The 227,146-nt window shown below is 71.0% G+C and carries 196 protein-coding genes, 4 tRNA genes and 5 pseudogenes (1 of these 205 cut by a window edge); 104 read left to right on the top strand and 101 right to left on the bottom strand.

Annotated features, from left to right (window positions below; genetic code table 11):
• Nucleotides 1-1,487, bottom strand: partial view of a group II intron reverse transcriptase/maturase gene (gene ltrA / locus LHJ74_RS25055; protein ID WP_260220477.1) — the 5' portion only. 295 nt of this gene lie to the left of the window's left edge; the window shows 1,487 of its 1,782 coding nt (coding positions 1-1,487); the start codon lies at nt 1,485-1,487; the stop codon falls past the left edge of the window.
• A 1,196-nt stretch (nt 1,488-2,683) separates the two neighbouring features.
• Here ltrA and LHJ74_RS25050 point away from each other — a divergent pair.
• Nucleotides 2,684-3,277, top strand: a complete 594-nt coding sequence (locus LHJ74_RS25050; protein ID WP_260220476.1) for a hypothetical protein — start codon at nt 2,684-2,686, stop codon at nt 3,275-3,277.
• A gap of 101 nt (nt 3,278-3,378) precedes the next feature.
• On the opposite strand, the gene LHJ74_RS25045 is transcribed toward LHJ74_RS25050, so the two are convergent.
• The 5 genes from LHJ74_RS25045 to boxC form a co-directional block, all read right to left on the bottom strand.
• Complete coding sequence (locus LHJ74_RS25045; protein ID WP_260220475.1) at nt 3,379-3,882, bottom strand: hypothetical protein; 504 nt, start codon at nt 3,880-3,882, stop codon at nt 3,379-3,381.
• A gap of 364 nt (nt 3,883-4,246) precedes the next feature.
• Nucleotides 4,247-4,528, bottom strand: coding sequence for a hypothetical protein (locus LHJ74_RS25040; protein WP_260220474.1), 282 nt, complete (start codon nt 4,526-4,528; stop codon nt 4,247-4,249).
• 176 nt (nt 4,529-4,704) lie between these two features.
• Nucleotides 4,705-4,777: transfer RNA gene (locus tag LHJ74_RS25035), tRNA-Arg, on the bottom strand.
• Between the two features lie 208 nt (nt 4,778-4,985).
• Nucleotides 4,986-6,404 (bottom strand): benzoyl-CoA 2,3-epoxidase subunit BoxB, encoded by a 1,419-nt coding sequence (gene boxB, locus LHJ74_RS25030; RefSeq protein WP_260220473.1) that lies wholly within the window; start codon nt 6,402-6,404, stop codon nt 4,986-4,988.
• A gap of 3 nt (nt 6,405-6,407) precedes the next feature.
• Complete coding sequence (gene boxC / locus LHJ74_RS25025; protein ID WP_260220472.1) at nt 6,408-8,117, bottom strand: 2,3-epoxybenzoyl-CoA dihydrolase; 1,710 nt, start codon at nt 8,115-8,117, stop codon at nt 6,408-6,410.
• A 131-nt stretch (nt 8,118-8,248) separates the two neighbouring features.
• On the opposite strand from boxC, the gene LHJ74_RS25020 reads away from it, so the two are divergent.
• Nucleotides 8,249-9,166, top strand: coding sequence for a PaaX family transcriptional regulator (locus LHJ74_RS25020; protein ID WP_260220471.1), 918 nt, complete (start codon nt 8,249-8,251; stop codon nt 9,164-9,166).
• An 18-nt stretch (nt 9,167-9,184) separates the two neighbouring features.
• Here the strand turns inward: LHJ74_RS25020 and LHJ74_RS25015 are convergent, their stop codons facing one another.
• Nucleotides 9,185-10,705, bottom strand: coding sequence for a SulP family inorganic anion transporter (locus LHJ74_RS25015; protein WP_260220470.1), 1,521 nt, complete (start codon nt 10,703-10,705; stop codon nt 9,185-9,187).
• Between the two features lie 359 nt (nt 10,706-11,064).
• Between LHJ74_RS25015 and LHJ74_RS25010 the strand changes: the two genes are divergently transcribed.
• Complete coding sequence (locus tag LHJ74_RS25010; RefSeq protein WP_260220469.1) at nt 11,065-11,466, top strand: MerR family transcriptional regulator; 402 nt, start codon at nt 11,065-11,067, stop codon at nt 11,464-11,466.
• 63 nt (nt 11,467-11,529) lie between these two features.
• On the opposite strand, the gene LHJ74_RS25005 is transcribed toward LHJ74_RS25010, so the two are convergent.
• The 7 genes from LHJ74_RS25005 to LHJ74_RS24975 all read right to left on the bottom strand — a co-directional run bounded on the left by LHJ74_RS25005 (nt 11,530) and on the right by LHJ74_RS24975 (nt 20,246).
• Nucleotides 11,530-12,798, bottom strand: coding sequence for an FAD-binding protein (locus LHJ74_RS25005; RefSeq protein ID WP_260220468.1), 1,269 nt, complete (start codon nt 12,796-12,798; stop codon nt 11,530-11,532).
• A 198-nt stretch (nt 12,799-12,996) separates the two neighbouring features.
• A complete protein-coding gene (gene mmsB, locus LHJ74_RS25000; RefSeq protein ID WP_260220467.1) occupies nt 12,997-14,226 on the bottom strand; it encodes a multiple monosaccharide ABC transporter permease in 1,230 nt (409 codons plus the stop codon).
• Nucleotides 14,227-14,235: 9 nt separating this feature from the next.
• Nucleotides 14,236-15,774, bottom strand: a complete 1,539-nt coding sequence (gene mmsA / locus LHJ74_RS24995; protein ID WP_311203349.1) for a multiple monosaccharide ABC transporter ATP-binding protein — start codon at nt 15,772-15,774, stop codon at nt 14,236-14,238.
• Nucleotides 15,775-15,791: 17 nt separating this feature from the next.
• A complete protein-coding gene (gene chvE / locus LHJ74_RS24990; RefSeq protein WP_260220465.1) occupies nt 15,792-16,961 on the bottom strand; it encodes a multiple monosaccharide ABC transporter substrate-binding protein in 1,170 nt (389 codons plus the stop codon).
• A gap of 4 nt (nt 16,962-16,965) precedes the next feature.
• Entirely contained in the window at nt 16,966-17,934 is a 969-nt protein-coding gene (locus LHJ74_RS24985; protein WP_260220464.1) for a hypothetical protein, read from the bottom strand.
• Nucleotides 17,935-18,075: 141 nt separating this feature from the next.
• Nucleotides 18,076-19,095, bottom strand: coding sequence for a zinc-dependent alcohol dehydrogenase (locus tag LHJ74_RS24980; protein WP_260220463.1), 1,020 nt, complete (start codon nt 19,093-19,095; stop codon nt 18,076-18,078).
• A complete protein-coding gene (locus LHJ74_RS24975) occupies nt 19,092-20,246 on the bottom strand; it encodes a mandelate racemase/muconate lactonizing enzyme family protein (protein ID WP_260220462.1) in 1,155 nt (384 codons plus the stop codon). The genes LHJ74_RS24980 and LHJ74_RS24975 overlap by 4 nt, the downstream gene beginning before the upstream one ends.
• 287 nt (nt 20,247-20,533) lie before the next feature.
• On the opposite strand from LHJ74_RS24975, the gene LHJ74_RS24970 reads away from it, so the two are divergent.
• The 3 genes from LHJ74_RS24970 to LHJ74_RS24960 are packed head-to-tail and all read left to right on the top strand — an operon-like array spanning nt 20,534 to nt 23,812.
• Nucleotides 20,534-21,307 carry an IclR family transcriptional regulator gene (locus LHJ74_RS24970; protein ID WP_260220461.1) on the top strand — a complete coding sequence of 258 codons (774 nt, stop codon included), beginning with the start codon at nt 20,534-20,536 and terminating at the stop codon, nt 21,305-21,307.
• A gap of 41 nt (nt 21,308-21,348) precedes the next feature.
• Nucleotides 21,349-22,242: an SMP-30/gluconolactonase/LRE family protein gene (locus tag LHJ74_RS24965; RefSeq protein ID WP_260220460.1), complete on the top strand. Its 894-nt coding sequence runs from the start codon at nt 21,349-21,351 to the stop codon at nt 22,240-22,242.
• Between the two features lie 40 nt (nt 22,243-22,282).
• On the top strand, nt 22,283-23,812 hold the full coding sequence (locus LHJ74_RS24960; protein WP_260220459.1) for an aldehyde dehydrogenase (NADP(+)): 1,530 nt from the start codon (nt 22,283-22,285) through the stop codon (nt 23,810-23,812).
• A 138-nt stretch (nt 23,813-23,950) separates the two neighbouring features.
• Here LHJ74_RS24960 and LHJ74_RS24955 read toward each other — a convergent pair whose 3' ends face one another.
• Complete coding sequence (locus LHJ74_RS24955) at nt 23,951-25,777, bottom strand: glycoside hydrolase family 3 protein (RefSeq protein WP_260220458.1); 1,827 nt, start codon at nt 25,775-25,777, stop codon at nt 23,951-23,953.
• Between the two features lie 268 nt (nt 25,778-26,045).
• Here LHJ74_RS24955 and LHJ74_RS24950 point away from each other — a divergent pair, with 268 nt between their 5' ends.
• Nucleotides 26,046-26,909 carry a class I SAM-dependent methyltransferase gene (locus LHJ74_RS24950; RefSeq protein ID WP_260220457.1) on the top strand — a complete coding sequence of 288 codons (864 nt, stop codon included), beginning with the start codon at nt 26,046-26,048 and terminating at the stop codon, nt 26,907-26,909.
• Between the two features lie 12 nt (nt 26,910-26,921).
• Here LHJ74_RS24950 and LHJ74_RS24945 read toward each other — a convergent pair whose 3' ends face one another.
• The 5 genes from LHJ74_RS24945 to LHJ74_RS24925 form a co-directional block, all read right to left on the bottom strand.
• Nucleotides 26,922-27,320, bottom strand: a complete 399-nt coding sequence (locus LHJ74_RS24945; protein ID WP_260220456.1) for an Hsp15 family ribosome-associated heat shock protein — start codon at nt 27,318-27,320, stop codon at nt 26,922-26,924.
• 112 nt (nt 27,321-27,432) lie between these two features.
• A complete protein-coding gene (locus tag LHJ74_RS24940) occupies nt 27,433-28,878 on the bottom strand; it encodes an FAD-dependent oxidoreductase (protein ID WP_260220455.1) in 1,446 nt (481 codons plus the stop codon).
• Between the two features lie 443 nt (nt 28,879-29,321).
• Complete coding sequence (locus tag LHJ74_RS24935) at nt 29,322-30,848, bottom strand: MFS transporter (protein ID WP_260220454.1); 1,527 nt, start codon at nt 30,846-30,848, stop codon at nt 29,322-29,324.
• Nucleotides 30,849-31,099: 251 nt separating this feature from the next.
• Entirely contained in the window at nt 31,100-31,762 is a 663-nt protein-coding gene (locus tag LHJ74_RS24930; RefSeq protein WP_260220453.1) for a TetR/AcrR family transcriptional regulator, read from the bottom strand.
• A gap of 211 nt (nt 31,763-31,973) precedes the next feature.
• Nucleotides 31,974-32,504: a GNAT family N-acetyltransferase gene (locus tag LHJ74_RS24925; RefSeq protein WP_260220452.1), complete on the bottom strand. Its 531-nt coding sequence runs from the start codon at nt 32,502-32,504 to the stop codon at nt 31,974-31,976.
• A gap of 171 nt (nt 32,505-32,675) precedes the next feature.
• Between LHJ74_RS24925 and LHJ74_RS24920 the strand changes: the two genes are divergently transcribed.
• Nucleotides 32,676-33,695: a sigma-70 family RNA polymerase sigma factor gene (locus tag LHJ74_RS24920; protein ID WP_260220451.1), complete on the top strand. Its 1,020-nt coding sequence runs from the start codon at nt 32,676-32,678 to the stop codon at nt 33,693-33,695.
• Between the two features lie 130 nt (nt 33,696-33,825).
• Here the strand turns inward: LHJ74_RS24920 and LHJ74_RS24915 are convergent, their stop codons facing one another.
• Complete coding sequence (locus LHJ74_RS24915; RefSeq protein WP_260220449.1) at nt 33,826-34,851, bottom strand: P1 family peptidase; 1,026 nt, start codon at nt 34,849-34,851, stop codon at nt 33,826-33,828.
• 48 nt (nt 34,852-34,899) lie between these two features.
• Here LHJ74_RS24915 and LHJ74_RS24910 point away from each other — a divergent pair, with 48 nt between their 5' ends.
• On the top strand, nt 34,900-35,091 hold the full coding sequence (locus LHJ74_RS24910; protein ID WP_260220448.1) for a hypothetical protein: 192 nt from the start codon (nt 34,900-34,902) through the stop codon (nt 35,089-35,091).
• An 18-nt stretch (nt 35,092-35,109) separates the two neighbouring features.
• Here LHJ74_RS24910 and mscL read toward each other — a convergent pair whose 3' ends face one another.
• From mscL to LHJ74_RS24885, 5 genes are all read right to left on the bottom strand, one after another.
• Nucleotides 35,110-35,637, bottom strand: coding sequence for a large conductance mechanosensitive channel protein MscL (gene mscL / locus LHJ74_RS24905; protein WP_260220447.1), 528 nt, complete (start codon nt 35,635-35,637; stop codon nt 35,110-35,112).
• A gap of 216 nt (nt 35,638-35,853) precedes the next feature.
• Complete coding sequence (locus tag LHJ74_RS24900; RefSeq protein ID WP_260220446.1) at nt 35,854-36,447, bottom strand: hypothetical protein; 594 nt, start codon at nt 36,445-36,447, stop codon at nt 35,854-35,856.
• Between the two features lie 137 nt (nt 36,448-36,584).
• A complete protein-coding gene (locus LHJ74_RS24895; protein ID WP_260220445.1) occupies nt 36,585-37,415 on the bottom strand; it encodes an S-methyl-5'-thioadenosine phosphorylase in 831 nt (276 codons plus the stop codon).
• A gap of 103 nt (nt 37,416-37,518) precedes the next feature.
• Nucleotides 37,519-37,929: an FmdB family zinc ribbon protein gene (locus LHJ74_RS24890; protein ID WP_260220444.1), complete on the bottom strand. Its 411-nt coding sequence runs from the start codon at nt 37,927-37,929 to the stop codon at nt 37,519-37,521.
• 96 nt (nt 37,930-38,025) lie between these two features.
• Nucleotides 38,026-39,534, bottom strand: coding sequence for a potassium/proton antiporter (locus LHJ74_RS24885; protein ID WP_375546837.1), 1,509 nt, complete (start codon nt 39,532-39,534; stop codon nt 38,026-38,028).
• A 186-nt stretch (nt 39,535-39,720) separates the two neighbouring features.
• Here LHJ74_RS24885 and LHJ74_RS24880 point away from each other — a divergent pair, with 186 nt between their 5' ends.
• Entirely contained in the window at nt 39,721-42,435 is a 2,715-nt protein-coding gene (locus tag LHJ74_RS24880; protein ID WP_260220442.1) for a penicillin acylase family protein, read from the top strand.
• A 125-nt stretch (nt 42,436-42,560) separates the two neighbouring features.
• Here the strand turns inward: LHJ74_RS24880 and LHJ74_RS24875 are convergent, their stop codons facing one another.
• Entirely contained in the window at nt 42,561-43,166 is a 606-nt protein-coding gene (locus LHJ74_RS24875; RefSeq protein ID WP_260220441.1) for a 5-formyltetrahydrofolate cyclo-ligase, read from the bottom strand.
• 60 nt (nt 43,167-43,226) lie between these two features.
• Here LHJ74_RS24875 and galU point away from each other — a divergent pair, with 60 nt between their 5' ends.
• From galU to LHJ74_RS24830, 9 genes are all read left to right on the top strand, one after another.
• The gene (gene galU, locus LHJ74_RS24870) at nt 43,227-44,129 is read left to right on the top strand and encodes a UTP--glucose-1-phosphate uridylyltransferase GalU (RefSeq protein WP_260220440.1); all 903 of its coding nucleotides are present in this window, start codon (nt 43,227-43,229) and stop codon (nt 44,127-44,129) included.
• Nucleotides 44,130-44,133: 4 nt separating this feature from the next.
• A complete protein-coding gene (gene glp, locus LHJ74_RS24865) occupies nt 44,134-45,444 on the top strand; it encodes a molybdotransferase-like divisome protein Glp (protein ID WP_260220439.1) in 1,311 nt (436 codons plus the stop codon).
• Nucleotides 45,445-45,538: 94 nt separating this feature from the next.
• Nucleotides 45,539-46,045, top strand: coding sequence for a cyclic pyranopterin monophosphate synthase MoaC (moaC, locus tag LHJ74_RS24860; RefSeq protein ID WP_260220438.1), 507 nt, complete (start codon nt 45,539-45,541; stop codon nt 46,043-46,045).
• Nucleotides 46,042-46,602, top strand: a complete 561-nt coding sequence (locus tag LHJ74_RS24855; RefSeq protein ID WP_375546833.1) for a MogA/MoaB family molybdenum cofactor biosynthesis protein — start codon at nt 46,042-46,044, stop codon at nt 46,600-46,602. The genes moaC and LHJ74_RS24855 overlap by 4 nt, the downstream gene beginning before the upstream one ends.
• The gene (locus LHJ74_RS24850) at nt 46,599-47,222 is read left to right on the top strand and encodes a GNAT family N-acetyltransferase (RefSeq protein WP_260220557.1); all 624 of its coding nucleotides are present in this window, start codon (nt 46,599-46,601) and stop codon (nt 47,220-47,222) included. Before LHJ74_RS24855 ends, LHJ74_RS24850 begins: the two co-directional genes overlap by 4 nt.
• 171 nt (nt 47,223-47,393) lie before the next feature.
• A complete protein-coding gene (gene sepX, locus LHJ74_RS24845) occupies nt 47,394-48,689 on the top strand; it encodes a divisome protein SepX/GlpR (protein ID WP_260220437.1) in 1,296 nt (431 codons plus the stop codon).
• An 83-nt stretch (nt 48,690-48,772) separates the two neighbouring features.
• A tRNA-Ala gene (locus LHJ74_RS24840) sits at nt 48,773-48,845 on the top strand.
• Between the two features lie 52 nt (nt 48,846-48,897).
• On the top strand, nt 48,898-49,293 hold the full coding sequence (locus LHJ74_RS24835) for a DUF4259 domain-containing protein (RefSeq protein ID WP_311203348.1): 396 nt from the start codon (nt 48,898-48,900) through the stop codon (nt 49,291-49,293).
• A 49-nt stretch (nt 49,294-49,342) separates the two neighbouring features.
• Complete coding sequence (locus tag LHJ74_RS24830) at nt 49,343-49,585, top strand: hypothetical protein (protein WP_260220436.1); 243 nt, start codon at nt 49,343-49,345, stop codon at nt 49,583-49,585.
• On the opposite strand, the pseudogene LHJ74_RS34575 reads toward LHJ74_RS24830, so the two are convergent.
• A pseudogene (locus LHJ74_RS34575) lies at nt 49,506-49,671 on the bottom strand (IS30 family transposase); the annotation flags it as partial. The gene LHJ74_RS24830 and the pseudogene LHJ74_RS34575 overlap by 80 nt on opposite strands.
• Nucleotides 49,672-49,928: 257 nt before the next feature.
• On the opposite strand from LHJ74_RS34575, the gene LHJ74_RS24825 reads away from it, so the two are divergent.
• Together LHJ74_RS24825 and LHJ74_RS24820 are read left to right on the top strand one after the other, a co-directional pair.
• Entirely contained in the window at nt 49,929-51,455 is a 1,527-nt protein-coding gene (locus LHJ74_RS24825) for an MFS transporter (protein WP_260220435.1), read from the top strand.
• A gap of 70 nt (nt 51,456-51,525) precedes the next feature.
• Complete coding sequence (locus tag LHJ74_RS24820) at nt 51,526-51,981, top strand: carboxymuconolactone decarboxylase family protein (protein ID WP_260220434.1); 456 nt, start codon at nt 51,526-51,528, stop codon at nt 51,979-51,981.
• Nucleotides 51,982-52,063: 82 nt separating this feature from the next.
• On the opposite strand, the gene LHJ74_RS24815 is transcribed toward LHJ74_RS24820, so the two are convergent.
• From LHJ74_RS24815 to LHJ74_RS24800, 4 genes are all read right to left on the bottom strand, one after another.
• A complete protein-coding gene (locus tag LHJ74_RS24815) occupies nt 52,064-52,939 on the bottom strand; it encodes a sigma-70 family RNA polymerase sigma factor (protein WP_260220432.1) in 876 nt (291 codons plus the stop codon).
• Between the two features lie 121 nt (nt 52,940-53,060).
• A complete protein-coding gene (locus LHJ74_RS24810) occupies nt 53,061-54,647 on the bottom strand; it encodes an amidase (protein WP_260220431.1) in 1,587 nt (528 codons plus the stop codon).
• A gap of 258 nt (nt 54,648-54,905) precedes the next feature.
• On the bottom strand, nt 54,906-55,364 hold the full coding sequence (locus LHJ74_RS24805; protein ID WP_260220430.1) for a carboxymuconolactone decarboxylase family protein: 459 nt from the start codon (nt 55,362-55,364) through the stop codon (nt 54,906-54,908).
• A gap of 283 nt (nt 55,365-55,647) precedes the next feature.
• Nucleotides 55,648-56,145, bottom strand: a complete 498-nt coding sequence (locus tag LHJ74_RS24800) for a MarR family winged helix-turn-helix transcriptional regulator (protein WP_260220429.1) — start codon at nt 56,143-56,145, stop codon at nt 55,648-55,650.
• Nucleotides 56,146-56,396: 251 nt separating this feature from the next.
• On the opposite strand from LHJ74_RS24800, the gene LHJ74_RS24795 reads away from it, so the two are divergent.
• Together LHJ74_RS24795 and LHJ74_RS24790 are read left to right on the top strand one after the other, a co-directional pair.
• Nucleotides 56,397-57,353 carry an EamA family transporter gene (locus LHJ74_RS24795; RefSeq protein WP_260220428.1) on the top strand — a complete coding sequence of 319 codons (957 nt, stop codon included), beginning with the start codon at nt 56,397-56,399 and terminating at the stop codon, nt 57,351-57,353.
• Nucleotides 57,354-57,389: 36 nt separating this feature from the next.
• The gene (locus LHJ74_RS24790; protein WP_260220427.1) at nt 57,390-58,028 is read left to right on the top strand and encodes an NAD(P)-dependent oxidoreductase; all 639 of its coding nucleotides are present in this window, start codon (nt 57,390-57,392) and stop codon (nt 58,026-58,028) included.
• A gap of 28 nt (nt 58,029-58,056) precedes the next feature.
• Here LHJ74_RS24790 and LHJ74_RS24785 read toward each other — a convergent pair whose 3' ends face one another.
• The 3 genes from LHJ74_RS24785 to LHJ74_RS24775 form a co-directional block, all read right to left on the bottom strand.
• A complete protein-coding gene (locus LHJ74_RS24785) occupies nt 58,057-58,851 on the bottom strand; it encodes a GNAT family N-acetyltransferase (protein WP_260220425.1) in 795 nt (264 codons plus the stop codon).
• Between the two features lie 158 nt (nt 58,852-59,009).
• Complete coding sequence (locus LHJ74_RS24780; protein ID WP_260220423.1) at nt 59,010-59,879, bottom strand: YwqG family protein; 870 nt, start codon at nt 59,877-59,879, stop codon at nt 59,010-59,012.
• Between the two features lie 101 nt (nt 59,880-59,980).
• A complete protein-coding gene (locus LHJ74_RS24775; protein WP_260220422.1) occupies nt 59,981-60,520 on the bottom strand; it encodes a TetR/AcrR family transcriptional regulator in 540 nt (179 codons plus the stop codon).
• A 115-nt stretch (nt 60,521-60,635) separates the two neighbouring features.
• On the opposite strand from LHJ74_RS24775, the gene LHJ74_RS24770 reads away from it, so the two are divergent.
• A complete protein-coding gene (locus LHJ74_RS24770) occupies nt 60,636-61,895 on the top strand; it encodes an MFS transporter (protein ID WP_260220421.1) in 1,260 nt (419 codons plus the stop codon).
• A gap of 15 nt (nt 61,896-61,910) precedes the next feature.
• Here LHJ74_RS24770 and LHJ74_RS24765 read toward each other — a convergent pair whose 3' ends face one another.
• Nucleotides 61,911-63,482, bottom strand: coding sequence for a carboxylesterase/lipase family protein (locus LHJ74_RS24765; protein ID WP_260220420.1), 1,572 nt, complete (start codon nt 63,480-63,482; stop codon nt 61,911-61,913).
• Between the two features lie 45 nt (nt 63,483-63,527).
• Nucleotides 63,528-64,430 carry an MBL fold metallo-hydrolase gene (locus LHJ74_RS24760; RefSeq protein ID WP_260220419.1) on the bottom strand — a complete coding sequence of 301 codons (903 nt, stop codon included), beginning with the start codon at nt 64,428-64,430 and terminating at the stop codon, nt 63,528-63,530.
• Between the two features lie 69 nt (nt 64,431-64,499).
• Between LHJ74_RS24760 and LHJ74_RS24755 the strand changes: the two genes are divergently transcribed.
• The gene (locus tag LHJ74_RS24755; RefSeq protein ID WP_260220418.1) at nt 64,500-67,454 is read left to right on the top strand and encodes a helix-turn-helix transcriptional regulator; all 2,955 of its coding nucleotides are present in this window, start codon (nt 64,500-64,502) and stop codon (nt 67,452-67,454) included.
• Here the strand turns inward: LHJ74_RS24755 and LHJ74_RS24750 are convergent.
• Nucleotides 67,447-68,820 carry an alpha/beta hydrolase family protein gene (locus LHJ74_RS24750; RefSeq protein WP_260220417.1) on the bottom strand — a complete coding sequence of 458 codons (1,374 nt, stop codon included), beginning with the start codon at nt 68,818-68,820 and terminating at the stop codon, nt 67,447-67,449. The two genes, LHJ74_RS24755 and LHJ74_RS24750, sit on opposite strands and share 8 nt — an antisense overlap.
• A gap of 70 nt (nt 68,821-68,890) precedes the next feature.
• The gene (locus LHJ74_RS24745; RefSeq protein WP_260220416.1) at nt 68,891-69,658 is read right to left on the bottom strand and encodes an AraC family transcriptional regulator; all 768 of its coding nucleotides are present in this window, start codon (nt 69,656-69,658) and stop codon (nt 68,891-68,893) included.
• A 55-nt stretch (nt 69,659-69,713) separates the two neighbouring features.
• On the opposite strand from LHJ74_RS24745, the gene LHJ74_RS24740 reads away from it, so the two are divergent.
• A complete protein-coding gene (locus LHJ74_RS24740; protein WP_260220415.1) occupies nt 69,714-70,286 on the top strand; it encodes a class I SAM-dependent methyltransferase in 573 nt (190 codons plus the stop codon).
• Between the two features lie 100 nt (nt 70,287-70,386).
• On the opposite strand, the gene LHJ74_RS24735 is transcribed toward LHJ74_RS24740, so the two are convergent.
• Nucleotides 70,387-70,860, bottom strand: coding sequence for a GNAT family N-acetyltransferase (locus LHJ74_RS24735; protein ID WP_260220414.1), 474 nt, complete (start codon nt 70,858-70,860; stop codon nt 70,387-70,389).
• A gap of 70 nt (nt 70,861-70,930) precedes the next feature.
• Here LHJ74_RS24735 and LHJ74_RS24730 point away from each other — a divergent pair, with 70 nt between their 5' ends.
• A complete protein-coding gene (locus LHJ74_RS24730) occupies nt 70,931-71,809 on the top strand; it encodes an NAD-dependent epimerase/dehydratase family protein (RefSeq protein ID WP_260220413.1) in 879 nt (292 codons plus the stop codon).
• A gap of 32 nt (nt 71,810-71,841) precedes the next feature.
• On the top strand, nt 71,842-72,579 hold the full coding sequence (locus LHJ74_RS24725; protein ID WP_260220412.1) for a sensor domain-containing protein: 738 nt from the start codon (nt 71,842-71,844) through the stop codon (nt 72,577-72,579).
• 85 nt (nt 72,580-72,664) lie between these two features.
• Here the strand turns inward: LHJ74_RS24725 and LHJ74_RS24720 are convergent, their stop codons facing one another.
• Nucleotides 72,665-74,053, bottom strand: a complete 1,389-nt coding sequence (locus LHJ74_RS24720) for an MFS transporter (RefSeq protein WP_260220411.1) — start codon at nt 74,051-74,053, stop codon at nt 72,665-72,667.
• Nucleotides 74,054-74,856: 803 nt separating this feature from the next.
• On the opposite strand from LHJ74_RS24720, the gene LHJ74_RS24715 reads away from it, so the two are divergent.
• From LHJ74_RS24715 to LHJ74_RS24705, 3 genes are all read left to right on the top strand, one after another.
• Nucleotides 74,857-75,663: an exodeoxyribonuclease III gene (locus tag LHJ74_RS24715; RefSeq protein ID WP_260220410.1), complete on the top strand. Its 807-nt coding sequence runs from the start codon at nt 74,857-74,859 to the stop codon at nt 75,661-75,663.
• A 580-nt stretch (nt 75,664-76,243) separates the two neighbouring features.
• A complete protein-coding gene (locus LHJ74_RS24710; RefSeq protein ID WP_260220409.1) occupies nt 76,244-76,450 on the top strand; it encodes a DUF397 domain-containing protein in 207 nt (68 codons plus the stop codon).
• Between the two features lie 29 nt (nt 76,451-76,479).
• Nucleotides 76,480-76,884 (top strand): DUF4440 domain-containing protein, encoded by a 405-nt coding sequence (locus LHJ74_RS24705; RefSeq protein WP_260220408.1) that lies wholly within the window; start codon nt 76,480-76,482, stop codon nt 76,882-76,884.
• A gap of 40 nt (nt 76,885-76,924) precedes the next feature.
• Here the strand turns inward: LHJ74_RS24705 and LHJ74_RS24700 are convergent, their stop codons facing one another.
• Together LHJ74_RS24700 and LHJ74_RS24695 are read right to left on the bottom strand one after the other, a co-directional pair.
• Nucleotides 76,925-78,007: a hypothetical protein gene (locus tag LHJ74_RS24700; RefSeq protein WP_260220407.1), complete on the bottom strand. Its 1,083-nt coding sequence runs from the start codon at nt 78,005-78,007 to the stop codon at nt 76,925-76,927.
• A gap of 126 nt (nt 78,008-78,133) precedes the next feature.
• Nucleotides 78,134-79,039 carry a MerR family transcriptional regulator gene (locus LHJ74_RS24695; RefSeq protein WP_260220406.1) on the bottom strand — a complete coding sequence of 302 codons (906 nt, stop codon included), beginning with the start codon at nt 79,037-79,039 and terminating at the stop codon, nt 78,134-78,136.
• A gap of 197 nt (nt 79,040-79,236) precedes the next feature.
• Here LHJ74_RS24695 and LHJ74_RS24690 point away from each other — a divergent pair, with 197 nt between their 5' ends.
• The 3 genes from LHJ74_RS24690 to LHJ74_RS24680 are packed head-to-tail and all read left to right on the top strand — an operon-like array spanning nt 79,237 to nt 82,723.
• Nucleotides 79,237-80,817, top strand: a complete 1,581-nt coding sequence (locus LHJ74_RS24690; RefSeq protein WP_260220405.1) for a flavin-containing monooxygenase — start codon at nt 79,237-79,239, stop codon at nt 80,815-80,817.
• A complete protein-coding gene (locus tag LHJ74_RS24685; RefSeq protein ID WP_260220404.1) occupies nt 80,814-81,842 on the top strand; it encodes an alpha/beta fold hydrolase in 1,029 nt (342 codons plus the stop codon). The genes LHJ74_RS24690 and LHJ74_RS24685 overlap by 4 nt, the downstream gene beginning before the upstream one ends.
• Nucleotides 81,839-82,723, top strand: coding sequence for an SDR family oxidoreductase (locus tag LHJ74_RS24680; RefSeq protein WP_260220403.1), 885 nt, complete (start codon nt 81,839-81,841; stop codon nt 82,721-82,723). Before LHJ74_RS24685 ends, LHJ74_RS24680 begins: the two co-directional genes overlap by 4 nt.
• A 145-nt stretch (nt 82,724-82,868) precedes the next feature.
• On the opposite strand, the gene LHJ74_RS24675 is transcribed toward LHJ74_RS24680, so the two are convergent.
• Nucleotides 82,869-83,150 (bottom strand): hypothetical protein, encoded by a 282-nt coding sequence (locus tag LHJ74_RS24675; RefSeq protein ID WP_260220402.1) that lies wholly within the window; start codon nt 83,148-83,150, stop codon nt 82,869-82,871.
• 88 nt (nt 83,151-83,238) lie between these two features.
• Complete coding sequence (locus LHJ74_RS24670; RefSeq protein WP_375546832.1) at nt 83,239-86,670, bottom strand: S41 family peptidase; 3,432 nt, start codon at nt 86,668-86,670, stop codon at nt 83,239-83,241.
• A 93-nt stretch (nt 86,671-86,763) separates the two neighbouring features.
• On the opposite strand from LHJ74_RS24670, the gene LHJ74_RS24665 reads away from it, so the two are divergent.
• Nucleotides 86,764-89,013 (top strand): MMPL family transporter, encoded by a 2,250-nt coding sequence (locus tag LHJ74_RS24665; protein WP_260220400.1) that lies wholly within the window; start codon nt 86,764-86,766, stop codon nt 89,011-89,013.
• 235 nt (nt 89,014-89,248) lie between these two features.
• Here the strand turns inward: LHJ74_RS24665 and LHJ74_RS24660 are convergent, their stop codons facing one another.
• Nucleotides 89,249-89,662, bottom strand: a complete 414-nt coding sequence (locus LHJ74_RS24660; protein ID WP_260220399.1) for an SsgA family sporulation/cell division regulator — start codon at nt 89,660-89,662, stop codon at nt 89,249-89,251.
• A gap of 318 nt (nt 89,663-89,980) precedes the next feature.
• Between LHJ74_RS24660 and LHJ74_RS24655 the strand changes: the two genes are divergently transcribed.
• A complete protein-coding gene (locus LHJ74_RS24655; protein ID WP_375546831.1) occupies nt 89,981-91,195 on the top strand; it encodes a serine hydrolase domain-containing protein in 1,215 nt (404 codons plus the stop codon).
• A gap of 26 nt (nt 91,196-91,221) precedes the next feature.
• Here LHJ74_RS24655 and LHJ74_RS24650 read toward each other — a convergent pair whose 3' ends face one another.
• Complete coding sequence (locus LHJ74_RS24650) at nt 91,222-91,752, bottom strand: GNAT family N-acetyltransferase (RefSeq protein WP_260220397.1); 531 nt, start codon at nt 91,750-91,752, stop codon at nt 91,222-91,224.
• Nucleotides 91,753-91,845: 93 nt separating this feature from the next.
• On the opposite strand from LHJ74_RS24650, the gene LHJ74_RS24645 reads away from it, so the two are divergent.
• Nucleotides 91,846-92,631 (top strand): SDR family NAD(P)-dependent oxidoreductase, encoded by a 786-nt coding sequence (locus LHJ74_RS24645; protein WP_260220396.1) that lies wholly within the window; start codon nt 91,846-91,848, stop codon nt 92,629-92,631.
• Nucleotides 92,632-92,717: 86 nt separating this feature from the next.
• Here the strand turns inward: LHJ74_RS24645 and LHJ74_RS24640 are convergent, their stop codons facing one another.
• The 5 genes and pseudogenes from LHJ74_RS24640 to rsmI all read right to left on the bottom strand — a co-directional run bounded on the left by LHJ74_RS24640 (nt 92,718) and on the right by rsmI (nt 97,063).
• Entirely contained in the window at nt 92,718-93,737 is a 1,020-nt protein-coding gene (locus tag LHJ74_RS24640; protein ID WP_260220395.1) for a 4-(cytidine 5'-diphospho)-2-C-methyl-D-erythritol kinase, read from the bottom strand.
• Nucleotides 93,734-94,651: a 16S rRNA (adenine(1518)-N(6)/adenine(1519)-N(6))-dimethyltransferase RsmA gene (rsmA, locus tag LHJ74_RS24635; protein ID WP_260220394.1), complete on the bottom strand. Its 918-nt coding sequence runs from the start codon at nt 94,649-94,651 to the stop codon at nt 93,734-93,736. Before rsmA ends, LHJ74_RS24640 begins: the two co-directional genes overlap by 4 nt.
• A 98-nt stretch (nt 94,652-94,749) precedes the next feature.
• Nucleotides 94,750-95,586, bottom strand: a complete 837-nt coding sequence (locus LHJ74_RS24630) for a TatD family hydrolase (RefSeq protein ID WP_260220393.1) — start codon at nt 95,584-95,586, stop codon at nt 94,750-94,752.
• 116 nt (nt 95,587-95,702) lie between these two features.
• Nucleotides 95,703-95,903 (bottom strand): annotated as a pseudogene (locus LHJ74_RS24625) (hypothetical protein); the annotation flags it as partial.
• A gap of 293 nt (nt 95,904-96,196) precedes the next feature.
• On the bottom strand, nt 96,197-97,063 hold the full coding sequence (rsmI, locus tag LHJ74_RS24620; protein ID WP_260220392.1) for a 16S rRNA (cytidine(1402)-2'-O)-methyltransferase: 867 nt from the start codon (nt 97,061-97,063) through the stop codon (nt 96,197-96,199).
• 80 nt (nt 97,064-97,143) lie between these two features.
• On the opposite strand from rsmI, the gene LHJ74_RS24615 reads away from it, so the two are divergent.
• The 5 genes from LHJ74_RS24615 to LHJ74_RS24595 all read left to right on the top strand — a co-directional run bounded on the left by LHJ74_RS24615 (nt 97,144) and on the right by LHJ74_RS24595 (nt 105,885).
• A complete protein-coding gene (locus tag LHJ74_RS24615; RefSeq protein ID WP_375546830.1) occupies nt 97,144-98,937 on the top strand; it encodes a dolichyl-phosphate-mannose--protein mannosyltransferase in 1,794 nt (597 codons plus the stop codon).
• A gap of 226 nt (nt 98,938-99,163) precedes the next feature.
• Entirely contained in the window at nt 99,164-100,801 is a 1,638-nt protein-coding gene (locus tag LHJ74_RS24610; RefSeq protein ID WP_260220391.1) for a penicillin-binding transpeptidase domain-containing protein, read from the top strand.
• Between the two features lie 277 nt (nt 100,802-101,078).
• A complete protein-coding gene (locus LHJ74_RS24605; protein ID WP_260220390.1) occupies nt 101,079-102,980 on the top strand; it encodes an ABC-F family ATP-binding cassette domain-containing protein in 1,902 nt (633 codons plus the stop codon).
• Nucleotides 102,981-103,165: 185 nt separating this feature from the next.
• Entirely contained in the window at nt 103,166-104,992 is a 1,827-nt protein-coding gene (locus LHJ74_RS24600) for an outer membrane protein assembly factor BamB family protein (protein ID WP_260220389.1), read from the top strand.
• A gap of 212 nt (nt 104,993-105,204) precedes the next feature.
• On the top strand, nt 105,205-105,885 hold the full coding sequence (locus tag LHJ74_RS24595; RefSeq protein ID WP_260220388.1) for a response regulator transcription factor: 681 nt from the start codon (nt 105,205-105,207) through the stop codon (nt 105,883-105,885).
• Between the two features lie 33 nt (nt 105,886-105,918).
• Here the strand turns inward: LHJ74_RS24595 and LHJ74_RS24590 are convergent.
• Both LHJ74_RS24590 and LHJ74_RS24585 read right to left on the bottom strand, forming a co-directional pair.
• Nucleotides 105,919-106,131 (bottom strand): annotated as a pseudogene (locus tag LHJ74_RS24590) (hypothetical protein); the annotation flags it as partial.
• Nucleotides 106,132-106,216: 85 nt separating this feature from the next.
• Nucleotides 106,217-106,628: pseudogene (locus LHJ74_RS24585) on the bottom strand (RNA-guided endonuclease InsQ/TnpB family protein); the annotation flags it as partial.
• 25 nt (nt 106,629-106,653) lie between these two features.
• Between LHJ74_RS24585 and tnpA the strand changes: the two are divergent.
• Complete coding sequence (gene tnpA / locus LHJ74_RS24580; protein WP_260220387.1) at nt 106,654-107,085, top strand: IS200/IS605 family transposase; 432 nt, start codon at nt 106,654-106,656, stop codon at nt 107,083-107,085.
• Between the two features lie 53 nt (nt 107,086-107,138).
• Here the strand turns inward: tnpA and LHJ74_RS24575 are convergent.
• Nucleotides 107,139-107,363 (bottom strand): annotated as a pseudogene (locus LHJ74_RS24575) (Na+/galactose cotransporter); the annotation flags it as partial.
• 196 nt (nt 107,364-107,559) lie between these two features.
• Between LHJ74_RS24575 and galT the strand changes: the two are divergent.
• The 4 genes from galT to LHJ74_RS24555 all read left to right on the top strand — a co-directional run bounded on the left by galT (nt 107,560) and on the right by LHJ74_RS24555 (nt 111,979).
• Nucleotides 107,560-108,681, top strand: coding sequence for a galactose-1-phosphate uridylyltransferase (galT, locus tag LHJ74_RS24570; protein WP_260220554.1), 1,122 nt, complete (start codon nt 107,560-107,562; stop codon nt 108,679-108,681).
• Nucleotides 108,678-109,778, top strand: coding sequence for a UDP-glucose 4-epimerase GalE (galE, locus tag LHJ74_RS24565; protein ID WP_260220386.1), 1,101 nt, complete (start codon nt 108,678-108,680; stop codon nt 109,776-109,778). The genes galT and galE overlap by 4 nt, the downstream gene beginning before the upstream one ends.
• Complete coding sequence (gene galK / locus LHJ74_RS24560; protein WP_260220385.1) at nt 109,775-110,950, top strand: galactokinase; 1,176 nt, start codon at nt 109,775-109,777, stop codon at nt 110,948-110,950. The genes galE and galK overlap by 4 nt, the downstream gene beginning before the upstream one ends.
• A 159-nt stretch (nt 110,951-111,109) precedes the next feature.
• Nucleotides 111,110-111,979: a response regulator transcription factor gene (locus LHJ74_RS24555; protein WP_260220384.1), complete on the top strand. Its 870-nt coding sequence runs from the start codon at nt 111,110-111,112 to the stop codon at nt 111,977-111,979.
• Between the two features lie 46 nt (nt 111,980-112,025).
• On the opposite strand, the gene LHJ74_RS24550 is transcribed toward LHJ74_RS24555, so the two are convergent.
• Nucleotides 112,026-112,523, bottom strand: coding sequence for a MarR family winged helix-turn-helix transcriptional regulator (locus LHJ74_RS24550; protein ID WP_260220383.1), 498 nt, complete (start codon nt 112,521-112,523; stop codon nt 112,026-112,028).
• A gap of 71 nt (nt 112,524-112,594) precedes the next feature.
• On the opposite strand from LHJ74_RS24550, the gene LHJ74_RS24545 reads away from it, so the two are divergent.
• The 3 genes from LHJ74_RS24545 (at nt 112,595) to LHJ74_RS24535 (ending at nt 114,569) form a co-directional block, all read left to right on the top strand.
• The gene (locus LHJ74_RS24545) at nt 112,595-113,476 is read left to right on the top strand and encodes a methyltransferase domain-containing protein (RefSeq protein WP_260220382.1); all 882 of its coding nucleotides are present in this window, start codon (nt 112,595-112,597) and stop codon (nt 113,474-113,476) included.
• 101 nt (nt 113,477-113,577) lie between these two features.
• On the top strand, nt 113,578-113,925 hold the full coding sequence (locus tag LHJ74_RS24540) for a VOC family protein (RefSeq protein ID WP_260220381.1): 348 nt from the start codon (nt 113,578-113,580) through the stop codon (nt 113,923-113,925).
• Nucleotides 113,926-113,978: 53 nt separating this feature from the next.
• On the top strand, nt 113,979-114,569 hold the full coding sequence (locus tag LHJ74_RS24535; protein WP_260220380.1) for a TetR/AcrR family transcriptional regulator: 591 nt from the start codon (nt 113,979-113,981) through the stop codon (nt 114,567-114,569).
• Nucleotides 114,570-114,658: 89 nt separating this feature from the next.
• Here LHJ74_RS24535 and LHJ74_RS24530 read toward each other — a convergent pair whose 3' ends face one another.
• Both LHJ74_RS24530 and LHJ74_RS24525 read right to left on the bottom strand, forming a co-directional pair.
• A complete protein-coding gene (locus LHJ74_RS24530; protein WP_375546836.1) occupies nt 114,659-115,372 on the bottom strand; it encodes a TetR family transcriptional regulator in 714 nt (237 codons plus the stop codon).
• Nucleotides 115,372-116,364, bottom strand: coding sequence for an acyl-CoA desaturase (locus LHJ74_RS24525; RefSeq protein ID WP_260220379.1), 993 nt, complete (start codon nt 116,362-116,364; stop codon nt 115,372-115,374). The genes LHJ74_RS24530 and LHJ74_RS24525 overlap by 1 nt, the downstream gene beginning before the upstream one ends.
• A gap of 334 nt (nt 116,365-116,698) precedes the next feature.
• Here LHJ74_RS24525 and ppc point away from each other — a divergent pair, with 334 nt between their 5' ends.
• Nucleotides 116,699-119,452 (top strand): phosphoenolpyruvate carboxylase, encoded by a 2,754-nt coding sequence (ppc, locus tag LHJ74_RS24520; RefSeq protein ID WP_260220378.1) that lies wholly within the window; start codon nt 116,699-116,701, stop codon nt 119,450-119,452.
• A gap of 14 nt (nt 119,453-119,466) precedes the next feature.
• On the opposite strand, the gene LHJ74_RS24515 is transcribed toward ppc, so the two are convergent.
• From LHJ74_RS24515 to LHJ74_RS24485, 7 genes are all read right to left on the bottom strand, one after another.
• The gene (locus tag LHJ74_RS24515; RefSeq protein WP_260220377.1) at nt 119,467-120,255 is read right to left on the bottom strand and encodes a hypothetical protein; all 789 of its coding nucleotides are present in this window, start codon (nt 120,253-120,255) and stop codon (nt 119,467-119,469) included.
• Nucleotides 120,256-120,467: 212 nt separating this feature from the next.
• On the bottom strand, nt 120,468-121,001 hold the full coding sequence (locus LHJ74_RS24510; protein WP_260220376.1) for a hypothetical protein: 534 nt from the start codon (nt 120,999-121,001) through the stop codon (nt 120,468-120,470).
• A gap of 62 nt (nt 121,002-121,063) precedes the next feature.
• Complete coding sequence (gene pth / locus LHJ74_RS24505) at nt 121,064-121,675, bottom strand: aminoacyl-tRNA hydrolase (RefSeq protein ID WP_260220375.1); 612 nt, start codon at nt 121,673-121,675, stop codon at nt 121,064-121,066.
• Nucleotides 121,676-121,765: 90 nt separating this feature from the next.
• On the bottom strand, nt 121,766-122,362 hold the full coding sequence (locus tag LHJ74_RS24500; RefSeq protein WP_260220374.1) for a 50S ribosomal protein L25/general stress protein Ctc: 597 nt from the start codon (nt 122,360-122,362) through the stop codon (nt 121,766-121,768).
• Nucleotides 122,363-122,615: 253 nt separating this feature from the next.
• The gene (locus LHJ74_RS24495; protein WP_260220373.1) at nt 122,616-123,593 is read right to left on the bottom strand and encodes a ribose-phosphate diphosphokinase; all 978 of its coding nucleotides are present in this window, start codon (nt 123,591-123,593) and stop codon (nt 122,616-122,618) included.
• Nucleotides 123,594-123,678: 85 nt separating this feature from the next.
• Nucleotides 123,679-125,187: a bifunctional UDP-N-acetylglucosamine diphosphorylase/glucosamine-1-phosphate N-acetyltransferase GlmU gene (gene glmU, locus LHJ74_RS24490; protein ID WP_260220372.1), complete on the bottom strand. Its 1,509-nt coding sequence runs from the start codon at nt 125,185-125,187 to the stop codon at nt 123,679-123,681.
• 120 nt (nt 125,188-125,307) lie between these two features.
• Nucleotides 125,308-125,379: transfer RNA gene (locus tag LHJ74_RS24485), tRNA-Gln, on the bottom strand.
• A gap of 283 nt (nt 125,380-125,662) precedes the next feature.
• Between LHJ74_RS24485 and LHJ74_RS24480 the strand changes: the two genes are divergently transcribed.
• Nucleotides 125,663-127,246 (top strand): histidine kinase, encoded by a 1,584-nt coding sequence (locus tag LHJ74_RS24480; RefSeq protein ID WP_375546829.1) that lies wholly within the window; start codon nt 125,663-125,665, stop codon nt 127,244-127,246.
• Nucleotides 127,247-127,302: 56 nt separating this feature from the next.
• On the opposite strand, the gene LHJ74_RS24475 is transcribed toward LHJ74_RS24480, so the two are convergent.
• The 4 genes from LHJ74_RS24475 to LHJ74_RS24460 form a co-directional block, all read right to left on the bottom strand.
• The gene (locus LHJ74_RS24475) at nt 127,303-128,220 is read right to left on the bottom strand and encodes a cellulose-binding protein (protein WP_260220371.1); all 918 of its coding nucleotides are present in this window, start codon (nt 128,218-128,220) and stop codon (nt 127,303-127,305) included.
• A 348-nt stretch (nt 128,221-128,568) separates the two neighbouring features.
• Nucleotides 128,569-131,136 (bottom strand): SUKH-4 family immunity protein, encoded by a 2,568-nt coding sequence (locus LHJ74_RS24470; protein WP_260220370.1) that lies wholly within the window; start codon nt 131,134-131,136, stop codon nt 128,569-128,571.
• A gap of 7 nt (nt 131,137-131,143) precedes the next feature.
• Complete coding sequence (locus tag LHJ74_RS24465) at nt 131,144-132,118, bottom strand: SMI1/KNR4 family protein (protein ID WP_260220369.1); 975 nt, start codon at nt 132,116-132,118, stop codon at nt 131,144-131,146.
• Nucleotides 132,119-132,335: 217 nt separating this feature from the next.
• Complete coding sequence (locus LHJ74_RS24460; protein WP_260220368.1) at nt 132,336-133,106, bottom strand: hypothetical protein; 771 nt, start codon at nt 133,104-133,106, stop codon at nt 132,336-132,338.
• 142 nt (nt 133,107-133,248) lie between these two features.
• Between LHJ74_RS24460 and LHJ74_RS24455 the strand changes: the two genes are divergently transcribed.
• The 4 genes from LHJ74_RS24455 to LHJ74_RS24440 all read left to right on the top strand — a co-directional run bounded on the left by LHJ74_RS24455 (nt 133,249) and on the right by LHJ74_RS24440 (nt 138,151).
• Nucleotides 133,249-133,836 carry a YwqJ-related putative deaminase gene (locus LHJ74_RS24455; protein WP_260220367.1) on the top strand — a complete coding sequence of 196 codons (588 nt, stop codon included), beginning with the start codon at nt 133,249-133,251 and terminating at the stop codon, nt 133,834-133,836.
• Nucleotides 133,833-134,345, top strand: a complete 513-nt coding sequence (locus LHJ74_RS24450; protein WP_260220366.1) for an SUKH-3 domain-containing protein — start codon at nt 133,833-133,835, stop codon at nt 134,343-134,345. The genes LHJ74_RS24455 and LHJ74_RS24450 overlap by 4 nt, the downstream gene beginning before the upstream one ends.
• Nucleotides 134,346-134,759: 414 nt before the next feature.
• On the top strand, nt 134,760-135,548 hold the full coding sequence (locus LHJ74_RS24445) for an ABC transporter ATP-binding protein (protein WP_260220365.1): 789 nt from the start codon (nt 134,760-134,762) through the stop codon (nt 135,546-135,548).
• Nucleotides 135,545-138,151, top strand: a complete 2,607-nt coding sequence (locus tag LHJ74_RS24440; protein WP_260220364.1) for an ABC transporter permease — start codon at nt 135,545-135,547, stop codon at nt 138,149-138,151. Before LHJ74_RS24445 ends, LHJ74_RS24440 begins: the two co-directional genes overlap by 4 nt.
• A 200-nt stretch (nt 138,152-138,351) precedes the next feature.
• Here the strand turns inward: LHJ74_RS24440 and LHJ74_RS24435 are convergent, their stop codons facing one another.
• Nucleotides 138,352-139,413, bottom strand: coding sequence for a LysR family transcriptional regulator (locus LHJ74_RS24435; RefSeq protein ID WP_260220363.1), 1,062 nt, complete (start codon nt 139,411-139,413; stop codon nt 138,352-138,354).
• Between the two features lie 639 nt (nt 139,414-140,052).
• On the opposite strand from LHJ74_RS24435, the gene mfd reads away from it, so the two are divergent.
• The gene (mfd, locus tag LHJ74_RS24430) at nt 140,053-143,601 is read left to right on the top strand and encodes a transcription-repair coupling factor (RefSeq protein WP_260220362.1); all 3,549 of its coding nucleotides are present in this window, start codon (nt 140,053-140,055) and stop codon (nt 143,599-143,601) included.
• Here the strand turns inward: mfd and LHJ74_RS24425 are convergent.
• On the bottom strand, nt 143,579-144,649 hold the full coding sequence (locus LHJ74_RS24425) for a GlxA family transcriptional regulator (protein ID WP_260220360.1): 1,071 nt from the start codon (nt 144,647-144,649) through the stop codon (nt 143,579-143,581). The two genes, mfd and LHJ74_RS24425, sit on opposite strands and share 23 nt — an antisense overlap.
• Nucleotides 144,650-144,787: 138 nt before the next feature.
• Between LHJ74_RS24425 and LHJ74_RS24420 the strand changes: the two genes are divergently transcribed.
• Complete coding sequence (locus tag LHJ74_RS24420; protein WP_260220359.1) at nt 144,788-145,720, top strand: NAD(P)-dependent oxidoreductase; 933 nt, start codon at nt 144,788-144,790, stop codon at nt 145,718-145,720.
• A 98-nt stretch (nt 145,721-145,818) separates the two neighbouring features.
• On the opposite strand, the gene LHJ74_RS24415 is transcribed toward LHJ74_RS24420, so the two are convergent.
• Together LHJ74_RS24415 and LHJ74_RS24410 are read right to left on the bottom strand one after the other, a co-directional pair.
• The gene (locus LHJ74_RS24415) at nt 145,819-146,694 is read right to left on the bottom strand and encodes an NAD(P)H-binding protein (protein WP_260220358.1); all 876 of its coding nucleotides are present in this window, start codon (nt 146,692-146,694) and stop codon (nt 145,819-145,821) included.
• The gene (locus LHJ74_RS24410) at nt 146,691-147,134 is read right to left on the bottom strand and encodes a nuclear transport factor 2 family protein (RefSeq protein ID WP_260220357.1); all 444 of its coding nucleotides are present in this window, start codon (nt 147,132-147,134) and stop codon (nt 146,691-146,693) included. The genes LHJ74_RS24415 and LHJ74_RS24410 overlap by 4 nt, the downstream gene beginning before the upstream one ends.
• A 130-nt stretch (nt 147,135-147,264) precedes the next feature.
• On the opposite strand from LHJ74_RS24410, the gene LHJ74_RS24405 reads away from it, so the two are divergent.
• Nucleotides 147,265-148,173 (top strand): helix-turn-helix transcriptional regulator, encoded by a 909-nt coding sequence (locus LHJ74_RS24405; RefSeq protein ID WP_260220356.1) that lies wholly within the window; start codon nt 147,265-147,267, stop codon nt 148,171-148,173.
• Nucleotides 148,174-148,184: 11 nt separating this feature from the next.
• Nucleotides 148,185-148,622, top strand: a complete 438-nt coding sequence (locus LHJ74_RS24400) for a glutaredoxin domain-containing protein (RefSeq protein ID WP_260220355.1) — start codon at nt 148,185-148,187, stop codon at nt 148,620-148,622.
• An 81-nt stretch (nt 148,623-148,703) separates the two neighbouring features.
• On the opposite strand, the gene LHJ74_RS24395 is transcribed toward LHJ74_RS24400, so the two are convergent.
• The 4 genes from LHJ74_RS24395 to LHJ74_RS24380 all read right to left on the bottom strand — a co-directional run bounded on the left by LHJ74_RS24395 (nt 148,704) and on the right by LHJ74_RS24380 (nt 150,424).
• Entirely contained in the window at nt 148,704-149,222 is a 519-nt protein-coding gene (locus tag LHJ74_RS24395; RefSeq protein ID WP_260220354.1) for an NUDIX domain-containing protein, read from the bottom strand.
• A 127-nt stretch (nt 149,223-149,349) separates the two neighbouring features.
• Nucleotides 149,350-149,799, bottom strand: a complete 450-nt coding sequence (locus tag LHJ74_RS24390) for a DUF7848 domain-containing protein (protein WP_260220353.1) — start codon at nt 149,797-149,799, stop codon at nt 149,350-149,352.
• 107 nt (nt 149,800-149,906) lie between these two features.
• Entirely contained in the window at nt 149,907-150,170 is a 264-nt protein-coding gene (locus LHJ74_RS24385) for a hypothetical protein (protein ID WP_260220352.1), read from the bottom strand.
• On the bottom strand, nt 150,167-150,424 hold the full coding sequence (locus tag LHJ74_RS24380; protein WP_260220351.1) for a hypothetical protein: 258 nt from the start codon (nt 150,422-150,424) through the stop codon (nt 150,167-150,169). The genes LHJ74_RS24385 and LHJ74_RS24380 overlap by 4 nt, the downstream gene beginning before the upstream one ends.
• Before the next feature lie 250 nt (nt 150,425-150,674).
• On the opposite strand from LHJ74_RS24380, the gene LHJ74_RS24375 reads away from it, so the two are divergent.
• Both LHJ74_RS24375 and LHJ74_RS24370 read left to right on the top strand, forming a co-directional pair.
• Entirely contained in the window at nt 150,675-151,562 is an 888-nt protein-coding gene (locus LHJ74_RS24375; RefSeq protein WP_260220350.1) for a helix-turn-helix domain-containing protein, read from the top strand.
• A complete protein-coding gene (locus tag LHJ74_RS24370; protein ID WP_260220349.1) occupies nt 151,546-151,755 on the top strand; it encodes a DUF397 domain-containing protein in 210 nt (69 codons plus the stop codon). Before LHJ74_RS24375 ends, LHJ74_RS24370 begins: the two co-directional genes overlap by 17 nt.
• 606 nt (nt 151,756-152,361) lie before the next feature.
• Here LHJ74_RS24370 and LHJ74_RS24365 read toward each other — a convergent pair.
• From LHJ74_RS24365 to LHJ74_RS24350, 4 genes are all read right to left on the bottom strand, one after another.
• Nucleotides 152,362-155,712, bottom strand: a complete 3,351-nt coding sequence (locus tag LHJ74_RS24365) for an NB-ARC domain-containing protein (RefSeq protein WP_260220348.1) — start codon at nt 155,710-155,712, stop codon at nt 152,362-152,364.
• Between the two features lie 226 nt (nt 155,713-155,938).
• Nucleotides 155,939-157,741, bottom strand: coding sequence for a vWA domain-containing protein (locus tag LHJ74_RS24360; protein ID WP_375546828.1), 1,803 nt, complete (start codon nt 157,739-157,741; stop codon nt 155,939-155,941).
• Nucleotides 157,738-158,799, bottom strand: coding sequence for an ATP-binding protein (locus tag LHJ74_RS24355; protein WP_260220347.1), 1,062 nt, complete (start codon nt 158,797-158,799; stop codon nt 157,738-157,740). The genes LHJ74_RS24360 and LHJ74_RS24355 overlap by 4 nt, the downstream gene beginning before the upstream one ends.
• Nucleotides 158,800-159,015: 216 nt before the next feature.
• Nucleotides 159,016-160,395 (bottom strand): hypothetical protein, encoded by a 1,380-nt coding sequence (locus tag LHJ74_RS24350; RefSeq protein WP_260220346.1) that lies wholly within the window; start codon nt 160,393-160,395, stop codon nt 159,016-159,018.
• 239 nt (nt 160,396-160,634) lie between these two features.
• On the opposite strand from LHJ74_RS24350, the gene LHJ74_RS24345 reads away from it, so the two are divergent.
• From LHJ74_RS24345 to LHJ74_RS24325, 5 genes are all read left to right on the top strand, one after another.
• Nucleotides 160,635-161,150, top strand: coding sequence for a MarR family winged helix-turn-helix transcriptional regulator (locus LHJ74_RS24345; RefSeq protein WP_260220344.1), 516 nt, complete (start codon nt 160,635-160,637; stop codon nt 161,148-161,150).
• Nucleotides 161,147-162,508 carry an MFS transporter gene (locus tag LHJ74_RS24340; RefSeq protein ID WP_260220343.1) on the top strand — a complete coding sequence of 454 codons (1,362 nt, stop codon included), beginning with the start codon at nt 161,147-161,149 and terminating at the stop codon, nt 162,506-162,508. Before LHJ74_RS24345 ends, LHJ74_RS24340 begins: the two co-directional genes overlap by 4 nt.
• 121 nt (nt 162,509-162,629) lie before the next feature.
• Complete coding sequence (locus LHJ74_RS24335; RefSeq protein ID WP_260220342.1) at nt 162,630-163,094, top strand: hypothetical protein; 465 nt, start codon at nt 162,630-162,632, stop codon at nt 163,092-163,094.
• Nucleotides 163,091-163,411 carry a winged helix-turn-helix domain-containing protein gene (locus tag LHJ74_RS24330; RefSeq protein ID WP_260220341.1) on the top strand — a complete coding sequence of 107 codons (321 nt, stop codon included), beginning with the start codon at nt 163,091-163,093 and terminating at the stop codon, nt 163,409-163,411. Before LHJ74_RS24335 ends, LHJ74_RS24330 begins: the two co-directional genes overlap by 4 nt.
• 96 nt (nt 163,412-163,507) lie before the next feature.
• Nucleotides 163,508-164,296: an SAM-dependent methyltransferase gene (locus tag LHJ74_RS24325; RefSeq protein WP_260220340.1), complete on the top strand. Its 789-nt coding sequence runs from the start codon at nt 163,508-163,510 to the stop codon at nt 164,294-164,296.
• Here the strand turns inward: LHJ74_RS24325 and LHJ74_RS34495 are convergent.
• Nucleotides 164,214-164,471: a hypothetical protein gene (locus LHJ74_RS34495; RefSeq protein WP_375546835.1), complete on the bottom strand. Its 258-nt coding sequence runs from the start codon at nt 164,469-164,471 to the stop codon at nt 164,214-164,216. The genes LHJ74_RS24325 and LHJ74_RS34495 overlap by 83 nt on opposite strands.
• Between LHJ74_RS34495 and LHJ74_RS24320 the strand changes: the two genes are divergently transcribed.
• The 5 genes from LHJ74_RS24320 (at nt 164,385) to LHJ74_RS34490 (ending at nt 167,276) form a co-directional block, all read left to right on the top strand.
• Nucleotides 164,385-164,693, top strand: a complete 309-nt coding sequence (locus LHJ74_RS24320) for a hypothetical protein (RefSeq protein ID WP_260220339.1) — start codon at nt 164,385-164,387, stop codon at nt 164,691-164,693. The two genes, LHJ74_RS34495 and LHJ74_RS24320, sit on opposite strands and share 87 nt — an antisense overlap.
• 24 nt (nt 164,694-164,717) lie before the next feature.
• The gene (locus LHJ74_RS24315; RefSeq protein WP_260220338.1) at nt 164,718-165,149 is read left to right on the top strand and encodes an Rrf2 family transcriptional regulator; all 432 of its coding nucleotides are present in this window, start codon (nt 164,718-164,720) and stop codon (nt 165,147-165,149) included.
• Nucleotides 165,150-165,242: 93 nt separating this feature from the next.
• A complete protein-coding gene (locus LHJ74_RS24310) occupies nt 165,243-165,995 on the top strand; it encodes an SDR family NAD(P)-dependent oxidoreductase (protein WP_260220337.1) in 753 nt (250 codons plus the stop codon).
• Nucleotides 165,996-166,276: 281 nt separating this feature from the next.
• Nucleotides 166,277-166,693: a nuclear transport factor 2 family protein gene (locus LHJ74_RS24305; protein WP_260220336.1), complete on the top strand. Its 417-nt coding sequence runs from the start codon at nt 166,277-166,279 to the stop codon at nt 166,691-166,693.
• 181 nt (nt 166,694-166,874) lie between these two features.
• Entirely contained in the window at nt 166,875-167,276 is a 402-nt protein-coding gene (locus tag LHJ74_RS34490) for a hypothetical protein (protein ID WP_375546827.1), read from the top strand.
• Between the two features lie 92 nt (nt 167,277-167,368).
• Here LHJ74_RS34490 and LHJ74_RS24295 read toward each other — a convergent pair whose 3' ends face one another.
• A complete protein-coding gene (locus LHJ74_RS24295) occupies nt 167,369-167,593 on the bottom strand; it encodes a hypothetical protein (RefSeq protein ID WP_260220335.1) in 225 nt (74 codons plus the stop codon).
• A gap of 119 nt (nt 167,594-167,712) precedes the next feature.
• Nucleotides 167,713-168,294 (bottom strand): DUF4352 domain-containing protein, encoded by a 582-nt coding sequence (locus tag LHJ74_RS24290; protein WP_260220334.1) that lies wholly within the window; start codon nt 168,292-168,294, stop codon nt 167,713-167,715.
• 178 nt (nt 168,295-168,472) lie between these two features.
• On the opposite strand from LHJ74_RS24290, the gene LHJ74_RS24285 reads away from it, so the two are divergent.
• The 3 genes from LHJ74_RS24285 (at nt 168,473) to LHJ74_RS24275 (ending at nt 172,573) form a co-directional block, all read left to right on the top strand.
• Nucleotides 168,473-170,434: an N-6 DNA methylase gene (locus tag LHJ74_RS24285; protein WP_260220333.1), complete on the top strand. Its 1,962-nt coding sequence runs from the start codon at nt 168,473-168,475 to the stop codon at nt 170,432-170,434.
• Between the two features lie 127 nt (nt 170,435-170,561).
• Nucleotides 170,562-171,272, top strand: coding sequence for a hypothetical protein (locus LHJ74_RS24280; protein ID WP_260220332.1), 711 nt, complete (start codon nt 170,562-170,564; stop codon nt 171,270-171,272).
• Nucleotides 171,269-172,573, top strand: a complete 1,305-nt coding sequence (locus LHJ74_RS24275; protein ID WP_260220331.1) for a serine/threonine-protein kinase — start codon at nt 171,269-171,271, stop codon at nt 172,571-172,573. Before LHJ74_RS24280 ends, LHJ74_RS24275 begins: the two co-directional genes overlap by 4 nt.
• A gap of 57 nt (nt 172,574-172,630) precedes the next feature.
• Here LHJ74_RS24275 and tgmC read toward each other — a convergent pair whose 3' ends face one another.
• The 7 genes from tgmC to LHJ74_RS24240 all read right to left on the bottom strand — a co-directional run bounded on the left by tgmC (nt 172,631) and on the right by LHJ74_RS24240 (nt 177,339).
• A complete protein-coding gene (gene tgmC / locus LHJ74_RS24270; RefSeq protein WP_260220330.1) occupies nt 172,631-173,773 on the bottom strand; it encodes an ATP-grasp peptide maturase system methyltransferase in 1,143 nt (380 codons plus the stop codon).
• Complete coding sequence (gene tgmB / locus LHJ74_RS24265) at nt 173,770-174,735, bottom strand: ATP-grasp ribosomal peptide maturase (protein WP_260220329.1); 966 nt, start codon at nt 174,733-174,735, stop codon at nt 173,770-173,772. The genes tgmC and tgmB overlap by 4 nt, the downstream gene beginning before the upstream one ends.
• Nucleotides 174,735-175,004: a putative ATP-grasp-modified RiPP gene (gene tgmA, locus LHJ74_RS24260; RefSeq protein ID WP_260220328.1), complete on the bottom strand. Its 270-nt coding sequence runs from the start codon at nt 175,002-175,004 to the stop codon at nt 174,735-174,737. Before tgmA ends, tgmB begins: the two co-directional genes overlap by 1 nt.
• Nucleotides 175,005-175,093: 89 nt before the next feature.
• On the bottom strand, nt 175,094-175,615 hold the full coding sequence (locus LHJ74_RS24255) for an NUDIX domain-containing protein (protein ID WP_260220327.1): 522 nt from the start codon (nt 175,613-175,615) through the stop codon (nt 175,094-175,096).
• A complete protein-coding gene (locus LHJ74_RS24250) occupies nt 175,602-176,057 on the bottom strand; it encodes a DUF7848 domain-containing protein (protein ID WP_260220326.1) in 456 nt (151 codons plus the stop codon). The genes LHJ74_RS24255 and LHJ74_RS24250 overlap by 14 nt, the downstream gene beginning before the upstream one ends.
• The gene (locus LHJ74_RS24245) at nt 176,054-176,419 is read right to left on the bottom strand and encodes a DUF6415 family natural product biosynthesis protein (RefSeq protein WP_260220325.1); all 366 of its coding nucleotides are present in this window, start codon (nt 176,417-176,419) and stop codon (nt 176,054-176,056) included. The genes LHJ74_RS24250 and LHJ74_RS24245 overlap by 4 nt, the downstream gene beginning before the upstream one ends.
• 200 nt (nt 176,420-176,619) lie before the next feature.
• Nucleotides 176,620-177,339 carry a GntR family transcriptional regulator gene (locus LHJ74_RS24240; protein WP_260220324.1) on the bottom strand — a complete coding sequence of 240 codons (720 nt, stop codon included), beginning with the start codon at nt 177,337-177,339 and terminating at the stop codon, nt 176,620-176,622.
• Nucleotides 177,340-177,413: 74 nt separating this feature from the next.
• On the opposite strand from LHJ74_RS24240, the gene LHJ74_RS24235 reads away from it, so the two are divergent.
• The 18 genes from LHJ74_RS24235 to LHJ74_RS24150 all read left to right on the top strand — a co-directional run bounded on the left by LHJ74_RS24235 (nt 177,414) and on the right by LHJ74_RS24150 (nt 198,075).
• Nucleotides 177,414-178,229: a class I SAM-dependent methyltransferase gene (locus tag LHJ74_RS24235; protein ID WP_260220323.1), complete on the top strand. Its 816-nt coding sequence runs from the start codon at nt 177,414-177,416 to the stop codon at nt 178,227-178,229.
• Between the two features lie 115 nt (nt 178,230-178,344).
• A complete protein-coding gene (locus LHJ74_RS24230) occupies nt 178,345-179,022 on the top strand; it encodes an HNH endonuclease family protein (RefSeq protein ID WP_260220322.1) in 678 nt (225 codons plus the stop codon).
• A gap of 153 nt (nt 179,023-179,175) precedes the next feature.
• Complete coding sequence (locus LHJ74_RS24225) at nt 179,176-179,844, top strand: SurA N-terminal domain-containing protein (protein WP_260220321.1); 669 nt, start codon at nt 179,176-179,178, stop codon at nt 179,842-179,844.
• 144 nt (nt 179,845-179,988) lie between these two features.
• Entirely contained in the window at nt 179,989-180,999 is a 1,011-nt protein-coding gene (locus tag LHJ74_RS24220) for a nucleoside triphosphate pyrophosphohydrolase (RefSeq protein WP_260220550.1), read from the top strand.
• Nucleotides 181,000-181,233: 234 nt separating this feature from the next.
• A complete protein-coding gene (locus tag LHJ74_RS24215) occupies nt 181,234-181,953 on the top strand; it encodes a lytic polysaccharide monooxygenase (protein WP_260220320.1) in 720 nt (239 codons plus the stop codon).
• A 316-nt stretch (nt 181,954-182,269) separates the two neighbouring features.
• Entirely contained in the window at nt 182,270-182,938 is a 669-nt protein-coding gene (locus tag LHJ74_RS24210; RefSeq protein ID WP_260220319.1) for a hypothetical protein, read from the top strand.
• Nucleotides 182,939-183,126: 188 nt separating this feature from the next.
• Nucleotides 183,127-184,449 (top strand): hypothetical protein, encoded by a 1,323-nt coding sequence (locus LHJ74_RS24205; protein WP_260220318.1) that lies wholly within the window; start codon nt 183,127-183,129, stop codon nt 184,447-184,449.
• Entirely contained in the window at nt 184,446-186,725 is a 2,280-nt protein-coding gene (locus LHJ74_RS24200) for a polysaccharide pyruvyl transferase family protein (protein WP_260220317.1), read from the top strand. Before LHJ74_RS24205 ends, LHJ74_RS24200 begins: the two co-directional genes overlap by 4 nt.
• Before the next feature lie 124 nt (nt 186,726-186,849).
• Nucleotides 186,850-187,413 carry a Uma2 family endonuclease gene (locus LHJ74_RS24195; protein WP_260220316.1) on the top strand — a complete coding sequence of 188 codons (564 nt, stop codon included), beginning with the start codon at nt 186,850-186,852 and terminating at the stop codon, nt 187,411-187,413.
• A gap of 45 nt (nt 187,414-187,458) precedes the next feature.
• Nucleotides 187,459-188,289: a lysoplasmalogenase family protein gene (locus LHJ74_RS24190; protein WP_260220315.1), complete on the top strand. Its 831-nt coding sequence runs from the start codon at nt 187,459-187,461 to the stop codon at nt 188,287-188,289.
• 90 nt (nt 188,290-188,379) lie between these two features.
• Complete coding sequence (locus LHJ74_RS24185) at nt 188,380-189,606, top strand: cytochrome P450 family protein (protein WP_260220549.1); 1,227 nt, start codon at nt 188,380-188,382, stop codon at nt 189,604-189,606.
• A 106-nt stretch (nt 189,607-189,712) separates the two neighbouring features.
• Nucleotides 189,713-190,717: a transglycosylase family protein gene (locus LHJ74_RS24180; RefSeq protein ID WP_260220314.1), complete on the top strand. Its 1,005-nt coding sequence runs from the start codon at nt 189,713-189,715 to the stop codon at nt 190,715-190,717.
• A gap of 249 nt (nt 190,718-190,966) precedes the next feature.
• Nucleotides 190,967-192,247: a phosphopyruvate hydratase gene (gene eno, locus LHJ74_RS24175; RefSeq protein ID WP_260220313.1), complete on the top strand. Its 1,281-nt coding sequence runs from the start codon at nt 190,967-190,969 to the stop codon at nt 192,245-192,247.
• Between the two features lie 167 nt (nt 192,248-192,414).
• On the top strand, nt 192,415-192,879 hold the full coding sequence (locus tag LHJ74_RS24170) for an FtsB family cell division protein (RefSeq protein WP_260220312.1): 465 nt from the start codon (nt 192,415-192,417) through the stop codon (nt 192,877-192,879).
• Nucleotides 192,880-192,959: 80 nt separating this feature from the next.
• Nucleotides 192,960-193,484 carry a DUF501 domain-containing protein gene (locus LHJ74_RS24165; RefSeq protein WP_260220309.1) on the top strand — a complete coding sequence of 175 codons (525 nt, stop codon included), beginning with the start codon at nt 192,960-192,962 and terminating at the stop codon, nt 193,482-193,484.
• A gap of 86 nt (nt 193,485-193,570) precedes the next feature.
• A complete protein-coding gene (locus LHJ74_RS24160; protein ID WP_260220308.1) occupies nt 193,571-194,566 on the top strand; it encodes a Ppx/GppA phosphatase family protein in 996 nt (331 codons plus the stop codon).
• Nucleotides 194,567-194,959: 393 nt separating this feature from the next.
• A complete protein-coding gene (locus LHJ74_RS24155) occupies nt 194,960-196,372 on the top strand; it encodes an NAD(P)/FAD-dependent oxidoreductase (RefSeq protein ID WP_260220307.1) in 1,413 nt (470 codons plus the stop codon).
• A 311-nt stretch (nt 196,373-196,683) separates the two neighbouring features.
• The gene (locus tag LHJ74_RS24150; RefSeq protein WP_260220306.1) at nt 196,684-198,075 is read left to right on the top strand and encodes a class I SAM-dependent methyltransferase; all 1,392 of its coding nucleotides are present in this window, start codon (nt 196,684-196,686) and stop codon (nt 198,073-198,075) included.
• A 338-nt stretch (nt 198,076-198,413) separates the two neighbouring features.
• On the opposite strand, the gene LHJ74_RS24145 is transcribed toward LHJ74_RS24150, so the two are convergent.
• Nucleotides 198,414-200,954, bottom strand: a complete 2,541-nt coding sequence (locus LHJ74_RS24145; RefSeq protein WP_260220305.1) for an ABC transporter permease — start codon at nt 200,952-200,954, stop codon at nt 198,414-198,416.
• Between the two features lie 232 nt (nt 200,955-201,186).
• A complete protein-coding gene (locus LHJ74_RS24140; protein ID WP_260220304.1) occupies nt 201,187-201,978 on the bottom strand; it encodes an ABC transporter ATP-binding protein in 792 nt (263 codons plus the stop codon).
• Between the two features lie 413 nt (nt 201,979-202,391).
• Here LHJ74_RS24140 and LHJ74_RS24135 point away from each other — a divergent pair.
• The 5 genes from LHJ74_RS24135 (at nt 202,392) to LHJ74_RS24115 (ending at nt 208,855) form a co-directional block, all read left to right on the top strand.
• Nucleotides 202,392-202,474: transfer RNA gene (locus LHJ74_RS24135), tRNA-Leu, on the top strand.
• A 469-nt stretch (nt 202,475-202,943) separates the two neighbouring features.
• Nucleotides 202,944-204,095, top strand: coding sequence for a glycosyltransferase (locus LHJ74_RS24130; RefSeq protein WP_260220303.1), 1,152 nt, complete (start codon nt 202,944-202,946; stop codon nt 204,093-204,095).
• Complete coding sequence (locus tag LHJ74_RS24125) at nt 204,088-205,131, top strand: glycosyltransferase family 2 protein (protein WP_260220302.1); 1,044 nt, start codon at nt 204,088-204,090, stop codon at nt 205,129-205,131. The genes LHJ74_RS24130 and LHJ74_RS24125 overlap by 8 nt, the downstream gene beginning before the upstream one ends.
• 61 nt (nt 205,132-205,192) lie before the next feature.
• Nucleotides 205,193-207,520, top strand: coding sequence for a porphobilinogen synthase (locus LHJ74_RS24120; RefSeq protein WP_260220301.1), 2,328 nt, complete (start codon nt 205,193-205,195; stop codon nt 207,518-207,520).
• 483 nt (nt 207,521-208,003) lie between these two features.
• On the top strand, nt 208,004-208,855 hold the full coding sequence (locus LHJ74_RS24115) for a Bax inhibitor-1/YccA family protein (protein ID WP_260220300.1): 852 nt from the start codon (nt 208,004-208,006) through the stop codon (nt 208,853-208,855).
• Between the two features lie 167 nt (nt 208,856-209,022).
• Here the strand turns inward: LHJ74_RS24115 and LHJ74_RS24110 are convergent, their stop codons facing one another.
• Nucleotides 209,023-209,250, bottom strand: coding sequence for a DUF4287 domain-containing protein (locus LHJ74_RS24110; RefSeq protein WP_260220299.1), 228 nt, complete (start codon nt 209,248-209,250; stop codon nt 209,023-209,025).
• A gap of 145 nt (nt 209,251-209,395) precedes the next feature.
• Here LHJ74_RS24110 and LHJ74_RS24105 point away from each other — a divergent pair, with 145 nt between their 5' ends.
• On the top strand, nt 209,396-209,737 hold the full coding sequence (locus LHJ74_RS24105) for a hypothetical protein (RefSeq protein WP_260220298.1): 342 nt from the start codon (nt 209,396-209,398) through the stop codon (nt 209,735-209,737).
• Here the strand turns inward: LHJ74_RS24105 and LHJ74_RS24100 are convergent.
• From LHJ74_RS24100 to LHJ74_RS24090, 3 genes are all read right to left on the bottom strand, one after another.
• Complete coding sequence (locus LHJ74_RS24100) at nt 209,721-210,782, bottom strand: hypothetical protein (protein ID WP_260220297.1); 1,062 nt, start codon at nt 210,780-210,782, stop codon at nt 209,721-209,723. The genes LHJ74_RS24105 and LHJ74_RS24100 overlap by 17 nt on opposite strands.
• A gap of 485 nt (nt 210,783-211,267) precedes the next feature.
• Nucleotides 211,268-212,488 (bottom strand): acetyl-CoA C-acetyltransferase, encoded by a 1,221-nt coding sequence (locus tag LHJ74_RS24095; RefSeq protein ID WP_260220296.1) that lies wholly within the window; start codon nt 212,486-212,488, stop codon nt 211,268-211,270.
• Nucleotides 212,489-213,410: 922 nt separating this feature from the next.
• Nucleotides 213,411-214,511 carry an SGNH/GDSL hydrolase family protein gene (locus tag LHJ74_RS24090; protein ID WP_260220295.1) on the bottom strand — a complete coding sequence of 367 codons (1,101 nt, stop codon included), beginning with the start codon at nt 214,509-214,511 and terminating at the stop codon, nt 213,411-213,413.
• A 297-nt stretch (nt 214,512-214,808) separates the two neighbouring features.
• On the opposite strand from LHJ74_RS24090, the gene LHJ74_RS24085 reads away from it, so the two are divergent.
• Nucleotides 214,809-216,197 carry a cystathionine beta-synthase gene (locus tag LHJ74_RS24085; RefSeq protein ID WP_260220294.1) on the top strand — a complete coding sequence of 463 codons (1,389 nt, stop codon included), beginning with the start codon at nt 214,809-214,811 and terminating at the stop codon, nt 216,195-216,197.
• An 85-nt stretch (nt 216,198-216,282) separates the two neighbouring features.
• Here LHJ74_RS24085 and LHJ74_RS24080 read toward each other — a convergent pair whose 3' ends face one another.
• Entirely contained in the window at nt 216,283-217,377 is a 1,095-nt protein-coding gene (locus tag LHJ74_RS24080; protein WP_260220293.1) for a hypothetical protein, read from the bottom strand.
• Between the two features lie 129 nt (nt 217,378-217,506).
• Here LHJ74_RS24080 and LHJ74_RS24075 point away from each other — a divergent pair, with 129 nt between their 5' ends.
• The gene (locus tag LHJ74_RS24075) at nt 217,507-217,833 is read left to right on the top strand and encodes a hypothetical protein (RefSeq protein ID WP_260220292.1); all 327 of its coding nucleotides are present in this window, start codon (nt 217,507-217,509) and stop codon (nt 217,831-217,833) included.
• 115 nt (nt 217,834-217,948) lie between these two features.
• Here the strand turns inward: LHJ74_RS24075 and LHJ74_RS24070 are convergent, their stop codons facing one another.
• Nucleotides 217,949-219,568, bottom strand: coding sequence for an MFS transporter (locus LHJ74_RS24070; RefSeq protein WP_260220291.1), 1,620 nt, complete (start codon nt 219,566-219,568; stop codon nt 217,949-217,951).
• A gap of 147 nt (nt 219,569-219,715) precedes the next feature.
• The gene (locus LHJ74_RS24065) at nt 219,716-220,477 is read right to left on the bottom strand and encodes an SDR family oxidoreductase (RefSeq protein WP_260220289.1); all 762 of its coding nucleotides are present in this window, start codon (nt 220,475-220,477) and stop codon (nt 219,716-219,718) included.
• A 158-nt stretch (nt 220,478-220,635) separates the two neighbouring features.
• Here LHJ74_RS24065 and LHJ74_RS24060 point away from each other — a divergent pair, with 158 nt between their 5' ends.
• On the top strand, nt 220,636-224,145 hold the full coding sequence (locus tag LHJ74_RS24060; protein ID WP_260220288.1) for an AfsR/SARP family transcriptional regulator: 3,510 nt from the start codon (nt 220,636-220,638) through the stop codon (nt 224,143-224,145).
• 66 nt (nt 224,146-224,211) lie between these two features.
• Here LHJ74_RS24060 and LHJ74_RS24055 read toward each other — a convergent pair whose 3' ends face one another.
• Nucleotides 224,212-225,108, bottom strand: a complete 897-nt coding sequence (locus LHJ74_RS24055) for a LysR family transcriptional regulator (RefSeq protein WP_260220548.1) — start codon at nt 225,106-225,108, stop codon at nt 224,212-224,214.
• Between the two features lie 79 nt (nt 225,109-225,187).
• Here LHJ74_RS24055 and LHJ74_RS24050 point away from each other — a divergent pair, with 79 nt between their 5' ends.
• Nucleotides 225,188-226,129 carry an NAD-dependent epimerase/dehydratase family protein gene (locus LHJ74_RS24050; RefSeq protein ID WP_260220287.1) on the top strand — a complete coding sequence of 314 codons (942 nt, stop codon included), beginning with the start codon at nt 225,188-225,190 and terminating at the stop codon, nt 226,127-226,129.
• A gap of 50 nt (nt 226,130-226,179) precedes the next feature.
• Nucleotides 226,180-227,094 (top strand): aldo/keto reductase, encoded by a 915-nt coding sequence (locus LHJ74_RS24045; RefSeq protein ID WP_260220286.1) that lies wholly within the window; start codon nt 226,180-226,182, stop codon nt 227,092-227,094.
• The last annotated feature ends 52 nt before the right edge of the window (nt 227,095-227,146 follow it).

The following is a 227,146-nucleotide window of genomic DNA, read 5'->3' as shown; positions in this document are numbered from 1 at the left end:
TTGCGGCGACGGTCGGCCCAGTATTGGGCCAGGTTCGGGTCATCCGGAGATGCCGTTCCCTTCACCATCACATGCCGCACGATCTTGGTCCAGGAGAATCTGGGTACGCAGTTGCCGGTTGCCCGGCTACCGAACACCCACCGGTTATTCCGTGACTGGTTGAACCTGCCGAAGTACTGGTCGACCACCCAGCGTTTCGGCTTGTTCGGGTGGGAGCGGATTGCCCATTTGAACAACAGCTTCCACATGTAGTCGTCCAGCTTGGAGAACTCCTTGCTGGACACGACGTGCCGTTGGTAGTTAGCCCATCCCCGGATGACCGGGGCCAGGGTTGCTACCACCGATGCCGCGCTTCCGCCGTAGCGAGCGTGGACTTCGGCGCGCAGTCGTCGCCGGATTCGCATCAGAGCTTCAGTACTTGGTTTGATCAGCAGCTTGCCCCCGTAGCGGCGGATGTTGAAGCCGAGAAAGTCACACCCCTGATTGAGGTGCACAATCTGGGTCTTGTCTTCGTTGAAGACCAGACCGCGCGGCTCCAGCCACTCGGAAAGCTGCTGCTTGACCTGGTGCGCCTGCTCCCAGCTGTAACACAACACCAGCTGGTCGTCGGCGTATCTCACCAGCACTGGGGAACCGGGAACCGTCGCCCCGGCATGTCTGCCGGAGGTGTAGTACCGGACTCCCGCAGCCGTTTCCATACCGTGCAGGGCAATATTCAGCAGCAACGGACTGATGCCCCCGCCTTGGGGAGTTCCTTCCTCCGTAGGCGAGAAGCTGCCCTTCTCCACCACGCCCGCCTTCAGCCACTTGCGGATCATCCCCTTCCCAGGGAATCCGCCAAGCCGGCCGAGAAGGTAGTCGTGGTTGATGTGGTCGAATGCTGCCCTCAGGTCAGCGTCGAGCACCCACACGCGCCCCGGGTTCTTCCCGCGAGCGACATTGAAGATCGCCGCGATCGCATCGTGGCATCCACGCCCTGGCCGGAATCCATAGGACTTCGGCTCGAAGCGTGCCTCCCACTGAGGTTCCAGCGCGTTACGCACCCGATTCTGCTGGACGCGATCGGCGATGGTCGGAATCCCCAGTGGCCTGAGCTTTCCATTGCTCTTCGGGATATGCACCCGCCTTACTGGCCGGGCTTGCCACGGAGTTGTCGTTCGCTGGATTGCGCTCGCCAGCTCCGCCCTCGACGAGGAGTTCAGTACCGTCTTCCCGTCGACCCCGGCCGTCTTGCGGCCAGTATTGTGCTCGGTCGCTCGCCGCACGCTTACCAGCGTGTTGGACCAGCTCCGTAGCATCAACCTTTGCAGACTGCGGACCTTCTTACGGTCTCCAGCCTTTTCCGCCGCGAAGATCCTTTGCCTCAACCGCTGTATGTCCCGCTCGACTGACCGCCAGTTGACGGCATCCCATTCGAAAGGAACATCTTCAGGTCCGTTCACCGCAGCAGGCTCCGGTCCGGCCGAGGCCGTTTCGCAGTCTTCCACCGTGCCCAACGTTCCTTTCCGTTCCAGCGTCTTGCATCGTTGATCTATCGCAGACTCACCAAGCCCACGTCAGCTCTCTTTCGAGCCGGGCACGATGCCCGTATCCGGCCGGTTGACCGACGCGACCGCCGAGGGAAGCAGTCATGGCGCGTCGGTTTCCCGTCGCCTTTCGGCACACCGGCATTGGCTTCTTGGGCTCTCCTGTTCCCACCAGGGGATTCACCTTCCTTACGGTCGGGCTACCCGCCGCTGTCTGCGTTGGGACTCTGATGGGGTTTCCGTGTTCCGCGTGACGGAGATCCGACCGGGGTGGGTGCTTCCTTTACGCCGGGATGGTGGTGTCCACGCGACTGGCACAGCCTCACCAGTCGCCACCTGCCGCTTCTCAACGGCCAATCCTGTACTCCGGTCCCGCAATCCATCTCCCGAAGGTGCTGATAACGGCGCATACGGAAATTCACTGCACGTTCACCCGTCCGGTCTTCCCCAGCCGGTAACTCCTGGATGGCGCAGGAGTCCTTGGGCCTTCCCGCGGGCTTCACACCACCCGGTTACCCAGGTCGCATGCCGCGGTGGGGAGAGCGTCTGGACACTCGCCCGATCGCAACGTCGAACATCACCTCCTCCGATCCCTCAACCATTGCGATCACTCACATCACGCGACCTCACGTCGCACGGCTGCCCTCAGCTTCAACCCGACTGCTGCGACAGCCGGTTGGTGCAGGTCTTTCACCTCCACTCGAACCAACAGCGCCTCACGGCGCAAACAGAAGTTGAGCCAGAGCCACTACTGCCTCGTAGAGCCAAGGCCCAGTCTGACAAATGATCTCTGCGAAGCTTCGGTGTCCGAGGCCGTAGGAGGGGTCATGGGGATTGAGCTGGAACTGCACTCGGGACGACCCGTGCGAAAGGGGTAGTCCCGGGACACCTTGCTGCGGGGTTCTTACGAGCACGGTGAAGCGTTGGCGAGGGTGCTGAGCGCCCTCGACCGGCATGGGTCGGGCAGGCTCGGCGGATCGTGCTGGAGCAGGGCTTCCTGCGGGAGGGGTCGGGGACGCCGTCCCGGGGTGAGACCCCAGGAGGAAGTGTCCTCTGAACCGCTACGCCGCGCGAGGGAGGCTGCCTCCTTCGCACGGCGTAGTGGTTCTGCCCGCGTGGCTGACTTCTCGTTGCGCCTGCTTGATGAGGATGCAGCCATGACCCTGAAGATCATTCACCGGCCCCCGTCCGTTAGTGACACCGAGCGGCCCGTTCCTCGTTGGGCGATGCGCCTGGCCTATGCGCTTCCGCTGCTTCTGCTGCCGTCGTGCCTGTGGCGGCTGCCCTTCGCTCTGCACTTCGACATGGGGCAGGTTCAAGAGGGCGGCATGCCGGCCTCTTGGGTGGCTTGGGTGGGCATCCTGTACATCCTCGGGCTCAGTGCGTTGTCGGAAGCGATCGCGTTCTTGACCATCGGGCTGGTCCGGGGCTGGGGAGAGGTGGCGCCCGACTGGATCCCGATCCTCGGCGGAAGACGCGTTCGGCCGGTGGCGGCATTTGGCCCCGCTGCCCTCGGCGGCCTGATGCTCACGCTTCTGTTCACCACCGTTCCGATCGGCGGGGGTCGCGAGCTTACCTTTTACGGCGTCATCGACACTGTCGAATACAGCAATGCCGCCTGGGAGACGGTGGCGACGGTGTGTGTTACCCCCCTCGCCGCCTGGGGACCCATCACCCTCGCTCTCGCGATCGCCTACTACCGCCGCCGAACCGTCGCCGTCACTGAGAACTCCTATCGAAATGATCTCTGAGGCGGTCGGATCATCGTGGGAGTGACGATTCGGGTGCGGGATGGCACGGCCGAAGCCTTGGAATGCCGGTGAGGACGCGGCCCGGCTGTCGCACGCCCGCTTCAACGAGGCATGCTTTCCGTGACAGCGTGTTGGTTCAGGCGTGACCAGGCTCCGACGCCCAGGGCTGTTCCGATGCCCAGGAACGCGCCGACCCCGGCGGGCACCACCCACTGCGTCATCGAAGGCGCGGCAGCACTGCTGTTCCCGGCGAGGGCGACTACGGCGGTCAGCAGGCCCCAAGGGATCAACAGCGTTCCCGCCCAGGCCGGGGGGAGCAACAGCCACCGGGGGAGTCTCCGTCCCCATGGCCGGACGAGGGCGAATGCCAGCATCACCCCCATCAGTGCCAGCACGGCCGTGAAGTCGATGCCGTGTCGTTCCAGCCACACCAACGCATCGGGAGCACCGTTCCTCTCGAACTCGCCCGCCACGTCGAACCCGTCCGCAAGCCCCGCCTTGCCGCCGAATGCCCAGTACATCTTCATAGCGACATAGGGCGCGGCAGCCGCACTGCCCAGCGCCACGACCATCCGAGCTGCCGTCGGCGTCACCACGCGCGTCATTTCCACTCCTGCCCAGTGCTCTTACTGGCCAACGGCTGTCGTCGGCCGGTTCCACCGTGCTCCTGTGCCGGCGTCCAGGCGTCACGCCTGGGTACCGTCGCCACGATGGGCTCTCCCCCGAGTGGCGGAAGCAGGATCATCCGCTGGTACGCGATGCGTTCAGACGTCTCCAGCAGATGAGCGTGCATCCGAGGGTGAGGAAGGCTTCATGGATGTCGTCGGTATCTCCCAGCGGATCCTCAGGCGGCGGAACGGTCAACGGGGCTTCGTCCCGTCTTGGATCCCCTTTTAGAAGCCGTAACAGAAAGGGGGCCAGTCCACCGCGCTGATGCGGTGGGCTGGCCCCTTGTGTCTCCTTCCTGGATCAGGTCAGTCGCGGTCGGCGACCTTCCTCCCAGGCCCGGTCCATCGCAGCAGCAGCCGAATCCCCAGCCAACCGCTCGATCCTCTCGGGCACCTCGCGCTCGTCGAGGACGAAGAGCCTTCCACCGACGACATGGGTGGTCGTCTTCCAGCTCAGACGCTGACCCGCCTCCCTGGCGGCACGCCGGACATCCTTGAGCTCGCCCATCTCCGCAAGGTCGTCCGTGCCGAGGATCAGCTGCCCGTAGTAGCCCTCGTACTCCGGCTTCAGCGCGGCCCGCATCAGCGACTCAAGCCGGTCGACCAGCTTCTCGTACCGTTGCCGGCCAGCCCATCCTTCGCGGGCATCGCACAGCTCCCCACCTCTGCCCGCAGCCGCGTGTGTGCCATATGCGTGCTGCGAGTACGAAGGCCCTCCCGTCCGACGGACGGAAGGGCCTCTGAACAGGTGCTTCTCTGTGCCCCCGGCAGGATTCGAACCTGCGACACCCGCTTTAGGAGAGCGGTGCTCTATCCCCTGAGCTACGGAGGCCGGGGCTGGAGGGTTGTGCTGCCAGTCCCTGGTGGTCGCCCGTGAGGGCGGCCGGGGTCAGCCTACCGGGTCGAGGGGGTGCTTGTGGAATGGGTTCGCGTGGCGTGCAGGTCGGGTGGGGTGGTGCCGGGCGTGGGGTGGGGCCCGGGGCGGCGGGGGAGCGCCGCCCTGGGGCCGGGGTGCTGGGCAGGGCCGGGTGGTGGGTGGGTCAGGGGAGGTGGACGTAGGTGTAGTCGAAGGGCTTGTCGTTGATGCCGTGCCTCGGTGGGGCGATCCAGCCGGCGATCTTGCCGCGTTCGTGGACGGGCTGCATCAGTGAGCGGACGTGGGCCTTGTCGATGTCCGTCGGCAGCCAGCGGCCCTTGTGCGCTTCCCACTCCGCGGCGGCGATCAGCTCGCCGCCCGGGGTGGCCTCGATGCCGGAGAACGCGCCGACCTTGCGGTTGAAGGCGATGTGCGGGAGGTGGAGCCGCGCGGTCATGCCGGCCTGTTCCAGGGTGCGGTTCCAGCGGTTGACGCCGTTCTGGCAGTCGCTGATGTACTCGCGGCGCAGGTCGGTGTTCAGCCCCACCAGGGCGGCGACCTCGGTCTGGCCGATCTGGCCGTCGGTGATCGCGTCGACCATGATTGATTCGCTGGTGAGCCGGTGGTCGTCGCGGCGGCGTTCCTCGGCCCAGCGTCCCTTGAGTCCGGCGGTGAAGTAGTTCGCCACGTTGGTCGAGGTCTCGGAGCCGAACAGGTCCAGCGAGACCGAGTAGTGGAAGTTCAGGTATTTCTGGATGACGGGGAGCGGGATTCCGCCGTGGGCCACGACGTCGTCGGAGTCGTGTTCGATCATCAGCGCCACGGTCCGCTCCACGATCCGGTCGATGCCGGTCGTGCCGACGAACATGTGGTGCGACTCTTCCTTCAGCATGAACTCGCACGTCCGCGACAGCGGGTCGAACGCGGACTCCTTCAACGTGCCGAGCTGGTACTTGCCGTCCCGGTCGGTGAAGTAGGTGAACATGAAGAAGGACAGCCAGTCCGTCGTCTCCTCGTTGAACGCGCCGAGGATGCGCGGGCTGTCCTCGCTGCCCGAGTTGCGGTGCAGTAACTCCTCGGCCTCGGCCCGCCCTTCGCGGCCGAAGTAGGCGTGCAGCAGGTACACCATGGCCCAGAGGTGGCGTCCCTCCTCGACGTTGACCTGGAAGAGGTTGCGCATGTCGTAGAGGCTCGGAGCCGTCGCGCCCAGGTTGCGCTGCTGTTCGACGGAGGCCGGTTCGGTGTCGCCCTGGATGACGATCAGCCGTTGCAGTGCGGCACGGTATTCGCCGGGCACCTGCTGCCAGACGGGTTCGTCCTTGTGTTCGCCGAAGCCGATCCGCCGGTCCCGGTCGTGTTCGGCGAGGAAGATGCCCCAGCGGTAGTCCTTCATCGCGACGTGTCCGAAGTGCGCCCAGCCCTCGCGCCCGACGTTGACCGCCGTGCGCAGGTAGACGTCCCTGGTCGGCAGGGTCGGGCCCATCGACTCCCACCAGTTGAGGAAGTTGGGCTGCCAGGACTCCAGTGCCCGTTGCAGTCTGCGGTCCTCGTGGAGTTCGACGTTGTTGGGGATCTTCTCGGAGTAGTCGGCGCTGTTCGGCATGGCTCAGACTCGCTTCCGGTCGAAGGCGGCGCGCTGCCCGGTGCCGAACTTGCGCAGCGCGCCGTCGGGTCCGGAGGCGTTGGGGCGGTAGAAGATCCAGTTCTGCCAGGCGGCGAGCCGTCCGAAGATCTTGGTCTCGGTCGTCTCGGGCCCGACGAAGCGGTAGTTGGCCTCCAGGCCGCTCAGCGCGTCGGGGCTGAAGCTGGCGCGTTCCTCCAGGGCGATGCGCGTCTCCTCGTCCCAGTCGATGTCGTCGGGGGTGAAGGTCACCAGGCCGAGTCGTTCGGCGTCCTCGGCCGTCGTCGGTTCGCCCGCCCGCGCTTCGACGGCGGCGTGTCCCTCGTCGTCGCCGAAGAACCGCGTCCGCAGACGGGTGAGGTCGTTGCCCATCGGCAGCGGTCCCAGGTTCATTGGGCCAACGGTGATCGTGGCGGGCTCGGCGTCGGGGTCGATGTCCTCGAAGACCCCCAGCAGTTGGAACGAGCGGTCGGCGGCCAGGGCGAGTTCGAGCAGCGAGCCCGCGAAGCAGCTGCCCGGCTCGATCATCGCCATCAGGCTCCTGCTGGTGACGTCCAGCCGCTTCAGGGTGCGCTTGGCGAACAGCACGATCTCGTTGGCCAGCCAGTCGTCCCGGTGCGTCAGCAGCAGGTTGTCGTGGGCGAGCACGCGGGCGGCGTCGCCCTTGGTACGGAACACCCAGGTGCCCAGCCCGGTCTCGTTGGTGCGCAGGTCGAGGATCAGGTCGTCCAGCTCGCGCAGCAGGGCGAGTGGCCAGAACGAGGCACCCTGCTCGTGCATCCCGGCGACGTCGGCCGGGGCGTCGGTGTCCGGGCCGTGCACGGTGATTTCGGCGCGGCCGCCCGTCCGGTCCAGGGTGGCGGTCACGTGCCCGTACGAGATCTCCGTGTCGGTCCGGGTCTTGGCAAGCGGCGGCAGGCTGATCCCGCGTGCGCCGGAGGCAGGGCGCTGGGAGCGGGCGGCGAACTCGGCGGCCCGTCGTGCGACCTTCTCCGTCCAGCCGGGGCGTGGTACCGCCTCGTCGATCAGCCGCCATCGCACGGCCTTCTTGCCGCCCAGGCCCTCGGTCCTGGTGGAGAAGTGGTCGGCGAGGTCGCGGCGGACGTGCCGCTTCTCGACGATGCGGGTGAGGCCGCCGGTGCCCGGCAGCACGCCGAGCAGCGGCAGTTCGGGCAGCGAGACGACGGAGGACCGGTCGTCGACGAGCATGATGTGCTCGCAGGCGAGCGCGAGTTCGTAGCCGCCGCCGGAGGCGGTGCCGTTCAGGGCCGCCAGGTAGGTCTGGCCGGAGTGGGCGGAGGCGTCCTCCATCGCGTTGCGGGTTTCGTTGGTGAACTTGCAGAAGTTCACCTTCCAGGCGTGGGCGGAGCCCGCCAGCATCCGGATGTTCGCTCCGGCGCAGAAGATCTTGTCCTTGCCGCCGGTGAGCACGACCGTACGGACCTCGGGGTGCTCGAAGCGCAGCCGCTGCACCGCGTCGTGGAGCTCGATGTCCACGCCGAGGTCGTAGGAGTTGAGCTTCAGCTCGTATCCGGGCACCACGCCGCCGCTCTCGTCGACGTCCATGGTCAGCGTCGCGACGGGGCCGTCGAGGTCGATCCGCCAGTGGCGGTAGCGGGACGGGTCCACCCGGAAGTCGATCCGGTCGGGCCGGAGGGCCGCCGATCCGCTGGGCGCGCTTGCCACCGAGGTCATGAGCCGTCCCCCTGCTGATGCGTCGGGCGTCGAACGTCGGGGTAAATGCTACGTTCATTCGTCTTGCCGTCAAGAGTTTGTAGCACTTTGAGTCCGGGGGCGGGCCGTGGCCGGATACGTAGGATGTGCGGATGCCCGCCCGCTCCGCCCGTCCTCCCCGTCGTCCGGCCGGTCCTGCCCCGAGGACCGCAGCCGACGCGCCCACCGTTTCCCGACGGCATCAGGCCGGTGCGGAGAGCGCCCGCGGGCTGTTGTTCACGGTGCTCGGTGAGCTCGTGCTGCCCTCCGGTGAACCGGCGTGGACCTCGGCGTTCATCGACGTGCTCGGACGCCTCGGCGTCGAGGAGAAGGCGAGCCGTCAGGCGCTGATGCGCACCGCCGCCGACGGCTGGCTCACCTCCGAGCGCGTGGGGCGGCGCACCCGCTGGACGCTGAGCCGGAACGCGGAGAGCCTGCTGACCGAGGGTGCCGCTCGAATCTACGGATTCCAGGGGATGCAGCGGGAGTGGGACGGGCGGTGGCTGCTGGTGGTGGCGCGGGTGCCCGAGAGCGACAGGTCGGCGCGGCATCTGCTGCGTACCCGGCTGACCTGGGCGGGCTTCGGCAGCCCGGCGCCCGGCCTGTGGGTCAGTACCCACCCCGACCGGATGGAGGAGGCCGAGCGGGTGCTCGGCGAGGCGGGCGTGCTGGGCGAGGCGCAGATCTTCCTCGGCGAACACCGGGGTGGCGGCGAGCTGTCGGCGATGGTCCGGCAGGCCTGGGACCTCGACGCGATCGAGGAGAGCTACGAGGAGTTCCTCGGCGCGTTCGCCTCCCGGACCTCTCGGACCTCCCGGAGCTCTCGGACCTCCCGGGACACCGTGGTCCGGTTGGTCGAACTGGTGCACGCTTGGCGCAGCTTTCCGCTGCGGGACCCGGAGCTTCCGGCGGCTCTGCTGCCCGCGCGCTGGAGCGGTGGGCGGGCGGCGGATCGCTTCCGGCGCCGGCACGGCCAGTGGGCGGCGGACGGGCGGGCCGAGTGGGGGCGGATCACCGGCAGTGCGGGGTGATCCGTCCGGCCCGTGACCTCAGTGGTCGTTGCTGAGTTGTCCGGCGAGTTTGCCGTGCATCTCGGCGCTGGGTTCGTTGAGGCCGATGATGGTGACCTTCTTGCCGCGCTTGGCGTATTTGGTCTCGACAGCGTCCAGGGCGGCCACGGAGGAGGCGTCCCAGATGTGGGCGTCGGTGAGGTCGATGACGACGTCGTCGGGGTCGTCCCTGTAGTCGAACTGGTAGACGAGGTCGTTGGAGGAGGCGAAGAAGAGCTCTCCGGTGACCGCGTAGACGACCTGGTTGCCGTCCGGGTCGACGACTCCGGTGACCTCGGCGAGGTGGGCGACCCGCTTGGCGAAGATGATCATCGCGGTGACGGAGCCGAGGATGACACCGACGGCGAGGTTGTGCGTGGCGACCACCGCGACCACGGTCACGGTCATCACCAGGGTCTCGCCGACGGGCATCCGCCTGAGGGTCTTGGGCTGGAGGGAGTGCCAGTCGAAGGTGGCGAAGGCGACGAGGATCATCACCGCCACCAGGGCGGCCATCGGGATGTCCGAGACGACGGGCCCGAAGACGATGCACAGCACCATCAGGAAGCTGCCCGCGAGGAAGGTGGAAAGACGGGTGCGGGCGCCGGACGTCTTCACGTTGATCATGGTCTGGCCGATCATGGCGCAGCCGCCCATGCCGCCGAAGAAGCCGGTGACGATGTTGGCGATGCCCTGGCCGATGGACTCGCGGGTCTTGTTGGAGCGGGTGTCCGTGATGTCGTCGACGAGCTTGGCCGTCATCAGCGACTCCATCAGCCCGACCAGCGCGAAGGTGAAGGCGTACGGGGCGATGGTGGTCAGGGTGTCCAGGGTGAAGGGCACGTCTGGCAGGCCCGGGACGGGGAGCGAGGAGGGCAGCTCGCCCTTGTCGCCGACGCTGGGTACGGCGATCCCGGCGGCGATGGTGATCACGGTCAGGGTGATGATGGCGACCAGAGGCGCCGGGACCACGGTGGTGATCTTGGGGAAGAACACCATCAGCGCCAGTCCGCCGACGATCAGCGGGTAGACGGCCCACGGGACGTCGTGCATCTCGGGGACCTGCGCCATGAAGATCAGGATGGCCAGCGCGTTGACGAAGCCGACCATGACGCTGCGCGGCACGAACCGCATCAGCTTGGCGACGCCCAGCGCGCCGAGTGCGACCTGGATGAGGCCGCCGAGGATGACGGCCGCGATCAGGTAGCCGAGCCCGTGCTCACGGTTGAGCGGCGCGATGACCAGGGCGATGGCGCCGGTCGCCGCGGAGATCATGGCCTTGCGTCCGCCGACGACGGAGATGACGACGGCCATCGTGAACGAGGCGAACAGGCCGACGGCCGGGTCGACGTCGGCGATGATCGAGAAGGAGATGGCCTCGGGGATGAGCGCCAGGGCGACGACCAGACCGGCCAGTACCTCGGTGCGCAGGACCTTGGGGGAGGCGAGCCAGTCGGGCTTGACGGCGTGCCGGGAGAGGCGGGCGCGCAGCGTGGGGCCTGCGGTGGGTGGTGAGGACATGCGACCGTTTCTGTTCGGGCGCGCACATCCTCGGAACTGAATGCGGGCGCGGTGTGGCGCGGTGCCGCCCAAGGGGCGGACTCCCCCGGCGGCCCGGCCTTGCGGGGGCCTACCGGGTGGGGGCGGCGGCCTCGGCGGCTGCCGGTCGGGCATCATTGCCCGGAAGTCTGTGGGTACGGAACGGGTCTTGGCGGGGCCCGCGCCCGTGCCGGCAGCCCTGGCTGTCGCCTGTACAGCGCGGAACCGCTGTCAAAACTCTACCCTGACGTGAGGGCAGAGTCGACTTGTGGCTTGTGAAGTGCAGGTAAACGGCGCTGAGGATCATGTGATTCCAGACACGCGAAGGAGAAGGCGCGGCGATGACTGAGCGGCAGATGCAGATCGGCGAGGTGGCCGAGCGGACCGGTTTGTCGCTGCGCACGATCAGGCACTACGAGGACGTCGGCCTGGTGATCCCCTCCGCCCGCAGCAAGGGCGGCTTCCGCCTCTACACCGAGGCCGACGTCGAGCGCCTGATGGTCATCCGCCGGATGAAGCCGCTGGACTTCTCCCTGGAGGAGATGCGCGACCTGCTGGAGATCACCGACCGGATCGCCGCCACCGACGATCCGCCCGCCGGCACGGAGAAGGAACGGCTGCGCGAACGCCTCGACACCTACCGCCAGGTGGCCGACGCCCGCTGCGAGACGCTGCGCGCCCGCCTCGTGGCCGCCGAGGACTTCGCCGCGACCCTGCGACGCCGGATGGGCGAGGGCGGCTGAGGTCAGTCGAGGGCGGTTGAGGCCGACGGGGCGGTTGAGGCCGACGGGGAGGCTGAGTCCGCGTCAGCCGCCCAGGATGTCCCGGACGAAGGCGTTGCGGAACTTGGCGCCCGGGTCCAGCTCTCCGGCGAGTGAGGTGAAGGCGGGAAGCTCGGGGTAGCGCTCGTGGAGCTGGGCGGGCGTGATGCCGAAGAGCTTGCCCCAGTGCGGGCGGGGCGCGTACGGCGCGAGGTGCTCCTCGACGAGGGCGATCACCGGCAGGACCGCCTCGGCGTCCGGCACCCAGGTGAAGTGGAAGGCGACGGTGTCGCGTCCGTACGAGGGGCTCAGCCACTGCGTGTCGGCGGCGACGGTGCGCACCTCGCAGATCTGCACGACCGGTGCGAGCGCCTCCCGCAGGGAGTCCAGCGCACGCAGGGCCTCCGCCGCGTCCGCACGCGGCAGTTGGTACTCGGAGTGCAACTCGTCGCCGCTGCTGGGTGTGAACCCGGCCCGGAAGTGCGGCAGTCGCTCGTGCCATGGGCCGAAGACCCCCAGCTGCGCAGTGCAGTTCTCCGGAGGCAGGCCCGCCATCGGGTGTGCCTGCGCGGTGGCGGGGGCGGCGTGAGGGAAGTCCACCGGCGGAAGGTCGCTGCGCTGCTTGAGCCATGCCTGGGTGAAGCGCGGCCCGCGCCAGTCCGTGAAGAGGCTCACGCTGTACGCCGCCCCGCTGACCGCCTCGAAGTCCAGCCCGGCGAACGGCAGCGCGGTGAACACCTGCTGGCTCACCTCGAAGCCCGGCTCCAGGTCGAGGGTGAGCGCGGTGACGACGCCGAGGGCTCCCAGCGCGACGACAGCACCGCCGAAGCCGTCGTCGCCGCGGTCCAGGGTGAGGGGGGAGCCGTCCGCGGTGAGCATCTCGACGCGGCGCACAGCGGCCGACAGGGGCTGGTTGGCGTTCCCCGAGCCATGCGTGCCGGTGGCGACCGAGCCCGCGACGGAGATGTGCGGGAGCGAGGCCATGTTGGCCAGGGCCATGCCCCGCTCATGGAGCAGGGTGGCCAGCTCCGCGTAGCGCACGCCGCCCGCCACTCGTACGGTGCGTGCCGCCGTGTCGATCTCGACGGACGACGGGAGCGCGGAGAGCGAGATCAGGGTGCCGTCCGGCCCGTCTGCGTCGGCGATCGCGTTGAACGAGTGGCCGCTGCCGAGCACCCGTACATGGCGGGCTTCGGCGATCAACGCGCGTAGCGCATCGAGGGATTCGGGCCGGTGCGGCGCGCCCATGGAGAAGGCGATGTTGCCCGCCCAGTTGAGGGCTCCCGCCCCGCGCTGCCGCTCAGCGTCGATCATGCCCCGGTCCTTCCCTCGGTCCCGCCCTCCGCACGACTCCGGAGGCACGGGAACACTGCCCGTTCCACGCTGGAGTTGAACTCTTCAACGACAGGGAGAATACAGAAAGAGAAGCAGCCGCAGTCATCGCGTAATACCGAAGACCGCGGCCGCTCCCTGCCTGCTCTGTGCTCTGCCGCCGTTTCCGCCGGCGGTCGGCTACCGGCCTGCCTTGCGCTTGTTCCAGACGTCGAAGCCGACGGCCGCCAGCAGCACCAAACCCTTGATGACCTGCTGGTAGTCGGTGCCGATACCGACAAGCGACATGCCGTTGTTGAGCACGCCGAGCACCAGGCCACCGATCACGGCACCCATCACCGTGCCGACGCCGCCGCTCATCGAGGCGCCGCCGATGAACGCCGCCGCGATCGCCTCGAGTTCGAAGTTGAGCCCGGCCTGCGGGGTGCCCGCGTTCAGGCGCGCCGCGTAGACACAGCCCGCGAGTGCCGCCAGCACGCCCATGTTGACGAACACCATGAAGGTGACGCGCTTGTCCTTGACCCCGGACAGCTTCGCCGCCGCCTTGTTCCCGCCCAGCGCGTACACGTGCCGTCCGACGACCGCGTTGCGCATGACGTAGCCGAGCCCGATCAGCAGCGCGCACATGACGAGCATGACCACGGGCACGCCGTGGAAGCTGGCGAGCGTCAGGGTGAACGCGGTCACTGCCGCGGCCATCGCGACGCACTTGAGGATCCACAGGTTCTGCGGGAGCACGTCCAGCTCGTACGCGACCTGCTGCCTGCGGGTGCGCCACTCGCGCAGCAGCAGGAAGAGGATCGCGAGCAGGCCGAAGACCAGGGTGGGGTTGTGGTACTGCGTGTACGGGCCCATCTCCGGGATGAAGCCCTTGGCGAGGTCCTGGTAGCCCTCCGGGAACGGCGAGAGGGACTGGCCCTCCAGGACGATCTGGGTGAGCCCTCGGAAGAGCAGCATGCCCGCCAGCGTCACGATGAACGACGGGATGCCGACATAGGCGATGAAGAATCCCTGCCAGGCTCCCGCCACCGCGCCGATCAGCAGCGACAGGATGAGCGCCAGCACCCAGGGCATGTCGTGTTTGACCATCATCACCGCCGACATGGCGCCGACGAAGGCGACGAGCGAGCCGACGGACAGGTCGATATGGCCCGCGATGATGACGAGCATCATGCCCATGGCCAGGATCAGGATGTAGCTGTTCTGCTGGATGAGGTTGGAGACGTTGTTCGGCAGCAGCAGCGTGCCGTCGGTCCATATCTGGAACAGGATGACGATGAACGCCAGCGCGACGAGCATGCCGTACTGGCGCATGTTGGCGCGGGCGTTCTGCAGCAGCAGGGCGCCCGCCGACTGCGGTGCGCCGGGCTTTGGCGACGCGTCCTTGGGGGGAGTGGTCGAGGTGGTCATGGCGGGGCCTCAGCTTCTGTTCTGGGTCATGTGGCGCATCAGCACTTCCTGGGTGGCGTCCGCGCGGGTGATCTCACCGGTCAGCCGTCCCTCCGCCATCGTGTAGATCCGGTCGCACATCCCCAGCAGCTCCGGCAGTTCGGAGGAGATGAACAGCACTGCCTTGCCCTGCGACGCCAGCTCATCGATGACGGAGTAGATCTCGAACTTGGCGCCGACATCGATGCCACGCGTCGGTTCGTCGAGGATGAGAACCCGCGGATCGGCGTGGATCCACTTGCTGAGCACGACCTTCTGCTGGTTGCCGCCGGACAGCCGCCCCACCTGCTCGAAGACGGTCGGCGCCTTGATGTTCATGCTGGTGCGGTAGCGCTCGGCGACACTGCGCTCATGGTGTTCGTCCACGACGCCGTGCCGCCGCATGCCCGGCAGCGAGGGCAGCGAGATGTTGCGGTTGATGTTGTCGATGAGGTTCAGGCCGTACTGCTTGCGGTCCTCGGTGACGTAGGCGATCCCGGCGTCGACGGCGGCCGGTACGGTCTTGGCGGTCACCTCGCGGCCCTCGACCGTCAGCGTGCCGCCGACGTACTGGCCGTAGGAGCGCCCGAAGACGGACATCGCCAGCTCGGTGCGGCCCGCTCCCATCAGGCCCGCGATGCCGACGATCTCGCCGTGCCGGACGTTCAGCGAGACGTCGTCGACGACGAGGCGCTGATGATCGGTGGGATGCCGTACGGTCCACCCGCCGACCTCCAGCGCGACCTTCTCCGCGTCCTCGCCCTCGTAGTGGGTGCGGTCGGGGAAGCGGCGGTCGAGATCACGGCCGACCATCCCGCGGATGATCCGGTCCTCCGACAACTGGGGTTCGGACTCCGGGGTTTCACGGACGGTCAGCGTCTCGATCGTGCGCCCGTCGCGCAGGATCGTCACGGTGTCCGCGATCCGCCGGATCTCGCCCAGCTTGTGGGAGATGATGATGCTCGCGATGCCCTGCTCGCGCAGGGTCAGGATCAGGTCCAGGAGGGTCGCGCTGTCCTCGTCGTTGAGCGCGGCGGTCGGCTCGTCGAGGATGAGCAGCTTCACCTCCTTCGACAGGGCCTTCGCGATCTCCACGAGCTGCTGCTTGCCCACGCTGAGGGCCGACACCGGCGTCTGCGGCTGTTCACGCAGCCCCACCTGGGCGAGCAGCGCCGCGGCCTTCCGCAGGGTGCCCTGCCAGTCGATGAAGCCCCGGGCCGAGGTCTGCTCGTTGCCGAGGAAGATGTTCTCGGCGACGGACAGATACGGGATGAGCGCCAGTTCCTGATGGATGATCACGATGCCGCGCTGCTCGCTGGCCCGGATGTCGCCGAAGGCCACCGGCTCGCCCTCGAAGCTGATCTCGCCCTCGTACGTGCCGTGCTCGTGCACGCCGCTGAGGACCTTCATCAGGGTCGACTTGCCCGCGCCGTTCTCGCCGCAGATGGCGTGGATCTCCCCTGGTCCCACGGTCAGGTTGACTTCGGAGAGCGCCTTGACCCCGGGGAAGGTCTTGGTGATGTCGCGCATCTCCAGTACGGGCCGCGTCACTTGAGCTGCCCGGCCTTGAAGTAGCCCTCGTCGACGAGGAGCTGGGTGTTGGACTTGTCCACGCTGACCGGCTTCAGCAGGTAAGCGGGCACGACACGCTTGCCGTTGTCGTAGTCGGTCGTGTTGTTGACCTCGGGCTTCTTGTCGTTCAGCACCGCGTCGCCCATCGCCACCGCCTGCGAGGCCAGCTTCCGGGTGTCCTTGAAGACGGTCTGTGTCTGCTGGCCGCGCACGATGGACTTCACCGACGCCAACTCGGCGTCCTGCCCGGTGACGACCGGCAGCGGCTCGCTCTTGGTGCCGTAACCGGCGCTCTTGAGGGCGGAGATGATCCCGATCGACATGCCGTCGTACGGGGACAGGACGGCGTCCACCCGCTGCGATCCGTAGTTCGCGCTGATCAGGTCGTCCATCCGCTTCTGCGCGGTGCCGCCGTCCCAGCGCAGCGTGGTGGCCTGGTTCATCTTGTCCTGCTTGCTGCGCACCACCAGCTGGCCGGTCTTGAAGTACGGGCGGAGCACCTTCATGGCGCCCTTCCAGAAGTACCTCGTGTTGTTGTCGTCGGGTGAACCGGCGAACAGCTCGATCGTGCGCTTCTTCCCGCCGTTCTCGCGGGGCTCGCCGAGCTTCAGCTTGTCCACGATGTACTGGCCCTGCAGCTCACCGACCCGCTCGTTGTCGAACGACGCGTAGTAGTCGACGTGCTCGGTGCCCAGGATCAGGCGGTCGTAGGAGATGACGGGGATGTTGGCGTCCGCCGCCCGCTCCAGCACCTGGGTGAGCGCGGAGCCGTCGATGGCGCCGATCACCAGGAGCCTGTGCCCCTTGGTGATCATGTTCTCCAGCTGGGCGATCTGGTTCTCGACCTTGTCGTCGCCGAACTGGAGGTCGGTCTCGTAACCCTCCTTCTGGAACTGCTTGGCCATGTTCTGGCCGTCGGCTATCCAGCGCTCCGAGGATTTGGTGGGCATCGCCAGCCCGATGGTGTTGCCGTCGTCGTTCTGGTAACGGCTGCCGCCCTTGGCCTCCTGGCCGCAGGCGGCGAGCGAGGCGGTGAGCAGCGCGGCGACGGTGGCCGCCAGAACGATACGGGGCGTACGGGAACGCCCGCGGGTCCGCGTGCGGGCGCTGGTGGTGGAAGACGGGGCAGGGGTGGGAGTGCGCATGAGGTCAGTCCCCTTCCGGGACGGGGAAACGACGGAGACCGCCGGGCAGCCGCGAGCCGAGCGGCGACATGCCGCCGTCCGCACCGTGCCGGGCCAGCAGGTCGAGGACGAGGCGCCCCCGCCGTATCCGCTCACGGGCTGTGGCGAGCGCATGGTCTCGCAGCTGAGCGCCGTAGGGGTAGATGCCGGGGGACTTGCTCAGGCCGAACTTGAGGTACAGAGGCGCGCCGCGGCGGATCAGTTCCGCGGCTTCGTACATCCGGACGTAGCCGCCGAGGTCGTCGGGGGCCTCGATGTAGAGGTCCATCGGCGTGCGGCTCACCCGGCGGATCTCGGTGAGGTGATCCGGTGTCAGGTCGGAGGGGATGTTGAGGGAGTCGGCGCCGAGGTACTCGTAGACGGCGTACGAGGCCGGGTTGACCGGGCCGATCAGCGCGGACACCTTGAAGGTGGTGTCGGACGGCAGCAGCCCCTCGGCGCGCATCCGGTGCAGGGTCCACAGCACCCCCTCGTCGGCGACGAGCAGACAGCGGACCCCGAGCCCTGTCGCCCGCAGTGCGTCCTCGACACATCCCGCCAGCGCGTCGTGGCCGCGGGCGCGCAGCCCGGCACCACCGGAGTCGGTACGGACCGAGGCGCCGGTGTCCCAGTTGCCGCGCGGGCCGGTGAACAGGCACAGCTCGATGTTCCGTTCGGCGCAGAGGGTCACCATCTCGGTGATCTCGTTGTCGGTGAGCATCCAGACGCCGCTGCCCTGGCTGATCCGGTGGATGGGTACGTCCAGGCGCGCGCTCTCCTCCAGGACGACGGCCAGCGCCTCCGGGCCTTCGACGGAGGGGATCTCGGTACGCCAGGTGCCGCCGTCGGGGAAGGTGTGCGGCGAGGCGTCGGCCGGATCGATGGCGGGCACGGGATGACCGATGCGGGTGAGCGCGTCGATGCCGGGGCGGCGGGGTGCGGACGGGGCTTTCACGGTTCTCCTGTGCTCGGTTTGCCGGGGTGTCCGGTGAGGCTCGGGGGGCTGGGGCCACGGCTCGGTCTGTTTGGTGCTGTGTGGTGCTGTGTGTTGATGTTCGTTTCTGGGGCAGACTACCTCTGCAGTAGCCGGGTGGCGCTAGGGTCGCAACAGAACCTTTCCGGTCGCCGGGTCACCACCGCCCACCAGCGCGACAGCGTCCGCGAACCGTTCCAGGGGGAACTCGTGCGTGATGAGCGGCGCCGGGTCGAGCAGCCCCAGGCCGAAGGCCCGTACCGCCTCCGACCAGGCGGACGACGGGGCACCGAAGACGCTCCGCACCTCCAGCTGGCTCAGGCTCAGGTGCACCGGATCGATGCCGGTCGCGCCGGGGGTGAACATCCCGGTCAGCACCACCCGCCCGCCTCGGCGGGCCAGCAGGCAGGACGAGGCGGCGGTGGACGGTGCGCCGGCGGTCTCCACGACCAGATCGAAGCGGCCCTGCACCGACTCCCCGCCCTCCGCGGCGGCGGGGGAGAGGCTCCGGGTCGCCCCGAAGCGCAGCGCCTGCTCACCGCGAGCCGCCCGGGGGTCGATCACGGTCAGCTCGGCGGGCGACGAGGCGGCGAGCAGTTGCACCGCGAGCAGCCCGAGGGTGCCCGCGCCGACCACCGCGATCCGCTCGCCGGGCCGGGGGCGCCCTGCCCTTACCGCCGCGGCGATCACCGCGGCCGGTTCCAGCAGGGCGGCGGCACGCAAGTCCGCGTCTTCGTGCAGCGGGTGGAGCAGCCGCTGCGGGATGACCAGATGGTCGGCGAACGCGCCCGGCTCGGTGAACCCGGTCTCGGCGTACCCGCCGCCGCACAGGCTCGTCTCGCCCTCGCGGCAGCGTGCGCACACGCCGCAGGCCCGGAACCCCTCCGCGACCGTCTTCCTTCCGACGAGCGCCTGGTCCACTCCCTCGCCCACCGCGTCGACCGTCCCGGACCACTCGTGGCCGGGGGTGACGGGGTAGCGGACGTAGGCCGCGTCGCGGTGGCCGTCGTAGACCTCCCGGTCGCTCATGCAGATCCCGGCCCAGGCGACCCGAACCCGGACCTCGCCGGCGCCTGGCTCCGGCACGTCCCGCCGTGCGACGCGGTGCTCGCCCGGCCGTTCGATCACCAGTGAGCGGCTCATTCGGGGGACCTCTTCTCCCAGCCGTCCGCCCACAGGTTGAACCGGGCCTTCTGCTGGGGGAATTCGGCCGCCGCGTCCACGTCCAGCTCGACCCCCAGACCCGGTGCGTGCGAGACCTCGAAGCAGCCGGTCTCGGGATCGACCTGCGGTGCGCCCTTGACAACCTTCTTGATCTCCGAGTCGGCGAAGTCGTTGAAGTGTTCGAGGATCTTGAAGTTGGGTGTGCAGGCGGCCAGTTGGAGGGAGGCCGCGGTGAGCACGGAGCCCCCGACGTTGTGCGGCGCCACCAGCACGTAGTGCGTCTCCGCGGTCGCCGCCAGCTTGCGGGTCTCCAGAATGCCGCCCATATGGCCCACGTCCGGCTGGATGATGTCAGCCGCCTGCGACTCGAACAGCTCCCGGAACTCGATCCGGTCGTGGATGCGCTCGCCGGTGGCGACCGGCATCTCCACCCGTTCGGCGACCTTGGCCAGCGCCTTGAGGTTCTCCGGCGGCACCGGCTCCTCCAGCCAGGCGGGCCGGAACGGCGCCAGATCCCTGGCCAGCCGCATCGCCGTGGCGGGGCTGAAGCGGCCGTGCATCTCCAGCATCAGCTCGTTGTCCGGCCCGATCGCGTCCCGTACCGCCTCGATGAGCGACACCGCGTAACGGGTCTCCTCGGCGCCGAGTTCGAAGTGCCCGGTGCCGAACGGGTCGATCTTCAGGGCCCGGTAGCCGCGTGCGACCACCTGGCGGGCCGCCTCGTGGTAAGCCTCCGGGGTGCGCTCGGTGGTGTACCAGCCGTTCGCGTAGGCCTTGACCCGGTCCGTCACCTTGCCGCCGAGCAGCTCCCAGACCGGCACGCCCAGTGCCTTGCCCTTGATGTCCCAGCAGGCCATCTCGATGACGGCGATGCCGGACATGACGATCTCGCCCGCCCGCCCGTAGTCGCCGTACTTCATCCGCCGCACGAGGTCCTCGATGGCGAACGGGTCGGAGCCGGAGATGTGGCTGGCCTCCGCCTCCCGGAGATAACCGACGAGTGCGTCGGTGCGGCCGAGCATGCGCGTCTCGCCGACACCGGTGAGGCCCTCGTCGGTGTGGACGAGGACGTAGGTGAGATTCCGCCAGGGTGTCCCGACGACATGCGTGCTGATTCCGGTGATGCGCACGGCAGGTGCCCTTCGAGTACGTTTGTATCGGCTGCGTTCGATATTTCGTCATGCGTTCGAAATGCTGGCGTGACGGTAATCAGTGGCCTCGGGGGGTGTCAATGGTCTGGGTGCCGGCGGCCGGGGTGTCAACGATCCGGGCATGGCGCGCTCAGCTGTCAGCTCACCTGTCGGTTCACCAGTACGGTCACCGGGTGGACGTTGCCCGAACGGGCAGGGCATGACTAGCCTGTGTTCGTCATACCGGTCACGTGCCGGGGTATCGAACAAGAGGATGGTGAGCGGTCATGGGACGCCTTGTGCCCGCAGTGACCAGGTCACTGGACATACTCGAGCTCTTCCTGGAGGGCGACGGCACGCTCTCGGCGCCGGACATCACCCGAAGGCTCCAGCTGCCACGCACCACCGTGCACGAACTGCTGGGCACGCTGGTGGCCCGCTCCTACCTGGTGCCCGCCCCGGAGCAGCCGGGCCGCTACCGCCTCGGCGTACGCAACTACCAGCTGGGCAGCCGCTACGCGGAACAGTTCGATCTCGCCGCCGAGGGGCGGCAGGTGGCCCAGGAGGTCGCCGAGACCTGCGACGAGACCGTCCATGTCGCGATCCTCGAGGACACCGACGTCATCTACATAGCCAAGGTGGACTCCACGCACGCGGTCCGCATGGTCTCGGCGGCGGGCCGCAGACTTCCGGCCCACTGCACCTCCGTGGGCAAGATGCTGCTCGCCTCGCTCCCGGCGGACGAGCTGGACGCCCGCATCGGAGGGCGCGAGCTGACCGCCATGACACCCAACAGCATCACCGACCCCGACGCCCTGCGTGCCGCCCTCGCCGGCATCCGCGAACGCGGAGTGGCCGCCGAACACCAGGAGTCCAACACGGACGTGAGCTGTGTCGCCGCCCCCGTGCGCAACGGTGCGGGCCGGGTCGTCGCCGCCCTGTCGATCTCCGTCCCGGTGATCCGGTGGACGGAGCAGCGCGGAGAGGAACTCTCCGGGCTGGCGGCCAAGGGCGCGGCGGAGCTGTCCACCCGGCTCGGCCACCGGGGCGCGGGCCTGTGACGGCCGGTCCTGCGAGGGCCGGTTCTGCGAGGGCTGGTTCTGTGCGCGTCGAGGCGGCCGTAAGGGAGCAGGCCGCGCTGGGGGAGGGCCCCACCTGGGACACGGCGGCGCGACGGCTGATCTGGGTGGACATCCTGGGCTCGCGCATCCACACCTACGACCCGGCGAGCGGCCGCCGTACCGTCATGGCCACCGAACAGCACGTCGGCGCGGCGAAGCCGCGGGCGGGCGGCGGCCTGGTGGCCAACCTGCGTGACGGCATCGGACTGTACGAGCCGGGGCCGGGCGCCGACGGCGGCACCGGCACCGGCCACGGAGGCGCGTTCTCCTGGCTGTTCCGCGACCCCGCGCCGGGCCGGCGCGGCAACGACGCGGCCGTCGCCCCCGACGGGGCGCTGTGGGCGGGCACCATGCGTGACGACGAGGCGAGCGGCGGCGGCAGCCTCTCCCGTATCGCCCCCGCCGGGACGGGCGGCGAAATCAGCCGCACCGTCGTCTTCCCCGAGGTGGCGGTCAGCAACGGCCTCGGCTGGAGCCCGGACGGCTCGCTCATGTACTACATCGACAGCCCGACGAGGCGGGTGGACGTCTGCCGTGTCGAGGACGGACTCCCCGTGGACCGGCGGCCGTTCGTCACCATCGAGCCCCATGGCGGTTTCCCCGACGGACTCACGGTCGACGCCGAAGGCGCCGTCTGGGTCGCGCTCTGGGACGGCGGCCAAGTCCGCCGCTACGCCCCGCACGGTGCGCTGGAGCGCGTCATCGAGCTGCCCGTGCGGCGCCCCACCGCCTGTGCCTTCGGCGGAGAACAGCTGCGCGACCTGTACATCACCACCGCCCGCACCGGGCTCCACCAGCCGCACCCGCTCTCGGGCTCCCTGCTGGTGGTACCGGACGCGGGACAGGGCCTGCCCGGGACCCCTTACCGGGGTTGACCGGGCTGACCGATCCAGATCTCTTCCGGAAGGAAACGCAGTGACAGCAGTACCCGTTCGCAGTGTCGACCCCCGCACCGGAAAGCCGGGAGACGAGGTGGCGGTGGAGGCCACCGCCCACGGCGTGGACGCGGCGGTCCGTGCCGCCGAAGCCGCCCGTGAGGCCCTCGCCGACCGCGTCCGCCGCGTCGCGTTCCTGCGCGCCGCCGCGGATCTGCTCGCCGACGCCGTCGAGGACCTCGTGACGACCGCCGACGCGGAGACCGCACTCGGACCAGTCCGCCTGCGCGGCGAACTCGCCCGTACGACAGGCCAGTTGCGAGCCTTCGCGACGGTCGTCGAGGGTGGCGGGTTCCTCGACGTCATCATCGACCGCGCCGCACCCGACGCCACCCCGCCCGTGCCCGACCTGCGCCGGTACAAGCTGCCGCTCGGAGTCGTCGCGGTCTACTCGGCGTCCAACTTCCCGTTCGCCTTCTCCGTACCCGGCGGCGACACGGCCAGCGCGCTCGCCGCCGGCTGTCCGGTCGTCGTCAAGGCCCACCCCGACCACCCGGCCACCTCCGAGGCGTGCGCGGCGCTGCTGCGCAGGGCCGCCCGCGAGACGGGGCTGCCGGAGGACACCGTCGGCCTCGTCCACGGATTCGAGGCCGGGGTGGAGCTGGTCAAGCACCCGCTGGTCGCCGCCGCCGGATTCACCGGCTCGATACGCGGCGGGCGCGCCCTCTTCGACGCGGCTGCCGCCCGGCCCGTACCGATCCCCTTCCACGGCGAACTCGGCTCCCTCAACCCGGTGGTGGTCACCGAAGCCGCGGCCACCGAGCGCTCCGAGCAGATCGGCGCAGGACTCGCGGGGGCGATGACCCTGGGAGTCGGCCAGTTCTGCGTCAAGCCCGGTCTGGTGCTGGTACCCGAGGGACCGGGCGGCGACGGGCTCGTCGACGCGCTGACGGAAGCCCTCGACGGCTCCGGGCCCGGCGTCCTCCTCGACCACCGGATGCGCGACAACTTCGTCGCGGGCGTCGCCGAGCGCGCCGCACTCGAGGACGTCGGGACGCCGGTCACCCCGGGCGCGGGCGACGAGCACACGGTCCGCGCCGGATTCCTCACCGTCCCGGCCGCGCGGCTGGCCGACGCGGGCGGGCACGACCTGCTCCTGGAGGAGTGCTTCGGCCCGGTCACCGTGGTCGCACGCTACGGCAGCGACGCCGAGGCCACGGCCGTACTCTCCCGGCTGCCCGGCAACCTCTCCGCCACCCTCCACCTCTCCGCGGCGGAGACCGCCGGTGAAGGCGACGGCGCGGCCCTGCTCGCCGGGCTCACGCCGCTCGCCGGGCGCGTACTCGTCAACGACTGGCCCACCGGTGTCGCCGTCACCCCCGCACAGCACCACGGCGGCCCCTACCCGGCCACCACCTCCACGGGCAGCTCGGTGGGCGGCACGGCGATCGAACGCTGGCTGCGCCCGGTGGCGTACCAGAGCACGCCGGAGGCCCTGCTGCCGCCGGAGCTGCGGGACGACAACCCGCTGGGCCTGCCGCGCCGGGTCGACGGGCGCCGCGAGGACTGACGCCTGGGCGGACGGGCCCGGCTGGACCAGGCCGGGCCGGAGGCCGGACCTCGCCGACGGCGCAGCCTCCGTGGCTGCGCCGTCGGCGAGGTCCTCAGCGCCTCAACCCAGCCCAGAACCTCAGCTCAGTACCTCAGCTCAGTACCTCAGCCCGTGCCCGAAGCGGTAGAGGGTCTCCTCCGGGTCGTCCAGGGCGGGGATGGCCACCGGCAGCCTGCCGCTCGGCTCCAGCTCGCCGTAGAGCGCGCGGACGAGCGCGTCCAGCGAGGGCGCACCGTAGGAGTAGCTGGCCAGATAGGCCGGTACGTCCGTGAACCGGCGGATGTCGTACGGGTTCCGCACCGCAGCGACGACCACCGGCACGCCCGTCGCCAGCAGCGCTTCGACCAGCGCCGCCTGGGCGACGCCGTCCTCCTTCCCGGCCGCCGCGGCGTTCGCCGAGACCAGGACGAGGTCCTTGCCCCCGGCCGCCGCCACCACCGCGTCGATCCTGGCCCGGGTGGGCGCGGTCCCGGTCTCCAGCGCCTCGGCGCTCTGCCCGGCCCGTGCTCCGATCGCCTCGGCCAGGGCGCGGGTCGTCGTCGCACCCCAGCCGGTGACCAGCACGGACCGGCTTTCCGAGGCCGCCAGCGGCAGCACACCGTCGTTCTTGACGAGGGTGATCGTGCGGTCGGTGATCTGACGCGCGTCCGACAGGTGGCTGCGCTTGCCGAGCGTCCGCTCGGCGCGTGCCTCGCTCACGTACGGGAACGGGAACAGGCCGCGGCGCACCTTGTGCGTCAGCACCCGGCCCACCGATTCGTCGATCCGGTCCTCCGTGATGCGGCCGGACCGTACGGCCGCGAGCACCGCCGCGAACGCGACGTCCATCTCGGGCGCCAGCACGAGCTGGTCGCAGCCCGCCTCCAGCGCACGGACCGGGGCGACGTCGGGCGGGAATTCCCCTGCGGCGCCCTGCATGTCGAGCGCGTCGGTGACGATGAGTCCGTCGAAACCCAGCTCTTGGCGGAGCAGCCCGGTGACGATCGGATGCGACATGGTGGCCGGGACCTCGGTCGGGTCCAGCGCGGGGACGACGATGTGCGCCGTCATGACGGTGTCGACACCGCGCCGGATGGCGGCGCGGAAGGGCGGCAGGTCGATCCGGTCCAGCTCCGCGCGGGTGTGCTTGATGACGGGCAGACCGTAGTGCGAGTCGGTGTCCGTGTCGCCGTGGCCGGGGAAGTGCTTGGCGGCGCTGGCCACCTGGCCCCGGTGGTAGCCGCGTACGGCGGAGGAGACCAGGTCGGAGACGAGGTCCGGATCCGAGCTGAAGGAGCGGATGCCGATCACCGGGTTCGCCGGATTGATGTTGACGTCCGCGACCGGCGCGTAGTTCTGGTTGATGCCGACGGCGGCCAGCTCGGTGCCGATGATCCGCGCGGCGTCGTGGACGTCGCGGGTCGAACGGGACGCCGCCAGCGCCATGTTGCCGGGGAGCGCGGTGGCGGGCTCGGTGAGGCGGTAGACGACGCTGCCGCCCTCCTGGTCGGTGGAGATGACCAGCGGGATCCGGCTCTCGCGCTGGAGCCCGTTGGAGAGGCGGGCCGCCTGCCTGGGGGCGCTGACATTGTCCGGGCCACGGCGGGCGTCGAAGTAGATCACCCCGCCCGGCCGGTACTTGGCGAGGATCTCAGCGGGCGTGTCCACGCCGTAGAGCTCGCGGTTCTTCGCATGGGCGGCGCGGGCACCCTGGCCGTAGACCTCGACGACGAACAACTGGCCGAGCTTCTCCTCCAGCGACATCCGGCGCAGGAGGCCGCTCACCTTGCGGCGTACGGATTCGGCGCTGCCGCCTGAGCCGTACGGGCCGTCCGCGCCGCCGGAGCCGGTCGCGGCGGCGCTGCCGACCGCCCCGGCGATGCCGAGACCGGCCGCGGCACCGGCGGCGCCGGTCAGGGCCTGTCTGCGCGTGGGCTGCTGCATCGGAACGCACCTCACATGTCACATGGGCGATGGCCAGGACGGCCGGTACGGGCGCTGCCTGTGGGGAGTTTCGGAGACGGGAAGGCCACATCTTCGCAGCGTGGCGGGGGATGGGCCAGATGCCGCGCGGGACTTTAGTGGTCCAGTCCAGTGGTGGCTGGAGGGGCGGGTCGGGCAGAACGGGCGCGGGACGGGCGGAGACGGGCCGCCGCTTCAGCCGATAGCGATCTCCGCCGCACCGGCCGTGGCCGTGCGGCAGGGTGGCGGTATGAACACAGGCGGGAGTAGCGGCGCAGGACTGGGCTTCGGCGGTGAAGTCGCTTCGTACTACGCGGAGTTCAGGCGGGGCTACCCCGCCGCCGTACTGGACGCGCTCCAGTCGGAGTTCGGCCTCGGCGCTACGGACACGGTGCTCGATCTCGGCTGCGGTACGGGACAGCTCGCCGTGCCGCTGTCCGCCCGGGTCGGCTCCGTCGTGGGCATGGACCCCGAGCCGGACATGCTCCGGCTCGCTGCTGAGGCGGCCCGCGCACACGGCGTACGGAACGCGGTCTGGGTGCTCGGCGGCGACGGCGACGTCCCGGCGCTGGGCACCCTGCTGGGGCAGCCTCCTGGGCCTGGGCCTGGGCCTGGACCGGGGCCTGGTCCTGGGCCGCTGGCGATGACCGTGATCGGGCAGGCGCTGCACTGGATGGACCACGAGCGGCTCTTCCAGGAGCTGCTGCCGCTGTGCCGCGCGGGCGGCGGCGTCGCCGTCATCGCCAACGGAGCGCCCCTGTGGCAGCAGGACAGCGCGTGGTCGCGCGCGCTGTGCGGTTTCCTGGAGGACTACTTCGGCACCGAACTGCGGGCGTCCTGCGGCACCGGCGCAGAGGACCGGACGCTCTACGCGGGCGCGCTGCGGGCCGCCGGATATCAGCGCGTACGCGAGAGCGTCGTCGAGTACCGCGACGAGCTGAGCTTGGAACAGCTGGTCGGCGGCGTCTACTCCGCGTTGCCCGCCGCAGACCTGCCAGGGCCCCAGGAGCGGCCGGAGTTCGCCGCACGGGTGCGGCGCGCGCTCCCGCCGCAGGGGAGCTTCACGGAGCAGATCAGGGTCTCCACGCTGGTGGGCGGCGCCACCCGATCCTGACCCGCGCGGGTGTCACGGCTCGTCCGGCCGTCCCAGCTCGCGCAGACGGTCGAGCTCGCGGCGGTCGCGCTTCGTCGGCCGCCCCGTGCCCCGGTCCCGGACCAGGACCATCGGGGCTGTCTCGGGCGTGGGCGGCGGCGGGCTCTTGTCGATCAGGCACTCCGCGGCGATCGCGGCGCCGACCCGCTTCCGTACGAGCCGGGAAACGATCACGATCCGCTCCCGCCCGGCGTGCCGCAGTCGGATCTCGTCACCGTCGCGCACGGTCTGGGCGGGCTTGGCGCGGTCGCCGTTGACCCGCACATGCCCCGCGCGGCAGGCCGCGGCAGCCATGGACCGCGTCTTGGTGAGCCGCACGGACCAGAGCCAGCTGTCGACCCGTACGCTCGTCGGTGCTTCGTCGGGAGCCATAGCCGAATTCTAGAAGGCCAGGGGCACCAGCCGAAGGGAATTACGCCGCCCCTGCGCGTACCGGGTCGCCAAGCGGTGACCAGGGGGTGACCGGGCAGCGGACAGGTGCCGGTCAGGCCGGGTGTGCGCGCAGGGCAGCCACCGTCTTGCGGGCGGCGATCAGGACCGGATCCCAGACCGGGGAGAAGGGCGGAGCGTAGCCCAGATCCAGCGCCGTCATCTGCTCGGCCGTCATGCCCGCGGTCAGGGCGACCGCCGCGACGTCCACCCGCTTGCCCGCACCCTCCCGGCCGACGATCTGCACGCCCAGCAGCCGCCCGGTACGCAGCTCCGCCAGCATCTTGACCGTCATCGGCGCGGCCCCGGGGTAGTAGCCCGCCCGGCTCGTCGACTCGATGGCCGCGGTCACGAACCGCAGTCCGGCGGCGCTTGCCTGGCGTTCCAGCAGGCCGGTGCGCGCGATCTCCAGATCGCACACCTTGCTGACCGCCGTCCCGACGACGCCGGGGAAGGTGGCGTAGCCGCCGCCCGCGTTGGTGCCGATGATCTGGCCGTGCTTGTTGGCATGGGTGCCCAGCGGCAGGTGCCGGGTGCCGCCCGCGACGAGGTCCTGCACCTCGACACAGTCCCCTCCCGCCCAGATGTTCCGCTGCCCGCGCACGCGCAGTGAGGCGTCGGTCAGCAGCCCGCCGTACGGGCCCAGCGGCAGGCCCGCCGCGCGCGCCAGGTCGGTCTGCGGGCGTACGCCGATGCCGAGGACCACCACGTCGGCCGGGTACGCGGCGTCGTCGGTGAGCACGGCACAGGCCCGTCCGTGCAGGTCGGTGCGGATGCCGGTCACCTCCGTGCCGGTGACGACGTGGATGCCGATGCCGCCCATCGCCTCCCGTACGAGCGCGCCCATGTCGGGGTCGAGCGTCGCCATCGGCTGCTCGCCGCGGTTGAGTACGGTCACGGCGTAGCCGCGGCGGGCCAGGGCCTCGGACATCTCGACACCGATATAGCCCGCGCCGACCACGACGGCGCGGCGTCCGCGCTTCGAGCCGGGTGCGCCGCCCGGCCCGATGCCGGGCTCGTTGCGCTCCAGCGTGGCCAGCAGCGCCTGGCCGTCGTCGAGGGTCTGCACGCCGTGCACGCCCGGGGCGTCGATGCCCGGCAGCGCGGGGCGTACGGGGCGCGCACCCGTCGCGATCACCAGCTGGTCGAAGCCGGTCCAGTCCTCGGCACCGGCGGAGCCGCCGGCAGCGGCGCCGTCGGCGACGGTGCGGGTGCGGACCCGCTGACCGGGCAGGTCGATCTCGGTGACCTCGGTGTGCAGCCGCAGGTCGATGCCGCGCCGCCGGTGCTCCTCGGGCGTACGGGCGATCAGCTCGTCCCGGCTCCCCACCGTGCCGCCGATCCAGTACGGGATCCCGCAGGCCGAATACGAGGTGAAGCCGCTGCGCTCGAACGCGATGATCTCCAGCTCGTCGGGCGTACGGAGCCTGCGCGCCTGTGACGCGGCGGACATACCCGCCGCGTCACCTCCGATGACCACCATCCGCCGCGCTGTCGCCATCACTTGCTCCCCTCGGTTCTCCGCGCCCGCCCTGAGCTCCCGTCTCACCCTAGGCTCTGCGCCAGGCCCCCCGCCTTGAGCGCCGCGGCGATCCGCACCAGGCGTTCGGCCTGCGGATGACCGCGAGTCCGACGGAGGTGGTGGGGGTGGCGGTGTTCATGGGGGTGGTGGCTGTCCGTTTCCCTCGGTGTGCGGGCGGGCCGCTCGGTGTGCGGGCGGGCCGATGGGGCCGGGGCCGGTCGGGACGGCCCTCCGAGCACGTGAGAGCTGCGGGGCGGGAACCGGCAGCGGACACGCGCGAGCCCGTCACCTCCGTGAAGTGACGGGCTCGTGCGTGGCGCGTGCCGCGAGGCGGCCGCACCGTGAAGCATGCCGTGAAGCCATGCCGTGGCGCCGGGGCGTACGCGTGACCGGATGGGCGCCGGTCACGCGTACGAGGGCGCTCAGTGCATGGCCACCAGGACCGGCTCGTCCTGCTTCTCCTCACCGTCGGCGCCGCCGGCCCCGGCCGGAACGCTGCTCCGGCCGCCGCCGCGGATAAGGGTGAAGGCGATCAGCGAGGCGACCAGCAGGATGCCGACGGCCCACCAGATCGCGGTCGTGTAGCCCTCGACCATGGCCTGGAGTTCGACCATCTTCTGGGCTGTCGCCGAGCCACCCGCGCCTGCGGCGTGGTCCGCGACGTACGCCGTGGTGGCGCTGGCGGCGATGGTGTTCAGCAGCGCGGTGCCGACGGCGCCGCCGACCTGCTGAGAGGTGTTGACCATCGCGGAGGCGACACCCGAGTCCTGCGGCCGGACGCCCTGCGTCGCCAGCGACATGGCCGGCATGAAGGACGTACCCATACCCAGGCCGAGCAGCAGCTGGGCGGGCAGGATCAGCGTGGTGTACGAGCTGTCCGTCTCCAGCTGGGTCAGCAGCAGCATGCCTACCGCCGCCACCAGGAAGCCGGGGCCCATCAGCCGCTGGGCCGGGACCCGGGTCATCAGCCGGGCACCGATCTGCGTCGAGCCGACGATCATGCCCGTCATCATCGGCAGGAAGGCCACACCGGTCTTGACCGGCGAGTAGTCCTGCACGATCTGAAGGTAGTAGGTCAGGAACAGGAACAGCCCGAACATCGAGATGATGGCCAGACCGAGCGAGAGGTAGATGCCGCCGCGGGTGCGGTCGGTCAGCACGCGCAGCGGCAGCAGCGGCGCCCGGACCTTCGACTCGACGACGACGAAGGCGGCCAGCAGCACGACGGAGGCGATGAGGAAGCCGATGGTGCCGCCGTTGGACCAGCCCTCGGCCTCGGCGCGGGTGAAGCCGTAGACCAGCGACACCAGGCCCAGGGTGGAAAGGATCACGCCCGGGATGTCGAGCGCGGAGCGGTTACGGGCCTCGGACGGCTCGCGGATGAGAGCGATCGCACCGATGGCGGCGGCGATGGCGAAGGGGATGTTGACGAAGAACGTCCAGCGCCAGTCCAGGTACTCGGTCAGCACACCACCGAGAATCAGGCCGACAGCACCGCCACCACCCGCGATGGCGCCGTAGATGCCGAACGCCTTGGCGCGCTCTTTGGGCTCCGTGAACATCACGGCGAGCAGCGAGAGCGCGGCGGGCGCGAGCAGGGCGCCGAAGACACCCTGGAGGCCACGGGCGCCGAACATCATCCACGGTTCGGTCGCGGCACCGCCGAGCGCGGAGGCGGCGGCGAAGCCGGCAAGGCCGGTGATGAAGGTCTTCTTACGGCCCCACAGGTCGGCGATCCGGCCGCCGAAGAGCAGGAGTCCGCCGAAGGCGAGGGCATAGGCGGTGATGACCCACTGCCGGTTGCCGTCGGAGATGCCCAGATCGGCCTGGGCGGAGGGAAGGGCGATGTTCACGATGGTCGCGTCGAGTACGACCATCAGCTGGGCTATCGCGATGAAGGCGAGCGCTTTCCAGCGCCTGGGGTCGACTTTGCTGACGGAATCTGGCATGGGTCTAGCAACCTCACGGTGCGAAATGTGAAAAACGGTGACGGAAGTGCCACGAGGGACAGTCGTGACAAAAAAGTTCTGGAGTGACTGGAGGTGCAGGAGTGGCCGACGGAACTTGCAAGGTGCGCGGGGCGCGGAAGCGGACAGTGGTGTGGTGGCTTGACGCGCTTCCTGGCGTTACGGACTCGCCCCACCGGTGAAACTCATCGGACGGGCCGTCTCAGGGGCGCTGGTCGCTGACGCGATGTGCGTCACACGCGATGGGCGGGCACAGTGCTCCTCAGGTCGTTGAATGTGGCCGCGCTCCCGGTGAGCTGCGATCTGCTCGGGGCACGCAGCCCGTCGAGGAAGATCTGCAGGTGCCGGTGGGTGAAGCGCCGGATCTCCGCGCAGCCGGTGCCCGGCAAGGGGCGGGCCAGCTGGGTGAGCGCGACGATGACGTCGCCGAAGCCGACGTCCTCCCGCAACTGGCCGGAACGCCGGGCCCAGTTCATCAGGTTCGTGGCCACGGTTTCCAGTCGATTTCGTGCCGCGAGGATCTCAGGGTCGCTCTGATCCACGTGCTTGGTCAGGACCGGGCAGAGTGCGCCGACCCGCTGCTCCGCTGCCTCGAAGACGAAACGGCACAGCGCGTCGAAGGCGTCCGGCACTTCGTTGTGCGCGGCCTCCGCCCGCTCGGAGATCTGGTCCATCAGAGTCAGGACGACCTGCTTGACAAGCGACTCGCGATCCGGGAAGTGCCGGTAGAGCGTGGCGTTTCCGACCCCCGCGTCCCGAGCGATCTCGTCCAGCGGGACGTCGGGGCCGAACTGGACGAACGCCTCCCCGGCGGCCTGCATGATCCGCTCACGGTTGCGGACGGCGTCCGCGCGCAGCCGGGGTCCGCCGGTCCGGGTGCTGACTGCTGCGGCCATGGCTGCCACGCTCCCTTCGGTACGACTCGCTATGCGGGACTCGGTATCCGGGGACTTGCTCCCCGGATCGTCTGGACGCTCTTGTAAACGTGGACGCAGTCCCCGGATATTTCGTTGAGTTCTGTAACCTGCGTCACTTTCCCCGGAGTCGGGAACGAGTCGGGAACGAGTCGGGGACGAGCCTGTGCGCCAGGACTCCCGTGCGGCAGGACTACAGCGCCTTCTCGAAGCGTTGTACGTCGTAGTAGCGGCCGAACTTGCGGCCCGCCTGCCCGTAGGTACCGCACAGCTCGAACCCGAAGCGGCGGTGGAGGCGGACGGACGCCTCGTTCGGGACGGTGATACCGGCGTAGGCCCGGTGCAGATCCTGGCCGTCGAGAATCTCGAAGAGATGCTTGTAGAGGAGCGTGCCTATCCCGCGCCCGCCCGCGTGGGGGGCGGCGTACACGGTGCACTCCACCGAGGTGTCGTACGCGGCCTTCGGCCGGAAGCGGCTGCTGTGCGCGTAGCCGAGCACGCGGCCGCCCGGGGTGGCGCCCTTCCCGGTGGCCGACGCAACCAAGAGACGGTGCGGGCCGTCCTCATGGTGGGAGAGCAGCCAAGGGCGGCGCTCTTCCGGAGTGAAGGGCTCGATGTCGAAAGTGGCGGGCGTCTCGCGGACGAAGTGGTTGTAGATGCTGGTCAGCTCTTCGAGATCGCCCTCCCGGGCAGCCCTGACCTCGATCTCCGTACTGTCTGTCACTGTTCTTCCCCCCGTAGTGGCGGCGCAGGATACTGCATGATCCGAAAAATGATGTGCGTTGTGGGAATTCTGTCCGGTTTCCCCTCGTTGTTTCCAACGGAAGCGGGCACTCGAGAAGGAGCACCCGTCTCCAGCCACCGACCAGTTTGTAGACCACGCAAGGGAGCACGCATGGCAACCCGTGCCGTCGCCCGTCGTCAGGCTGCCACTACCGGTGCGGCCGACTCGGCCAGGAGCGCTCGCGTCACGAGCGGCGGAGAAGTGGCGGACCGTGATCTGGTCGGCATGTACCTGGACGAGATCGCCCGTACGCCGCTGCTCGACGCGGCCAAGGAGGTCGAGCTCTCACTCGACATCGAGGCGGGCGTCTATGCCCGCAGGATACTCGACGGAGCCGAGGAGAGCCCGGCAGCCGACGCGCCGAGTGCCGAGGCAAGCCGTGCCGAGCTGGAGGCGATAGTCGCCAGCAGCGAGCGGGCTAAGGACGTCTTCATCCGGTCGAACCTGCGCCTCGTGGTCGCCGTCGCCCGCCGCTACCCCCGTAGCGGCCTCCCCCTGCTCGACCTGATCCAGGAGGGGAACGCGGGCCTCGTGCGCGCGGTCGAGAAGTTCGACTACAAGAAGGGCTTCAAGTTCTCCACGTACGCCACGTGGTGGATCCGGCAGGCAATCACCCGCTCCATCGCCGACCAGTCCCGCACGATCCGGCTGCCCGTCCACCTGGTGGAGGAGCTGGGGCGGATCCGGCGGGTGCAGCGCGAGTTCAACCGCGAGAACGGCCGCGACCCGGAGCACGCGGAGATCGCTTCCGAACTGGACTCCACCCCGGAGCGCGTCGGCGACGTCCTGGACTGGGCACGCGACCCGGTCTCTCTCAACATGTCGGTGGACGACGAGGGCGAGACCCAGTTCGGCGATCTGCTCGAGGACACCTCGGCAGCCTCTCCGGAGCAGTCCGTGATGACGCTGCTGCGCCGGGAGGAGCTGGAGGACCTCATCGGCCGCCTCGACCCCCGTACCGCCTCGATCATCAAGTCGCGGTACGGCATGGAGGACGGCCGGGAGCGCACCCTCACGGAGGTCGGCAAGCAGCACGGCCTGACCAGGGAGCGGATCCGGCAGATCGAGAAGCACGCGCTGCTGGAGCTGAAGCGGCTCGCCCGCGACACCGGCTTCGACGCGGCGGCGTAGCAGCCCCCGCGCTCCCGTTCCGGCCGCCCGACCGGGGCAGGGGCGGCCGGGTCCGCTCCGGCGCTGATTCAGCTGGCGCTGATTCAGCTGGCGCTGATTCAGCTGGCGCGGATCAGCGCCGCTCCGTGTGTCAGCGGCGCCCGTACAGGTCGCGGTATGAAGGGAAGACGCCTCCCGGGCCGTCCACCCCCTCCGCGGCCAGCACCCCCCGCACCACGGCGCGCGTGAGCACATCCGCCCCCGCCCCCAGCAGTTCGTTCAACCCCATGCCGTCGACCGGGTGATCGCCGGTGGCCAGCGTGAAGACCGTGTCACCGTCGTTGAGCAGATGCACCGGACGCACGGCCCGCGCCAGCCCGTCGTGTGCGGTGCCCGCGAGTTTCTGGGCCTGGGCCCGGGTGAGGACGGCATCTGTCGCCACCACCGCGAGCGTCGTGTTCAGTGGTGGCTGCACGGACCCGGCCGATCGCCGTGCGGACTCCTCCCTGGCCGCGGCAAGCTGCCGCTGTGCCTCGGCATGACGCGCGGCGGAGGGTGCGGACGGACCGCCTGCCTCCCACAGTTCCCCGTAGAGCACCCCCGTCTCCGGATCCAGCACTGAACCGGCCGCGTTCACCACAGCCAGCGCTCCCACCGTCACACCGGAGGGGAGCACGTGGGCGGCGGAGCCGACCCCGCCCTTGAGCCCCTCGGCGACCGCTCCCGTACCGGCACCGACGCTGCCCTGCGCCACCACGGTCGGCCCCGCCCTCCCGACGGCCTCACGGCCCAGTGCAGCGCCGGGACGGGCCCGCCAGTCGCCGCCTCGCCCGAGGTCGAAGAGACTGGCCGTCGGAACCACCGGCACCACCTGGGCAGGATCGGGGCCGACCGGGAAGCCGCGCCCCCGCTCCTCCAGCCAGGCCACCACCCCGGAGGCGGCGTCCAGCCCGAAGGCGCTGCCACCCGTGAGTACCACCGCCTCGACGCGCTGCACCAGATTGCGCGGATCGAGTGCGTCGGTCTCACGGGTGCCCGGCCCGCCGCCCCGTACGTCCACCGCCGCGACCGCCCCGCCCTCGGGCGCGAGGACCACGGTCGTCCCGCTGAGCCAGCCGTCTTCGGTGCGCTGGGCGTGGCCCACCAGCAGGCCCGCTACATCGGTGAGGGAGTCCATGAGGCCATGGTGCCCTTACGACCTGATGCGGTCGTTACCCTGGGAGCCATGAGCACCCGCCCGCAGCCGTCCGAGCAGCTGATCTTCGACGACCCGCTGAGTCAGCAGTCCGCACAGAGCGCGCAGCTGTGGGGCCAGTCCGGAGACGGCGGCTGGGGAGAGCAGTCCACGGACGGCGAGGACGGCTCCGCGGCCGACCTGACCCGTTTCCTGGACGAGAAGCCTCCGCATCACATCTAGCGTCTCTCCGGGCCGGCGCTACTTCGGGCCGGTGCCGCCGTCGCGCGGGGCCACCAGCGGCGGGCCGCCCGCTCCCTCGGCGACCGAGCCGTCGCGCTGGGAGACCAGCGCATCGCGGATCTCGGTCAGCAGCTGGACCTCGCTCGGGCCGGCCTCCACCTCCGCCACCGGATTCTTCGCGGCCTGCCGCTCCTTGTACTTGGTCATCGGCAGGATCATGAGGAAGTAGACGACCGCGGCGGTGATCAGGAAGGTCAGCGAAGCGCTGAGCACCGCGCCCCAGCTGATCGGAACACCGGTCAGGATCTCGCCCGTCGCTGGATCCGTCTCGCACGGGCCGCGCAGACAGGAGCGGTAGTCGTCCAGATTCTTGGTGCCTACGGCTCCTACCAGCGGGTTGACGAATCCCTTGACGACCGAGTCGACGATCTTGCTGAACGCAGTGCCGATCACGACGGCGACAGCCAGCTCGACGACGTTGCCCCGGAGGAGGAACGCCTTGAACCCCGTCAGGACGCCACTGCTTCCGCTGTTCTCGCCGCTCAACGGACTGCCCCTTCTCGGATGATCTGATTCCGCAGGAAACGGAATGCCGCTCACCGTGCCTGAGCCCGCTTCGGGATGTCCAATCCGAACGAGCCGTACGGAGTGCTCCGCGGACACCAGTACGCCCCGGAAGTGGGACCAACCGCTTGTGGCGCCACAGCAGTGGGGAAGTCAGCAGGACCACTTTGAGCAACACCAGGAAGACAACGGGCTCCCTCAGCACAGCGTCACCGCCAGCCGGGTGTCCGCTCCGGCGCCCGCGAGCTGGGTGGCCGTGCCACGGGGCACGGTGAGCACGACAAGGGCTCCGTCGGCACCGCCCGCGCGGAAGGCCTCGTCCTCGCCGTCGACGGGCTCCGGCTCTGGCACCTCCTCGACCCGGGCCCGCCGGGCCATCACCCGGGCGGACTCCGAATCGCCGGTGCTCGCGATCACATCGACCCGGTCGCCTGGGCGCAGCAGCCGGACCGTGGCCGCGTCCGCGATGCGTACGGGCGCGGCGACCGTCACGGGAGCAGCGATCGCCTCGGCGTCAGCCGTGCCGCCGGGCCCCGCGTCCGAGGCGGTGGCGCCGGCGGGCCGGGGCGGGCCGTCCCGGCCGTGCGGCACGGCGGCGATGGCGGCCGCGGTGACCGCCAGACCGGCGGCGACGGTGCGGCGTCGGCGGCGCATCGCCCGGCGCAGCCGGTGCCGCCCGGCCGCGCCGCCCGCACGGATGGGACTGCCGAACTCGGGAACGCCGCAGCGGGGTGGGGCGAAGCCCGCTCCGCTGCCGGAGCGGCGGGGGATGGGGCCGGGATCATGGGACATGACGGTCACCGCCTGCCGTGAGGAAACGTGAGCCTTCCGACCTCACGGTGCACGGTTTCGGCAGATCCTGCTCGGCCCTGTGGACTACCCCGCAGTTGTGGACAACTCGGCCACTCGCGAGGGTGATCGGGGACTCTTCAGGGCAGTTCGATGCCCAGATCCATACCGTCCAGGGCGGTCACGCACGCGCAGTCGCGGGTGACCGGCAGCCTGGCCACCGTGTCGAAGAGCACGTCGCGCAGCCGCCCCACGTTCTCCCCGAAGACCTTCAGCACTTCCTCGTGCGAGACGCCGTCACCCGTCTCCGCCCCGGCGTCCAGATCCGTGACGAGCGCCAGAGCGGCGTAGCAGAGCCCCAGCTCACGGGCGAGGATGGCCTCCGGATGCCCGGTCATGCCGACGACGGACCAGCCCTGCCGCGCATGCCAGCGGGATTCGGCGCGCGTCGAGAAGCGGGGACCCTCGACCACGCACAGCGTGCCGCCGTCCACCGGCTCCCAGTCCTGCCCGCGCGCCGCTGCCAGCGCCGCCGCCCGCCCCGGCCCGCAGTACGGATCGGCGAACGTGAGGTGCACCACATTGGGCTGCGAGCCATCGGGGAGCGGCTCGCCGTCGAAGTAGGTCTGTGTGCGTGTCTTTGTGCGGTCCACCAGCTGATCCGGGACGACGAGCGTGCCGGGCCCGTACTCGGGCCGCAGGCCGCCGACGGCACACGGTGCGAGCACCTGGCGTACGCCGGTGGCGCGCAGTGCCCACAGGTTGGCGCGGTAGTTGATCCGGTGCGGCGGCAGATGGTGTTTGCGGCCGTGCCGAGGGAGAAAGGCGATCCGGCGTCCGCCGAGCTCGCCGAGGAAGAGCGAGTCGCTGGGCTCCCCGTAGGGTGTATCGACGGTGATCTCTGTCACATCGTCGAGGAACGAGTAGAAGCCCGAGCCGCCGATGACGCCGATCTCTGCCTGTGCGCTCATGTGCTCACCCTACGGGGTGTGTTCAGGCGCGCGTCCGGCGCTGTGGCGGGCGGGCGGGCAAGCGCCGGGCGCCCGCCAACGGGCGCCCGGCAGTGGGCCTGCCTCAGGCGGCGGAAGCGCTCTTGGCGCTCTTGCTGCCGCCCTTGTCCGAGGAGCCGGAGCCCGACGAACCTGAGCTGGATGAACCCGAGCTGGATGAACCTGAAGAATCCGAGCCGGACGACCCTGAACCGGACGAACCCGACCCCGAGGAGTCGGAGGACCCCGACGACCCCGAAGAGCCGGACGAGTCCGAGGACGAACCGGACGACGAGGCGCTCGTACTGCTGGTCGTACTGCCCCGGCTGTCGTTCCGGTAGAACCCGGAACCCTTGAAGACGATGCCGACCGCCGAGAAGACCTTCTTCAGGCGTCCCTCGCAGTTCGGGCACTCGGTGAGCGAGTCATCGGTGAATTTCTGCACCACCTCTAGGCCATCGCCGCACTGGGTGCACTGGTACTGGTAGGTCGGCACTGCTTCCTCCTGGCACTCTTCCCTGTGGAGTGCTAACGACGCTCCATCGTGCAGTATTTCCGCTGCATAGTCCACTGGATGCGGGTCACAGTCCCGTCAGCTGCGGATCTCCGTGTCGCCGTCGGTGCCCAGCCACCCCGCCAGCTTGCCGCCCCGGCCGACCGCCAGGAGCCGCTGCTCCGTGCTGTCCAGCACCGCGTCGGTCGCCACGACCAGCAGTTCGTCGCCCCGGCGCAATATGGTCGTCGGCAGCGGCACGAAGCTGTCGCCGTTCCGTACGACGAGCGTCACCGCCGCGCCGTGCGGCAGCCGGAGCTCCCCGACCTCCACGCCGTGCATGCGCGATCTCTCCGGGATGGACACCGAAAGCAGGTGCCCGTGCAGCCTCTCGAGCGGGGCCGACTCGATGTCCACATCCTGTGGACCCACGGACTCCGCGAGCCGCAGCTTGCCCGCCAGCCAGGGCAGCGTCGGGCCCTGGACCAGTGTGAAGACCACGACGAGGACGAAGACGATGTTGAAGATCCGCTCGCTGTCCCGCACCTGGGCGACCATCGGAATCGTCGCGAGCACGATGGGCACCGCGCCGCGCAGGCCCGCCCAGGAGAGCAGCACCTGATCCTGCCAGGGCGTCCGGAAGGGCAGCACGCTCATCACCACCGACAGCGGACGCGCCACGAGGGTCAGCGCGAGCCCGATCACCAGCGCCGGCCAGGCGTCGTCGAGCAGCTCGTGGGGCGTGACCAGCAGCCCGAGCAGTACGAAGAGACCGATCTGTGCGAGCCAGGCCAGCCCGTCGGCGAAGCCGCGTACGGCGGGCCGGTGCGGCAGCTTGGAGTTCCCGAGGATCAGGGCGCAGACATAGACCGAGAGGAAGCCACTGCCCTGCGCCACCGCGCCCCCGGCGTACGCCAGAACGCACAGTGCCATGACCGCGATCGGGTAGAGACCCGACGCGGGAAGCGCCACCCGGCGCAGGGCGTACGCGCCGAGGCGGCCGGTCAGCACACCGGCCGTTAGTCCGATGGCCAGCTGCAGCAGGATCATGCCGATCAGCACGTACCAGCTGTGCGGGTCCTCCTCGAAGCCGGAGAGCGCCACGACCAGGATTACCACCGGCGCGTCGTTGAATCCCGACTCCGCCTCCAGGGCGCCCGTCAGGCGTTGCGGCAGCGGTACCTTGCGCAGCACGGAGAAGACCGCCGCCGCGTCGGTCGAGGAGACCACCGCGCCCACGATGAGCGCCGTCAGCCACTCCAGGCCGATGAGATAGTGGGCCGCGCACGCGACGACTCCGACGCTCACCCCGACGCCGACCGTCGCCAGCGCGGCGGCTACCGGCATCGCCGGGCGGATGTCCCGCCATTTGGTGCCGAGACCGCCCTCGGCGAGAATCACCACCAGGGCGGCGTAGCCGAGGACCTGGGTGAGTTCGGGGTCCTCGAAGTCGAGGCCGAAGCCGTCCTGTCCGATGGCGACGCCGATACCGAGGTAGATGAGCAGACTGGGAAGGCCAGTACGGGACGAGAGCCGGACGGCGCCCATCGCGACGAGCAGGACGACAGCGCTGATCAGCATGAGCTGGTTGAGGGTGTCGATAGTCAGGGGCCGCTCCTCCCGCTAGTTCGTTCGCATGACTAAGAATTTACCATCGCTTGAACCTTGCATCGGGCCGGGAACCCAGGCGGTACCCGCGCCCGGCTCCCCTGACTCCCTGTCGGGCGGCTCACCGGTTCGGCCTATGGTTGCTCCAGCACTGCCCAGGACCACCGTGCCCCTCGAAGGACAGCGATGCCCGCCAAGAAGAACTCGCGACGCGCCCGCCTGATAGTGATCGCAGTCGTGTTGCTGCTCGTGGCGGGCCTCGGCTACGGCACGTACTGGAGTGTCAGCACCGTCCGTGAGTCCTTTCCGCAGACCACGGGATCACTCAAGATCACCGCGCTGAAGAGCCCCGTCACCGTCAAACGCGACGCCCAGGGCGTGCCGCAGGTGTACGCGGACAACTCGCATGACCTGTTCCTGGCCCAGGGATTCGTCCAGGCCCAGGACCGCTTCTGGGAGATGGACGTCCGGCGCCACACGACCTCCGGCCGGCTGTCGGAGATGTTCGGCGAGGGCCAGGTCAAGACCGACGCCTTCCTGCGCACCCTCGGCTGGCGCGAGGTCGCCGAGAAGGAGTACAAGGCCCTGGCGCCGGAGACGAAGAAATACCTCCAGGCGTACGCGGACGGCGTGAACGCCTACCTCAAGGACCACAAGGGCGCCGCCGCCTCCGCCGAGTACGCCGCGCTCGACCTCAAGCACGACTACAGCCCGGAAAAATGGGACCCGGTCGACTCCGTGGCCTGGCTCAAGGCGATGGCCTGGGACCTGCGCGGCAACATGCAGGACGAGATCGACCGCGCCCTGATGACGAGCCGTTTCGACAAGCAGGAGATCGAGGAGCTCTACCCGCCCTACCCGGCCAAGCGGAACAAGCCGATCGTCGAGGGCGGCTCCGTCAACCCGGTCACCAAGGACTACGAGCCCGAGGGCGCGGGCCCCACCCCCGGGACGGGCCCCGGCGGCCAGGTCCCCGGCATGGACGACGCGGTGCAGGGGGCACAGACCCAGCTCGGCGGCGTCGCCAAGGCCCTGGACGCACTGCCCGACCTGCTCGGCCCCAACGGCAGCGGTATCGGCTCCAACTCATGGGTCGTTTCCGGCCAGTACACGACAACCGGCAAACCGCTGCTCGCCAACGATCCGCACCTCGCCCCGCAACTGCCGTCCGTCTGGTACCAGATGGGCCTGCACTGCCGCGACGTCAGCGAAGCCTGCCCGTTCGACGTCTCCGGCTTCACCTTCGCGGGCATGCCCGGCGTCGTCATAGGCCACAACCAGGACATCTCCTGGGGCATGACCAACCTCGGTGCCGACGTCACCGATCTGTACCTGCACGAGGTCAAGGACGACGGGTACCTCTACAACGGCAAGCGGCGCCCGTTCACCACCCGCAAGGAGACCATCAAGGTCGCGGGCGGCGAGGACCGGGAGATCACGGTGCGCGGCACCAACAGCGGCCCGATCATCTCCGACCGCGAGGACGAGTACGCGAAGGTCGGGGAGGAGGCCCCGGTCGACGTCTCGGCACCCGACAGCCGCGACGGCTATGCCGTCTCGCTCCGCTGGACGGCGCTGACCCCCTCCAAGAGCATGGACGCCGTCTTCAAGCTCAACCAGGCAGGCGACTTCAAGGAGTTCCGGGAAGCCGCGAGCGACTTCGCCGTCCCCTCGCAGAACCTCATCTACGCCGACACCGCGGGGAACATCGGCTACCAGGCGCCGGGCCGTATCCCCGAACGGGGCAAGGGCGACGGCCGCTACCCCGCGCCCGGCTGGGATCCGGACTACCGCTGGAAGAGCTACATCGCGCAGTCCTCGCTGCCCTGGGACTACAACCCGAAGCGCGGCTACATCGTCACCGCCAACCAGGCCGTCGTCGACCCCCAGAAGTACCCCAACCTGCTGACCGAGGACTGGGGCTACGGCGCGCGCAGCCAGCGCATCAACGACCTCATCAAGAAGAAGACGGAGGACGGCGGCAAGATCTCCATGCAGGACATGCAGGACATGCAGATGGACAACAGCAGCGAGATCGCCAAACTGCTGGTGCCGCACCTGCTGGAGATCGAGATCGACGACGAGTACGTGCGCGAGGCACAGGAGCTGCTGCGCGGCTGGGACTACACCCAGGACTCCGACTCGGCCGCCGCCGCCTACTTCAACGCGGTCTGGCGCAACATGCTGCAACTCGCCTTCGGCAACAAGCTCCCCGAGGAACTGCGGGTCAAGGGCGAGTGCCTGTGGGTGCGCCCGAACGACGACTCGGCGCTGAAGGACCTGGACGGCAACCCCAAGCGGGTGCAGGAGTGCGGCGAGCGCGACGCGGCCTCGGCCCAGCCGGACGGCGGCGACCGCTGGTTCGAGGTCGTACGGGGAATCCTGGACGATCCTTCGAGCGAGTGGTGGAAGACCTCCGGCACCAAGCGGAACCCCGGCGCCCGCAACCGGGACGAGCTGCTCGCGGACGCGATGAAGGACGCGCGCTGGGAGCTGACCGCCAAGCTGGGCAAGGACATCGACACCTGGAGCTGGGGGCGGCTGCACCGGATGATGCTCAAGAACCAGACCCTCGGCACGGACGGTCCCGGCTTCGTGCAGTGGCTCCTCAACCGCGGCCCGTGGGACCTGGGCGGCGGCGAAGCCGCGGTCAACGCCAGCGGCTGGAACGCGGCGGGCGGGTACGGGGTGACGTGGGTGCCCTCGATGCGGATGGTCGTCAACCTGGACGACCTCGACAAGTCGAGCTGGGTCAACCTCACGGGGGCGTCGGGGCACGCCTACCACCCGAACTACACGGACCAGACGGACAAGTGGGTGAAGGGCGAGCAGTACGACTGGGCGTTCAGCGAGAGGGCGGTGGAGAAGGCCACGGACGACAAGATGGCCCTCACGCCCTGACGGCCCGCCCTGACGGCCCGCGCTGACGGGGCGCCTGCGCCCAGCCCTGACGCCCAGCCCTGACGTCGTGGCCTGCGGCCGGAGTACCGAGTGCACCGGCCGCAGGAGCAGTGAGGCCGCAGGGATCAGTGGGGCGGCCTGGGCGTGAAGCGGTGCACGCCCGAAGGCGTGACGGCCGCCGCCACCGGCAGGTCGTGGGGTTCGACGGGGATCTCCTCCAGCACCTCGCCGTCGTAGAGCAGTACCACCAGGGTGGGCCGCGCCCCCGCCGCCGAGAGCCGCGCCAGCACCCGGTCGTACGAGCCGCCGCCGCGCCCCAGCCGCCTGCCCCGCTCGTCCACCGCCAGGCCGGGCAGCAGCACCGCGTCCGCTCCGGTCACCGCGTCGGGGCCCTGCCGTGTGCCCGTCGGCTCCAGCAGCCCGCGCCCTGCGCGCACCAGCGCGTCCGTGCCCTCGTACGGGGCCCAGTCGAGGTCGTTGTCCGGCCGCAGTACGGGCAGCAGCACCCGTACGCCCTCCGAGCGCAGTGCGTCCAGCAGCGCGCGGGTGGCCGGCTCGCGGCCGATCGAGACATACGCCGCCACCGTGCGCGCCCCGGCCAGTTCGGGCAGTTCGAGTGCGTGGCGGGCCAGTTCCGGCGACGTCGCCCACGCGTCATCCTCCGTCAACCGGGACCTCGTCACCAGGATGCTTTGGCGCAACTCCCGTTTTCTAGCGTGAACATCATTCACCGTCTCAGAACCTCATCTTTCACACATACACACCCGTACACACCCGTTATGGTGCTGGACATGGCTACTTCACGTAACAGGATCACCAAGGCTGTCATCCCAGCGGCGGGCCTCGGCACCCGATTCCTTCCCGCCACCAAGTCGACGCCCAAGGAGATGCTCCCCGTCGTCGACAAGCCCGCGATCCAGTACGTGGTCGAGGAGGCGGTCACGGCGGGCCTCTCCGATGTGCTCATGGTCACCGGCCGCAACAAGCGCCCCCTCGAGGACCACTTCGACCGCAACTACGAGCTCGAAGAGGTGCTCCGCACCAAGGGAGACGCGGCCAAGCTGACCCGGGTGCAGGAGTCCAGTGATCTCGCGACCATGCACTACGTACGGCAGGGCGACCCGCGCGGCCTGGGCCACGCCGTCCTCTGCGCCGCCCCGCACGTCGGCGACCAGCCTTTCGCCGTGCTGCTGGGCGACGACCTGATCGACCCGCGCGACCCGCTGCTCTCCCGGATGACGGCCGTGCAGCAGGAGCGGGGCGGCAGCGTCATCGCACTCATGGAGGTGCCCCCGGAGACCATCCACCTCTACGGCTGTGCCGCAGCCGCCCCCACCGGCCAGGACGATGTGGTGCGGGTCTCCGACCTGGTGGAGAAGCCGACCGAGGCGGAGGCGCCGAGCAACCTCGCGATCATCGGCCGCTACGTCCTCGACCCCGCGGTCTTCGAGGTGCTGCGCAAGACCCAGCCGGGCCGCGGCGGCGAGATCCAGCTCACCGACGCGCTGCAGGCGCTGGCCTCCGACCCGTCCCTCGGCGGGCCGGTACACGGTGTCGTCTTCGGCGGGCGCCGCTACGACACAGGTGACCGGGGCGACTACCTGCGTGCCATTGTCAGACTGGCATGCGAACGTGAGGACCTGGGCCCGGACTTCCGGGAGTGGCTGCGTGGTTATGTGAGCAAGGAGATGTAGGGCTTTGAGCGAGACCTGGTCCGTCGACGACCACCTGCAGGACATCCTCCGCAGCGTCCGCCCGCTGGAGCCCATCGAGCTGCAACTGCTCGACGCGCAGGGCTGTGTGCTCGTGGACGAGATCACGGTGCCCACCTCGCTCCCGCCCTTCGACAACAGCTCCATGGACGGCTATGCGGTCCGGGTCGCCGATGTCGAGGGCTCCACCGAGGCGTACCCCGCCGCGCTCACCGTGCTCGGTGACGTCGCGGCGGGCGGCGGTCGCGACGCGGAGCTGACCGTCGGCCCCGGCCAGGCCGCCCGCATCATGACCGGCGCCCCGCTGCCGCCCGGCGCCGAGGCAGTCGTCCCGGTGGAGTGGACGGACGGCGGCGCGGGTGGTGGCCCCGCCGAGTCCATGGCGCCGCGCGCCGCCGACCCGGGCGCGGCGGCCGGACAGGTGCTCGTCCACAGACCGGTCACGGCGGGCCAGTACGTGCGGGAGCGAGGCAGCGACGTGCGCTCCGGATCGGTCGCCCTCCCCGGCGGCACGCTGCTGGGGCCGCCGCAGATCGGCCTGCTGGCCGCTCTGGGATACGCCTCGGTGCGGGTGCGCCCCCGCCCGCGTGTGGTCGTCATCTCCACCGGCAGTGAACTCGTCCAGCCGGGCGGCGCGTTGGAGCACGGCCAGATCCACGACTCGAACAGCTTCGTGCTGACCGCCGCCGCCCGGGCCGCCGGAGCCATCGCCTACCGCGTCGGCGCCGTCGCGGACGACCCGGACACGCTGCGGGCCACCGTCGAGGACCAGCTGATCCGCGCCGACATCGTCGTCACCAGCGGCGGTGTGAGCGTGGGGGCGTACGACGTGGTGAAGGAGGCGCTCAGCGGCGTCGACGGCGCTGACGGCAGCGTCGACTTCCGGCGGCTCGCGATGCAGCCGGGGAAGCCGCAGGGTTTCGGGCTGGTCGGCTCCGAGCGCACCCCGCTGCTCGCCCTGCCGGGCAACCCGGTCAGCAGCTACGTGTCTTTCGAGCTGTTCGTCCGCCCGGCCATCCGCGCCCTGATGGGGCGCGAGCCCGTGCACCGCACGCCGGTGCCCGCGCTGTTGACGGGAGAGGGCGTGGGCAGCTCGCCCGCCGGGAAGCGACAGTTCCTGCGCGGCGCGTACGAGCCGCCGGAGCCGGGGGAGAAGCACGGATCCGTCCGGTCCGTCGGCGGTGCCGGTTCCCATCTGGTCGCCGCGCTCGCGCAGGCCGACGCGCTGATCGTGGTGCCGGAGGAGACGGAGGAACTGGCGGCGGGCGACGAGGTCGAGGTGCTGCTGCTCGACTGAGCGTGGTCCCCGAAGCGGGAGCGCGCCCGGCCGCCGCCGAGGCCGGGTAGCGTATAGCTCCGTATCTCCGCACGGAGACCGGACCAGGAGAGCGATGAGCAGCGCGGAGCAGCACCACCTCACCCACGTCGACGAGGCGGGCGCCGCACGTATGGTCGATGTCGCGGCCAAGCCCGTCACACCCCGCGTGGCGCGCGCCAGCGGACGCGTGCTCGTCTCTGCCCGCGTCGTCGGTCTGCTGCGCGGCGAGGGCGTGCCCAAGGGCGACGCCCTGGCCACCGCCCGCGTCGCGGGCATCATGGGCGCCAAGCGGACTTCCGAGCTGATTCCGCTGTGCCATCCGCTGGCGCTCTCCGGGGTCACACTCGACCTGGCCGTCGCCGACGACGCGGTGGAGATCACCGCGACGGTGCGCACCACGGACCGCACGGGTGTCGAGATGGAGGCCCTCACCGCCGTCTCGGTCGCCGCCCTCACCCTCGTCGACATGGTGAAGGCAGTCGACAAGGCGGCGGTGATCTCGGACGTGCGCGTCGAGGAGAAGACCGGCGGCAAGTCCGGCGACTGGTCACGCCCGGCCGGCGGCGGGAGCGCACAGTGACCCGCTCCGCGCCCCAGCCCGATCCCCGGCCCGATTCCCACTCCGCGCCCCGGTCCGGGCGCCGTGCGTACCGTGCGCTCGCCGTCACCGCCTCGAACCGCGCCGCCGCCGGCGTGTACGCCGACACCGGCGGCCCGCTGCTCGTCGCGGGCCTGACCCGGATGGGCTTCAGCACCGACGGCCCCCGCGTGGTGCCCGACGGCGAGCCGGTCGCCGAGGCCCTGCGGGCCGCGGCCGAGGAGGGCTACGACGTCGTGCTCACCACCGGCGGCACCGGCATCTCGCCCACGGACCGTACCCCCGAGATGACGCGCCGCGTCCTCGACTACGAGATTCCCGGCATTCCCGAGGCCATCCGGGCCGAGGGTCTGGCCAAGGTCCCCACCGCCGCCCTCTCCCGTGGCACGGCGGGGGTCGCCGGACGCACACTGATGGTGAACCTGCCTGGTTCCTCCGGCGGCGTGCGCGACGGCCTCGCCGTCCTGGAGCGGCTGCTCACCCACGCCGTCGACCAGATCCGCGGTGGCGATCATCAGAGAGGGGACGACACCAACTGACTGCGCCCTGGCCGGTAGTGCTGGCGGACGGCGCCATCGCCCTCCGCCCCATAAGGCTGCGCGATCAGCGGGCCTGGCGCGAGGTGAACCAGCGCAACCGGGAGTGGCTGCGTCCCTGGGAGGCCACCATCCCGCCCACGCTCCCCGGCCAGTACCCGGCACGCCGCCCGACGTACCGGCAGATGGTGCGGCACCTGCGGGCCGAGGCCCACGGGGGCCGGATGCTGCCGTTCGTCGTCGAGTACGAGGGGCAGTTGGTCGGGCAGCTGACGGTCGCCGGGATCACCTGGGGGTCGATGTGCTCGGGGCATGTCGGCTACTGGATCGACCAGGCCGTCGCGGGGCGCGGGGTGATGCCGACGGCCGTCGCACTCGCCTCGGACCACTGCTTCCGTGCGGTCGGACTGCACCGCATCGAGATCTGCATCCGCCCCGAGAACGGGCCCAGTCGGCGGGTGGTGGAAAAACTCGGATTCCGCGAAGAGGGTGTCCGTCCGCGCTATCTGCACATCGACGGCGCCTGGCGGGATCATCTGGTGTTCGCGCTGACCGCCGAGGAGGTGCCGGAAGGACTGCTGACCCGCTGGCACCAGGCCCGTCCGCCCGCAGAGCAGAAATAAAATAAGTGTTCGATATCGCACACTGAACTGCCGCCTGACGCACATCAATTGGTCACAAATAGCGCCACAGTCCACCGCAATCACAAAAAAAGCTCGACCTATCAGCAAGATCGTGCGACACGCCGCGCTATTCAGTCGATGCTGTGCCGCAAACCCCTCTACCGTGTGAGGGTGAGCAGCAGTGGCCTCATCTACGCAGTCATCGTCGGGGCCTGGGCCGCCTACTTGGTGCCGATGTGGCTCCGCAGACAGGACGAGCTGAACGAGGCCCGCCCGACGGAGCGCTTCAGCACCGCGATCCGGCTCCTCTCCGGCAAGGCGGCGATGGAGCGCCGTTACGCGAGGGACGCCGAGCGGCGCGAGTCGCAGGACCCGGAGTCCGGCACCTTCGACGGAGCCGCCGCGGCGGGAGGGCCCGCCGCCCACACCGGCGATGACGTCGCGAGCACGAGAGACCCGGAAGGGTCGGCCGAAGAAGCGGTCGACGTCCGGGCCTTCGCCGAGCCCCGGACGATGATCCGGCGCCCCGTCGAGGCGCACACCGAGCCGCGTGGCGAGGCGCATGCCGAGCCCGACGCAGGGCCGGACGCAGGGCGCGACGCAGGCGACTCCCACCTGGACAACCGGGCGGGTACCGACCGGGAAGACCGTGCGAACGCGCAGCGGGCCAGCGCCGAGCGCAACAAGCGTGCCCGGGTGCTGGCACGCCGCCGCCGCACCACGATGCTGCTCTTCCTCGCCTTCACCCTCGGCACGATCGTCGCCGCCGTCGGCGGGCTCGCCTTCCTCTGGGCTCCGGGCGCACCGGCCGCCCTGCTGAGCGCGTACATCGTGCATCTGCGCGCACAGGAGCGCCGCCGCTTCACCTTCACCATGGACCGGCGCCGTGCGGAGGAGGCGGCGCGGCGGCTGCGTGAGCGCGGTCCGCGCGGCCCGGCCGCCGTACGGGAACGGGCGCCGGACCCGGAGCCCGCCGCACGCCCGGCCGCCGCCGCTCCCGCCTTCGTCCCCGCGCCGGACCCCGCACCCGGCCCCGGCCCTGACCACGCCCCTGCGCGGGCTACGGGCCCAGCCGCAGCCCCGGCGCCGCCTCCCGCACCTTCGCCGAGGCCGGTTGCCGTGCCGTCCGCCGACCGCCGCGCACTCGTCGAGCAGACGGACCACGCGGAGTGGGTCGACCAGGAGCGCGGCCGGCTGCGCGAACAGCCCGAGGCCGAGGGCTGGGACCCGGTGCCGGTACCGCTGCCGACGTACGTCAGCGCCCCGGTGGCCCCGCGTACCGCGCGCGGAATCGACCTGGACGCCCCGGACACCTGGAGCTCCGCCCGCTCCAGCACAGCGGGCGCGGCGGACGGGCAGACCCCGGAGCCCACCCACCGCCCCCACCCCCCGGCCGGCGAGCGCGGACGCACCCCGCTTTTCGACCAATATGCCGATGAGGACCGCCCCCGCGCCGCCAACGAGTGACGCTCCGCCCGATTGCCGCCTGACCAGCGCGGAACGGATTTCCACCCCACCCAGCCGGGATGCTAGAGTTTTGTCCGTCGCAGGGGCCTGTGGCGCAGCTGGTAGCGCACCTCGTTCGCAACGAGGGGGTCAGGGGTTCGAATCCCCTCAGGTCCACCGCGCGACTGTTGCTGAGTTCGCTCAGGAAGAGTTCACGAGATCCCGTCCGATCTGGCTGATCGGGCGGGATCTTGGCGTTTCCGGACTCGATGAGGCAGCCGCAGACGAACGCGAGGGGATTATCCACGACACTCTCACGCGTGTGATCGGCACCGCGGGCTACCTCGAAGCGCCCGAGTCCGAAGAAGCCGTTGCCGCAGCCGCCCTTGTCGCCGCACAGTGCCGGGGCGGTCAGCCTGCCGATCCTCACCATGGGCCGGAAGAACCCATCCCTGACCTCACCCACCTGCGTGCCCCGACCCTCCAAGCCCTTGACCGCATCATGACCGAGCCGTCCGAGCTGATGCACCTATGGGTCGAATCAGATGGCGGACCCTCGCGCGCGACCATCAACCGTCTGCAGAACACGCTACTGCCGGAGCCTCCGCGCGAGCAGCTCCGCTAGAGCTGCCTGCCCACGGCCCGCTTGTTCGTTCCGCACCTGGAAGGCATGGGTGCCCCGCCGCATCCCCACACCGCCATTCGACGTGGAATCGCTGATAGTGGAGCTTTCCGGTCTCGCGCTGGAGACGGCCCTGCGCAGTGGCGCCGACGCGGGCGGTGGAGTACGCGAGCTGGACATGGGCGACCTCGGTGGCGTGTACCTCTTCGTCTGCCCTGAGTGCCAGCCGTCGCGCCATCTCTTGCCGGTCCGCCGGGTGATCCCGACGATCCGACTGGCCTCCCCGTTGCCGTAGCCCTGCTGCATGAGCGGGAAGTATGCCTTCCGCTCCCGCGTCAGACGGCGGCCTCCGCCTGGGCCTCGGTCATCCCTCAAGAACACCGGCGGGGGTTTTGCCGTGCCCGGGGATCTGCGAGCGCGGTGCGGGGCGACCGTCGGGGAAATCTCTTCGGCGAACCGGTCACATTCTCTGGACCTGAGTCGTCAGTGCGGAAATGAACGAATCCGGGCCGTGAGGCACGGGGGAGAACACGCTCTGCGGGCAGCGCCCAGCGCCTGTCCCGGCGGTCCCCCACTGTGCCGACCTGGCCGGATACCGCCCTCGGTCAATCGACCCAGCACAGTTGAGGAGTTACCCAATGGCTGCCCCCGACTCAACCGTGAGCCGCTCGGGACCTGGAGCCGGCTTCGGCCCCGGGGCCATCCTGGCCTTCGTCTGCATGGGCCAGTTCATGGTCTTCACCGACGTGTCGATCGTGAACCTCGCCCTGCCGTCCATCCAGGACAGCCTTGGCATGTCGTCTGTCAGCCTGAACTACATCGTCACGGCCTACGCGACGGTGCTCGGCGGTTTCCTGCTGCTCGGCGGGCGGCTGGCGGATACGTTCGGGCGCCGCCGGCTGCTGCAGATCGGCTTCACCCTCTTCGCCCTGGCCTCCCTCGCCTCCGGTCTCGCTTCGAGCGGCACCATGCTGATCGCCTCCCGTGCCGTCCAGGGCTTCGGCGCGGCGATGATCACTCCGGCCGCCCTGGCGATCCTCACCAACACCTTCACCGAGGGACCTGAGCGCAACAAGGCGCTCGGGGTGTGGGGCTCGCTGTCCGGCATCGCGTCGATCGCCGGCGTCATCCTGGGCGGTGTGCTCGCCGACGGGCCGGGCTGGGAGTGGATCTTCTGGATCAACGTGCCGATCGGCCTGGGCGCCGCCCTGCTGGCCGTACGTGTGCTGCCCGAGAGCAAGGCCGACCAGCGCGGTCAGTTCGACACCCTCGGAGCCGCGACGCTCACCTCGGCCCTGCTGCTCCTGATCTTCACGATCGGCGAAGCCACGCACGTGGGCTGGAGTTCCTTCCGTACCGTCGGCTCCCTGGCCGGTGTGGTGGTGCTGCTGGCCGCCTTCCTGGTGACCGAGTCGAGGGTCACGTCGCCGATGATGCCGCTGCGCATCTTCCGGCTGAAGACCATGCGGATCGCGAACCTCTCCGCCGTCATGGTCTTCGGTACCTTCGGCGCGCTCTTCTTCTTCGCCAGCCTCTTCATGCAGGACGTCTACCAGTACTCGCCGCTGAAGGCGGGCTTCGCCTATGTGCCGCTCGCCTTCTGCGTGGCGGCGGGCGCGGGTATCGCGTCCGGCATGGTCACCAAGATCGCGCCGCGCCCGGTGGTCATGGTCGGGCTTGCGCTCACGGTCACCGGGCTCCTGCTGCTGTGGCGGGCTCCGGCCGGCGGCAGCTACGCGGCCGATCTGCTCGTCCCGTTCATGCTGCTCGGCCTGGGCTGCGGAATGGTGTTCGTGTCGCTGCAGATCGCGGCGTTCGTCGGTGTCTCCAGCAAGGAGGCGGGTGTCGGGGCCGGTCTGATCAACACCAGCCAGGAGGCCGGTGGCGCACTCGGCCTCGCGGTCATCGCGACAATCGCCTACAACGGCCTGAGCTCCGAGATGGCCGCGGCGGGCGGCGACCCCGAGCTGATCACGAAGGCCCACGAAGCGGCCAACCACGACGCGTTCCTGTCGGCCGCAGCCCTCGGCCTCGCCGCTCTGGCGGTGGTCACGTTCCTGATGCCGCGCGGTACTCAGTCGATGAGCTCCGGGGCGGCGGGTCCGGAGGACGCAGCTGCGGGGGCCGCTCCCGCGCGAGCGGAGGTGGAGAAGCAGAGCGGATGACCGGCCGGGCGCCGGCCCTGCCGAGAACGACAACGACAACGACAACGCAAGATCTTTGAAGGAGACTGCCATGACCCGCATCACCCACCCCGCCTTCGCCGTACCCGGAGCCATGGATGCTCTGGTGGCACTGGGGAAGGCGTCCAAGGAAGTGGGCGTTCCGGTGAGGCTTCTGGAGTTGCTGCACCTGCGCGCCAGCCAGATCAACGGGGACGGTGCCAACGTCGACCGGCACCCGCGGTTGGCCCGTGCGGCCGGCGAGGAGTCCGAGGAGCGCATCCTCGCAGTCGCCTCGTGGCGCAACACCCCGTACTTCACCGAGGCCGAACGGGCCGCGCTGGCGCTCACCGAAGCGCTTACCCAGATCGCCGATGCCACCGACCCGGTCCCGGACAAGATCTGGAACGAGGCCGCCGAGCACTACAAGGAGCCCGAGCTCGCGGCCATCGTCCTCAGCATCGCCACGGTCAACCTGTGGAACCGGCTCCACGTCGCCATCGGCCAGATGGCGGACCCCGACAGCTGAGCATCCCTGGCAAACGGATGGCCCGGTCCCCGCGAACTCCGTGGGAACCGGGCCACCCGCTTCGTGCCGCCCCAGGCTCGGATCAGTCGCCGATCACCGCGAGGTCGAGCCGGCGCAGGCGTTCAGGGTCGGTGATCACCTCGATCTCGGTGACCTTTCCGCCCGCGATCTCGAAGGTCATCGCCCGGAACCACTCCCCCTGGTGAGCGGTGATGACGCCCGGCACCCCGTTGATCAGCGCCAGCTCCGCTGCATAGGCGATCTGGGCGAAGGTGGCCGCACCCTTGGCCACGGCAAGAGACCCGCGCACCTCCGCCCGGGCGCCACCGCCGTCGGAGCGCGCCACGACGTCGGGATCGAGGACGGAGACCAGGGCGTCGAAGTCGCCGCCTCGCGCCGCGGCGAGGAACGCCTCCACCACCCTGCGCCGCCGAGACAGGTCGGGATCCGGCGCCGGGGTGCCGCCCCGTACCTTGCGGCGGGCGCGGCTGGCGAGCTGCCGGGCCGCGGCGGGGGTGCGTTCCACGATGGGGGCGATCTCGTCGAAGGGCACGCCGAACATGTCGTGCAGCACGAGTGCGAGCCGCTCGGTGGGATCCAGCGCCTCGAGAACCACGAGCAGCGCGAGGCCGACCGAGTCGGCCATCACCGCTTGCTGCTCGGGGTCGCCGCCTTCCTTGTGTGCGGCGGCCGTTGCAGTCTGAGCCGACTCGAGGAAGGGGTCCTCGCGCCGGATGCGGCGTGCCTTCAGCACGTCCAGGCAGACGCGGCCGACCACGGTCGTCAGCCAGCCGCCCAGGTTTTCGATACCGCCGTCGTAAGAACGGTTGAGTCGCAGCCAGGCCTCCTGGACTGCGTCGTCCGCCTCGCTCAACGAGCCGAGCATGCGGCAGGCGACCGCTCGCAGATGACTCCGGTTCTCCTCGAACCGCTCCGCCAGCCATTCCCGCTCGTCCATCGGTCTCCTCCTGGTAGTCGTCCTCGCACACTGACGAACAAGCTCAGGCGGATGTGACGGGATTCCCCGGCCGATGTGACGAGATCCCGCGGCGTACGCCGTCCACGGCCGGGCGGACCGTTCAGCGGGAGGCGTCGGGCCCAACGGTTGGCAGGTAGCGCGGTGCCCGCCAGGCGTCCAGCCGGTGCTCCACCGCGGCGCCCAGTGCCAGCAGCTTGACGTCCTGGTGGTTACCGGCCATCAGGAGCAGGCCGACGGGCAGTTCGTTCACGGAGCCGGCGGGGACCGAGAGCGACGGGTAACCGGACACGGCGGCGGGGGTGGAGGACGGGATCACGTCGTCATCGCCGCGCGCGCAGTCGGTCGTCCAGGCGGGCGGGTTCGTCGGTGCGGCGATGGCGTCCAGCCGGTGGGTGGCCATGGTCTCGTCGATGGACAGCCGGGAGAGCTTCTTCAGCTCGGCACGCATGGCCCGGTACTCCGGGTCGGTGGTGGGAGGTGCGGCGAGGGCCCCCTCGAACAGCTCCTGACCGGCGAAGCAGCTCTGCTCCGCCGGGTGGGTGCGGTTGAACTCGATGAGTTCGGCGAGGTTCTGCGGGCCGTCGCGGGTGGCGAGATAGGCGTTGATGTCCCGGTGGAACTCGCTCAGCAGCGCCGGGAACTCGAGTTCGGCGAGGCGCTTCTGGTGCGGGGGAGTCACCTCGACGACCTCGGCTCCCGCCTCGCGTAGCTTCTTCGCCGTGCTGGTCATCACGGCGTCAACCTCCGACCCGAGCGAGGGCAGCCGCCAGAGGCCGATCCGCTTGCCGCGCAGACCGCCGGGGGCGCGAAGGTCATCGGGGAGCTCGGTGTCGCCTCCGCCGAGCACCGAGAGGGTGAGCGCGGTGTCGATCACGTTGCGCGCCATGGGCCCCGCGGTGTCCTGCTCCGCGGAGATCGGGACCACGCCGGACTGGCTGACCAGCCCGAGGCTGGGCTTGTGGCCGACCACCCCGTTCATCCCGGCCGGGCACACGATGGATCCGTCCGTCTCGGTGCCGATCGCCACCTGCGACAGCGACGCGGCGAGTGCGGCGGCCGAACCGGACGACGACCCGCACGGGTTCCGGTCCAGTACGTACGGATTGCTGGTCTGCCCGCCCACCGCCGACCACCCGGACGTCGGCTGCGCCGCACGGAAGTTCGCCCACTCGGACAGGTTGGTCTTGCCGAGGATCACCGCCCCCGACGCCCGTAGCCGGGTCACCAGGGCGGCGTCGGCGTCGGGCGGGCTCCCGGCCAGCGCCAGTGAACCGGCGGTCGTCGGCATGTCGCGGGTGTCCACGTTGTCCTTGAGCAGGACGGGTATGCCGTCGAGCGGACCTCGGGTGGTGCCGCGCCGGTGCCTGGCGTCGCTGGCGGCGGCTTGGCGAAGAGCCGTCGGGTCGGTGCGCAGCACCGCGTTGATCTTGGGGTCGACGGTCCTGATCCGCCAGAGGTAGGCGCTGGTCAGCGCCGAGGAGGTCAGCGAACCCTTTGCCATACGGGCCTGCAACTCCGGGATCGTCACGGTGTCGAGATCGACTCCCAGCCTCGGAGGTGAACCGGTCGGTGGCGAAGAGCCGTCGGCCCTCCTCTCCGAGGCTTCCGCACCCGGGCTCGGCGCACCGGTGAAAAGGGACCCGGCGACCAGGGCGGCGATCAGCGTGGCAGCGCTCCTCATTCTCATGAAGGCCAGCGGACTATAGGCCGGTGCGCGGGCGCAAGGGTGCCTCCGCTCGGGTGCATAGAGTGATCAGGTGACTACGTGCAGTGTTCTGGTGCGGGATTGCTTCTGCGATGACCGGCGATGCCTGGTCATCTAAGGGCTGTCCGGGCGATTCTCCGGACGGTTCCCTCCTGTGGAATGACGGTTGCGGGTGGGAACGAACGGGAGCGGGTGGGAGCCGGTGTTCAGTGGTGGAGCGGGAAACCGTCTCGGCGGGGGCTATTTCCAGTCGATATCCGCTACCTGTCGGGTGGCGAGATTCACGCGGTTCCACATGTTGACCGTGGCGATCGAAAGGAGCAGGCCGCCCAGTTGCATCTCGTCGTAGTGCCGTGCCGCCTCGTCCCAGGTCGCGTCAGGCACCGCGTCCGGCCGGTCGTTTACCCGGGTGACGGCCTCGGCCAGCGCGAGTGCCGCGCGTTCGGCGTCGTTGAAGAAGGGGCGTTCCCGCCAGGTCGAAACGGCGAAGATGCGCTCGTCGCTCTCGCCCGCCTTCTTCAATTCCGCCGCGTGCACACGCACACAGACGCTGCAGCTGTTGATCTGACTTGTCCGCAGGTGTGCGAGGTAGAGTGTGACGGCGGGTACGCCGGTATTTTCGGTGGAAGTCCCCAGCGCGAGCAGGGCGTCCATGGCACCGGGTACGACCTGGGCGGGATTGCCCATGCGTGCCTGCATGATCGGTCTCCTTCGGTAGCCTTCATGTGCGGTTGTTTTGGCGGGTCTTACCGGGCTGCGGTGGACCAATCCAGACGCAGAGCCTCGGAGTTGCTCTGGCCGCCTGGATTCCGCCCTTCACACCACCGACGGAATTCGACGGAGGAATGTGACCGATAGGCCGCGACGATTTTCTACTGGAGCGCTTCGAGTCGGAGCGGAACGAGCTGCGCGCGGTGGCATGCCGGATGCTCGGCGCGCTCTGCAACGCCTCCAGGCTCAGTACGCGCGTCCTGTACCGGCCTCAGTCGGTGGCGTCGCCCAGTGACTCCAGCAGCTGCCGGAAGGTTTCGGAGAGAGTGTCGCGCTGAGGTCTGCTGAGGGTGGCGAGCAGGCGGTTCTGCGTGTCGACATGGTCGGGCAGGGCGGCGTCGATGAGTGCGTGCCCTTCGGCCGTGAGCCCGACATACACGCCCCGGCCGTCGGACTCGCTGGGTGTGCGGGTCACCAGGCCGCGCTCCTCCAGGCGGTCGAGCCGCTGGGTGACGGCCCCCGAGGTGATCATGGAGGAGCGCATCAGCTCGGCCGGGGTCAGCCGGTGCGGGGGGTCGTTGCGGCGCAGGGTGGCCAGTACGTCGAACGACGCCGGGTCGAGTCCGTGTGAGGCGAAGGTGCGGCGCTGCTCGGCCTCGACGAGCCGCGTCAGCCGCTTCAACCGCCCGAGCACGGCCATTGACGATACGTCCAGGTCGGGGCGCTGCGCCCCCCACTGCTCCAGTACGCGATCCACGTGGTCTGCCACACCCTCAGCCTAAGGGCTGTCCCGTGATCCCTGGCGGGCGCACGACGACAGCTACGGCACCTCGCCGCGTTGTCGGAGTCGTCCATGTACGCCCAGTACGAGGACGATCCTCCGCCTTGCGAGCGCACGCACCAGACGCCGCAAGCTGATCGACCGCCCATTCTGTCAGGGGCTCTTGGTCACCCTTGCGTGCGTCTCCGGGCGCCGTACATCTCTTGAAAAGTAGCTTAGCGATGAGCTACTTTTGCTTAGTGCTAAGCAATCGAGTCAGAGATGTGCTGTTGACCGCGCTGGCCCCCGCCATCTGGGGATCCACCTACCTCGTCACCACCGAACTGCTGCCCCCCGGACGCCCCTTGCTCGCCGCCGTGCTGCGTGCGCTCCCGGCGGGCATCCTGCTCGTCCTGATCACCCGGCGGCTGCCGCACGGCAACTGGTGGTGGCGCGCACTCATACTCGGCGGGCTCAACATCGGGGCGTTCTTCGCCCTGCTGTTCGTCGCCGCCTACCGGCTGCCCGGCGGGGTCGCCGCCACCGTCGGCGCGCTGCAGCCCCTGCTGGTCGCCGGTCTGGCCGCCGGGCTGCTCGGCGAGCGCCTGACCCGGTGCACCCTCCTCGCGGGACTCGCCGGTGTGGCGGGCGTCAGCCTGCTCGTCCTGCGGGCGGACGCGGCGCTGGACGGCATCGGAGTCGCCGCCGCCCTCGGCAGCGCGCTCGTCATGGCCACCGGCATCGTGCTCAGCAAACGGTGGGTCTCATCCGCGCCGCTGCTCGCCACCACGGGCTGGCAACTCGTCGCAGGCGGCCTGCTGCTGCTCCCGGTCGCGTTCTTCGTCGAGGGCCCGCCGCCCGCCACGCTGACCGGCGGGAACCTGGCGGGATACGGCTACCTCACCCTGGTCGGCGCCGCCCTCGCGTACGCCCTGTGGTTCCGGGGGATCCGCGCACTCCCGTCGACCAGCGTGACCTTCCTCGGCCTGCTCAGCCCGGTGGTCGCGACCACGCTCGGCTGGCTCGTGCTCGGCCAGCAGCTCACCGCCACGCAGGCGCTGGGCGGGCTCCTGGTGCTCGCGGCGCTGATCGTGGCGCAGACGCGGCGGGCCGTTCCCCAGCCCCAGCCCGACTCTCAGCCCGAGTCCGCGCCCGACCGTCACCCCGTACGCACGCTGTCACGGCCCGCTGTCCGGCAGGACACGACAGTCAGCTGACCCCGCACCGAGCCGTATGCGAAAGGAGTCGAAATCATGCGCATCACCGTGTTCGGAGCCGCCGGAAACGTAGGAAGCCGTGTAGTGGCGGAGGCACTGCACCGTGGCCACGAAGTCACCGCCGTCGTACGGGACTCCGCCCGGTTCCCCGAACTGGCCGCCGCCGCCCGCCCCCGTGCGGGCGATGCCGCCGACGCCGGGGAGGTGGCCGAGCTGAGCGAGGGCCAGGACGTCGTCATCAGCGCGACCCGCCCGGCACCCGGCCGCGAGGGGGAACTCGCCGTCATCGCCGAGGCGTTGCTTACCGGCCTCGCCCAGACCGGCGTACGGCTGCTGCTGGTCGGCGGCGCGGGCAGCCTCACGCTGCCCGGCACCGGCGGCACCACCGTCGCCGAGGGCCCGGACTTTCCCCCCTCCTGGCTGCCCATCGCGCTGGCCTGCAACGACCAGCTCGCGGTATGCAAGGCCGAGACCCGGGTGGACTGGGTCTATCTGAGCCCGTCCGCGATGCTGGAGCCGGGTGTACGCACCGGCGGTTACCGCGTCGGCAGCGACGAACTGCTGGTCGATGCCGACGGCAACTCGTCGATCTCCATGGAGGACCTGGCCGTGGCGCTGGTGGACGAGGCCGAGCAGCCCCAGCACCACCGCGCCAGGTTCACCGTCGGCTACTGAAGGCCGGGCCCCGGCGGAGCCGGAGATGTCAGAGCGCGTAGACCCAGGGCGTGGTCGTGGTCAGCGGGGTGAAACCGAGACGCTGCAGGATCGGGCGGCTCTGGTCGGACGCGTCGACCTGGAGGTAGCGGAAGCCGCGCCCCGCGGCGACGCGCGCACGTACGGCGACCAGGGCACGGTAGATGCCCAGCCCGCGCCACTCGGCCACCGTGCCGCCGCCCCAGAGGCCGGCGAAGTCGGTGCCGGGGAACATCTCCATCCGTGCCGCGCACACCGGGACTTCACCGGCCAGGGCGACGACGGCGGTGAGCGTGTCCGGTGCCTCGGTGAGCTGGGTGAGGAGCTGCTCCTTGAGCGGGGTGCGGTTCTCGTCGAACGCCTGATCGTGGACCGTCACCAGGAGGTCGATGTCGGCCGGGTCGGTCACATGGTGCAGGCGGATGCCCTCGGGCAGCTCGACGGCGGTGGGGAGATCCTCGACCCGGGCGACCATGAGCGTCTCGTCCGGCTCCGGTGTGAAACCGGCCGCCCGCAGCCGGTCGGCGAGGTCGCCGGGGCGGTCGTGGGCGTACAGCTTCCACTCGAACTCCCGGTCGAGCGCCTTGAAGTGTGTGATCTGGGCCGCGATCGCGGCGTCCGCGGTCTCCTCCCGCAGATCGGACCAGATGACGCCGCACCATCCACCCCCGCACGCGCCTCCGCTGCCGCCGCCGATCTGGCGCACGACATCGGCTCCCCGCTCGACCTGCCCCGCAGCACCGAAGGACGGTGCGTCCCGTCGCATCTGCCGGTCGAAGGCGGCCAGAACCGCATCGTTGTCCATCCCGTCAGTGCAACACTGCGCGGCGGGCGCGGCAATGGGATTTCCGCCGATGTCGGACGGTGGAAATCCAGCCACACCCTGTCCGCATCTCTGCCATGTCTCTGCCATGCCTCTGCCGTGTGGCTGTCATGCCCGAGTCGCGGCCCCTCAGCAGCTCCTCAACCGCACTGCCAGGTGAACATGGCCCGGTCGAAGCGCAGCGCGGCCAGATCGGCCGGGCGTATCAGCCAGTAGAGGACCCCGCAGTCGCCCCACATCATGTCGGCGGCGCCGTCCGTGTCGAACTGGGCGAGGAGCGTCCAGCCGAGTGCCTCCGCGGCGAGCGCCGGATCCTCCCAGGAGAGCCGCCCGCCCAGCGCGGGGTGCGCGACCTCGAACTCCACCGGCTGCTGCACCGGGTCGGCATGGCCGCCTACGCGGTGCTCCGGCTCGTCTCCGGCGAGATCCCACAGGGCTTCGAGGAAGTCGTCCCCATGGACCGGGTGGTCGTGCACCTCGGACGAGGGGCGACCTTGAAGGGCGAACTCCTGCTCGACGAGGGGGTGGTACGGATCGGGCGCCGTCATCTCCACCTGGGCGGTCAGCTGGACCTCGGGGTAGGGATCCAGGTCGGCGGGGGTCTTGCGCGCGGATACGGCGGTGCCCGCCGGGACATACAGCACCTGTGCGCCCTCGCTGGTCCCTGGTTCCATGGCCAGGACGAGGGCCTCGCCGCCGTCCAGCTGGCCGTCGAAGTAGAAGAACTCCAGGGTGCCCCGGCTCGGCATCGCCGGATCCAGGGCGCCGGAGGGCAGCTCGGCGCAGTCGATGGAGCCGACGAAGGACAGCGGCCCGTGCCCCTCCCACACCGGCCATTCCATGGTCTCGGGCAGCTCCGGGGACCCGCCGAGCCGGGCGGCCACCGGGTCGGAACCAGCCGCGGCGGTGAGCCGTATGCCCGGCCGCAGCAGACCGGTCCACCGCTCGGCGACGTCGGCGGGCAGGTGTGCGCGGGCGAGTGCGTGCAGGGCTTCCGCCGTCTTGTCCATGCCCCTGATGATGCACGGCCCCACTGACATCCCGGCGCCCGCCCCGGTGTTCGCGCCGGGCCCCCATTCCTGACTCCGAACCGCCCTTGGCTGCGGCCGGGTCAGGCGAGGAGTTTCGCCGCGATCGCCCTGGCCCGGCGCATGGGCTCGGCGCTCCGCTCACGCGCCGCTGTGACCGTGGCCCCGTCCATGAGGAGCATGAACTGCTCGGCCAGCGCGTCGCATTCGCGGTATCCCGCGTCGCGCAGCAGGACGGCGACGAACTCCGTGACCGCCCGCTTGTGCGCGAGGGCGAGAGCGTGCACAGGGCTGCCGGCGTCGGCGAACTCGGCGCCGGCGTTGATGAAGGCGCAGCCCCGGAAGCCGCCCCGGGTGCCGTCCTCCGCCAGTGCGTCGAAGACGTCCAGCGGAGTGCCGCCACGGTCGGCGACCGCGCCCGCCAGCCAGTCGCGCCAGCTGCGGTCGCGCTCCTTGAGCACCTCGCCGACCAGCTCGTCCTTGCTGTCGAAGTGCCGGTAGAAGGAGGCGCGGCCCACGCCGGAGGAGGACAGCAGGGCCTCCACGCCGACCGCGCGGATCCCCTCGGCGAAGAACAGCTCCTTCGCCGTCTCCAGGAGGCGCTCGCGGGCGTGGGTCGGCATGCGCCCACGGTAGCCGACATTGACGGCAAACGGAAACAGTCGGTACCGTCTCGCCGGACGGTACCGATCAGTGCCGAATTGACTCCCCCTGAGCCACGATCTGTGAGGCACCCGCATGGACGCCGAAGCCCGGAGCAGACCCGGCCTGCCCGCCGACACGGCCCCCGCCCCGGACCCGGCGGCCCCCGCCCCGGACCGCGCAGCCCCGGACCCCAGCCGGGCCCGATGGGCAGTGCCGGTGCTGGGCTTCGCCACCTTCGCCGTCGGCACCGACGAGTTCGTCCTCGCGGGCGTACTCCCCGAAATCAGCGACGGCCTGGACGTGCCGGTCGCCGCCGCCGGCCAGGTGGTGACCGTCTTCGCGCTCACCTGTGCCGTCCTGGCCCCGGTCCTGTCCACGGTCCTGGCGGCGCGGTCGCGCCGCGCCGTACTGCTGAGCGCCCTCGCCGTCTGTCTGCTGGGCAACATCGCCACCGCCCTTGCCCCCGGATTCGGGTGGGTACTGGGAGCGCAGGTGGTCGCGGCGGCGGGCGCCGGTCTCTTCGTACCGACGGCCGCCGTCACCGCCGCGGCGCTCGTACCAAAGGAGCGGCAGGGCCGCGCGATCGCCGCCGTGACCACCGGGTTCACGGCCGCCACCGCGCTGGGTGCGCCTATCGGCACCGTCATCGGCGGCGCGCTGGGCTGGCGGGCCACCATGTGGTTCGTCGCGGCGCTCGCCGTACTGGGGCTGCTGGGCGTACGCACCCTGGTCCCCGCACGCGTCCCCGCCGCGGCGCCGGCCGGGCTGCGGCAGCGGCTGCGTCCGCTGCGCGAGCCGAGGGTGCTGGCCCTCCTCGGCGCGACGCTCGCCGGATTCACCGCGGTCTACATCCCGTACACCTACATGGCGGTCGTCTTCGAGCCCGCCACCGGCGGCAGCGCGGGCAGACTCGCGGCCCTGCTGTTCACCCTGGGCGTCGTCGGCACTCTCGGCAACATGGGCGCCGGGGCGATCGCCGACCGGATCGGCGGCCGCCGGGTGGTGGGCGGCGCGCTGGTCTGGCTGATCGGCTGCCTGCTGGTGATGCCGACGCTGATCGGCGGCTTCACGGCCGGTGTCGCGGTCATCGTCCTCTACGGAGCCGCCGCGTTCGCCCTCACGACGCCCCAGCAGCATCGCCTCATCACGCTCGATCCGGCCGCCGCGCCGGTGCTGGTGTCCCTGAACGCCGCGATCCTCTATCTGGCGATCGCACTGTCCGGCGTGCTCGGCGCGGCGGGGATCGGCTGGGCCGGAGCGCACGCCCTTCCCTACTTCGCGGCCGGACTCGCGGCGGTCGCGCTGCTGCTGTCCGAACTGGCGCACCGGCTCACCCGGACAGGGCCTCGGTGAGCTGAGCCGCCGGGGTCAGTACCAGGCGCGGCGTACGGGGCCGTGCGGGTCCTCGGTCAGGGTCCAGGCCCCGTCGATGCGCATGACGCGGCGCGTGGTGCCGTACGGTTCCCAGCCTGGTTCGCCGGTGGCCGCGAAGGCGACCCAGGCCGCGTGCATCCGCGCGGCCAGGTCCGCCGGCGGTGCCTCCGGGCCGAGCAGGGCGTGGGGGCCGTGCAGGGCGGGGAGTGCGGCGCGGTCGAAGACGAACGGCAGCTCCATGCCGTGAGCCGCGCCCAGCTCACCGCCGGGCGTGTCCGCCGTGCCGCCGCCCGCCGTTCCGTCACTCAGCGCCTGCGAGCGCCAGGCGAACTCGAAGACATGGGTGGTGGATCCGGGATGGGCGGCGTGCGCCTCGGCCAGCCGCCTGCTGCCCGCGCCGAACAGGGCGTCGCCCAGGATCGCGGAGCGCAGCTCCCCGTGTGACGCCCGGGGCCGCTGGGTGCGGTAGGCATCGACGAGGCCGGCGGGGTCGCGGTGCGCACGGGCCGCGATGGCCTGCACGTCGGCCGCCGTCGAGGAGGACAGATCGCCCTGCGGCGCCAGATAGAGGTTGCCCTCCTCGGTGTTGGTGCCGATCAGCAGGTCCACCCCGGCGGCCCGGCCGGCGGCGATGGACTCGGCGGGCTGCCGGTCCAGTACGACACTGAACGGGCTGAGCCCGAGCAGCGGGTCGGTGTCGCTCCCGGTTCCCAGCTCCATACCCGCCAGTTGAGGCATGATCTCGACGAACCGGGCATCGGGGAGCTGGGCGAACGCGTCCGCACGCGGTTCGACGCCCAGCGCGTCGGCGGCCGCGCGGGTGACCCGGGCGGCCTGCTCGGGGGTGAAGGCGCCCAGCCCGCTGCCGCTCTGCATGATCGCGCGCCGCAGCGGCAGGCCCTCCGGACCGGTGCCGTCCTCGGAGGCCAGCACGGCTCCGACGACGGTGGCTCCGGCGGACTGGCCGAAGAGCGTGACCCTCCCGGGATCGCCGCCGAAGCCCGCGATGTTCTCGCGTACCCAGCGCAGCGCGGCGAGCACATCGAGCACCCCGCGGTTGTCCGGCGCGTCGGGCAACTGGAGGAATCCCGGTATGCCGAGCCGGTAGTTGAGCGTCACCAGGACGACGCCGTCACGGGCGAACGCGGCGCCGTCGGCGACCGGCGCGCGGGTGGACCCGGCGACGAAGCCGCCGCCGTGCACGAAGACCAGCACCGGCAGGCTCGCGCCCGCGCTGCCGTCCCGGCCGCTGGGCGTCCACACGTTGACGGTGAGGTAGTCGTCCCCGGGGACCCAGCCCGGCCCGAAGTACGGGGACATGTCCAGCTTGCCGAACGCGTCCCGGCGGGGCTGCGGCGCGGTCGGTCCGGGGGCGGTGGCGTCCCGTACGCCGTCCCACGGCGCGTGCGGAAGCGGGCGGGCGAAGCGGGCCGCGCCGGTCGGGGGCGCGGCGTAGGGGATGTCGCGGAAGACGGCGATGCCCTCCTCGTGCCGCCCGCGTACGGCACCCTGCGCGGTCGTGACCACGGGGCCGGCGCCGGGCCGGTTGTGGTGCGTGCTGCTCATGTCGTGCTGCCTCTCTCAAGAAGTGTGCGGTGGTGAAGCCGGGCGTCAGAGCTTGGCGAAGGGCGCCCATTCCTCGATCGCGAACTTCCCGCCCTCACGCCGTACTTCCGCCGCGCCGTGACCGCCCAGATGCGCGGGGAAGACCAGCGCTCCGTGGTCTGCCGCCCAGCCCAGAATCCGGTGGCGGGTGGTGCGGGCGCCCTCCGGGTCCTCGCAGAAGCAGCTGTTGGCGTCCGGTTCCATGATCTGCACCGGGCTGTGCAGCAGATCGCCGACGAACACCGCCCGGTCGGTCCCGGAGCCGAGGGTGATCACGGACGAGCCGGGCGTGTGCCCCGGAGCGGCGTCCAGCCGGAGGTTGCCGTCGATCCGGTGGCTGCCCTCCCACAGCAGGGTGCGCCCCGCCTCGTGGACGGGGGCGACGCTGTCCTCGAAGACGTTCTGGTTGCCCCTGCCGAGCCGGGGCTGGTGTCCGTTCGCCGGGTTCCAGAAGTCGAAGTCGGCCCTGGGCACGAGATAGGTGGCGTTGGGGAAGGTCGGCACCCACTCCCGTCCGTCGAGGTAGGTGTTCCAGCCGACGTGGTCGACGTGCAGATGGGTGTTCACCACCACGTCCACGTCCTCGGGGCGGACTCCGGCACGGGCGAGATTGCCCAGGAAGTCCGTCTCCAGATGGCCCCAGACCGGTGCGTACGGCCGCTCCTTGTGGTTGCCCACGCCCGTGTCGATGAGAATGTTCCGGCCCTCGCTGCGCAGCAGCCAGGTCTGGATCGCCGAGACGCAGACGTTCGTCGCGGCGTCCAGGAAATCCGGCACCAGCCAGGAGCGCCCGGATTCCCAGACGTCCTTCGGGGCCTCCGGAAAGAAGGTGTCGGGCGTCATTCCGACGGGCCCGAAATACTCCTCGACGCGGGTGACGGTGACCTCGCCGAGCGTGATCTCATCCATGCTGTATCCCCTGGTGGTTGACTGGTACGAGAAGTCTCCGGCGGGCGTGGCGAGGGGGGTATCGGACACATGACTGCACTTGACGCACCCCCCGTGCTCATCGGCCGCGAGGCGGAGACCGCACGGCTGTTCCGGCTGCTGGACTCCGTACGGACGGCCGGGCACGCCCCGGCGCACGTCCCAGCGCACGTCCCGGCGCACGCCCCTGGCCTGGTCCTCAGTGGCGACCCGGGTGCGGGCAAGACCGCCCTGCTGGCGGCCGTCGTACGCCGGGCGGAGGCGCACCACTGCCAGGTGCTGCGTGCGGTGGGCAGCGAATCCGAGGCGCGGCTCCCCTTCGCCGCGCTGCACCAACTGCTGCGCCCGGTGCTCGGACCGGGGCCGGTGCCGGGACCGGTGCTGGGCCCAGCACCGGGCGGGGCGGAGCGGTCGCTGCCGGAGCGGCAGCGTGCCGCCTTGGACATGGCCTTCGGCCTCCGGGAGGCGGCGGCACCGCCCGACCCGATGCTGCTGGGGCTCGCGGTGCTGACCCTGCTGTCCGGGCTGGCGGAACGGACACCGCTGCTGGTGGTCGTCGACGACGCCCAGTGGATCGACCGGGCGTCGCTGGACGCGCTCTCCTTCGCCGCCCGGCGGCTGCACGGCGAGCCCGTCGTGCTGCTGGCCGGAGTGCGCAGCGGCGAGCTGCTGCCCGGCTTCGACCGCGACCTCCCGTTGCTCGCCCTGGGGCCACTGGACGGCGCGGCGTCCCACCGGCTGCTCGACCAGCTGCCCCAGCCCCCGTCCGGGCGCCGACGGATGCGCGTCCTCAGCCAGGCCGGAGGAAATCCGCTCGCCCTGCTCGAACTCGCCCGCACCCCTGAGCCGTACGGCCCGGTGGTCGGGCCGCTGCCACTGACCGGCCGGATCGAACGGCTGTATGTGGACCGCTTGGAGGAGTTGCCCGAGGAGACCCGGCACGCGCTGCTTTCCCTGGCGGCGGCGGACTCGGTGGAGGGCACGGCCCCGCCGACGACCCCCCTCGCTGCCCCGCCGGCACCCCACGACGGGGCATGGACGCCGGCCGAGGAGGCCGGACTGGTGCGGGCGACGGGCGGCCGCGTCCGCTTCCGGCATCCGCTGGTCCGCTCCGCCGTCTACCACGCCGCACCGCCCGACGCGCGCCGTGAGGCCCACCGCGCCCTCGCAGCGGACCCGCAGGCGGAGGAGGACCGGCGGGCCTGGCACCTGGCCGCCGCCGCACTGCCGCCCGACGCCGCCGCCTCGGCCGCGCTGGAACGCACCGCGAGTCGTGCGCTGCGCCGGGGCGGGCACGCCGCCGCTGCCGCCGCGCTGGAACGCGCCGCCCAGCTGGCCCCCGACGCGCCCCGCCGTGCCCGCCTGCTCGCCGAGGCGGCCGAGACGGCTGTCCTCACCGGCCAGCTCGGATGGGTACGGGAACTGGCCGAAGGGGCGACACAGCTGTCCGACGACCCCGCGCTGCACGCTTCCGTTGAGCTGCGGGTCGGTCAGCTGATGGTGTTCAGCTCTCAGCACTCGGCCGCGTTCGCCCTGCTGGCGGGCACGGCACGTACGGCGGCGGGGGCCCCTTCCGTCCCCGCCCCCGCCCCCGCGCTCGCCCTGGAGGCCCTCGCTGCCGCCGCCGTTGTCGCCTTCTACACCGGGGACGCCTCCCAGCGCACCGAGATCCGGCGGATGGCGGCCCGTTTCAGCTCTTCCCCCGACGGTTCCCGCGACCCCCTCAACGCCGCCCCGCACACCGGCAGCGACACCGACACCGCTGGCACGCTCACCTGGGTGCGGGCAGTGACGGACCCGTACGCCAGCCGCCCTGGACTGGTGACCGCACTACCCCGGCTGATCGCCGACGCGGCCGACCGTCCCGCCCGACTGCTGACCCTCGCCATCACCGCATGGCTGCTGGACGAAACCGCCTTGGCCGTCCACGCGTTCGACGAGGCGCTCGGCCAGCGGGAGACCAGCGGCGCCCTGCCCGCCGGGCTCGGCGGCGCCGCAGGCTGGGCCTATCTGGAACGGGGCCGCTGGGCGCAGGCCCGCCTGGTCTGCTCCGACATCATCGAAACGGCCACCGCTACCGGCCTGGACCACGCCTCCGCCTGCGCGTTCGTTGTCGAGGCCACCCTGCTGGCACTGACCGGCGACACCTCGGGCGCCCGCGCCCGCGCCGCCGAGGCGCTGACGCTGGTCGACCCGCTGGAGAGCCGTTCGATCGCCGTCTACGCCCGCCGGGTGCTGGGCACGGCGGCGTTGGCGGAGGGCGACCACGCGACGGCGTACGAACACTTCAGGCGGGTCTTCACCCAGAGTGGCGACCCCGTGCACTACCACGCCTCCAGCCCGGCGGTCGCGGACTTGGCGGCGTCGGCCGCCCGCAGCGGGCGCACCGAGGAGGCCGCCGCACTCGTGGAGCGGGTGGCCGCGCACTGCGCGGCGGCCGAGGGCGGCCTCTCCCACAGCCCTTCACCCCGCCTGGCGGCGCTGCTGCACCGGGCCCGCGCCCTGCTGGCCGCCACCGAGGACGCCGCCGAACCGCACTTCCGCGCCGCGCTCGCCACCGACGACGACGGCTCCGACGGCTCCGGCCGCGCCACTTCGGCCCACCGTCCCTTCGAACGCGCCCAGACGCTGCTGGACTACGCCGCCTGGCTGCGCCGCAGGCGCCGTATCGCCGAAGCGAGGCCCCTGCTCACCGAAGCGCTGGAGACCTTCCGCCGACTCGGCGCACACCCGTGGGTCACGCGGACACAGGCCGAGTTGCGGGCCTCCGGCGTCAGCGCGACCGCCGCCGAGGACGCGCCGCCGCACGCGCTGGCCGACCTCACCCCGCAGCAGCAGGAGATCGTCCGGCTCGCGGCCGGAGGGCTGACGAACCGGGAGATCGCGGCGAAGCTGTTCCTCTCCCCGCGCACGGTCAGCTCCCATCTGTACCGCAGCTTCCCCAAGCTGGGCGTCACCGCCCGCTCCCAACTGCGAGATCTGCACAGCCTGCACAGCCTCAGCTGATGAAACGGACATCCGGGTGCTGGGGCGAGGGCCCGTCCAGCACGGGGCGGGGCAGACCGCGCAGCGTGCTGTCCAGGAAAGCCGTGAGATACACCCGCTGGGCGGCCATGGAGCGTCGCGGATCGACGGTGCCGATCATGCCCGCGCGCAGCCCCTCCGGCAGTGTGAACGCTTGGTCGAGCTGCGGCACCAGCCACTGGTAGTCGGTGAACGAGTTGTGCGCGGCCGCCGGCCAGAAGGACAGATCGCGCTTCCAGCCCGGCGAATGCTCCCAGAGGGATTGCAAGGAGGCGGACGTACGGTGCGTGTGCGGCTCCACGGAACCGTCCTCGTGGAAGAGCTTCGCGCCCATCAGCAGGAACGGACGGTCCAGCCCTGCCTTGGCGACCGGCAGCAGCTCGTCCGGATCGGTCCAGTGCAGCCCCATCGGCGAGTCGAGAAAGACACCGGCGCCGATCCGGCGGTCCTGGTGCATCGCCATCGCCGCTGCCGCGCCGCCCATGGAGTGCCCGTAGATGCCGACCTTCCGCAGGTCCAGCGCCCCGGCCAGCCCGCGTGGCAGCCTGCGGCGCCCGGCGTCCGGGTTGCCGCCGTCGGTCAGCAGCCGCAACTGGTCCAGCACGAAGCGGATGTCGGCCGCCCGGATGTCGAGCGCGCGCTGCCATCGCGCCGACTGGTCCGTCATCTGCTGGAGTTCGGGGGAGGGGCCCACGACCCGGCCGTCGGCGAACTCCACCGGAGCCTCCCCCGGGTGGTCGATGGTGACGACCGCGTAGCCCTCGGACGCGAGCTGTCCGGCCATCGAGGTGCCCAGGGTGCGCGCGTTGTACATACCCGGGCTGAACAACACCACCGGGGTGCGGCCCGCGCGCCGCGACACGTGGGCCCCGGTCCGCGCGTGGGTGCGGGCACCGGCCCAGTCGATCGTGCCCGGTGGCAGGCCGAGCACCTCGGCGGCGCCCTGCCCGAAGAGCTCGGCCGCCCCGGGCCGCATGTACGGCGCCCGCGGTCGCCACCCGGGCCCGGTGCTGCCGGCGTCTGCGGCATGGGTGCCGTCGGCGGCGTACCAGACGCTGACCATCAGTTCCCGTCGCCGCGTCGCGTCCCAGGGGTCGGCTCGCCGTTCGTCGACGAGGTGCAGTTCGACGGTGCCCACGGCGTACGGGCCGGCCGGCCGGGGGAGCGTGAGCTGTACGGGCCGGGGGTGGCCGCCGTCACGGCTCCCGGTGCCTCTTCGTTGGCTGCCCGACAGGCCGAAGGCCGGGGCGGCGGTGGGGACGGCGGCGGTGAATCCGCCGGCGACGAGTGCGCCGACGACAGCGCGCCGGGTCGTCCTGAGGTGTGGGGAACGCCTGTCTGCTCGCATGCGGTGAACTCTGCGGCAGCCATGTGGCGTTCCGCACCGGTCGTCCGGCGGCGTCACACCCTTCCTTTCGTCACTTGAAGTACTGGCGGGGTGTCAGCCCCACCGTGCGGTGGAACGCCGCGACGAACGAGCTGGCGGAGGCGTAGCCGACCCGCCGTGCAACCGCCTCCACCGTCAGGCCGTCGGCCAGCAGCAGCATCGCCGCCCGCATCCGTACCCGCTCCCGCCACCGGCCGAAGCTCATCCCCGTATCGGTCGTGAAGAGGCGCGCCAGCGTGCGGGCGCTGGCGCCGACCGTCAGCCCCCACTCGGCCAGCGAACGGCCGTCCGCCGGATGCGCCGCCAGCGCCTCCGCGACCCGGCAGGCCCGCGGATCGGCCGGGTCGGTGACGGAAACGGTGTGCACGGAGACGGGCTGCAGCAGGTCGAAGACCACCGCCTCGGCGCGGGTCCGCGCGGCGCGCGGGAGCTCCGGTGCGGCCAGGTGGTTGATCAGCTCGCGCAGCAGCGACGGTACGGCGACGACGGTCGGTTCCGTCCAGCGGACCGGACAGCGCGCGGGCACCACGTACGCGCTGCGCATCACCGCGGCGCCGCTGGGGCCGGTGGCGTGCCGGATACCGGCCGGGATCCACAGGGCGAGGGTGGGCGGCAGCAGCCAGGTGCCCGTGGCGGTGCGTACGGTCACCAGGCCGCTGGGGGACCAGGCCAGCTGGTGCGCCCGGTGCTCGTGGGTGTGGAACCAGCGGCCGACGGACATCGCGAAGCTGGCGATGACGATGGCCGTGGGCGGTGGCGTGCCCGGGTCCTGCGGCAGTTCCTGTCCGTTTGGCGACATCGCTTGTCAGCCTAGCCCGTAGCAGCCACGACGGGCCGGCCGTAGCGTCGTGCCCATGCCGATGAACCGATCACACCGCAAGTTGTGCAGCTCCGAGAAATGGGCGCGGACAGTGAAGGAAAGGGTGCTGCCCTGGGCCCTCGCCGACGTCGAACTGGGCACCGACGTACTGGAGATCGGCCCTGGTTACGGCGCGAACCTGCGCGTCCTGGTCCAGCAGGTGCCCCGGCTGACCGCCGTCGAGATCGACGGGGCGACGGCACGGCTGCTGGAGCGTGACTACGGCGAACGGGCCCGCATCGTGCACGGCGACGGCGCCGCCATGCCGCTGGACGACGCCTCGTACACCTCCGTCGTCTGCTTCACCATGCTGCACCACGTGCCGACGGACGAGTTGCAGGACCGGATCTTCGCCGAGGCGTACCGGGTGCTGCGACCGGGCGGAGTCTTCGCCGGGAGCGACAGCCAGCCCAGTTTCCGCTTCCGGCTGCTGCACGTGCGCGACACGATGAACACGGTGGACCCGGCCACCCTGCCCGCCCGGCTGTCGGCCGCCGGATTCAGCGGGATCGCGGTCGACCTGCACCCGGAGAGCGGGTCACTCCGCTTCCGCGCACGCAAGGACTGAGCCAAGGTTCACGCTGGCGTCCGGCAGCGTGCTGCTCGTCGTGCTGCTCTCCGCCACGCCGCAGAGCCGCACCTTCCGGGTAGCGCGGCTGCCGCTCGGCTCAGAGCTTCTTGGCGTAGCAGCGGCTCTCGTCGTGGAAGCGGTAGTGGCCGAACTTGGTGGCGGGCGCATAGCCGCAGGAGCGGTAGAGCGCGATCGCCTCGGGCTGCTCGGTGCCGGTCTCCAGCACCATGCGGCCGCGCCCCGCCTCGCGCGCGCTGTCCTCCAGGATCGCCAGTATCCGCCGGGCCAGCCCGCGCCCTCGCGCCGCGCGGACCACGAACATCCGCTTGATCTCGGCGTCCCCGTCCGCGTAACCCTCGGCGCTGTGGTTCTGCGTCCGCCAGCCACCGGTGGCCAGCGGCTGCCCGTCCTCGTCGTACGCCAGCAGGTACAGCCCGTGCGGCGGGTCGAACATCTCCGGGGCGAGCGGGGTGACGTCACTCTCCCCGTAGCGCTCGTTGTACTCCTCCTGAACGATGCCGTTCAGCTTCACCGCGTCGGGGTGGTCGTAGCGGACGGGAACTATCTCCATTCCGGCATCGTAATGCCGCCCCCGTCCCGGCCGGAGGCCGATGTCAGTGGAGTGGGGCAGTCTGGAGGGCATGGAATCTGGACGGAGCACCTCCGGGCTGGGGACGGTCGTGGTGACAGGCGCCGCCGGGCGCATCGGGCGGGCGCTGCGGGCGGGGCTGCGGGAGCAGGCGTCCCGGCTCATCGTCACGGACCGGGAGCGGATCGCACCGCAGTCGCCGATGGAAGAGGTGCACCGGCTGGATCTGCGCGACGCCGACGCCGTGACGGCCGTCCTGGCGGGCGCGGATTCTGTCGTGCATCTGGGCGGCATCCCGGACGAGGCACCGCTGCCGGATCTCGTCAGCAGCAACATCCTGGGCACGCATCACGTACTGGAGGGCGCGCGGCTCCAGGGGGTTGCCCGGGTGGTACTGGCCAGTACCAACCGTGTCACCGGCTTCTACCCGGTCAGCGAGACGCTCACCCCGGAGCGTCCCCCGCGGCCGGACGGGCTGTACGGGGTCAGCAAGGTCGCCCTCGAAGCTCTCGGGCAGCTGTACGCGGACAAGTTCGGGCTGTCCGTGGTCGCCCTGCGCATCGGGAGTTACGAGGAGGAGCCCAGTGAGCCGCGCCATCTGACGACTTGGCTGAGCCCGCGCGACTGCCTCGGTTTCGTCCGGGCCGCGCTCACCGCACCGGACGTGCACTTCGCGACGGCGTACGCGGTATCCGCCAACACTCACCGGTTCTGGGATCCAGGAGCGGGCGAAGCCCTGGGTTACACCCCGGTGGACGACGCCGAGGTGTTCGCGGAGCGGATAGCCGTGCACGCCGCGCCCGACGAGGCGACGGACGCCGAACGGGAATTGCAGGGCGGAGTGTTCACCAGCCCGGACTTCACTCTCCGGCATCTCCGAGACGGGGGCGGTAGGGATACCCCCACCTTGAGGCGGCGGCCACCCGGTTAGCGACGGCGCGCGGGAGAAGGAAGGCTGAACCCATGCCCGAGACGACCGCGTTCCCGTCCGCATCCCGCTACCCGTCCGCATCCCGCTACGCGACCGAATCCCGCTACCCGTCCGCGCCTAGCGCCCTGGACACCGCCGCACCCCGCGCGGGTCGCTTCGGCCGCGAGCTCGGCTATCTGCTCACCGGGCTTCCGCTGGGAGTTGCCGCCTTCGTGGTCGCGGTCGCGGGTTTCTCCCTCGGAGTGGGCAGCTTCGTCGTACTGCTCGGACTGCCGGTCCTGGCAGGGACATTGAGGGCGGCCCGGGGCTTCGCCAGGGTGGAACGCAGGCGGGTCGAGGCCGTCCGAGGACGCAGGCTGCCCGCGCACCACTACCGGAATACGGCCGGTGCGGGGGTCCAGGGGTTGCTGCGTGCGCTGCTGGAGCCGCAGTCCTGGCGCGACCTGGCGCACATGCTGGTGGCCTTCCCGCTGCGGATAGCGGGTTTCGTCATCGCGCTGGTCTGGACGGTCGCCGGTGTCGGCGAGCTGTTCTACGCCGTGTGGTCATGGTCGCTGCCGCGTAGCGAAGGGGAGGAAGGGCTGCTGGACCTGATGTTCGGCATCTCTTCTCAGGGAGCCGACATCGCGTTCAACACCGGCGTCGGCGTGGTGCTGCTGGCGACGGCGATCCCGGTGGTACGCGGTCTCTGCGCACTCCAGGCCGCCCTCGCCCAGGGCCTGCTGACGAACCGGACGGCGGCGGCCCGGGCGGAGTCCGCAGCTGCCTGACCCGCCGCCGCGACGGAGCCCGGGGCCGTCGCGGCCCCGGGCTCCTGCCTCCTCCCCGCTCAGGCGGTCACTTCGGTCACCTCGGTCAGCCGTTCGCGTGCCGGGCCTTCCGTGCCAGCGCGATCACACCTGCCGCAGCGACTGCCGCGAACCCGCTCAGCGCCAGCCCCGCCGCCCGCATGCCCTCGGTGAACTCCGCCCCCTTCAACTCCCCGCCGCTGCAGGCCGCGAGCAGCGCGCCCACCGCCGCCAGCGCGATGGTCTCGGTGGCCAGCCGCGCGGTGTTGAACAGTCCGGCCGCGGTACCCGCCTGTTCCGCCCGTACGCTGCTGATCGCCAGCCCGTCGAGCACACCCATGGTCAGCCCGGCCCCCGTGCCGATCAGCACGAGAGAGGCCAGCAACTCCCCGGGGCCGCTGTCCGGCCCGAGCGTCACCGCCAGCAGCAGTGCCCCCACCCCGCTGACCGCGACCGAACCGGCCACCAGCACGACGGACGGCAGCCGCTTCGCCAGCGCCGCTCCGAGGGTCGGCAGCAGCACCACGGGCATGGTCAGCATCAGCAGCCACACACCGGCCCGGCCGGCACCCAGCCCCACGACGTCGATCAGATACGAGGGCAGATAGACCAGCAACGGCACCAGGATGCCCATCAGTGAGCCCGCCGCCACCGCGTACGAGAGGAACCGGGGGTTGGCCACCAGACCCAGGTCGAACATCGGCTCGGACACGCGCCGCTCCACCCGTACGAACAGCGCGCCCAGGGTGGCGATCGCAGCGACGGCCAGCACGATTCCGGGGTGGGTGAACCCCAGCACCGGGCCTTCACCGAGGATGAAGATCAGCAGCACCAGGGGCAGCGCGAACAGGACCGCGCCCGACCAGTCGATCCCGTGCCCGCGCCGTTTCTGCGCCTGCCCTTGCCCCTGCCCGCCACCGCGCTTGCCGGGCAGCACCGGCAGGCCGGGTGTCAGCAGCAGCACCAGCCCGGCCACGGCCGCCGGAACGGCGAAGACCGCGCGCCAGCTCAGCGCGTCCACAAGGAACCCGCTGACCATCGGACCGAAGGCGGTTCCGACGCCGAGCACCGTGCCCAGCAGCCCGAACGCCCGCCCGCGCGCCGCGCCTTCGAACGTCGCCGCGAGGATGGAGGCCCCGGCGGTCGTGGCCGCCGCGGCACCGGCACCGCTGACCCCGCGCGCGGTGTTGAGCAGCAGCACGTCTCCGGCGAAGGCGCTGGTCATGCCGCCGACGAAGAACAGTGCGACACCGCCCGCGAACACCCGCCGCCTGCCGTGCACATCGGCCAGCGCGCCGGTGATCACCAGAAACCCGGCGAACGCGGCGTTGTAGCTGTTCACCACCCACTGGGACGCGGCAAGCCCGGCGCCCAGATCGCCGGTGATCCCGGGCAGTGCCACGGAGGCCCCGGTGATCGTCAACGGAAACATCAGTGACGACAGCAGTACCGTCACCAGTACGAGAACAGGAGGAGAGGGAGAACCCGAAGAGACCAGGGACCAGAGAGAGCCCGGAGAGCCCGGACGAGAAGGAGAAGAACGGGAAAAGGTGCGCACAGAATGCTCCGCCGTCTGGAACGTGGAGCCGCGCAGCCCGAAAAGCCGCACGGCAGCTGACGCTGGTACGGCGAACGTGGGTCAGGGAATCACGCCGCCGTTATGGGCGGCGCACCCTGTCTGAGAGGGGCACGGGAGCAGCGTACTCACCCCCGGCAGTCCCGGCACAACGGGATTTCCCCCGGAGCACGGTCGACCGCTCCGGCCGCACCCCTGGTCGAGCGCTGCGACCGGCACGGTCTACCTCAGGTTCAGAGGACGCGTTGGAGGTACCACTCGGCCGCGCCGTCCCCGGCGAGCGTGGCGCGGTCGCCCCGCGGGGTGAGCGTCCCGGCCGAAGAGTTGTCGGCGAGGCGGAGGGCGGCCGGCGAACCGTCGGTCGCGCCCTCGCCCCCCACCGGTCAGGGGCGCTGTGCCGGCGCGGCACGCTTCCATCAAAGGGTGGGTGGGGGGACCCGGGCGGGCTACCGGCCGTGAGCGGTGAGCCTCGGGAGGGGAGCCCCGGACCCGGATCGGCCCCAGGATTCGCAAGGCAGCGCCGCCCGGCCTCCACGCCCCACCCGGCAGAACATGTGTTTCACCTCATCGGCGGCAGCGCAGGGGCGCCCCACCGGTGTGTGGGAACCTGACCCGGTCAGGAAGCGGCGGGAGCCCGCCGCACCGCAGAGGACAGCGATACCGCGCGACCGCAGGAGCTTGTGTTGGACACGGTGACGACCGTCAATGTGAACGGACTGAGGGCCGCCGCCAAGAAGGGCTACGGCCCGTGGCTCGCGGCCACCGAGGCGGATGTGGTCTGCCTCCAGGAGGTGCGTGCCGAGCCGCACCAGCTGCCGGAGGAGATCCGCGATCCGGACGGCTGGCACGCCGTCTACGCACCCTCCGCCGCCAAGGGCCGAGCCGGTGTGGCACTGCTCACCCGGCGCGAGCCGGACGCCGTACGGGTGGGCTTCGGGGTGCCCGAGTTCGCCGAGTCGGGGCGCTATGTGGAGGCCGATCTGCCCGGCCTGACCGTGGCCAGCCTCTACCTGCCCTCCGGTGAGGTGGGGACGGAGCGGCAGACGGAGAAGGAGAGCTTCCTGGCCGCCTTCCTGCCCTATCTGCGGGACCTGCGCAAGCGGTCTGCCGACCAGGGCCGCGAGGTGCTCGTGTGCGGTGACTGGAACATCGCCCACCAGGAGGCGGACCTGAAGAACTGGCGCGCCAACCGCAAGGCCGCCGGTTTCCTCCCCGAGGAGCGCGCCTGGATGTCCCAGGTTCTGGACCCGGACGACGGCGGCTTCGTGGACGTCGTCCGCGCCCTGCACCCGGACGCGACCGGCCCGTACTCCTGGTGGTCCTACCGTGGCCGCGCCTTCGACAACGACTCGGGCTGGCGCATCGACTACGCGATGGCGACTCCGGGCCTGGCCCGGCGCGCGGTCAAGGCGTACGTCGAACGCGCCGCCACCCACACCGACCGCTGGTCCGACCACGCCCCGGTCACCGTCACCTTCGATGTGAGATGAGCCGCTCTGCCTCTGCCATGTCGGCGGCCTGCCGGCGCCTGGCCGCAGCCCACGCTTGGCGCATCCGCGCGACACGGTGCACGGCAGCCGTCACGTTTACCTCGAAGTGGTCCCAAGGGCTGTCCCGTGATCCCTGGCGGGCGCACAACGACAGCTACGGCACCTCGCTGCGTTGCCGGAACGCCCGGATACATCCGGTATGAGGACGCCCCTCCGCCTTGCGAAGCACCGCATCTGACGCCGCGCCTGATCCACCAGGGATTACGGGACAGCCCTTAGCCGCCACACGAAGGGACGGTCACACCATGAGCACCGCGACCGCTCGGCCTGCTCCCCCGTCCGTGGCGAACGCCGACTTCGCGGCGCGAGCCCTGCGGCCAGTGAAGAAATCCCTCGCCCGCTCGGGGACGCGCGTCCCGCACGATACGTTCGCCCATCGGTGCGACGAACTGCTGAGCCAACGATGATCCAGCAGCTGTCGCACGGCACGCGCAGACCTATGATGTGCTCAGAGCAGACGCACTTTCAGCTACGGACTCGGCCGCTCTGATCACCGCAAATATGGAAGGGCACGCCCATCATGAACTCCTCCGATCTGGGCGCGGCACCGTGGATCAAGAGCAGCTACAGCGGCGGCAACTGCATCGAGGTGGCCCCCGGTTTCCCCGGCGTCGTCCCCGTGCGTGACAGCAAGGTGCCGTGCGGGCCGGTAGTGGTGTTTTCGGGGGTGTCGTGGGCGTCGTTCGTCGCGGGAGTCAAGGGCGGCGCGGAGCGCCAGGTTCTCTGACCCGCAGGTGGTGATTGGAAGGAGTAGCCGTGTCGGATGTCAAAGCCGAGCTGGACGAGCTGATGCGTACCTTTCTGGGTGCGTTCACCAACACCGGGGGCCGTCGGCCGGACGTCGATGTGATCCGTGAGGTGTTCATCCCGCAGGGGGTGATCGTCAGCACTGCCGGTGACGAGCCCGTGTTCTACGATCTCGACGGGTTCATCGAGCCCCGGCAGAAGATTCTCACCGACGGGACGCTGACGGAGTTCTCCGAGTGGGAGGTCGCCGAGCGGACCGAGGTCTTCGGGTCGATCGCGCAGCGCTTCAGCGAGTACCGCAAGTCCGGTTTCCTGGACGGTGAGTGGTTCGAGGGCTCCGGCTGCAAGACCACGCAGTTCCTGCGGACGCCCGCCGGCTGGCGGATGAGCTCGATGGCCTGGGACGACGCGTAGGACCTGTCCAGCGGTCAGGCCGAGCGGTCAGGCCGAGTGGTCAGGCGGCTCGCATCGGCCACGACGTCAGCGCGCCGAGGATCATCGGCGCGTCGCCGCGGCGGGTGGCGATGAGGACTGGGCGGTCGCCGTCCCGGCATTCGATGACGATGCCGTCGAGCTTGTGGGCCTGCATCCAGGTGTCGGGGTCGCCGGGCTGGAACGATCGGACGCGTTCCACGGTCAGCGTCTCCGGCAGAGCCCGGAGGACGGCGTGTCCACTGGGGTCCGGCGTGGTTGCCGGGGGTCCGTCGCCCACCACGAGGTAGGAGAAGCCGTCCACGCTGTACGGGACGTCGCCTTGTACGGACGCGGGCACGCACCGTCGCTTCTTGGTGTGCACGGGAACGATGTCGCTGGTGTCGGCGGCCTTCCTCATGCGCCGTCGCAGCCACCATGCCAACAGCAGGCCCAGCAGCAGGGACGGAGGCACAGCGGCTGCCATGACCACGAGCGCTTCCCGCACGCTGCCGGCCATCATGCCCGCCACGCAGCCGAGCGTGCTCAGAGTGGCGCCCGCCCCCCATGCGGTGGTGAACCCCCAGGGGACCAGTGTCTTCGCGAACGGGGCGCGGTAGCGGACCCACCAGCCGGTCGCCAGCAGCATGAGCCCGAAGGGCAGCAGCATGAGGGCGAAGGCAAGTGCGAAGCGCCAGTCGTTGGCGGGCGAGGCCCAGGCCTCCTGGGCGGCGGAGCCGAGCCGTACGGTGCTGATCTCGCCCTGCCAGTACGTCAGAGTCACCTTGTCGCCGACGCGCACGGCGTCGTACACCGGCCGGTGCCCGTCCATGCGGATGCGCTGCACGGTTGCCGAGTCCTGTTCGGTCAGCAGGAGCCAGTACTTCTGCCCCCTGCCCGTGGACTGGTTCTCCGTGCCCTTGACCACGCCGGGAGCGGTCGCCGTGCAGGAGTCCGATCGCGTGCCGGTCGGGCAGGCGGGCGCCGTCTCGTACTCGCGGATGTCCGCTACCTTGACCGCCACGAGGGCGGACAGCCCGATGGAGACGAGTACGAGCAGCAGGCCGATACCGGCGGGCAGCCGGCTCTTCCACGCGGGGGACGCATCTCGTGTCCGTTCTGTCATCCTCGCCGCCCCCTTGCGTACACCCTGTGACCACAATCGGTCGTGTTCCTTCACATTCTGCCCGCACATCGGACACGTGCGGGCAGGAGGGGTGTCCTGTTGCCGCTGGCGATGCAGACGGCCGGGCTACTCCTCGGCCGGGGAGTCCTCCAGCCAGGCGTCGAGTTCGGCACGGACGCGGCGGTCCATGGCGAGGCCCAGCTCGGCCTGGACGACCTCCTTTGCCAGCGGGTTCACCCGTTCAAGGGTGTGGCTGATGCGCTCCGCGTCCGTGCCTGAGAGTTCGCCGCTGAGCAGATGGGTGCGGACGACGTCGCTGAAGACCGCGGCGATCGCGTCCGTGTGCACGCGCAGTTGGCGTCCGGCGGCCAGTACGGCGGAGAGCGGGATGCCCTCCTGGACGAGTGCGGCCGAGGCGTCCAGCAGGCGGCGGCTGACATGGACGATCTCGTCGCCGTCGACCGCGACATAGCCGATGTCCAGGGAGTCGGCGAGATTCTCCGTGGTGATGTCGTCCGCGAAGTAGCCCGCCAGGTCCTCCGGGGAGAGCCGGACCGGGATCTCCTCGGAGAAGGGTGTCGCGAACATGGTCTCCAGGCCGAGCAGTTCGGCCGCGCTGTGCCCGACCCGGCCCTGCTCGAAGGCGCTGAGGAGATCGGCGATGCCGCCGAGGGTGTGGCCACGGGCCAGGAGTGCGGCGATGGTGCGCAGCCGGGCGAGGTGGTGTTCGTCATACCAGGCGATACGGCCCGCGCGCCGGGGCGGCGGCAGCAGCTTGCGTTCCCGGTAGAAGCGGAGGGTGCGCGGAGTGATCCCGGCTTCCTCGGCGAGCTCGGTGGCACGGAACTCGCGAGGGGTGGTGTGGGGTGCGGTCTGCGGAGCGGCGCCGGGGGGTGTGCTCGGGGTGGTCTCAGGCTCCGGCGGTCCGCCCTCTTCGGCGGCCCGCTCCGGGCTCGCTTCGGCGGCCTGCCGTGCAGGCGCGGACGCGTCCGCGTCCTGCGGTACCTCGTGTCGCTCGTCTGGAATCCCCACGCCGCCAGCCTATGACGGCCGCGCGTGCCGTGAGCCGGATGTGGAGGCACGGAAAGATCGTGTAACCAGCGGTAACTTCCTCTGCCGTGACTCTACCCATCGGTAGCCGACTGCTTTAGTCTCCCAACCATGCCAGTGATTGCTGGCGCGGTCAGTGGGCCGTAAGACAACCCTCGGAACTCTCGGGAGGCGACGGCATGGCAGCCGAGCGCGAGCGCGAGCAACAGCACGTACGGGTGGCGGTGATCGGATCCGGATTCGGCGGCCTGGGGGCGGCCGTACGGCTGCGCCGCGCGGGTATCACGGACTTCGTCGTCCTGGAGCGCCGGGATTCGGTCGGCGGGACCTGGCGGGACAACAGCTATCCGGGGTGTGCGTGCGACGTACCCTCACACCTCTACTCCTTCTCCTTCGCCCCCAATCCCGGGTGGCCACGCACCTTCTCCGGACAGAGCCACATCCGGGCCTATCTGGAGCGGGTCACCGACACCTTCGGGCTGCGCCCGCATCTGCGCCTCAACTCCGAGGTCATCCGGATGACCTGGGACACCGAGGAACTGCACTGGACCATCGAGACAGGGGCGGACGGCGGGTCGACGCTCACCGCCGACTTCGTGGTCAGCGCCACCGGCCCGCTCTCGGACCCGAAGATCCCGGATTTCCCCGGCCTGGAGACCTTCGAGGGAAAGATCTTCCACTCCGCGCAGTGGGACCACGACTACGACCTGCGCGGCAAACGCGTCGCGATGGTCGGTACGGGCGCCTCCGCCATCCAGATCGTCCCGGCCATCGCGCCCGAGGTGGAGCGGCTCACCGTCTTCCAGCGCACCGCGCCCTGGGTGATGCCGCGTGTCGACCGCCCGGTGACCGGGCCCGAACGCTGGCTGCACGACAGGGTGCCGGGTACCGGCACGCTGCGCCGCCAACTGCTCTGGGGCCTGCGCGAGTTGCAGGTCAGCGCCTTCACCAAGCACCCGAACCGCCTGGGTCTTGTCGAGAAGCTGGCCTCCGCGCACATGAAGCGGGCCGTCAAGGACCCGGCGATGCGCGACAAGCTGACCCCCGACTACCGGATCGGCTGCAAGCGCATCCTGCTGTCCAACAGCTACTACCCGGCGCTCGCACGGCCCGACGTCGACCTGGTCGCCTCCGGCCTGAAGGAGGTACGCGGCAGTACGCTGATCGCGAGCGACGGCACCGAGACCGAAGCTGACGCGATCATCTTCGGCACCGGGTTCCACGTCACCGACATGCCGATCGCGGAGCGGGTGAAGGGCGCCAACGGCACCACCCTGGCCGAGGAGTGGTACTCCGGCATGAAGGGCCTGCGCGGCTGCACGGCGGCGGGCTTCCCCAACTTCCTGACCGTCATCGGGCCCAACACCGGCCTGGGCAACAGCTCGATGATCCTCATGATCGAGGCCCAGCTCAACTACATGGTCGACTACCTCCGCCAACTGGACACCCTCGGCGGCAAGGTCGCCTTCGACGCCCGCTCCGCTTCCGTGGAGGCGTGGAACGCGCACATCCAGGACCGGATGAAGCGCACGGTCTGGAGCACCGGCGGCTGCGACAGCTGGTATCTGGACGCCAACGGACGCAACACCACGGTGTGGCCCGGTACGACCACCGAGTTCCGCAGGGTCACGCGGCAGATCGACCTGTCCGAGTACGAGGTGCTGCGCGCGCCTGCGCCTGCGCCACCGCCCGGGACCGGGACGGCGAGCGGCAGGACGCGGCGGGCCGAGCCTGTCGCCGCGGGGGAGGAGGGGCGATGACCGACCATGCCGCCTTCGCAGCCGTGGACTTCACCCCGCCACCGCCGCGCGGCACCCGTACCGTCCACTCCGCCGACGGCGCGGCGCTGCACGTGGCGGAGTACGGCGCGCCGGGTGCGCCCGCCGTCGTCCTGGTGCACGGCTGGACCTGCTCGATCGCCTTCTGGGCCCCGGTCATCCGGGCGCTCGTCGCCGACGGCCACCGGGTCATCGCCTACGACCTGCGCGGTCATGGCGCCAGCCCGGCGGCCGACCCCGCCGGATACGGCACCCGTGTGCTCGCCGACGACCTGTGCGCCGTGCTGGAGGCCACCCTCGCGCCGGGCGAACGGGCAGTGCTCGGCGGGCACTCCATGGGTGCGATGACCCTGATGGCCGCCGCCGAGCACCAGCAACTGCGCGCGCGGGCTGCCGCGTTGATGCTGTGCAGCACCGGCAGCGCCCATCTTCTTGCCGAGTCACGGGTGCTGCCGCTTCGGCCGGGGCGGCTGCGCGAGCGGCTGCACCGCACGGTGCTCGGCAGCAGCCTTCCGATGGGGCCGGTCACACCGGTGGCCCGGAGCATTCTGAAGTACGCGACGATGAGCCCGGGTTCGGCTCCTGAGCGGGTGGACGTCTGCGCGCGCATCGTGCACGCCTGTCCGCGCCGCGTGCGGGCGGCCTGGGGGCATGTGCTCGCCACCCTGGATCTGCGGCACGGGCTGTCCCGGTTGACGCAGCCGACCGCCGTCGTCGCGGGCACCGCCGACCGGCTCACCCCGTACGCCCACGCGCGCCGGATGGCCGCCGCGCTGCCGAACTGCACTGGTCTGACAGGACTGACCGGGCTCGGGCACATGACGCCCGTCGAGGCACCCGAGGCGATCACCGGCGTGCTCACCGGCCTCGTACGGGACCACCTCACCGGCCAGGCCGGGAAGACGGAGCCCGCCGCAAAGCCAGTCGAAAAGCCAGTCGCAAAGCCAGCCGCAAAGTCGGCCACGAAGCGCGTCGCGAAGGCGTCCGCGAAGGAGGAGAGCGCATGAGCCGCAGGGATCTGGACGGGCAGGTCGCCGTGGTCACCGGTGCCGCGCGCGGCATCGGCGAACTGCTGGCACGCAAGCTGGCGGCCCGTGGCGCGCGGCTCGCGCTGGTCGGGCTGGAGCCGGAAGCGCTCCAGCGGGTCAGCGCCTCCCTGGGCACCGAGGCGCGCGCCTGGCACGCCGATGTCACCGACCACCGTGAGATGGTCCGGGTCGCGGCGGAGGTGGGGGAGCACTTCGGCAAGGTGGACGTGCTGGTCGCCAACGCGGGCGTCGCCTCCGGCGGTCCGTTCGCCGACTCCGACCCCGAGTCCTGGCGGCGGGTCATCGAGGTCAATCTGATCGGCGGCTCGGTCACGGCCCGTGCCTTCCTGCCGCTGCTGGTCGCCTCGCGCGGCTACTTCCTGCAGATCGCCTCGCTGGCGGCGATCACGCCGGCGCCGATGATGAGCGCCTACTGCGCCTCCAAATCGGGTGTCGAGGCGTTCGCGCACTGTCTGCGCGCGGAGGTAGGGCACAAGGGCGTACGGGTGGGTGTCGGCTATCTGAGCTGGACCGACACCGACATGGTGCGCGGCGCGGACGAGGATGCCGTGATGCGCGATCTGCGCGGCAAGCTCCCCTGGCCCTCGAACAAGACCTATCCGCTGGGCCCCGCCGTGGACCGCGTCGTCGCGGGCATAGAGCGGCGCTCGCACCATGTGTACGCGCAGTGGTGGCTGCGCGGTATGCAGGGCATACGCGGGTATCTGCCACCGGTCATCGGCCGGGTGGGGCAGCGCGAGATGGCTCGGTTCGAGCCCAGGCTGGCGGATTCCGACGGTCGGACCGGACTCGTCGGCGCGGGCGGCGAGGCGGACGAGAAGGCCCGCGCGGGGCGGTAGGACCTGGGTCTGTTGTCCGGACCGTGCTGAACCCGGCGTGATCCACACGACAGACCCCAGGGGTGCACCCGCCCCGTGGCCGGGTGCACCCCTCACACACGCGCGCTGCGCGTCCCTCTCGCGCGAGACCGCCGGGACCGGACCCTCAGACGGCCATGCCGCGCGGGCCTTCGGCCTCGCCCTCGCCCTCGTCCCTCATGCCCCGTTCCGGCTGCTCCGCCTCTTCGCCGTAGCCCTGCTGGGAGCGATCGCGCTCTTCCTCCACACCGCCGCGCTGCTCCTGCTGCTCGCCGCCGCGCCGCGTGCCGCCTTCGCTTTCCATTCCGCGCTCTTGTTCCTGCTGTTCTTCCTCCATGCCGCCCTGCCGCTGCCGCAGGTCGTCCTGGGCTTCCTCGGACTGCTCGGGGAACTGGTCAGATATACCCATGATTGCTCCAAAGCACGTGAAACGTACGGGGACTCCACCAGAGTGACATGTGACATCTTTCTTCGCATTATGGGCAATTCAGGTGACTCTAGCGGGGCGGGAGCGGTGGACGGCGACGGTCCGGCACCTCGCTGTAGTCGGGCGGGGCCGAAGCCGGGTGCTGCTCCAGCCGGTCCAGGGCGGTACGTACGGCCGCCTGCAGGATGCGGTGCCGCCCCTCGGCCCAGTCCGTCGGGCTGCGCAGCACCTCGATGTCGGGCTCCACTCCGTAGTTCTCCACGGACCAGCCGTAGGTCTCGAACCAGGCGGCGTTCATCGGCACGGTGATCACCGTGCCGTCCCCGAGCCGGTGCCGCCCCGTCATGCCCACCACCCCGCCCCAGGTGCGCCCGCCGACCACCGGGCCCAGCCCCAGCAGCCGGAACGCGGCGGTGATCATGTCCCCGTCGGAGGCGGTCGCCTCGTCGGCCAGGGCGACGACCGGGCCACGCGGCGCGTTGCTCGCGTAGCTGACGGGCTGCGCGTCCCGGGTGAGGTCCCAACCGAGAATCACCCGGGTCAGCTTCTCGACCACCAGTTCGCTGATGTGACCGCCCGCGTTGCCCCGTACGTCCACGATGAGGGCGGGCCGGGAGACCTCCATCCGCAGGTCCCGGTTGAACTGTGCCCAGCCGGAGCCGCCCATGTCGGGGATGTGCAGATAGCCGCACTTGCCGCCGCTGAGTTCGCGTACGACCTCCCGGCGCTTGGTGACCCAGTCCTGATAGCGCAGCGGGCGCTCGTCGACCAGCGGTACGACGGCGACGCGGCGCGGCGGGCGCTCCGGGTCGGGGCGGGAGAAGGTCAGTTCGACCGTGGTGGCTCCCGCGGCGGCCAGCAGCGGGAAAGGTCCGGTGACCGGGTCGACGGGGCGGCCGTCGACATGGGTGAGCGTGGCGCCCTCGCGGATTCCGGAGCCCGCCAGTGGCGAACGCGCCCTGGAATCCGAGGAGTTGCCCGGCAGGATGCGCGCGACCTGCCATTCCCCGGCCTGGGTGCGGGAGAAGTTGGCGCCGAGCAGACCGATCGGGCGCTGGTAGTGGGGCGGCCCCTCGTTGCGGCGGGCGGCGGAGACGTAGGCGTGCGAGGTGCCCAGCTCGCCGAGGACCTCACGCAGCAGATCGGCGAACTCGCCGGGTGAGGCGACCTTTTCGACCAGCGGACGGTACTGGTCCAGCACCGCCTGCCAGTCGATGCCGGTCATCTCCGGCTCCCAGAAGTACGCACGGATGATCCGGCCCGCCTCGTCGAACGCCTGCCGCCACTCCGCCGCCGGATCGACCTCGTGCAGGATGCGGCGCATGTCGAGGTAGGTGGTGGAGTCGGAGTCCGCCTGGTCGTCGGCCGGGATCACCCGCAGGTCGCCGCTGTCGTTGACGACGAGCCGCGTGCCGTCCCCGCTGACCGCGAACCAGTCGATATGGCCGGTGAGTTCGGTGCGCTTCGCCTTGACCAGGTCGAAATGCTCGAGTGTCGGACGGCCCGAGGTGTCGGCGGGGTTGGCGAAGGTCTCGCCGAGCGCGCCGGAGATGGGATAGCGCAGCCAGATCAGGTCGCCGCCCGCGACCGGACGGAGCGCGGAGTACTTGGACGCCGCCACCGGGAACGGGGTGACCCGGCTCGGCAGCCCCTCCGCCTCGACCAGTACGGTGCCCGCCTCCGGCGCGGTGTCCTGCGGGTCCAGTCCGCCGGCGGCGGGGCGGCCCTCGGGGGTGAGGGCGAAGGGGGAGAGGGTGGCCGAGGAGAGCGGCACCAGATAGGGGCGGCAGCCCAGCGGGAAGGAGAGGTCGCCGGTGTGCACGTCGTAGACCGGGTCGAAGCCCCGCCAGGAGAGGAAGGCGAGATAGCGGCCGTCCTGGGTGAAGACCGGCTGCTCGTCCTCGAAGCGGCCGTCCGTCACGTCGATGATGGCCCGGTTGCCGCACAGCTTGGAGATCTTGATCTGGCTGAGTGAGCGTCCGATGCCGGGGTGTGCCCAGGCCAGCCAGCGGGAGTCGGGGGCGAAGGCCAGGTCGTGGACCGGGCCGTTGATGGAGCGGATGATCTCGGTAACCCTGGGGTCGGCGGTCGGCGCGGCCATCGGGGCCGTCGGCTCGGCCATCTCCTCCGGCGGTCCGCCGTCCTCCGGCGAGCGCAGGTCCACCACCAGCAGCCTGCCGTCGTGCGAGGCGACCGCGGCCGATGCCCCGTCCGGCGCCGCGACCAGTTCACGCACCCGCCCCAGCTGCCCCGAGGCGATCCGCTGTGGCGTGCTGGGCCGGGTGGCGCGCGGCAGGTCCGCGATCTCGATGGCGTCCTCGCCCTCCGCGTCCGTGATGTAGGCGATGCGCCCCGTGTCGCCGAGTATCACCGGCAGCCGCACCCGTACGCCCGGAGTGTCCGTGAGGGTGCGCGCCGGGCCGTCGCGGTGCGTGAGCCAGTAGAGGCTGCCGCGCACGCACACGGCGCTCGCCCGCCCGGTGTGGTCGGCGGCCAGTGAGTCGACATGCGCGGCGGCAGGCACCTGGTACGTACGGCGCCCCGCGCGCGGTCCGCCGAGCCGCACGTCCAGGCGGCGCGGCGTCCCCGTGGGGGAGAAGTCCTCGACGAGCCACAGCTCACCGGCGCACTGGTAGATCACCCGCCGGCCGTCGGTCGCGGCGTGCCGTGCGTAGAAGTCGGCATGGTCGGTATGGCGGCGCAGGCCGGTACCGTCGGGACGGCAGGAGTAGAGGTTGCCGATGCCCTCATGGTCGGAGAGGAAGGCGATGCGCTCCCCGCCCTCTCCGCTCTCCCCGCCCTCTCCGGAGGGGGCCGCCGTCGCCACCGTCACGAAGAGGGGGCTGTCCAGATGCCCGTTCAGCTCCGGCAGCAGCCGCTCCCCCTGCAGCCACAGCCTGCCCGTCGCCCCGCCCCGGTAGCGCTTCCAGGAGGCGGGTTCGTGCGGCGCGCTGCCGGCGAGCAGCAGCGTGCGGCGCTCCCCGTCGCGCTCCGTCATGGCCAGATGCGACACCGGGCCCCAGGGCAGCTGGCTGCCGGGGCTGCCGTCCGTGGCCACCCGGTAGGACCAGGTGAAGTGGGAGAAGGGCTGGCCGTGTGAGGCGACGGCGAGGATGTCGCTGCGACCCGAGCTGTCCGGGGGCGCCCAGCCGCAGACGCGGGTGTCGGGGGAGCCCCAGTAGGTGAGCCGCCGGGCCGGGCCGCCGGAGACGGGAGCGAGATGGATCTCCGGGTCGAGACTGCGCCAAGTGGTGAAGGCGACCTGCCCTCCGTCGGGGGAGAAGCGCGGGTGGCCGATGCGTGTGCGGTCGACGGTCAGCCGCCAGGCGCGCTCGGGCGCGACGTCCGGCGGGACGAGTGGTGCCACCCAGAGATCGTCTTCCGCGCTGAAACAGATCAGATCGCCATGAAGGTGGGGGTAACGGAGGTAAGCACCATAATCAGTCACGTATCCAATTCTTATGGGTGATTGCGGAGCGGCAAGTTGTGACGTGGCACTCATTCCGCTTGAGGAGTCATCCCTCGACCTAGGAGCGCGCGTCTTTTGGCATGGACTGTCAGTGCCCCTGCGACCCGAGACCGGAGAACCACTCTCGTGGCCACCTTTTTGTACAAGCTAGGCAGACTCGCCTTCCGGCGTCGCCGCATCGTCGCCCTCTTGTGGGTGGCCGTGCTCGTCGCCGTAGGAGTGGGCGCCTCCACCGCCTCCGCACCCCCCGAAGACGAATTCGCGCTGCCCGGGACAGAAGCCCAGGAAGCCTTCGACATCATGGAGGACCGCTTCCCCGCCGCTTCGGCGGAAGGCGCCTCCGTCCGGATGGTCTTCAAGGCGCCCAACGGCGAGAAGATCACCGCGACCGAACACAAGGCAGTCGTCAACGAGGCTGCCGACGCACTCAAGAACGACCAGCTGGCCTCCGTCTCCGACGCCTTCGCCGAGAACAGCGGCGCGGTCAGCCAGGACGGCGACGTCGCGTACCTGAGCGGCACGTACAAGGTCCCCACCAACGAGCTGGAGGACAAGACCCGCGACGGCATCGAGGAGGTCGCCGCGGATGCCCGTGAGAAGGGTCTGACCGTCGAGACCGGCGGTGACGCCCTGATGGTCGAGCCCGAGATGGGCAGCGCCGAGATCTTCGGTATCGCCATCGCCGCCATCGTGCTGGTCGTGACCTTCGGGTCGCTGGTCGCCGCCGGACTGCCGCTGATCACCGCGTTGATCGGCGTCATGATCGGCATGATGTCGATCACCGCGCTGGGTGCCACCCTCGGCCTCTCCGCGACCACCGGCACCCTGGCGATGATGATCGGCCTGGCGGTCGGCATCGACTACGCCCTGTTCATCGCCTCGCGCTACCGCGCCGAGCTGACGGAGGGCAGAACCCGCGAGGACGCCATCGGACGCGCGGTGGGCACGGCCGGATCGGCCGTCGTCTTCGCCGGTCTGACCGTCGTCATCGCGCTGGTCGGGCTCGCGATCGTCAACATCCCGCTCCTCACCAAGATGGGCATGGCCGCCGCCGGCACCGTGGTCATCGCCGTACTGGCCGCCATCACCCTGGTCCCCGCCGCCCTCGGCATCGTGGGCAAGCGGATCTTCGGCAAGAAGGTGCGCAAGGCCAACCCGGAGACGGGCGTACCGCCGCTCCACGTGCCCGGCGCCAAGGAGAACATGGGCACCCGCTGGGCCCGCTTCGTACTGCGCAAGCCGGTCATGGTGCTGGTGACGGCCGTGGTCGGGCTCGGTGTGGTCGCGATCCCGGTCTCCAGCATGACCCTGGGTCTGCCGGACGAGGGCAACCAGGCCACCGACACCACTCAGCGCAAGGCGTACGACATGCTGTCGGACGCCTTCGGGCCCGGCTTCAACGGTCCGCTGCTGCTGGTCCTGGACACCGAGGGTGTCGATGACCCGGAGGCCGCGGCCAAGACGGTCGGCGAGCGGGTCGAGAAGGTGGAGGGCGTCGTCAACGTCACCCCCGCCACCTTCAACGAGAACAAGGACACGGCCACCATCACGGCGATCTCGAACGCGGGCCCGAGCGACACGGGCACCGAGGACGTGGTCAAGTCCATCCGTGACGCGGCCGGCCCGCTCGAATCCGACACCGGCGCCAAGGTGCTGGTCTCCGGTGCCACGGCGGTTGCGATCGACTTCTCGCAGGTCATGAGCGACGCCCTGGTGCCGTATCTGATCCTCGTGGTCGGGCTCGCCTTCGTGCTGCTGATGATGGTCTTCCGGTCCCTGCTGGTGCCGGTCAAGGCGGCGCTCGGCTTCCTGCTCTCCGTGCTGGCCGCGCTCGGCGCGGTCGTCGCCGTCTTCCAGTGGGGCTGGATGGCGGGGCTGCTCGGGGTTTCGGAGACCGGACCGATCATGAGCATGATGCCGATCTTCATGGTGGGCGTCATCTTCGGCCTGGCGATGGACTACGAGGTCTTCCTGGTGACCCGGATGCGCGAGTCGTTCGTGCACGGGGACACCCCGGAGGAAGCCATCATCTCCGGCTTCAACCTCGGTGCCCGGGTCGTCACCGCGGCGGGCGTGATCATGATCAGCGTCTTCGCCGGCTTCATCGGCGCGTCCGACTCGATGATCAAGATGATGGGCTTCGGCCTCGCCATCGCGATCCTCTTCGACGCGTTCGTGGTGCGGATGGCGATCGTCCCGGCGGTGCTCGCACTGCTCGGCCACAAGGCATGGTGGCTGCCGGGCTGGCTCGACAAGGTGCTGCCCAACGTCGACGTCGAGGGCGAGAAGCTGCAGAAGCACCTTGCCGCGCCCGGCGCCGAGGAGCCGCAGCCGACGATACCGCCGCAGCGGGAGCACGAGACCAGCCGCGTCTGACGGCAGGTACCCCCTGGTACCGGCGCGTATCGGGACCAGGAGGAAACGAGAGGAGGGGCGGGGCACCGGCCGCAACCGGTGTCCCGCCCCTCACCCGGACGGCCAACGCCTCCCCGCGCGTCGTTCGCTCCACCCGCTGTTCGCTCCACCCGCCCGCCCGCGCCGAGATGGCGCGGGCGGGCGCATTCGTCCGCCGGGGCCGCCGCGTAAGGGCGGGTCACACGTCAGGGGCGGGTCACACGCCCCGCAGCAGTGCGGTCAGTGCGCTGTCCAGATCGGTGGCGGGCCGCTCGTGGCCGCGCGGCACCGACTCGTGCGCACGGTGCAGGAAGCCGCGCAGATCGGCGCTGCGCAGCTCGACCAGCGCCATCCCCTCCGCCGCGTGCAGCTCCAGCATGGTGTGCGCCGGGCCGCACGGCCACAGCCGCACGTCACCCGCCCCCGCAGGCGTCTGCAACCCCGTGTCCAGCAGCTCGCGGGCGAAGGTCCACTCCACCTCCAAGCCGTCGAGGGAGGCGTCGGCGGGGAAGGCGAGGCGCACGGCCAGCGGGTCCCGGTCGTCGTAGCGCAGGATCACGGACAGCGGGCGCGCGACGCTCGACCGGACGATCAGGCGGGCCTGCGCGGTGTTGACTATGACTGCGGACATCGTCTGCTCCTCCGTGTGTGGGGCGGCGCACCAGGAAGGACGGGCGGGTCTCCCGGCGCAGCCCCTGACAACCTGATCCGCTCCCTGTCGCGGATCAGGCCGTTACCTACTCAGACGCGGCCTGCGGGGCAGCAGTCACGGAGACCGGCCAGTGAGCTGTGCCACAGGGCCGGTTGACGGGGCGTTCGCGCGCCGCCTGTGCCGCCTGTGCCCGTCCGTGCGTCCCGACCTGACCCCGCCGGGGTGCGGAATCCGCGCCCGTAGCAGCATGGGGAGGGCACGGCAGACGAGGTACTGAGCAGGAACGGGGCAGGCGCGGTGGAGGTCCAGGGCACGGTGGCGGACGGTTTTCTGGCGGTCCGCGACGCCTTCGTACGCAACTTCGCCGCGCGCGGCGACACGGGTGCGGCGCTGGCCGTGCACCTGGACGGGCGCCAGATCATCGACCTGTGGGGCGGCACCCGCGACGGCGGCGCCCCCTGGGCCCGGGACACCGCCGTGATGGTGCGCTCCGCCACCAAGGGGCCGGCGGCGGCCGTGCTCCACCTGCTCCACCAGCGCGGCCGGCTCGATCTGGACGCGCCGGTCGGCACGTACTGGCCTGAGTTCAAGACCAACGGCAAGGAGCGGGTGCTGGTACGCCAGTTGCTCGCACACCGGGCCGGGCTGCCGGTGCTCGACCGCCCCCTCACCCTCGCCGAGGCCGTTGACGGCGTCAGCGGCCCCCGCGCGGTGGCCGCGCAGGCACCCCTGTGGGAGCCGGGTACAGCGCACGGCTACCACGCGCACACCTTCAGCTGGCTGCTGGACGAGCTGGTGCGGCGAGTGACGGGGCAGCGGCTGGGCGTCTGGTTCGCCCACGAGGTGGCCGAACCGCTGGGCCTGGACCTGTGGTTCGGCCTGCCACCGGCGAGCGGCGGCGACAGCGGGTCCGCTGTCACGGGTGCGGGCTCGCGTATCGCCCGGACCGTCGCCGCCGAGGCCCCCGAACAGCCCGCCGGGCAGGGCCTGCGGGTCCGTGCCAAGAGCGCCGTCGCGGACGCCTACCGTGACCCCGCCTCACTCACCCGCCGCACCTTCGGCGTGATCACCCCGCACCCGGACGAGAACGACCCGGCCTACCTCACCGCCGGTCTCCCCGGCTCCGGAGCCGTCACCACCGCCCGCGCGCTCTCCCGCTTCTACGCCTCGCTCATCGGCGAACCGGAGGACGGACGCCGCCTGTTCACCCCGGCGACCCTCACCCAGGCACGCTCGCAGGAGTCCTCGGGCCCGGACCAGGTGCTGCTGACGCACACCCGCTTCGGTCTCGGCTACATGCTGCACGGCCCCGCCTCGCCCATGCTGGGGCCCGGCTCCTTCGGCCACCCGGGGCGTGGCGGGTCGCTGGCCTTCGCGGACCCGGAGGCGGGCGTCTCCTTCGCCTACACCACGGCGGGCATGCAGAAATCGGTGACCTCGGACCCGCGAGCCCAGGCCCTCATCCGCGCCCTGCGCGGCTGCCTCCCGGAAGGACGCCGCGCACCGCGCTGACCCGGGCCGCACCGGCCGGACCGTGCTCAGGCGGTCGGCAGCCGCTTCTCGTACCAGTGCTCGGCGTACGGGCCTTCGTTGTACGCGGGTATCTCCCGATAGCCGTGCCGCGCGTAGAGCGCTCGGGCCTCCACCAGATCGCCCCGCGTGTCCAGCCGCAGCACGTCCGCGCCCAGCTCACGCGCCGCCCCCTCCGCCGCCTCCAGCAGCAGCGCGCCGCCGCCCCTGCCGCGTGCGTGCGGGTGGACGAACACCCGCTTCAGCTCGGCGACCCGCGCACCGATGAGGCGGACCCCGACGCAGCCGCTCACCGCGCCGTCCGCACTCCTGGCGAGCAGGAAGACGCCACCGGGCGGTGCGAGGTCGTCGCTCGGCTCCTTGACCAGCGCGTCCTCGATCTCCTGCTCGGTCGCCGGCCGCCCGTAGAAACGCTCCGCCAGTTCCTCGATGTACACCCGCAGCACGGCCACGGCCTCCGGATGCGCGACCGGCACCGGCGCGAGCGTCCAGCCCGGCCCGGCCGGACGTGGGGTCGCCGGGGAAGAGTGCGTCGTCATGCCCACCATTCTCCCCCCGCTTCCTTCCCTCTCCCGCTGTTCTCCCTCCTCCTCTTGCTTTTCTCCCTCCTCCTTCGCGGGCATGCTGATCAGATGCGGCGATTCGAGGGGTACGCGGCGTTGGTGACCGGGGCCGGGCGGGGCATCGGGGAGGCGGTCGCGGGGCGGCTCGCCGCGGAAGGGGCGCGGGTGCTGGTCACCGACCTCGACGGCGAGCGGGCCGAACATGCCGCCCGGGGCGTCCGGGAGCGGGGCGGTGAGGCCGTGGCGCGCGCCTGCGACGTGGGGGACCGTGCGTCGGTCGAGGAGGCGGTGGCGTACGCGGCCGAGCTGTTCGGCGGGCTGGACGTACTCGTCAACAACGCCAGCGCCTGCCACCCGGACGCCGATCTCCTCGAGGACGAGTCCGACGAGGTGTGGCTGCACGACCAGAACATCACGCTGAACGGCGCCTTCCGCTGCGCCCGCGCCGCGATGCCGTATCTGGCCGCGGCGGGAGGGCGGGGCGCGATCGTCAGCGTCGGCTCGGTCAACGGCGAGCAGGATTTCGGCAACCACTCCTACAGCGCGGCCAAGGCCGGGCTCGCCTCACTGACCAGGACCCTGGCCGGGGCGAGCGCCGAGCGCGGCGTGCGCGTCAACCTGGTCGCTCCCGGCACGGTGGACACCCCGAACTGGCAGGGCCGGGGCCCGCTGCTGGAAAGGGCCGCGGGCGAATATCCGCTCGGCAGGGTCGGCAGGCCGGAGGACGTCGCCGCCGCCGTCGCCTTCCTGGCCTCGGCGGACGCCGCCTGGATCACGGGCCTTACGCTCCCGGTGGACGGCGGGCTGCTGATGAGCAACCTCGGGCTGCGCAGGGCGTTCCGCGCCGATGGGTGATCTTCAACGGTCGATGCTTCGGTCACCTCCGGGCCCGAATCGTGACCGAAGCGTCGACCGTTGAAGATCACCCGCCACCGCCGGCCTCAGCCCACAACCGTGGCACCCGGAGCCGGGCCGGTCGCGCGGCGGGCCGTGCGGCAGGTGCCCGAGGCGAGCAGCGCGGCGGCCACCGTCTCGGCCGAATCGGCGTCCTTGGTGAGGAAGGCGCAGGTGGGGCCCGAGCCGGAGACGAGGGCGGCGAGTGCGCCCGCTGCGGTGCCCGCGTGGAGAGTCGCGGCGAGCGAGGGGCGCAGTGAGAGCGCAGCGGACTGCAGGTCGTTGGAGGAGGAGCCGCCACCGTGCGGCGCCAGCGCGGCGGCCAGGGCCGTGGCATCGCCCGTGCGCAGCGCGTCCAGCAGCGCCGGTGCGGGCTCCGGCTCGCCGACGTCGGCCACCGTGGCGCCGCCGCCGGACGCTTCCCGGAGCCGGTCGCACTCGCCGTAGACAGCCGGTGTGGAGAGTCCGCCGTCTGCGACCGCGAACACCCAGTGGAAGGTGCCGCCGACCTCCAGCGGGGTCAGCAGCTCGCCCCGGCCCCGGCCCAGCGCGGCGCCGCCGAGCAGGCTGAAGGGCACGTCGGAGCCCAGTTCGGCGCAGAGGGCGAGCAGTTCGTCGTGCGAGGTGCGGGTGTTCCACAGTGCGTCGCATGCCAGCAGCGCGCCTGCCGCGTCGGCGCTGCCGCCCGCCATGCCTCCCGCGACGGGGATGTCTTTGCTGAGGTGAAGGTGCACGGGGTCAGACTCACCCAGGCCGTGGTGGGTGGCGAGCGCACGGGCCGCGCGGACGGCGAGGTTGCTGTCGTCCAGCGGGACCTGCCCGGCGTCCGCGCCGGAGACGGTGAGCCGTGGAGTGGCGGCGGGGGTGGCGCTGACCTCGTCGTACAGGCTGACGGCGAGGAAGACGTTCGCCAGACCGTGGAAGCCGTCGGGCCGGATGCCCCCGACCGCGAGCTGCACGTTCACCTTGGCCGGTACGCGGACGGTGACGGTGCGGGAATCCTCACCGGCACCGGCACCGGCACCGGCACCGTTAGTGGCACCGGCACTCGTGCGGTCCGTGGTCATCTGATGTCCCCCTTCGGCTGGTCCCCCGGCTGCTGCTCCGGCTTGTGCTCGGCGATGGCCGCGAACTCCTCGACGGTCAGGGCTTCACCCCGCGCTTTCGGCGAAACACCCGCCCCCACCAGTGCCGTCTCGGCCGCCGCCGCCGAGCCTGCCCACCCGGCCAGCGCCGCCCGCAGCGTCTTGCGCCGCTGCGCGAACGCCGCGTCGACAACGGCGAACACCTCCGCCCGCGACGCCGTGGTGCGCGGCGGATCGCGCCGGACCAGCGAGACCAGGCCGGAGTCCACATTGGGCGCGGGCCAGAAGACGGTCCGTCCGATGGCGCCCGCGCGCCGCACCTCGCAGTACCAGGCGGCCTTGACCGACGGCACGCCGTACACCTTCGAGCCCGGCGGGGCCGCCAGCCGGTCGGCGACTTCCGCCTGCACCATCACCAGGCTGCGCTCGATGCTGGGGAAGGTGGCGAGCATGTGCAGCAGCACCGGTACCGCGACGTTGTACGGGAGGTTGGCGACCAGCGCGGTGGGCGGCGGTCCGGGCAGCTCCTCCAAGCGCATGGCGTCGGAGTGCACGAGTGCGAAGCGGTCCGCACGGTCCGGCAGCCGTGCCGACACCGTCGCGGGGAGGGCTCCGGCCAGCACGTCGTCGATCTCGACGGCGATGACCCGGGCGGCCGACTCCAGCAGGGCGAGGGTGAGCGAGCCGAGGCCGGGCCCGATCTCCACCACCACATCCTCGGGGCGCACACCGGCGGTACGCACGATCCGGCGGACCGTGTTCGCGTCGATGACGAAGTTCTGACCGCGCTGCTTCGCCGGGCGTACGCCCAGGGCGGCGGCCAGCTCACGGATGTCGGCGGGGCCGAGTAGGGGATCAGGGAGGCGATCGGGGAGGGGCTCGGGGACGGTGCTCACCGGTGCAGTTTACGGCCGGACGCCGGGGCACCGGGCCGCCGGGCGGCCGGAGGCCGGGGCACCGGGCCGCCGGGGCGTGGGACCGCCGGGACGTGGGCTCAGTAGCCGAAGGCCCGCGCCGTGTTTCCCGCGAGGTGCTCCGCGAGGGTGTCCTCCGGCATCCCCTTGACCTCCGCCATGGCGCGCAGCGTGACCGGGATCAGATACGGCGCGTTGGGCCGCCCCCGCCACGGTGCCGGGGTCAGGAAGGGTGCGTCGGTCTCCACCAGCAGCAACTCGGGAGGGGCGGCGGCCAGGGCGTCGCGCAGCGGCTGCGCGTTCTTGAAGGTGACGTTCCCGGCGAAGGACATGTACCAGCCGTGTGCCGCGCAGACCCGGGCCATCTCCGCGTCGCCGGAGTAGCAGTGGAAGACGGTCCGGTCGGGGGCGCCCTCCTCGGCGAGGACGCGCAGTACGTCCTGGTGGGCGTCGCGGTCGTGGATGACCAGCGCCTTGCCGAGCCGCTTCGCCATCGCGATGTGCTCGCGGAAGGACCGCTCCTGTGCGGCCCGGCCCTCCTCGCCCGTACGGAAGTGGTCCAGCCCCGTCTCTCCGACCGCCAGTACCTGGGGCAGCGCCGCGAGCTTCTCGATGCCCGCAAGCGCGGAGTCCAGCGCCCCCGGCCCGTCGGCGTCCCGGCGGGGCGCCTCGTTGGGGTGCAGGGCGACCGCGGCGTGCACGGAAGGATGCTCGGCCGCGAGGTCGGCCGCCAAGCGCGAGCCCTCCAGGTCGCAGCCGACCTGCACCACGGTGACCACACCGACCGAGGCGGCCTTGGCGAGGGTCTCCCCGACGTCGGGCTCCTGCATGTCGAGGTGCGTGTGCGAGTCGGCGACCGGCACCCGCAGCGGCTCGGGCAGCGGCGGCGCGGGCTGGGGCTGAGCGGGCTTGGACATGCCCGCGATGATAATCCGCTTCGCAGCCCAACTTCGCAGCCCAGCTCCGCAGCCCAGCTCCGCAGCCAGCCCGGCCTGCCCCAGCCAAGCCCCGCCCCGCCGCCCGGAGGGCCCTAGCGCAGCGCTTCCTGGGCCGTGGCCACCCGGCCGGAGCGCATGATCCGCAGCAGATGCCCGTCACAGTTGACGCAGGTGGGGTGCTTCAGCGGCGAGGGGACGCGCTTGCCGTCCGTGTAGTACGTAACGAAGGGCTCCCCGGTCGGCGGCACGTGGTGCTCGATGTCGTACGTCTGCTCCCACGCGTAGCCGCACTTCATACAGGCGAAGCTGTACGCCTCGTGCGCCGTCTCACCGCTCGGCCCGCCGCCGCGCGGAGCGACGGCCCCGCTCGTCCCGCTGGTCCTGCTCGTCCCGGCCCCGCTGGCCCCGCTGGTCCCGCTGGTGTCCTTCATTTCCCGGCTCCTCTCGACGGGCGGATGACCCACTCACCAGTGGACTCCTCCGCACGGCGACGCGCAGCAGGCTTTCGCGCTGTTGGGGCGGATTTGGCCCAGCTATGGACAACGCGCTCCGCATCGCGGCACGGGCTTTGCTTTTCACGATAATCCCTTTACCTGCCCCTTGAGGGGTCTGTCCCGGTCTTCGCCGCCACCACCGCGTCGAAGACCTGCCGCTTCGGCACCCCGACCGCCTGCGCCACCGCCGCGATCGCCTCCTTGCGCCGCTCCCCGGCCTCCTCGCGCACCGCGACCCGCCGCGCCAGTTCGGCAGCGCCCAGCTCCTGAGCGCTGTGCTCGGGCGCCCCCTCCACCACCACGGTGATCTCGCCCCGCACCCCCTCCGCCGCCCATGCGGCCAGCTCCCCGAGCCCGGCGCGCCTGACCTCCTCGTACGTCTTGGTCAGCTCCCGGCACACCGCGGCGCGACGCTCCGCGCCGAACACCTCCGCCATCGCGGCGAGCGTCTCGGCCAGCCGGTGCGGGGACTCGAAATAGACGAGGGTGCGCCGTTCCTCCGCCGCCTCGCCCAGCCGCGAGAGCCGCTCCCCGCGCTTGCGCGGCAGAAATCCCTCGAAGCAGAAGCGGTCCACCGGGAGCCCGGAGAGTGCCAGCGCGGTCAGTACGGCGGACGGGCCGGGCACCGCCGTCACCCGCACCCCGCGCTCCACAGCCGCCGCCACCAGCCGGTAACCGGGGTCGGACACCGACGGCATCCCCGCGTCCGTGACCAGCAGCACCCGCGCCCCCTCGGTAAGCGCCGCGACCAGCTCCGGCGTACGGGCCGACTCGTTCCCCTCGAAGTACGAGACGACCCGCCCCTGGGGCCGCACCCCCAGCGCCAGCGTCAGCCGGCGCAGCCGCCGGGTGTCCTCCGCGGCGACGATGTCCGCCGCCCCCAGCTCGGCGCCGAGCCGCGGCGGCGCGTCGGCGGTGTCGCCGATCGGGGTCCCTGCCAGTACGAGCGTTCCGGTGTCCACGGCCCCATCCTCGCAGTGGCCGGTGCCGTACTCGCACTGGTCTGCCACGCGAGGCCCGCGCGGTTCCCTACGATGAGCCCGTGACGACCAGTGACACCGCCGCAGAGATCCAGCGTGAAGCCGCCCCGGAAGGCGTGCCCACCTGGCAGGCGCGGCTGCGCCGCTATGGCTACGCGGCGCGCCCGCAGCCGGGTGTGCGGGAGCGGCTGGTGCCGCCGTATCCGAGCCCCTCGCCCCGTTTCCCGGCGATGTTCGGCTTCTCGCCGCACGTCGCCGTACGGCTCGCGCGCTGGTCGGCGTGGGGCGGCCCGGCGCTGGTCGCGCTCGTGGCCGGGGTGCTCCGTTTCTGGCAGCTCGGCTCCCCGCATGCGGTGATATTCGACGAGACGTACTACGCGAAGGACGCCTGGTCGCTCTACCAGCACGGCTACGAGGCCAAGTGGCCGGACGGCGCCGACAAGCTGATCCTCAGCGACAACCAGCAGATCCCGCTGTCGGACGATCCGTCCTATGTCGTCCATCCGCCGGTGGGCAAGTGGATCATCGGGCTCGGCGAGGTGATCTGGGGCCTGGAGCCCTTCGGCTGGCGCTTCATGACGGCCGTGCTGGGCACCCTGTCGGTGTTCCTGCTCTGCCGGATCGGCCGCAGGCTCTTCCGTTCCACCCTGCTGGGCTGCCTCGCGGGCTCGCTGATGGCGGTGGACGGGCTGCACTTCGTGATGAGCCGGGTCGCGCTGCTCGACCTGGTGCTGATGTTCTGGGTGCTGGCGGCCTTCGGGTGCCTGCTGGTCGACCGGGACAAGGCGCGGGCGCGGCTCGCCGCCGCACTGCCCGACGCCGCCGCACTGCCCGACGGCACCGTGCCACTCCACGACACGGGCCCGCCCGACGGCACCGGCGGCACCGGCGGCGGGGTTCTCGCGGGCTCGCGCCTCCCCGCCCCCGTCGGCGACCGCCTCGGCCTGGGCCTGCGCCCCTGGCGCATCGCCGCCGGGATCTGCCTCGGCCTGGCCTGCGCCACCAAGTGGAACGGCCTGTACGTCCTCGCCGCCTTCGGCCTGCTGACGGTCCTGTGGGACGTCGGCGCCCGCCGTACCGCCGGAGCCGGGCGCCCCGGCCTGTCCATGCTCCGCAGGGACGCGCTGCCCGCCTTCCTCTCGCTGGTGCCGGTCGCGCTGGCCACCTATGTCGCCAGCTGGACCGGCTGGTTCGCGACCCGGGGCGGCTACTTCCGCGACTGGGCGGAGAAGGAGGGACAGGGCGGCAGTTGGGGCTGGCTGCCGGGCCCGCTGCGCAGCCTGTGGCACTACGAGACCGAGGTCTACCGCTTCCATGTGAACCTCGACTCCGGGCACACCTACGACTCCAACCCCTGGAGCTGGCTGGTCCTCGGCCGCCCCGTCTCCTACTTCTACGAGTCGCCCGAGGCGGGCCAGGACGGCTGCACCGCCGCCGACGGCTGCGCCCGCGAAGTGCTCGCCCTCGGCACCCCGCTGCTGTGGTGGGCCGCCTGCTTCGCGCTGGCGTACGCGCTCTACCGCTGGCTGCTGCGGCGCGACTGGCGGGCGGGCGCGATCCTGTGCGGGGTCGCCGCCGGGTATCTGCCCTGGTTCCTCTACCAGGACCGGACGATCTTCTTCTTCTACGCGATCGTCTTCCTGCCCTTCCTCTGCCTGGCCCTGACCATGCTGATGGGAGCCCTGGCCGGGCCACCGGGCGTCACCGAAAGACGCCGCATGATCGGCATCGTCACCGGTGGCGTGCTGTTCCTGCTGATCGTCTGGAACTTCATCTATTTCTGGCCGCTCTACACCGGCCAGACCATCCCCCTCGACGGCTGGCGCGCCCGCATGTGGCTCGACACCTGGATCTGACGCGGCACCTGTATCTGAGAAGCTGCTGTCCTACCCCGTACGGGGGCCGAGTGCCCTGGCGCCAACAGGGGCAGGACAACAGCTTCCGAGGGGTCGGACCGCTGCCCGGGCAGACGCCGATTTGATACTCGAAAGAGTGACTCCCGCGCACGGACAGGCATGCGAGTGCTCTAGGGTTCTGCGAGGTACTCCGCCATACGGCGGGCCGGGTGGAGGGTCGGAACGAATGCGTGACAGCCAGCGGATGGCGGTGATCGGCGGGGTCGCCGCCGTCGTCGTGGGTGCCACCGGCTTCGGTGTGTACGCCCTCGTCGGAGAGGACGAGAGCGGGGCGGGCGACGGGCACAAGGTGGCCTCGGCCGACGGAAAGAACCCTGCGGAGCAGGGCCCGCTCTCGGCCGAGGAAGTCCGCACCGCCGCCGGGGAGTTCCTCGACGCCTGGTCCGCGGGCGACGGGCCGAAGGCCGCCGCGCTGACGGACGACGAGCAGGCAGCCACCAAGGCACTCGCCGCGTTCGGCAAGGAGGCCCGGGTCTCCCAGCTCAAGTTCACTCCGGGCAAGGCCTCGAAGACGGACGTGCCGTTCGGCGTCAAGGCCCGCATCACGCACGGTGGCCAGCGCGCCGCCTGGTCCTACGACTCCCGGCTGGAGGTCGTACGGGACAAGAAGTCGGGCGAGGCCGTGGTCCGCTGGGAGCCCGCCGTGCTGCACCCCAAGCTGAAGAAGGGGCAGTCCGTCGAGACCGGCGAGGCGGGCACCCCGCCGATCAAGGCCGTCGACCGCAACGGCACCGAGCTGACCAAGGACGAGCACCCCAGCCTGGCCGGCACCCTCGCCGACCTGCGCAAGCGGTACGGCGCCAAGACGGACGGAACACCGGGCATCGAGACCCGGATCGTCGACAGCAAGGGCAAGGACACCGGCACCACGCTGCGCACGCTCTCCAAGGGCGAGCCCGGCACCCTGAAGACCACGCTGGACCTGCCGACGCAGCAGGCCGCCGAGGCGGCCATCGCGGACAAGCCGAAGGCGGCGGTGGTGGCGGTCAAGCCCAGCACCGGGGAAATCCTCGCGCTCGCCAACTCGCCTGCCGAGGGCTTCAACACCGCGCTCCAGGGCTCGTACGCGCCGGGCTCCACCATGAAGGTCGTCACGGCGGCGATGCTGCTGGACAAGGGGCTGGCCGTACCCGCAAAGCAGCACCCCTGCCCGAAGTACTTCACCTACGGGCACTGGAAGTTCCAGAACGACGACAAGTTCGAGATCAAGGGCGGTACCTTCAGCCAGAGCTTCGCCCGCTCCTGCAACACCGCCTTCATCAGCCAGGCGCCCGAACTCGAGGACGACTCGCTGACCAAGGAGGCGCGCGACGTCTTCGGTATCGGCCTCAACTGGCAGACGGGCACGGCCACCTTCGACGGCAAGGTGCCGGTGCAGTCCGACGCGCAGATGGGCGCCTCACTGATCGGGCAGGGCGGCGTACGGATGAATCCGCTGACGATGGCGTCCGTCTCGGCGACGGTGAAGTCCGGCGTCTTCAAGCAGCCCTACCTGGTGTCCCCCTCGCTCGACGACCGCACCTTCGCCAAGGCACCGCGCACCATGAAGCCGCAGGTCGCCGACGACCTGCGCCAGCTGATGCGGACGACGGCGACCGGTGGCACTGCGGCCGAGGCGATGGCCGGGGCCAGTGGCGACTTCGGGGCCAAGACCGGCTCGGCGGAGGTCGACGGGCAGAAGAAGCCGAACGCGTGGTTCACGGCCTACCGCGACGACGTGGCGGCGGCGGCCGTCGTCCCCGCGTCGGGCCACGGCGGCGAGTACGCGGGCCCAGTGGTCCGCAAGGTCCTCGACGCGGGCTGATCCGTCCGGGCCGGACATCCTTCCGCAGCAGCCCGTCGCGGCGGCGGCGCGTGACCACGGCGGACAGAGTCCGGTGGCATCGGAGACCACCGGCACCAAGCGTCCGGTCTGATCCGTTCCGCCGGACCGGAGTGCGGACCATCCCCGAAGCGGCCCGTAAGGCAGCCGGGGCCGCCGCCGCCATCCGGTCCGAGGTCACCCGACCGACTCTGAGGGGAATCCCGTCCGGGCCGACAGCTACCCTGAGGGGCTGTGACGTCCCCGAATCAGGAGTGAGATGGCTGTCAACCTCGTCAATCTGGAAGCTGTCGACAAGGTGTACGGCACCCGTGCGCTCCTCGACGGTCTCTCCCTCGGCGTCAGCGAGGGGGACCGGATCGGTGTCGTCGGCCGTAACGGGGACGGCAAGACCACCCTGATCCGCATCCTCGCCAAGCACGAACCCGCTGACGACGGCCGGGTGACCCACGTGGGCGGGCTGCGGCTGGGCCTGCTCACCCAGCACGACTCGCTGGACCCGGCCGCGACCGTGCGCCACGAGGTCCTCGGCGATCTCGCCGACCACGAGTGGGCTGGGAACGCGAAGGTCCGCGATGTGCTGACCGGCCTGTTCGGCGGCCTGGACCTGCCCGGGTTCGCGGACGGCATGGACACGGTGATCGGCCCGCTCTCCGGCGGCGAGCGCCGCCGTATCGCCCTCGCACAGCTGCTGATCTCCGAGCAGGACCTGATCGTCCTCGACGAGCCGACGAACCACCTCGACGTCGAGGGCATCGCCTGGCTGGCCGGGCATCTGCGCAACCGCCGCTCCGCGCTCGTCTGCGTGACGCACGACCGCTGGTTCCTGGACCAGGTCTGCACCCGGATGTGGGACGTGCAGGGCGGCACCGTGCACGAGTACGAGGGCGGCTACAGCGACTACGTCTTCGCACGGGCCGAGCGCGAGCGGATCGCGGCGACCGAGGAGAGCAAGCGGCAGAACCTGATGCGCAAGGAGCTGGCCTGGCTGCGCCGCGGCGCTCCGGCCCGCACCAGCAAGCCCCGCTTCCGTGTCGAGGCGGCGAACGAGCTGATCGCGGACGTGCCGCCGCCCCGGGACAGCGCCGAGCTGATGCGGTTCGCGAACTCCCGGCTCGGCAAGACCGTCTTCGAGCTGGAGGACGTGACCGTCCAGGCGGGCTCCAAGGTGCTGCTGCGGCATCTGACCTGGCAGCTGGGCCCCGGCGACCGTGTCGGCCTGGTGGGCGTCAACGGCGCGGGGAAGACCTCGCTGCTGCGTGCGCTGGACGAGGCCGCGCGCAGCGAGGGTGAGACGCAGCCCGCCGCCGGGCGTATCAAGGTCGGCCGGACGGTGAAGCTGGCGTATCTCTCCCAGGAGGTCGTCGAGCTCAACCCGAAGTGGCGGGTGCTGGAGGCGGTCGAGCAGGTGCGCTCGCGGGTGGATCTGGGCAAGGGCAAGGAGATGACCGCCTCCCAGCTGTGCGAGCGCTTCGGCTTCGTGAAGGAGAAGCAGTGGACGCCGGTCGGTGATCTCTCCGGCGGTGAGCGGCGGCGGCTGCAGATCCTGCGGCTGCTGATGGACGAGCCCAATGTGCTCTTCATGGACGAGCCGACGAACGACCTGGACATCGAGACGCTGACCCAGCTGGAGGACGTGCTGGACAGCTGGCCCGGTTCGCTGGTGGTCATCTCGCATGACCGCTTCTTCCTGGAGCGGACGACGGACCGGGCGTTCGCGCTGCTCGGCGACGGCGCCCTGCGGATGCTGCCGCGCGGGGTGGACGAGTATCTGGAGCGCCGGGCGCGGATGCGTGCCGCTTCGGTGCCCGCAGCGCCGGTGGCGGCCCCCGGGCCCTCGTCCGGCAGGGGAGCGGCGGCCGTACCGGCGGCCGGGGCCGCGTCGGAGCCTGCGGCCGGGGTCGGGGCCGGGCCTGGAGCGGGGTCGGCGCCGGGTGCCGGCGCGGCCGCCGGGCTGTCCCGTGCCGAGCAGAAGGAACTCCAGCGCATCGAGCGGCAACTGGCCCGAATCGGGGAGAAGGAGGCGAAACTGCACGAGGAGATCGCGCAGAACGCCACCGACTTCGCACGGGTCGCCGAGCTGGACGGCAAGCGGCGGGAGTTGGTCGCCGAGCGTGACGATCTGGAGACTCGCTGGCTGGAGTTGGCCGAAGGAGCTTGACCGCGGCTGCATTCTCATAACGACGGCGGGCCCGGGTCGGGAACCGGCCACCGGCTGATTGGTGTCCGGTGATAGAAAGAACGTCCGCCAGCCAGTCTACAACTGGCGGGCCATATGCCCGATTCGGCCGCCCCTGCGGGGGTTTGCGGCGCCGGGCGTCGGTCTGCCTGTAACGAGGGAATGTCATGTCGCAGCCGCCTCCGCCGCCCAGTCAGCCGCCGACGGGCGGTCCTGGGGCGCCGCAGGACCCGCCCCCGGGTCCGCCGGGCGGGAACCCTGGCGGGTACGGATACCCGCAGGGGCCCGGCCAGCCCGGCCAGCCCGGTCAGCCCGCCGGGTACGGATACCCGCAGCAGCCGCCCCAGCCCCCTGGTGGCGGTTTCGGTGCCCCGACCCCGCCGCCGCCCGGCGGCTTCGGCGCGCCGACTCCGCCCCCGCCGCCGTACGGGCAGTCGGGGCAGCCCACTCAGCCGGGGCAGTACGGAGCGCCGGGTCAGCCCGGCCAGTACGGGCAGGGCCAGCCGGTGTACGGCCAGGACCCGAGCATGTATCCGACCGCGCCTCCCGGCATGATGCCGGGGCCGGGCAGCCCCGGCGGCGGCCAGGGCGGTGGCGGCAACAACAAGATGATCATGATCATCGCGGCCGTGGTGGCCGTCGTACTGATCGCGGTCGGCGGTGTCTTCTTCATGACGAAGGATGACGGCGGCGACGACAAGAAGGACGAGTCCAAGGGCGACGACAAGGGAAGTTCCCAGGGCACCGAGGGCGGTGACAGCGGCGGCAGCGGTGACAAGGGCGACGGCGGCAGCAGCAAGCCCAGCAGCACGAAGGGCGGCATGCTCTTCAGCCTGGACGCCCCGAAGGTGAACGACCTCACCTCGGTCGCCGGGCTGTGGGGCACCGAGGACATCTTCGCCAAGAGCACCGTCAACGCCATCCTCGGTATCGACCCCAAGTCCGGCACGGAGAAGTGGAAGATCCCGCTGGACGGTGCGGTCTGCGCGGCGTCCCGGCACCAGACGGACGACAACAAGACGGCGGTCGTCACCCAGGAGACCAAGTCCAGCAAGGCCGACTGCAACCAGATGGTCGTGATCGATCTGGACAAGGGCAAGAAGGTCTGGCAGGAGACGATGCCGGGCGCGGACACCCGCGGCGTGGAGAACGTGACGATCAGCCAGGGCACCGTCGCCTCGGCCTGGATCGGCGGCTCCGTCGGCTTCAAGATCACCGGTGGCAAGCCGTTGTGGTCGGCGAAGCCGGGCGACTGCCGGGACGAGGGCTACGCGGGCGGCAAGAAGCTGGTCGCGGTGGTGGAGTGCGGCAGCTACGGGGACTCCGAGTTCAAGGTGCAGACCCTGGACCCGAAGACCGGTAAGAAGCAGCAGGAGTTCGAGGTCCCCAAGGGCGTCGAGACGCTGTCCGTCGCCTCCACCGATCCGATGGTGCTCGTGGTGGGAGCCGGGGAGGTCTCGGCCACGGACATCATGACCGTCTCGCCCGAGGGCAAGCTGATGGCCAAGATCCCGCTCGGTGACCGGTACGAGGTCGACTGCGACATCGAGACCGAGGCGTGCAAGGACATCGCCGTCGGCAAGGACGCGCTGTACCTGCCGACAGCGGCGCACGAGGACGGCTCCGGCACCGGCCGGACGAACGAGATCATGGCCTTCGACCTGAAGACCGGCAAGACCAAGTGGAAGTCGTCCGCGGGCGAGGGGCGCAGCATCACGCCGCTCACCGTCGAGGGTGACAACATCATCGGCTACAAGCTGCCCACCTACGACGAGGGTGGTGAGATCGTCGGAGTGGAGCCCGCGAAGGGCAAGCAGACCCTGTGGTTCACCCTGGGGAGCAGCAAGGTGGAGGACGGCTTCGTCGCGTTCTCGCTGCTGGACCGCGCACTCTTCGCGCACGGCAGGCTGTATCTCCAGACGGACCTGATCTCGGAGCGTGATTCCAGCGGCAGCGGCCGTAAGTACCTGGCCGCGGGCTTCGGCGTCGAGTAGTCAGACCGGATGAGAGCCGCTCAGCGCGGCGGAATTCCGGCCGAGGGGCGGGCGCGACATCGCGCCCGCCCCTCGTTTTGCCGTTTCGCCCCTTTCGCGGGGGCGCGGATCCCGGGGGGAGCGTGTAGCTTCCGGGTGCATGCGGCCGGGCCCCGGGGCAGTCCCCGCGGGCGGGACGGCCGTTTCCGCGGCGGGAATTGGGGGCGGGCTCGATGAGCGTGCGGCTCATGGTGGTCGACGATCACCGGCTGCTCGCCGAGGCGCTGGCCTCGGCGTTGAAACTGCGCGGGCACCGGGTGCTGGCTGCAGCCGCACCCAGCGCCGGCGCGGCGGAGTTGGTGGTCAGCAGGTCACCGGAGGTGTGCCTGCTGGGCACCGCGACGCCCGCCGAACCGGGCATCTTCGATCCGGTGGTGCGCATCAAACGCGAGAAGCCGCAGATAGCGGTGCTGGTGCTGGGCCCGGTGCCCAGCCCGCGCGGCATAGCGGCGGCGTTCGCGGCCGGGGCCTCCGGCTATGTGCGGCACGACGAGCGGATCGAGGGCGTGGAGCGCGCCATGATGAAGGCGCGGGCGGGCGATGTGGCGGTCGGGCCGCAGCTGTTACGGGACGCCTTCGAGCAGCTGCTCAACCCTGCGGCGGAGCCGGACGACGAGGGTGCCCGGCTGCTGCAACTGCTCACCCCGCGCGAGGTGGAGGTGCTGGTGCGGGTGGCGGAGGGCGAGGACACCCGGCTGATCGCGATCGGCATGCGGATCGCGCCGAGCACGGCACGTACGCATGTGCAGCGGGTGCTGATGAAGCTGGGCGTCGGCTCCCGGCTGGAGGCGGCGGCGCTGGCCGCGCGTACGGGGCTGCTGGAGCGGGCGGGGGTGCTGCTCCGCAGGGAGTGAGCCGGGCGCGCGGTCCGGAGCGCCGCTGACGCGCTACTTCCTGGTCTCCCCCTGCCCCGGCGCCTCCCCCTGCCCCGGCTCCTCCCGGGGCGGTGGCGGGACGGGCGGGCTGAGCTTGAGCCAGACGAGGAAGAAGATTCCGAGGGCGAGCATCGCGAGTCCCGTCCAGAGATTGATGTTGATGTCCTGGGCCTTCTCCAGGTCCGCGTCGGAGGGGTTGACGCCCGCAAGGGCGATGATCACGCCTTGACATCCTCGCCCACCTAAAGGAGGGCGATTCCCGCCTGTCGCGCCGTTGTCGGGCGCGCCTTCGGGTGGGTTCCTGCTTCATCGCGCTGCGCCGGGACTCGTCCCGGTTGGCGCTCCCTTTGTCCTTGCGGGGCAGGGAGCGCTGAGCCTTCTTGAGCTGCTTCTCAGCCCGACGCAGGAAGCGCGGACTGTCGATCTTCCGGCCGTCCGACAGAACGGCGAAGTGCCCGAGACCCAGGTCTATTCCGACCTCGGGCGTGGTGGGCGGCAGGGCTTCTTCCGGGCCGGTCTCCACGACGAACGACGCGAAGTACCTTCCCGCGCTGTCCTTGATCACGGTCACGGTGGTGGGGGTGGATGGCAGGGTGCGGGACCACTTCTTCACGAGCGCGAAGCGCGTCGTTGAAGATCACCCGAGCACACCCGAACGCCCTGGCCAGCACCGGGCGCTGAGAACCGTTCGGGTAAAGGCGGAACCCGTACCTGAGCTGCACAGCAACCATCCTACATATTTGGTTCATGTCACCACGCTGGAGCCCAAACCCTGATGTACGCACCAGCCGTCACGTCGTCTACAACCTGCACGTTCACTTGGTTTTCGTCACGAAGTACCGGCGTAAGGCCATGACCGCCGCCATGTTGACACGGTGCGAGGAGATCATGCGGGACGTGTGCGCGGACTTCGGGGCTGAGCTGAAGCAGTTCAACGGCGAGGACGGCCACGTCCACCTGCTCGTGCACTACCCGCCGAAGGTGCAGCTCTCCAAGCTGGTCAACTCCCTCAAGGGCGTCTCCGCCCGGATGCTGCGCAAGGAATACGACGCGCACGTACGCCGGTACCTGTGGGGCGGACACTTCTGGTCCGGCTCCTACTTCGCAGGCTCATGCGGCGGCGCACCTCTGACCGTCGTGAAGCAGTACATCGAGAACCAGAAGCGCCCCGTGGGCTGAGGTCAACAGTGTTGACCCGTGCTCCGGTGCGGGTCAGAGCATTTCTGAGATGGCGCGGCCATGCCGAGGATCTCCGTCGCGCCCAGGTTGGCCGCGACGAAGGCCAGACCCGTGACCCACGCGGGGAGCGACCGGCCGGAGAGGAAGAAGTCGAGGCTGGTCTTCACGCTCCGTCTGGCGGCGAAGCCGATACCGGGGACGACGACGAAGTAGATGGCCAGGATCGTGTAGTCGAGTCCGTTGGTGGAGAGCCGGAGCCCTTCGGCGAGGTACTGCATGGATTGACTCGCTTCGTGTACGGAACGGACCGGACCGGAAGGCTGGGGAACCGGAAGGCTGGGGAAGAGGGCGGGCGCGGTGGGGTGATTGTCCTTGATGGGTGTTTTGTAGCCTAGGCAACGCGCGAGCTTGACCGGTGTGTTGAGTTGTGATTCATTATGTTTACTTCTGTTTGAGCGGTGCATGAGGAGCCTTGTGAAGAAGACCTCGAACCGGCTTGCCGACGGCCGCGAGATCGTCTACTACGACACTCGCGACGACGCCGTCCGTGAGGCGGTCGATCAGCGCCCGCTCGACCCCGCGGCCCCGGGTGCCACCGTCTCGGAGATCCGCTTCGACCCCTTGCTCGCCGAGTGGTCCGCCGTCACCGCCCACCGGCAGAGCCGTACGTACCACCCGCCCGCCGACGAGTGCCCCCTTTGCCCCTCCCGGAGCGGCAGGTTCACCGAGATTCCCGAACGGGACTACGAGGTCGCCGTCTTCGAGAACCGCTTCCCGTCCTTCGCGGGTGAGCCGGGCGCCACCCGCGCCGACGGGCCGCAGGGCCTGTTCGCCCACCGGCCCGGGGCCGGCCGCTGCGAGGTCGTCTGCTTCACCGCCGACCACCAGGCGTCCTTCGCCGACCTGACGGAGCGGCAGGCCCGGCTGGTGCTCGACGCCTGGACCGACCGCACGGCCCAACTGTCCCAGCTCCCCGGCGTGGCACAGGTGTTCTGTTTTGAGAACAGGGGCGAGGAGATCGGCGTCACCCTCGGCCACCCGCACGGGCAGATCTACGCCTACCCCTTCACCACCCCGCGCACCGCCCGCATGATGCGCTCCGCCGCCGAGCACCGCGAGCGCACCGGCGGCCGCAACCTCTTCGACGACGTGGTCGACGCCGAACTCGCCGACGGCTCACGCGTCGTCCTGGCAGGCAGCCACTGGATCGCGTTCGTACCGCACGCCGCGCGCTGGCCGTATGAGGTGCACCTCTACCCACGGCGCCGGGTGCCCGACCTGACGGCGCTCGACGAGGCCGAGCGCGCCGAGTTCCCCGGCGTCTATCTGGCGCTGCTGCGCGGCTTCGACCGGATCTTCGGGCCCGGCGAGCCGCCCACGCCGTACATCGCGGGCTGGCACCAGGCGCCCGTCGCCGCCGCCGGTGCGCGGGGGGAACGCGAGGAGTTCGCGCTTCACCTTGAGCTCTTCACCGTTCGCCGAGCTCCCGGCAAGCTGAAGTTCCTCGCGGGTTCCGAATCCGGCATGAACGTGTTCATCAACGATGTGCCGCCGGAGGCCGCGGCGCAGCGACTGCGAGAGGCAGCGAGCGAGTGACCGCACACACCCGGGGCCGTCCCCCGTCAGCACCTTCCCGTGCCTACCTGGTGACGGGCGGCGCGGGATACGTCGGCAGCGTCGTCGCCGCCCATCTGCTGGAGGCGGGGCACCGGGTCACCGTGCTGGACGACCTCTCCACCGGCTTCCGTGCGGGCGTGCCCGCCGGGGCGGAGTTCATCGAGGGCCGGGTCCAGGACGCCGCCCGCTGGCTGGACCCCGCCCGCCCCGCCTATGACGCGGTGCTCCACTTCGCGGCCTCCTCCCAGGTCGGCGAATCGGTGACGGACCCCGACAAGTACTGGCGCAACAACGTCGGCGGCACGATCGAGCTGCTCGGAGCGATGCGGGAGGCGGGCGTACGCCGCCTCGTCTTCTCCTCCACCGCCGCCACCTACGGCGAGCCCGCCCGCAGCCCGATCACCGAGGACGACGTCGCCGCGCCGACCAACCCCTACGGCGCCACCAAGCTCGCCGTCGACCAGATGATCAGCGGTGAGTGCCGGGCGCACGGACTGGCCGCCGTCTCGCTGCGCTACTTCAACGTCGCCGGCGCCCACTTCGCGGCAGACGGCGCCGCGTACGGCGAGCGGCACGATCCCGAGACGCACCTCGTCCCGCTCGTGCTCCAGGTCGCCCAGGGCCGCCGGGAGGCCATCTCCGTCTACGGCGACGACTACCCGACCCCAGACGGCACCTGTGTGCGCGACTACATCCACGTCGCCGACCTCGCCGAGGCGCATCTGCTGGCGCTGGACGGCGCGTCCCCCGGCGAACACCTCATCTGCAACCTCGGCAACGGCAACGGCTTCTCCGTCCGCGAAGTCATCGAGACGGTGCGGAAGGTCACCGGGCACCCGGTACCGGAAGTCACAGCTCCGCGCCGCGACGGCGATCCGCCCGTGCTGGTCGCCGCGGCGGACCGGGCCCGGCGGTGGCTGGGCTGGAGCCCGTCGCGCGCGGAACTGTCGGTGATCGTCGCCGACGCCTGGGCCTTCGCCCAGCAGGCAGCTCAGGCAGCTCAGGCAGCTCAGGAAGGTCAGACGGGTCAGCAGGCCGGGCAGCCGGAAGCAGCGTCCCAGGAGCCGTCCGCATGAGCGCCCCGGCTTTCGAAGAGGTGTACGGGGCCGCGCCGGACGGCGTCTGGGCCGCCCCCGGCCGGGTCAACCTCATCGGCGAACACACCGACTACAACGACGGTTTCGTGATGCCGCTGGCCCTGCCGCACACCACCCGCGTCCACGCCGCCCGCCGGGACGACGGCGTGCTGCGCCTGCACTCGGCGGACTCACCCGGCCAGGTGGTGGAGCTGCGCCTCGACGCGCTGGCGCCGACCGGCGCCGTCGGCTGGGCCGCGTATCCGGCTGGTGCGGCCTGGGCGCTGCGCGAGGCAGGGCTGCCCGTCGGAGGCGCCGACCTGCACTTCGAGAGCACGGTACCGACCGGGGCCGGGCTCTCCTCCTCGGCGGCCCTGGAGGTCTCCACCGGCCTCGCGCTGACCGAACTGCACGGGCCGGCCGCGCAGGCGGTCACCGCGCCGGAGCTGGCGCGGCTGTGCCAGCGGGCGGAGAACGAGTTCGTCGGCGTCCCCTGCGGAATCATGGACCAGATGGCGTCGGCGTGCTGCGTCGAGGGCCACGCGCTGTTCCTGGACACCCGCGACCTGAGCCGTCGCCAGATCCCCTTCGACCTGGCGGCCCTCGGGCTGAAGCTGCTCGTCGTGGACACCCGGGTGAAGCACGAGCTGGGCGACGGCGAGTACGCGAAGCGGCGTGCCGGCTGCGAGGAGGGCGCCCGGCGGCTCGACGTGCGCGCCCTGCGCGACGTGCCGTACGAGGAGCTGGACGCCGCGCTGGCCCGGGTCGGCGACAGAGCGGGGCCGGGCGGTGCGCAGGGGCCGGAACTGCGGGCGCTCGTGCGGCACATCGTCACCGAGAACCACCGGGTCATGGACACGGTGCGGCTGCTGGAGGAGGGCGACACCCGTGCCGTCGGCCCCCTGCTCACCGCCGGTCACGCCTCGCTGCGCGACGACTTCGCCATCTCCTGCGCGGAACTGGACCTGGTGGTGGACACCGCCAACGCGGCGGGCGCACTGGGGGCGCGAATGACGGGCGGCGGCTTCGGCGGCTCGGCGATCGTCCTGCTGGACGACGCGCTGACCACCGAGGTCACCGACGCGATCCGCACGGCCTTCACCACTGCGGGCTACCGTGCCCCCCGCACTTTCGAGGCCATCCCCTCCCCGGGTGCCCACCGCCTCCGCTGACACGCGCCCGCCCTGCGCTGCGCCGGGCGGGCGCCAGTTTCGTCATTAGCCTTCCGTTGTCGTACCTCGGCCTTACGCTGAGTTGAATGCAGAACACCGGTGGGGGCCGGTGGATCAGGGGGGCGAGACAGCCGGGCGCTATGTCCGGACGGGGGTGACATGCAGCGGATCCGGGTACTGGTGGTCGACGATCACCGCATATTCGCCGAGTCGCTGGCAGCCGCGCTGGCGGCTGAGCAGGACATCGAGGTGGTGGCGGCCGGAAGCGGACCAGCCGCGCTGCGATGCCTGGACCGCGGGGTGAACGAGCGGCGCTTCTTCGACGTACTGCTGGTCGACGCCGACCTGGGCGAGCTTGTTGCGGGCCCGGCCGCGAGCACGGCCAAACCCCCCGTCAACGGCGTCGCGCAGCCGTCCGCTCCTGGCGGCGCCACCCACCCCGGTCCGCCACAGGGACACGGGCCGGTGAGCAGCGCGCCCGTCCGGCCGGGTCCCTCCGGTGCTCCGTCCGGCGGCTCTTCCGGCGGCTCTTCCGGCGGTCTGGGGTTGGTCGCCCGTACCCGCGCCGACTACCCCGGCACCCGCACGGTGGTGCTCGCCGAGCGCGACGACGCCCGGTACGCCGCCGCCGCGCTCCAGGCGGGCGCCTGCGGCTGGGTGGCCAAGGACAGTTCGCTCTCCCGGCTGCTGCACGTCGTCCGGGGCGTGCTCAAGGGGGAGACGCATCTGCCGCCCGCCCTGCTGACCGACGTCTTACGGGAGCTGACGGCCACCCGGAAGCACCGTACGGAGAGCGAGCGGCTTGTCGAGGCGCTGACCCCGCGCGAGCACGAGGTGTTGCGCTGCATGGTCGCCGGTCTGGGGCGCAAGGCCGTCGCCGAGCGGCTCTATCTCTCCCCGCACACGGTGCGTACGCACATGCAGAACGTCCTGGGCAAGCTGGACGTGCACTCGACGCTCGCGGCGGTGGCACTGGCGCGCCGGGCGGGCGTGGGCCCGGCCGACGTGGAGACGACCCCCGCGGGCTGAGCGCCTGTCCGGGCAGGGCCTACGGTCTCTCGTTCGGATAGAGACCCTAGCCGGGCGTGTTGTCGAAGGGGGCGGTCAGCTGCCGCAGCAGGCCCGCCAGTTCGCCCCGTTGCAGCGGCGAAAGCTCGATGAGGATCGCGCGCTCCTGTTCGAGCAGTCCGGCCAGTGTGCTGTCCGCGCGGTGCCGCCCCTCGTCGGTGAGCCGTACGAGCACGCCCCGCCGGTCGCTGGGGTCGGGCAGCCGCTCCACGAGGCTCCTCTTCGCCAGCCGGTCGATCCGGTTGGTCATGGTGCCGGAGGTGACCAGGGTCTGGGTGAGCAGTTGCCCGGGGGAGAGCTGGTACGGCCTGCCCGCGCGGCGCAGCGCGGTGAGGACATCGAACTCCCATGGCTCCAGGCCGTGTTCGGCGAAGGCGATCCGCCGGGCCCGGTCCAGATGACGTGCGAGCCTGCTGATGCGGCTCAGCACCTCCAACGGCTCCACGTCGAGGTCCGGACGCTCGCGGCGCCATGCTGAAACCAGTCGGTCGACCTCGTCCTCCATGGGACCAGTGTAGTAGTTGTGTCGACATGAAGTCTCTTGACATCAAGATAGGAGCCGGGCAGCCTGACGCCATGACCTCCGGCATCTCTCCCGGCACGGGCTCCGGCTCCGGCATCAGCCCCGGCACGGGCTCCGCCCCCGTATGGGACCCCCAGCAGTACGGCCACTACGCCGAGGACCGGGGCCGCCCCCGCCGCGAGCTGCTCGCCCGGGTTCCCGCACTGCCCGCCTCCGCCTCCGGCGGCCCCGGGCCCCGTATCGCCGACCTCGGCTGCGGCTCCGGCGGCCCCAGCGCCGAGCTGGCCGCGCGCTGGCCCGCGGCGCACGTCACCGGCTACGACAACTCCGCGACGATGCTCGCCGAGGCCCGTGCGTACGAGGGGCCGACGGCGGGCGGCGGCACGCTGGACTTCGCCCACGCGGACCTGGCCACCTGGCGGCCCCCGCCCGCCGAGACCTTCGACCTGATCTTCTCGAACGCGGCCTTCCAATGGCTGCCGGGCCATACGGCCGCCTTCCCCGGCTACATGGCCGCGCTGGCGCCGGGCGGTGTCTTCGCCTTCCAGGTCCCGGGCAACTTCGCCGCCCCCAGCCACACCCTGCTCCACGCCCTCCGCGACTCCCCGCGCTGGTCTGCCCGCCTCGGCCGCGAACCGGAGCGCGTGCCCGTACCCGAACCGGCCGGGTACTTCGCCGCGCTGGCCCCGCTGGGCCGCACGGTCGACACGTGGGAGACGACGTACACCCACGTCCTGACGGGGGAGGACCCGGTGCTGGAGTGGGTGAAGGGCACGGCGCTCCGCCCGGTGCTCACGCTGCTCGCCGACGACCCGGAGGCCCGTGACGCGTTCCTCGCGGAGTACGCCGCCGCGCTGCGCGAGGCGTACCCGCCGGGTCCGTACGGCACGCTCTTCCCGTTCCGGCGGATCTTCGCAGTGGCGGTCAAGCAGTGACCGGCGGGGCGGGTGGGGCGGGTAGGGCGGGTAGGGACAGTGAGGCCAGTGGGGGCGGTGGGACGGGTGGGTCCGCCTTCGAAATCGAGGCTTTCGACCACGTGCTGCTCGCGGCCCCGCCCGGCTCGGAGGCGGCACTGCGCGCGTTCTACGTCGGAGTCCTCGGCATGACGGAGGACCCCAAGCCTCCGGCCCTGGCCGCACGCGGCGGCTGCTGGTTCAGCGCGGGCTCGGTCGTGCTGCACCTGGGCATCGAGGAAGGGTACCGCCCGCCGCCCAAGGCGCACCCCGGCATCCGCGTCACCGGCCTCGACACCCTCGCGGCTCGCCTCACCGCCGCCGGGACTCCCGTCCGCCGGGACGACGCCCTCCCCGGCCACCACCGCTTCCACACCCACGACCCGGTCGGCAACCGCCTGGAGTTCCTCGAAGCGGCAATGGCATCATGAGCAAGCGGAACATTGCCCCGTTTGGTGGGAGCGGCAGCGGAGAGGACGGTGCGATGAACGGCAGCGATCATGGCGCGGAGCAGGCAGCCCGGCCCAAGCGGGCGGATGCACGGCGGAACAAGGAGACGCTGCTCGACGCGGCCGCCGCGATCTTCGTCGCGACCGGCGTGGAGGCTCCCGTGCGTGACATCGCGGCCAAGGCCGGTGTCGGGACGGCAACGATCTACCGCCACTTCCCGACGCGCGCGGATCTCATCATCGCCGTCTACCGGCACCAGGTCGAAGCCTGCGCCGAGGCAGGCCCGGCCCTGCTGGCGAACAGCCCGACTCCGCATGCCGCACTGGGGCGATGGGTCAGCCTCTTCGTCGACTTCCTGGTCACCAAGCACGGTCTCGCCGCCGTGCTGCAGTCCGACGACGCCGGCTTCGCCGGCCTGCACGCCTACTTCCTCGACCGCCTCGTGCCCGTCTGCACCGAGCTGCTGGAAGCTGCGGCCGACTCCGACGAGATCCGCTCCGACCTGGGGGCCTACGAGCTCATGCGCGCCGTCGGGAACCTCTGCATCGGCGCGGACAGCGATCCCCACTACGACGCACGCCGACTGGTCGAGCTCCTCATCGCGGGACTGCGTCGACCGCACTGACCGCCGACCTCCGCGGCGGAACCTCTCCGCCGCGGCGCCGGGTGACCAGGCCGGACCCCGCGAGACAGGCGGGACTTCCCAAACACGCCCTAGGACCGGCGGTGGCCTATCAGGCGGGGCTTCGCCTCCATGCCGTCCAGGCCGTGCCAGGCGAGGTTCACCAGATGGGCGACGACCTCGGACTTCTCCGGCTTGCGGGCGTTCAGCCACCACTGCCCCGTCAGTGCGACCATGCCCACCAGGGCCTGGGCGTAGAGCGGGGACAGCTTGGGATCGAAGCCGCGGTTCTTGAACTCATGCCCCAGGATGTCCTCGACCTGCGTCGCGATATCGCTGATCAGCGAGGCGAAGGTCCCGGTGGACTGGGCGACGGGGGAATCGCGGACCAGGATGCGGAAGCCGTCCGTGTACTGCTCGATGTAATCCAGCAGCGCGAACGCCGCCTGCTCCAGCAGTTCGCGCGGATGGCCGCCGGTCAGTGCCCCGGTGACCATGTCCAGCAGCTGCCGCATCTCGCGGTCCACGACGACCGCGTACAGGCCCTCCTTGCCGCCGAAGTGCTCGTAGACCACCGGCTTGGAGACACCCGCCTTGGCAGCGATCTCCTCCACCGAGGTCGCCTCGAAACCCCGCTCGGCGAACAGGGTTCTCCCGATGTCCAGCAGCTGTTCCCTGCGCTCCTTGCCCGTCATACGGCGGCGGGCGCGGCGGGAGGCCGGTGGAGCCGGGGGATCGGGGAGCTTGGAGGGCTTGTCCTTCTTACCTGTCGCGTTCGCTTGGTCATCGGTCGGCACGGAGACCATCATGCCGCTTCGGCGCCCGTATCCCTGCGGCGGGCGTCGATACGGTCGCGCTTGGGCCAGCGCACGTCGTACGCCCAGCCGGCCTTCTCGAACCAGCGGATGATCCGCGCGCTGGAGTCCAGCTGCCCGCGCTCCACGCCGTGACGTGCGCACGTCGGGTCGGCGTGGTGCAGGTTGTGCCAGGACTCACCGCAGGACAGCACGGCCAGCCACCACACGTTCCCCGAACGGTCACGGGAGGCGAACGGACGCTTGCCCACCGCGTGACAGATCGAGTTGATCGACCACGTCACATGGTGCAGCAGTGCCACCCGTACGAGTGACCCCCAGAAGAACGCGGTCAGCGCCCCCTGCCAGGACATCGTGGCCAGGCCGCCGACCAGCGGCGGAATCGCGAGCGAGATGATCGTCCACAGGATGAACTGCCGGGAGATGCTGCGCAGCGCCGGGTCCCTGATCAGATCCGGCGCGTACTTGTGCTGCGGGGTCTGCTCCTCGTCGAACATCCATGCCATATGGGCCCACCACAGGCCCTTCAGCAGGGCCGGTACCGTCTCGCCGTACCGCCACGGCGAGTGCGGGTCACCCTCGGCATCCGAGAACTTGTGGTGCTTGCGGTGATCCGCCACCCACCTGACCAGCGGCCCCTCCACCGCAAGCGAGCCCATCACGGCGAGCGCGATGCGCAGCGGGCGCTTCGCCTTGAACGAACCATGGGTGAAGTAGCGGTGGAAGCCGATCGTGATCCCGTGGCAGCCGACGTAGTACATGACCACCAGCAGCCCCAGATCGAGCCAGCTCACCCCCCAGCCCCAGGCCAGGGGAACGGCGGCGGCCAGGGCCAGGAACGGCACGACGATGAAGAGCAGCAGCGAGATCTGCTCCACGGAGCCGCGGTGCTCACCGCCCAGGGTGGCGGAGGGAGGCGCGGTGCCTTCGGAGGTCTTCGAGGTGCGTTTGTCTGGTTCGAGCACTTCCGGGCTGGACGTCATAGTGAGGCCTTATTGGTCCGGGGGCAGGGTGATGTTACGGGACCGTAACTTACGGTGAAGTAAGTATGGCAGTCCCTCACAAAGGGACAAGACGGTGTGTACCCACCAAGCGGCGCCGAGAAGCAGCGACTTTTCCTCCCCACCGGCCTGGAGCAGCCGCAGGCCGGGCGGCGGCGCGCGGCACGGCGGAACGACGGGCTCCGCCGCCCCTGCCCATCACCCGGACGCCATGCCCGCCGCGCCACGTCCCGACCTATCCTGGGTCCGTCGGACAGCGCGGTCCGTGACCTGCCGGAAGCACCACCGGAAGCCAAAGCTGCAAGGAGCCGCACCTGTGAGCAGTGCCGACCCACAGACCCACAGCACGCCGGAGACAGCCACGCAGTCCGAGAACTCCGCGCTGCGCGCCGACATCCGCCGTCTCGGCGACCTCCTCGGCGAGACCCTCGTCCGCCAGGAAGGACCCGAACTGCTCGAACTCGTGGAGCGAGTACGAGCACTCACCCGCAGTGACGGGCCCGCCGCCGCCTCGCTGCTCGCCCGCACCGACCTGGAGACCGCCACCAAGCTCGTGCGCGCCTTCTCCACCTACTTCCACCTCGCCAACGTCACCGAACAGGTCCACCGCGGCCATGAACTCGGTGCCCGGCGGGCGGCCGAGGGCGGCATCCTCTCCCGCACCGCCGACATGCTCAAGGAAGCCGACGAGAAGCACCTCGCGGAAACCGCCGCGAACCTCGGCGTGCGGCCCGTCTTCACCGCCCACCCCACCGAGGCCGCGCGCCGCTCCGTACTCACCAAGCTCCGCAAGATCGCCGAACTGCTGGAGAGCACCGACACCACCGAGCGGCGCCGCACCGACCTGCGGCTCGCCGAGAACATCGACCTCGTCTGGCAGACCGACGAACTGCGCGTCGCCCGCCCCGAGCCCGCCGACGAAGCACGCAACGCCGTCTACTACCTGGACGAACTGCACCGCGGCGCCGTCGGCGACGTCCTGGAGGACCTGGCCGTCGAACTGGCGCGGGCCGGCGCTCCCCTGCCGCCGGGCACCCGGCCGCTCACCTTCGGCACCTGGATCGGCGGCGACCGGGACGGCAACCCCAACGTCACCCCCCAGGTCACCTGGGACGTACTGCTGCTCCAGCACGAGCACGGCATCACCGACGCCCTCGAGCACGTCGACGAACTGCGCGGAGCCCTCTCCAACTCCATCCGCAACTGCGGCGCCACCCGAGAACTGCTGGATTCGCTCAGCCTGGACTTGCAGCGGCTCCCGGAGATCAGCCCCCGCTACAAGCGGCTCAACGCCGAGGAGCCCTACCGCCTGAAGGCCACCTGCATCCAGCAGAAGCTCCTCAACACCCGCGAGCGGCTCGCCACCGACACCCCGCATGCTTCCGGCCGCGACTACCTGGGCACCGGCGAACTCCTGGAGGACCTCACCCTCCTGCAGACCTCGCTGCGGGCACACCGCGGCGGTCTCGTCGCCGACGGCCGCATGGAGCGGGTGCTGCGCACCGTCGCCGCCTTCGGCCTCCAGCTCGCCACCCTGGACGTGCGGGAGCACGCCGACGCCCACCACCACGCGCTCGGGCAGCTCTTCGACCGGCTCGGCGAGGAGTCCTGGCGCTACCTCGACATGCCCCGCGACTACCGGCAGAAGCTGCTCGCCAAGGAGCTGCGCTCGCGCCGCCCCCTCGCCCCGGCACCCGCACCGCTGGACGACGCGGGCGCCCGTACGCTCGGTGTCTTCGAGACGGTCCGCAAGGCGCTGGACACCTTCGGACCCGAGGTGATCGAGTCGTACATCATCTCCATGTGCCAGGGGGCCGACGACGTCTTCGCCGCCGCCGTACTGGCCCGCGAGGCCGGGCTCATCGACCTGCACGGCGGCTGGGCCCGGATCGGCATCGTGCCCCTGCTGGAGACCACCGACGAGCTGAAGATCGCCGACGAACTCCTCGACGCGATGCTCTCCGACCCCTCCTACCGGCGGCTCGTCGCTCTGCGCGGCGACCGCCAGGAGGTCATGCTCGGCTACTCCGACTCCTCCAAGTTCGGGGGCATCACCACCTCCCAGTGGGAGATCCACCGCGCCCAGCGGCGGCTGCGCGACGTCGCCCACCGGCACGGCGTACGGCTGCGGCTCTTCCACGGCCGCGGTGGCACGGTCGGCCGCGGCGGCGGCCCCACCCATGACGCGATCCTCGCCCAGCCCTGGGGCACCCTCGAGGGCGAGATCAAGGTCACCGAGCAGGGCGAGGTCATCTCCGACAAGTACCTCGTGCCGTCACTGGCGCGGGAGAACCTCGAACTGACCGTCGCCGCCACGCTCCAGGCGTCCGCCCTGCACACCGCCCCCCGCCAGTCCGACGCGGCCCTGGCCCGCTGGGACGCCGCCATGGACCGGGTCTCCGACGCGGCACACGGCGCCTACCGTGCGCTGGTCGAGGATCCGGACCTGCCCGCGTACTTCTTCGCCTCCACGCCCGTCGACCAGCTCGCCGAACTCCACCTGGGCTCCCGCCCCTCCCGCCGCCCGGACACCGGCGCCGGACTGGACGGCCTGCGCGCCATCCCCTGGGTCTTCGGCTGGACTCAGTCCCGGCAGATCGTCCCCGGCTGGTACGGCGTCGGCTCCGGTCTCAAGGCCGCCCGTGAGGCCGGACTCGACTCCGTGCTGGACGAGGCGTTCGAACACTGGCACTTCTTCCGCAACTTCCTCTCCAACGTGGAGATGACGCTCGCCAAGACGGACCTGCGGATCGCCCGGCACTACGTCGACAGCCTGGTGCCCGACGAACTGAAGCACGTCTTCGACACCATCGAGGAGGAACACGCGCGCACCGTCAGCGAGGTGCTGCGCATCACCGGTGGCGAGAAGCTTCTGCACGCCAACCCGGTGCTGCGCCAGACCTTCCAGATCCGCGACGCCTACCTCGACCCGCTGTCCTACCTCCAGGTCACCCTGCTGCACCGGCAGCGCGAAGCCGCCAAGCGGGGCGAGGAGCCGGACCAGCTGCTGGGCCGCGCCCTGCTGCTGACGGTCAACGGTGTGGCGGCAGGGCTGCGCAACACCGGCTGACGGTGCGCCGTCGCTCAGCCGCGCCCGGGGCGGACGTGCCGCCCGTTCCGGGCGTTGCGGTGGCGCAGCAGCAGATAAGCTCCCGCGCCCAGCAGACACGCCCCGCCGGTGACCAGGGCACCAGGAGAGACGCCCGCACCGGATTCGGCGAGATCGCTGCCGCCGTCCGGTGACGCGGCCGGATCCTCGGGCACGTCCTGGGCGACCTCCTCGGACGCGGACGGCCCGTCCGCAGGCCCGGCCGGGCTCCGCTCTGACGCCTCGGTGGATTCCGCGGGCTCCGTGGCCTCCGTGGACGGCTTCCCGGACACCTCCGGGCCTCCGCCCCCCTCGTCCCCTTCCCGCGAGGGCGAGGCCGTGGCCGGCGGTGAGGCCGGGGCGGACCGCGATGGTGCGGCATCCGTGCAGTCCACGGTGAAGACCGTGCGCCGCCCCCCGCCGTTCCCTCCACTGTCCTTCCACACCAACTGATAGCTGCCGTCCGCCAGGGACAGATCCCGCGTACGGCCTGCCCCGCTCCGGTCCACGGAGAGCGTGCCCGTCTCGGCGACGGTGCCCCGCGTGCCGTCTCCCTCCCGCTCGACGATGCTCCACCTGATGCGGCGGCCGTTGTCGATGTCCGCCGCGTCGAGGAAGAAGGTGCAGACCTCGAAATCCCCCGAGTCCGCCTCCTCGCCGGTCGCCGCGTTGTGGAGCGTCACGGTGCCGGAGTCCGTGCCGGGCGCCGCGTGAGCACCCGTGACAAGCAGCAGTGGGGCAGCCGCGGCGACGGTCAGCGCGGACGCCGTGGACAGGACACGCATGGACTACCAACTTCGGGACCGGGAAGGGGGCTGAGGGCTGAGGTGAAGAGGGGTGTAGACAGGTGAAGAAGTGACGGGCAAAGCTTCCGCGTGCCCGGTGCGGCCGGTCAAGGAGGAATTGTCACCAGCCGCCGGATTGATCCGGCTTCGCACTAAAACGACAGGATAACGATGCTGTGACAACACACAGTGGTCAACCCGCGCAGAAGGCGTCACAGCGCCAGAAACGCCGAGCCCATGATCCCCAGCCCCAGCAGCCCCATCACCCACGCCGTCCGCCGCAGCCGCAGACCGCCCGCCACCACCAGGGCAGCCAGTACCAGCGCCCCCGCCAACGGCACCCAGGCGTACAGCACACCGGCCACGCCCGTGCGCACCACCTCGTCCGTACCGGACCGGAGTGCCACCGGCACCCGTTCCCCGGCGTCCGGCGCGGCGAGCTGACCGAGCGTCACCCGCTCCGGCGTGGCGCCCCGCTCGCCCGTGTCATCCGGGGAGTAGGTGCCCCGGCAGGTGTCGTCGGCGCACTTCTCGACGCTCAGCGTGCCCTGCTCGCGCTCCGAAGCGAACATCGCGGGCTTCGCCGTCTCCCACGAAGTCCACACCCCGGCAACCAGCAGCAACCCGGCCAGCAGCGCCATCAGGCCGGACCTCGCCAGCAGCAGCACCCCGAAAGCGCTCTCACCGGCCCGGCGGACACGGCTGCGCTTCACGGCGCCGGAGCGGGAACGGGAGCTGGGTGACATGACCGCGATAATTCGTCACGCGACGCGCCCGGTCAACCTCCGACGGCGCCGACCGCCCTGATTCAGGAGTTGTAGGTGCTCTGCGCCCGCTCCAGGCCGTCCAGAATCAGCGACTCCACCGCGTCGGCGGCGCGGTCCACGAAATAGTCCAGCTCCTTGCGCTCCGCCGGACTGAAATCCCGCAGCACATAGTCCGCGACGCCCATCCGGCCCGGCGGGCGGCCGACACCGAAACGCACCCGGTGGTAGTCGGGGCCGAGGGACTTCGTGATCGACCTCAGCCCGTTGTGCCCGTTGTCGCCGCCGCCCCTCTTGAGCCGCAGCGTTCCGTAGTCGATGTCCAGCTCGTCGTGTACGGCGACGATCCGCTCCACCGGCAGCTTGTAGAAGTCCCGCAGTGCCGTGACCGGCCCGCCCGACACGTTCATGAACGACATCGGCTTGGCCAGGATCACCCGGCGCCCGAGCGGACCGGGCGGCCCCAGCCGGCCCTCCAGCACCTGCGCCCGCGCGCGGTGCGTCTTGAACGAGCCGCTCATCCGCGACGCAAGCAGATCGGCCACCATGAAGCCGACGTTGTGCCGGTTCGCGGCATACTGCGGCCCCGGATTGCCGAGCCCGGCGACCAGCCATGGCTCCGCCACCGGGTCACTCGCGCTGGCGTTCGTCGTCATCTCTGGCCCCTCCGGCGGCAGATCGGACACGACCGCCGCCCCGTGCCGCAACGAATCGGTGCGGCAGCGGGGCGGCGATGGAAAACGGTGTCAGGCGGTGGTGATGCCCGAGGCCTCGGCCTCGGTCTCGCCCTCGGTGGGCTCCTCGGCCTGCGCGGCCAGCACCTGGATGACCACGTCTTCGCCGTCGACGCCCAGCACGGTGCCGGCGGGCAGCTTGATGTCCTTGGCGAGCACCGCGTCGCCGGGCACCAGACCCTCGATGGAGACGGTCACCGACTCCGGGATGTGGGTCGCCTCGGCCTCGACCGGCAGCGAGTTCAGCACGTGCTCCAGCAGGTTCTGGCCCGGAGCCAGCTCGCCCTCGGTGAGGATCGGGATGTCGACGTTGACCTTCTCACCCTTCTTCACGGTGAGCAGGTCGATGTGGACGAGGAAGCCGCGGATCGCCTCACGCTGGATCGCCTTCGGGATGACCAGCTCCTTGCGGCCCTCGATGTCCAGGTTGATCAGGACGTTCGAGGTCTTCAGCGCCATCATCAGGTCGTAGCTCGGCAGGGTGACGTGCACGGGGTCGGCACCGTGGCCGTAGATGACCGCGGGCACCAGCTGCTGGGCGCGCAGCCGACGGGCCGCACCCTTGCCGAACTCGTTGCGGGTGGTGGCGGTCAGACTGACATCGGCCATGATGGCGCTCCTGGGCACTCGGAATCGGTGGTCAACGGGTGGTCACCCGGCCCACGACGCCCACGAGAGGTCTGCCACGAAGAGCGCGTCGATAACGGAGGACCCTGCGCGCGCCGGACCCGACACTCACACGGGCCACGCACGCCACGGCCTCCCTCGCCGAGCAACCAGATCAGTCTACTCAGCCAGGGAGGCCGCAGAGAAATCGATCAAGCAGAAACGGTTATCCGCAGCGGGGAGCGCGGTCCGCTGCTCAGAACTGCTCCTCGAACAGGCTTGTCACCGAACCGTCCTCGAAGACCTCACGCACCGCACGCGCGATCGTCGGAGCCATCGACAGCACCGTGATCTTGTCAAGATCCAGCTCGCCAGGAGTCGGCAGTGTGTTCGTGAACACGAACTCACTCACCTGCGAGTTCTTCAGCCGGTCCGCCGCGGGCCCGGAGAGAATGCCATGGGTCGCGGTCACCATCACATCCTCCGCGCCGTGCGCGAACAACGCGTCGGCTGCCGCGCAGATCGTGCCACCCGTGTCGACCATGTCATCCACCAGCACGCACACCCGGCCCTCGACATCACCGACGACCTCGTGCACCGTCACCTGGTTGGCGACATCCTTGTCCCGCCGCTTGTGCACGATCGCCAGCGGCGCGCCCAGCCGGTCACACCAGCGGTCCGCCACCCGGACCCGCCCCGCGTCCGGCGACACGACCGTCAGCTTGGCGCGGTCCACCTTCGTCCCCACGTAGTCCGCCAGCACCGGCAGCGCCGAGAGGTGGTCGACCGGGCCGTCGAAGAAACCCTGGATCTGATCGGTGTGCAGATCGACCGTGAGAATGCGGTCGGCGCCCGCCGTCGTCAGCAGATCCGCGATCAGCCGCGCCGAGATGGGCTCACGGCCCCGGTGCTTCTTGTCCTGCCGCGCATAGCCGTACGACGGCACGATCACCGTGATACTCCGTGCCGACGCCCGCTTCAGCGCATCGATCATGATCAACTGCTCCATGATCCACTTGTTGATCGGAGCGGTGTGGCTCTGCATCAAAAAGGAGTCGGCGCCACGCGCCGACTCCTGGAAGCGAACATAGATCTCGCCGTTGGCGAAGTCGAAGGCTTTCGTCGGAACCACTCCGATACCCAGCTGCTCCGCGACCTCCTCCGCCAGTTCGGGGTGAGCCCGGCCCGAGAAGAGCATCAACTTCTTCTCGCCGGTCGTCTTGATCCCGGTCACAGCACAGTCTCCTTGCGTTCCGCTTCGCGTGGGTGCCTCTTAACGGTAAACCCCGCCCGGATGCGACGTGCACCCAGCTGAGGCCTCAGTCCTGATCATCCGACTCGGGCGAGTCCTCCGGACCGCCTTCCGCTTCACGCTGGGCCGCTGCCTGCGCCGCCGCGCTGCCGGGCCGCTTGCGCGCCACCCAGCCGGGGATGTTGCGCTGTTGGCCGCGCGCCACCGCCAGCGAACCGGCCGGTACATCCTTGGTGATGACCGAACCCGCCGCCGTGTAGGCGCCGTCCCCGACAGTGACCGGGGCCACAAACATATTGTCCGCGCCCGTACGGCAGTGTGATCCGATCGTCGTCCGGTGCTTGTTCACCCCGTCGTAGTTGACGAACACACTCGCGGCCCCGATGTTGCTGTGCTCCCCGATCGAGGCATCGCCCACGTACGACAGGTGCGGCACCTTCGTACCCTCGCCCACGCTCGCGTTCTTCATCTCGACGAAGCTGCCCGCCTTCACCTTGCCGCCCAGCCGCGTACCCGGCCGCAGATAGGTGAACGGCCCGACCGACGCACCCGGGCCGACCTCGGCTCCCTCCGCCACCGTGTTGCTGACCACCGCACCCTCGCCCACCACCGTGTCGAGCAGCCGCGAATGCGGCCCCACCTCGGCACCGGCGGCGACATGGGTCGCCCCCAGCAGCTGGCTGCCGGGCAGCACCACCGCGTCCGCCTCGAACGTCACCGAGGCGTCCACCCAGGTCGACGCCGGATCCATCACCGTCACGCCCGCCAGCATCGCCTGCTCCAGCAGCCGCGCGTTCAGCAGGCGGCGCGCCTCGGCCAGCTGTACCCGGTTGTTGACGCCGAGGATCTGCCGGTGGTCCTCCATCAGCGCGGCCCCGACCCGGTGACCTTCCGCCCGCACGATGCCGAGGACATCGGTGAGATACTCCTCACCCTGGCTGTTGTCCGTGCGCACCTTGCCCAGCGCGTCGATCAGCAGTGCGGCGTCGAACGCGAAGACCCCGGAGTTGATCTCCGTGATCGCCCGCTGGGCCTCCGTCGCCTCCTTGTGCTCCACGATCGCCGTCACGGCGCCGGACGGATCACGCACGATCCGTCCGTAGCCCGTGGAGTCCGGCACATCGGCGGAGAGCACGGTGACGGCATTGCCGTCGGCGGCGTGCGCGGCCGCCAGCGCGCGGAGCGTGTCACCCGTCAGCAGCGGTGTGTCGCCGCAGGTCACGATGATGGTGCCGGCCAGGGTGACGGGCTCGTGGTCGTCGGCACCGGCCGGCCCGGCACCGGTCAGCAGCGCCTCCACGGCCATCCGCACGGCGTGCCCCGTCCCGAGTCGCTCGTGCTGCACAGCGGTCCGTACGCCCTCGGCGGTCTCGGTGAGGTGTGCGGTGACCTGCTCGCGCCCGTGCCCGACGACGACGACGAGATGCTCCGGATCCAGAGCGCGGGCGGAATCCACGACATGCCCAACGAGTGAGCGTCCGCAGATCTCGTGCAGAACCTTGGGAGTCGCAGATTTCATGCGGGTGCCCTCACCCGCAGCGAGAACGACGACGGCGGCCGGGCGGTTGGCGCTCACGGGTGTGCCCTTCGGCTTCGGATGGGGTGGACACCCGCAGGATACCGGGGGGTTCGCGAAGCCTTGGGGCCCCGTACCGGCGGTGAGCGCCGGGACACAACGGACTCAAACCGAACTGTGCTCCCCCGCCAGGACTCGAACCTGGAACGATCGCACCAAAAACGACAGTGTTGCCTATTACACCACAGGGGATAGTAGATCAGGCTGATGCAGACATCTGGTCAGCCCGATCACTGCGTGGCTCCTACTATGCCGCACCACCAGCCCTCGATGCGACGGTATAGAGGGAGTGATCGGTAGCGACCCGTCCTCCCCGCGCGCGCGGTCGCACACGTTCGCACGAGGGAAAGAAGGTGAGCCATTCACCAGTTCGAGTGGAAACTCCCGACTTGTCTCCCACCTGCTGCGGTTTCGGCTAGTCGCGTGCATGACTTCGGCCGGAAAATCGGTCGCAGGCGGTCGTAGTCTGGTCCGTATGACCGAGACGGGGGAAGCCGCACAAGCGCGGGAGCAGGGCGGGGTGATGCGGGAAGCGGGTGAGGGCGGCCCGTTGTGGTGGACGCGGCGGCGCAGTTGCGTGCTGGATGTGACGCTCGCGGTCCTGTCCGCGGTCGAGTGTGCGTTCGAGGGCGGGAAGTTCGCGCAGGACACCGGCTTGCCGGTGGCGCTCGCGGTCGTGATGGGCTTGCTCGTCGGGTCGGTGCTGGTGCTGCGTCGGCGCTGGCCGATCGTCGTGGTCCTGGTGGCCATCTCGGTGACTCCGGCCGAGATGGGTGTGCTGATCGGCGTGGCGGGCTTCTACACCCTCGCCGCGTCCGAGATGCCGCGCCGGATCATCGGGCTGCTGGCCGGGATGCAGGTGGCAGGCGGGATCGTCATCACCTGGATCCGGATGCACCAGAGCATCGGCCAGGAGCCCGACTTCAACCCCGACGCGTGGTTCATCCCGTTGATCTCGGTGCTGATGTCGGTCGGGATGACGCTGCCGCCGGTGCTGATGGGCCTGTATGTGGGGGCCCGGCGGCGGCTGGTGGAGAGCCTGCGGGAGCGTGCGGACGGGCTGGAGCGGGAACTGTCGCTGCTCGCGGACCGCGCGGAGGAGCGGGCGGAGTGGGCGCGCAACGAGGAGCGGACGCGGATCGCCCGGGAGATGCACGACGTGGTCGCACACCGGGTGAGTCTGATGGTGGTGCACGCGGCGGCGCTTCAGGCGGTGGCGTTGAAGGACCCGGAGAAGGCGTCGAGGAACGCGGCGCTGCTGGGGGATATGGGCAGACAGGCGCTGACCGAGCTGCGGACCATGCTGGGCGTGCTGCGCACCGTCGATACGAACGGGGCGCCTCCGGTGCCGGCTGAGCGGGAGTCTCTGGACCGGGGGCCTGTGGAGCGGGATTCCGTGGAGCGGGAGTCCGCCGGCCGAGAGGCCGCCGAGCGGGAGTGGGCGGAGCGCGAAGCCCGTGCGGAGGGGAAGACGGGCGCGCGGACGCCGCTGGCCGCGTTCGCCGCCGTGGCGGGGGAGCCGGGAGACGCGGCAGGCCGTCCCGGTCACCCGGAGCATGCCGCCCATGGTCCGGACAGGGCCGCGGCCGGCTCGGTGGCGGCGCGGGAAGGCGCGGGCTCGGGTGCGGTGAGGGCCGCGGCGCCTCCGGGCCCCGGTTCCGGGCCGACGCTCGGTGAGCTGGATGTGCTGGTCGGGCAGTCGCGGGAGGCCGGGATGGTGGTCGAGCTGTCGGTGGAGGGCAGCAGCCGGGCGTACGCGGCGCGGGTGGAGCAGACGGCGTTCCGGGTGGTGCAGGAGGCGCTGACGAACGTGCACAAACATGCGGCGGGTGCGCGTACCCGGGTGCGGCTGGCGCACCGGGAGGGCGAGGTCGCGCTCCAGGTGGAGAACGAGCCGCCCTCGGAGGGCGGCGCCGACGCGGGCCTGCCGAGCGGGGGGAACGGCCTGCTGGGCATGCGGGAGCGGGTGACGACGCTGGGCGGGGTGTTCGTGTCGGGGCCGACGGATGCGGGGGGTTTCCGGGTCTCGGCGGTGATTCCGGGAGAGAGCGGCCGTTAGCGTCCGTCGCTCCGATCGTGCTGGATCAGTGAGCGGGGTCTGGTGCGTGGCGTCGGTCAGCCGTCGCCGCCGGCCTGTCCGGGGAGGGACGGGACGGAGGCGTCCGGCACCCTGCCGGTGAGGGCCGCGAGGCTGTTGCGGATGTGCGTCATGCGCTGCCGCAGCTCTCTGCCCTGCTCGGCGTGCCCGCTGAGGATGCGGTCCGTCTCGCGTTCGATGCGCTCCTCCAGGGCGTGCGCCTCGGTGAGGAGCGCGGTGCCCTGCGCCTCGGCGTCCTCCAGTTGATGACGGGCCGCCTCCTCCGCGTCGGCGAAGGCGCGGCGTGCCTCGGTCAGTACCTGTTCGGCGCGTGCGGCCTGCGCGGCGATGCGGGCCTCGGCCTCGCCGAGAGTCTCGGAGAGTTCGTGGTCGAGCGTGTCGGACTCCGTCAGGTGCTGCTTCTCCTGCACGGACAGCAGCTCGGTGCAGTGCCGGGTCATCTCCTCGAGTGCCGCCTCGGCGGCCGTACGGGTGGCCTCGGCCTCCTCCTTCCCGGCGGCGCGCAGGGCTTCGGCCCGAGTCTCTGCGGCCTGTTCGGTGTGTGCGGCACTGGTCTCGGCCTCGGCGCGTACGCGCTGCGCGGTGTCGTGCGCGGCGGTCCTGACGGCGAGCGCTTCGGCCTCGGCCGCCTCGGTGAGCTGCTGGGCCGCGGTCTCGGCGTCGGCGCGCAGGTCGTCGCCCTCCGCTGCGGCGATGGTCAGCAGGCTCTGTGCGCGGGCGCCGAGGCTGTCGTACGTCGGCGGGGTGAGGGTGGCGGCGAGGGCGGTCAGGCGGGCCGCCTCCTCGGCGGCGGTGTCGGCCGTCGCCGTGAGCCGCTCGGCCTGGCGCTGCGCGGTGTCGCGTTCCTCGAGCAGGTCGGAGTAGCGGCCGTCGACCTGGCTGGGCCGGTAACCGCGGCGTACGACGACGAAACCGTGCGGCGACGACGAACTCATGGGAGCCCCTTCACTCGGCAACGCGGTGGGCGACGGCACCCCGACGCTTCGTCCCCGGTGGGGAGCGTTCAGAACGCGCTGTTTCGCCCGTGTTCCGCATTCCAGGATGCGCTATGTGTACCCGGGACCGTAATCGTCGCATCTCGGCGCAAGTGATCAAAAAACTGTCGGGGGCTGGCGGATTCGGGCGCGGCATCGGATCGGGCAGGGGGCGCTGAGCTGGAGTTCGCCGCTGGTGGTGCGGGTGCGTTGCCGGTCGGAGCCGTCAGCCCGGTGGGGTGTGAGCCCACTCGTGCGGGTGACGGCGGGGGTGCCCCACGCGGCACCGGCCGCCTGGTCGGCAGCCGGTCAGAAGAGTCCGTCCCACAGCTGCTCGAGGAGTACGGACCACCAGTTCTCCGGGGAGGCGAGCGCCGCCCCGTCGAGCATGGCGAGCTGCGTCTGGAAGTCGACGGTCCAGCGGCCCGCCTGCTCCGGCGTCAGTCCGTAGCGCAGGCGCCACATCCGGCCGAGCAGGGCGAGGCAGCGTACGAACTCGGGGAGGCCGGTGTTCACGAACTGCGGGGGTACGGCCTGCCCGCCGGGCCCTGCCTCCAGGGGTACGGCGACGATGTGCGCGGTGCCGTACTGGACGCACAGCTGGCGGCCGAAGTCGTTGCCCATGACCAGGTAGGAACCGGCGTCGGGCGCCGGCTGGATGCCGCGTTCCTGGGCGAGCTCGGCAAGGGTGGGCACGGGGCGGCCGGGCTGTGCCTGACCCCAGAAGAACGGCCCGAAGTCGACGGGGACACCCGCCCACACCAGCACCTGCCCGACGATGTCGGGTACGCCCTGCCGGGAGACGGCACGCTGGTCGAAGCGGAAGACGCCCTGCGGACCGAACGCCTGGAGCAGCTCCTGACCGATACCGTCCGGGGGGATCGGGGGCGCGGGCTGTATCTGGTGCGGTGCCGGGAGCGGCGCCCTGTTGGGCGCGGGGCGGGGCGGGGCGTCGGCGACCTGGTGCAGTTCACCCTGGTGTTCCACGAGGTGGCGCATGCCCTGCTGCCGGGAGGCGTGGTCGCGTCCGTAGGCGGCGGTGTGGCTGACCCGCACCTGGGGCCAGGTCTCGCGGATCATGCGGGAGCAGTAGCCGCCGGGCAGGTCGCAGGACTCCAGCTCGGTGTGGAGTTCGAGCACCTGCTGCGGGGGGACGTTCATGCCGCGCAGTTCGTGCAGGATCTGCCACTCGGGGTGCGGCGTCCCGGGGGCTGAGCGGCGGATGAGCTGCTGTTCCGAGCCGTCCGGGGCGCGGTAGCGCAGGACCGCCATATAGCCGGGGCCGACCGTGGGCTGGCCGCCCGGCGCGGGGTAGCCGTAGGCGGGTGGTGCGGCGCCGGGTGCGCCGGGCATGGGTGCCCCCGGCATGGGTGCGCCGGGCGGCATGCCCTGGCCCTGCGGGTGCATGGGCGCGCCGGGTGGTCCAGGTGGGCCGGGAGGGCCGGGCGCGTGCGGGGCGGCCGGGCCGCCTGGACCACCTGGCCCGGCTGGTCCAGCGGGCCCGGCGAGCATCGTGGCGGCGGCGTGCACGCCGCCACCGGGCGGTGCGCCCGGTGCGCCGGGTGCGCTTGGCGCCCCTGGAGCACCGGGGGCTGCGGGTGCGCCTGGAGTAGCGGGGCCGCCCTGGGAGGGGCTGGCGAGCATGGTGGCGGCGTGGTGGACACCGTCGCCTCCGCCACTGCTCTGGTCGCCGCCGCTCGGGGCGCCGGGAACGGGCGGCTGTGAGCCCTGGGAGGCGACCTGGTCGGCGGAGACCATCTGCGTCGGCACGTACCCGCCGCCGGGCGCACCGGCTCCGGGGCCCGCACCGGCGGCGGAACGCGCGCCGGGCGTGCCCGGTGCTCCGGGCGGCGGCGGCACCGTCGGCCCGCCCCCGCGCGGGGAGCGGGGGGCTGCGGGGGCGGATCCCCGCTGGGCACGGCTGGTGTCGGCGTCGGAGATGTCGCCCGGACCGCCAGCGGGTGCGCTTGGCGTGCCGGGGCCGCCCTGGGAGGGGCCGGCGAGCATGGTGGCGGCGTGGTGGGCACCGCCGCCGTCGCCCGGGGCTCCTGGGGGCGGCGTGCCCGGGCCGCCAGGAGCCGGTGGTGCGGGTGCTGCCGGTCCTGCCGGTGCTGAGGGCGGGGGCGGGGGCGGGGTCGCGGCTCCGGACGGCGGGGGCGTGCCGGGCCCGTGCGGCGTGCCGGGCTCCGGAACGTCGATCGCCGGAGCGATGGCCGTCCTGGGCAGCCCGCTGCCGTCGGGCAGCAGCGTGGTCTTCGCCTCCGAGCGTGAGCTGGGGGGCGGAGGCGGGGTGTCGTCGGCGTCGGTGCCGGTGATCGGCGGGGCGAAGACCGTCGCGGGCGGCTGCTGCACGGCGCCCGCACCGGATCCGCTGGTGTCCGTCGCGTCCCACGGGTTCGCGGCGGACGGATCCGCCCAGGCCCCGCTGCCGCTGCTGGTGGGCGATGGTGCTGCTGGTGCGCTCGCGCCGCCGCCCGTGCGCTGCGCCCTGTTGTCCGGTACGCCCATCTGGTCCGCGGCTTGCTGGAGCCATTCGGGCGGCGTGAGCAGGAAGGACGTCGCCTCGAGGTCCAGCCGCTTCGGCGGGGCGGCGGCCGGTGCTTCGTCGGCTGCGGCCGGGGTGCCGTACTCCTGCTCGAACCGGCGGATCACCTCGTCCACCGGGAGCCCGGGCCAGAGCGTGACGTCCCCGCTGTCGCGGGCGATCACCAGCCGGGAGCGGGCGCTCTCACCGATCGGACCATTGGAGCGGTCCTCCGACCACACCACAAAGCCGAGATCGAACTCGTGTACCTGCACATTGCGGTGCTGGTACCCGGGCACATCCGCGTTCGCCCAGCGTTCCGCGCGCTCCTGAGCCTGTGCGAAGGTCACCATCGCGCCCTCACCCCTTCACCGGGACGGCTCGTGCGAAGCCGCCGTCCACCATCAGATTCGCCACGGTCTCCAACTCCGGGGGGCTGCCCGCGAGCCGCAGCAGGAAGTCGTCGAAGTCCGCGCCGCACGGGAGCAGCAGGGAGCCGACCCGCTCGTGCACGGTCATGCCTTCGCGGTCCCGTGCGTCGTCGTACGCGCAGAACCACACCGAGCCGATCGACTCGCCCCGCACCCGCACGGCGATGATCCCGCCCTGCACGAAGCCGACGCTCAGATAGTCCTTGGTGAGGTGATCGCGGAGGCATTTGTTGATGTAGACGAGGTCGTTCACCGCCGGCTCGTCGCGCAGGGTGAAGAACGGCTGGTCCACCAGCAGCCCCAGTTCCGCGTCGAGTGCCACCCCGCGTGGCGCGCTGCCGCCGGCGGCCTTCAGGAAGGCGCGGTACGCGCCGGGCAGCCGGTAGCCGAGCTTCTCCTCGGCCTCGACGACCTGCCGCTCGCTCACGGCGACGTCGTGCGGCACCTCGAAGTGCGCGGGCCGGGTCTCCTGGAGCGGGCGGGTGCCGCGCTTGGAGTGGTCGACGGCGGCTGTGGCCAGTCCGCCGTGGTGGCGCAGCAGGGCCTTGATCTCGACGGGGACGAGTTCCATCCGCCGTGAGTGCGCGACATGGTGCCAAGTCCAGCCGTGCGGGGTGGCCACGGCCCGGAGGTCCGCCCACAGCTCGTGGCCCTCCGCGTGCAGGGCGGCGTTGGCGGAGACGTAGTCGGTGAGTCTCAGCTCGTCGACGCCGAAGCCCTCGGGGGGCTCGGCGATCTCGGCGGCGGCGCGGGCGTACGGCGAGAAGTCCGGGTAACCGTGCTCGTCCATCCGCACACCGTGGGGGTGGCGGCTGGCCCGGACCGGGTCCGGGAAGTTCACGGCCTGCCCGGCGTAGGCCGTGTTCGGTGGCGCGGCGTGCTGCCCGAGCCGACCTGTCGTCATGGCGGTAGCCCCCTGCTGCTTCTGGCTGTCCCGCACAGCCTATGCGCTAGGGGGTGCCCGGTGGGTCTTCCCGGGGGCCCGCGACGCCCGGTACGGAGACTCGCCGCACTGTCGGGGCCGCCCGAGTACGCCTGGTACGAGGGCGATCCTCCGCCTTGCGCGCACTCGCCCCCAGCCGCCGGACACTCCTCAAAGGTGGGGTATCGCACCCACGTACTCACGGGTGGCCTCCCGCGGCTGCCAGCTTTTCGTACTGTTTGGTCACCACCGGCCGCGCGAACGGCACCGGTTCGCCGGAGACTCCGGCCGACATGAAGGTCGCGGTGTTGTTCCCCGCCCTTACGACGAGGAACACGGTGGGGGAATCCCTGCCCTTCGCGTCCTTCATCGTGAACTGCACCGATTCATCCCCCAATCGGGTGGCCTCGCCCGGCTCGATCTCCAGCTCCGCCTGCTCGCCGGTGCCCGCCTTCCCGAGGAAGCTCCGGCATTCCTCCAGCGCCCGCTTCAGCTCGTCCAGCCAGAGGGCGGCCTCGCCCGGCCGGTAGGCGGCGAGCAGCACCTGCTGGATCGCGCCGCCGGAGTCGAAGTCGCCCCCCATCACGAGCCCGCTCGCGTAGGCGGACCGTTTGTGCTTGGGCTTGGAATCGACCGTGTCGGTGATCGCCTCGCACTCCGGCCGGTCGGGTTCCATGGTGTTCCGGGGCGGCAGTGCGTCCTCGGTGTTGCGCTGGGCCTGATAGCCCTTCACCTCACCGGTCTTCAGCAGGGCCTTCTCCAACTGCGCCTCGGTCAGCGGTGGTCCGCTCTCCCGGCCGTCGCCGTCCCCCTCGCCGCTCTCCGGCTTCTCCCGCCCGCTGCCCCCGCTCTCCGAGACGCCCCCGCCGTCACCCTTCTCCCCGCCTTCGCTGCACGCCGCCGAGGACAGCGTCAGGACGGGTATCAGCACGGCGACCGCCACCGCGCCGCGCAAGGTGGTGCTGCGCATGGAGAACTCCTGCCTCGATGTGTCGTACGGCTGATGCTGCTGTGGCGCGACGGAACCCGCCACCCCCTCGATGCGTCCCCCTGCATACTTGGCGCTTGGCGCTGATCTCCACATCGGAGGTCGCGGGGAGGAAAGCACCATCATGCACAGCACACAGCAGCATCCGTCAGAGAGACAGGAGCAGGACCGTGCCGCCTCGGGAGACCCCCGGGTCGGTTGGCTGCGGTCGTCACCCAGCTGGGCCGGAGAGCAGACCGGAGAACCCGCCGGGTTCGCCGCGCCGCGCGTCGCCGATCCCGTGCCCAGCCACCGGCGGGACGGCATCCTCCCCGCCGTCGCCGCAGCGCTCTCCGTCCGCGGCGAGACCCTCACCTGCACCGGCAGCAAGGGCGACGCCCCCAGCCTGCATCCACTCGTCCAGAGCTTCCTCGACTCCCTCGGCATCCAGGCACGCGAACGGCACGCCGGGCGCTGCCCCGAGGCAGTGCTGCTCTCCCGCTTCCTCACGTCGGTCGAGGCGGCCCGTACGGGCAAGCGCGCCGCGCGCAAGCCGCTCTCGCACGGCGAGGCGAAACGGGCGCTGAAGCAGGCGAAACTCACCACCCGCCGCATCCGCGAGGACGGTGATCCGCGTCACGGCAGCTACGCCCCGCCCTGCCGCTCCTGCGCGCCGATGCTCGCGCACTTCGGCGTACGTGCCGTCGCCCCCGGTGCGGAGGGGGAGCGGTGAGTGTGCCGCAGGAACGCATCGCGCGCACCGCGTCCGCCACCCGCTTCCCCGTCGCCCTGGACGCGGCCCTGCGCGCCTCGGGCTGGGAGCCGGGCCGCTGGGACATCCGGCAGGCCGAGGTGTGGGCCGACACGCTGCGGGCGCACACCTCACCGGCCGGGCACGAGCATGCGGTCTTCCCGGCGGCGGTGGAGGCGTGGGCGGAGTTCGGCGGCCTCGATCTGGGCCCAGCCGGCCCCGGGCACGATCTGGCGCCGACCGCGCTGCGGGTGGACCCGCTGCCCGGACTCCACTCGGCCCGCACCCTCTCCGATCTGGGCCGCGCCCTCGGTACGCAGATCGCGCCGCTGGGCACGGAGGCGGACGACACGGCGCTGCTCGCGATCGACTTCGAGGGCCGGGTCTACGCGCTCGACCACACCGGCGACTGGTATCTCGGCCCGGACATCGACGCGGCGCTCTCCACCCTGCTGATGGGCCTCCGCCCGGAGCGGCTGAGCATGCCTTAGAGCCCCTGACAGAATGGGCGGTCGATCAGCTTGCGGCGTCTGGTGCGTGCGCTCGCAAGGCGGAGGATCGTCCTCGTACTGGGCGTACATGGACGACTCCGACAACGCGGCGAGCGCGCGTGCCAGGCGTCGCAAGCCGACCGCCCATTCTGTTAGGGGCTCTTAGGGCCTGTCCGGCGGGCAGACCCTAGGGGCTGTCACCCACGACCCCCGACCCCGTGGCTCGTCCCCGCGCAGGACGAGCCCGTCGGCGCGTGTTCATAGTCTCTTCGTACGGGACACCGGAGCGGCGTGGTGGGGGAAACCCCCGGTCGGATACTGAGATCAGCACCATCGCGGTGCACCCCTCCGGTCGAGCAAGCTCATCTGCATACGGGAGACCGTCCCGTGAACCGTCCGGCTGAGGAGATTGTTGTGACAACGGCTGTAGCGCATCCCAGGACCGGGGGCAGTGGAGGTCGCACGGCTGTTGCCGCCGCCGCACGTCAGGTGCTCAAGGCGTACGGCTCGGGTGAGACCCGGGTCGTCGCGCTGGACAGGGTGGACGTGGACATCGCCCGTGGCGCCTTCACCGCCATCATGGGGCCGTCCGGCTCCGGCAAGTCCACGCTGATGCACTGCCTCGCGGGGCTGGACTCCGTCAGCGGGGGGCAGATCTGGGTCGGTGACCAGGAGATCACCTCCCTGAAGGACAAGAAGCTGACCCAACTGCGGCGGGACCGCATCGGCTTCATCTTCCAGGCGTACAACCTGCTGCCCACCCTCAACGGGCTGGAGAACATCACCCTGCCGATGGACATCGCCGGCCGTAAGCCCGACCGGGAGTGGCTGGACCGGGTGATCGAGACGGTCGGGCTCTCCGGCCGGCTCAAGCACCGCCCCAACGAGCTCTCCGGCGGCCAGCAGCAGCGCGTCGCGGTCGCCCGCGCCCTCGCCTCCCGGCCCGAGATCATCTTCGGCGACGAGCCGACCGGAAACCTCGACTCGCGGGCAGGCGCCGAAGTCCTCGGCTTCCTGCGCCGCTCGGTCGACGAGCTGGGCCAGACGATGGTGATGGTCACTCACGACCCGGTCGCCGCCTCCTACGCGGACCGGGTGCTCTATCTGGCGGACGGCCGCATCGTCGACGAGATGCAGCGCCCGACCGCCGAGGCCGTACTGGACCGCATGAAGCACTTCGACACCTTCGGGAGGGTGTCATGACCGTCGTCAAGACCTCGATGCGCAACTTCTTCGCGCACAAGGGAAGAATGGCGCTCAGCGCCATCGCGGTCCTGCTGTCGGTGGCGTTCGTCTCCGGCACCCTGGTGTTCACGGACACCATGAACTCCACCTTCGACAAGCTCTTCGCGGCCACCTCGGCCGATGTCACCGTCTCCCCGAAGAACGCGGGAAGCGGCGAGGAGAACCCGCGGTCCGGCAAGCCCGAGACGCTGCCCGCCGACACCCTGGAGCGGGCGCGGCAGGCGGAGGGCGCGAAGCGGGCCGAGGGCGTCGTCCTCAGCCAGAGCGTGACCGTCGTCAACGAGGAGAACGAGAACCTCGGTGCCAGCAGCGGCGCACCGACCCTCGCCGGCAACTGGACGCAGAACGACCGCAGGTCCATGGAGATCACCTCCGGGCACTCCCCGCGCGGCCCCACCGAGGTGATGCTCGACGCCGACACCGCCGACAAGCACGATCTGAAGCTGGGCGACGAGATACGCACCATCGCGGTGACGGGCGACCGCACGGCGAAGATCTCCGGCATCGCGACCTTCAAGGTCACCAACCCCGGTGCCGCCATCGTCTACTTCGACACCGAGACCGCGCAGAAGTTCCTGCTGGGCGCCACCGGCGTCTACACGAACGTCGCCGTCACCGCCGAGAGCGGTGTGTCCCACGAGGTGCTGAAGAAGAACGTCACCGGGCAGCTGGGCGGCGCGGGCGCCTTCAAGTACGAGACGCAGCAGGAGGCCGCCGAAGCCAACGCGGACGACCTCGGCTCGTTCCTCGACGTCATGAAGTACGCGATGCTCGGCTTCGCCGGGATCGCCTTCCTCGTCGGCATCTTCCTGATCGTCAACACCTTCTCCATGCTGGTCGCCCAGCGCACCCGTGAGATCGGCCTGATGCGGGCCATCGGCTCCAGCCGCAAGCAGATCAACCGGTCGGTGCTGTTCGAGGCCGTGATGCTGGGCGTCATCGGCTCCGTGCTCGGGGTCGCCGCCGGTGTCGGACTGGCCGTCGGGCTGATGCAGCTGATGGGCATGGTGGGCATGGAGCTGGACACCTCCGAGCTGACCGTGAAGGCCACCACCCCGGTGATCGGCCTGGTGCTGGGCATCGTCGTCACCGTGCTGGCCGCCTATCTGCCCGCCCGCCGCGCGGGCAAGGTGTCGCCGATGGCGGCGCTGCGCGACTCCGGGATCTCCTCCGACGGCCGGGCGGGCCGTATCCGGGCCGCGATCGGCCTCCTGCTCACGGCGGGCGGCGGTCTCGCACTGGTCGCCGCGTCGCAGGCGGACGAGGCGTCCGCCGGGGCGAGCATGCTGGGCCTCGGGGTGCTGCTGACCCTCGTCGGCTTCGTGGTGGTCGGCCCGCTGCTGGCCGGGTTCGTGGTGCGCGGTCTGAGCGTTGTCGTCCTGCGGATGTTCGGCTCCGTCGGCCGTCTCGCCGAACGCAACGCGCTGCGCAACCCGCGCCGTACGGGCGCCACCGGCGCCGCGCTGATGATCGGGCTGGCGCTGGTCGCCTGCCTGTCGGTCGTCGGTTCCTCGATGGTCGCCTCGGCCACGGACGAGCTGGACAAGTCGGTCGGCGCGGACTTCATCGTCCAGTCCGACAACGGGCAGCCGATCACCCCGGCGGCGGCGAAGAAGATGCAGCAGATGACGAAGACGGGGGAGCTGGAGCATGTCAGCGAGTACAAGATCGTCGACTCGCAGATCCGTACGGAGTCGGGCAAGCTGACCGACGCCGAGGACGTCACGGCCGCCTCCCCCACCTACGCGCAGGACCTGCGGGTCGAGGTGGTCGAGGGCAAGCTCAGCGACGCGTACGGCGAGAACTCCATGTCCATCGACGAGGAGTTCGCCAAGCAGTACAAGGTGGGCCTCGGCGACGAGCTGACCGTCGCCTTCAAGAAGGGCAAGCGCGTGGACGGCAAGGGCGTGCCGCTCACGGTGAAGGCGATCACCTCCAGCGAGACCGTCGTCGACAACGGCGCGTTCTACCTGAGCATCGCGACGGCGGAACGCCTGGTGCCCGCCGATCAGATGCCGCTCAACCAGATCATGTTCGGAAAGGCGAAGGACGGCCAGGCGGAGGCTGCCTACACCGCGCTGAAGCAACAGCTGGACCCGTACCCGCAGTACAAGGTGCGCGACCAGGCCGACTTCAAGCAGACCCTGAAGGACCAGATCGGCGCGCTGCTCAACATCGTCTACGGGCTGCTGGCACTGGCCATCATCGTCGCCGTGCTCGGCGTCGTGAACACCCTCGCCCTCTCCGTCGTCGAACGGACGCGGGAGATCGGCCTGATGCGGGCGATCGGTCTCTCCCGGCGGCAGCTGCGCCGCATGATCCGGCTGGAGTCGGTGGTCATCGCGCTCTTCGGCGCGCTGCTCGGACTCGGCCTGGGCATGGGCTGGGGTGCCACGGCGCAGAAGCTGCTGGCGCTTGAGGGCCTGAAGGTGCTGGAGATCCCGTGGCCGACGATCCTCATCGTCTTCGCGGGCTCGGCGGTCGTCGGCCTGGTGGCGGCACTGGTCCCGGCGTTCCGTGCGGGGCGGATGAACGTACTGAACGCGATCGCCACGGACTAGCCGTCCGGCGGGCCGGGCCGAACGCTGCGGCGTGGGTGTCTGCGACTCCTCCCGCCCCAGCCCCGGACGGCAAACGCGGTGATCGGCGGCCGGGAGACCGGCAGTCCCGTACGGCCCCGGCGCGCCAGCAGGCGCGCCGGGGCCGTCGGGGGTTCCGGGGCCGTCGGGGTTTCCGGGGTTTCCGGGGGCCGGTCACGGCACTAGGACATGTCCCGGTCCGGTTCCGCGCCCAGGCCCACGCGCCAGCTGGAGTCCACCCGGGCCAGTGCGTCCCACAGTTGGGAGAGCGGATGGCCGGGCCCGTGCAGCGCCCGCTCACCGCGCCGGGCGAAGACCCCGACCAGCACCCGGGAGCGCGGTGCCGAATCGTCGACCAGCTCCGCCGTCCGCAGCCCGGCACCCTCCGCGAGCCACCCCTCGGCAACCGCCTCGCCGATCCCCTCGGTGACCAGCATGCAGCCACGCACCGCACCCGAACGCAGCAGATCGAACCCGTAGTGCACGGCGTCGATCTCGGCGGCCACCTTCAGCTCGCGGCGGTAGTCGGTGCCGAACCAACCCTGTAGAAAGCCCGAGATGAGTCCCCGTGACGACACCACCAGCGGCACCTTGGGGAGTTCGGCCACCTGCATGCGGTCGCCGGGCAGCTGCGGTGGGGGCAGGTTGGTGACCAGGGAGAGCCCGCTGCGCCGCCACTCCAGCACCTCGAAGTCCGCAAGCCGGGCGTCGTCGTCCTTGTCGACACCGGTGGTGCGCACGCTGCCGCAGGCCAGGTCGAGTTCGCCGGAGCGCAGCCGGTCCAGCAGGTCGCCGGTCCGTACGTGCGACATCTTCAGCTCCACGCCCTCCTGTTCGAAGCGGGCGTTCACCGTCTCCACGGCGTTGAGCAGATAGCCGAGCGTATAGCGCGTGGAGCCGATGGACAGGCGGCGGGCGAGACGGTGGTGGTTGCTCCGGATACCCTCCAGCCACTCCGTGAGCGTCCCGCGCGCCATCTCCACGAGCGCCTCTCCGGTGCTGGTGAAACGTACTTGGCGGCCCCGGCCGCGCTTCAGCACCAGCGGTTCTCCGTAGAGCGCACCCAGATTCCGGTTCATCGTGTCCAGTTGCTTCTGGACGCTGGACTGCTCACGGCTCAGCAGCCGTGCGGCGCCCAGGGCGGTGCCCTCCTCGTACACGGCCAGCAGGGTGCGCAACTGGTCCATCGTGGTGTCCAGCAGGGCCGACGGGTATTCGGGGTATTCCGCAGGGTCGGGTGACATGCCAATTCCGCTTGCTCTCCGGTGCTTCGGGTTTCCGTGTGTGTTTTCCCGGACATCATCAAAGAACCCGGCCTCGCAGCATAACGCCGGAGAAACTGATCCGGCGGACAGCTGGAATTATCTAGGGATTTATTCCGGGAAAGACTGGATGCCCGGAAGGTGCGCGTGAAATGGTCAGGGCAATCCGCGGGGCTGAATGGCCCGGATTGCACGGGGGCACGGGGAGCGGGGTACGGGGGACCGCGGGGGTGGTTCGCCCCGCCCTGGGCGTGCCACGGAGGCTTGGCGGACGCGGATGGCGCGTCCGTCAAGCCGCACTTTCTTCTGTTCCAGACGGATGCACGCCCGCCAAGCCGCCCCCATCGTGCGGGAGCGCCAGAATCAGACCGCAAGCGTTTGCACGTCGTACTGCGCAATCCACGTGTCGTCTATCGCCTCACGCAGGACGGGCCGGGCCCGTACCGACGGCTGCGGTGGTGCGGGCTCCCGGCGGTGGCTCCGGGTGAGGGATGTCGGTGGGCGGTCGTAGGCTGGAGACCCCGGGCCGCTGTGCGTACCGGGTCGCTCGTGCTGCCCCGCACGGCCTGATCCAGCCACCCACATACTCCGCCACCCCGCCACCCCCGGACGGAAGTCTCCATGAGCCTGCACGGTCTGCTCGACGCCGTCGTACGCGACCCGGCCCTCGACGAGGCCGTCAAGGCCGCCGCCGACGGCCACCGCCCCCATGTCGACCTGGTCGGCCCGCCCGCCGCGCGGCCCTTCGCGATCGCCGCACTGGCCCGGAGCGCGTCCCGCCCGGTGCTCGCCGTGACGGCGACCGGCCGGGAGGCCGAGGACCTGGCCGCCGCGCTGCGCACGCTGATGCCGCCGGGCGAGGAGAACGCGGTGGCGGAGTACCCCTCCTGGGAGACGCTGCCGCATGAGCGGCTCTCCCCGCGCAGCGACACCGTGGGCCGCCGTCTCGCCGTGCTGCGCCGCCTGGCGCACCCGGATGCGGGGGACTCGCAGACGGGTCCGGTGAGCGTCGTCGTCGCGCCCATCCGGTCCGTGCTCCAGCCGCAGGTGAAGGGGCTGGGAGACCTGGTGCCGGTGGAGCTGCGCCAGGGCGGTACCGCCGATCTGGAGGAGATCGTCGACGGCCTGGCCGCCGCCGCGTACGCACGGGTCGAGCTGGTGGAGAAGCGTGGCGATTTCGCGGTGCGCGGCGGCATCCTCGACGTGTTCCCGCCGACCGAGGAGCATCCCCTGCGGGTGGAGTTCTGGGGCGACGAGGTCGAGGAGATCCGCTACTTCAAGGTGGCCGACCAGCGGTCCCTGGAGATCGCCGAGCACGGCCTGTGGGCGCCGCCGTGCCGCGAGCTGCTGCTGACGGAGAGTGTGCGGGCGCGGGCCGCCGCGCTCGCCGAGGCACACCCCGAGCTGGGCGAGCTGCTGGGCAAGATCGCCGAGGGCATCGCCGTCGAGGGCATGGAGTCGCTGGCCCCCGTCCTGGTGGACGACATGGAGCTGCTGCTCGACGTGCTCCCGGCCCGGTCGATGGCGGTGCTCTGCGACCCGGAGCGGGTGCGGACCCGCGCCGCCGACCTGGTCGCCACCAGCCAGGAGTTCCTGGAGGCGTCGTGGGCGGCGAGCGCGGGCGGCGGGAAGGCGCCGATCGATGTCGGCGCCGCCTCGCTCTGGGGCATCGCCGACGTCCGGGAGCACGCCCGTGAGCGGGGCATGCTGTGGTGGTCGGTCAGCCCCTTCGCCGCCGGCGTGACGGCGGACGGAGAGGAGGACGCGCTGCAGCTGGGCATGCGCGCCCCCGAGTCCTACCGGGGCGACACCGCCCGCGCCCTCGCCGACACGAAGGGCTGGCTGTCCGACGGCTGGCGCTGCGTCTATGTCACCGAGGGCCACGGCACCGGTGCCCGTACGGTCGAGGTGCTCGGCGGCGAGGGCATCGCCGCCCGGCTGGACACCGACCTCGGCGAGATCGTGCCCGCCGTGGTCCAGGTGGCGCGCGGCTCGCTGGACAACGGCTTCATCGACGCGGCGCTGAAGCTCGCCGTGCTCACGGAGACCGACCTGACCGGGCAGAAGTCCGCCAGCAAGGAGCTGGGCCGGATGCCGGCCCGGCGGCGCAAGACGATCGACCCGCTCACCCTCCAGTCCGGCGACTACATCGTGCACGAGCAGCACGGCGTCGGCAGGTACGTCGAGATGGTGCAGCGCACCGTCCAGGGCGCCACCCGCGAGTACCTGCTGGTGGAGTACGCCCCGGCGAAGCGCGGCCAGCCCGGCGACCGCCTGTTCGTGCCGACCGACCAGCTGGAGCAGATCACCAAGTACGTCGGCGGCGAGCAGCCCTCCCTGCACCGCCTGGGCGGCGCGGACTGGACGAAGACCAAGGCGCGCGCCAAGAGGGCCGTCAAGGAGATCGCCGCCGATCTGATCAAGCTCTACTCGGCCCGGATGGCCGCCCCCGGGCACGCCTTCGAGCCGGACACACCCTGGCAGCGCGAGCTGGAGGACGCCTTCCCGTACGCCGAGACTCCCGACCAGCTGACCACGATCAGCGAGGTCAAGGAGGACATGGAGAAGTCCGTCCCGATGGACAGGCTGATCTGCGGCGACGTGGGCTACGGCAAGACGGAGATCGCGGTGCGGGCCGCGTTCAAGGCGGTCCAGGAAGGCAAGCAGGTCGCCGTGCTGGTACCCACCACGCTGCTGGTGCAGCAGCACTTCGGCACCTTCACCGAGCGGTACGGCCAGTTCCCCGTCCGGGTGCGGGCGCTCTCCCGCTTCCAGTCGGACACCGAGTCGAAGGCGGTGATCGAGGGGCTGCGGGACGGCTCGGTCGACGTCGTCATCGGCACCCACCGCCTCTTCTCCGCCGACACGAAGTTCAAGGAGCTGGGCCTTGTCGTCGTCGATGAGGAGCAGCGCTTCGGTGTCGAGCACAAGGAGCAGCTGAAGAAGCTGCGCGCCAACGTCGACGTGCTGACGATGTCGGCGACGCCCATCCCGCGGACCTTGGAGATGGCGGTCACCGGCATCCGCGAGATGTCCACGATCACCACACCGCCGGAGGAGCGGCACCCGGTGCTGACCTTCGTCGGCCCTTACGAGGAGCGGCAGATCGGTGCCGCGATCCGCCGCGAGCTGCTGCGGGAGGGCCAGGTCTTCTACATCCACAACCGCGTCGAGTCCATCGACCGGGCGACGGCGCGACTGCGCCAGATCGTGCCGGAGGCGCGGATCGCGACGGCGCACGGCCAGATGTCGGAGTCGGCGCTGGAGCAGGTGGTCGTCGACTTCTGGGAGAAGCGCTTCGACGTGCTGGTCTCCACCACGATCGTGGAGAACGGCATCGACATCTCCAACGCCAACACCCTGATCGTCGAGCGCGGCGACAATTTCGGCCTCTCCCAGCTGCACCAGCTGCGCGGCCGGGTCGGCCGCGGTCGCGACCGCGGCTACGCCTACTTCCTCTACCCGCCGGAGAAGCCGCTTACCGAGACCGCGCACGAGCGGCTGGCCACCATCGCCCAGCACACCGAGATGGGCGCCGGCATGTATGTCGCCATGAAGGACCTGGAGATCCGGGGCGCGGGCAACCTGCTCGGCGGCGAGCAGTCCGGGCACATCGCGGGCGTCGGCTTCGACCTGTACGTACGGATGGTCGGCGAGGCGGTCGCCGACTACCGCGCCGAGCTGGAGGAGGGCGGCGCACCGGAGGAGCCCCCGCTCGAAGTCAAGATCGAACTGCCGGTCGACGCGCATGTGCCGCACGACTACGCGCCGGGCGAGCGGCTCCGCCTCCAGGCGTACCGCTCGATCGCCTCTGCCAACTCCGAGCAGGACATCGCCGCCGTACGCGAGGAGCTGACCGACCGCTACGGGCCGCTGCCGGAGCCGGTGGAGAACCTGCTCCTGGTCGCCGCCCTGCGGATGCTGGCACGCTCCTGCGGCATCGCGGACATCACGCTCCAGGGCAACAACGTCCGCTTCAGCCCGGTCGAGCTGCGCGAGTCGCAGGAGCTGCGCCTCCAACGGCTCTATCCCCGCTCGGTGCTCCGTCGGTCGGCGGGCCAGGTGCTGGTGCCGCGCCCGAAGCCGTCGACGATCGGCGGCAAGCCGGTGGTGGGCCGCGACCTGCTGGCATGGGTCGGCGAGTTCCTCACGACGATCCCGGGGGCGTGAGCAGTCCGCGGGCCGCCGGGCTGGTCCGCCCCGCCCGACCGGTGTTCGCGCCGCCTTCCCCGCCGCCTCCGCCGGCGGGGAAGGCGCGGCGGTAGTCGGTCGGGGAGACCCCCAGGTGGCGGGCGAAGTGGCGGCGCAGGTTGTTCGCCGTGCCGAGGCCGCTGAGCTCGCTGACCTTCTCGATCGGCAGGTCCCCCGACTCCAGCAACTCCTGCGCACGGGACAGGCGTTGTCCGAGCAGCCACTGCATGGGCGTGATGCCGGTGGCGGCCCGCAGCCTGCGGTGGAAGGTGCGTACGCTCAGCCCGGCCCGCGTGGCCAGCTCGTCGACGGTCAGCGGCCGGTCCAGCTGGGAGGACGCCCAGTGCAGCACCGGAGCCAGGCTGTCGTCGTCGGCGGGGACGACGGCCCGTTCCACGAACTGCGCCTGCCCGCCCGGCCGGTGCGCGGGCACCACCAGCAGCCGGGCCAGCTGGTTGGCGACCCGCGCGCCCAGGTCGCGGCGCACCAGATGCAGGCACAGGTCCAGCCCGCCGCTGAGGCCCGCGCTGGTGAGCACGTCACCGTCGTCGATGTAGAGCACCGTGTCGTCCACCTCCACCTTCGGGAAACGGCGGGCCAGGGTCTCGGTGTGCGCCCAGTGCGCGGTGGCGCGGCGGCCGTCCAGGATTCCGGCGGCGGCCAGCGCGAAGGAGCCGTTGCACAGCGAGACCATGCGGCAGCCCGCGTCGGCGGCCCGGCGCAGCGCGCGCAGCAGCTCCTCTGGCAGCTCCCGGCTGCCGTCGACGCACTCCTCCGGCACCGCCGGGACCATCACGGTGTCGGCGCGGGCCAGTTCGTTGAGACCGTACTCGGCGTTCAGCACGAATCCGGGAGCCGCGTGAGGGGCGCCGGGGTTAAGCCCGCACAGCCGCAACTCGTACCAGGGGTCGGCCAGATCGGAGTGATCGAGCCCGAACACCGCGCAGGCGATGCCGAGTTCGAAGACATCCCAGTGCGGGAGAGCCGAGTCGTTGACGACGGCCAGGGCCACGGAACCAGCGCTCATGCAGCTGAGCGTAAGTCATGGGGGTGGCAGGAATTTGGTGGACGCTGTCGCTGCTGCCAGTGTCGGGAGCGGGTGCTCCGGTGTGAAAGTGGGTCCTGACCAGCGGAAACACCGCATGGCACGGAGGAGAGCGCACCGATGAACAGCGCAGAGCACACCCATGGCACCCATGGCACGAACGGCACCGGCGGTGCGGGCACGGAGACGGAGGTGACCGTCCTGGGCCTCGGTCTGATGGGCGCGGCCCTGGCAGACGCCATGCTGACGGGCGGCCGCCGTACGACGGTGTGGAACCGCACCCCGGGCAAGGCGGAGCCACTCACCGTCCGGGGCGCCGCCGAGGCCGACGGGATCCGGGCGGCGGTCACGGCCAGCCCGCTGGTGATCGTCTGCATACGGGACTACACGGCCGTACGGGACCTGCTCGACCCGGTGGCCGACGCCCTCGCGGGCCGCGTCCTGGTCAACCTCACCACCGGCTCCTCCGAGGAGGCCCGCGTCATGGCGGAGTGGGCGGCCGGGCACGGCGCGGGCTACCTGGACGGCGCGATCATGATGACCCCGCCGGGCATCGGCGCCCCGGAGACGGTGATCTTCTACGGTGGGGACGAGAAGCTCTTCCGTACCCACGAGCCCGTGCTGCGGCTGCTCGGCGGCCGCCCCACCCACCTGGGCGAGGACACGGGCACCGCGTCGCTGTACGACGTGGCGCTGCTCGGCCTCATGTGGGGGACCTTCAACAGCTTCCTGCACGCCCTGGCCCTGGTGGAGACCGAGGGCACCACCGCGACCGAGTTCCTGCCGCTGGCCACCGACTGGCTGACCGGGGTGAGCTCGTTCATGGGCCTGTACGCCCAGCAGATCGACGCGGGCGAGTTCGTGGCGACGGACGCCAGCCTCGCCACCCAACTCGCCCCGGTCGAACACCTGGTGCACGAGAGCCGGGCCCGCGGCGTCGACACCCGGCTGCCCGAGTACACCCGGGACCTCATCGCGGACGCCCTCGCCAAGGGGCACGGCCTGGACAGCTACGCCCGCATCATCGACCACTTCCGCACGGCGGCCAGCTGACGACCAGGTGAGCGGCCCCGTCCAAGGCCGCTACGAAGCCCGGTTGGAGGCCCGGTTCGCCCTCTTCGGACACGCGAAAAGCCCAGCACTCGTGCAACTCAACGTCCGCCCCAGCGGGCTGCGTGGTCCCGGACGAACTCGGCGAAGGGGCGGGGCGGGCGGCCGGTCAGGTCCAGCACCGCGGTGCTGACCTGGTCTTCCCGGCCAGCCCTGATGCCGTCTTCCACGGCGGCGAGGGCGGCGGCGAACTCGGCGGGCATGCCTGCGGCCCGGTGGTTGGCCGCCTGCTCGTCGGCCCCGATGTGGACCACCCGGACCGACCGTCCGGTGCGGGCGGTGATGAGCGCCGCCGCGTCCTGGTAGCTCAATGCCTTCGGTCCGGTGAGCAGGTAGTCGCGCTGGTCGCCGGGCTCGGTGCCGGGGCCGGTGCCGGGGCCGGTGCCCGGGTCGGTCAGCAGGGCGGCGGCGGTGGCCGCGATGTCCCGCGTGTCGATCCAGCCCAGTCGTCCGTCACCGGCGGCGGTGCGGATCTCGCCGTGCCGCCGGATCTGCTCGCCCAGCGGGTGCGGGCGAAGGAAGTTCTGCATGAACCCCGACGCGCGCAGCACGACCCATCCGGGCCGGGCCCGCACCCGCGCGGCCAGCCGCAGCGCGCTGGGAGCGTTCGGCAGCACGATGGCGGAGCCGAGCAGCACCACCCGGCGCACGCCGAGCCGTTCCGCCTCGGCCAGGAACGGCCCGACCAGCGGCATCGGATCCACGGTGTCCGTCGGAGGCACGAGGTAGACCCTGTCCATCCCGCGCAGCGCGGCCGGATGGGTAGCCGGGTCGTCCCAGTCGAACCGGACCGCGTCAGGAACAGTGGCAGGCGGGTTGCGGCTGGCGATCCGGACCGGCACACCGTCGCCGCGCAGCAGTTCTGCCAGCGCGCTCCCGGTCTTCCCGGTGCCGCCGAGGACCAGCACGCCGGTCATCGGATGGCCCCCGAACGCAGCGTGCCGAGCAGCTCGGGCAGCGTCCCTGCCGCCGAAGCTGCCGCCAGCGGATTCCAGTAGTCCCGGTAGTGGACGATCAGACCGTCCCGGACGGTGACCACCGTGATGTAGTCCAGCTGGTACGGCTCACCGGTGCGGACCGTGCGGCCGTGCGCGGTGAACTCCACCACGAGGGTGTCCGGCTCCTCTGTGTGCCGCACGGTGACCGCTGGTATCGCTCGCACGTCCATCAGTTCCGGGTAGCCGGCCAGGTAGCCACGGACCGCCTCCCGCCCGGCCAGCCGCCGCGGCGAATCCTCCGTGGCGAACGGGAACTCGGCGGTGCCGTGCTCCGCCCACAAGTCGGCGACGGCGTCCATGTCCTTGGCCAGCAGCAGATCCAGCAGCCGGCGGAACGTCTCCTCGGGAGTGCTCGGCACGGTACCTCCAGTGTTCAGCAGAGTGTGACCGGCCCAGACTGGACGCAGGCCCGAAGCCGAGGAACAGACAGGTGAGCCCCGGACCACCAGTCCGTGGCAAAGCCGTGCGCCACTGTGCCAACCTGACCAGGTGAACAGAGGCGAACTGGCCGACTTCCTGCGCCGCCGACGCGAAGCACTGCACCCGGACCAGATGCCGGCCACGGCCGTCCACCCACCAGGCAGACGCGCCCGGCGCACCCCCGGACTGCGCCGCGAAGAGGTCGCCGCACTGGCCGGGGTATCAACCAGCTACTACGAACGGCTGGAACAGGCCCGCGCACCGCACCCGTCCCCGCAGGTACTGGCCACGCTGGGCACGGCGCTGCGGCTCACCGCCGCAGAGCGCGAACACCTGGCGCGGCTGGCCGGACAGGCCCCGCCCGGCACAGACGCCGAACGGGCGCCGGTGCCCGCCGACGCCCGCCTGCTGCTGGACCGGCTCGGGCCGATCCCCGCCTATCTGGCGGACGAGCGACAGGACATCCTGGCCTGGAACGACGCGGCAGCCGCGCTGATCACCGACTTCGGGCAGCTGTCCGCCGAGGAGCGCAACACCGTGCGGCTGTCCATCCGGCTGGGCGGCACCCTCTGCTCGGCACCGGCCGGAGCGGAGGGCGAGTTCGCCCGGCAGTCCGCCGCCCAGCTCCGCGCAGCCAGCGCCCGCTACCCGGCCGAACGCGTACTGGGCGAGCTGGTCAACGAGTTCGCCGCACACAGCCCGGACTTCGCTACCGGCTGGCGCAACCACGAGGTACGGCCCATCCCGACGCTGCGCAAGCACCTGCGCCACCCCGAGCTGGGCGAGCTCGACCTGGACTGCCAAACCCTGCTCCTGCCCGGCACCGACCTGCGGGTCGTGATCTATACCCCGGAACCGGGAAGCCCGAGCGCCGCCGCGCTCGCCCGCCTTCTCCCACCGAGGCCGCAGGTCCCGGGCCAGTCCGCCGAACGCCCAGGTGAGCGGTCTGATTCGAGGAGTCCTTCGACTCCTCGGTAGGCTGCGTCACCATGAGGCGCGCGTGGATTTGGCCGATGGTGCTGGTGCTCTGCGGCACGGTCGTCGCGGCTGCGCAGGTCTCCCAGGGGAGCCCTGGTACAGCCGCAGCACTCCTGCTGGCGTTCGTGCTGCTCGCGGGCGTCAACTCGCCTCTGATCTTCCCGAGGTCAATCGGTGCGCTGGAGGCACAACGCCGCAGCGAGGCCGACGGTCGGCCGATCGTCTTCTGGCGGCCGGGCTGCCCGTACTGTCTGCGACTGCGTTTCCGCTTGGGCCGTAGCGCCCACCGGTTGCACTGGGTCGACATCTGGCGCGACCCGGACGGAGCGGCAGCGGTCAGGGCGGCCAACGAGGGTGATGAGACCGTGCCGACTGTCGTCGTGGCGGGCCGACCGCACGTCAACCCCGCACCTGGATGGGTGCGCGAACAGCTCGCCCGTTCCGCGTGATCGGGTGCCTTTGCTGAGGGGCGCGCCGCTGGGGCGGGGTGGTTCCGGCCGTCCGGGGGGAGCGGACGGCCGGAACCGGTCTCAGGGGGTCAGGGCCGGGTCGTGTCCGGCGGGCATGCCCCTCATCAGCAGCGGGAGTTCGTTGCCCCGTTCGATGGCGTCGAGGGCGGCAAGCAAGTGGCGCTGCTGGTACGGCTCCAGGTACGCGGGCAGCTGCTCGACGGTGGCCCATGCGCAGAAGCGCAGTTCGTGTGCGGCGCCGGCCGGGATGGCGACGGCGGCGGCTTCCTCGGCGGTCAGGGTGCCGCCCTCGCAGACGAAGTTGAAGCCCTCGGCGGAGGTGCCGTCTTCCTCGGCTGGCATGTGGTCGATCGCGAGGACGTGCGTGAACTCGATGTTGAGGCCGGTTTCTTCGCGGACTTCACGGTTCACGGCTGCGGCGATCGTCTCGCCCGCGTGCGCACCGCCGCCGGGCAGGTTGAAGCCCGGCTTGTAGGCGCGCTCGACCAGGAGCACGCGTCCGTCAGGGTCGCGGATCACGCCGAGGGCGCCGATGCGGCGCCGGGGCGGGTTGGCCAGGTCGATATCCGAGTGAGCCATGGGGTGGCCTTTCGTGTCGGGGTGTTGGTGGTGGTCCGCCCACGCTGCGCCGCCCTGGAGTGTGCGCAGCGTGGGCGGGGGTTGGCCCCGGGCTCACCACGGCCAAGAGGAGCGCCCGGGGCCGGTCTCAGGGGGCCGTGGTGGGGCTGGGGGCGAGCGTGGCCCGCCACGGGGTGCGCGTTATCTGGTGGTAGGCGCGGTGCGTGGGGTTCTTGCCTGCGTGCTCCAGCATCCACACCCGTCCGGGGTGGGCGGATTCCGTCTGCGGGGAGGTGAGGCCGCACACCCGGCACATCATCGCCTGCGTGACGGGGTCGGCGTCGTCGTCGCTCCCGGGCGCGATCTGCCAGCTGCGCGGCGCTCCGGCCGGGGCGGATCGCTGCGGCGAGCGACCCGGGGCCGCCCTTGGGCCCGGGGTGTCGAGGGTGGCCGCCGGGTTCAGCCGGAAGGGCCGGGCGTTGGTGAAGACCAGGAGGCGTCCGCCGCCGGGGACCGACCGCAGGTCCCGCACGACCCGAAACGTGCCGCGCACGCGCACGACGTCCCCTATGCGGATCGTTTGTGCGTTGACGCTCATCGGGCGGGGCCTTTCGGATCAGGTGGTGGTGAGGAGGAGCCGCACGGCGGTGATGAGGCTGGCGGCGAGCAGCAGGAGCCAGAGGGGGCCCGCGAGCCCGCAGCTGGTCACCAGCCGGTGCCAGCCGCGTGCCGCGCCATGGCCGATAACTCGCGCGGCGGCGGCCGTACGGTGCCGTTCGCGGCGATGCCTGCCGCACGGCGCTCCCGCTCCGTGGCCAGCCGTACGGCGGAGGGCGGGCACTCCCACTCGCGTCCGCCCGTGGGTGCGCGGAGCAGGTAGTACGGGCTGCCGTTCGCCTCCATGAGACGGCCGACCCGGTGGGTGCGGCGATCGACCAGGTAGACCCCGGGACGGTAGTCGGAGGTCACGGCCGCCGCCGCCGCTCCTCGGCCTGGGCGAGGAGGATTCCCGCGAGTGTCCGGACGGTGTCGAGGTCGACGGGGCCGACCATGACGCGGGGCGGGTCCTCATCGTCATCGGATCTCCAAACGGTCGACTCGGGCCGCGCTGGCGGCGGGGCGATGCCGCACCGCTCGAAGCCCTCGGTGAGGGCGTCGATGACGCCTTCGGCATCGCGGATCCTCGCGGCGCGAACGGTGCGAGCGGTGGGTTCAGTGGCCATGGCTGCCCTCCGTTGGGGGTGGCGGGTCGCAGGCATGACGTGCCGTCAACAACAGCGGTGAGTAACGGCGTTGGCACCCGTTGCGACCAGGCCCATAGACTGCACTCGCCTCACCGAAAAGTGCAACCTTCATTTCGGTAATTCAGCTAGCGAACTCAAATTGGTGAATCGCAATGTGGATTGAAGGATGCGATGCTTTCATTTCGGGTGATGGGGGTGCTTCATACCGGGGAAGGGAAAGAGGTAAGAGATGGAGAAGACGAGCGGTTCAACGGTGCCAAGGCGCCAACTGGGCCGACACCTGAGAGAGCTGCGGGGACGGGCGCGACTCAGCGTGAAAGCTGCGGCGGAGGCGCTGGAGTGGAGCGAAGCGAAGATGTGGCGGATCGAGACTGGGCAGACGTCGCTGCGCAGCCACGATGCCGAGTTGATGTGTCGGATCTACGGCGCATCTGAGGAGATGACGGATGCGCTGATGGGGCTCGCGAAGGAGACCAAGGCGCGCGGCTGGTGGCACGCCTACGGGGACGTCATCCCCCAGGGCTTCGACATCTACATGAGTTTGGAAGAGGTGGCGTCGAACCTGGCCTGGTACGAGGGTGAACTCGTGCCCGGGGTGCTCCAGACGGAGGACTACGCCCGCAATGTCATCCGCGTGTTCAGCCCAGACGAGGACCCGGAGGAGGTTGAGCGGCGTGTTCAGCTGCGCATCGCGCGGCAGGCCTTGCTCACGCGGCGCATGGCCCGGCCCGAATTCCGCATGGTGGTCGGTGAGGCGGCGCTCCGGCGACCGGTGGGCGGGCATGGTGTCATGGCAGCCCAGCTCGCGCACATCATTGGAGCAGCCGAGTTGCCCAATGTCATGATCCGGGTGATGCCGTTGACTGCGCCCCTCCACCTCGGCGCGATGAGCGGGCCGTTCGTGATCCTGCGGTTTCCGCTCACCGGAACCGGCGCTGACACCGAACCGCCAATCGTCTACGTGGACGGCTACACCGGCTGCCTGTATCTGGACAAGCCGAAGGAGGTGGAGGCGTTCGACAATGCATTTGGAAGTCTGTGGGAGCAATCACTCGATGAGCGGGCGTCCGTGCGCCTGATGACTGAAATGGCGGGAGAACATGAACACGCACACTGACTTCGGCTGTGCCGCATGGCGCACCAGCAGTTACAGCAACGGACAGGCGAACTGCGTGGAGGTGGCGGACGGGTACGCCGATGTCCTGCCGGTGAGGGACAGCAAGGACCCCCAGGGGCCCGCGCTGGTCTTCCCGGCGGACGGCTGGGCCGCCTTCGTGACGGCCGTCAAGGGCGGGGACCTCGCGGCCTGACTCGCACACGCAGAAACGCGCCCCCACACGGCCACGATCGGCCGCTTGGGGGCGCTGTGCTGCTGCTTCGTGGCGAATGTCCATGCGGACAGCGGCAGTCCGCTGCTGGCTCGCCACCGGGCCGCCGAGGGCGTCGACCAGGCGCCCGCCGCCGAAGCCTCGTCAGGCAGAGACCCTCAGCGAGCTGGACGGCTTGACACAGGCTGTGGACGCTCCCCGAGCTGGGCCGCGCTCCGCTCCACGCTGGGCTGCTGCCGACACCAGCGGCGGCCTCTCTGGCGTGCTGGCGGAGCCGGACTCGCGGGGAGACCGCGACCGCATTCCCGTTGGGCATCCGGCCTTCGCCGGGGATGTGGTCAAGAAGGGGTATGGGGGCGGGCCTGTGACGTCATCACGGCGGTTCCTATCACCTCGGGACCCGCCTCCGGGAGGGCGAGCAGGGACTCGGCTGGTTGGGGCGGGGCACGAGGGTTCGTTCATCGGCGATCAGTGGTTCGATCACGGAGTGACCGGAGTTGCCGCAGGTGCCGGTAGTAGCCACTCTCCGAGGCAGTTGATCTCGGCGTAGTTGGAGCAGGTGGAGAGGGTTCACGCGCTGCGGGGGCGCTAGCGCAGGTCGTAGCCGAACAAGCCTGCTGGCCCGCCTACAAACAATGCTTGTCCATCTGGGTTCCAGGAACAGGTGGTCAGGCGACTATCGGTACGCATCATGGCCACCGCCGTGCCGGTGGTGGGGTCCCAGATCCGCACTGTCTGATCGGTGCTGGTGGTGGCGAGCCAGGTCCCGTCCGGGCTGACCGCTACCGCATGTACTGCGTGGGTGTGGCCGGTGAGGGTTCGTACCTCTGTGCCGGTGGTGGGGTCCCAGATCCGCACCGTCCCATCGTCGTCGCCGGTGGCGAGCCAGGTCCCGTCCGGGCTGAACTCCACTGCATGTACTGCGTGGGTGTGGCTGGTGAGGGTTCGTACCTCTGTGCCGGTGGTGGGGTCCCAGATCCGCACGGTCAGATCGGTGCTGGTGGTGGCGAGCCAGGTCCCGTCCGGACTGACTGACACCATCGCAGGCACCAGGCCGGTGTGGAGGGTTCGTACCTCTGTGCCGGTGGTGGGGTCCCAGATCCGCACCCTCCCATCGTCGTCGCCGGTGGCGAGCCAGGTCCCGTCCGGGCTGAACTCCACTGCATGTACTGCGTGGGTGTGGCCGGTGAGGGTTCGTACCCCTGTGCCGGTGGTGGGGTCCCAGATCCGCACCCTCCCGTCGGTGTCGCCGGTGGCGAGCCAGGTCCCGTCCGGGCTGACCGCCACTGCACGTACTGCGTGGGTGTGGCCGGTGAGGGTTCGTACCCCTGTGCCGGTGGTGGGGTCCCAGATCCGCATCGTCCCGTCGCCGTCGGTGGTGGCGAGCCAGGTCCTGTCCGGACTGAACCTCACCGATACCGGGCCGGTGTGGCTGGTCAGGGTTCGTACCTCTGTGCCGGTGGTGGGGTCCCAGATCCGCACCGTCCCGTCGCCGTCGGAGGTGGCGAGCCAGGTCCCGTCCGGACTGACTGACACCATCGCAGGCACCAGGCCGGTGTGGAGGGTTCGTACCTCTGTGCCGGTGGTGGGGTCCCAGATCCGCACCCTCCCGTCGATGTCGCCGGTGGCGAGCCAGGTCCCGTCCGGGCTGAACTTCACCGAAAACACGTGGCCGGTGTGGCCGGTCAGGGTTCGTACCTCTGTGCCGGTGGTGGGGTCCCAGATCCGCACTGTCTGATCGGTGCTGGTGGTGGCGAGCCAGGTCCCGTCCGGGCTGACCGCCACCGAATACACGTGGCCGGTGTGGCCGCTGAGGGTTCGTACCTCTGTGCCGGTGGTGGGGTCCCAGATCCGCACCGTCTGACCGCCGTCGGTGGTGGCGAGCCAGGTCCCGTCCGGGCTGACCGCCACCGAATACACGTGGCCGGTGTGGCCGCTGAGGGTTCGTACCTCTGTGCCGGTGGTGGGGTCCCAGATCCGCACCGTCTGACCGCCGTCGGTGGTGGCGAGCCAGGTCCCGTCCGGGCTGACCGCCACCGCACGTACTGCGCGAGTGTGGCTGGTGAGGGTTCGTACCTCTGTGCCGGTGGTGGGGTCCCAGATCCGCACCGTCCCGTCGCCGTGGGTGGCGAGCCAGGAGCCGTCCGGGCTGACCGCCACTGCACGTACTGCGTGGGTGTGGCCGGTGAGGGTTCGTACCTCTGTGCCGGTGGTGGGGTCCCAGATCCGCACTGTCTGATCGGTGCTGGTGGTGGCGAGCCAGGTCCCGTCCGGGCTGACCGCCGCCGCACGCACAGGGCCGGTATGACTGGTCAGGGTGCGGATCAGAGCAGGGTCGGGCAGGTCGGGTGGCGGCCATCGGTCGATGAGAGCAGGAACATCTGAGGGGAGGGTCGCGGTGCGGTGCCAGTGCGGGGCTTCGGTAACCCGGCTGAGCAGGACGACGTCGAGGGCGTGCGGGGGAGTTGTGGGGGAGAGAAGGTGGGCGGCGCGGGCCAGGTTTCTGGCCAGGGAGCGGGAGGCTGGGGTGTCGATGCGGTCAAGGTCGCGCCAGGGTGCTGTGGAGCCGCGCTGGTGCAGGCGGGCGCGCACCCAGTGGAAGTGCCCCGCCACGGCTTCAGCCTGAGTGGCACGTCCGGCGTCGATGAGGTGCTCGATGAGGTGGTCTTGGAGGTAGCCGATATGGGTGTGCCACCACGCCGTGCCCGTGTCGTCGTCGGGGGGCAGGGGGGCGGCAACGGCGTCGACCAGGGCGGCGTTGACGGTGGTCAGATCGGTGGCGAGTTCGGCGCGCAGGTAGTCGCGGACGACGTCATGGAGGGCGAGGGCGCCGCCGGGGACGTCGGTAGTGAGGGTGAGGAGGGACAGGTCGGCCATCTGCTTGCACAAGGCTCGGGCCCGGGATTCGTTGAGGCCGTCGGTGGCCTGCCACAGCATCGCTACCAGGGGCAGGGGGACGGCTTCGTCTTCGGCGAAGATCCCGAGCTCGGTGAACCGGCGCTCGCCGCCGGGCGGCAGCAGACTGGTGGCGGCCTGGATGCTGGCTCGCACAGCGGTGTTCCTGCGCTGCTGATCATCCAGGTCCAGCGGGGCGTCCGGGTCTTGGCCTGCCGGGCCCAAGGCGCGCAGCCGGTCCACAACGGTCCAGGCGGCCTCAGCGGTGTCCGCGCCGGTGGCGGCCTGGGTGGCGATGACCTGGTTGACCATGCGCAGCAGCAGGGCCCACTGCCCGGTCTGCTTGAGGAGTGCGTTCACCACGTCGTTTGGTGGTGCGGGCTGCAGGTCGTGGGTGAGTACTGCCCTCGCCTGCTTTGAGGACATCCGGTCGACCGTGACGCGGGTCGTGGCGGGCGGGAGCACGGCCGGCGTGCGGGTGGTCACCAGCCGGACGCACCGGTCCTGGGCGCCGCGCAGGAAGGGCTCCAGCTGCTCGGGTTCCCAGACGTCGTCGATCACCAGCAGGGTGCGGGGGCGCTGGGCCAGCAGACGGCCGAGGTGGTCGCCTGCCTGTTCCGGATCGTGGCCGACTTCGAGAGTGTCGCCCGTAACAAAACGGATCGTCTCCGCGACCCTCGCCGCGATCGCCGCCCGGCCCCGCACATCCCGACCGATGGTGACCACGTAAACCCGGCCCTTGAAGTGCCGGCGGACCTTCGGATGCGCGCAGGCCACACGCGCAAGCATCGTCTTTCCGAACCCGCCCGCCCCCTGCAGGCCCGTGGTGATCCCCACCGCGGCGCTGCCGCTCCGCCGACCACCGCGGCGACAGACCGCTGCGACGACCTGTTCGGCTTCGTCTCGATCCACCACCCACTCGGGCACCGCCTGAGCCGACGGCGGAGGTGGATCCGCAGCTGCACCCGACCCGGTACGCAAGGAGAGGATCAAGGGGAGGGCCAGCGCCGAGATGCCCGTGATGCCACCGAACACGCTGGCCATCGGGTCAGCCTTGTCCCACCCACCCAGCAACACCGTCACCAGCAGCCACACCACCGTGCCCACACACAACGCGACCGCGATACGTAAACCCCAACGCCCCCACCCGCCCATAAGAGTTGATCCTCCCGTTCGGAGCCCGCTACCCGCCAGCAGTTCGCCAAACTTCCGGCCACTCAGCAGGCATCAGAGGTGATCAGCAACCACCCGGGAATGTGCGGGACCCTCGTCAGTGCATCTCGAAGACCGGTCCCCGTGGTGCGAACGGCAGGCGGGCGCCGCGCGGCAGCAGGAAGGCGTGTTCGCGCCGCACCCGCAGTACGTCGCACGCCCCGTCTGTGATCAGCAGCACCGGGGCTCCCGGCGGGAAGTCCTCGGCGGCGAGCAGCAGTTCGACGCCGGGTTGCAGTACGGTGCCGCCACGGCCCCGTACCCGTACCCGGGCCGCGATCTCGGTGGCCGGCAGATACCCCGCGTCGAAGGGTGCCGCGTCGCAGAAGACCACCCGCGCCGCCGGTACGTCGCGCGACTCGGCGTACGAGGCGATGGCGCCCAGCGCCTTGCCGAGCAGCCGCCGGTCCATGGAGCCGGAGGTGTCCAGTACCACCCCGAAGGTGCAGCGCTCCGCTTCCTCCGGCGGGAAGTACCGGCCCGCACGCGGGATGTCGGGGGTGGACGCCTGTCGGCGGGCGGGGCGGGCGAAGCTGCGCAGCGGTTCGGGGCGGGGCACGTACTCGTCGAACCACCGGGCGAGCCGTACGTCCCAGGGCAGCGGGGGGTGGGCCAGTGCCTGGATCTCCTCCACCAGCCCGGCCGGAAGCGTGCCGCGCCTGCGGTCGTGCAGGTCGAAGCCCTGGAGCAGGCCGCGGCGGTAGAACTCGTCCAGGTCGACATGGTCCGCCGGGGAGCCGGAGTGCGGCAGCGGCTCGCCCAGGATGTCGCCCCGGCCCTTGCCGCGCAGGGTGGCGAGCCGGCGTTTGCGGCGGGCGTCGTTGGTGATCCGGTCGTAGACCTCCTCGGCGGACAGGCCGGTGAGGGCCGTGTCGTAGAGCAGTCCCTCCGGCATCTCGCCGACGCCCATCTCCACCAGCCAGCTGTTGATGACGTAGTCGCAGGCGACGTTGAAGAGGTACGGGTCGCGGTGGCCGCGCCGGTCGGCGTGACGCAGCGCTGCGTGCAGCATCTCGTGCGCCAGGATGAACCGCCACTCCTCCTCCGAGTGCGTGCGCCGGGGGTTGACGTAGATCTCGCCGGCGGCGGCGTTCACGGCGGCCACCGAGATCTGGTGGGCGCGGGCGAGCTCCGCGTCCGCGATCACCGTCATCCCCGAGGCGATGCCGCCCAGCAGCGGGTAGGAGGAGACGAACCAGTCAAGTGCCCTGTTCCACGGCCCCTTTGCGGGTCCACCCGGCTGGTGCCCGGCGGCGCTCATCGCGGCCGATACCGTGCGGGTCAGCGAGCGGGCGAAGATCTCGCGCCAGTCCTCCGGGTCCCGCTGGTAGGGCCAGGGATCGAGCCGCTGGTCCGGCTCCGTGCCGCCCGCCCCGCAGTGTGCGTACCGCTCCGGGATGCCGCCTTGGCGGAAGCGCTCCGCGAGTTGCTCCTCGTCCCCGCCGGGGAAGGACTCCGGCAGTTCGAACGGCGGGGAGCCCACCGGGAGCGACTGCTGGAACCGGCACACCACCACACAGCGGGCGGCCCTCTCGTACTGGTCCGGTTGTACCCGTTCCCCTCTGGCCGCCGGAAGATGGCCGAAGCCCAGGTGCAGCAGGCAGTGGGCCAGCACCCAGGCCCACTCGTCCGGTTCGGCCAGCCGCTGCGGGTTGACGTGCACGCAGCCGTCCGACTCGACAAGCGCCCAGCCCTCCTTCGGGACGACCCGGCAGGAAGTACGGCAGAAGTCCGCGTTCAGCGAGCCGAGCGCGGCGTCCCGGCGGACGATCTCCAGGCCGCGCTGGTAGTTGAGCGCGAGGAGCGGGTTGGGGGGCGGTGGCTGCCGCCGGTTTCTCCTGCCGCGAGTCGGCGCGCTCACCGGCGGGCCTCCACGAGCCGGGGCATGTCGCGCGCGGCCTCCACGAGGAACCACGCGGGCAGCACCGGGTTGCCGTCCTCGTCGTCCGCGATCACCGTCTGCGCGACCTCGACCGATATCTCGGCGAGCTGCACCAGCAGCGCCTGTGCCCGGTACGCGGTCTGCCGCACGGAGGGTGAGGCGTGTTCCTTGTGCGCCGGGAGCTCCTTGACCAGCCGGCCGCGGAAGGACTCGGCGAGGTAGTAGAGCAGGTCACGGTCCTGGACCCGGTTCGGCCAGCGGACGTCGCCCTTGAGGATCGCGTCGATTCCGTACTCACTGCGCACGATCTTGACGTAGCCGCGGAACGCCGAGGCGTGGGCGGGGGTGAGGGTGCCGTGGGCCAGCACGGTGAGCGTGGCCTCGTCCAGGGCCGGGCCGAAGGACTGGATGGCGTCGGAGAGCATGTGCCAGGAGCGGGGGGTGGAGAACGGCTCCTCGGCCTTCGGCGGCTTGGACCACAGGTGGTGCGGCCGGTCGGTGAGGTAGTCGATGACGTGGGGGTGGATACCGGCGCCCGCCGCCCAGTGCAGCCAGTCCTTGGGCGACGCCTGCAGGTGCACATGGGTGAGCCGGTTGACCAGCGCGGAGGCCATGGGGCGGGCGAGAGCGTTGTCGGTGGCGCGGTTTCCGGCGCCGATGACGATGCTGCCCTTCGGGAGCTCGTAGTTGCCGATGCGGCGGTCCAGGATCAGCGAGTAGAACGCCTTCTGCACGTCGGGCGTCGCCGCGTTCAGCTCGTCCAGGAACAGGCAGTACGGCTCGTCCCGCGCGATCGCCTCGGGCGGGCAGAACACCGAACGGCCGTCCCGGATCTGCGGCACGCCGATGAGGTCCTCGGGGGCCAGCTGGGTGCCCAGCAGGCTGACGCACTCCAGGCCGAGCGAATCGGCGAACTGCCGCACGAGTGAGCTCTTCCCGATGCCGGGCGCACCCCAGAGGAACACGGGGCGGACGGTGGTCAGTCCGAGCAGCAGCTCGGGAACCTGGGCCGGGTTCACGGTGACGGTCGCCTGCACGGGCGGATCAGCTCCTGAGGGAACGGGGAAGACGGCAACGGGGCGGGCCGCGCCGTCAGGGGCGGCCCGCCGGACCGGTGTTCATGGTCCACGCCCGGGGGAGACACCGCAGCCCCTTTTCCGGTGTCGTGTCACAGGAGCAGCGTGAGTTCGTGTGCGAGTACGGCCACCAGGTGGCCGTACTCGCACACGGAGTGCTGAGGGGAGCCGCGCGGCTCACTTCGACGGATAGAAGGCCGCCGTGACACCGGGGGTCCACGACACGTCGTCCCCTTCGGCCGTGTAGGCGGCGACTCCCTCGGCCGTCCAGGAGGGGAGCTGGGTTCCGGGGTCGAGCGGGGTGACCTGGTCGGCGGCGAGGTCCACCTCCACCGGAAGGTCGTCCGAGCTGGACCCCTCGCCCCGGACGGTTCCGTACGCCGTGCCGTGGGTGGCGTCGACCGTCGTGACGATGACCTCCTTGCGGTCGTCGTTGCCCTCGAAGCAGTAGCCCTTGTCCTCCTTCAGGTCCATCACGACCGTGTCCGCCGATACGTACCGGCCACCGGAGATCACTGGCCCCGACTCGTCCAGCGGTGATATGTCCTCCTCGCAGCGCACGGAGGCGCGCACCTTGCCGCTCTCGGAGTCGCGGATCTCCCAGCGCTTGGGCGTGCCGTCGCCGCTCGCCGTCCAGCGGGCGACGACCGAGCCGTCGTGGTGGATGACGATCACATTGCTGCCGCCGGCGGGGTTCGTCACCGCGTCGGAGGGTGCGTTGGTCCCGCTGTACCAGGCGTCGTTCAGCCAGAAGGCCTTGTCCACGTCGGTCGCCAGCGGGCCCTGCGGTGAGACGCCGAAAAGTTGGGCCTTCTCGTCGCAGTCGGCACGCCCGATCGCCCTCTCCTCGCGGCAGCCCTTCGCCTTCGCGGGCGCCGCGAGCTGAGCCTTCGTGTACGTGGTCCGCTTCCCCGTGGTGACGTCCACGGATGTCGGCTGCGGCTTCCCCTCATCATTGAGCGAGGCGGTGGAGAAGACGATGCCCTCGGTGCCCTGCGCGGCGAACCTCTCCGTGGAATAGGGGAGCTCGATCGTGCGGGCCGCCTCGACGTTGCCCGAACCGTTGGCCGGGAAGACCGTGAGCTGCGTCGTCTCCTTGGACTTGTTCGCTCCGTCGCCGCCCGTCTCGCCGGAGAACGTCACTACCGCGTAGTCCGTCTCGCCCTTGGAGGTCACCATCAGCGTCGTGCTGCCGTCCACGGTGCTGTCCTGCCCGGACTTCGGCAGTGCCACCGGATTTCCGGTCCAGCGCTCGGCGCCGGTCTTGAGGTCGCGCGCCACGATCTGCGTGGAGGCCCCGCCCGGGGCCTTCTTGAGGAAGAGCACGGCCTTGGCGTGGGGTGCGTAGACGGGGCTGCTCAGCCCTTCCGAATTCTTCACTGCCCAGCCCTTAGCGGCGTCGTAGGCGGAGGGCAGCTTCTCCTGGGGCGCCCGTGCCTGCTCGGGAGCCGGGCTCTTCGTGGCGTGGCGGTCCTTCCCGCCGGACTTCTTCCCGCCCTCGTCGTCACCGTCGTCTCCTCCGCTGCAGCCCGCCAGCAGCAGCGCTGCGGCAACCATTGCGGCGGTGCCTCTCGCCACACCGTTTCCCGTACGCACGACTTCAACTCCCCATCGTTTTGCACCACGCTCCTCGGCGCTGGTGCACGGACTACCGAAGGCAGCCAGCTCCGCGTCCTGCAACTCCCCTTCCGCCAAAGGACTCTTGCACCCTACAAGGGGTCTCGGCGGGCCAGGGCCGGAGCGGGGCGGCAGGGTGCGGATCGACTCATTTATCGCAGCGCTGTTATATTAGCGCTGTGACATCTTCCGGCCCCACCGCTTCCGACTCCCCTCCCGACCCCACCACACTGCCCGACCCCTGGCAGTCGCTGCACGAACTGCTGGCGACCCTGGACGCCGAGATCGAGCAGATCTACCTCGCGCGCGGCATCGAGGGGGTGCGGCCGCGATTCGCCTATCCGCTGATCCGGCTCGCCCACACCGGACCGCTGACCATCCGCGAACTCGCCGAGTCCCTCGACCGCTCGCACTCCGCGATCAGCCAGACCGTCGCCGCCATGCGCAAGGAGGACCTGGTCACCTCCGAGCCAGGACCCGACGCCCGCACCCGGCGGATCGGCCTGACCGAGCGCGGCCGGTCGCTGGTGCCGTTCCTGGAGTCCGAGTGGCGCGCCACCCACGCGACGATCGCCGGACTGGACGCCGAGATCCCGTACGCGCTGACCACCGTCGTCCAGGACCTGCGGCGGGCGCTGGAACACCGGCCGATGCGGCAGCGGATCCTTGGCCACCTCGTCGAGCCACCCCGATGAGGGGGCGCGTCCGGTTCCTCGACACCCGCCCGCTGCGTGGCAGCCGGCCGTTCCGTGACCTGTGGATCGGCTCCTCACTCTCCGCGCTCGGCGGGCAGATAGCCACCGTGGCGGTGCTGGCACAGGTCTGGGACCTGACCGGCAGCCCCGTGGGCACCGGCGCCATCGGGCTCGCCACCGGTCTGCCGATGCTGGTGTTCGGACTGCTCGGCGGCACGCTCGCCGACGCCGTCGACCGCCGCACGGTGGTACGGGCCACCACCGCGGGCCAACTGCTGGCCGCCGCAGGGCTGTGTGCCCAGGCCCTGGCGGACAACCGGAACGTCCTGGTGCTGCTCGCCCTGGTCGCCATCGGTGCCGCCTGCGCCGCCCTCGGCGCCCCGGCCCGGCGCACCCTCCCCGTCCGGCTGCTGCCCGCCGACCAGGTCGCGGCCGGGCTCGCCCTGAGCAACCTCTCCTTCCAGGCGGCGATGCTGACCGGCCCCGCGGTGGCCGGGCTGATCATCGCCCGCTGGGACTTCTCCGCCGCCTACGCGGTACAGGGCGTGGCCGTCGCGGTCTCACTGCTCGCGGTGGTCCGGCTCCCGGCCATGCCGCCCGCGGGCGCCGACGCGACGAGCGGCAGACGGCGGCCCGCACGCGGCGGCTGGCGGATCGTCCTGCGCCGTCCGACGTTGTGGGGCTCGCTGGCCACCGACCTGGCCGCGACGCTGCTCGCCATGCCGGTCGCGCTCTTTCCGCTGGTCAACGAAGTCCGCTTCGACGGCGATCCGCAGACCCTCGGTCTCTTCCTCTCGGCCGTCGCCGTCGGGGGGATCACCGCGGGCCTGCTCTCCGGCACGGTGACGCGCTGGCGCCGCGGCGGGCTGGTCCAGCTGGCCGCGGCGAGCGTCTGGGGCCTGGCGCTGGCCGGCTTCGGCCTGGCCGGGCCGCTGTGGTTGGCGCTCGGCTGCCTGGCCGTGGCCGGCGCGGCCGACACCGTGTCGGTGGTCACTCGCAGCGCCCTGGTCCAGATGGAAGCCCCGGACAAGTACCGGGGGCGGGTCTCCTCCGTGGAACACGTCATCGGCGTCGCGGGCCCCGAGCTCGGCAACTTCCGCGCCGGCCTGGTGGCCTCGGCCACCTCCGCACCCTTCGCCCTCGTCACCGGCGGCCTGGGTGCCGCCCTGGTGATCGCCGCCGTGGCGGCGGCCAACTCCCCCCTCCGCGCGTACCGCACGCCACCTCCCGCGCCGGACCCGATCGCGCCGGACCCGATCGTGGCTGATCCGACTGCGGCGGACCCGGCCGTGCCCGACTCCACCGTGCCCGACTCCACCGTGCCCGGGGCTGCCGACGCGGCGACGACCAAGGCATAGAAGGGGTATCTGCAGGCGGTACACGCCTCCGGTGACCTGGTCGCGGCGTGAGTGCGGCGCTTGACTTTCCTGGTGGGAAAGTGGAACTCTTACTTTCCCACCAGGAAAGAGAGGTCTCGTCATGGACAAGGTCGATTCAGAACAGGCCCGCGCCTCGCTCGCCGAGGCGGATCGTGCCCGCCGCCAGGTGACCGAGGAGATCGGCCTGCCCCGCGCCTACTGGTGGGGCATGGCCGCCGGCTGGCTGGTACTGGGCATATTCGGCGCGGTGCTGCCGTGGTGGCTGACCGCTGTCGCCACCGTGGGGTTCGGCACCGGACACGCGATATTCGCCTCGCGCCTGCTCGGCGGACGGCGGCGCACGCGGCAGATCCAGGTGAGCGCCGCGGTCGCCGGCAGCCGCATCCCCGTTGCCGTGGTCGGCATGCTGCTCGGGCTGGTCGCAGTCACCGTCCTGGTGGCGCTCGCTCTCGACGCCGACGGCGCCGGTCACGCGAGCATCTGGGCGGCGGGGCTGGTGGCGGCTGTGGTGGGGTTCGGCGGACCGGACATCCTGCGCGTACTGCGTCGCTGGGTGCGAGCATGACGACGGCGAAGTTCGACGAGTTGATTCACCCCAGCACCCGCCTGTCGCTGGTGGCGACACTGGCCGCCGCCGACTGGGCTGAGTTCGCCTTCCTCAGGGAACGACTGGGCTTGTCCGACTCGGCGCTGTCCAAACAGCTCGCGACACTCGAAGAGGCCGGGTATGTCGCTACCGAACGCCGCGTCAGCGGCAGCCGCCGAAAAGTACGGGCCCGGCTGACCCCCGCCGGGCGGGACGCCTTCGACGGCCATATCGCGGCGCTGCAGGCGATCGTCGACGCCACACGTCCAGCCGAAGGGTCGACGACCCGCTCATGACGGGGTCGGAGCGAGCAGTGGTTGGCAAGCTGAGCCGTGCCGCCCACCCCGGAATCGGGTTGTGCGGGTGCGGCCGATCGGCTTGGGTGCGTGCGTGTGACTGCCCTTACTGATCTCGTACGTCCGGACCGCTATCCGCGAACTTCCCGTTACGATCCGTCCTGGCTGCTCGGGCTGGACATGGGGCCGAACCCGCTGTGGCTGCTGGAGGACCTCGCGCGCAACCTTGAGCTGCGGCCGGGGATGCGCGTGCTGGATCTCGGTTCGGGCAAGGGCGCCACGTCGGTGTTCCTGGCCCGCGAGTACGGCGTCCGGGTCGTCGCGGCCGACTGGTGGATCGCCGCTGAGGAGGCCGCGTCCGTCTTCGCCGAGGCGGGTGTCGGCGACCGGGTGGAGGCCGTGCGGGCCGAGGCGCACGCCCTGCCGTTCGAAGAGGAGAGCTTCGACGCCGTCGTGAGTGTGGACGCCTTCGAGTACTTCGGTACGGCGGACGGCTACCTGCCGTATCTGGCGCGGTTCCTGCGGCCGGGCGGGCTGTTGGGCATGGCGACGCCCGCCATGAGGCGGGAGGTCCGGGAGCTGGGGGCGATCCCGCCGCACATCAAGGAGGTCGTCGGCTGGGAGGCGCTCGCCTGGCACACCGCCGAGTGGTGGCGCTTCCAGTGGGAGATCACCGAACTGGTGACCGTCACCTCCGCTCGGCTGCAACAGGACGCCTGGCGGGACTGGCTGCTGTGGACCCTGGCAACCAGCGAGCACCAGCCGGACCGCCGGGCGGCGAACCAGCCCGTGATCGACATGCTCACCGCGGACGGCGGCGAGTACCTCTCCTTTGCGCTGGTGACGGCCCGCAAGAACGGTGGGACAGGCCAGAACGCAGCCTGAGCGGGCCCGCCGGAATCGTCATCCCGGCGGGCTTCGAGGGAGCAGGAGAGCGACCGGGCCGGTTGGCCGACTCGACAGCGAGGAGCCGGTGCTGGCGGAAGCGGAGGACGGGGAAGGCGTCGGGCCCTCCGGTAAGGATCACCTCGGCGTCACTCTCCCCGGCGAGTCCCGCGATGTGCAGGGTCGTGTCGAACTGGCCGCTCCAGAACCAGGGCAGGTCGTCATACGTCCGGTCGCCGCCGGTGAGCCGTTCGGCCACCAGTTGTGCGTGGCCGGTCGCGTGCTGCACCGATTCCAGGTGGTGGCGGCGTGCGTGCTCCTTGACGAGGCCGGTCCGGCCAGCACCGCAGGACTTGCCGCATATCGTTGTAATGATTATTGTTACGACTGGACCTGAGGGGCGAGGGAGGCGGAGTCCGACGTGAGTGCCAACAGCAGACTGACCATTGCGGCGCACGCGCTGACATGGATCGGGCTGTATCAGCGGCGTGGCCACGAGGTCGCCACCTCCGAGCAGATCGCGACGAGCGTCAACACCAACCCGGTGGTGATCCGCCGCCTGCTGGGCGAGCTGAGCAAGGTCGGCCTGGCCGTTTCACGGCGGGGGGCGGGGGCGGGCTGGATGCTCGCGCGGGACCTGGCGGCGATCACCCTGCTCGACGTCTACCAGGCGATCGAACCGGGACCGGTCTTCGCCCTGCATCGCGCGACGCCGGACCCCGAGTGCGTCGTGGGCCACGGCATCGGGCCGGCAATGGCCGCCGTGTACGACGATGTGGAGGCCGCCCTGCGCAGGGAGCTGGCCAAGACCACGCTGGAGGACGTGCTGCGGGACGTCTTGAAAGCCGCCTGACCTCGGACCGTCGACTTCCCGTGATCGGGGGGGATCGGGTTTTGCACCCATCAATGTAACAATAATGGTTACGTCAAGGAATTGGAGAATCTGATGGGACAGCTGGACGACAAGACCGCCCTTGTCACCGGCGCCTCCAGCGGCATCGGCCTGGCGATCGCCCGCCGTTTCGCCGCCGAGGGCGCGACCGTCTACCTGACCGGGCGCCGCAAGGCCGCGCTGGACGCCGCCGTCGCGCAGGTCGGCGCCCGCGGCATCGCCATCCAGGGCGATGCCGCGGACCTCGGCGACCTCGACCGGCTCTTCGCCGAGATCGCGAACCGCAGCGGCCGCCTGGACATTGTGGTGGCCAACGCCGGGGTCGGGGACTACGGCCCGCTCGGCGCGATCACCGAGGAGGAGTACGACCGCACTGCCTCGATCAATTTCAAGGGCACGGTCTTCACTGTCCAAAAGGCGCTGCCGCTGCTGACGGCCGGCGCCTCGGTGATGCTGCTCTCCTCCAGCTCGGCCCTGCGGGCCGCCCCGGGCCTGGGCGTCTACGCCGCCACCAAGGCCGCGATCCGCAGCCTCGCCCGCACCTGGGCCGCCGAACTGGCCGGCCACGGAATCCGCGTCAACGCCCTCACCCCCGGCCCCGTCGAGACCCCAGGCCTGGACGAGCTCCTCGCAGCCTTCCCGCACGGCGATCGGCCCACCGCGGCCGAGCCCGTCCCGCCGACCCCGCTCGGCCGCGCCGGCCATCCCGACGAGGTCGCCGCCACCGCCCTCTACCTGGCCGGCGACCAAAGCACTTTCACCACCGGCGCGGAACTGTTCGTCGACGGCGGCGCCACACAGCTCTAGGCGGCAAATCGGCGACGCGGGACGCATTCGACGCTCCAGGACGTCTGAGCCGCGTACTTGCGACCGTCCGCCAGGGCAACGGCTGCGACACAACGACACAGCAAGGAGTGAGTGAGTCATGAAGAGCCGCATTCGGGTTCGCTCCGGTCGACCTTGGCGCGCTGCGTGAAGGCGGGGCGCTCATGCCGCTCGGCGGGCCGCTGAGCGGCAAGCACTTTCCTGTTCCAGGGCTGAGGCCCGACCGACACCTCAAGCAGACGAAGAGACAAAGGACAAGGACGATGGCAACAGATGCTCAGACCTCGCGGACCGTGGCCGAGAAGTTCTTGGAGCGCCTCGGCAGGCAGGACCCCGACGGCATCCAGGAACTGTTCGCCGAGGAGATCGACTGGCACGTCCCGGGCAGTGACGCGCTGCCCTGGACCGGGCGCCGTACCCGCCGGGAGGAGGTCGCGCCGTACTTCACCACGATGTGGCCGCACTTCGCGCACGGCAGGAGCAAGGTCGTGCTGGAGCGCGTCGTCGTCGACGGTGGTGACGTGGTGCTGCTGGCGGTCTTCACGCACACCGTCATGGCCAGCGGCAAGGAGTTCACCACACCGGTGACCATGCACCTGGTGGTCGAGGGCGGCCGGATCGTTCGCATGCACCTGTACGAGGACACGTTGACCGTCGCCGAAGCGTTCAACGCCAGCTGAGCGGAGGGTGCTCAGGGGCCCTGCGGCCCGGGGCGGCCCGGCCGGGCATGTACGAGGATCAGCCGAGATACGGCCGAAACGGATAGCAGAACCCGCCCCGGCCGATCGCTGCCGGTCAGCACAGTGGGGGGCGGCCTTCGGTGCTGACTGCCGATCGCGCGGCACCGGGCACATCCTCGACGTGCTCGACGTCCTGCACCGCGACCGTCTCGCTCTGCGCATCCACGACGGCGCGTTCTCCGCGATGGACCTCACCGCCGTCGCCGACCTGCTGCCCGAGTACACGGCCGCCGACCCGGGAGCCCCAGCCCCGGAGTTGCCGGTCGTCCTCGACATGCCGGGCAAGGTCGCCGACTTCCTCCGCACCACCGACCTGGCGCCCGCCGAGCCGACCGAAGGGCTCGACCCGGAAACGGCGGACGAGGTACTCGCCGACATCCTGGACGCCACCCGAGGCCGCACCACCTTGCTCATCACCCACCAGGCGGCGGGGCTGGCGGCGGTGGACGACGTGGTGACCCTCGACCGCGGCCGCACCGCGTCACTGGAGCCCGCAGGCACATTCCCCTCGGCCGTCCCGTGACTTCCGCCGCCGCGGCAGCGCCCCGCTCCGGGGGTTGGCCGGAAGCGGGGCGGGGCGGGGTCGGCGGCCGGAGGCCGGGGTCAGCCGCGGTGTCAGGCGGAGGCGGTCTCCTCGGAGGTGACCGTCGCCGGGGCGTGGTAGTCGGGCAGGCTGTCGCGCACGGCGGCGATCATGGCGGCGAGGACGGTGTCGCGCTCGGTCGCGCTCAGGTCGCCGTAGACCGGGTCGTTCTGGGTGAGCTGCACGTGGACGGCGACCTTGTGCTTCTCGGTCTCCTGGCTGGTGCCGACCAGGATTTCTGCTGTGACGGCCTTCATGAGGTGTCCTTCTTTCGCTGTGGCTTCGCTGTGGCTTCGCTGAGGTGTCGGATTTCGCTGACGCGTCTCGTGCGGCGGTGAGCGGCACCGCCGCGCGGGCGGTAAGGAACCGGGGGCCGTCAAAGCTTGATGCTCCACTGGGCGGGCTCGGTCGAGAAGTCGAGCAGGTCGACCTCGATGTCCAGGACCGCCGCGTCGGCGGGGGCGTCGAAGGCGAACGAAGCGGTGGCCTTCTTGCCTGGCAGCAGCTTGCCCTCGAACGCCGAGTCGACCTGCTCGTCGAAGATGGCCTCGGCCTCCGTGCCCTCCTCGCCCGCACGGGCGGTTGCCATGATCAGAGCGGCGTCGATCTTCTTCGCACCGGTGTTGTCCAGCGTGATGGTGACCTTGTAAGCCTTGTTGCCTTCCGTGTGGCCGCTGGCGAACTCCGTCGGTGTGTACGCGGCGGCCTCGGAGACCGTGACCGTCAGACCGCTCTTGTAGCTGGCGGTGTCTCCCGCTGCCATCGGGCCCTCCGGGGTGTCTTCCTTCTGCGCGCCCCCAGCCTCCGCGCCGCCCTTCTTCGCCTGCTTGGAGCTCGAACCGGCCTTCTTGGTCGTCGGCTCTTCCGCGTCGCAGGCGGTGAGGCCGCCGAGGGCGAGTACGGCCGCGACGGCTGTCGCGGCGAGCGAGCGCTTGCGGCTGAGGTAGCGAACAGACATGACGGACACCTTTTCCGAGTGCGGGACCGGCTCCCCGTGAACCGATGGGTTAATGACAACATGAGCTGTGAACCGAGTCAACACGGTTCATCGATTCATCGAAGTTCACGCGGTGAGCTGGTCGGATTCACCCTTCTGGGTATGATCGGAGTCACAGGAGCAGAGGGAGGGAGCGTCCGTGTCGGAAAGCGCGGCGAAGAGTGGACTGGAGAGCGGATCGGACGGCGGATCGGACGGCGCCACCGAGGTGACCGCCGCCGGAATCGCCCGGCTGGCAGGCGTCGGCAGAGCAGCGGTCAGCAACTGGCGCCGCCGCTACCCCCACTTCCCCAAGCCCATCGGCGGCACCGAGACCAGCCCCGCCTTCTCCCTCCCCGAGGTCGAGGAATGGCTGCGGGCTCAGGGCAAGCTCGCCGAGGTCCCCCCGCGTGAACGCGTCTGGCAGCAACTGGAAGGCGCCCCCGAGGGCACCGCAGCCGCCCTCGCCCACGCGGGCGAGCTGCTGCTGCGCCACTCCGCCGCCGCGCCGCACGCGCCGCACGCGCCGCACGCGCCGCACGCGCCGCACGCGCCGCACGGGCCGCACGGGCCGCTCGCCGAGCTTGCCGGCGAGCTCGGCCCCGGCCCGGCCTTCGAGTTCCTCCTCGGCCGCTACTTCGACGCCAACACCCGGCACTACACCCTCACTCCACCCGATGCCGCCGCGTTGATGGTCGCCCTCGCCGGCCCCGCCGACTCCGTCCTCGACCCCGCCTGCGGCTCCGGCGAACTGCTCGCGGCGGCCACCGGCCCGAGCGGCTCCTGGCCCGCCGAACTGCACGGCCAGGAGATCGATCCCGCCCTCGCCCGGCTCACCGCCCTCCGGATCGCCCTGCGCGGCGAGGCCGCCGTCCACATCCGTACGGCCGACGCCCTGCGCGGCGACCCGGCCGCCGCCACCGCAGCCGCCCCCGCACCGGCAGCCCGGCCCGTCGACGTGGTGCTGTGCCATCCACCGTTCAACGAGCGCCACTGGGGCCACGCCGAACTGGCCTACGACCCGCGCTGGGAGTACGGCCTGCCCGCCCGTACGGAATCCGAGCTGGCCTGGGTCCAGCACGCGCTCTCCCGGCTGCGCCCCGGCGGCACGGCGGTGCTGCTGATGCCGCCCGCCGCCGCCTCCCGGCGCACCGGCCGCCGTATCCGTGCGGCGCTGCTGCGCAGGGGTGCGCTGCGGGCGGTCGTCGCACTGCCCGCCGGTGCCGCGCCGCCGTACAACCTGCCGCTGCACGTATGGGTGCTGCGCAAGCCGGACGGCGCCGAGGCCCCCGCGCCCCGGCTGCTGCTGGTCGACACCAGCGTCCGGCACCAGGCGGAGGGCCGCGCCGCGCTGCCCTGGCCGGAGCTGCACCGCACCGTGCTGAGCGCCTGGCGCGCCTTCGACGGCGGCGGTACCGCCCCCGAGCAGCCCGGCGTCAGCGGCGCACGGGCGGTGATCGACCTGCTGGACGAGGACGTCGACCTGGCGCCCGCCCGTCACCTGCCCCCAGGCACGGGCGAGGGCACGGCCGCGCTCACCGTCGTACGGGAACGGCTCGACCGCACGCTGCGCCGCTCCCTCGAACTCGCCCCGGCCGCCACCCCGCCCCGGGCAGGCGACGCCGGGGCCGCCGGGGCCCCGAACTGGTCGGACACCACCGTCGGCGAACTCGCCCGCGCGGGCGCCCTGGAGGTGGAGCTGCGCGGGAGCGGCGACACGGAGCCGCCGCTGACCCGTGAGGGCGATGTCCTCATCCCGGTGCTGGGCCGGGGCGCCGCCGCGAGGGTCGTGGCGGCGGACGGCGCGGGGGAGCCGCTCGAGCGGCACGTGGCCCTGCTGCGTCCCGACCCGCACGCCCTGGACCCGCACTTCGTCGCGGGCTTCCTGCGCGGCACCGCCAACACCCGCCAGGCCAGCAGCCACGCCTCCAGCGCCTCCCGGCTGGACGTACGGCGGCTGAGGCTGCCACGGCTGCCGCTCGCCGAACAGCGGCGCTACGGCGAGCACTTCCGCAGGCTGGCCGCCTTCGAGGCGGCGTTGCAGCAGGCGGAGGGGCTGGGGCGGGAACTCGTCCAGGGCATGTACGACGTGCTGACAGACGGCACGATCCGACCCGACTGATACCGGACGTATACCGACGATCGGGCTGTGCTGTCCGTGGCGGTGTATACGCTCACTGGCAGCAAAGTCCGACCGTCACACGATCCCCGCACGCCCACGTCCGTCTCCTCAGCAGCATGGAGATTCCATGTACGGCCCGGCCGCCACTCCTCCGCCACCCCTGCCCGCACCCCGCCGCTCCGGGCGGCCCGGCGCCAAGGGGATGGCGCTCCGGCTGCTCTACGCCAGCTTTCCGGTCTGGTCGCTCGGCCTGCTCGCCTGGGTGCCCTCCCTCCGCTTCGCGCTGCTGCGCCGCCGGGCGGCCGACTGGGGCGTGCTCGTGGTGCTGGTGCTGCTGACGGCGGTCTATGTGACGCTGCTCATCACCGTCGAGGAGGACCCGAAGGGGGAGGGCATGGCCTCGTTCTGGGCCGGGGTGTACGTCGTCTTCTTCATCATCGGAGCGGCGGTGCACGCGATCCTCGCCGACCGCTTCCTGCGCGAACCCGGGATGCGGGGCTTCATGGCTGCTGCGCCGGGCGGTCCAGTGCCGGGCGGCCACCTGCCGGGCGGCCCTCCGCCGGGCGCCCTGGGCGAGACCCAGGTGTTGTCCTACGGATATCCGCCCACGGCCTACGGGACCGGCGCCCCGTCGTACGGCTACCCGCAGTCCCCGGCGCCCTCATACGGCTACCCGCAGCCGCAGCCGCAGCCGCAGCCGCAGGCCCAAGCCCCTGCACCGCAGCCGCCCGCCGCCCCCGCGTCGCCCGCCCCGCACGCCTCGACCCGGATGCGCCAAGTCGCCTCCGAACTCGACGAACTGGACGAGCTGCTGCGCAAGCGCGGTGACCCCCGTTGACCGGCGGCCGTCTGATCGCCGGCCGGTACGAGCTGACCGAACCGCTGGGCAAGGGCGCCATGGGCCAGGTGTGGGGCGGACGCGACCTCGGCCTCGGCGGGCGGCACATCGCCGTCAAGCTGATGCACTCCGGGCAGATGGCGTCGCTCTCCGGCACGGCCGATCTGGAGGAGCTGCGCCGCCGCTTCGAGCGGGAGTGCCAGGTCACGGCCCGTATCGACCACCCCGGCCTGGTCACCGTCTACGACGCGGGACGCGACGACGACGAACTCTTCCTGGTCATGCAGCGGGTGGAGGGCAGCGACCTGGGCGACCATCTCGCCGAGCACGAGCACTACCCGTGGCAGTGGTCGGCGGCCGTCGCCGCCCAGATGTGCGCCGCACTGGTCGCCGTGCACGCGGTGCCGGTGATCCACCGTGACCTCAAGCCGGGGAACGCGATCGTCCGTCCCGACGGCAGGGTGATCATCCTCGACCTGGGCATCGCGGCGGTCGCCTCCGTCGGCGACACCACCCGCCTCACCCGCACCGGCGCCCTGATCGGCACCCCGGTCTACATGGCGCCCGAACAGGCGATCGGCGACTCCCCGGTCGGTCCCGCCGCCGATCTCTACGCGCTGGGGGTGCTGCTCTACGAACTCCTCACCGGGCGGCTCCCGTTCGAGGCCCCGGAGGCTTCGGGCCTGCTCTACAAGAAGCTGCACGAGCTTCCGGTGCCCGTGCGGCACATCAGCCCCGAGGTGCCCGAGGCGCTGGCCACGCTGGTCGCACGGCTGCTGGACAAGGAGCCCACAGCCCGTCCCGCCGACGCCTACGAGGTGTACTCGCTCCTGGCCCCGCTGCTGCCGCGCCCGTACGACCAGGCGCACTCGCAGCCGTCGCTCCCCACGGACCCGACCCGGCCGTTCCGCGAGCCCATGGCACCCTGGCCGGTGCCGCGCGGCGTGGCCCCACCGCCGGTGACGGCCTCCGGCTTCGGCCCGCCGCCCGTGATCGATCTGCCCGGCACCCTGGAGGAGGTGCGCGGCCTGCTCGCCGCCGGGCGCTACACCCAGGTCGCCGACCTGCTCGGGCGGGCGCTTCCGGCCGCCGTCGCCGAGCACGGCGACCCGTCCCCGGTGGTCCGTACGCTGCGCAAGCAGTTCGCCGCGACCCTCGTCGACACCGCCCAGTACGCCCGCGCCCTCCCGGAGATCCGCCGCCTCATCCAGGACCTCACGGCCGAACGCGGCCCCTACGACCCGGTGGTGACGCAACTGCGCCAGGACGAGTCCCTGTGCCTCCGGCACCTGTCCGGATGAGCTGCCGGACGGGGTGGCCATGGGCGCCCGACCGCCTCACGACCGCCCGGCCTGCCTTCAGATCGGCAGATCCCAGCCCGGACCGTCCTCGGTGCCGATCCACACGCGCTGTCCGGCAGCCGAGACCGTGATGCCGAAACTTTCTTGGTGCGGTTCGCCGGCCGCCTGCCAGCGTTGGACCGCCCGTTCGACCTGGTCCCACAGCCGCGCTGGCCCGCGCTGTACGACCGTCCAGCCCTCATCGGGCCCGGATGCCGTCCGTGCCTGCGAACCGGTGGAAACGTCCCAGAGGATCTGTTCCGCGCCCGCTCCCATCCGCTCGGCCGAGGGCGCGGCGAGCTGAGCCACCCAACTTCCGGTCCATGTCCCGATGAGGGCCGGGTCGATCCGGCTCGGGCGCTCGTCACCGGGCATCAGGGCGAGCGTCGGGCGAGGCGGGCGGTCATGCGGCCGGGCGATCATGAAACTGGTGTACCCGGGCAGGAACCGGCCGGTGGCGGCGCCGGGACCGGTCACGGTCAACAGCGCCAACCCGGATGCGTAGCTCCACCCCGAGAGGGTGACCAGGATCTTTCCGCCCGGCTTCATCTGGTGCAGCCATGGCATGGGGATGTGGCGGACCGAACAGGTCGCGATCAGGCGGTCGTACGGCCCTCCCTCCGGGTCTCCCCGCAGACCGTCCCCGATGATCAGCCGGGGGCCGTATCCGGTGGCCTTGATGGCGGAGGCGGCGGCTCCGCCGACCACCGGGTCGTACTCGATGCTGGTGAGGTTGCCGTCCCCGAGACGGTGCGCGCCGAGGGCGGCCGAGTATCCGGTTCCGGTTCCGATCTCCAACACGCGCTGCCCCGGCTGGACGTCGAGCTGGTGCCACATGCGCAGCACCAGCGACGGCAAGGTGGAAGACGACGACGGAGAGCCCGCGACGCTGCCGTCCGCACAATCATCGGGCCTGATGCGGCCGTCGAGCTGGGTGATGAGCGTCTGATCGGTGTAGATGCCTCGAAGCCATCCGGTATCGCCCTGGCGCACGGGCCGGTAGCGGGTCGGGACACTGCCCGGAACCTGCTCGAAGTAGGACCCCGCGAACAGCTCCCGGGGGACTGTCTCGGCGGCGCCGCGCCACGCCGGGTCCGTGAGGGTGCCGTCCTCGGTGAGCGCGTCCGCCAGGGCGGCGCGCAACTGAGCAGATGTGCTCACGTGTCGGAGCCTTTCTGTAGCTGGTCAGCGATGGCACGGGCGACTGCGTCGGTGATCCCGGCCGGCTGCCGTGCCCACTGTCCGTTGGGGTTGCACTCCAGGAAGTACCAGGCGTCATCGGTGGTCACGGCAAAGTCGAACGCGCCGTACACCAGGCGGAAACCAGCGAGGTAGGCAGCGACGGAGCGTGCGATCGCTTCCGGGACTGCGATGGGGGTGCATCGCATGAGGTCCTGCCGGTAGCGCCAGTCGAGATCGGGGCTGTCGATTCGGGCCCCGAACAACCGGTGGTCAACGGCGGTCACCCGCACGTCGAACGCCTTGTCCACCTTGGCTTGGAACACGTGCGGGCACACGGCCACGGCACTTGTGATGTCATGCCCGTGCACCTCGCGCACCCACACGCTGTGTGGCTTGTTGTCCACACGGTAGGGGGTGTTCCACACGGGCTTGTAGACCACTCCGCCGGGCTCACGCGCCGCGAAGTCCCGGGCCTCGTGTACGTCATTGGTGATCAGCGTGTGGGGCACGAGGAACCCGCTTCGTTGCGCGGCCGCAAGCTGAGCGGGCTTGTGCTCTGCCGCGCGGTTGTGCCACGGATGGTTGACGTAGTGGGCTCCTGGGAGGGACGCGAGGATTCCCCCGGTGCCCCAGAAGCACTGCTCTGCGGCGAACCTGCGGTCCTGCTCGTCCAGTCCGGGAGGACCCCCGTACGGCGAGGGCCTGCGGACCCAGACGGATCGCACCCGCGTGAGATCGAGGGCTCGGCTTCGGGTGCGCAGGGTGCCCCGCTGTCCGGCGGTGCCGTACACGGCGGACAGCGAGGCACCCTCGTGCGGGTCGACGCCGGGGTCGAGACGCACCACCGGAATGCCTCGCGCAGCGAGCGCCCGCAGCACCAAGTCCGAGGTCACGTCATAGCTGTTGGTCAGTACCAGCACCGACCCGCGTCGGTCGTCCATCAGCCGGACTGGTCCTGGTCGTAGGACTCAGTGCTGGCGGCGTCGGTCGCGCCCCCTGGCCCGGAGCCATCGCCCGGGGTAGTGGTCGTCGGGGTCAGACCGGTGGTGCTCGTGCCGTGGCCACCCATCTCGACCGTGTGCCCGTGCTCGTCCACGATCACGGCGATCTGCGTTTCGGGGTCGATCACGGGCGTGAACTGCGGGGCCGTGACAGTGGCCGCGTACGGCTCCATCCTGCCCGTGCCCCAAGGTGCGGGTGTCTGCGTCATGTGTGCTGCGCCTCCATTCATGTTGGTGCCGACAGTTGCAACAACTCGGTCAGCAAGCCGAGTTGCGTGATCCCATGCCATGAGAGTTCTCATTCCGGAGACTTGGGGCGAGCCCGGTCGGTCCGCTCGCCGAGGAGGAGGAGTGGGAGTTCGTTGCCGTGATCGGTGGCGTGCACGGCGGCGCGGATGCGGCGCTCCTGGTACGGCTCGGTGTGCGCGGCGAGGTGCTGCAGCGGTACCCATGCGGTGGCGGCCAGTTCGTGTGCGGCAGCTGTGGGAACGGTGACGTCGGCGGCTTGGGCGGCGGTGAGGATGCCGCCGTCGATCACGACGTTGATGCCTTCGGCGGAGGTGCCGTCCTCGCTGGCGGGAACTTGGTCGAGTGCGATGAGGTGCGTGAGCGGGAGCACGAGCCCTGTCTCCTCGCACAGCTCCCGTGCGGCAGCGTGTGTGATCGGTTCGCCCTCGTGTGCTCCGCCACCGGGAAGGATCCAGCCTCGCTTATAGCGGGGTTTGACCATCAGCACGGCCCCGGCAGGGTCGCGGACCAGGACGACGGCCCCGACGCGGCGGCGGGGCGGTTCGGCGGGGTCGACGTCAGCGTGGGCCATGGTGCGTCTCCTGTGGGGCGGGGGTGGTGTGCCAGGGGCGGCGCGTGAGCTGCCGGTAGCTGCGGTGGGTGGGGAGGCGGCCGGTGTGTTCGCCGGCCCAGCGCCGGGCGCCTTCCGGGTCCTCGAACCCTGCGGACGCCTTCGCGCAGGTGGTGCACTGCATGGCGTGGGTGACCGGCTCTGCGTCGGGACGGGTGTCGGGCTCAACGCACCACCCCCGCACCGGGGCGGTCACCGGCTCGGGCTGTGGCCTGGCAGCGTTCAGGGGAACCCAGCTCAGCAGCCGGTAGGTGATCCCGCCGTCGAATACCAGCAGTCGGTCACCCCCGGCCAGTGCCCGCAGGTTCCGCACCGTCCGGTACGCACCCCGCACATGCACCGTGTCCCCGACCCGCACCGTCTGCGCGGTGACCACCCGCCCAGCCCGCTGGGGGCGGGTCACCGCGCCTGGTCCTCGTTGAGGCCCAGATACTCCAGCAGCACGCGGCAGTCACGAGCCAGATGCCGCACATATACATGCGGCGTCAGCAACTGCACGTCGGGGCCCTGCTCCTGTAGCTCACGCACGAGCTTGAGCCGACCGCAGCGCTGAAACCAGATCAGCGAGCCGTACCAGAGCTTGTCGACCGCCGCCTCCGCCTCCGGAAGCAACGTCCGGACGAAACTGCACAACTCCCGCTTCAGTTCGGCCACCTCGGCCCCGTCGGGCATGGCCCGGGGGTGCAACGCGCGCTGAATGAGAGCACGGACGCGCTCTGCGTCCGGCGGAACGCCGCCGCCCGCTCGGGGCTGCGCAGTGCTCACCGCTCAGCCTTCTGCGTCCGGTCCCTCCGGTGCTCCAGTGCACGGACGGCATCCCATGCCGTGCAGGCAGGTTGGACGCGGATGTTCAGCCTGGTGGGCGGTGCCCATGTATCGGTCATGCGCTGTCCAGTCTGTGAGTGACGGTGACCTCACACACAGATTGGACCGGTCCACCGGTCCAGTCAAGTCGGGGCGGGTTATCACGACCCCATCGAGTAGCTCTCCGAGTGCTCCCACAACTCACCGGAGGTGACACCCTCTTCGCAGACGAGCGGGCATCCGGCCACGTCGTACGCGGTGTGCCTGTCGACGGCGACCGCAGCCGGGAGAGACAGGCCAAGTTGGACAGCCTCGGCCTCGGTGGCCAGACGCACCTGTGCCACGTCCGTTCCGCGTACCGGAGAGCGATTCGTAGTGCGTGCGACGTAGTTGGTAGTGCCCTCCGCGATCGGGCCCTTCTGCGACAGGCGTGGACACGCATCCGCGATGTCCAACGGGAACCACGCGACCACAAAGCTGAATGGGCAGCCCTCGTCGTCGAGCACCAACCGGGCACGGTGCAAAGCCCGTTCACCAGGCGGAAGTTGCAGCGCGTCACGGACGCGATGGGGCGGCACTTCCCTCGTCGGAGCGCCGAGCCGCTTGTAAGGCCGTCCGCCCGCGATCCGTGATCCTGATTTGCGACGACCCGCAGGCCGAGCAACGGGGGTCTCGATCACCGTGAAACCTGATCCCTGTTTGGCGACGACAACGCCGTCGTTGCGCAGGACATCCATAGCCTTGATGACGGTCGCACGGGAGACACCGAACTGCTCGCACAGGTCGCGACCGGAAGGCACAACGTCACCAGGAGCGAAATCGCCCTCCGTGATGCGGGCGCGGAGGTGATCGGCGATCTGCTCGTACTTCAATTTGGGCATAGCTGGCAGGTTAACCGGTCATGTTGTTGGCCTGCCGGGTTCACTGGACCGGGGGCGGCAGGGAAAATGGCGTCATGGCACCAGAGCTTGCACCAGAGGTGATGACCTTCTATTCGGCCACGGTCAATGAAGCCGATCGGCTGACGGCCTCGGCGGACGGGGCGTTGGAGCTGGTTCGCACGCAGGAGCTGCTGCGCCGGTACCTCCCGCCGGTGCCCGCGAGCGTCCTCGATGTCGGGGGCGGACCGGGCGTCCATGCCCGGTGGCTTGCCGGGGACGGCTACGCGGTGCATCTGGTCGACCCGGTGCCCCGTCACGTGGAGGCGGCCCGGCAGTTGCCGCGCTGCACCGTCGAGCTCGGTGACGCCCGGGAGCTGTCCGCCGCTGACGCGTCCCGCGACGTGGTGCTCCTCCTCGGCCCCCTTTATCACCTGCTGGAGCGCGGCGACCGCGGCAGTGCGCTCGCCGAGGCCTACCGCGTGCTGAGGCCCGGCGGCCTGCTCGCCGCAGCTGGGATCAACCGCTATGCCTCGCTGTTCGAGCACACAGCATTCGCGCACCTCCACAAGGACGGCGTGCGCGACAGCATCGGCAGCATCCTTGAGACGCAGTTCATCGACGGGAAGAAGGCGTTTACCGCCGCATACTTCCACAGCGGCGAGGAACTGCGGGGCGAGGTCGCCGACGCGGGTTTCGAGGATGCCGAGGTGTTCGGGATCGAGGGCCCGACGTGGGCCATGCTCAAGGCAACGGAACGGCACACGGGGGAGTCGGTCACGGGCACGCCTCTGTTCGACTCCGCGCTGACCGCGGCCCGGATGGCCGAGCCGTACCCCGAGCTGCTGGCAGCCAGCTCCCACCTGCTCGCGGTCGGCCGCCGCCCTGCCTGACGGCTGGCGGCGCGAGCCGTCATCGGCGGCCTCGCCAGGCCGTGTGGCGCCCGGCCCGAATCGGCGCCTGTCAGGATGAGGTGCGGTGGTGAGGATCGAATGAGGGGCGGACCGGGTGGGAGACCAGAGACGGCGTGCGGCGGCGCTGGCGGTGGGGGCTCTGCTGCTGAGTGCGGGATGCAGTGGCGGGACGGACGGGAGTACGGACGACGCCGGGGCGGGGAAGCCGTCCGCCGGGGCGGAGGCTGGGGCAGGCGGTGGTGCCGAGAAGGTGCTGGCCGCGCTCGATGTACGGGAGCCGGGGACGATGGACGGCTACTCGCGGGACCGCTTCCCGCACTGGTCCGTCCAGGAGGGCGCCTGCAACACCCGCGAGGCCGTGCTCAAGCGGGACGGGGAAAAGGTCCGTACGGACGGCAGCTGCCGTTCCGTGTCGGGCAGTTGGCGCAGTCCGTTCGACGGGGAGGTGTGGCGGGAGGCCGCCGACGTGGACATCGACCACATGGTCCCGCTGGCCGAGGCATGGCGCAGCGGCGCCCGGGAGTGGGAGGACGACCGCCGGGAGGACTTCGCGAACGACATGGACCGGCCGCAGCTCTTCGCCGTCACCGACAACGTGAACCAGTCCAAGGGGGACCGCCCGCCGGACGAGTGGCAGCCGCCGCTGAAGAGCTACTGGTGCACGTACGCTGAGAACTGGGTGACGGTGAAGGACCACTACGAGCTGTCCGTCACGGCGCCCGAGAAGAAGACGCTGGGCAGCATGCTGGAGCGCTGCCGGAGCAACGGCTGAGAGTCTGTGCTCTGCGGGGCGACTGCTGTGTTGGCCGAATCGTTGGGCGAATACCTGTCGATTCGGTGGTCACGACCACTCTCTGCTGCCTAACATCGATCATCGTCAGGTCATGCGACGTCGCACGACCCTCGCCGCCGCCCGGGAGGCCCCATGCACCGCCGCAGGTCCGCGCTCACCGTCTCTGCCGCCGCCGCGCTCGTCGTCGTGGCCCCGCTCCTCACCGCGTGCGGCAATGACGCCCGCCCCGGCGCGGCGGCCGTCGTGGGTGACGACCGGATCACGCTGGGGCAGCTCCAGTCCAAGGTCGGCGAGGTGCGGGACGCGCAGAGCGCGCAGCCGCAGGGCGATGAGTTGATCAAGCGCAGTGGCCAGCTCACCCGCGTCACGCTGAACAGCATGATCCGCCACCGCATCGTGAAGCAGGTCGCGGACGACTCGGGCGTCACCGTGACCCGCCGCGACATCCAGCAGGTGCGGTCGCAGTTCGAGCAGCGTGCCGGGGGCCCGAAGGAGTTCCGGACGATGCTGCTGCAGCAGCAGGCCGTCGCCCCCTCGGAGATCGACGACTGGGTGTGGCTGGAGGTGGCGGTGCAGAAGATCGCGGCCGAGTCGGGCATCAACCTCCAGGCTCCGGAGGCGAACGCGCAGCTGACGGGCAAGCTCTCCGAGGCGGCGAAGCAGATGGGCATCGACGTCAACCCGCGCTACGGCAAGTGGAGCGCGAAGGAGACCACGCTCGTCAACGCGGAGACCCCGTGGCTGAAGGACGTCACCGGAGAGCGGAAGGACAGGGCGCAGCAGGAGCAGCAGCCTGCCTGACCGGTCCGGCGGAGCGCTGGTCACCGGCCGCGAGTGGGTTAGTTTCGTAAGGTGCCGCATCCTTCCGAGACCCCCAGGTCCTCCCGTGATCCCGAACTCTCCGAGCCCGCCGCGCGCCCGGCCGAGCCCGCCGCGCGGCCTCGTATCGTGCTGCTCACCACCAGCCACCGGGTCGCTCCCGGGCTGCTGTCCTGGCCCGCCTGGCAGACGCTGCGGGAGGCTGGCCGCGTGGTCTGCGCGGACGAGGGGCACCCGCTGCTCCCGTACGTACGGGAGGCGGGTGTGGAGGTGGAGGTACCGGAGCCCGGCACGGAGCCCGGCACGGAGCCCGGCGGGGAGTTCAGTCCGGCATCCGGTCCTGCCCCCGGTTTCAGTGCGCGCGAACTCGTGGACGCCTGCATGGCGGACGGCGGCACCGTCGTGGTCATCGCCGCTGCCGAGGGCGAGCCTCGGTTGACCGACGGGCTGGCCCGGCTCGCGGGTTCGGGCCGGGAGGAGATGCCGGAGCTGGAACTGCTCCCCGGCTCCTACGACCTGCCCGGCGCCCGGCTGCTCGACCTGGTGCAGGTGATGGACCGCATCCGTGCCGACTGCCCCTGGAGCGGCGTGCGGACGAGTGAGGATCTGGTGAAGTACGGCATCGAGGAGGCGTACGAGCTCGTCGAGGCCATCGAGGCGGGCGACCGCGAGGCGCTGCGCGAGGAGCTGGGGGACGTGCTGCTCCAGGTCGTCTTCCACGCCCGCATCGCCCAGGACGATCCGGAGGAGCCGTTCTCGATCGATGACGTCGCGGGGACGATCGTCGAGAAGCTGATCCACCGGCATCCGCATGTCTTCGGCGACGAGTCCGCTGAGAGCCCCGAGGAGGTCAAGGCGCACTGGCTCCGTACGAAGGCGGTGGAGAAGGGGCGTACCTCGGTGACCGAGGGCGTGCCGCTGGGGCAGCCCGCGCTGGCGCTGGCGGCGAAGCTGGCGGGCCGGGCGCGTAGCGGGGGACTGGACGTGACGGTCCCGGCGGGAGCCGGTACGGGATATGAGCTGCTTGCCCTCGCCGTACGGGCCGAGGAGGACGGCATCGACCCGGAGACGGCACTGCGGGCCGCGGCTCGCACCTACCGCGACACGATCCGCGCGGCGGAGAAGCAGGCGGGCTGAGGCGGAGCAAGCGGGGCTGAGGGCTCCGGGCCTTACCTCTTGACGGGGGTCAGACAAGCGATAAGGTCTAGACCAAGACCTCGATCGCCAGTTCGCCCTCAGTACTGGCCACGTGCGTCTCCGAGCCCCCCACTGACCCCACTCGACGAGGCCGTGAAGCGGTACGGGTGCAGGCGGCACCCGTACCGGTATCCGCACCCCCTCAGCGGCGGCCTCGACAACGAAGGAGTTGGCATGAACACGAAAAGAAGGCTCGCTGTCATGATCGGCGCGGGGATCGCACCCCTCCTCGCCGTGACCCTGCCGACCGGCACGGCCAGCGCGCACGGCTACGTGAACTCGCCGCCGAGCCGCCAGGCTCAGTGCGCCGCGGGCACCGTCGACTGCGGCCAGATCAAGTACGAGCCCCACAGCGTCGAGGGGCCGAAGGGCCTGAAGAGTTGCAGCGGCGGCAACTCCCGCTTCGCCGAACTCGACGACGACAGCAAGGGCTGGAAGGCCACCCCGGTCGACAGCTCGACCACCTTCACCTGGAAACTGACGGCACGTCACGCGACCAGCACCTGGCAGTACTTCGTCGGTGGACAGAAGGTGGCGGAGTTCAACGACGGCGGTGCGCAGCCCCCGGCGACCGTCAACCACCAGGTCGACTTCGGCAACCTCACCGGCAAGCAGAAGGTGCTCGCCGTCTGGAACGTCGCCGACACGGACAACGCCTTCTACTCCTGCATCGACGTGAACATCGGCGGTGACCCGGGCGGGCCCGGCGAGCCCGGTGACCCGGACGACTGCACCGCGACAGCCTGGGACGCTGGCAGCGTCTACAACGGCGGCGACACCGTCACCTGGGGAGATCACACCTGGCGCGCCAGGTGGTGGGTGCAGGGCCAGGAGCCCGGCAGCAGCGGTGAGTGGGGTGTCTGGGAAGACCTCGGCGCCTGCGCCCCGGCCTGACCCCGGGCACGGCTGACCGCACCTCGCACACGGCACACGGCACCTCGCACTCCGCGCCCCGCCCGGGTGAAGACTCCCCCGCGGCGGGGCGCGGAGGTGCGCCCGCGGCTTCCGGGACCGGGCAAGCCGAGCGTGCGCGGTGTGCGCGGTGTGCCGGGTGTGACGGGTGTGCCGAGAAACAGCGACTGTTACGGAAGTGCCAGGGAATCGGATCCCGGCTGATACGCGACTCCGCTGCGATATGAGCCAAGGTGGTCACCGGTAGACCAACACCCGGGCGAGGGGGGACCTCGTGCGGCATCAGAGAGGCACAGCGGTGAAGCGCACACGCATGGCAGTGGTGTCGGTAATCGGCGCCGTCACGTTCGCACTCACAGGTTGCGGCGGTGACGACGACTCCTCCGACTCGTCCTCCGACTCCTCCTCGGAGTCGAAGCCCGAGGCACCCGCGGAGGACTCGGCCGCGCCCGAATCCAGCCCCGAGGAGGCCCCGGAGGAGAGCTCGCCAGCGGCGAAGCCGGCCAAGGTCGAGGTGACGCCGCCCGGCACGAAGCTGAAGATCGGCGAGCCCGCGGTCGTCCCGTACGACAAGGCCGGGTCGAAGGGTGCGATCAGCATCACCGTCACCGGTGTGGACAAGCTGGACAAGGCCGCCTTCGACAAGGCGATGGGCGACAAGGCAAACCCGGACATCACGCCTTACTGCGTCCGTTACACCATCGAGAACGCCGACGGCAGCGACCTCGGCGGGACCTACCCGCCCAACCTCTCCGGAGTCAGCGAGAGCGGCGGCAGCACGGGCGCGGTGGTCTTCGGCGCCAGCCTCCCCGACTGTGAAGAGGGACAGGCACCCGACGAGTTCGCCAAGAAGGGCGCGAGCTACAAGAGCTCCCGTCTGCAGGGCGCAGGCCCTGGCCTGACGGTCGCCGGAGCCGAGTACGACGATGAGGACTACTCGGACAAGCCCATCGTCTGGACTCCGTAGGACACTTGGGCAGCACAGGAGCCGGGCGACAGGCCGTGAGGGCTGGTCGCCGGGCTCCTGCACCCCGCTCCGGCGCGTCTGCGTGAAGGGTTCGCACGGCGTTCACGCGCCGTGTGCCGGCGCTTTGCGTGCGGCGGGCGACCATCGGGCACAGTTCGGCACTCTGTTGCCGGGAGTGCGGGGTACCGATGGGCATATGGCGGGGACGGTCACGCGATCCGCTGGCCGCGTGCGTGGAGACCTGTTCCGGCTATCTGGCCGGGCTCGGTGACACGTCCGGCGACACTTCCGGCGCCGCCCGGCGCGGTGCGGCAGTCTCCGACGCGGCACGGCTGCGGCTCGCCGCAGCCCTCGGCACGCTGCTCTCCACCCGTACGTTCGACGCGCTGCTGCCCGCCGGGGACGCCGCGCTGCGGGCGGGCGGCCCGCGCGAGGCGGACCTCGCGCTGCGCCTCGCCGGCACGGCGCTGGAGATGCGCGACAAGTCCAAGGGCGGCTGGCGGCTGCGGGCCCGCGCGCTGGAGGCGCTGGAGCGGCCGGTCGAGGCGGCCGAGGCGTACGAGCGCTATCTCGGACTCTCGCAGGGCCCCGCCGCCGAGGAAGTCGCCCTGCATATGCGGACCTTGCGGGAGAAGCGTGCCTGCCTGACCGAGGCCGCCGGGCTGTTCCCGCCGGACGGGCCGCAGCCGCGCGGCGGTCCGCAGCAGCAGGGCGGTCCGCAAGAGCAGAGCGGCTGCCCGCACGCGCGCGCCTTCGCAGCGGCAGTGCATGGCGAGCAGCAGCCCGCCACCGAGATCAAGGCCGCCTTCACCGCCCATCTCGGCGCCCGCATGCGCGAACGCGGCGCCGGCGACCCGGAGGTACGGCGGCTCGCGAGGCTGTACGCCACCTACTGCCGCCTCGTCGTCCAGCCCCGCATGGCGGATCCGCTGCTGGGCGGCACCGAGCCGTGCGGCCTCGGTGGGCTGCGCGCCCTGGTGGCCGGACGCAGAGTGTGCGTGGTCGCCAACATCGCACCGTCCGAGGGAGATTCGGCACTGGCGGCGGCAGTCGACGCCTACGACCTGGTGGTCCGCTGCGACAGGTACCGTACGAGCCGCGCGCCCGGCGAGCCCGGCACCGGCATGCGTACGGACGTGCACGCCGTGGGCGCACTCGCCGACGGGACCACCCCCCGCTGGCACGAACCCGTGTCTCTCCGGCTGGTGTTCGCCGAGTCGGCGGACGACTGGCGGGGCGCGCTGCGCCGACTGGTCCCCGGTGCGCAGCACTACGCCGGCGACGCGGCGCTGCGCCACCCGATCGCCGATCCCGCACTCATCGGCGAGAGCGGCTGGGGCGCCCGCCCGACCACCGGATTCACGATGGCGCGGCTGCTGGACTTCCTGGACGTCAGTCCCGCCATCGATCTGATCGGCTACGGGCCACCCGGTCGGCTCCGGGAGAAGGAGAGCGAATGGGTCACGGCTCACGCAACGAGCGCCGACGGAGTACGGACCTCACTGAGATGACTGACCCCACCGACATGACCGGGCCGCGCGCAGGGACCGCACCGCGCGCAGCCGCCGCACGCACGGGCGGGCGCGCCGCCGCCGACAAGCGCCGCATCGCTCTCGCCTGCCACACCGACCGGGAGCGGCTGCCCGGTCTGCTGGCGCTGCTGCGCAGCCTGGCGCTGACCAACCCCTGGCTGTGCGAGGACTTCCTGCTCCTGCACGACGGGCTGAGCGAGGCGGACCTGGACGCCGCCCGGCGGCTGCACCCGCGCCTCGTGCCCCGTCGCGCTGCTTCGCGGAGCGCGTACCTGCGGACCTTCCAGGGCAGCGCGGACGGCGACGGCAGCGACGGTGAAGGCCGTCCCGGCTACGACACGGTGCTCGCCTTCACCACCGGCATGGTCGTGCTCGGGGACATCGGCGAACTGGTGCGGCTGCGCTACGGCGCCGCCGCCGTTCCCCAGCCGGTGGACGGCGGGGAGCGGGCCGTACGGGAGGACGGCCTGCTCGTCCTCCAGCGCGACGCCGACACCACCGAGGCGCCGCACCGGCCGCTCGACGCCCGCTTCGACTTCCTGGTGCGGCGCCTCTACGACGACACGCCCGTGCCCGGCGCGGCCGTCGTCCTGAACTTCGGCGAAGCGGACGGCCACCACCCCTGGACGGCTTCCCGCGCCGGATACGGCCCGGCCCAGGAGGCGTGGCGCCGCTTCGACCTGACCGACGAGGCATTCCACCGCGCCTACTGCGCCCTGCGCGTACGCCGCCACCCCGACTACTTCCTCCACTGCGTCGAGCCCCTGCTGCGTACCTCCGGACCCTCCATCAACCTGGCCCGCGACATCGCGGGTGTGTATCTGGAGAAGGGCCGTTACGACGAGGCGGTCGAGGTGCTGTCCCTGGTCGCGGACCGGGCGCAGGCCGACCAGCCGCGCTTCCACGAGACCTTCGGGACCGCGTTGCTGGCCGTCTCGCGCCATGAGGAGGCGGAGACCCGTCTGCTGCTGGCCACCGCCGAACCGACCGTGGCCGCACGGGCGTTCCGCCAGCTGGGCAGGCTGGCCTGGCTGCGCGGCGACGACGCGGGCGCGCGTGCGTACGCCCGTGAGGGGCTCGACTCGGAGCCGACCCACGGGGGTTGCCGTTCCCTGCACCTTCCGCCGCCCGTTGCGGAGTCCGGGCAGCAGGCGCCCGGGCAGCAGGCGCCCGCCGCCGAGCAGTTCGCACATGTGGCGCTCTTCTCAACCGGCCAGGACAACGCCGGCGACAAGGTGCTCCCCGAAGCCGTACGCATGTGCCTGGACTCCGACACCGGCCCGCGCCGCTGGCACCCGGTGCATGTGCACCGGCTCTTCGACGAGCGGGCGCTGGAGCAGGTGAACGCCCGGCGCGGCGTGATCATCGGCGGCGGCGGACTGTTCCTGCCGGACACCTGGCCGAACGGCAACAGCGCCTGGCAGTGGAACGTGCCGGACGAACTGCTGGCCCGCATCACCGTGCCGCTGGCGGTGTTCGCGGTCGGCTACAACGCGTTCGACGGGCAGGAGTACGGACGCCCGCGGTTCATCCAGAGCCTGCGGACGCTGGTGGAGCAGTCGGCCTTCTTCGGCCTGCGCAACCACGGCTCGGTGCGGCGCGTACGGGAACTGCTGCCGTCCGGGCTGCGGGACCGGGTGCGCTGGCAGCCGTGCCCCACCACCGTCGCCCGGCAGCTCGACCCCGGCTGGCGGGACCCGGAGCGGCGGGCCGACACCGTACTGCTCAACTGCGCGTACGACCGGGCGGGCCTGCGCTTCGGGCACGACTACGGTCACTTCCTCGGCCAGCTCGCGGAAGCGGTACGGAAGCTGAGCGGCCACGCGGAGGTTCGGTACGCGGCACACATGCCCGCCGACGAGCGCCTGGTGCACGACATGCGCCGCGAGCACGGCATCACGCTGCCCGTCGACCCGCTCTACGACTTCTCCAACGACGAGATCCGGGACCACTACGCCCGTACCCGGCTGGTGATCGGGATGCGCGGCCACGCGACCATGATCCCTTTCGGCTGCGGCACGCCGGTGCTCAGCCTGATCTCGCACCCCAAGCTTGCCTACTTCCTCGACGACATCGGCCGCCCGGAATGGGGCGTCTCGGTGCACGACCGGGAGCTGGGTGCGCTCCTGACCGAACGGGCCGTGGCACTCCTGGAGAGCCACCCGAACGCCGTCTTTGACGTCCACGCCCGCCAGCGGGAACTGTGGCGGGTCACCGAGGACAACCTCGCCGAACTCACGAAGCATTTCGCCTGACAACCGGCGAGGCCGGGCCGTGACCGACCAGTCACTCGTATCGTTGTCGTACGCGGCTGCGCCTACAGAGTGCGGCGGGGAGGGGAGCGGCACCGTGACCGTCGAGATGACCGACAGGATCGATATGGCTGACGCTGACACATCCGGGCTGGAGGAGGAGCTGTGGCTCCTTGATCGGATGCGAGTCCCCGAGGGCTTCAAGGCCGAGATCGTCGAGGGGGCCGTGGTCGTGTCGCCACAGCGGAAGACGCACTGGAAGATTATCGAGCTGGTCCTGCTCCAGCTGAAGGAGCGCTATGGCCGTCGTGCGAGCACGCTGTCGGACGTACTGCTGGCGCTGCCGGGCGAGGGCAACGGATTCGCCCCGGATCTGCTGAAGCTGTCGGCCACGGCCGAGGCCGAGGGTGTGGAGGACCGCTGGACCTACCGGGACGTCGAGTTCGTGCTGGAGGTGATCTCCCGCGAGACCGGGGACAACGACTACGGCCGGAAGCGGAAGGCGTACGCCCTCGCCGGGATTCCGGTCTATCTGATCGCCGATCCCTACACCGGGAAGTGCCATGCCTTCGGCCGCCCCGACGGCGAGGCGTACGACAGCGAGCTGACCGTGAAGTTCGGTGAGGATCTCGACCTGTCGCCGCTCGGGATGGAGCTGCGGTTGGAGACGGACGACTTCCCGCGCGACTGACCGCACCTGTTGACCGGGGACGGCCGCCTGGTCAGAATGCCCCGCATGGTGATCAGGGGGCGCGGCAGGCGAGGTCTGCCCGTACGGACGTACGGGCGCGGCCGGGGCGCGCTGGCGGCGTACGGTGCACTCGCCGCTGTCGACCTGCTGGGCACCGCACGGGCCCCGCGCGGGCCGCTCCGGGCCGCGAAACCGTTCCTGATGCCCGCGCTGGCCGTTTACGCGTCGCGTTACTCGACCTCCGCTTCCGGCCGCTGGACCCCGGCTCCGACCCTCCCCGACACGGCACAGGGGCGTGCCCGGGACGGAGACCGGCCGTTGGTTCCGGCGCCGCTGGCCGCCGGGCTGGCGTTCGCCACCGTGGGGGACACCGCGCTGCTCTTCGACGACCGGGAGCCCGCGTTCCTGCTGGGGATGGCCGCGTTCCTCGGCACCCAGCTCAGTTATACGGCGGGCCTGGCCCAACTCCACGGCTCCGGCATCCCCGGCAGCTCTGGCAGCTCCGGCAGCTCTGAGGAGGCGAGGGGATCGCGCCGCCGTGCCCGCCGTGCGGGCGTCGGCTGCCTCGCCGCCTGGGCCGCGGTCAACGCCGCCCTCGCCCCCGCCCTGGAGCGGCGGCTCCGCCTCCCGGTGGCGGGCTACAGCCTGGCCCTGGCCGCGATGGGCGCCACCGCGCTGGCCGTGGGCGGGACGGTGGCCGTGGGCGCCGGGGCGTTCCTCGCCTCCGACCTGCTCATCGGCGCGCAGGCGGCCGGGCACGAGTTTCCCTCACAGGAGGTCCTGATCATGGCGGGCTACCTGCTTGGCCAGTACCTCCTGGTCACCGGCTGGCTGGAGCGTACGGCGGGGGCCGGGGACGGGAACGGCACCGCCTGACCTGACGCGCGCGTCGCGGGCGGCCGCGCGCCGCTCACCTGCCCGTATACGGTCGGGGGCGTGCACGACGAAACCCCCACGCCCCCGCCCATGCCCCCCTTCTTCGACTGGGAATTCGCTGCCGACCCGTACCCGGCGTACGCCTGGCTGCGCGAGCACGCCCCCGTACGCCGGACGGAACTGCCCAGCGGGGTCGAGGCGTGGCTGGTCACCCGTTACGGGGATGCCCGGCAGGCGCTGGCCGACCAGCGGCTGAGCAAGAACCCCGGGCACCACAGTGAGCAGGCCGCGCACGGCAAGGGGAAGGTGGGCATCCCGGGGGAGCGCAGCGCGAACCTGATGACGCATCTGCTCAACATCGACCCGCCGGACCACACCCGGCTGCGGCGGCTGGTGTCGAAGGCGTTCACGCCCCGGCGGGTGGCGGCCTTCGAGCCCCGGGTGCGGGAGCTGACCGAGGGGCTGATCGACGGCATCCTCGCCGGCCGGCCCGGTGGCGCGGCGGACCTCATCCACGAACTCGCCTTCCCGCTGCCCCTCTACGCGATCTGCGATCTGCTCGGAGTGCCGCCCGGCGACCAGGACGACTTCCGCGACTGGGCGGGCATGATGATCCGGCACGACCGCGGCCCTCGCGGCGGTGTCGGGCGTGCGGTGAAGAAGATGCGGGCGTACCTGGCCGAGCTGATTCACCGTAAGCGCCAGGACCCCGGCGACGACCTCATCTCGGGACTGATCCGCGCCTCTGACCACGGCGAGCACCTCACCGAGAACGAGGCCGCCGCCATGGCGTTCATCCTCCTCTTCGCGGGCTTCGAGACCACGGTGAATCTGATCGGCAACGGCACCTACGCGCTGCTGCGCCACCCGGAGCAGCGGGAACGCTGGCAGGACGCGGTGGCATGCGGCGACGAGGCGCGGCAGAACACGGCGATCGAGGAGATGCTGCGCTACGACGGGCCGGTGGAGATGGCGACCTGGCGATTCGCGACGGAGCCACTGGAGTTGGGCGGTCAGAGGATCGGGACGGGGGAACCGGTGCTGGTGGTGCTGGCGGCGGCCAACCGCGACCCGGCCAAGTTCGACGCGCCGGACCTCCTCGACCTGGGCCGGAGCGACAACCAGCATCTGGGGTTCGGACACGGGGTCCACTACTGTCTGGGCGCCCCGTTGGCCCGACTTGAGGGCAGGATTGCGATCGGCTCGGTCTTCCAGCGGCTGCCCGGTCTTCAACTCGCTGCCGAGCCGGAAGAATTGCGCTGGCGCGGTGGCCTGATCATGCGTGGTTTGCGTACTTTGCCCGTGACCTTTGCGTGATGCTCGCGACATTCGCTTGTGACTGCCGTGGCCCGACGTTACGTTCGATGCTCGACCGGTGCGTCTTCGACCGGTCGGACTTCAGTTGTCTTAAGAGAGGCTCCACATGCGCTCCGGGAACGGCCGTCACCGACGGCCCCGTCAAGCTCCCGCCTTCTTCGTCGCAGCGGGGGTGACGGGCGCAGGCATCGCCATGCCGCTGCTCGGAGCGGGCGCGGCACAAGCGGACGACGGCAGCACCTGGGACCGTGTCGCCCAGTGCGAGAGCGGCGGTCTGTGGAGCTCCAACTCCGGGAACGGCCAGTACGGCGGCCTCCAGTTGACCCAGGACGTCTGGGAGCAGTACGGCGGCCGGGACTTCGCGGAGCGGCCCGACCTGGCCAGCCGCAGTCAGCAGATAGCCGTCGCGGAGAAGATCCTCGCCGACAAGGGGCCGAGCGCCTGGCCGAGTTGCTCGGTGACCTCGGGGCTGGGCGAGGTGGTGGAGGAGCTGCCCGACGTCGACCCCGACGCCACCGGGGAGCCCGCTCCCGAGCCGACGTCCTCCGGCGAACCGGCTCCCGAGCCCAGCGACACGGACACTTCGCCGGATACCGACGGGCCTTCCGCGGAGCAGCCGTCGGAGCGCCCCTCCGAGCGGCCGTCCAGGGACGAGTCCGCGGGCCCGTCGGACAAGCCGTCCGAGAGCCCGTCGGAGACCGGCGGATCCGACTCCTCCGATGCGTCAGACGGGTCCGGCGAGTCCGACGGCTCCCAGCGGACGGACGGATCGGACAGGTCCCCGGACGGCGCCGACACGCCCGACACGCCCGAGGCGGAGGCCGGTACCGAGGGCGAGGGCACCGGCAAGCACCGCGGTGCGCCGGACGACCGGCAGCGGGACGGTTCGGACCGCGCCTCGCGCGGATCGCACGGCAAGGACGGAAAGAGCGGCAGGGACGGCAAGCCCGAGCCCGCGGGCGAGTACCGGGTGGAGAGCGGTGACTCGCTCTCCGCGATCGCCGCCGACCTCGGCCTGGACGGCGGCTGGACCTCCCTGTACGAGGGCAACCGCGACACGGTGGGCTCCGACCCGGACCTGATCCTCCCGGGGCAGAGCCTCACGCTGTGACATGACTCTCGATGCCCGCGCCGGAACGCGGGGAAGGCGCCACGGCGGGCGTTGACGACGGGTGAGCGGGCTGATCTCGCGGTCGCCCGTGCTCCCCGCCGGCATCTCAGGGGCAGGTCCTTCCGGGTAAACGCTCCGTTACGGATCGGTTCCGTAACGGAGCGTTTTCTTTACCGGCGGAACAAACGGATCGTCCGCCAGGCGGATAGGCTGCGGGTGCAGCAGTCCTATACACCGAAGGAGAACTTCGTGCCGTCCATCGACGTCGTCGTAGCCCGCGAGATCCTCGACTCGCGAGGCAACCCCACGGTCGAGGTCGAGGTCGGCCTCGACGACGGCAGCACCGGCCGTGCTGCCGTTCCGTCCGGCGCCTCGACCGGCGCTTTCGAGGCCCTCGAACTCCGCGATGGTGACGCCAACCGCTATGGCGGCAAGGGTGTCGAGAAGGCCGTACTCGCCGTCATCGAGCAGATCGGCCCGGAGCTCGTCGGTTACGACGCGACCGAGCAGCGCCTGATCGACCAGGCGATGTTCGACCTGGACGCCACGGCGGACAAGTCCTCGCTCGGTGCGAACGCCATCCTCGGCGTCTCCCTCGCCGTCGCGCACGCCGCCTCCGAGGCGTCAGACCTGCCGCTCTTCCGCTACCTCGGCGGGCCGAACGCGCACCAGCTGCCCGTCCCGATGATGAACATCCTGAACGGCGGCTCGCACGCCGACTCCAACGTGGACATCCAGGAGTTCATGATCGCGCCGATCGGCGCCGAGTCCTTCTCCGAGGCCGTCCGCTGGGGCGCCGAGGTCTACCACTCGCTCAAGGGCGTGCTCAAGGAGCGCGGCCTGGCCACCGGCCTGGGCGACGAGGGCGGCTTCGCCCCCGACCTGGGCTCCAACCGCGAGGCGCTCGACCTCATCCTGGAGGCCGTCAAGAAGGCGGGCTACACCCCCGGCCAGGACATCGCCCTGGCCCTGGACGTCGCGGCCTCCGAGTTCTACAAGGACGGCACCTACAGCTTCGAGGGCCAGAAGCGCTCGGCGGCCGAGATGACGGCGTACTACGAGGAGCTGGTCGCCGCCTACCCGCTGGTCTCCATCGAGGACCCGCTCTTCGAGGACGACTGGGAGGGCTGGGCCGGGCTCACCGCGAAGCTGGGCGACAAGGTGCAGCTCGTCGGCGACGACCTGTTCGTCACCAACCCCGAGCGGCTGGCCCGCGGCATCGAGGAGAAGTCCGCAAACGCCCTGCTGGTGAAGGTCAATCAGATCGGCTCGCTGACCGAGACGCTGGACGCCGTGGAGCTGGCCCAGCGCAGCGGCTTCAAGTGCATGATGTCCCACCGCTCCGGCGAGACCGAGGACGTCACCATCGCCGACCTTGCCGTCGCCACCAACTGCGGTCAGATCAAGGCCGGCGCCCCGGCCCGCTCGGAGCGCGTCGCGAAGTACAACCAGCTGCTGCGCATCGAGGAGATCCTGGACGACGCGGCGGTGTACGCGGGCCGTTCCGCGTTCCCCCGCTTCAAGGGCTGACACTCTGCACGGCCCGGGTCTGTCGTTGACGGCAGACCCCACGTCCCCGCCACCGTTCCCGTACGGTGGCGGGGACGTATGTACGTGACGCGCCGGAGCGCGCCTGAGCGCGCGGCACGCGCTCGCGAGGCGGAGGACACTCGCGAGGCGGAGGACAGGGGAGGAATGTGCCCGCGGACCGGTTCTCGACCGCGACCAGACTCAGAGCTCTCGGCTCCCAGACCGCCGAACGCGTCTACCGCGCGCAGAGCCGCCGCCGCGTACGCGCACCGCGCCGCAGCCGCCTCACCGGCAGAGCCGCACTGCTCGCGCTCGTCGTCTGCTCGATGGTGGTGGCGCTCGCCTATCCGATGCGCCAGTACATCTCGCAGCGCGCGGACATCGAGGACGAGCGCCGCCAGGTCCAGGAGACCGGCGAGCAGGTTCGCGATCTGCGCGAGCTGAAGGCACGCTGGCAGGACCAGGCGTTCGTCGAGCAGCAGGCCCGGCGCCACCTGCACTTCGTACGCCCCGGCGAGACGAGCTACATCCTGCCGGACGGCACCGCCGAGTCGGGGCTGCCGCAGGACCACGGCGGCACCGACCGGCCCTGGTACGAGAAGCTCTGGAGCGGCGTGGACGAGGCCGACTGACCGACTTCCCGGACCGCCCGCCGCTCCCGCCCGCCTGCACGCCCGTCCGCCCCGCCCCGCCCCACCACCTGGAAGCTCCCATGGAAAACCCGCCGCCGCCGACCGCGCCCGCGCCGCCCACCGAGGCCGACATCGCCGCCTTCCAGCAGCAGCTCGGCCGCCCGCCGCGCGGGCTGCGCGCCATCGCGCACCGCTGCCCCTGCGGACAGCCGGACGTCGTCGAGACCGCGCCCCGTCTGGAGGACGGCACGCCGTTCCCCACCACGTACTACCTGACCTGTCCGCGCGCCGCGTCCGCGATCGGCACGCTGGAGGCCGACGGCGTGATGAAGGAGATGACGGCCCGGCTCCAGGAGGACGAGGAGCTGGCCGCCGCCTACCGGGCCGCGCACGAGGACTATCTCGCGCGCCGGGACGCAATCGAGGTGCTGGTGGGCTTCCCCAGCGCGGGCGGCATGCCGGACCGGGTGAAGTGTCTGCATGTGCTGGTGGCGCACGCGCTGGTGGCCGGGCCGGGCGTCAATCCGCTCGGCGACGAGGCGCTGGCCCTGCTGCCCCCGTGGTGGCGCAAGGGGCCCTGCGTGACGCTGTCCGGCGACGACTGACAGCCGCCGCCCTCACCACCCCACCACCCCACCACCCGGCGCCGTTCCGCGCCGCTTGCCCCGCCCGCCCGTGCAAGGAGAACGCCATGACCCGTGTCGCCGCCGTCGACTGCGGCACCAACTCCATCCGGCTGCTGGTCGCCGATGTCGACCCGCGCACCGGGGAGCTCAGGGAGCTGGACCGTCGGATGAAGATCGTCCGTCTGGGACAGGGCGTCGACCGCACGGGCCGTCTCGCGCCCGAGGCGCTGGAGCGTACGTTCGAGGCCTGCCGCGACTACGCCGGTGTCATCCGAGAACTGGGCGCGGAGCGGGTGCGCTTCGTCGCCACGTCCGCTTCCCGCGACGCGGAGAACCGGGACGACTTCGTACGCGGCGTGCGCGATCTGCTCGGCGTCGAACCGGGGGTGATCACGGGCGACGAGGAGGCGGCGTATTCCTTCGCCGGGGCCACCCTGGAGCTGACCCGGGCCGCCGGTGCCACAGGGGCCGCAGGGGCGGGTACGGCGGGCGCGCCTGACGGGGGCCCGGCGCACGAGCCGCCCTATCTGGTCGTCGACATCGGCGGCGGCTCCTCCGAGTTCGTGCTCGGCACCGACGACGGACGGGTACGGGCGGCCCGTTCCGTCGACATCGGCTGTGTCCGGCTCACCGAGCGCCACCAGCTCGCCGATCCGGTGACCGGGAGTCAGGCCGCCGCCGTCCGGGGCGACATCGACGCCGCGCTGGATGAGGTCGCCGGGACGGTACCGCTCACGGAGGCGCGCACGCTGGTCGGTCTCGCCGGTACGGTCACCACGGTCGCCGGAATCGCGCTGGGGCTGGACGCGTACGACCGCGTCGCCACCCACCACTCGCGGCTGAGCGCAGGCCAGGTCGGCGAGATCACGGCGCGGCTGCTCGCCTCCACGCACGCGGAGCGCGCCGCGATTCCCGTGATGCACCCCGGCCGGGTCGATGTGATCACGGCGGGTGCGCTGATCCTGTCGGCCGTGCTGGAGCGCACCGGGGCCCCCGAGGTGATCGTCAGCGAGCACGACATCCTGGACGGGATCGCGGGTCGGCTGGCCGCCGGGCAGTGATCCATGACGCCGCCGCAGCGCTCCGGCACTGAGTGCCGGGCTGCCTGGCACCACGTGCCGGAAGTAAGTTTGTGAAGTCCTTCACAAGAAATAGTCCCCGGTCGGTCCCCGCAGAGGCATGTAAGGGCCGGATAAGAGCCCCTGATCGCCCCATTCGGTCTGCCGGGGCGCGGAACAGGCCAACGGCTCCACCCGCCGGCCGGGTGACTGGTCTACCCGGGCGGCGACCGAGAAGCGCAGCTCAAGGCCGGTGCTTCCGCCCGTCCGGAGGCGGTGGTCCGCCCCTCTGGAGGGATGCGGCGGCAAGGCGGCGGGCAGTGTAGCAGAAGACCCGCAGGTGCTTGTGAACACCCTCACGAGCACCCCCCTCCCAAGTGCTGGATACTCGATTCCATGAGCACCACGGAGCGTCCTCGAATCCTCGTAGTAGGTGGCGGGTACGTCGGCTTGTACGCGGCGCGCCGCATTCTGAAGAAGATGCGGTACGGCGAGGCGACGGTCACCGTCGTCGACCCGCGCTCGTACATGACGTACCAGCCCTTCCTCCCCGAAGCAGCGGCTGGTTCCATTTCCCCCCGCCACGTCGTGGTTCCGCTGCGGCGCGTGCTCCCCAAGGCGGAGGTCCTCACCGGCCGCGTCTCCACGATCGACCAGGACCGCCGGGCCGCCACCGTCGTACCGCTGGTCGGCGAGCCGTACGAGATTCCGTTCGACTATCTGGTCGTCGCGCTCGGAGCCGTCTCCCGCACCTTCCCCATCCCCGGCCTCGCCGAGACCGGCATCGGGATGAAGGGCGTCGAGGAGGCCATCGGCCTGCGCAACCACGTCCTGGAGCAGCTCGACAAGGCCGACTCCACGACGAACGAGGACATCCGCCGCCGGGCGCTGACCTTCGTCTTCGTCGGCGGCGGCTTCGCCGGGGCGGAGACGATCGGCGAGATCGAGGACATGGCGCGCGACGCCGCCAAGTACTACCCGAACGTCAAGCGCGAGGACATGCGCTTCGTGCTCGTCGACGCCGCCGACAAGATCCTTCCGGAGGTCGGCCCCAAGCTCGGCGAGTGGGGGCTCGAACACCTCCAGAAGCGCGGCGTCGAGGTCTACCTGAAGACCTCGATGGACTCCTGCGTCAGCGGCCACGTGGTGCTCAAGAACGGGCTGGAGGTGGACTCCAACACCGTCGTGTGGACCGCGGGCGTCAAGCCCAACCCCGCGCTGGCCCGCTTCGGTCTGCCGCTCGGCCCCCGCGGCCATGTCGACACCACCTCGACGCTCCAGGTAAAGGGTGTCGGCCACGTCTGGGCCGCGGGCGACAACGCCCAGATCCCGGACCTCGCCGCGGGCGAGGGCAAGTGGTGCCCGCCGAACGCCCAGCACGCCCTGCGCCAGGCCAAGACCCTCGGCGACAACGTCATCTCCGGCATGCGCGGCTTCCCGCAGAGCGACTACAAGCACGCGAACAAGGGCGCGGTCGCCGGGCTGGGGCTGCACAAGGGCGTCGCGATGATCGTCATGGGCAAGATGACGATCAAGCTCAAGGGGCGGCTCGCCTGGTACATGCACCGTGGCTACCACGGCATGGCCGTACCGACCTGGAACCGCAAGATCCGGGTCTTCGCCGACTGGACGCTCGGCATGTTCCTCAAGCGCGAGGTCGTCTCGCTCGGCGCGATGGAGAAGCCGCGCGAGGAGTTCGCGGAGGCCGCCGGACCCGTCATGGCCGCCGCCACCGCCGAGGGGCGGCGGGCGGAGAAGGCCCAGCAGGCCGGGGAAGCCCAGCGGGCAGAGAAGGCAAGGGCAAGCTGACCCTCCGCTGCACCTCGTACACCGATACGCCGAAGGGGCGTGAGCCATCCGTGGTGCTCACGCCCCTTCGGCGTGTCCGCACGGCCGCTGCTGACGACCTCCCCCGCACCTCCTCGCCGTACGGGCGAACCCGCCACCGGGCTGACGCGCCCTCATCACACGGGCACACCCCGGCCGAAGGCTCGCGGCCGCATCCGCCGGCACGGGGCGAGCAGTGGGAAGCCTCGGGCTTGCTACGGCGTTGCACTGGGCACAGCCGCGCAGTAGGGCTGTATACGTGCTGACAAGCCCGCTCATGACGGAGGTGTGCCATGGCCGACGCCGCGCCGCGGCTCCATGCCCTTGCGGAAAAGGTACTCAATACGCCCGTCCCGGTACGCATCCGGGCCTGGGACCGCAGCGAGGCAGGGCCACCGGGCGCACCGACCCTCGTCATCCGCCACCGGCGGGCGCTGCGCCGCATTCTCTGGCGGCCGGGCGAGCTGGGCCTGGCACGGGCCTGGGTGGCCGGTGAGATCGACATCGAAGGCGATCTGTTCGAAGCGCTCGACGGAATCTCCCAGCTCCTCTGGGAGCGCGACCGGGAAGCCGACGGCGCAGGCGCAGGCGCGGGCGGCGGAGAAGGCGGCGAGAAGGGCAGCGGCCCCGAGCCCTCCCGCGGTCTCCCGGCGCTCGCACGCGACCCGGCCGTACGTGCCGCCGCCCGCGAACTGGTGCGGCTTGCGGGCCCCTGGCCGCCGCCCCCGCCCCCGCCCGAAGAGGTGCGCAACCGCACCGGACTGCGCCACACCCTGCACCGCGACCGGCGGGCGATCAGCCACCACTACGACGTGGGCAACGAGTTCTACGAACTGGTGCTCGGCCCGTCCATGGTCTACTCCTGCGGCTACTGGGACGAGCCCGGCACCCGCGGCGCCGGCGGCACGCTCGATGAAGCGCTCGACGAGGCGCAGCACGCCAAACTCGACCTGATCTGCCGCAAGCTGGCGCTGCGCCCGGACCAGCGGCTGCTGGACGTGGGCTGCGGCTGGGGCTCGATGGTGCTGCACGCGGCGCGCGAGTACGGCGTGCAGGCGGTGGGTGTCACGCTCTCCCAGGAGCAGGCGTCGTACGCCCGCAAGCGGATCGCCGACGCCGGGCTCACCGACCGGATCGAGGTGCGCGTCCAGGACTACCGCGAGGTCGCGGACGGGCCGTACGACGCGATCTCCTCGATCGGCATGGCCGAGCATGTGGGGTCGGCGCGGTACCGCGAGTACGCCGAGGTGCTCCACGGGCTGCTGAAGCCCGGCGGGCGGCTGCTCAACCACCAGATCGCGCGCCGCCCCGCACAGGACGAGGAGGCGTACGAGATCGATGACTTCATCGACGCCTACGTCTTCCCGGACGGCGAACTCGCGCCCGTCGGCCGGACGATCGGCCTGCTGGAGGAGGCGGGCTTCGAAGTCCGCGATCTGGAGTCGCTCCGCGAGCACTACGCGTGGACGCTGCGCTCCTGGGTCGCCCGGCTGGAGACGCACTGGTCAGAGGCGAATCGATTCACCTCGCCCGGCCGCGCCCGGGTGTGGCGGCTCTACATGGCGGCCTCGGCGCTCGCCTTCGAACACAACCGGATCGGCGTGAACCAGGTACTGGCGGTCCGCACCCCCGCAAACGGCAGGTCGGGGCTCCCCCTCCACACCCGCGACTGGCAAGCCGCCTGACCGCCGTGCCGGGGCGGTGAGCGGGGCCTGTCCAGGCGGGGGTCGGCCCGCCTGGACATGCTCCCGTCCGGCGCCGCCCCACCCGACCGGCGCGCCGCCGCCTCCGCCTCCGCGTGCGCCCGGCTCGCGCCGGGACGGACAGCCCCCGGTGGCCAAGCCGGTGACTGCGACCCGGCGGGGCCCGTCCGGGCGGGTGACGGCGATGGCAGGCGTCGGCCGTGCCGCCAGGGGCGGGGCGGCCGGGCCCGGGACGGGCCAGGGCCCGGCACCCCCTCCGCGGGTGCCGGGCCCTGGTGCGTGTGGCTGCGCGACCACGGTGGGCCGGGCAGTACACGGTTTTACTCGGTTTTGATCGCGGCCAGCATGTTCATCTTTGCCGCCCGCCGGGCGGGCCACAGTGCGGCGAGCACGCCGACCGCCGCGGCGAGTGCCAGGAACAGGGCCATCCGGCCCCACGGCAGCACCAGCGAGTAGGCGTCCAGGCCCGCGGAGGCGATCAGTTCACCGACGGACCAGCCGAGGAACACACCGAGCCCGATACCGAGCACGCCTCCGAAGAGTGAGATCACCAGCGATTCGAGCCGGACCATCCGCTTGATGCCGCGCCGGTCCAGGCCGATGGCCCGCAGCATCCCGATCTCCTGGCCGCGTTCGAAGACCGACATGGCCAGGGTGTTGACGACCCCGAGGACGGCAACGATCACGGCCATCGCCAGCAGCCCGTACAGGATGTTCAGCATGAGGCTGATCACCTGGGCGATGGACTCGGAGAGGTCCTCCTTGTCCTGGACGAGGACGGCCGGGTTGTTCCCGAGGCCCTTCTCCAGCGACTCCTTCACGGATTCGCTGGCGCCGTCCTTGGTCTTCACCATGACCTGCATGTCCTCGATCTTGGACAGGTGCGGGGTCAGAGTCCTGTTGTCCACCATGGCACCGCTCATCAGCGCGTTGCCCTTGTAGATGCCGCCGACGGACAGGGTGCCCTTCGCGCCGTCCTGGTACGTCACCGCGACGTCCGAGCCGACCTTCCAGCCGTTGTCCTCGGCGGTGTCGTCGTCGACGACGATCTTCTTGCCGCCACCGAGGCCGTCCCAGGAGCCCGCGGTGAAGTCGAGCTGGGTCAGCCCGCTCACGGTGTCGCCGTTCACCCCCATCAGCGTCTCGTTCTCACCGTCGAGGCGGGTGGAGGCGAAGCGGTACGCGGTGCTGGACGTGACCTGGTCCATGGACCGCAGCTTCTCCTCCACATCGGGGGAGAGCGGCTCGAAGTTGGCCATCGAGATCGTGTAGTCGGCCTTGATCGCGTCGCTTGCCATCTTGTCGATGGCGTTCTGCACACCACTGGCGATCACGGTGAGGCCGGTGATGAGGGTGAGCCCGATCATCAGCGCGGAGGCGGTGGCTGCCGTACGGCGCGGGTTGCGCACCGCGTTCTGGCGGGCCAGCTTGCCGCTCACGTTGAACAGCCGCAGCACCGGGGCGGACGCCGCGATCAGCGGGCGGGACAGCAGCGGCGTCAGGACGAAGACGCCGATCAGCAGCAGGCCCGCGCCCAGGCCCATCAGGGCGTTGTCCCCGCTGGCGGACGCGGCGATCACGAGCGCCGCGCCGCCGCCCGCGAGGACGGCACCGATGGAGTTCCGTACGATCAGCGAGCGGGTGGTGGCGGGGGCGTGCATGCTGCCCATGGCCGCCACCGGCGGGATCTTCGCCGCGCGCCGGGCGGGCAGCCAGGCGGCGAGCACCGTCACCACGACGCCCACCACGAGGGCCGTCACGATGGTCGTCGGCGAGATGATCAGCGGTCCGTCCGGCATCTCGCCCAACGAACCGACGAGCGAGCGCAGTCCGACCGCGATCCCGATGCCGGCTGCCAGGCCCGCGACGGCGGCGATGACGCCGACGGCGGTGGCCTCGATCAGTACCGAACGGGTCACCTGGCGGCGGCTGGCTCCGACCGCCCGCAGCAGCGCCAGTTCCTTGGTGCGCTGGGCCACCAGCATGGTGAAGGTGTTGGCGATGATGAAGATGCCGACGAAGAGCGCGATACCGGCGAAGGCCAGCATGGCGGTCTGCATGCCGGACATCTGGCTTTCGATCTCCTTCGACTGGTCATCGGCGAGCTTCTGCCCGGTGACCGCCTTGGATTCGGGCGGCAGGATCTTCTCGGCCGCCGTCTCCAGCTGCTGCTGCGTGGTGCCCGCGGCGGCCCGCAGCTGGATCTCGGTGTACTGGCCGGGCTCGGCGAACAGCTTCTGCGCGGTGTCGTTGTCGAAGAGGACGAGGGAGCCGCCCGCGGCGACGTTCCCGTCGTCCGTGGTGAAGACGCCGACGACCTTCTCCTGGTGCACCGGGCCGCTGAGCGAGGTGGCGACGGTGTCACCGACCTCGTAGCCGGTGCGGTCCGCGGTCTTGTGGTCGATGGCGATCTCGCCCGCGTTCGCCGGGGCCCGGCCTTCCTTCATCGGGTAGCGGTGGTCGCTACCCTTGCCGTCGGGGCCCGCGTAGTAGTTCGCGCCGAGGGTGCCCCAGCCGTCGCCGACGAGGTCGCCGTCCTTGTCGGACAGCCCGGCGAAGCCGGAGACGACGCCGGTCGCCGACTTGGCGCCGGGCAGCGCCGCCGCCTCGTCGAGGGTCTTCTGGGTGAGGTTGGGGGCCGGGCCGAGGTTCTTCTTGTCGTCCTTGTCCGGGTCGTCGGGCTGGATCGCCACGTCGACGTGGCTGAATCCCTTCTCGGAACTCTTCTGGAAGGCGTCCTGGATTGTCGAGGTGAAGACCAGGGTGCCGGCGACGAAGGCCACGCCGAGCATGACGGCGAGCACGGTCATCAGCAGCCGGGCCTTGTGCGCCAGCACATTGCGCAAGGCGGTACGGAACATGGGGCAGTCCTGAGGAAGTGGTCCGCGCCCTCGTGGGCAGCGCGCACCGCCGCGCGGGGGCGGTGGACGCTGCGCAATGCGGGACGCGGGGCGCGGAGTCGGAAGCGGATGGCGGACGACGGGGGTCAAGTGCCGTCGGCCGCCCGGGGCCTGGGGGCCGGGGCTTGAAGCCTTGGGGCCTGGAGCCTTGGGGGCCTGGGGCCTGGTACTGCGAGCGGGGAGTTGCCGCTGCTCAGCTGGTGCGGCCTCGGGCGTCGAAGTCCTTCATGCGGTCGAGCACCGACTCCGCGGTGGGGTCGGCCATGTCGTCGACGATGCGGCCGTCCGCCAGGAAGACCACCCGGTCCGCGTAGGCGGCGGCGACCGGATCGTGAGTGACCATCACGACGGTCTGACCCAGTTCCCGTACGGAGTTGCGCAGGAAGCCGAGGACTTCGGCGCCTGCGCGGGAGTCGAGGTTTCCGGTCGGCTCGTCGCCGAATATGATCTCGGGCCGGGATGCGAGGGCGCGGGCGACCGCGACGCGCTGCTGCTGGCCGCCGGAGAGCTCGTTGGGGCGGTGCTTGAGCCGGCCGGAGAGCCCGACCGTCTCGATCACCCGGTCCAGCCACTCCTTGTCCGGCTTGGTGCCCGCGATGTCCATCGGCAGGGTGATGTTCTCCAGCCCGTTGAGGGTGGGAAGCAGGTTGAACGCCTGGAAGATGAAGCCGATGCGGTCCCGCCGAAGCTGGGTCAGCTTCTTGTCCTTCAGCGAGGTCAGTTCGGTGTCGCCGATCCGGGCGCTGCCGGAGGAGATCGAGTCGAGGCCCGCCATGCAGTGCATCAGCGTGGACTTGCCGGAGCCGGACGGCCCCATGATCGCGGTGAACTCCGCCTGCCGGAAATCGACGGAGACACTGTCCAGGGCGACCACCTTGGTCTCGCCCTGTCCGTAGACCTTTGAAAGGTCAGTGGCGCGTGCGGCGGCGGCACCGGAAGGCACTGCCGCGTAGGAGGCGCCGGCTGCGGCCTGGGTGGTGGTCACGAGAACGTGCTCCTGTCGTGGCGTGTGGGGTGTCCGTGAAGCGGACGGCGGAACATCCTTATCCTCCCCTCATTTTGACGTCCGCGGATCAACCGGTGAACCGGTTTCCGGGGGAGCCCTAGGAGGTATGCCGAGAGCAGTTCGTCCTACCTGGGGATGACACAACCCTGATGCGGGGGAGGAGAGCTGTGGTCGGGCGGCGACTTTCCGTCATTTCTGGTGACCTGCGCGGACCTGCGGGGGAGGGCTCCGAAGAGGGGAGTGTGCGGCTGATAGGTCGTCAGTTGTCAATAAAATAAGACAACATCGGGCTCTCGAGCCGGTGTTCGGGTGGAGACCTGGATAGGCTCATCCCACGTCTTGGGGGGCTTAGGCGGTCCTCTTCGGCGTGCAGGCGTCTGCCTGGAGCCAGTGCCCGGATGGTGGAATGCAGACACGACGAGCTTAAACCTCGTTGGCCCTTCGGGCCGTGCCGGTTCAAGTCCGGCTCCGGGCACCTCCGCGCCTACATGCGCTCACCTGCGGTGATGCAGCGAAATCTATGCGCTACGTTGCCCTCGCGGGAGCACCGTGGGAGCGCACGGAACTACTCTGCGTGGCTGTCGGGCGGGCACGCGTGTGAGAAAACAAGACCGCAGAGCCGGTCGGTCCCGTCCCGGCGCACGGTGCGGGTGACCTCCGGCGTAGGGCAGGGCCTCGTCGATCCACCACCACAGTTGACTGCACCGCGCTCTCGTCTTCCGTGTAACGCCGGTTTCGGGGAAACCCCGTACACCTGGGGCAGATGGTGAGAGGGTTGTGGAGGTGGTCTGTGGGGCGTGCTCATCGCGGCAGTGAGCGTGATCCCTTTCACCGGATCGCGTGTTGCCGTGGTGCTGATGGTCGGATCGACGTCGTACGCGTCGGTCGGAGTCGGGGGTCTGATGCGAGTTCTGTTGTTGACGTTTTTCCATGGCCTTGGTCATGTGGTGCGTACCGCGCGGGTGGGCTCGGCGTTGGTCGCTGCCGGTGCCGAGGTGCTGGTCGGCACGGCCGAGCCGGCGCGGCACATCATGACCGCCCAGGGCCTGGATTCGTTCCCCCTCACGGAACTGCCGCCGTTCCCGCCCAGAGAGCCTGGTGAGGAGCCCCCGCCCGCCCCGGCGAGAATCCGGTTGGCCGAGCCGGATTACCTCACCGTCTGCCTCGCCGAGGAGCGGGCGGCGATCAGGGAGTTCCGTCCGGACATGGTGGTCAGCGACTTCCGCGTGACGGGCGCGGTCTCCGCCGCCCTGGAGGGTGTCCCGGCCGCCTGGATCGTCAACTCCGGCTTCTTCACCCACCCCTTTCCCCAAGTGATGAGCGACGTGGTGCCGCAGCTGAGGCAGCTGGGCGTGCCCGAGGACATCGCGTGCCGCATCCTGGGGGACGTCCTCTACATTCCGGACTGGTCGCGCTACGACCCGCTGTCCGGCATCACCTCCCAGGAGTCAGCGGCTGCCCTGCGCTCCCTGGCCGAGATCCGGCATGTCGGCCCCGTACTGAAGGAAGCCCCGGACCAGTCGCCGTCGCGGGCCGAGGCGCGCAAGCGGCTTGGTGTCGACGCGGACGGCCCCCTGGTGTACGTCAGTCTCGGCGGCACGGCCCAGGGCTTCGGCCCGCTCACCACGATCGCCTCCCTGCTCGGTGAAGTCCCCGCCCGCACCGTGCTGGTGACCGGCCCCAACATCCCTCCCGAACGCCTCCCCGGCCACACCGCCGACCAGATCATGGCGTACACGGAGGACAGCATGCTCTGGACGAGGGCCGCCGACCTCGTCGTCACACACGGGGGGCACACCTCCACGATGGAGGCCCTCTGCCTGGGCACACCCCTTCTGGCGCTTCCCGGCCACGCGGAGCAGGAGTGGAACGCCTCTCGCGCGGTCTCCCTCGGCACCGGCGAGGTCCTGCCAGCCGATGACGTCGAGGCGGAGTTCGTCCCCACCGTCACCCGTCTCCTCGGTGACAGGGGCCTGGCCCACCGGGCTCGCACGGTGGGCGAGGTGCTGGCCTACCGCGACGGGGCCGCCGAACTCGCCTCCCACGTCATGGCTTTCGCCTCGCTCGCGGCACTGGAGCGGAAGCGGGATGACTGAGTCCCCGTCGGCGCCCGAGCTGTCGGTCGTCGTCATCACCCGGGACGACGAGACCTCCTTGCGCAGGCTTGTCGCCTCCCTGGGTGCAGCCGGCCAGGTCACGGACGCGTCCTACGAGATCATCGTCGTGGACGACGGTTCTACGCCTTCGGTGCGTGCCGACCTGGCCGAACTGACCGGCGGCGTCCCGCTCCTGCTACTACGCAGGGGCGGCGCGGGTAACCGCTCGGCAGCCCGGGCGGAGGGCGCGGAAAGGGCGCGCGGTCGCGTTCTCGCCTTCGTCGATTCGGACCAGGAGGCCCCCGCACACTGGGTCGCCGAACACCTGCGCTGGCAGCGCGCCTTTCCCTCTGCCGTGGTCGCCGGTCATCGGCGGCACCGTGACGAACCGGGTTCGTCCCACTGGCGGCCCGAAGTGCGGACCCGCGTCACGGCGGAGTTCTCCCAGAACTACGCGCGTATCGCGGGCGCCTGGTATCTGCCTTTCGGCTGCAACCTGTCCGTGCCGACCGCGCTCTACCACGAACTCGGCGGCCACAGCGACATCTTCGTCGGCTGGGGCTACGAGGACCATGACTTCGGCTACCGGGCCTGGGCCGCCGGCACCCGCACCGTGCACAACCCCTTCGCCTGGACCTGGGACCAGCACCACGTGGTGCGCACCGACGGCGACCGGGTCGCTGAGTGGGAAGCCAACCGAGCCCGCTTCCTGGCCGCCCACCCCGATCCTCACGCCCAGGCCGTGCGGCTCATCGACAACTACCCATCCGGTGAGGGCTCCTCACCCGGGCAGATGTGGATGGACTCCTTCCGCCAGTTCGACGCCGCGCTCCGCCTTCTCGACGACATCCCGGACCCGGCACCGCCCACACGCACCCTGACGGTCCTCTCACCCGTCGACGCGGCCCACGCCCGCACGCTGCTGTACGAGGACGTGCCGCTGCGCATCGTCGACGGCCTGCCCGGCTCGGACCTCGACCTGGAGGTCCAGCGCGAAGACCTCACCCACATCGAATACCACGCGCTACTGAGCTGAAGGAACCGGCCAGCTCACACACCCCACTGGTCTTCACCGCACCGAGGAATCTGGGACCGGTATGGCTCTTCTCCTGCGCTCACCACTTGGCGCGTGCCTGCTACTCGTATCCGCGATGACGGGCGTGATCAGCGTCGGATATCCCCTGGCGCTGAACTCAGCCGGCTTCGCCAAGGCGGACATCGCCCTGTTCTTCGTCATCAACTCCGTGATCGCCTTCACACTCGCGCTCTCCTCCAGCCGGCCTGCGGCACTCCGACACGCGTATCGGCTGCTGGTGCCCGCTCTGCTGATCGGGGCGTTGGGCGTCACCCTCGTCTGCACCGGCCACTCACTGCCTCTGGTCAGCCTCGGCGGTGCGCTGTCCATGGCAGCGGCTGTGTCTCTCCCGCTGATCCTGCGGCAGCTTCAGACGTCGCCAGCGGCCGCCGAACTGTCCGACTCCGTGCTCGCCGCCCGCACCCGCTGGATCGCCGTAGCGGGATACATCACGGGTGTCGCCGGTTTCGCCGGCTCCAGCTCCCTCACCGCATGGTGGCCTGGCTGGATACCCGTGGGCGCGGCCGTCCCGCTGCTGGCCGGCGCAGCTGTACTCGCAGCCGTCAGCAAGCGTGCCGTGACGGCGGCCACCCTCGCTGGTGCCACGGCTGGACGGACCTCCGTGGGCCGTCCCCCGGAGGACGTTGCCGGCCGGCTCGGGGCACGCCCTGCCCTGCTCCTCGGGGTGGCGGCGATCGTCCTGCTCAAGGCTGCCGACAGCCTGCGCCTCGTGTACCTGCCGCTGTTCGTCATCGCCTCCGGGTGGGACGAACGTCTCAACAGCCTTCTCTTCATGGCCACTGCCCTCGTCGAGCTCGCCATTCTGCCGTGGCTCGGCCGCTCCGGTGAGCGTCACCCCGCCGCGCGTCTGCTCGCCCTCGCGGCCCTTGGCGGCGCCGTGTCCTTCGCCCTCACCGCCGCCTGGGCCAGCTTCGGCTCCCTGCTGGCCTCCCAAGTGATCTACGCCGTCTTCGCCGCGGCGCTCCAGTCGCTCGGGATGGTGGTCCTCGCGGGTCTGATGAGGGGCGGTCTGCCCGCCGGCGCCGGCCTGTTCGCCGGTGTGATGCAACTCGGCTCCCTGGTGGGAATCCTCGCCCCGCTCACCGTTTCCGGCTACCGACCCGCCCTCTTCTGGATCGCGGTCGTCTTCTGCGCCGTCTCAGCCATCGTGTTGACGCTCCTGAGCCGGCTTACCAGTCCATCCGCCCCCTCATTACCCGGAGAGGTACCGATGACGATGTCCTCCACGAAGCTCCCAGCTGACGCTCGACGTCGACTGCACGACGAACCACAGACCACGCTCACACCCGACCTTCTGGTCCAGCCGGTTGATGTGGATCTCGCCCTCAGCGAAGGCGGCCGTTCACCCGTCGAAGGGTTGCCCGGCTGGCACAGCCACGGGGTGACCGCCGCCGTGGATCGCATACGGGAAGGCCACAGGCACGGCATCGGCGAGTTCGTCCTGCGTATCTCGGACACGAGCACCGACAGCAGACAGCGCTCCCTCTCCGCCCAGCTCGACCGGCACGCTTCCGCCGTCAGCCACCTCGTGCGGGAGGCGCCCCCGGGCATCCGCTGCACGGTCGATCCCTTCGCCCTCGCACTCAACCCCGACGGCACCTGGGGCCTGCGAGACGACACCGACGGCCTGGACGTACCAGCTACCTACGCGCTGCTGCGCGACACCGCCGCCGCTGTCGCCGAGGCCGGGGCTCACGGCATCGTGACCTTGGGCCGCCTGCCTCTGGAGGTGACGCACACCCGAGCGGGCATCACGTCGGTGAAGGGCCGCACACGCCTCTACTCGTTCTCGCAGAACAGTGAGACGAGCACGGCCTACGTCTATCTCGACGAAGACCACCGCGACACCGGGCAGAAGATCCTTCCCGGGAACCTGACGGAGATGACGCTGTGGTCACTGCTCGATGCCTTCCAAGGCACTGAGGTCTCGGTCACCAAGCCGCTGGAGAACTTCCACGCCACGCTCGACCTGGCCCGGCACATCCAGCACGAGGAACTCGTCGACCGACTGCTGAGCAGCCTCGACCCGACCGTGTCCGGCCTGCCGCCCCTCTCCGGCGACACGGCACGCTTGGTCGCCGAACTGCTGGACTCCCCGCAGACCGTGATGAAGTCACTCGAGCAGCTTGAGCTGTACGGCTACACCGTCTCGGGGACGACTCGCGCCTTGTCCGTCCTGGCCGCCGCCGACGGGCTGCGCCTGGCGAGGGCCCGCCTGGAGGAGTCCTGGCACAACTGGCTCGCCGCGGCCGGCCCCCAAGGCGGCCGCATCATCGACCGGAACGCCATCAGCTACCTCCAGGGTGGCCTGCTAGGGGCTGTCCCGTAATCCCTGGCGGGCGCACGACGACAGTTACGGCACCTCGCTGCGTTGCCGGAACGCCCGGATACGCCCAGTATGAGGACGCCCCTCCGCCTTGCGAAGCACCGCATCTGACGCCGCGCGCTGATCCACCAGGGACTACGGGACAGAACCCCCATGAAGCCCCTTCCCGGACGGAGCGCCCGGCGGCTCGTCGGCGCGGCGGCGCTCGCCGCCGCCCTGGCCGGGCCGTACGCCTCGCCGCTGTAGGTCGATCGGGTGAAGGGGGCTCGTACGGTCCCGGCTCCGGTGTCGTGCGTCGCGGCGCCGTACCGCCGTGTACGGGGCCTCAAAGCCCCTCGCCGCTCCCCACGGACACGCATGGTTCCGGAACAATCACAGCCGTTCCCTCGTTCTTACTGCTGCGTTAGCGTGCAGTAATGAGGTGTCGGCTTTGCCTGGGCATTACTGTAGTGGCGAGGCCGCGTCGTGCGGTCATGGAGGAGTGAGATGAGGAGCAGTAACCCGGTCTTCTCGCGACGGGGGTTCAGCCGCGACAACGGCAATGCCGGATTCAACACCGCGCAGCAGCCGCAGGCCGGGGCCCCACAGGCGACGAACCCGTATGCGAACAACCCGTACGCCCAGCCGCAGGCCGCGCCGGGCTTCCAGGGAGCGCCCCCGGCGGCTCCGCCGCACGCCGGGCGCATGACCATGGACGACGTGGTCGCCCGTACCGGCATGACCGTCGGCCTCGTCGTGGTCATGGCGGCCGTCGCCTGGATCACCGATCTTCCTCTGGGCCCGGCCATCGGCGCCGCCCTGGTGGCGATGGTGCTGGCGCTGGTGCAGGCATTCAAGCGCAAGGCCTCGCCGCCGCTGATCCTGGCCTACGCGGCGTTCGAGGGCCTCTTCCTCGGCGCCATCAGCAACTACGTCGACAGCCGTATCGCCGACGGCGCCGCGATGCAGGCCGTACTGGGCACGATGGCCGTCTTCACCGCGGTCCTCGTGATGTACAAGACGCGGATCATCCGGGTCACCCAGCGGTTCTACCGCTTCGTGCTGGCGGCGGCCATCGGCTTCGTCCTGCTGATGGGCGTGAACCTGCTGTTCGCCGTCCTCGGCGGCGGCGACGGCCTGGGCTTCCGCAGCGGCGCCATGGGCGTCCTCTTCGGCGTCATCGGCATCATCCTCGGCGCCTGCTTCCTCGCTCTCGACTTCAAGCAGGTCGAGGACGGCATCGCGTACGGCGCGCCGCGCGAGGAGTCCTGGATGGCGGCCTTCGGGCTGACCCTCACGCTGGTGTGGATCTACCTCGAGTTCCTCCGGCTCGTCGCGATTCTGCAGGGCGGCGACTGACCGGGACGGAGACTGGCTGACCGGCCCGGAGTCGGCTGACCGGCAAGAGAGGGACCCGCGAGGCACTTGCCTCGCGGGTCCTTTGCGTACGCCTCAACTGCTGTCTTGCGGCGTGTGTGTGTTGTGCGGTGTGTGCCCGCGGGTGCCCCGCATCTGCGGAGCTGCGGTCACAGGTGGCGCGCGGCGCGCCTCAGGTCGTACTCGTGAATGATCGCCTTCGCGTGCCCGTAGGAGAGCTCGTGCTCTCCGCGGAGCCAGCTCACCTTCTCCTCGAACCGGAAGAGGGCGGGCCCCTCATCGACAGTGCGAAGCCAGTCGGACACCTCACGACCGGTGCAGTGGGGGATTCTCGAGAGGAGGTTCTGATGGGTCTGGTCGGAGAAAGTCTGGGACATCGGCGCCTCCGGACGCTGGCTCAGGGAGTCCTTGACGCCACCGTGCCTGACTGTTGGGGCAATGGCAACCGCCCGGTGGCCCACGCTTACGGTCAGTCCGGCGGATCCTCTCAAAGACTCACCGGACAGGCCCTAGGCTTGCGGCATGCTCGACACCACCCCACTGACCGCCGGAGTGGACCGGCTCGCCGACCGCCTGCGCGCGACTCCCCAGAGCGCGCTGCGACGCGGCGCGGCGGCCGAAGGACTGGCCCTGGCCAGGGAACTGGCCCGGCGCGCGCAGCTTGCGGAGTTCCCGGGACGGGCGCCGTACGAACTGCCCGACGCCGGTCCCTTCGCCGTCGGGGACCAGCTTTCGGTTGCCGGGCACGATCTGGCACTTGCGCTCGCCGCTGCGGACGACGCCGCCGGGCTGGCCGACTCCGTGCGCCTGCTGCCCGGCGGCGCGGGGCCGGGCGTGGGGCCGGAGGCTACAGCGAGGCGATGATGCGGTCGGCGAGCGTGTAGACGCGCTCGTCACCGACGGCGAAGGTCAGCGAGTACGCCCCCGTGATGCCCGAGCCGCCCAGCAGCACCGGTGGCAGGCCCGCGGTCAGCGCGTCAGCGAGGTGCTGGGCCGTCTGGTGATGACCGGGCGACATGCAGAGGGTGGTGCCGTCCTCGAAGGCGTAGACGTCCGGCGTGCCCAGGGGCCCCGGGCGTACGTCGGCCAGCGGTGTACGGGCCTCCGCCAGCTCCGACAGCCGCCGCACCGTGCGTGCGTGGTCGGCCAGGACCGGACCGCCGGACAGCGCGGCGTAGCCGGCGGCGTCGGCGTGGTCCACCTTGTCGTGGGGATCGCCCGCGGCAGCCGGATCGGCCGGACCGACGGGGTCGCCGTTCAGATTGAAGTCGGGGTGTGAGGGGTGGCGGCGGCGTGCGGCTGCCAGTTCCGCGGCCTCGTGCTCCGGGCCGAACAGCCGCTCCGTGTCGCCGTCGCCCTCCTCGCGCGGCCCGGAGCCGTACGGCAGCTCGGCGCCGTACGCGAGACCGTCCTCCAGGGCCCCGCCGCAGTCGCCCTGCCCGCCCTGGCGCGGCACGAACGCCTCGCCCTGCAGCAGGCCGTGCAGGCCCTCCAGACCGTCCAGCCTGCCCTCCAGGAGCGCCTCCAGCAGGGCGGCGCCGTCCGGATCGGGAGCGTCGGAGACGAGCTCGTACTCCGTGCCGTGGCCCGCCAGCAGGGCGCCGCCCTCCGGTCCCGTGTCACGCGCTTCCTGCGCCGCCCAGAAGGCCCGTGCCTCGGCGAGCTCCCGCTCGCGCTCCTCGGCGAGCGCCTCGGTGACGGCGGCGCGGATCTCCTCGGCGGGGGTGCTGCGGGCGGCGGGGATCCGCTCCGAACCGGCGGCCGGGGTACGGGCGGCCTCGGCCCGCTCCAGCTGCGCGCGCACCGCACTCAGCTCACGGTGCAGCCCGCGTGCGGTGTGCAGGGCAGCGCCGCCCATGGCCGTGGCGACCGCCGCGGCCGACAGCAGAATGAGGGATATGGCGCTCACAGACGTACTCCCGGTTCTGGGAGCGGCCGGCAACGGGAGCGGTGTCGCGGCGGCCCGTGCTGACGCCCGGTCGCGCTGTCGTCGGTCGCCGACGCACCGCGTCGGCTCCGCCCGCCTCGCCGGACTCGGCCCGGACACCACTCCTTCTCGCACTCCGTGTGCCGGTCGCTCTGACTCGATCCCCCGAATTCCTACCGCAGTTTCGACGGCGGGACTTGATGACCGTAGTGCAAAACGCCATCAAGGGGGCACGCCGAAAGGCCCGGGTCTTCCGGCCATACCGCTGCGACCAGCAGGAATACCGCACCCCCAGGGGATATATCACATCCTGGGGGCGCTTCGGTCTCGAAGGTGTTGAGTTGGCGGGCGGGGAAACAATTCCGCCCAGTTCGATTCTGTCCGGGTTTCGTCCGGCGCTCGTCCGGGCGGCCGGGGCCGGGGCCGGGGCCGCGCTGGTCGGCTCGCTGGTCCGGCCCGTCCGTAGTTCAGCTGAGGCGCTCCAGGACCATCGCCATGCCCTGCCCGCCCCCGACGCACATCGTCTCCAGCCCGAACTGCTTGTCGTGCCACTGGAGGGAGTTGATCAGCGTCCCGGTGATGCGGGCGCCCGTCATCCCGAACGGGTGGCCGACGGCGATCGCGCCGCCGTTGACGTTGAGCCGGTCCAGATCGATCCCGAGGTCCTGGTAGGAGGGGATGACCTGGGCGGCGAAGGCCTCGTTGATCTCGACGAGATCGATGTCGCCGATCGACATCCCGGCTCGCGCCAGTGCCTGCCTGCTCGCCTCCACGGGGCCATAGCCCATGATCTCGGGGGAGAGCGCGGAGAGGCCGGTGGAGACGACCCGGGCCAGCGGCGTGATGCCCAGCTCACGCGCCTTGACATCGGACATGACCACCAGCGCGGCGGCGCCGTCGTTCAGCGGGCAGCAGTTGCCCGCCGTCACCCTGCCGTCCGGCCGGAAGACCGGCTTCAGGCCCTGCACGCCCTCCAGTGAGACGCCCGCGCGGGGGCCGTCGTCCTGGGAGACCACGGTGCCGTCCGGGAGGGTCACCGGGGTGATCTCGCGCTCCCAGAAGCCCTCCGCGATCGCCTTCTCGGCGAGGTTCTGCGACCGGACGCCGAACTCGTCCATCTCCTGCCGGGAGACGCCCTTGTGCCGGGCGAGATTCTCGGCGGTCTGCCCCATCGCGATGTACACGTCGGGCACCTCGTCCGCCCCGCGCGGGTCCGTCCAGCCCTCGCCGCCCTGCTCCGCACGCGTGGCCGTACGCGCCTCGGCATCGGCGAACAGCGGGTTGTGGGTGCCGGGCATGCCGTCCGAGGAGCCGTTGACGGCGCGCGAGACCATCTCCACCCCGGCCGACAGGAAGATGTCGCCCTCGCCCGCCCTGATCGCGTGCATCGCCATCCGGGTCGTCTGGAGCGAGGAGGAGCAGTAACGGGTGATGGTGCAGCCGGGAAGGTGGTCCATGCCCAGCTGCACGGCGACCACCCGGCCCAGGTTGTGGCCCTGCTCGCCGCCCGGCAGGCCGCAGCCCAGCATCAGGTCCTCGATCTTCGCGGGGTCCAGCTCCGGGACCTTCGCCAGCGCGGCCTTGATGATCTCGGTGGTGAGATCGTCCGGGCGCAGGTCCTTCAGCGATCCCTTGAAGGCACGTCCGATGGGCGAGCGGGCGGCAGAGACGATCACTGCTTCGGGCATCACGCGGCTCCGTGGGTGGCGAGGATGGCGTTGCGCGCCGTACGGATGCGGGGGTTGCACGGTGCGTTCTAGGAAGCTACCCACCCGTAGCCCACCCGTCACGGACGACGCGGTGTGATCCGGACCTCTTTTCTAAGCGCCCGCTTTGCCCTTCCGGCCCCCGCCGCGGCGCTGCCGCCCGCCCGGCAGCCGCCGGTGACGGCGCGCTTGGGGCAGCCATCTGGGCGCCACAGTGCGGGTCTTCCGGCCTCCGGGCGAGCCCGGCGCCACGACTCCACGCACAGGCGCAGCAGCCCGTCCGCGCCTGTGCGGGCGGTACGCCAGCGGGCGTCGGCGCCCGGCCCCGCATCGGCCTGCGGCCGACTGCTGGCCCAGAGCGGCCGCTCTGCCGCCCCTCCACGTGCTCCCGCTGCCACGACTGCCTGGGCGGCGGCGGGCGTAGGCGCCGCTGGGCGGGGGCGGCCGCAAGGGTGCCGCGCGCCGGTTGTGCAGCCTGCGCTGCTGGAGCACGGGGCACGGGGCACGGGGCGCCCACCCGTCCGGCGCGGTCGGGAGTACTGGGGCGGACAGGTCGCGCGCCCCCGTGTGGGACCGGGCGGTCGCCGCCGCACGAGTTCGCGCTGTCGCGCTGCCCCAACACGGGACATCGATACTTCGGGCCCGCAGCGTCGCTGACGCGCTGACGCGCTGACGCGCTGACGCGCTGACGCGCTGACGGGGCGCCCGGGGCACCCGCACCTCCGGCGTGGCCGGGGCCGGGGCGTGCAGGCCGGGATGTGTGGCCCGCAGCGTCGCTGCGCGCCGGCTCGCGATGCCAGGGCCGGGCGCCCGCGCCTACCGCGTGGTCGGGGGTACGGGGCGCGCAGGCTGCGCGCCCCGTGTGGGCCCGGCTCGGGGCGTCGCCGTGAGCGCCCCGCAGGGGTCAGTGGGCGTCGGCGTCCTGGCGGGGGGAAGGGTGAGGGTCGTCGTCCGGGGTGCCGGGGGTGGCGGGGCCGTCCTCCGGGGGGAAGCGGCGCCGTCTGCGGTGCTTGAGGAGGGCCCAGGGGCCGCGTACCGCCGTGACCTCCGTGCCGCCCTCGGCCGCCGCCTCGGCCGCCGCGCGGGCGACCGGCAGGATGCCCTCGCGGCGTGTCACGTCCGGCCGCTCGTCCTCCGACGGCCACAGGGCCAGCGTGGCGCACAGCGTGGGGAGCATCGCCATGGCGGCGGTGGCGTACCCCTCGGCGGACGGATGATAGTTGTCGGGGCCGAACAGTTCCTGCGGGTTCGCCGCGAACTCCGGCCCGAGCAGGTCGCCCACCGAGACCGTACGGCCGCCCTCCTCGACCACCGCGATCGTCTGGGCGGCGGCGAGCTGGCGGCTCAGCCGCCGCGCGATCCAGCGCAGCGGCTGCCCGACGGGCTCGATCGTGCCCAGGTCGGGGCAGGTGCCCACCACCACCTCACAGCCCGCCGTACGCAGCCGCGCGACGGCGTCGGAGAGCAGGCGTACGGAGCGGGCGGGCGGCATCCGGTGGGTGACGTCGTTCGCCCCGACCATGATCACGCAGACGTCGGGGGCGTGTGACAGGTCGCGTTCGCTCAGCAGCAGGGTGACCTGCCGCTCCAGTCCGTCCGACTGCGCACCGGGCACCGCGACGGTACGCAGTTCGACGGGGCGCTCGGCCACCGCCGCGAGGGCGGAGGCCAGCAGCCCGCCCGGCGTGTGCCGGGCGCGGTGCACGCCCTGCCCGGCTGCCGTGGAGTCGCCCAGCATCGCGAGCCGCAGGGGTCGCACGGGGCGGGAGCCCGGTCGGCCGCCGCCGCGCGGTTCGGTCATCTGGGCGAAGGCGCCGCCGTAGAGCCCGTCCGCCATCGGTGGCACGTCGTCGGAACCGCCGACCTTGCGCTTGGCGATCTGGACCTCGGTGAAGAGCAGGCCGACCGCCGCTCCACCGAGCAACCCGATACCTCCGCCGCCGTACGCGGCTGCGGTCGTGATCCGGCGTGCCACTCGGGCACTCGCCGCCTTCGACATCGGCATACGTCTGGTCCGCCTCCCGAAGAGCTTTCCGTACGGATAATGCCCTCTGTGTTGTTCTGTCCGGGCAACGTCTGTACGTCTGTGGAAATTCTGTCCTCAACACTGTGTTGCCCCGTGCGAGACGCTGCGCAACACCTCACTGGTGTGCGCATGTTGCGCAATATGGTGAACGCACGGGCCGGACGCGTCGGCGGACCGTCGCGTTCCCCCGGGGACGAATCCCGTAAACCCCCTGAAGCCCGTAAAAACCGGGAACTCGGAAACCCCGATTCCCTCCGGAAAGGTGTGGAGATACAGGTGCAGTATCACGAGTCGATGATCGAGCTTGTCGGCAACACTCCGCTGCTCAAACTGAACAGCGTGACGGAGGGTATCCAGGCCACCGTCCTGGCGAAGGTCGAGTACTTCAACCCCGGCGGTTCGGTGAAGGACCGGATCGCCCTGCGCATGATCGAGGAAGCGGAGCGGAGCGGCGCGCTTCGCCCCGGCGGCGTGATCATCGAGCCGACGTCCGGCAACACGGGGGTGGGGCTGGCCATCGTCGCCCAGCAGAAGGGCTACCACTGCGTCTTCGTCTGCCCGGACAAGGTCTCCACGGACAAGATCAACGTGCTGCGCGCGTACGGCGCGGAGGTCGTGGTCTGCCCGACGGCCGTCGACCCGGAGCACCCCGACTCGTACTACAACGTGTCCGACCGGCTGGTCCGCGAGACGCCGAACGCCTGGAAGCCGGACCAGTACAGCAACCCCGCCAACCCCCGCTCGCACTACGAGACGACCGGCCCCGAGCTGTGGGAGCAGACCGGCGGGCGGATCACCCACTTCGTCACGGGCATCGGCACCGGCGGCACGATCTCCGGCACCGGCCGCTACCTCAAGGAGGTCAGCGACGGACGGGTCCGCATCGTCGGCGCGGACCCGGAGGGCTCCGTCTACAGCGGCGGCTCCGGGCGCCCGTACCTCGTCGAGGGCGTCGGCGAGGACTTCTGGCCGGACGCCTACGACCGTGAGGTCACCGACGAGATCATCGCCGTCTCCGACAAGGACTCCTTCCAGATGACCCGCCGCCTCGCCAAGGAGGAGGGCCTGCTGGTCGGCGGCTCCTGCGGGATGGCGGTGGTCGGCGCGCTGAAGGCGGCCGCGCCGCTCGGCCCGGACGACGTGGTCGTCGTGCTGCTGCCGGACAGCGGTCGCGGCTATCTGAGCAAGATCTTCAACGACGACTGGATGAACGACTACGGCTTCCTGGAGGAGGGCGAGGCGACCGTCGTACGGGTGAGCGACGTGCTGCGGCACAAGGAGGGCCCGATGCCCTCCCTGGTCCACATGCACCCGGAGGAGACGGTCGGCGAGGCGATCGAGGTACTGCGCGAGTACGGCGTCTCGCAGATGCCGGTGGTCAAGCCGGGCGCGGGCCATCCGGACGTGATGGCTGCGGAGGTCATCGGCTCCGTCGTGGAGCGCGAGCTGCTGGACGCGCTCTTCGCCCAGCGCGCCTCGCTGACCGACCAGCTGGAGAAGCACATGAGCAGCCCGCTGCCGCACGTCGGCTCCGGCGAGTCGATCGGAGACCTGATGGCCGTCCTGCAGAGCGCGGACGCGACGCTGGTGCTGGAGGAAGGGAAGCCGACGGGTGTCCTGAGCCGCCAGGACCTGCTGACGTACATGGCCATCGAAACGCAGTAGCGGTCTGGGGCGGGACGGGCGGCTCGACGGCGAGCCGCCCGTCCTTCAGCTCCTCGGGGCGGAGCTTGAGTGCGCTCCGCACCGCTCACGTCCGGGTGGCAGTCCCGCACCCCGCCTTGCCGCCGTCCCGCATGCGGGCGTCCATCGAGGTGCTCCGGTCGTACGGGTCCACCTCGGAGCCGTTCCCCGAGCCCGCGGGAGCGCGCTCGTCGATGAACTCGGGGACGAAGTAGCCGGTGAAGGTGTCACAGCCCCCGTTGGTGGCGTCCTCCCGGTAGGAGACCAGCGAGAACGTGCCCGGCTGTGTGATCACCTTCGCCGGGTCGTCCCAGCTCATCACCACCTCGCGGCGCACGATGGTGCGCGCGACCTCGTCGCTTCCTCCCTCGGCGCGGACGACCGGATAGACGTACGTGACGTCGGTGACCACCTCGACCGCGCCGCGCTCGCCCTCCCGGAAGGTGATCCGTCCTCGCGTCTTGACCACGTCGCCGGCGAGCCGCACGTCCGAGGTGTCGAAACGGCTGAAGAGCAGGAGCGGATCGTCCTCCCGGCTGGGCGCGCGGAAGGCGGTCGCCAGATAGTCCTGGACGTCCTGCTGCTTCGGGTTGATCAACGCGATCGCCTTCTTGGGCCGCTCCCCGCGCAGCACACCGCGATCGAGGCTGGACGCGGCCAGGAAGTCCCGGCTCCGGGCCAGTGCCCGGGCGACCTCCGCCTTGCTCATCCAACCGGTGGCCCGTGCCGCGGGCACGTGGATTCCCTCCTCGCCGTCGCCCCAGCTCGCCGCCGGTGACCCCCTGAACGGCTCCTCCACCGTGGGCGGCAGCGCTGCCGCCTCCGACGCGGGCGGCTGCTTCGGAGGCGCCGACTCCGCGGCGAGCGGCTCACCTCCGCCCCCGCCGCCGAACCAGCCGGCCACCTGACCCGGGGCCAGCGCGACGATCAGCAGGCCGAGCGCGCCCAGCAGAGCGATCGCGGGCCAGACCCTTCTGCTGCGTCTTCGCTGCGGCGGCTGGTGGGTCCGCCACCCGGACGGCGGGGCGGGCTCCTCCCGCAGTCGCCGCGTCACCATCCGGGCCCGCGCCGACGGCTCCTTCGGCGCGTCCTTCGACCCGGCCTCGGCCTCGCGCAGGAAGCGCTCCCACTCCTCGTCCGGTATGGACTCGTCACGCTCCATGGTGTTCTCCCCGCCCTCTCACCCGCCCGGCTCCCCCCGGAGCCCTCATCGTCTGTATTTATCACACAGGTCAGAGGCCCCCGGAACGGACATCCAGGGGGTGGAGGTGAGTGTCCCCCAGGGGTGCTGATGGGCACCGCGGGCAGCTTCACGGCCCGCACGTTCTCACCGGGGGGGCGCCACCAGGGCCGGGGACGCTTCGGGACGGGCGGCTCGACCACGAGCCGCCCGTCCGTCAGCTCCGTGACCCGGCGGGTGAACCGCCGCCACTGGGCGCGGGAGAGGTTGTCCTCCACGCACACCCGGTTGATGCGGGTGCCGCCCTCGGGGCGCGGGGCTTCCGCGGCCTCGGGCATGGCGTCGATCCTCAACTGCTCGGCGCCCTGCCAGCAGACGCCCCGCGGCAGGGCGCCGATCTCGCTCCACGCCCACTTCTCGGTGCGCTGGATGGTGTAGTCGAAGACGGTCCGGGTGTCGTCCATGTACGCCCAGTACGAGGACGATCCTCCGCCTTGCGAGCGCACGCACCAGACGCCGCAAGCTGATCGACCGCCCATTCTGTTAGGGGCTCTTAGCGCGGAACCGGCACGGAGGCGGTCGTGTCGGGTGCGGACTCCGCGAGCGCCTCCGGCGCTTCCCGCTCTTCCGGCTCCTGCGCCGCCCCCGTGGGCGGCACGTGGCGGAGGGTGGTGAAGGCGAGGACGGCGAGGGCCGCCACCAGGATCGCGCTGATGAGGGCGACGACATTGAGGCCGGTGGCGAACGCCTCGCGGGCGGGGGTGAGGATCTGGTTGGCGAGGGAGGCGGGGAGGCCCTCCGTGGCGTCCAGGGCACGGGCCAGGGTGTCCTGGGTGGCGGTCTCGGCGGCGGCGGGGGTGTCGGCCGGCAGGCTGTCCGAGACGCCGTCGCGGTAGACGGTGGTGCCGATGCTGCCGAGGGCGGCGATGCCCAGCGCGAGACCGAACTCGCTGCTGGTCTCCTGAAGGGCTGAGGCCGCTCCTGCCTTTTCGTCCGGCGCGGACCCGACGATGAGGGAGACGCTGAGTGCCATCAGCGGGCCGATACCGGTGTAGACGAAGCTGAAGCCGATGACGACGTAGGCGAGTCCGTTGTCGCTGGGGTCGGCCAGGGTGAGGATGAGATAGCCCACGGCGGACAGGGCGAGGCCGATGCCGGTGACACTGCCGGGGCGGATGCGGCGGGCCGCGACCGGGGCGAGCATCGACATGACGATGAGCAGCGCGGCGGCGGGCAGCAGCCACAGCCCGGCGCGCAACGGGGAGAGTCCGGCGACCAGCTGCAGATACTGGGTGACGAACAGATAGATGCCGCCGATCGCGAAGGCGCCGAACAGCATCACACCCAGCGCGACGCTGAACGCGCGGCTGCGGAAGAGGCTCAGGTCCAGCATCGGCTCGGTCAGGCGCAGTTGGCGGCGGCCGAAGAGGATTCCGAAGGCCGCGCCGACGAGGAGAGCGGCCAGCGAAGCCGCCCCCGGGCCGTGCTTGGCGGTCTCCTTGATGCCGTAGACGACGGGCAGGATGGTGGCCAGCGAGAGGCCGACACTGATCAGGTCGAGGCGGCCCGCGTTCTCGTCCCTGTACTCGGGCAGCACCAGCGGGCCGGTGATCAGGAGCAGGGCCATCACCGGGAGGGCGAGCAGGAAGACCGAGCCCCACCAGAAGCGTTCCAGCATCGCGCCGCCGACCACCGGGCCCAGGGCGATGCCGAGCGAGAAGCTGGCAGCCCAGATTCCGAAGGCGCTTCCCCGTTGTCTGGGGTCCTGGAACATGTTGCTGATCAGGGCGAGCGTGGAGGGCATCAGCGTCGCGCCCGCGATGCCCAGCAGGGCTCGGGCGCCGATCAGCATCTCCGGGCTGTTCGCGTAGGCGGCGAGCACCGAGGCGACACCGAAGGCCAGGGCGCCGCCCAGCAGCAGCCTGCGGCGGCCGATGCGGTCGCCCAGGGTGCCCATGGTGACCAGGAAACCGGCGATCATGAACGCGTAGATGTCGATGATCCACAGCATCTGGGTGCTGCTCGGCGCCAGCGCCGCGCCCAGTTGGGGCACGGCCAGGTGCAGCAGTGTCACGTCCAGGGACAGCAGCATGCTGGGCAGCGCCAGCAGCGCCAGCCCGATCCATTCCCGCCGTCCGGCGCGCGTGCGCCCGGAGACGACCTGTGAAGACATGGGGGTGAACCTTCCGTTCGGATATCCGTTGGGCATTCAGGGGTGCTGCGGGTGCTGCGGATGCGGCCACGGCAGCGTCGCGGGGCCGCACCCGCGTACGGGAGGCAGGGGAGTAGAGGGGCCGGGGCGTATGGGCCGGGCGCGGGATCAGTGCGCGGCGCTGAGGCCCTGCGCGAAGCCGCCGTCGACGGGGAGTTCGACGTTTGTCGTGAAGGTCGCGTCGGCGGCCAGGAACAGCGCGGCGGCGGCGACCTCCTCGACCGTGCCGTTGCGCTTCAGCGGCGTCGTCTCGTCACCCTGCTTCTCGAACTCCCGGCGCTCCTCGTCCGTCAGTCCGGCGACGCCCATGGTGGGTGTCTTGATGAAGCCGGGGGCGACGGAGTTGACCCGGATCCCGCGCGGCAGGAACTCGGCGGCCAGGACATGGGCGAAGGCGCGGACCGCGTCCTTGGAGGCGGAGTAGGCGCTCATACCGGGGAAGACGTGATCGTTGGCGACGGTCGTGAAGACCAGCGCCCCGCCGTCGTTGATCAGCGGCGCCAGGCTCTGCACGGTGAAGAAGGTGCCCTTGGTGTTGATGTCGAAGTGCCGGTCCCAGGACCCCTCGGTGACGTCTTCGAGCGGCTCCAGTTCGGCGATTCCGTGATTGAGGAAGAGATAGTCGATGCGGCCGAGCTTCTTCTGTGTGAGATCGGCGAGAGCGGCGATGTCTGCCATGCTCGCGGCGTCGGAGCGCACCACGTGTGCCGCGCCGGACTTCAACTGCGACTGCGCCTCTTCGATCTTCCGCTCGTTACGGCCCGTGAAGACGACCTCGGCTCCGCCGTCCAGCAGCGCCTTGACGATCGCCAGGCCCATCCCGTGCGTACCGCCGGTGACGACCGCCTTCTTGCCCGTGAACCTGCTCATCGTTGTCTCCCTGCTCAGCCGTGCTGCGTCGGGCCGCGCCGCTGCTGCGCCGCGCCGTTCCCTGTTGACGAGGACGACTGTGCGCGGCGGCGCTTGCGGGCGGCTTTCGGTCCGCTTGCGGTGGCGGCTTCTCCCCGGCGGGCGGCTACCGTGGGTTCATGCGATACGGGGTGCTGGGGCCGTTGGCCGTGTGGACGGCGGACGGTGAACCGGTGGCGGTGCCGGAAGCGAAGGTCCGCGCCCTGCTGGCCGGTCTGCTGGTGACGCCGGGGCAGGTGGTCTCCTCCGACCGGCTGGTCGAGGACCTGTGGGGAGCCCGGCCGCCCGCCAACCCGGCGGGCGCGCTGCAGACCCGCGTGTCGCGGCTGCGGCGTGCCCTGGCACGGGCAGGGGGCGGAGCTGCGAGGAGCGGCGGAGCCGCCGGGAGTGGAGGGGGCGGCGGGGGAGACGGCGGCCGGGAGCTGGTGGTGCACCGTCCGCCGGGCTATCTGCTGCGGGTGGCGGACGACGCGGTGGACGCCGACCGGTTCGCCTCCCTGACGGCGCGGGCCCGGCAGGCCGACGCGCCCCGTGAGCGGGCCGCCCTGCTGACCGAAGCCCTGGAACTGTGGCGGGGCCCCGCCTTCGCCGACTTCGCCGACGAACCGTTCAGCCGCGCGGCGATCGTCCGGCTGGAGGAAACGCGCCTGCTGGCGCTGGAGGAACAAGCCGAAGCACGGCTTGAGTTGGGCGAGCACGGTCTGCTGGCCGGTGAACTGGGAGACTTGACGGAGCGTCACCCTCTGCGGGAGCGGCTGCGCGCAGCCCATATGCGTGCCCTCTACCGTGCCGGGCGCGCGAGCGAGGCCCTGGACAGCTACCACGCCCTGCGCCGCCGGCTGGACGAGGAGCTGGGGCTGGAGCCGAGCACCGGACTGGCCGCGTTGCAGCAGGCGATCCTCCGGCAGGACCCGGCGCTGCGGGCGGTAGGGCCGGTCGGCGCGGCGGGGGCCCCTGATGTGGCCGTGCCTGCCGCACCTGCCGCACCTGCCGTGCCTGCCGCACCTGCCGTGCCTGCCGCACCTGCCGTGCCTGCCGCACCTGCCGTGCCTGCCGCACCTGCCATGCCTGCCGTGTCTGCCATGTCTGCCGCACCGGCGGCTGACCGTGCCCGGCCGCGTACGAACCTGCCCACGCCCGTCACCGGGCTGATCGGACGTTCCGGGTCGGTCACCGAGGTGCGCTCACTGCTGGCTTCGTCCCGCCTGGTGACCCTGACCGGCCCCGGCGGGGTGGGTAAGACCCGGCTCGCCCTGGAGACCGCCGCCCAGCTCGCCGACTCCTTCGCGGACGGCGCGTGGCTGGTCGAGCTGGCGGCCCAGCCGCGCCCCGGCGCAGGCCCGGGTCCGGGTCCGGGCTCGGTGGAGAAGCTGGCCGAGGCGGTGGCCGCGACCCTGGGCATCCGGGACGACGCCGGCGGGGGCGCGGGGCCGTTGCCGCCGGGAAAGCCCCTCACCATGACCAGCCGGCTCGCCGAGGCCCTGCCCGGCAAGGAGTTGCTGCTGGTCCTGGACAACTGTGAGCACGTCATCGAATCGGCGGCGGCGCTGGCCGAGGCGCTGCTCCAGGCGGCGCCGGGCGTACGGTTGCTGGCCACCAGCCAGGAACCGCTGGACATTCCCGGCGAACAACTGTGGTCCGTACCCCCGTTGGACGTGCCCGAGCCGGCGGAAGCGGCGGAACCTGCGGACGGGACGGGCACGGCCGAGGCGCAGGCTGCGCTGCGGAGGTCGAGTGCCGTCCAGTTGTTCGTCGCCAGGGCCGTCGCGGCCTCGCCCGGTTTCGTACTCACCGACGACAACGCCCCGGCGGTCGCCGCGATCTGCCGCCGCCTGGACGGGATTCCGCTCGCCCTGGAGTTGGCCTCCAGTCGCGTACGCGCCCTGGGCGTACGGGAGTTGGCCGAGCGTCTGAACGACCGGTTCCGGCTGCTGACCGGCGGGCACCGCGGCGCACCGGCCCGGCAGCGCACCCTGCGCGCCATGATCGACTGGAGCTGGGAACTGCTGACAGCGGCCGAGCAGACCGTCCTGCGGAGGCTCGCGGTCCACTCCGACGGCTGCACCCTGGACGCCGCCGAGACGGTCTGCGCCGGGGACGGGGTGAAGCCCGCCCAGGTCATGGACCTGCTGAGCCGCCTGGTCGACCGTTCCCTGGTGGTGGTCGCGCATGGTCCCGACGGCCCCCGCTACCGGCTGCTGGAGTCCGTCGCCGCCTACTGCCTCGAACAACTGCGGGCCACCGAGCACCAGCAGATACGGCGCACCCACGCCGGTCACTACGCCGCGCTCGCGGAGCAGGCCGAGCCGTACCTGCGCGGCAGCGACCAGCAGCGCTGGCTAGGCCGCCTCGACGCCGAGGCGGCCAACATCCGCGGCGCTCTCGACTGGGCCGCCGCCGACGGCGACGCCCGGCTCGCGCGGCGGCTCGTCCACGCGATGTTCTGGTACTGGTACCTGCGCGGGCGGCTCGCCGAGGCGAAGCGCTCGCTGTCCCTGGCCCTGTCCGTACGCGCGGAAGGCGGCCCGGGTCCAGCTGTCGACTCCGCACCGGCCGAGGCCTGGCTGGCCGGGATGAGGATGCTCTCCGGCGACCGCGCCCCGGCGCGCGGCAGCCGCTCCCCGCTCCAGCTGTACGAGGCCGTCCGCGAACCTGCGCGGCACAGCACCAGAGCAGGCTGGTTCCTCGGCTTCGCCGTCAGCGGCTTCGGCGACCAGGCTGTCGGTGAGGAGCTGACAGACCGGGTGCTCGCGGACTTCCGGGCCCTGGACGACTCCTGGGGCATCGCCGCCGCCCTGGGCACCCGGGGCATGCAGCGACTCGTCCGCGGCGACCTGGAATCCGCCCGGCGCGACGCCGAGCAGAGCCTGGCGCTCTTCCGTACGGCCGGTGACCGGTGGGGCCAGCTGTACGCCATGGGAGTGCTCGGCACGCTGGCCGAGATCGCCGGCGACTACGCGGGTGCGGCCAAGTGGCACCAGGACAGCCTGTGCTTCGCCGAGGACCTCGGACTGTGGACGGCAGCCTCCACCCGGTGGTCCGAACTGGGCCGGATCGCGTTGCTGACCGGGGACCAAGAGCGGGCCGAGGAGTTCCACGAGCGGGCCCGCCGGCTGGCCGTGGAGCAGGGCGACAAACCCGCCGAGGAGTTCGCGGAGGTGGGGCTCGCCCTCGGCGCCCGGCGGCAGGGGCGGCTCGACTCGGCCGAGGCGTACCTGGGCAACTGGATCGAATGGAACCGTCAGTTCGACGCGGAGTACGGTACGGCGCTGATCCTGGCCGAACTCGGCTTCATCGCGGAACTGCGCGGCGACGCGGACGCGGCGCTGGCACGGCACCGGGAGGGGCTTACCGCCGCCCGGGACACCGGCGACCCCCGGGCGGTCGCGCTGGCCCTGGAGGGCCTGGCCGGTGCGCATGCCCTGGCGGGCAGCCACGAGCGCGCGGCGCGCCTGCTGGGCGCCGCCACCGAGGCGCGCGCCTCGGTGGGCGCGCCGCTGCCTCCGGCGGAACGCGCCGACGTGGACCGCGCGACCGCAGCCGCACGCGCGGGCCTGGGCCCCGCCGCGTTCGACACGGCGTTCGCGCGCGGCGGCGAGCTGGACCCGGCGACAGAGCCGGCGCCGTGACGGCGGAAGCGCCGGCAACACGGGCGCCGTCAGGCGCTGGAAGGTGATCTGGGTCTGCGTTCATGCCTAGCCCAGCGCTGCTGCCTGATCGTGAAGGGCTTGGATGAGCGTCATGACCTGAGGGTGGTCGCGGCGGCGGCCGATCGTGGCGACGCCGATGTGCCGGGCCGGAGATGGCGGCTTGACCGGGACGTTGTGCAGGCCCGGCACGGCCGGAGCCAGCGCGATGGAGGGGATCAGGGAGATCCCCATGCCTGCGGCGACGAGCGAGCGGGCGAAGAAGTAGTCCGTGGTCGTGCCGCGCACCTCGGGGGTGAAGCCCGCGCGCTCGGAGTAGCGCCGCAGGTACGCCTCCGTCTTGCGGCAGCCGAGCACCCAGGGTTCGGTCGCCAGTTCGGCGATGTCCAGTGCATCGCGCCTGGCCAGTGGATGCCCTTGGGGCAGGACGACATGCAACGGATCCTTCATGAGCGCGGTCCATTTCAGGCTGGAGCTCTGAAGGGTCCCCACGGGCAGCGGTCCGTCGAAGTGATAGGCGAGCGCGAGGTCCACGGCGCCCTGGCGGACCAGCGGCAGACTGTCCTCCGGCTCACCCTCCCTGACGTGGAGCACGGTGTCGGGATGGGCTGCCGTGAGCCGGGCGAGGGCGCCGGGCAGCAGCAGCCTGCCGCCGCTGGTGAAGGTGGCGACGGTCAGCTGGGTGCGGCCCGCGCTGAGCCCGTCCACCTGCTGCTTCGCGTGGGCGAGTTCGGCGGCGACGGACTCGGCGGCCCCGACCATGATCTGGCCCGCCTGGGTGAGAGTCACTCCGCGGGTGCTGCGCGCCACGACCTGGGTGCCGAGGCTGCGCTCCAGGGTGGCCACATGCTGGGAGACGGCGGAGGGGGTGAGGCGGAGAGCGGCGGCCGCCCGGCTGAAGCTGCCGTGCTCCGCCACCGCCCGCAGGACGCGAAGCCGCTGCATATCGATCAACAGTTTCCCTTAACACGCTTCCAGTAAGTCGGCACTTCTGCTGTTGACCGTAGCTGTCCAGGATGGAGGCATGAAAGAGATCTGCGTCATCGGCGGCAGCCGGTACTTCGGAAAGCTCCTGGTCCAGCGTTTGCAGGCAGCCGGGCACCACGTCACTGTGATCAACCGCGGCTCCACCGCGCCACCGCCCGGCGTCGAGCACCTCATCGTCGACCGGAACGACGAGACCGCTCTCCGCGCCGCGCTCGGCTCCCGCACCTTCGACGTGGTCGTCGACCAGGTCTGCTACACCCCCGTGCAGGCCGCAATCGCCGCCCGCGCCTTCCGCGGCCGTACCCGTCGCTACGTGATGACGTCCACGATCGAGGTGTACAACCCGGAGACCGCTGGGCTGCGCTCCCTCCCGCAGGGCACTCCGGTGCCGGAGGAGACGGTGGACCCGGCCACCTGGGTGGTGGGGAGTGACCTCCCCTGGCATGACGACGCGTACCTGGAGGCGCACTACGCCGAGGGCAAGCGCCAGGCGGAGGCCGTCTTCACCCGGGAGGGCGGGTTCGCTTTCGCCTCCGTGCGCAGCGCACACGTGCTCGGCGGCGGCGTGCAGGAGTTCACCGGTCGGCTGGCGTACTACAGCGAGCGCATCGCCCAGGGCACGGAGATCGCTGTGCACGCCGAGCCACTTCCGTCGGTCTTCATCCACTACGAGGAGCTGGCGGACCTGCTGCTGTGGGCGGCGACGGGCACCGACCTCACGGGGCCGGTCAACGCCTGCTCAGACGGGCTGCTCGACGTACACGACCTGGCAGCCGTGATCGCCGCGCGGACGGGCCGTGACCCGGTGTACCGCGTCGTCGCCGCCGGGGAAGCAGCCTCGCCGTTCTCCTTCGACCGCCACTACGCCATGAGCAACGCCCGCGCGAAAGAGTCGGGTTTCTCCTTCTCCCGCACCACCGACTGGCTGCCCGGCGTCATCACCGAAGCCCTCGCCGTATCCGCCGACACCGCCACCTGAACTGCGGTCTGAACCGCCGTCTGAACTGCCGCCTGAAGGAAGAGACCGCCATGCGGAACCGCACCCTCAAAGACACCACCGTCAGCGCCGTCGGACTGGGCGCCATGCCGCTGTCCATCGAGCACCGCCCGGACGAGCAGCGGGCCATCGCTACGATCCACGCCGCCCTCGACGCGGGCGTCACCCTCATCGACACCGCCGACAGCTACCACTGGTACGCCGACGAGGCCGGCCACAACGAGCTCCTCATCGCCCGTGCGCTGGCTCGCTACGGCGGCGACACCTCCGGCGTCCTCGTCGCCACCAAGGGCGGCCGCGGCCGCCCCGGCGACGGCAGCTGGACCGTCACCGGCACCCCCGCCCATCTCAAGCGCGCCGCCGAAGCCTCCCTGAAGCGACTCGGCGTCGAGGCCATCGGGCTGTACCAGCTGCACAAGCCGGACCCGGCCGTGCCTTGGGCGGAGTCCGTCGGCGCCCTGCGCGAACTGCTCGACACCGGCACGATCCGCGCCGCCGGGATTTCCAACGCGGATACCGCCCAGATCCTCGAGGCGCACGCGATCCTGGGCGACGGGCTCGTCTCCGTGCAGAACCAGTACTCGCCCGCCGTGCGCGACAGCGAGCCCGAGCTGCGGCTGTGCACCCGGCTTGGCCTGGCCTTCCTGCCCTGGAGTCCACTGGGCGGCATATCCCGCAGCTCCCTCGACGGCCCTTCCGGCGCCCTGTCCGCAGGCACCGCCTTCCACCGCATCGCGGCCGAACACGGCGTCAGCCCGCAGCGGGTTGCTCTGGCCTGGCTGCTCAGCCGCTCCCCGACGGTGATCCCGCTGCCGGGCGCCAGCCGCCCGGCTTCTGTCCAGGACTCCGCCCAGGCCACTGAACTCAGCCTGAACGAGGCGGAACTGACAGAGCTTCAGGAAGCGCTGCCGGTCAACGCGGCAGGCGGGCGAGCGTACCTGCCTTGACCTGCTGAAGCAGGTTCCGCAGCGCGGCCGGGGTGGCGGTGAGCGCACGGGC

The sequence above is a fragment of the Streptomyces gossypii genome, from assembly GCF_025165795.1.
GTDB lineage: Bacteria > Actinomycetota > Actinomycetes > Streptomycetales > Streptomycetaceae > Streptomyces > Streptomyces gossypii.
Note: the sequence above shows the minus strand (reverse complement) of the source record. Positions and strands in the feature narration are given on the sequence as shown.

What these genes read in the sequence shown, in the direction of transcription:
- LHJ74_RS24725 (WP_260220412.1), top strand. Translation starts at nt 71,842, where the DNA reads ATGCCCGAGACGACCGCGTTCCCGTCCGCATCCCGCTACCCGTCCGCA.
- LHJ74_RS24465 (WP_260220369.1), bottom strand. Translation starts at nt 132,118, where the DNA reads ATGACGACAGGTCGGCTCGGGCAGCACGCCGCGCCACCGAACACGGCC.
- LHJ74_RS24660 (WP_260220399.1), bottom strand. Translation starts at nt 89,662, where the DNA reads ATGTCCGCAGTCATAGTCAACACCGCGCAGGCCCGCCTGATCGTCCGG.
- LHJ74_RS24880 (WP_260220442.1), top strand. Translation starts at nt 39,721, where the DNA reads ATGCCCGCCAAGAAGAACTCGCGACGCGCCCGCCTGATAGTGATCGCA.
- pth (WP_260220375.1), bottom strand. Translation starts at nt 121,675, where the DNA reads ATGACGACGAACGCCAGCGCGAGTGACCCGGTGGCGGAGCCATGGCTG.
- LHJ74_RS24980 (WP_260220463.1), bottom strand. Translation starts at nt 19,095, where the DNA reads ATGAGCCGCTCACTGGTGATCGAACGGCCGGGCGAGCACCGCGTCGCA.
- LHJ74_RS24735 (WP_260220414.1), bottom strand. Translation starts at nt 70,860, where the DNA reads ATGGAGATAGTTCCCGTCCGCTACGACCACCCCGACGCGGTGAAGCTG.
- LHJ74_RS24755 (WP_260220418.1), top strand. Translation starts at nt 64,500, where the DNA reads ATGACTGCACTTGACGCACCCCCCGTGCTCATCGGCCGCGAGGCGGAG.
- LHJ74_RS24205 (WP_260220318.1), top strand. Translation starts at nt 183,127, where the DNA reads ATGGGCATATGGCGGGGACGGTCACGCGATCCGCTGGCCGCGTGCGTG.
- galK (WP_260220385.1), top strand. Translation starts at nt 109,775, where the DNA reads ATGAGCGCCCCGGCTTTCGAAGAGGTGTACGGGGCCGCGCCGGACGGC.
- LHJ74_RS24645 (WP_260220396.1), top strand. Translation starts at nt 91,846, where the DNA reads ATGCGGCGATTCGAGGGGTACGCGGCGTTGGTGACCGGGGCCGGGCGG.
- LHJ74_RS24525 (WP_260220379.1), bottom strand. Translation starts at nt 116,364, where the DNA reads ATGACGTCCAGCCCGGAAGTGCTCGAACCAGACAAACGCACCTCGAAG.
- LHJ74_RS24350 (WP_260220346.1), bottom strand. Translation starts at nt 160,395, where the DNA reads ATGGTTGCCGCAGCGCTGCTGCTGGCGGGCTGCAGCGGAGGAGACGAC.
- LHJ74_RS24110 (WP_260220299.1), bottom strand. Translation starts at nt 209,250, where the DNA reads ATGTCCCAGACTTTCTCCGACCAGACCCATCAGAACCTCCTCTCGAGA.
- LHJ74_RS24950 (WP_260220457.1), top strand. Translation starts at nt 26,046, where the DNA reads ATGAACACAGGCGGGAGTAGCGGCGCAGGACTGGGCTTCGGCGGTGAA.
- LHJ74_RS24155 (WP_260220307.1), top strand. Translation starts at nt 194,960, where the DNA reads ATGAGCACCACGGAGCGTCCTCGAATCCTCGTAGTAGGTGGCGGGTAC.
- LHJ74_RS24810 (WP_260220431.1), bottom strand. Translation starts at nt 54,647, where the DNA reads ATGAGAATGAGGAGCGCTGCCACGCTGATCGCCGCCCTGGTCGCCGGG.
- LHJ74_RS25015 (WP_260220470.1), bottom strand. Translation starts at nt 10,705, where the DNA reads ATGTCCTCACCACCCACCGCAGGCCCCACGCTGCGCGCCCGCCTCTCC.
- LHJ74_RS25040 (WP_260220474.1), bottom strand. Translation starts at nt 4,528, where the DNA reads ATGCGGGCCGCGCTGAAGCCGGAGTACGAGGGCTACTACGGGCAGCTG.
- LHJ74_RS24790 (WP_260220427.1), top strand. Translation starts at nt 57,390, where the DNA reads ATGCGCATCACCGTGTTCGGAGCCGCCGGAAACGTAGGAAGCCGTGTA.
- LHJ74_RS24630 (WP_260220393.1), bottom strand. Translation starts at nt 95,586, where the DNA reads ATGTCCAAGCCCGCTCAGCCCCAGCCCGCGCCGCCGCTGCCCGAGCCG.
- LHJ74_RS24605 (WP_260220390.1), top strand. Translation starts at nt 101,079, where the DNA reads ATGGCTGTCAACCTCGTCAATCTGGAAGCTGTCGACAAGGTGTACGGC.
- LHJ74_RS24500 (WP_260220374.1), bottom strand. Translation starts at nt 122,362, where the DNA reads ATGGCCGATGTCAGTCTGACCGCCACCACCCGCAACGAGTTCGGCAAG.
- LHJ74_RS24390 (WP_260220353.1), bottom strand. Translation starts at nt 149,799, where the DNA reads ATGAGCGTCAACGCACAAACGATCCGCATAGGGGACGTCGTGCGCGTG.
- LHJ74_RS24935 (WP_260220454.1), bottom strand. Translation starts at nt 30,848, where the DNA reads ATGCCAGATTCCGTCAGCAAAGTCGACCCCAGGCGCTGGAAAGCGCTC.
- LHJ74_RS24080 (WP_260220293.1), bottom strand. Translation starts at nt 217,377, where the DNA reads ATGGAGCGTGACGAGTCCATACCGGACGAGGAGTGGGAGCGCTTCCTG.
- LHJ74_RS24180 (WP_260220314.1), top strand. Translation starts at nt 189,713, where the DNA reads ATGCGCTCCGGGAACGGCCGTCACCGACGGCCCCGTCAAGCTCCCGCC.
- LHJ74_RS24115 (WP_260220300.1), top strand. Translation starts at nt 208,004, where the DNA reads ATGAGGAGCAGTAACCCGGTCTTCTCGCGACGGGGGTTCAGCCGCGAC.
- LHJ74_RS24690 (WP_260220405.1), top strand. Translation starts at nt 79,237, where the DNA reads ATGGCAGCCGAGCGCGAGCGCGAGCAACAGCACGTACGGGTGGCGGTG.
- LHJ74_RS24045 (WP_260220286.1), top strand. Translation starts at nt 226,180, where the DNA reads ATGCGGAACCGCACCCTCAAAGACACCACCGTCAGCGCCGTCGGACTG.
- LHJ74_RS24650 (WP_260220397.1), bottom strand. Translation starts at nt 91,752, where the DNA reads ATGACGACGCACTCTTCCCCGGCGACCCCACGTCCGGCCGGGCCGGGC.
- LHJ74_RS24685 (WP_260220404.1), top strand. Translation starts at nt 80,814, where the DNA reads ATGACCGACCATGCCGCCTTCGCAGCCGTGGACTTCACCCCGCCACCG.
- LHJ74_RS24365 (WP_260220348.1), bottom strand. Translation starts at nt 155,712, where the DNA reads ATGGCCAGCGTGTTCGGTGGCATCACGGGCATCTCGGCGCTGGCCCTC.
- LHJ74_RS24125 (WP_260220302.1), top strand. Translation starts at nt 204,088, where the DNA reads ATGACTGAGTCCCCGTCGGCGCCCGAGCTGTCGGTCGTCGTCATCACC.
- LHJ74_RS24295 (WP_260220335.1), bottom strand. Translation starts at nt 167,593, where the DNA reads ATGAAGGCCGTCACAGCAGAAATCCTGGTCGGCACCAGCCAGGAGACC.
- LHJ74_RS24310 (WP_260220337.1), top strand. Translation starts at nt 165,243, where the DNA reads ATGGGACAGCTGGACGACAAGACCGCCCTTGTCACCGGCGCCTCCAGC.
- LHJ74_RS24065 (WP_260220289.1), bottom strand. Translation starts at nt 220,477, where the DNA reads ATGAGCAGGTTCACGGGCAAGAAGGCGGTCGTCACCGGCGGTACGCAC.
- LHJ74_RS24825 (WP_260220435.1), top strand. Translation starts at nt 49,929, where the DNA reads ATGGCTGCCCCCGACTCAACCGTGAGCCGCTCGGGACCTGGAGCCGGC.
- LHJ74_RS24900 (WP_260220446.1), bottom strand. Translation starts at nt 36,447, where the DNA reads ATGTCCCATGATCCCGGCCCCATCCCCCGCCGCTCCGGCAGCGGAGCG.
- LHJ74_RS25045 (WP_260220475.1), bottom strand. Translation starts at nt 3,882, where the DNA reads ATGACGCGCGTGGTGACGCCGACGGCAGCTCGGATGGTCGTGGCGCTG.
- LHJ74_RS24955 (WP_260220458.1), bottom strand. Translation starts at nt 25,777, where the DNA reads ATGCAGCAGCCCACGCGCAGACAGGCCCTGACCGGCGCCGCCGGTGCC.
- LHJ74_RS24770 (WP_260220421.1), top strand. Translation starts at nt 60,636, where the DNA reads ATGGACGCCGAAGCCCGGAGCAGACCCGGCCTGCCCGCCGACACGGCC.
- mmsA (WP_311203349.1), bottom strand. Translation starts at nt 15,774, where the DNA reads ATGCGCGACATCACCAAGACCTTCCCCGGGGTCAAGGCGCTCTCCGAA.
- LHJ74_RS24425 (WP_260220360.1), bottom strand. Translation starts at nt 144,649, where the DNA reads ATGAGCGCTGGTTCCGTGGCCCTGGCCGTCGTCAACGACTCGGCTCTC.
- LHJ74_RS24805 (WP_260220430.1), bottom strand. Translation starts at nt 55,364, where the DNA reads ATGCAGGCACGCATGGGCAATCCCGCCCAGGTCGTACCCGGTGCCATG.
- LHJ74_RS24200 (WP_260220317.1), top strand. Translation starts at nt 184,446, where the DNA reads ATGACTGACCCCACCGACATGACCGGGCCGCGCGCAGGGACCGCACCG.
- tgmA (WP_260220328.1), bottom strand. Translation starts at nt 175,004, where the DNA reads ATGACGCAGACACCCGCACCTTGGGGCACGGGCAGGATGGAGCCGTAC.
- LHJ74_RS24305 (WP_260220336.1), top strand. Translation starts at nt 166,277, where the DNA reads ATGGCAACAGATGCTCAGACCTCGCGGACCGTGGCCGAGAAGTTCTTG.
- LHJ74_RS24225 (WP_260220321.1), top strand. Translation starts at nt 179,176, where the DNA reads ATGCACCGCCGCAGGTCCGCGCTCACCGTCTCTGCCGCCGCCGCGCTC.
- LHJ74_RS24195 (WP_260220316.1), top strand. Translation starts at nt 186,850, where the DNA reads ATGGCTGACGCTGACACATCCGGGCTGGAGGAGGAGCTGTGGCTCCTT.
- LHJ74_RS24235 (WP_260220323.1), top strand. Translation starts at nt 177,414, where the DNA reads ATGGCACCAGAGCTTGCACCAGAGGTGATGACCTTCTATTCGGCCACG.
- LHJ74_RS24165 (WP_260220309.1), top strand. Translation starts at nt 192,960, where the DNA reads ATGGAAAACCCGCCGCCGCCGACCGCGCCCGCGCCGCCCACCGAGGCC.
- LHJ74_RS24075 (WP_260220292.1), top strand. Translation starts at nt 217,507, where the DNA reads ATGGGCACCGCGGGCAGCTTCACGGCCCGCACGTTCTCACCGGGGGGG.
- LHJ74_RS24440 (WP_260220364.1), top strand. Translation starts at nt 135,545, where the DNA reads ATGACCGTCGTCAAGACCTCGATGCGCAACTTCTTCGCGCACAAGGGA.
- LHJ74_RS24070 (WP_260220291.1), bottom strand. Translation starts at nt 219,568, where the DNA reads ATGTCTTCACAGGTCGTCTCCGGGCGCACGCGCGCCGGACGGCGGGAA.
- LHJ74_RS24400 (WP_260220355.1), top strand. Translation starts at nt 148,185, where the DNA reads ATGAGGCGCGCGTGGATTTGGCCGATGGTGCTGGTGCTCTGCGGCACG.
- LHJ74_RS24760 (WP_260220419.1), bottom strand. Translation starts at nt 64,430, where the DNA reads ATGGATGAGATCACGCTCGGCGAGGTCACCGTCACCCGCGTCGAGGAG.
- galU (WP_260220440.1), top strand. Translation starts at nt 43,227, where the DNA reads ATGGCTACTTCACGTAACAGGATCACCAAGGCTGTCATCCCAGCGGCG.
- LHJ74_RS24455 (WP_260220367.1), top strand. Translation starts at nt 133,249, where the DNA reads ATGCACAGCACACAGCAGCATCCGTCAGAGAGACAGGAGCAGGACCGT.
- LHJ74_RS24120 (WP_260220301.1), top strand. Translation starts at nt 205,193, where the DNA reads ATGGCTCTTCTCCTGCGCTCACCACTTGGCGCGTGCCTGCTACTCGTA.
- LHJ74_RS24710 (WP_260220409.1), top strand. Translation starts at nt 76,244, where the DNA reads ATGAACTCCTCCGATCTGGGCGCGGCACCGTGGATCAAGAGCAGCTAC.
- LHJ74_RS24510 (WP_260220376.1), bottom strand. Translation starts at nt 121,001, where the DNA reads ATGTCACCCAGCTCCCGTTCCCGCTCCGGCGCCGTGAAGCGCAGCCGT.
- LHJ74_RS24545 (WP_260220382.1), top strand. Translation starts at nt 112,595, where the DNA reads ATGACCTCCGGCATCTCTCCCGGCACGGGCTCCGGCTCCGGCATCAGC.
- LHJ74_RS24785 (WP_260220425.1), bottom strand. Translation starts at nt 58,851, where the DNA reads ATGGACAACGATGCGGTTCTGGCCGCCTTCGACCGGCAGATGCGACGG.
- LHJ74_RS24940 (WP_260220455.1), bottom strand. Translation starts at nt 28,878, where the DNA reads ATGGCGACAGCGCGGCGGATGGTGGTCATCGGAGGTGACGCGGCGGGT.
- LHJ74_RS24290 (WP_260220334.1), bottom strand. Translation starts at nt 168,294, where the DNA reads ATGTCTGTTCGCTACCTCAGCCGCAAGCGCTCGCTCGCCGCGACAGCC.
- LHJ74_RS24415 (WP_260220358.1), bottom strand. Translation starts at nt 146,694, where the DNA reads ATGACCGGCGTGCTGGTCCTCGGCGGCACCGGGAAGACCGGGAGCGCG.
- LHJ74_RS24280 (WP_260220332.1), top strand. Translation starts at nt 170,562, where the DNA reads ATGTACGGCCCGGCCGCCACTCCTCCGCCACCCCTGCCCGCACCCCGC.
- LHJ74_RS24185 (WP_260220549.1), top strand. Translation starts at nt 188,380, where the DNA reads ATGCCCCCCTTCTTCGACTGGGAATTCGCTGCCGACCCGTACCCGGCG.
- LHJ74_RS24600 (WP_260220389.1), top strand. Translation starts at nt 103,166, where the DNA reads ATGTCGCAGCCGCCTCCGCCGCCCAGTCAGCCGCCGACGGGCGGTCCT.
- LHJ74_RS24150 (WP_260220306.1), top strand. Translation starts at nt 196,684, where the DNA reads ATGGCCGACGCCGCGCCGCGGCTCCATGCCCTTGCGGAAAAGGTACTC.
- LHJ74_RS24780 (WP_260220423.1), bottom strand. Translation starts at nt 59,879, where the DNA reads ATGGACAAGACGGCGGAAGCCCTGCACGCACTCGCCCGCGCACACCTG.
- LHJ74_RS24470 (WP_260220370.1), bottom strand. Translation starts at nt 131,136, where the DNA reads ATGGTGACCTTCGCACAGGCTCAGGAGCGCGCGGAACGCTGGGCGAAC.
- LHJ74_RS25050 (WP_260220476.1), top strand. Translation starts at nt 2,684, where the DNA reads ATGACCCTGAAGATCATTCACCGGCCCCCGTCCGTTAGTGACACCGAG.
- LHJ74_RS24380 (WP_260220351.1), bottom strand. Translation starts at nt 150,424, where the DNA reads ATGGCCACTGAACCCACCGCTCGCACCGTTCGCGCCGCGAGGATCCGC.
- LHJ74_RS24610 (WP_260220391.1), top strand. Translation starts at nt 99,164, where the DNA reads ATGCGTGACAGCCAGCGGATGGCGGTGATCGGCGGGGTCGCCGCCGTC.
- LHJ74_RS24765 (WP_260220420.1), bottom strand. Translation starts at nt 63,482, where the DNA reads ATGAGCAGCACGCACCACAACCGGCCCGGCGCCGGCCCCGTGGTCACG.
- LHJ74_RS25005 (WP_260220468.1), bottom strand. Translation starts at nt 12,798, where the DNA reads ATGATCGACGCTGAGCGGCAGCGCGGGGCGGGAGCCCTCAACTGGGCG.
- LHJ74_RS24095 (WP_260220296.1), bottom strand. Translation starts at nt 212,488, where the DNA reads ATGCCCGAAGCAGTGATCGTCTCTGCCGCCCGCTCGCCCATCGGACGT.
- LHJ74_RS24640 (WP_260220395.1), bottom strand. Translation starts at nt 93,737, where the DNA reads ATGACCACGGACCGCACGAGTGCCGGTGCCACTAACGGTGCCGGTGCC.
- LHJ74_RS24395 (WP_260220354.1), bottom strand. Translation starts at nt 149,222, where the DNA reads ATGGCTCACTCGGATATCGACCTGGCCAACCCGCCCCGGCGCCGCATC.
- LHJ74_RS24515 (WP_260220377.1), bottom strand. Translation starts at nt 120,255, where the DNA reads ATGCGTGTCCTGTCCACGGCGTCCGCGCTGACCGTCGCCGCGGCTGCC.
- LHJ74_RS24970 (WP_260220461.1), top strand. Translation starts at nt 20,534, where the DNA reads ATGGGACGCCTTGTGCCCGCAGTGACCAGGTCACTGGACATACTCGAG.
- LHJ74_RS24475 (WP_260220371.1), bottom strand. Translation starts at nt 128,220, where the DNA reads ATGAGTTCGTCGTCGCCGCACGGTTTCGTCGTCGTACGCCGCGGTTAC.
- LHJ74_RS24675 (WP_260220402.1), bottom strand. Translation starts at nt 83,150, where the DNA reads ATGGGTATATCTGACCAGTTCCCCGAGCAGTCCGAGGAAGCCCAGGAC.
- tgmB (WP_260220329.1), bottom strand. Translation starts at nt 174,735, where the DNA reads ATGGACGACCGACGCGGGTCGGTGCTGGTACTGACCAACAGCTATGAC.
- LHJ74_RS24820 (WP_260220434.1), top strand. Translation starts at nt 51,526, where the DNA reads ATGACCCGCATCACCCACCCCGCCTTCGCCGTACCCGGAGCCATGGAT.
- LHJ74_RS24530 (WP_375546836.1), bottom strand. Translation starts at nt 115,372, where the DNA reads ATGGTCTCCGTGCCGACCGATGACCAAGCGAACGCGACAGGTAAGAAG.
- LHJ74_RS24480 (WP_375546829.1), top strand. Translation starts at nt 125,663, where the DNA reads ATGACCGAGACGGGGGAAGCCGCACAAGCGCGGGAGCAGGGCGGGGTG.
- tnpA (WP_260220387.1), top strand. Translation starts at nt 106,654, where the DNA reads ATGTCACCACGCTGGAGCCCAAACCCTGATGTACGCACCAGCCGTCAC.
- LHJ74_RS24375 (WP_260220350.1), top strand. Translation starts at nt 150,675, where the DNA reads ATGGAGAAGACGAGCGGTTCAACGGTGCCAAGGCGCCAACTGGGCCGA.
- LHJ74_RS24160 (WP_260220308.1), top strand. Translation starts at nt 193,571, where the DNA reads ATGACCCGTGTCGCCGCCGTCGACTGCGGCACCAACTCCATCCGGCTG.
- LHJ74_RS24215 (WP_260220320.1), top strand. Translation starts at nt 181,234, where the DNA reads ATGAACACGAAAAGAAGGCTCGCTGTCATGATCGGCGCGGGGATCGCA.
- LHJ74_RS24740 (WP_260220415.1), top strand. Translation starts at nt 69,714, where the DNA reads ATGCCGATGAACCGATCACACCGCAAGTTGTGCAGCTCCGAGAAATGG.
- boxC (WP_260220472.1), bottom strand. Translation starts at nt 8,117, where the DNA reads ATGACCTCGGTGGCAAGCGCGCCCAGCGGATCGGCGGCCCTCCGGCCC.
- LHJ74_RS24105 (WP_260220298.1), top strand. Translation starts at nt 209,396, where the DNA reads ATGCTCGACACCACCCCACTGACCGCCGGAGTGGACCGGCTCGCCGAC.
- mmsB (WP_260220467.1), bottom strand. Translation starts at nt 14,226, where the DNA reads ATGACCACCTCGACCACTCCCCCCAAGGACGCGTCGCCAAAGCCCGGC.
- LHJ74_RS24670 (WP_375546832.1), bottom strand. Translation starts at nt 86,670, where the DNA reads ATGAGTGCCACGTCACAACTTGCCGCTCCGCAATCACCCATAAGAATT.
- LHJ74_RS24090 (WP_260220295.1), bottom strand. Translation starts at nt 214,511, where the DNA reads ATGCCGATGTCGAAGGCGGCGAGTGCCCGAGTGGCACGCCGGATCACG.
- LHJ74_RS24945 (WP_260220456.1), bottom strand. Translation starts at nt 27,320, where the DNA reads ATGGCTCCCGACGAAGCACCGACGAGCGTACGGGTCGACAGCTGGCTC.
- LHJ74_RS24145 (WP_260220305.1), bottom strand. Translation starts at nt 200,954, where the DNA reads ATGTTCCGTACCGCCTTGCGCAATGTGCTGGCGCACAAGGCCCGGCTG.
- LHJ74_RS24255 (WP_260220327.1), bottom strand. Translation starts at nt 175,615, where the DNA reads ATGGCCCACGCTGACGTCGACCCCGCCGAACCGCCCCGCCGCCGCGTC.
- LHJ74_RS24775 (WP_260220422.1), bottom strand. Translation starts at nt 60,520, where the DNA reads ATGCCGACCCACGCCCGCGAGCGCCTCCTGGAGACGGCGAAGGAGCTG.
- LHJ74_RS25010 (WP_260220469.1), top strand. Translation starts at nt 11,065, where the DNA reads ATGACTGAGCGGCAGATGCAGATCGGCGAGGTGGCCGAGCGGACCGGT.
- LHJ74_RS24730 (WP_260220413.1), top strand. Translation starts at nt 70,931, where the DNA reads ATGGAATCTGGACGGAGCACCTCCGGGCTGGGGACGGTCGTGGTGACA.
- LHJ74_RS24055 (WP_260220548.1), bottom strand. Translation starts at nt 225,108, where the DNA reads ATGCAGCGGCTTCGCGTCCTGCGGGCGGTGGCGGAGCACGGCAGCTTC.
- LHJ74_RS24745 (WP_260220416.1), bottom strand. Translation starts at nt 69,658, where the DNA reads ATGTCGCCAAACGGACAGGAACTGCCGCAGGACCCGGGCACGCCACCG.
- mfd (WP_260220362.1), top strand. Translation starts at nt 140,053, where the DNA reads ATGAGCCTGCACGGTCTGCTCGACGCCGTCGTACGCGACCCGGCCCTC.
- LHJ74_RS24330 (WP_260220341.1), top strand. Translation starts at nt 163,091, where the DNA reads ATGACGACGGCGAAGTTCGACGAGTTGATTCACCCCAGCACCCGCCTG.
- LHJ74_RS24920 (WP_260220451.1), top strand. Translation starts at nt 32,676, where the DNA reads ATGGCAACCCGTGCCGTCGCCCGTCGTCAGGCTGCCACTACCGGTGCG.
- LHJ74_RS24460 (WP_260220368.1), bottom strand. Translation starts at nt 133,106, where the DNA reads ATGCGCAGCACCACCTTGCGCGGCGCGGTGGCGGTCGCCGTGCTGATA.
- LHJ74_RS24060 (WP_260220288.1), top strand. Translation starts at nt 220,636, where the DNA reads ATGCGATACGGGGTGCTGGGGCCGTTGGCCGTGTGGACGGCGGACGGT.
- LHJ74_RS24815 (WP_260220432.1), bottom strand. Translation starts at nt 52,939, where the DNA reads ATGGACGAGCGGGAATGGCTGGCGGAGCGGTTCGAGGAGAACCGGAGT.
- LHJ74_RS24340 (WP_260220343.1), top strand. Translation starts at nt 161,147, where the DNA reads ATGAGGGGGCGCGTCCGGTTCCTCGACACCCGCCCGCTGCGTGGCAGC.
- LHJ74_RS25020 (WP_260220471.1), top strand. Translation starts at nt 8,249, where the DNA reads ATGCCCGCCCGCTCCGCCCGTCCTCCCCGTCGTCCGGCCGGTCCTGCC.
- LHJ74_RS24700 (WP_260220407.1), bottom strand. Translation starts at nt 78,007, where the DNA reads ATGACAGAACGGACACGAGATGCGTCCCCCGCGTGGAAGAGCCGGCTG.
- LHJ74_RS24435 (WP_260220363.1), bottom strand. Translation starts at nt 139,413, where the DNA reads ATGTCACCCGACCCTGCGGAATACCCCGAATACCCGTCGGCCCTGCTG.
- LHJ74_RS24420 (WP_260220359.1), top strand. Translation starts at nt 144,788, where the DNA reads ATGAACAGCGCAGAGCACACCCATGGCACCCATGGCACGAACGGCACC.
- LHJ74_RS24915 (WP_260220449.1), bottom strand. Translation starts at nt 34,851, where the DNA reads ATGGACTCCCTCACCGATGTAGCGGGCCTGCTGGTGGGCCACGCCCAG.
- LHJ74_RS24930 (WP_260220453.1), bottom strand. Translation starts at nt 31,762, where the DNA reads ATGGCCGCAGCAGTCAGCACCCGGACCGGCGGACCCCGGCTGCGCGCG.
- LHJ74_RS24910 (WP_260220448.1), top strand. Translation starts at nt 34,900, where the DNA reads ATGAGCACCCGCCCGCAGCCGTCCGAGCAGCTGATCTTCGACGACCCG.
- LHJ74_RS24750 (WP_260220417.1), bottom strand. Translation starts at nt 68,820, where the DNA reads ATGCGAGCAGACAGGCGTTCCCCACACCTCAGGACGACCCGGCGCGCT.
- moaC (WP_260220438.1), top strand. Translation starts at nt 45,539, where the DNA reads ATGAGCAGCGCGGAGCAGCACCACCTCACCCACGTCGACGAGGCGGGC.
- boxB (WP_260220473.1), bottom strand. Translation starts at nt 6,404, where the DNA reads ATGCCGAACAGCGCCGACTACTCCGAGAAGATCCCCAACAACGTCGAA.
- LHJ74_RS24555 (WP_260220384.1), top strand. Translation starts at nt 111,110, where the DNA reads ATGCAGCGGATCCGGGTACTGGTGGTCGACGATCACCGCATATTCGCC.
- LHJ74_RS24240 (WP_260220324.1), bottom strand. Translation starts at nt 177,339, where the DNA reads ATGCCCAAATTGAAGTACGAGCAGATCGCCGATCACCTCCGCGCCCGC.
- LHJ74_RS24190 (WP_260220315.1), top strand. Translation starts at nt 187,459, where the DNA reads ATGGTGATCAGGGGGCGCGGCAGGCGAGGTCTGCCCGTACGGACGTAC.
- LHJ74_RS24050 (WP_260220287.1), top strand. Translation starts at nt 225,188, where the DNA reads ATGAAAGAGATCTGCGTCATCGGCGGCAGCCGGTACTTCGGAAAGCTC.
- LHJ74_RS24335 (WP_260220342.1), top strand. Translation starts at nt 162,630, where the DNA reads ATGGACAAGGTCGATTCAGAACAGGCCCGCGCCTCGCTCGCCGAGGCG.
- LHJ74_RS24895 (WP_260220445.1), bottom strand. Translation starts at nt 37,415, where the DNA reads ATGAGCGCACAGGCAGAGATCGGCGTCATCGGCGGCTCGGGCTTCTAC.
- LHJ74_RS24535 (WP_260220380.1), top strand. Translation starts at nt 113,979, where the DNA reads ATGAACGGCAGCGATCATGGCGCGGAGCAGGCAGCCCGGCCCAAGCGG.
- LHJ74_RS24550 (WP_260220383.1), bottom strand. Translation starts at nt 112,523, where the DNA reads ATGGAGGACGAGGTCGACCGACTGGTTTCAGCATGGCGCCGCGAGCGT.
- LHJ74_RS24370 (WP_260220349.1), top strand. Translation starts at nt 151,546, where the DNA reads ATGAACACGCACACTGACTTCGGCTGTGCCGCATGGCGCACCAGCAGT.
- LHJ74_RS24680 (WP_260220403.1), top strand. Translation starts at nt 81,839, where the DNA reads ATGAGCCGCAGGGATCTGGACGGGCAGGTCGCCGTGGTCACCGGTGCC.
- LHJ74_RS24595 (WP_260220388.1), top strand. Translation starts at nt 105,205, where the DNA reads ATGAGCGTGCGGCTCATGGTGGTCGACGATCACCGGCTGCTCGCCGAG.
- chvE (WP_260220465.1), bottom strand. Translation starts at nt 16,961, where the DNA reads ATGCGCACTCCCACCCCTGCCCCGTCTTCCACCACCAGCGCCCGCACG.